The sequence below is a fragment of the Pseudomonas sp. 29 genome (assembly GCF_002754355.1).
Lineage (GTDB): Bacteria > Pseudomonadota > Gammaproteobacteria > Pseudomonadales > Pseudomonadaceae > Aquipseudomonas > Aquipseudomonas neuropathica.
This window is the reverse complement of record NZ_PEEY01000001.1, coordinates 3,020,001-3,250,686: the sequence shown is the minus strand read 5'-3', so window position 1 is coordinate 3,250,686 and position 230,686 is coordinate 3,020,001. Positions and strand designations below refer to the sequence as shown.

Below are 230,686 nucleotides of genomic sequence, written 5' to 3'. Positions count from 1 at the left end.
AGGACAAGGCCGGCGTGATCGAGGAAGCTACCACCAACATCGCAGCGATGAACTGCAATCCCCGAGAGTTCATCCGCGACCCCGTGATTCTCGAGTTTCTAGGCTTGCCGTCTCCGGGCAAGGTCAACGAAACCGGACTTGAACAAGCGCTCATCGATCACCTGCAGAGCTTTCTGCTTGAACTGGGCAAAGGGTTTTCCTTTGTCGCTCGACAACAACGCATCAGCGCCGGTGGCTCGGATCTGTACATCGATCTGGTGTTTTACAACTACTTGCTCAAATGCTTCGTGATCATCGATCTCAAACGCGGCCAGCTCAGTGCACGTGATGTCGGACAGATGGACATGTACGTGCGCATGTACGACGAACTCAAGCGCAGTGAAGGCGACAAACCCACTGTCGGGATCATTCTGTGCTCACAGGACAACGAGGCCGTCGCGCGCTACTCAATACTCAAAGGCAGTGAGCAACTGTTTGCCAGCAGCTATAAAACGGTGCTGCCAAGTGTGGAAGAACTGCGAGCGGAGCTGCAAAGAGAGCAAGCATTGATCGAGGAACGCTTGCTCACCGAGTCCACTGAATAAGCGCTGCGGATTGTCCGCTGGATGCACTGAGACTATTGTTGCCAGCTACCCGCGAAGGTCGAGCGCCATGAGTTTTCAGGACACGCCTCCATTGCCAGCTGTGCAGCGCAAGCCGCTATTGGCCGCCGAGCTGCAAAATGAAGCCTTCAAGGAAACAGCCGCCGACGGTTTTGTCCTTGGCGGTTTCACCTGGCGCCATGCCCTGCCCGACCTTCAGCGCCCGGTGGTGATCATCAACGCCGCCACGTCCGTGCGCTGTCGCCATTACTCGCGTTTCGCGGCCTATCTGTTCGCCAATGGTTTCGACGTGATCATCTTCGACTACCGTGGCATCGGCGAATCTCGACCCGACTCAATGAAAGGCCTTGAGGCCTCGTGGACAGACTGGGGCGCGCTGGATTTCGAGGCGATGCTCAAACGCGCACAACGGCAATTTCCCGGTCAGCCGATCGATGTGGTCGGCCACAGTTTTGGTGGCTGCGCCGCGGGCCTCGGTGAGTCGGGAAAGGTTATCCGACGGCTGGTCACCGTCGGTGCGCAGTTCGCCTACTGGCGCGATTACGCCCCCGAACAGCGCTGGCGCATGTTCGGCAAATGGCATGTGTTGATGCCACTGCTGACGCTGGTCTGCGGTTACTTCCCGGGCAAACGTCTTGGCTGGCTGGAAGATACGCCGGCCGGTGTAGTGCGCGACTGGAGCACGCCTGCAGCGCGTTACGAACAGCGCCCCAGTGGTCGCGCGTTGATGAAAAAGAGCGGCGCCCTGCCCTTCGCCAACGTCCGCGCACAGACACTGGCGATCAGCATCAGCGACGATCCCTACGGCACCCTTCCTGCCATCGAACGCCTGCTCGACTACCTCAGTAACGCTACGAAAACCCACTTGCGCATCGAACCGCAGGACATCAACGAACAACAAGTCGGACATTTCGCCTTTTTTCGCAGCGCATACCAAGCCACACTATGGCCCATCGCTCTGACCTGGCTGCAAACCGGAGAACTGGCCCCCGATACTCCCGGGCGGCAAGTGCCACGCAGCTGAGCCCCTCTCAACGCACGACGGAACACATCATGGCCTCCGCCAACAAGCAGCAAAAACGCGCCACCCGGGCCAAAGCCAAGGCCAAACAGAACCGTACCAAACGCGCCGAAGCGCCGGTCGAGCTGGACCCGAACGATGATCGCATCGACTTCGAATCGGTGGACCTGACCGAGCTGTTCAAGAAAATGATCGACGCCGAGAAGATCAGCCAGCAAGCGCTGTGCACCGCGTTCCTCGAAGACCCGCTGCTGGAATTGGTCTACGAGCAGGAAGGCGAAGAAGGCGCGATGGATTTCATCCTCGCCGCGCTGATCGAGTATCGCCAGTGGTCGCAGGAAACCGACGAGGCCGGCGCGCTGGCGTGGATCGAATCCCCGGCCTTCCAGGCCGACTATGTGGCGGCGTCCGACGCGATCGCCGCGCAAACCCAACAGAAGAACTGAGTTCCCATGGCATCCCTGAACAAGCAACAGAAACGCGCCAAACGCGCCAAGGCCAAAGCCAAGCAAATCCGTATGGTCGGCCGCAAGCCGCTGGAACAGGACGAAGACCTCGACCACCTCGCCGAGCCGATCCCGGAATACACCCTGGCGATGTTCAGCAAAATGCGCGACGCCGAAGCCGTCAGCCGCAATGAGATGCTGCTGACCCTGCTGCGCGAACTGGCGTTCATCATCGTTGACCATCCAGAACTGCTCGACATGGAAAACGCCGACAACGAAGGCATGGCCGCCACCCACCTGGCCGCCGACATGCTGATCGACTACCGCATGTGGGCTGAAGGCGTAACGATCGAAGAGGCCCAGGCCTGGCTGAACGAACCGCAGTTCATCACCGATTTCGGGATTGCGCTGGATGCTTATGGCAAGTCGGTTGAAGACACCGAACCCAAGTCCGAGTAATTTTTTCCGCTTCACGTCCACGCACGATCAGGAAAAGGAAGTCAGATGAAGACAGCAGACTCACGCGAGGACGGGCAAATCCCGAAAGCAGAAGACTCAGCAGCGAACCTCGAGAGCGACCCTGTTAAATCTCTCAAACAACCAACTTGGGATGAATGGTTCGACGGAGAGAAATGCAGCTCAGACTTCATGCTCTCGCGAGAACAAAGCTGATTCGGATCTGAAGCGCAGAATATTTCGAAACCGTTAGCAGAAACAAAAACGGCCGCTAGTCATCACTGACAGCGGCCGTTTTGCGTTACGCGTAACGGATCAGTTCAACACCACCGCGCCACGTTTTTCCAGCTTGCGACGGCGTGCCACCAACAGACCGGCAGCCACCACCATCAGACTCAGCAAGCCAGTCGCGAGGATCTCCACGCGATGCGCTTCCTGGAACAACATGATGGTCAGGGCCGCGACGATGAAGATGATCACCGCGTAGGTCAGGCCCGGGAACAGCCACATGCTGAAGACGATTTTCTCGCCGCGCGCCATACGCTGTTTACGCATACGCAGTTGCGAGAATGCGATCACCAGATACACCAACAGTGCAATCGCGCCAGAGCTGGCCAACAGGAATTCGAACACTGCAGCCGGGGCTACGTAGTTGGCGAAGGTGCAGAGGAATGCCGCGCCGGTGGACAGCATCACCGCCCAGTAAGGCGTGCCGCTTTTGTTCACCCGTGTCGCCATGGCCGGTGCATCGCCACGCTTGCCGAGGGAGAAGAGCATGCGCGACGAGGTGTACAGCGCCGAGTTCAGGCAACTGGTCACGGCGACCAGAACCACGATGTCGACGATCATTTTCGCGTTCGGGATGCCCATGCGCTCAAGCACGGTCTGGTAGGAACCGAGGTTGGCCAGCGTAGGATCGTTCCATGGCACCAGAGCCACAACGATGAAGATCGACACGAGGTAGAACAGGCCGATCCGCCAGATCACCGAGTTGGTGGCCTTGGAGATTTGCTTGCCCGGGTTCTTCGATTCCGCGGCCGCGATGGTCACGATCTCGGTACCCATGAAGGAGAACATGGTGGTCAGGATCGCACCCAGTACCGCGCCCATGCCGTTGGGCAGGAAGCCGCCGCTGTCGAACAGGTGCGAAACGCCGCTGACCTGGCTGTTCGGCAGAAAGCCGAAGATCGCCGCAAGGCCGAGGATGATGAAGCCGATGATTGCCAGCACTTTGATCAGCGCGAACCAGAATTCGAACTCGCCGTAATTCTTTACGCTGAACAGGTTGGTGACGGTCAACAACAGGGTGATGACCAGCGCGAATGCCCAGATGCCGACATCAGGGAACCACGCATGGAGAATGGTTGCGGCGGCGTTGGCTTCCAGTGGAATCACCAAGACCCAGAACCACCAGTACAGCCAGCCGATGGTGAAACCGGCCCAGTGCCCGATGGCACGGTCGGCGTACGTCGAGAAGGAGCCCGTGTCCGGCGAGGCAACGGCCATTTCGCCGAGCATGCGCATCACTAAAACCACCAGGGTACCGGCGGCGGCGTAGGCCAGCAGCACGGCAGGGCCGGCGGCTGCGATGGCGTGGCCGGAGCCAACGAACAGACCGGCGCCGATTACACCGGCGATCGACAACATGGTCACATGACGCGGTTTGAGCCCCTGTTCGAGGCCATTGGAGCTTGGGGTACTGCTCATCGAAACTACCTTTGCGAGGAAAGCGATTGCGTCCGGCCCGTCTGGCATTTTCTTTCTCGTAAAAAGAAACCAACGGGGCGTTCCGTATTCTGCACGCAATAAATGCGCCAAAATGTTTCAAACTCTTCAGGGCTGCGGTTTTGCGCGAGACCGGACAGTAATCGCAAGTCCTTGGATTTAATGGCAATCCGCCAGAGCGTTACCCTGCGACTCACTTTTCAAACGAAACAGCGCACCAGAAACACACCGAAAAAGTGTGGGATGCACAATAAAAGGGCGATTCAGGAACGTTCGGCCGGATAGCGCTTCCAACACCCCGCCAAAGCTGGCAACATCGCGCCTTTTTTTACGCGACACCCACGGGTTTGCACGATCAAACACCCGTTCGGTTGTTGATGGGGCGACAGTCTGCTGTGCCGATGCGACAACCTGCCACATGCCACCCGTTAACCGCTCGTAGCGCTGTTGGCTGCCATTGAAACGCTATGCTAGCTTGGCCGCCTCGCCAGGAAGGCCATCCAACAGCTGGAGCGCAACATATATGAGGAACGCACATGGCTGAGGCCACGCCCGCGCTTGAAATCCGCAACTTGCACAAACGCTACGGACAGCTTGAGGTACTCAAAGGTATCTCGCTGACCGCCCGCGACGGCGATGTGATCTCGATCCTCGGTTCCTCAGGTTCCGGCAAGTCCACGTTCCTCCGTTGCATCAACCTGCTGGAAAATCCACATCAGGGCCAGATTCTGGTGGCCGGCGAAGAACTCAAGCTCAAATCCGCCAAAAATGGCGAACTGATTGCCGCCGACGGCAAACAGATCAACCGCCTGCGTTCCGAGATTGGTTTTGTGTTTCAAAACTTTAATCTGTGGCCGCACATGAGCATCCTCGACAACATCATCGAGGCACCGCGTCGCGTGCTCGGCCAGAGCAAGGCCGAAGCCATCGAAGTCGCCGAAGCGCTGCTGGCCAAGGTCGGCATCGCCGACAAGCGCCATGCCTACCCGGCGCAACTGTCCGGTGGCCAGCAACAACGCGCGGCGATTGCCCGCACGCTGGCGATGCAACCGAAGGTGATCCTGTTCGATGAACCCACCTCGGCGCTTGACCCGGAAATGGTTCAGGAAGTACTTAGTGTCATCCGCGCATTGGCCGAAGAAGGCCGTACCATGCTGCTCGTGACCCACGAAATGGGTTTCGCCCGTCAGGTCTCCAGCGAAGTGGTGTTCCTTCATCAGGGCCTTATAGAAGAGCAAGGATCGCCTCAGCAGGTGTTCGAAAACCCGCTTTCGGCGCGCTGCAAACAATTCATGTCCAGCAACCGCTAACGGAGCAACATGCATGCAGAATTTTAAAAAGGTCTTCCTGGCCGCCGCCGTCACCCTGGCGTTCAGCGCCGGTGCCATGGCCGAAACACTGAAGATGGGCATCGAAGCGGCTTACCCGCCGTTCAACAACAAAGACGCCAGCGGCAACGTGGTCGGCTTCGACAAAGACATCGGCGACGCCCTCTGCGCGAAGATGAAAGTCGAGTGCACCGTGGTCACTTCCGACTGGGACGGCATCATCCCGGCCCTGAACGCGAAGAAGTTCGACTTCCTGATCTCGTCGCTGTCGATCACCGACGAGCGCAAGGGCGCGGTCGACTTCACCGACCCGTACTACTCGAACAAACTGCAGTTCATTGCACCGAAAAACGTCGACTTCAAAACCGACAAGGACTCGCTGAAGGGCAAGTCCATCGGTACCCAGCGTGCCACGCTGGCCGGCACCTGGCTGGAAGACAACTACGGCAGCGATCTCAACGTCAAACTCTATGACACCCAGGAAAACGCCTACCTCGACCTGACGTCCGGTCGTGTCGACGCGATCCTCGCCGACAAGTACGCCAACTACGACTGGCTGAAAAGCGACGCGGGCAAGAACTACGAGTTCAAGGGCGACCCGGTTGTAGAAAGCGACAAGATCGGCATCGCCGTGCGCAAGGGTGACAACGAACTGCGCAACAAGCTGAACGCTGCCCTGAAGGAAATCGTCGCCGACGGTACCTACAAGAAGATCAACGACAAGTACTTCCCGTTCAGCATCTATTGATCCTGACCTGTGGGACTGGCGCCGTGATTGAACGGCGCCGGCTCCCGACTTTGCCTGCCGCAATTTGAACAGAAACCCATGATTATCGACCTCTACGGATTCGGCCCGGCCCTCGCTGCCGGCGCGCTGATGACCGTCCAACTGGCTCTCACCGCCCTGTGCCTGGGGCTGGTGCTCGGTCTGCTCGGCGCCTTGGCCAAGACTTCCCCGTACAAGCCGCTGCAATGGCTTGGCGAAACCTACTCGACCATCGTACGTGGTGTGCCGGAGCTGCTTTGGGTTCTGCTGATCTACCTCGGCACCGTCAAGACGATGAATGCCATTGGCGAATACTTTGGCAATCCAGACCTGGCACTAAGCCCCTTTGTGGCGGGCGTAACCGCACTTGGACTTTGCTTCGGCGCCTATGCCACGGAGGTATTTCGTGGCGCCATCCTGGCCATTCCGAAAGGACACCGTGAGGCCGGTCAGGCCCTGGGCCTGTCGAAATGGCGGATCTTCACCCGGTTGATCATGCCGCAGATGTGGCGCATCGCCCTGCCCGGCCTGGGCAATCTGTTCATGATCCTGATGAAAGATACCGCTCTGGTGTCGGTCATCGGCCTGGAAGAAATCATGCGCAATGCGCAGAACGCCGTGACCTTCGCCAAGCATCCATTCACCTTCTATCTGGTCGCAGCCGTCATGTATCTGGGCCTGACCATATTGGCGATGTCCACCATGCACTTCATGGAAAAACGCGCCGCCCGTGGCTTCGTGAGGACGACGTAATGGAATGGGAAGTCATCTATAAGTGGCTGCCGAAGTTCTTTCAGGGCGCCGTCCTGACACTCGAACTGGTGGGCATCGCCGTTATTCTCGGGTTGTTGCTGGCGATTCCTCTGGGCATCGCGCGCTCCTCCAAGCTCTGGTTTGTTCGCGCATTTCCTTACGCTTACATCTTTTTCTTTCGTGGCACTCCGTTGCTCGTACAACTGTTTCTGGTCTACTACGGCCTGGCTCAGTTCGACGCCGTACGCGACAGTTTCATGTGGCCGTATTTGCGAGAACCCTTCTGGTGCGCTGTCGCCACGATGACCCTGCATACTGCCGCCTATATCGCCGAAATCCTGCGTGGCGCCATTCAAGCGATCCCGCCGGGCGAGATCGAAGCCGCGCGTGCACTGGGCATGTCAAAGGCCAAGGCATTGTTCTATATCGTCCTGCCGCGCGCCGCTCGCATCGGCCTGCCGGCCTACAGCAACGAAGTCATCCTGATGTTGAAGGCCAGTTCTCTGGCGAGCACGGTGACCTTGCTCGAACTCACCGGCATTACCCGCACGATCATTGCCCGCAACTACCTCACCGTGGATATGTTCTTCACCGCAGGCGTCATCTACCTGCTGATGTCGTTTGTTCTCGTTCAGGCATTCAAACAGCTGGAGCGATGGTTGCGCGTCGATGCCTGCCAAGGGCGTTGACTCCTCCTGCGTGCTGACGGGCGAGGAGTTACTCGCCCGCTTCACCGCGCTGGATGCTTTTTTGATTGAGCATCAGGCGCTGTGGAAACCTCGTCCGTTCACTCATCTGCAGCTTCCCTGGGAAGCGTCCTACCCGAAGTTGGCCTTGTGGCTACGAGGACGGTCGCTGGACGATGCAGAAAACGCACACAACCAACCTGCTGATCTTGCCGAAGCGCCGGAGCCATTTGCTTCATTGGCAGCGATATCGGCTGAGCTGAGCGCTGTCGGTCAGTTGCCTGGGCATGCGCTGGAAGCTGCGGCGCATCGCTTGAATGTCGATGTACCGGGGCGCAAGTGGCAGCAGATTGAAGCGTTTGCCAGTCGTTTGTCTTTTTCCTCGCAACCGACGCACTGGCTCGATTGGTGTTCCGGCAAGGGGCATTTGGGCCGGCGGTTGTTGAGTGATGGCCAACAGTTGACCTGCGTTGAATACGATCCAGCATTGGTCGCCAGTGGTCAGGCGTTGAGTCAGCGCCATCATTTACACGCGCTGCATGTCGAGCAGGATGTGTTGGCAGCGAATGCTTCAAGTGTATTGAGCGCAGCCCACACACCCGTCGCCCTCCACGCCTGCGGCGATCTGCATGTGCGTTTGATGCAACTGGCCAGCGCTGCCGACTGCCAGCAAATGGCGATCGCGCCCTGCTGTTACAACCGCATCAGTCGCAACGAGTACCAGGCGTTGTCCTCTGTCGGTTTGCGATCCGTCCTACAGCTCTCGCTCGAAGATCTGGCTCTACCCATGAGCGAAACTGTCACCGCCGGTGCACGGGTCCGACGTCAGCGTGACACCTCCATGGCCCGGCGCTTGGCTTTCGATTTGCTGCAACGGCAAGTACGTGGAATAGACGAATACCTGCCCACCCCGTCCCTGCCCAGCGCCTGGTTGGACAAAACCTTCGCCGATTACTGCCGCGATCTGGCAGCGCTGAAAGAGTTATCCACAATCGGCTCGCCAGATTGGTCGACACTCGAAGCCGCCGGTTGGCAGCGGTTGGCCGAAGTTCGTAACCTCGAATTGCTTCGCGGATTGTTCCGACGACCACTGGAGCTTTGGCTGAATCTGGATCGGGCACTTTTCCTCGTCGAACAGGGATACGTCGTACGCCTCGGCACTTTTTGCGACACCTCGCTCACACCGCGTAATTTACTGCTGCTCGCCGAACGCGCTTAAAACCTTACAGCCTGTGGATAACTCTGTTGATGGATTTGCCGTGGATCCAATATCTGCGCCTGTTTCGTCGTCTTAACAACACTGGTCATTTTTTGTTCACATAAATAAAAAACCTGTAAAACAGGGATTTGCGAACAAAATGAGAATGGGTTCACAAAACCTCGCCTGAGTATGACTTCGTGCCTCTCAGTTGTGCATAAGCTGCCAATCAAAACGACATAACCGCCGAATAATGGGTCCGCCGAGCGAATAATTTCGCCCTCGCGAAAGCCGAAACTCCACTGCCTGTACTGCAAAACAGCCCTATCGTGCGTAAGGCACAAATGCTGCGTTACGCATTGCGCGGTGCTTAATTTGCCGCGATGCAAAAATAGTCTGAATTCAGGGGTTTACAGGATCTTCCCAATCGCTATAATCGTCGCCCACAACGCCGGTATAGCTCAGTTGGTAGAGCAACTGACTTGTAATCAGTAGGTCCCGGGTTCGACTCCTGGTGCCGGCACCATACAAAACGAAGCCCCTGCAGAAATGCAGGGGCTTTGTTGTTTCTGGCGTTTGGAACTCCAAGGAGCTTCAGCATCGCTGAGATGCGATCAGCGACGCCACTCAATCAACAGACCAACTCAGCCCGCGCGCCTCGACCCGTTACAATTTCACATCAGCCCAACATTGACGGGCTCTTACACCTACCTATAATGCACCCCAACACACCCGCCAAGCCTAGGTTGACCCTGTCAGCAAGCTCAAATCGTGCGGGTTTTTTTTGCCTGGAGAAAGCTACATGAGGCCCTTCGACAAGCCGGCCCTCAGCGTAGAACAGCAATTGGAACTGCTAAAGCAACGAGGCCTGCAAGTCGCAAACGACGAGCGCGCCATGCGTTTCCTAGAAGTGGTCACGCTGTTTCGCTTGAGCCCCTATATGCGCCCTTTTCAGGAAACAAACCCTGAACACACCTTCAAACCTGGTAGCAGTCTGAAAGCAGTCGTCGACATCTACCGTTTCGATGGTTCGTTGCGACGCATTACCATGGATGCTATCGAACGTGTCGAAGTCGCCATACGAGCGACTATCAGCAATCACATGTGCCCGAAGTACGGGCCTGACTGGATAGCTGATGCGTCAATCTTCTCCTCGTCATACTCTCATTCGGATTTATTGCGGCCCCTGCGAGATCAACTGAGCAAGGAACGCAACAAACTTGGACGTGAGATTGATCGTATAAAAAAGAGCAGCCGAGCAGATCAGATCCAGCAGCAGCAGCGAATTGAGAATCGCACGCGCGATAACTATTTTCGATTCTACGGATCAACATATTCCAATCCCGAGTTGCCGCCGGCTTGGGCTGTTCTGGAAGAGCTTAGCCTTGGGACGGTATCCACCCTGTTCAATGCCATAGGCAAAAGCGTCGACAAGAAAGCGATCGCGAGCAGATTCAATCTCCCCTTCGAAGTACTGGCCTCCTGGCTCCACACTTTGACCTTCATTCGAAACTGCTGCGCCCACCACTCACGACTATGGAACAGAGAGCTCTCGATTCGACCATCCTTACCTAAAGAATGGGTCATCCAAAATGCACCTGGCGATCGGCCTCAGCCCAAGCAGCGGCTATTCATAGTACTAACGATGCTAGCGTATCTAACCGATTTGATCAGTCCAGACAGCCATTGGAAATTTCACTTGGCCGAAATGATGGACGAAAGAGAGCCGGGTTATTTGAGACTTATGGGATTTCCAGATGACTGGAAACGGCAACCGCAATGGTGTTTGGGGTAGGGAAAACATACGTCTTGTTTTTTTGCCATTGCGTCTGGAGAAATGTCAGGAGCGAACGCAGGCCTAAAGCAAAATGTGGTGCCTAAACCACAGATTGCCAACCGTGGATCCGTTCGTCCGGTACCGCACCATACAAAACAAAGCCCCTGCAGAAATGCAGGGGCTTTGTTGTTTCTGGGCGTCTATATCTTTAACCGCGTTTCACCTTCAGTAGAAATAGAGTCTCTCCTCCGCACACGTCGATCTAATTGCCAGACGCCCTTCTCCCAAAAAGCACAGCTTCTGACCAAAACGCTCAAATTTCCGCTTTTATGCCAAATTATGAACTGGCAATAATTATGGCGTGCCCATAAAAAGTGTAATTGCATGAGCAGCGCTTCTCAGCTCACTGAACCGGCGGGGTGAATGGCAACCCGGTTTCCCAGTCCAAGAGTGCTTGATGCCTCGACGCTTTGTTCCTCCGCCGCAGAGAGCAGCATCTGCGTTACGCGCGCGGCCTCACCGGCCTTCATCTGACGTACAGACTCCAGTAAATCCTGCTGGAATGCTCCAGTTCATCGACCATCGCTGATCTCCTCGTTTTGTTGCTTAGAAAAGGCGAAGGACAAGTCGTGACCGACAAAACGCATTGCGCGACATCCTGCGAAATTTGTTGTAACGAGAAGCCAAGCAAAGCCACTACGGGCCACGATTGTGCATCGGCTCTTCCTCAAGCTAACGTTCAGTTCGTCGCTGCCAATTCAGCGACCGGGCCTGATAACCCGGGTAAGATACAGGCGCACCAGCGCCCCAACTCACGTTTGCCGGCGCATTTTTTGTGTCTGCATTACTGTGCAATGGCGGCTGTGCGTGGGAGACCTTCGGGTCTGCCGGGTTCCTGTATCTCCGGTTTATCAGCCCGCGCATAGCTGCCACCCATTCGTCTGATAACGAATTGGCAGCTCTCATTTGATACAGGGAGTTAACAAATGAAAGGCATTGATCCGTCAGCACACCGGTCACTTCAAGTCCGTCCATCTCGAACGGCAGGTGAACCGAAATGACCCACTCTCAAGATCTGAAAACCCTCGGCCTCACCCACTTTTCCTTCCACTCCAATCAAGCGATGTTCCGCACCAACCGTGGTGTACCGGTAATCGCCGCCCTTTCCCACGCCTCGCACTTGCTTCACATTTCACGACTGCTCACTGCGGACACCTCAGTCTCTCGCGACCCTGACCTTCACGCTTATGCCTCGCAGTATTTGCAGGAATTGAGCAAGGCGCTGATCGATGATGTGGTGAAAGTGATGGATGCGCCGCCGGACAAGCCGTTGATGTAAACGCCGGTGTCAGGCCCTCGCCGATGCGAGGGCTTGGCGTTTCAGACCTGACTGATCTCAAGCACAAACGAAATCTTCTGCTGACTCGCACTCCACACATAGCGCAAATGCTTGCCCTGCTTCGGAATCGATACCGCTGGAGGTCGAAACGCGGCGACGCATTCATGCTCAGGTAAACGAACACTGTTGTAAAGCAGCCCCCACGACTCGGTTTCGCGCAGTTGCCGGGCGAATAGCTGAGACGGCCCGTAAGCCTCCGGATCCGGATTGTGCAGTTCGGGGTGATCGTGGCGGATATCGTGCAGCGGTTTAACCACCCGATTGACGTAAGTCCGCATGGTCAACTCAAGATCCGCTTCCTGAGTCGCCGCAAGAAATCGTTCCTGGTGATAACAGGTTTCGGCGATGGCTGCGGCTTGGCTGCTCGCAGCGTAGTAAACGCCGAAGGTGCCGTCACAGAAACGACTGCGTTTGCCAATATGAGTAAACGCAGCCATCACCGGAGTCGAGCCGGGGCCGGAGAGTCGATCTTCGGGACGCACTCGGGCGAGAACCCCGGCCTGTTCGATCAGGCGATCGTTGGTCAGCGCTTCCAGCGCGTAGGCAACTTCCAGGTCTTCGGGATCGAGCACGTCTTCGAACAGCGCAATCGGCGGAAAGCTGCTGTTGACGATCCGGTAGGCTCGCGGCCATTGCACATCAACCAAATCGGGCACTTTCAACCGCGCACCCCGTCGAGGTAGCGACGCACATCGGCGATATCGACCACTCGACCCGCCAGCATGTAATCCAGCGCCGTTTGGCCATTGAATGGCGCTGCCGTGTTCGGACTACTGACCCACGTGTAGGCACGCTCACGGCTGTTGCTGAAGATGATGCTCAACGCCTTGTGAATGCCCATCAGGTAGGAGATGCGCTCAAGGGTGTCGTTAGGCAGACGTATGTTCGGCAGGTGTTTGTATTTATAGAACGTGGTGTTGCCAACGCCGCCGAGTAGTGTGCGTTGCTGCTCGGCGCTGCAGCCCCAGCGCTCCATGAGGTTGAAGAAGAACTTCAGCGCGACGCGGCCGGCTTCGGGGGCGTCTAGTTGTTCGCGTGGGGTGAGGGCTGGGGATGAGGTAGTCATTGAGCCTCTCCAGATTTGTCTTGCTTTGATACTAGTACATATACGAATAAATCGATAAAAAAACTCCGTAAGCGTATTACTGGTTACCACATTCCCCATTGATTGGGATTCGGATATGACCGGATTTGAGCATTTCGTCGACCGAATCGAACCGCTGCCGAATAGTTCGTGCTTCCAACATGGCTTGGGCAGTCTTGTCCGTAGGAATTCGTGCAATGGACGGCTGCTCTTGGATTTCAATAACGTCGTGAAGCCTGTTGCCAACTTGGCACTCCATATCGGCCGCTTCTTGTGATGCAATCACTTCGCTTACCTCACTCAGAACTGTAGCCACAGAGACTCGATGTCTCGACGCTGCCACTTCATCTGCTTTAACAAGTCGCCGCTATCAGCTCGGTCGCAAGTTCGCCTAGGATGCATCCACGTATTTCGCAGGCCAAAACCACTAACGTTGTCAGCCATTTCCCCGTGAAAAATCACCCCCACGCACCAAAACCACGCACTTTTTTTGACCCCCATCACCCGCACGTCACCAAAAACCCCGATCCTGTGTCAGCCTCCAGCCATCGGCGAGGACATCAATTCGCTACTAAACCCGCGACAACTATGCTCAGGTACAGGAATATAGCCAGCATATGGCGCCTGACCGGCAGTCTCGTAAACAACAATACCCAGCCCACTTTAGAGGGCATTACCCATGGATAGCAGAACCTTACGCAACCTCATGCGCATCGTGCAGACCGGCTCGTTGTCGGCCGCAGCCGAGCATTCGTGCCTGACTGTGCAGGCCTTGGCCGCGCAGTTGAACAAGGTCGAAGAGCAGTTCGGTTTCCGCTTGTTTCGACGTTCCAACAAAGGCCTGACGCTGACGCCGCAAGGCACTGAGCTGACGCCTTATATGGACAAAGTGCTGATTGCCACGCGACAGATGGAAGAGAAGGTCGAGGCGCTGAAGGTGCCCGGCCAGCGCACGTTGAAGGTGGCGTTGAACAACACTTTGGCGGCTGACTTCAACCGCCGAATGATCGGACGCCTGATCGAGGTGTTTCCCGATTATCAGATGGAATTCAGCTACGCCGAGTCGATGGAAAATCTCAGCAAGCTGAAGAACGAAGACTTCGACCTTGCGGTACTGATCGGCCCGCAGCGGCCGGGCTTGCCGAGTATCGTCCTGCCGGATGTACAGGTGCAGGTCGTTGGCGCCCATTGTGGTCAGGAGAATGATCCCCTGACCTTGCTGGGCAACAAGTTTCAGGTACGTCCTGCGGAAGATTGTCCGTATTCCCACAGCTTTTTGCGTTTTCTCGACGCGGGGCTGGGCAATCACGAGAACGGCCAGCGCATGGTCTATTCATGCAGTGAAACGTTAACGCTGTCGTTGATCACGCAGATGGACGCGGTGGGCATGGTCTCGCGTGAAGCTGCGCAGAAGAACGGCCTGACGATTTTCCCCGGGTTCGAGGATTTTCTCGAAGTGCGTCTGGCGGTGAACAATCCGGAGTTGTCGAACCAGGCACTCAACGATGTCGTCGACTTGCCGCTACATGAACGAGCCGAGCGCAATGTACGCAGCCGTCCCAACCGCCACACTGAGAAAGAGGTTTTTGCTGAAATACGCACATAACAACGTCGGAATTGCGGCATAGAATTCCGGGCGATCGAGCTGTATGTGCTGATCCTTGATCAACAAGGGTGTCAGGCTGATCGCAGCGACGATCGCCACCGGCAAGTATTCCAGCGCCCGCGCAATAAACGGCGGCCAGTGCTCGGTGTTGACTTGCAGTGGCAGCGCGCGTGGCAGGAAAGTCACGGCCATCATCAGCGCGACCACCAGAATCAGGAACGTTTGGTCAGGCATACACCCACTCCGCAGCCCACAAACGTGGCGATAAACACATTGAACGGCGAACTGCCGACCAGGCTCAGCGCGCCCATGCAGGCCACGGCAGCCGCAGCAGCGATGAGTTTGTTGCGCGTGTTGCACAGCGACACCAGCACGTAGAGCATCATCGCGGTCAAGGCGTAGTCGAGCTGATATTTGATCAGGTGCGCCGCGTACTGCGCACAAACGGCGCCAAGCAAACCGCCGAGCACCCACGAGGTGTGGCAGAACAGGTTGAAGCCAATCAGATAACGCACATTGACCGGCGCACCGGTGCCGAGTTTAACGCTGTGGAAAGCGAAGGATTCGTCCGTCAGGCCACCGGCATAAGCCCAGCGCTCCATGCGGCTCAAGCCGAGTGCGCGCAGAGCCTTGGCCATGTAAACCGACATCAACATGTGCCGCGCGTTGATCAGGAAAGTGGTCAGTACGATAGTCGTCAGCGAGGCGCCGCTGGAGATCAGCGCCAGTGCGGCGAATTGCGAAGCGCCGGCATATACGAACAAACACATCGCCACTGGCAGCCACATCGGCAACCCGGCGTTGACGGCCATCAACCCGAACACGAATGACACCGTGAAGTAGCCAGCGACTACCGGGCTGGCTTCGGCAAACGTGCGCGACGGCTGATGGGTAGCCATCAGCGGCGCACTGCCGGACGTTTCATTCATAGATCCCTCTCAAATGTCCGCTCGCCGTGGGGTTCGCAAAAACCCTGGGCAGTCCAGAATCGCTTGCCCGCGAGGTTAGCATCGTCGACGAACAGAAACATCCGTAACACGCCGACCCGTTTCATATCGGACGACGCCGCTTCAACCAGTCGTTGACCGACGCCCTGGCTGCGATAGCGCGGGCTGACCGCCAGATGATTAATCGTGCCGCGACTGCCGAGCATGCCACCGAGTACCGCGCCGACGATCTCGCCCGCCACGTCAAAGGCGAGATAGGCCGTGGTGGTTTTCTGGATCAGCACGCCACGCAGGCACTTGGCGTCCTGCCACTCGCAGAAGGACACTTCGTCGAACTGGCGGAAGAAGCGCTCCATGCGCTGCGCATCCTTGGCCGTGGCGCGTCGCAGCACCACCGGCGTCGAGCACTCGACGCCGTCGATTGGGGTGATCTGATTAGCGAACAATGTCGAAAGCGGTCCCGGGCCGCGAGAAGGAGATCGCCAGAATCTGCCGGTACGCCATCGCATGGGTGTGCGTGTTGCGGGCCGGGGTCACGTAGTGGCGCATGTCACGATCGAGGAAGTAGGTGGTATCGAGAATTTCCTGGTAGGTGGTCGACGCCAGTTGATGCTCGTGGATGTCGTACAAACGACTCTCCGCGCCCTCGACATTATTGCGACCCCAGAAGTGCACACCGCTGAACGGATAGCCGTCGCAGTGAATGCCTTCGGGGGTGATTTCCAGTTGCTTGCCGGGTTTGATTTCGATGCGGATCTGATGGATCTGGCACTGCCAGATTTCATCGTGCAGCTCTTCCGGCAGTACGCTTTTGTACACTTCGAAATCGGTGTCGATAAGGCTGCGCATCACCGGTGAAGTAATTACTTCATCGGAGAAGTCCTGAAAGTGTCGTACCAGGCCGCCAACATAGGCGTTGTTCTCTTTCGACTGCACGTAGGCGCGATGCTCGAGTTGCTTGAGCTCGCGGGTTTTCGGGTTGTACTCAAAGTCGCTGTAACGACGGTAACGCATGCCGGCTTCGGCCTGACCGTAGTAGCTGTCAGGCTCCATGTTTTCCCAACTTTTGGTCAGTCTGACGAAGTCGGCAAAATGACCGTAGAGATTGAAGTCACCACCCTGGACGTTGACATATTTGTCGCGCCGTAGCGATTCGCCCACTTCTCTGTTCAAAACGATCATTACCAAATTCTCCGCTGCGTTGAGCGGCCTAATCTATTAGGTGGAGAATTTGCGTCCATGAGAAAGAATTTCAGGCATTTAAAGCACTGTTTGAAACGGCGTTTGCAGGCGCTTAAAAACAACTTTTACATGACAAAAACACGGGTTTTTTCCGGTTTTCATCGAATAACCGTCGAAAAAAAACCCCGAACCAGTCGGGGTTTTTCTCATGTTTCTTACACTGGATCAGGCATCAGAAGATGTTGATCGGGTAATCCACGAAAACGCGCAGTTCGTTACCGCTGACGTTGTACTCGCTGGATTTCTGCGAAACACGCAGGATCGAGCTGCGCAGTTTCACGCTCAGGTCTTTGGCCGGGCCAGACTGCACGACGTATTTGAACTGGTTGAAGATCTCACGCTCGGTACCGCCTTCGCTGGTGGACGTGGTGATGTTGTCGCCACGCACATAAGCGAAGTTGTAGCTCAGGCCCGGTACGCCGAATGCGCCGAAGTCGAGGCCGTAGCCCAACTGCCAGCTGCGCTCGTCTTCAGCGTTGAAGTCGGACCAGTAGGAGTTGGCCAGGTAGATGGAGTTACCACCGTCACCGACGCGGTGTTGATCTTTCTGGTAACCGCCATAGGCGTAGCCCAGGTTGCTGTCGCCGGTGGAGCGCTGGTGCGCCACGGTGAACGAGTGCGGGCCAGTGGCGAATGTCGCGGCCAGGCTCCAGATCTTGTTGTCGCGACCGGTCACGATGCTTTCGCCCGGAACGGTGTTTTCGCGAACGTACGAGCTGTCGAGCTTGGTGCGATAGCCGTTGAAGTCCAGGGTCAGCGACTGATCCTTGTTGAACGGCAACACGTAGTTGGCGTTCACGTATTGTTTCTTCAATACGTCTTCGACGTCGGAAGCGTACAACGCACCTTTGAAGTTCTCAGTGAACTGGTAGCTACCGCCCAATACGTTGATCGACTTCAGTCCACCGCTGTCACGGCCTTCATCGCTCTTGCGCGATTCGGCGGTGAAACGACCGGCGTTCAGTTCCAGGCCTTTGATCTCTTTGGAAGTGATCAGGGTACCGGTGTAGCTTTCCGGCAGCAGACGCACATTGTCGTAGCTCAGCACCGGCAGGGCCGGCATCTGGTCGCCGTAGGTCAACACGGTGTTGGAGAAGCGGAACTTCACCGCTGCACCGCCCTTCGCTATGTCATGGTTCGCGCGACCGTCATTTTCCTGCTTGAAGAAATCGATACCACCGGCGCCGCTACGGCCCTTGCCGCCGTCCAGACGCAGTGCGTACAGACCGAAAGCGTCGACGCCGACACCCACGGTGCCTTGGGTGAAACCGGACGAGAACGTACCGATGGCCGCTTGGCCCCACTCGGCTTTGTCTTTGTTGCCGTCTTTGTAATCACGATTGATGTAGGCATTGCGCAGCAGCACTTTGAGGCTACTGTCTTCAACAAAACCCTTGGACTCGGCCTGGTCGTTAGCCATGGCCTGAGTGGCGCTCAACATCCCCAGTGCGATCAGACTGATTCGCTTGTTCAACATTTTGTTTTCCTTATTACGGGTTGAAACGCGCTGTGTCGAACGGCGGAAACGGCGCTTTTGCACTCTTTTATTCACCCCGAAACAAAAAGACCCGCCCACGACGATGTCATGGCGGGCCTGCTCCTTATTTTGAGTCATGGCGGTTGGCCACAGGCGTTGGGCCGAATCGTAGCCGCGCCCTCAACAATGTGTCAATTTCAAGAATCGTCTTTAAATAGGTAAAAATCGTCTAAGAAACGTAAATTTTGCGCTGACTCCTTGCTGGGAAATGCAAACAGCCAGTGAATCCAGCGCGTATCAGGCGCAACCATCGATAGAACAAAATGCAGAAGTTTTACCGGTTTCATCGACGACGATTGCCTGTTGCAACCAATCGGCAAATGCCTGCGGCTTGCCCAGCCAGGGGCTGATGTCGATCAACTGGAACGTGCCGTTCTGCTCCAGAGCAATCGTTGGAAAACCCTGACCCCCCAATTGAGCCAAAAACTGGCGACTGGCTTTTATATGCCCCTCGCTATCAACGGACTCAAACGCAAGGTGGAAATCTTCCTGCGCATAGCCCATCTGCATCGCCAATTCCAACAGCACGGCTGAATCGGCAATGCGTCGCCCTTCCACATAGTGCGCCGTCTGCAACCGCCCCAGCAGGCGCAAACCGCCGCCGTCGATGGCTTCAGCCGCCATGACCGCAGCAATCGCTGGCGTCGAATCGAACACCGCTGAGTGATCACGCAGCAAACCTTCGAAATAGGCCTCGCCAAACGGCTGGCCGGTGTACTCGGCAATGCGTCGGTCGTGGGGTATGACGTAATTGCGCAGTTGCGGGGAAACACGCTGGCGATTGGCGCCACTCATCATTCCGCCGGCATGGGCATTCACCGGCAACACTGACTGTGCCGCTTCCACCAGCGGCTTGGCGCCGTAACACCAGCCACACAGCGGATCGTAGATGTAGTGAAGAATCATGGGAAAAACTCCGGCAGAAAGTCAGGAAAATCGATGGCGGCAGATTAGTCCTCGCACTCTTGCGGAAAAACGCCGGAATGGCTTTCAGTCTGTTTCATGAATCGGTCGAATGATTCGTCCAGTCAGATTGTGTCGGTTAGGACACAAATTGAAACAATCAGCCAAGGGAACTTATAAGGAATAATTAACGGAAGTAAATGCAAAGCATTACCATTCGCGCAATCGAATTCTTCCACCCTTTCGGATGCGCTGTTCAATGCCTGCCCCGTTCCGTCTTACGCCCGTCACCCTTGGGCTTTCTGCTTTTCTGTCCAGCGGTTTTGCCTGTTCCGCGACCGAGTTACCCGCCACCGCAATCAGCGCCGAAGCGCAAGCCGATGACCCACGCGTGAAGCTCAGCAGCACCGCGACTCGGACCTCGACGCCCGTACGTTATGTGCCGCAGGCGATCGATTCGATCAAGACCTCGAACGTCGCCAGCTACGGCACCAATGACATCGGCGACGCGTTGAGCGGTATGCCTAACGTCAGCAGCAGCGCCGACACCCGTTTCGACAGCCTGCGCATCCGCGGCTTCGACGCGAGCAACGATTTCTATCTGGATGGCATCCGCGACGACAGCCAATACAAACGCGACTTGCACAATATTGAACGCGTCGAAGTGCTCAAAGGCCCGGCCGCCGTACTGTATGGCCGTGGCAGTCAGGGCGGGATCGTCAACCGCGTGAGCAAAATACCCGAGTTCGGCCGGCGCTCGACTATCGAAGCCCAGGCTGGCAGCGAAGATTTGCGCAGTCTTTACGCCGACCTCAGCAGCGACCCGAGCGAAAACATCAGCCTGCGCCTGAACATGGGCAACATGGATGAAAACAGCTTCCGCGACGGTGTCAGTGGCAATCGCCAATTGTTCGCGCCGTCGATGAGCTGGCAACTGACGCCGGACCTGAACTGGCTGGTGCAGTACGAATACAGCCGCTACAACCGCACCCCGGATCGCGGCATCCCCGGCATCAACGGGCGCCCGGCCGATGTCGGGCGCGATACGACCTACGGCAACGATCACGATTTCATCGACGACAAGTCGCAATCGCTGCGCTCGAAACTCACTTATGAAATCAATGACAACTGGCAACTGCGCCAGACCCTCGGCGTGTTCAAGCTCGACAGTGATTTCGACAACACCTACCTCACCGGTTACACGCCGGCGACCAACAAGGTCACGCGCCAGCATTGGCAGCAGGATCTGACCACTCGCAACGTCTATAACAACGTTGAACTTGAGGGCGGATTCGATACCTTGGGCCTTGAGCATCGCCTGCTCACTGGCATCGAGATCGGCAGCCAGCGCCGCGACCCGACGCTGTACAACGCGGCCACTGGTAGAACCCCGGGCGCGCGCCCCGTACCGTCGCTCGACCTGTACAACCCGAACCGTGATCTGCGCCACACCGGCAGCATGCAGGTCTCCAGCAGCAGCCACACCGAAGTCAAAAGCCGTGCGGTATATGTGCAAGATCAACTGCGCCTGAACGACCAATGGCAAGTGCTCGCCGGTCTGCGTTACGACACTTTCGATATCGAGTCGACCAACAAGCTGCGCAACATCTCCGAAGATCGCGACAGCCATAGCACCAGCCCGCGCGTCGGCCTGGTCTGGACGCCGCTACAAAATCATTCGTTCTACGCCTCGTGGTCGAAGACGTTTTCGCCGGTGGGCGGTGGCTTGATCGGCATCACTCCGGGTGCGGCCGGCAACACCAACGACCTCAGTCCCGAGCTGACCAAGCAGAAAGAAATCGGCGTGAAAAGCGACTGGCTCGATGACCGCTTGAGCACCACGCTGGCGATCTACGATCTGGAACTCTACAACCGCCGCACCACTGATCCAAACGATCCGACCCTGACGGTGATGTCAGGTTTGCAACGCTCGCGCGGGATCGAATTGACGGCCACCGGCAATCTCGTCGGCAACTGGTACATGCGCGGTGGCGTCGGTATGCAAGACGCGAAGATCGAGAAGGACAACAACGGCCTGGAAGGCAAACGCATCAACAACGTTGCCAAGCATAACGGCAGCCTGTTCCTGACCTGGAAACCGGAGATGGGCTGGTACGGCGAAACCGGCCTGACCCTGGTTGGCCAACGCTATGCCGATAACGCCAACACCACCGTGTTGCCGGGTTACGGCCGCTGGGATGCCCTGGTCGGTTACCGCTTCAAGGATTGGGATTTACGCGCGGCGCTGAACAACATCACCGATCGTGAGTACTACGCGTCCGCGACCAGCCAGTATCAAATCCAACCGGGTGCACCACGTAGCGTTGTGATGACCGGCACTTATTCCTTCTGATTCAACGCAAAACCTGTAGGAGTGAGCCTGCTCGCGATAGCGGTGTGTCAGTCAACATCGATATCAACTGACACACCGCTATCGCGAGCAGGCTCACTCCTACAATGATTTTGTGTCGTGCATAAAAAAAGCGCCGCCATCCCGGCAGCGCTTTCACCAATCCCTGTTGTGCTTCTTATCCTTCCATCACAGCCCACAATGCTTCCAGTTCGGCCTCGCTGAACAGGCCAGCGGGGTAACGCTCGATCATCATCCGGCGCGGATCAGGTTCCCTGATCTGACGCGTTCCATTGGACTTTAACCAGTGCGCGACAATCTGGAGCGATTCGCCGTTTACGGCCATGGGATGCAACGTCCGCTCGCTGACTACGTTCACTTCGGCGTTCATTTCAGCGCTCTCTCCCCGTTCGTGAGCGGCTACGTTATCCAAGGTTTATGACAGAACTGTTGAAGTTCTCCCCCTCCCTAGTGCACGGGTGATGAATACAAGAGCTATGCCAATGTTTCTTAGTTGTCGACAAGCGGATACAAAGAAGCCCGCGGTCCTGTCGGGCTGCGGGCCTCAGTTGATGCATAGCGAGCTAATCATTACCCGGCTGATTTGTTAATCAACTCAAGGTGTTACGACTCAACTCACTCTTTGTGCGGCGCGGGTTGCTGTTGGGTAAGGCAATGGATATTGCCGCCACCCAGTAACAGTTCGCGACCCGGCACCATCACCACTTCGTGCTGCGGGAACAGCTTCTGCAGGATTTCCTTGGCCGGCGCGTCCATTGGATCGTCGAAGCTCGGCGCGATGATGCCGCCGTTGACGATCAGGAAGTTCACGTAGGAACCCGCCAAGCGCACAGACGGATTGCGTTCCTGCGTGCCGTCCACCGGATCGACACCGGCGCACTCTTCTTCTGTCGCGTAAAGCGGTCCCGGAATCGGCATTTTGTGCACCGTGAACGGGCGACCCTTGGCGTCAGTGCTGCTTTGCAGGACTTTCATCGCAGCCTGGCAGCGCGGGTAGTTCGGATCCTGCGGATCGTCGGTCCACGCCAGCAACACTTCGCCCGGACGCACGTAGCAGCAGAAGTTATCCACATGGCCGTCGGTTTCGTCGTTGAACAGACCGTCCGGCAGCCAGATGATTTTATCCACAGACAGATTGGCGCTGAGTACCGCTTCAATCTCTTCGCGGCTCAGGTGCGGGTTGCGATTGCGGTTGAGCAGGCATTCTTCGGTGGTGATCAGCGTGCCTTCGCCGTCGACATGAATCGAACCGCCTTCAAGCACGAAACCTTCAGTGCGGTAACGCGGGCTGCGCTCGATCTCGAGGATCTTGCCGCCGACCTGCGAATCGCGATTCCACGGCGAATACAAACCGCCGTCGAAACCTCCCCAGGCGTTGAAGTCCCAGTTCACACCGCGCACTTCGCCGCTGTTGTTGATGACGAAAGTCGGGCCGCTGTCGCGTACCCAAGCGTCATCGCTGGACATCTCGACCACGCGGATATTCGGCACGTCGAGGCGCGCGCGGGCGTTTTCATACTGGCCGGCGGACACGGCCACGGTGACCGGTTCAAAACGCGCAATAGCCTTGGCCACCGCAGCATGTGCGGCTTGCGCCGGTTTGCCGCCCAGACGCCAGTTGTCCGGGCGCTCGGGCCAGATCATCCAGGTCTGCGTTTGCGGCGCCCACTCGGCCGGCATGTGAAAGCCGTCGGCGCGCGGGGTACTTTTCAAAGTTGTCATCGGGATCAGGACTCCAGGGAACCGTCGAGGGTTTTCAACGCGCCGTACAGGTTCGGACGGCGGTCACGGAATGAACCCCACGCGCTGCGAATGTGTTCGAGCTCGTCGAGGTTGAAAGTGTGCACAAGAATACCTTCTTCGGTTTTATTCAGCTCCTGCACTTTTTCGCCGAACTGGTTGGCGATGAACGAAGAGCCGTAGAACGTGATGTCGTAGCCGTCCTGTTCTTCGTTGCCGATGCGGTTGCTGGCGATCAGCGGCATCAGGTTGGCGCCGGCATGACCCTGTTGCACGCGCTGCCAGTGATCGCGCGACGAAATGGTCTTGTCGTGCGGCTCACTGCCGATCGCGGTTGGGTAAAACAGAATTTCCGCGCCTTGCAGGGCCATGCTGCGCGCAGCTTCCGGGAACCACTGGTCCCAGCAAATGCCCACGCCGATTTTCGCGTAACGGGTGTTCCACACCTTGAAACCGGTGTCGCCCGGGTTGAAGTAATACTTCTCGTGGTAGCCCGGGCCATCCGGGATGTGGCTTTTACGATAAATCCCGAGGTTGCTGCCGTCGGCATCGATGATCGCGATGCTGTTGAAGCGCGCACGGCCGGCCAGCTCATAGAAGCTGATCGGCAGCACCACTTGCAGCTCTTTGGCGATTTTCTGGAAATGTTTGATCGCGACGTTTTCTTCCACCGTCGTCGCCAGTTGCAGATAGTCCGGGTTCGGCTTCTGGCAGAAGTACGGCGCCTCGAACAGCTCCTGAATCAGGATGATCTGCGCGCCTTTGGCGGCGGCTTCGCGCACCAGCCTTTCAGCGATTTCGAGGTTGGCTTCCAGATCCCAGGAACAGGCCATCTGAGTGGCGGCAACGGTAACGATACGGCTCATGAATCATCTCCGGGCAGTTGCTTTGACGGCCGGAAATTCGGCCGAAAAGAAAACGCGCGCACCGGACATGAGATCGCCATGCCGGAGCAATGGCGACTTTATAGCCGATAAATATCGGCTTTAGAAGCTAGTAAATTACCTTTCGTCTAAATAAACCGAGAAAAAGCCGATACAAATCGAGTTAACAATCGAGAACAAATGTGGGAGCGAGCCTGCTCGCGAAGGCGATTGATCAATCAACACCGATGTTGAATGAGAAACCGCTTTCGCGAGCAGGCTCGCTCCCACAGGGGATTTGCAGCGCTTACAGGCCCTCGGTAAGGACTTGATCAAGCATATCGACAAAGAAATCCACACTCTGACGCGACGTCACCATCGGCGGTTTGATCTTGAGAATGTTCAGATCATCCCCGGTCGGCTGCATGAAAATCCCCAACTCACGCAAGCGATCACACAGCAACACCGTCTCCTCGGTCGCCGGCTCCAGCGTCTCGCGATTGCGAATCAGCTCAAGTCCCAGATAGAACCCGGAACCGTGCACCGCGCCCACCAACGGATGTTTATCGATCAACGCTTCGAGACGCGCCTTGAAGTGGCCACCGACCACCTGCGCGTTCTCCCAGAGTTTTTCTTCTGCCATGACATCGAGCACCGCCATGCCGATCTGGCAACTGACCGGACTGCCGCCCGCCGACGAGAAGAAATAGCCCTCGGCCTCCAGCGCCTCGGCAATTTCCCGTCGCGTGAGCACCGCGCCCAGCGGTTGACCGTTGCCCATACCCTTGGCCATGCAGATGATGTCCGGCACCACACCCTGCTCTTCAAAGCCCCAGAAGAAGTGGCCCATGCGCCCGTAACCGACCTGCACTTCGTCGGCGATGCACACGCCGCCCTGCGCGCGCACCAGCGCGTATACCTGCTGGAGATATCCCGGCGGCAGCGAGATACCGCCGGCATTGCCATACACCGGCTCGCAGATAAACCCGGCCAGTTGGCGCTTCTGTTCGGCAAGTTTCGCCAGGTGATGCTCAACACTGCGCACGTAATCCGGCGCCGAATCGAGACCACGGAATTCACCGCGATAAGTGTTTGGCGCAGGCACCGGATGCACCCAGTCCGGTCGGCTTTCCAGGGCTTTCGGGTTGTCGGCGATTGACGTTGATACCGCATCGGCGCCGACCGTCCAGCCGTGATAGGCCTCAAGCACGCTGATCATGTCGCGCCCGCCGCTGTAGGCCCAGGCCAGACGAATCGCCAGGTCATTGGCCTCGCTGCCGCTGTTGACCAGAAACACCCGGTCCATGCCTTCCGGCGCCAATTTCAGCAAGCGCTCGGAAAACTCCGCCACCGCCGCATAGTTGAATCGCGAGTTGGTGTTGAGCAGCGACCACTGCCGCGCCGCCACTGCCGCCATGCGCGGGTGGCCGTGACCGAGCACGGCAACGTTGTTGAGCATGTCGAGGTAGGAGCGGCCCTGCATGTCGATCAGGTGATTACGCCAGCCGCGTTCAATGCGCGGCGGATCAACGTAGTAGTGTTTCTGCGTGCGGGCGAAACTGGCATCGCGGCGTTCGAGCAGGGTTTTTGCGTCCAGTTCCGGCTCGGCATCGCAGGCCAGACCCAATAATGCGGCCGGCGAAGGACACAGCGCCTGCCACGCCGCTGCATGCGCCGGGGTGCAAAACAACGGCGCATCGATCTGCGCGCCCCGGCACAACTGCACCCGTAATGGGCCGCTGACTGCGCCCAGCACCTGGCCTTTGACCAGCGCCGCGCCGCTGTGCAGCGAAGGTGTCACGCCCCACAGGCGCACGCTGAGTTGCGGGCCATCCAGTTGCAGCACACCGCTTGCTGCCTGATGCACGACGCCAGCGAACGGCGCTTCTACGGCGGTACCATCGGGCACGCGCAATTCCACGTGCAGCGGGAAGGTGTCCGGTTCAACGGCGCTGTCGGGACGGGTGCGCGACAAACGGTACTGACCATAACGGCTTGCCGCCAAACCATGGGCCGCCGCCGCTTCGTTCAACAGGTGCTGATCGATGCCGGCCTGCTCCCAGTTGCCGGCCTCGAAATGCGGGCTGAGGACACCGAGATCGATCAGGGCAAATTCACGTCCGACCAGACCGGGCAGCAAGGGCGCAAAACCTTCGCTATCGATCACCGGCAATGCGTGACCGACGGCAGTGAGGATCGCCGCTTCCATGAGTGCCTGTGGCACCGATGTCGCTACGCGGAAGATTTCCCACTCATGGCTTAGGTTGTCACGGCTGTAGGTATTCGCGGGGTCGATGCTGACCTGTTGCTCGCCACTGAGCACCAGCACCGCCGCGCGCGCGACAATCAATGGCCACAGCGCTTGCAGCTCTTCATGTTGCAACGGGTTGACCGCGTGGTAGGCCTGCACCGCCGGCAGGATGACAAACGGATCGCCACCAGCGTGATGCAGCAACGCCGCACAGGTCACCGACAGATCGGTGATGCGCCAGGTGCGCACCAGATCGCCAAAGTCGATCACGCCCTGTAACTGCCAGTGACGCAGGGCATCGCGCGCCCAGACGGCGTTGTCGTCGGTGATGTCCATGTGGATCGCCTGCACCGGCAGCTTGCCCTGCAACGGCTGCAAGCGGCGCTCGGCTTGTTCGGCCGCATCGGCAATCAATATGCGTTGCTGCTCATCCTTGATCACCGGCAGCAGATGGCTGATCAGGGCACTGGCGTGACGGGCATCCCACTGCAACGTGCGCTCAAGGCCCGGGTGATCGAACCCGGCCAGCGCCAGATCCATCTCACCGCAGAGCCGGCCAAACCCCGCCACCACGTCGCGCCCCAAGTATTCGAGATGCGTGAGCGGCTGGCCCTCGATGTAATCCAGCAGCCGCACATGGACGGCTTCGCCGCCGACCTCGAGTGACAGCAGATCCTCGCCATTATTGGCCGCGATCACCCGTGGCACCGTCACCGCCGAGTGCTCGGCCAGGTACTTGAGGCCGGCATGCTGGGCTTGCAGCTCCACCAGAGCGTAATCGCCACGGCAGATTTTCAGCACGAACCGACCGCGCGGACTGTCGACGCGAAAATTCAGATCCTGCTGGCTGCCGAGCGCCTGCAGCCTGCCGCTGAGCCCGTAATGCTCCGCCAGCCATTGCTGGGCCTGCTCTGCAGAAACCTGCGGGCTGGGCAAACTGGCGCGATGAATCAACGTGGCGAGCGGCATGAAACGACCCCTGTAATTTTATTAGGCGCCTATATCGCCATTGCTTTTGGCGAGACGCAACCCCTTATACCAACTCCCGACCGGATCAAGGGCACATCACTGTGACGGCCCCCCACCAATAACTTTTCCTACAGCAATTTCAGATTGCGTTTGAACACTTCATTGTTCAACCTGCCCCCTCGAACGTTATCCGCACGGAAGCAATCCGCAAAATGTCCCAGCGCCGCCTCGCCCTCTCCAACAAAAAAGTCCGCAATATCCCTCGCCGTCTACGCGCGTTAGCCGCTTGGGCTGCTGACTTCGAAGGTTACTTTCCGGCCGACCTCACCGAAGAGGAAAAATACAGCAACTGGAAAATCCCGATTCACATGTCGATGGTCCAAGGAAAACAAGCAACCGCGGATCTGCGTCGGCAGTGCGCGCAGCACTTGATCAACGCGGCGCAGCACCTGCGTATGTCCCGACCGGAAAATGCTATCGATTGCAGAGTGGTCGCCGCCATCTTATTGCCAGGAATGTTTTCCAGCGAGATATGTATCTATACCGACATGGAATATCACCGAGGTCATATCCCGCCTGCTGATAGTGAATACGTCGAAACCGGTAAGAGCCTGGCCCAGGAATGGGGACTCGTTTTACCGCCGGGCATTGGAGAGAGAGGCCTGAGCTATACCGTTGAAGATGGCGATGGCCAGACCTATGAGGAACAACGCTGGTATTTTGGCGAGGTCGACTGAATCGCCCCTTACGGTCCGCACTCGCGTTAAATGGCACTTTGCGCAAGAATGTCGGCCATTCACACCTGCCTATGGAACTCCCCATGAATGTAATCACCACCGACCTGCCCGGTGTCCTGATCATCGAACCGAAGGTGTTCGGTGACGAGCGCGGCTTTTTCTACGAGAGTTTCAATGCCAAGGCGTTCCAGGACGCTACCGGTCTGGACACGCAATTCGTTCAGGACAACCACTCGCGCTCGCAAAAAGGCGTGTTGCGTGGCCTGCATTACCAGTTGCAAAACACCCAGGGCAAACTGGTCCGTGTGACCGTCGGTGAAGTGCTGGATGTGGCCGTGGATATTCGGCGCAGCTCGCCGCATTTCGGCAAATCGGTGGCGGTGCGCTTGTCGGCCGAAAACCATCGTCAACTGTGGGTGCCGGAAGGTTTCGCCCATGGTTTCGTGGTACTGAGCGAGTTCGCTGAATTCCTTTACAAGACCACCAACTACTACGACCCGTCGTCCGAGCGCAGCATTCGCTGGGATGATCCCGCGCTGGGCATCGACTGGCAGCTGGACGAAGCGCCGAAGCTGTCCGCCAAGGATCAGGCTGCAGCCCTGCTCAAGGACGCTGACGTCTTCGCCTGAGCCTAGGCATAATGCGCCTGACATCTCAGGCGCATCCGGCTCATGAAACCAACCCTCCCCCGCAGACCTCGCTGGCGCAGCCTCGCCCTGCTGGCCCTGTGTCTGGCGCCGCTGCTGTGGCCGCTGGAACATCTCGCCGAGCGCTATTACCGCAGTGAACTGGCCGGGCAGAACCGGCAGACCCTCGACCTGTACGTCGCCAACCTGCTGGGTACCCTGCACCGCTATGAAGTGTTGCCGCAAATTCTCGGCGACCTGCCGGCCTTGCGCGCGGTCCTCGGCGCACCGGACGACGGCGTCACCCAAGGCAATGCCAATCGCCTGCTGAAGAACATCGCCGCGCAGACCGGCGCCGAAGTCATGTACCTGATGGACACCAGCGGGCAGACGCTGGCTGCGTCGAATTGGGACAAGCACGACAGTTTCGTCGGCCGCAATTTTTCGTTCCGTCCGTACTTCAGTGAAGCCATGGCCGGACGCCTCGGACGCTTTTTCGGCCTCGGCACGACCTCGGCCAAACGCGGCTACTTCTTCGCTGCCGCCGTGCGCAACGGCGAAAAAATCATCGGCGTGCTGGTGATCAAGGTTGACCTCGACCACACCGAAAGCCTCTGGGGCAAAACCCCGGAACAACTGCTGGTGACCGACCACAACGGCGTGGTCATCCTCACCTCGCGCCCGGAATGGCGCTTCCGTTCGACCCGTAACTTGAGCGACAGCGAACGCTCGGCGATCACCGCTATCCAGCCTTACCCGACCCGCGAGCCGCGCCCCCTGAACCTCAGCCCGACTGCGTGGCTGATCCAGACTCACGACATCGCCGAAACCGGCTGGAGCGTCAGCATCCTTGCCCCACGCACGCTGATCGACCGTCCGGTGCGCACCGTGGTCGCCATCGGCGGCGCCACGCTGCTGGTGCTGATGTTGTTGCTCGGTCTGATGATGCAGCGCCGCCGCCATTATCTGGAACGCATCGCGTTCGAGGCCAAGGCACGCCGTGAACTGGAAGGCCGCGTGGCGGAACGTACCAGCGACCTCGAAGGCCTCAACCGGCGCTTGAAGGAGGAAGTGCTGGAGCGTGAACAAGCCCAACAGGAACTGGTGCGTGCCCAGGACGATCTGGTCCAGGCCGGCAAGCTGTCGGCGCTGGGGACGATGTCCGCGAGCATCAGCCACGAACTCAATCAGCCGTTGGCAGCGATCCGCAGCTACGCGGAAAACGCCGAAGTGCTGCTCGATCATCAGCGCACCGACGATGCGCGCGGCAACCTCAAACTGATCAGCGAACTGACCGGGCGCATGGCCTCGATCATCGCCCACCTGCGCGCCTTTGCCCGCCGCGATCGCCACGCGCCGGAAAGCGTTGCCCTGCAACCGGCGCTCGACGATGCCTTGGCGCTGCTGGCCAAACGGCGTCGCAGCATGGAAGTCGAACTGATCCGCGATCTGCCAGCCGCGACTCTGTGGGTCGAGGCCGGGGAAACCCGATTGCGCCAAGTGCTCGGCAATCTGCTGGCCAACGCCCTCGACGCCCTCACCGAGAAAGGCCCGCCGCGCAAACTCTGGCTGAGTGCCGAATCCACCGCCGAAGGCGTCAATCTGTACATTCGCGACAACGGCCCGGGTTTTTGCATGGAAGCCCTCGGCCGCGCCAGCGAGCCCTTTTACACCACCAAGACCCGCACTCAAGGCCTTGGCCTGGGGCTGGCCATTTGTGAAACGCTGATGCGCGCCTTCGGCGGTGAACTGTCGTTCGCCAACCACAAGCAAGGTGGCGCCTTGATTACCCTGCGGCTGCGCGCCGGTGCGCCCGGGGTCAGCCTGCAACCGTCCGAGGATCGAAGTGCATGACCATCGACAATCGCATTCAGGTGGTGTTGATCGACGACGATCCGCACCTGCGTCAGGCCCTCGGCCAGACCCTGGACCTGGCCGGCCTGAAAATTCTGCCGCTGTCCGAAGCCAAAGGCCTGGCCGCACAGCTTGAGCGTGACTGGCCGGGTGTGGTGGTCAGCGATATCCGCATGCCGGGCATGGACGGTCTCGAATTGCTCAGCGAACTGCACGCGCAGGATCCCGAACTACCGGTATTGCTGATCACCGGCCACGGCGATGTGCCGCTGGCGGTGCAAGCCATGCGTGCCGGCGCTTATGACTTTCTCGAAAAACCTTTCGCCAGCGATGCGCTGCTCGACAGCGTGCGCCGCGCCCTGGCCTTGCGCCGCCTGGTGCTGGACAACCGTAGCCTGCGCCTGGCCCTCAGCGATCGCAATGAGCTGAGCGCGCGGCTGGTCGGCCATTCGCCCCCAATGCTGCGCCTGCGCGAGCAGATCGGCGCGCTGGCCGCGACCAAGGCTGACGTGCTGATCCTCGGCGAAACCGGCGCCGGTAAAGAAGTGGTTGCCCGCGCCTTGCACGATTTATCCAGCCGCCGAAACGGCCCGTTCGTGGCGATCAACGCTGGCGCACTGGCCGAGTCGGTAGTGGAAAGCGAACTGTTCGGCCACGAACCCGGCGCGTTCACCGGCGCGCAAAAACGGCGGATCGGCAAATTCGAATTCGCCAATGGCGGCACATTGTTTCTCGATGAAATCGAGAGCATGAGCATGGATGTGCAGGTGAAGTTGCTGCGCATGCTGCAAGAGCGCGTGGTCGAGCGTCTGGGTGGCAATCAACTGATCCCGCTGGACATCCGCGTCATCGCCGCGACCAAGGAAGACTTGCGTCAGGCCGCTGACCAGGGCCGCTTCCGCGCCGACTTGTATTACCGCCTCAACGTCGCGCCACTGCGCATTCCGCCACTGCGTGAGCGCGGTGAAGATGCGCTGGTGCTGTTCCAGCATTACGCCGATGAAGCCAGCGCCCGCCACGGTTTGCCGCCCCATGAACTGCAACCGGCGCAACGCGCCTTGCTGCTGCGCCACACCTGGCCGGGCAACGTACGCGAACTGCAGAATGCCGCCGAACGTTTCGCCCTCGGCCTGGAATTGGCGCTGGATAACGCTGACGCCGAGGGCGGTGGCAGTACCACGGTCGAAGTCATCAATGGGGGCCTCAGCGAGCAGGTGGAAAATTTCGAGAAATCGCTGATCGCTGCTGAACTGGCGCGCTCCCACAGTTCGGTGCGCAGCCTCGCCGAAGCCTTGGGCATTCCGCGCAAGACCCTGCATGACAAGTTGCGCAAGCATGGCCTCAACTTTGGCGACAGCAGCCATGGGGACGAGAACGAATGATCAGCCACAGCGCCTATCTTCAGTCGGTTTTGCATCACGACATCCCGCTGACCCGAGACATGGGCCTTAAGGTGCTCGACTGGCATGAACAGCAACTGAGCCTGCATCTGCCACTCGAGCCGAACGTCAACCACAAGAGCACGATGTTCGGTGGCAGCCTCTACTGCGGCGCGGTGCTGGCCGGGTGGGGCTGGTTGCATTTGCGCCTGAAAGAGGAAGGAATCACCGACGGGCACATTGTTATTCAGGAAGGGCAGATCAGTTATCCGCTTCCGGTGACCGGGGACGCTACGGCGATTTGCCCGGCGCCTGATGCGAAGGAGTGGAAGAGGTTTCTGGCGATGTATCGGCGTTATGGGCGGGCGCGGTTGACGTTGAATACGCGGATCGTCAATCAGGGTAGCGAAGAAGACGCCGTGACATTTACCGGGCAGTACGTTTTGCATCGCTGACAATCAAAAGCCCCTCACCCTAACCCTCTCCCAAAGGGACAGGGTTAGGGTGAGGCGTCTTGCGATATAGATCGACCTGAAAGATCGAAGCGATTATGGATTCAGCAAAACTCGACCAGGTCGGCGCTACTCTCAAATATCCCGCGGTCGGCTCCCTCTCCTGGGGGAGAGGGCTGGGGTGAGGGGGATTTCGGATCAGCTCACTTAACCGCGAGCCAACTCCAACAATCTGGAGCGCCAGGCCGCCTTGGCCGGCAATGCCAAAAAGAACTCATTGAGTAGCGATTCCCGCGCCGGATAACAGAACGCCTCCCCGCGCAGATCCAGCACCTCACCGCCCGCACCTTCCAGCACACCTTGAGCCGCCGCCGTGTCCCACTGCGAAGTCGGCGCCAGTCGCGGATAGCAATCCGCCACGCCTTCGGCCAGCAGGCAGAATTTCAGCGAGCTGCCAATATTGGCCAATTGCAACTCGCCCAGACTCGCACTCAACCCGGCGAGCAAACGTTCCTGCTCGGGACTCGAATGGCGACGGCTGGCGACCACGGTGAACGCCTCGCCCGGCCCTGGCACATCGCGCACCTGAATCGCAACCGGCGTGCCGCCCTTGTCGCAACGCCAGGCACCGAGGCCTGCGCCGCCAACGTAGAAACGACCATTGGTCGGCATCGACACCACGCCGAACACCACGCGGCCGTTTTCGATCAGCGCAATGTTGACGGTGAACTCTTCGCTGCCGCTGATAAATTCCTTGGTGCCGTCCAACGGGTCGACCAACCACCAGCGCTGCCAGCCGGCGCGCACGCTCTGAGGGATGTTGGCGTCTTCTTCCGACAACACTGGAATGCTCGGGTCCAGCGCCGTCAGCCCGGCGAGGATCAGGTGATGCGCGGCCAGATCGGCCGCCGTCACGGGCGAGTCATCGGACTTGGCCGTGACCTCAACGCCGGCGCGCCAGAACGGCAAAATCGCCTCGCCGGCCTGCAAGGCCAGCTCTACGACCGGCGCCATCAACGGGTGGGGGAAATTCATCGATATCTCACTCATGCTGGAAAGAACCCGCGCTCGGTCAGCAGATCGCGGGTCAGATACAGTGCAGCCAATGCACGGCCTTCGGAAAACTGAGGATTGAGCGCCAGCGACGACAGTTCGCGCAGGTTCACTTTGTCGACACGCATCGGCTCAGGCTCGTCGCCTTCGAGACGCTCCTCGTACAAATCAGTCGCCAGAACCACCTGAATCTTCTGGCTCATGTAACCGGGCGACAGCGACAGCTCGGTCAGATGCTCCAGTTGCCGCGCACCAAAACCAGCCTCTTCCTTGAGCTCACGTTCGGCTGCCGCCAACACATCCTCGCCCGGTTCGATCAGACCTTTGGGCAAGGACAATTCATATTCGTCGGTGCCGCCGCAATACTCCTCGACCAATACCGCGTGCTCGGCATCCAGCATCGCCACGATCATCACCGCGCCGTAGCCCGCACCTTTACCAACCAGACGTTCGTAAGTGCGTTCCACGCCGTTGGAAAAGCGCAGCTTGAGTTCTTCGACGCAAAACAGGCGACTGGTGGCGACGATCTCGCGGGCAAGTACGGTGGGTTTCTGGCGCATGCAAAGCTCCTTGGCGTGAACGCGCTACTATAACGCGGCTTTCCCGATTGTTTATGTCGGATATCTTTCTACCGTTCGAGACGTTGCCATGCCTTCATTACCGTGGTCCGACATCGATACCGTTCTGCTCGACATGGACGGCACGCTGCTGGATCTGCACTTCGACAATCACTTCTGGCTGGAACACCTGCCCCAGCGTTACGCCGAACTGCACGGGGTCAGCCGGGCCATGGCCGAAATGGAATTGCAGCCGTTGTTCGAACGCCATGCCGGCCAGTTGCAGTGGTACTGCCTGGATTTCTGGAGTGCCGAACTGAAGTTATCGGTGCGTGAACTGAAGCTGGAAACTGCGCACCTGATTGCCTTGCGCCCGGATGCCGATACCTTTCTGGAAGCGATCAAACGCGCGGGCAAACGGGTGATCATGATCACCAATGCACACCGCGACTCACTGTCGCTGAAGCTTGAGCGAATCGAACTGGCGCCGTATTTTGAGCGGCTGATCAGCTCCCACGATTACGGTTTTCCCAAGGAGAACCCGCAGTTCTGGGATGCCTTGCAGGCGGACATCGGCTTTGATCCGGCGCGCAGTCTGTTTATCGACGACACCTTGCCGATTCTGCGCAGTGCGCGGGATTTTGGTGTGGCGCATTTGTTGGCGGTGAAAGAGCCGGACAGTCGCAAGGGGCCGAAGGACACGGCTGAGTTTGCGGCGGTTGAGGATTACCGCAGTTTGATTGCAGGGCTTTGATACCGAGTTGCCCCGTTCGCGAGCAGGCTCGCTCCCACATTTGGAATGCGATCCCATGTGGGGGCGAGCCTGCTTCGAGCGGAGTTCCGACGTGTTACTCAGGAATACGCAGTGTCTGCCCTGGATAGATCTTGTCTGGATGAGACAGCAGCGGTTTGTTGGCCTCGAAGATCTTGTTGTATTTGTTCGCATCGCCGTAAACGCGCTTGGAAATCGCGCTGAGGGTATCGCCCTTCTCGACCGTGACAAATTTCGCCGCCGTGGCCGCAGCACCGGTCACGGTGATCTGATCATCTACACCGCTGACGCCTGCAACGTTGCCCAGCGCCAAGAGAATCTTTTCTTTCTCTTCCTGACTGGCGGCTTCACCGGTGGCGATAACTTTTTCGCCTTCGACTTTCACCTGAATTTTCGAGGTATCAATCCCCGACAGCGCGTCCTGCACGTGCTTGGTCAGCGCCTCACCGTTTGCTTCGGCCTTGTCAGGCGTCAGTGCATCGAGGATTTTCTCACCGGCTTCTTTGATAAAGCTGAATAGGCTCATCGTGTTCTCTCCATGGAATAAAGGTTCAGTCGTCCAAGCCTAGACCACGACAGACAAACCCGGTTCCAAGCCGACCAATGACCCTGCCACCGCGCAAGCGGTAGAATCGCCCAACCCTGCCAGCGCCCGGAGCGAAGATGGACATCAAGCAGCTGAAATTCCTCATCGCCCTCGACGAAACCCGCCACTTCGGCCAGGCCGCAGCGCGTTGCCACATCACCCAGCCAACCCTGTCGATGCGCCTGCGCAGTCTTGAAGAAGAACTCGACTTGCCGCTGGTCAACCGTGGCCAGCGTTTCGAAGGTTTCACCGCGCCGGGCGAGCGCGTGCTGGCGTGGGCACGTTCGGTGATGGCGGCGTATGACGGTTTGCACGCGGAAGCGGCGGCGTGTCGCGGCAATCTGATCGGCACGCTGAGGCTGGGCGTGGTGCCGCTGTCGAGTTTCGATCCACTGCCGTTGATGCAACGCCTGCACAGCGCCCACCCGAATCTGCGCTTTGAAATGTCGGCACTGAGCTCCGAGCAGATCCTCGAGCATCTGGCGAATAACCGAATCGACATCGGTGTTTCTTATCTCGACCGCCTGGATCACGAACGTTTCGAATCACTGGCATTCGACGAAACCCGCATGGGCCTGCTGTACGACCAGCGCACTTTTACCTTCGGTGAAGCTCCGCTGAGCTGGGAATCGCTGATCGAACTGCCGCTGGGCATGCTCACCAGCGGCATGCATTTCCGTCAGTCCATCGACCACAACTTCCACAGCCGTGGCCTGACTCCGCAACCGTTGCTGCAAACCGACGCCGTGCATCAATTGTTACAAGCCGTACACGGCGGTTTCTGCTGCGCGATCATGCCGTTGGACGGCGGGCTGGAAAAACTCACCGACCATCTGCGTCTGCAGCCCATCGAAAACGCCCAGACCCTAGCGCCACTGGGCTTGATCATGCGTCGCGGGGCGCCACGCTCGGCGCTCGCCGAGGCCTGTTTCGCGCTCTATCAGAAATCGCCAACGGCGCCTTGATCGACGGCCTCTATCGATAGATCGACACTAGCGATTAGACGCGACAACTTGCCGCGCCTAGTCTTAACGTTGATCAAACCGTCGGTGATGCCATGAACGCCAAGCGCCCTGCCTGCGCGGCGCCTGCACTTGAAACGCCCGCGCCTGCCGCCAGCCAGACCTACAGTTACAGCGATTTACCCCGTGAGGAATCGGCCAGCACTGCGCTCGCCGAGGAAGTCGCGTTGGCAATTGCCTACAACGGTATCAGCCAGGCCGTCATGCTGGTGACGCCGACCGACCTGGAAGACTTCATCGTCGGCTTCAGCCTCGGCAGCGGCATCATCATCGATGCCACCGACATCTATGACCTGCAACTGACCGGCGCAGGCTCAGCGCAGTATGCGCAAGTGACCATCGCCAACCGTGCGTTCTGGAATCTCAAGCAACAGCGCCGGCAAATGGCAGGCACCAGCGGTTGCGGATTGTGCGGGGTTGAAGCGGTGGAGCAGGCACTGCCTGATCTCAAGGTCTTGCCCGGCGCGCCGCTGCCACCGAGCGAATGGCTCGACGGTCTGCGCCAGCGCATCGGTGCGTTCCAACCGCTCGGTCAGCATTGCGGCGCGGTGCATGCGGCGGTGTTCATGAACGCCAGCGGCGAATTGTTGCTCGGGCGCGAAGACATCGGTCGGCACAACGCCCTCGACAAGCTGATCGGCGGACTGATCCGCCAGAAGATATCCACAGATGGCGGACTGGCGATTGTCACCAGCCGTTGCAGTCTCGAATTGATCCAGAAAGTTTTGCGCGCCGGCATCCAGACACTGGTCAGCCTTTCCGCACCCACCGGTCTTGCCGTGCAATGGGCGCGTCGACATAACCTCAATCTCATCCACCTGCCGCAGAAAAGTGCGCCGCGGGTGTATAGCCCCGCGATGGAGAATCAAGCGTGAGCCAACATCATCAAGCCGACCAGAAACCTGTCCCGCGCTACAAGCCTTACAAAGGTGCCGCCGGCGGCTGGGGTGCCCTGATCAGTGTGGCTCAGGCCTGGTTGACCAGCGACAACGCCCTGAAAAACCTGCGCATGATGCTCAAGACCAACCAGAACGGCGGTTTCGACTGCCCGGGTTGCGCGTGGGGCGATTCGCCGGAAAGCGGCATGGTCAAGTTCTGCGAAAACGGCGCGAAAGCGGTGAACTGGGAAGCGACCAAGCGTCGTGTAGACGCCAAGTTCTTCGCCAAGCACAGCGTGACTTCCCTGCTGGAGCAGAGCGACTACTGGCTGGAATATCAGGGTCGTCTCACCGAACCGATGGTTTACGACGCCGAAACCGATCGCTACAAGCCGATCAGTTGGGACGACGCCTACACGCTGATCGCCAAGCACCTGCAAAGTCTGCCGAGCCCCGATCTGGCCGAGTTCTACACCTCGGGTCGCGCCAGCAACGAAGCGGCGTACCTGTATCAACTGTTTGTGCGCGCCTACGGTACCAACAACTTCCCGGACTGCTCGAACATGTGCCACGAGGCCAGCGGTGTTGCCCTGGCGCAGAGCGTCGGCGTCGGCAAAGGCACCGTGACCTTCGATGACTTCGAACACGCCGATGCGATTTTCGTCTGGGGCCAGAACCCGGGCACCAACCACCCGCGCATGCTCGAACCCTTGCGTGAGGCAGTGAAACGCGGCGCGCAGGTGGTGTGCATCAACCCATTGAAAGAGCGTGGTCTGGAACGCTTCCAGCATCCGCAACACCCGATCGAAATGCTCACCAACGGCGACAAGCCAACCAACACCGCTTATTTCCGCCCGGCACTCGGTGGCGACATGGCGCTGCTGCGCGGCATGGCCAAGTTCCTCCTGCAGTGGGAGCGCGATGCGCAGAAGGCTGGCGAACCTGCCGTGTTCGATCATGACTTCCTCAATGCCCACAGCGCCAACGTGCTCGAGTACCTGGGCGTAGTCGATGACACGCCGTGGGAACAGATCGTCGAGCAATCCGGCCTGACCCTCGTAGAAATCGAGCAAGCCGCGCGTATGTACGCCAAGGGCAAGAACGTAATCATGTGCTGGGCGATGGGCATCACTCAGCATCGCCACTCGGTGCCGACGATTCAGGAAATCGCCAACCTGATGCTACTGCGCGGCAACATCGGCAAACCGGGCGCCGGCCTGTGCCCGGTGCGCGGCCACAGTAACGTGCAAGGCGACCGCACAATGGGCATCAACGAGCGTCCGCCGGTGGCGTTCCTCGATTCGCTGGAGCGACGCTTCCAGTTCAAGGTGCCGCGCCACAACGGCCACAACGTGGTTGAAGCGATCCACGCAATGGCTGAGGGTCGCGCCAAGGTCTTCATCGGTCTGGGCGGTAACTTCGCCCAAGCCACGCCGGATAGCCCGCGTACCTTCGCCGCACTGAGCAATTGCGACCTGACCGTGCAGATCAGCACCAAGCTCAACCGCAGCCACCTGGCTCACGGTAAAGACGCGCTGATCCTGCCGTGCCTCGGTCGTACCGACATCGATATCCAGACCGAAGGCCCGCAAGCGGTCACCGTGGAAGACTCGTTCAGCATGGTTCACGCTTCCAACGGTCAGTTGCAGCCGCTGTCGAACCAGATGCGTTCAGAGCCGTCGATCATTGCCGGTATCGCTGCCGCCACATTGGGCAGTAAACCGGTGGACTGGAACTGGCTGGTGGCTGATTACGGGCGCATCCGCGAACTGATCGCCGACACCATTCCCAACTTCAAAGCGTTCAACGAGAAGATCAAGAACCCGGGCGGTTTCTACCTCGGTAACAGCGCTGGCGCACGCAAGTGGAACACGCCGTCGGGCCGGGCCAATTTCCGCGCCAACATGTTGCCGAAAGATCTGGTGCACGAACGCACTCGCGCCACCGGGCAAATACCGGACCTGATCCTGCAATCGATGCGCTCCCACGATCAGTACAACACGACGATTTATGGCCTCGACGACCGCTATCGCGGGGTGAAAGGCCAGCGTGATGTGCTGTTCGCCAATGAGGCGGACATCATTCGCCTCGGCTTCCGTCCGGGGCAGAAGGCTGACATTGTTTCGATATGGGACGATGGTCGCGAGCGTCGGGTAAAGGGCTTCACACTGCTGGCATTTGATATTCCGGCGGGACAAGCCGCAGCTTATTACCCGGAAGTGAATCCGCTGGTGCCGCTGGAAAGCACCGGGGATGGCAGCCATACACCGACGTCGAAGTTCATTGCGATTCGACTGGAAGCGGCGAGTGAGACTGGGTTGATCATGGCCAAGTCCGCGTAACGCGATGTCAGAACCGGCCTCTTCGCGAGCAAGCTCGCTCCCACATTGGAATGCATTTCAAATGTGGGAGCGAGCTTGCTCGCGAAGGCGTAGGTTCAAGCAATACGCTTCCAAGCCCTAGCACTTTTCCAACGCCCACAAAAAAGGCCGCTTTTTCACAAAAGCGGCCTGTCCGAAGTAGCTAAAGACCGGCGAAAATCGGTTAAGTTCCGCTGATAAAACAGCAACTTGCAAAATTGTATACAAGTCGTGTTATTCGTCGGATTTCGATTGTCACGCTCGTTACACAGCCTCAGGATCGGCGCCGTCATCCCTTTGAGGCTCATCTATGAAGTTCTCCTCGATTCTCTTGTTGTCCCTTGGCCTGGTCAGTGGTTTTGCTTCCGCAGGCGGCACCACCGAAGCAGGTGTGGGCGGCGCATTGGGCGGGGTTCTTGGCTCGGTCGTCGGTCAGTCCTTAGGCGGCAATACAGGTTCCACCATCGGCGCAGCCTTGGGCGGCGCGGGTGGTAGCGCGGTTGGCGCCGACAAACGCAGCCGTGGCGAAGCCGCCATCGGTGGTGCGCTGGGCGCAGCCGGCGGTAACGTGGTCGGCCGCAGCATGGGCGGCACCACCGGCAGCCTGATCGGCTCCGCAGCAGGTGGCGGCGCCGGTGGCGCGCTGGGCAACTACATGGGCAACAAGAGCGATGACGACGATCGTCGTTACGATCGCCGCCATGATGATCGTCGCTACTATCGTGACGACCACCGTGGTCGCGGCCATGCCTACGGCCACCGCAAGCATCACAAGTACTATCGCGACTGAGGCCTCAAACACCTCGCTGGCCGGTAAAGCAAAATCGCAGCCTAAGGGCTGCGATTTTTTTTTGCCGTTTACACCACCAGGTATTCCAGTGCCTGCCGCAGTTCAGCAGGGATCGGCACCGGCTGATTACTCGCCCGATCGACGAATACGTGAACGAAGCGCCCGGCCGCACACGCTTCGCTTTCACCCACCTTGAACACCGCCAGCTCGTATTGCACTGAACTGTTGCCCAACTTGCCGACCCGCAGACCGATCTCGATCAGGTCCGGGAAGGCGATCGAGGCGAAGTAATCGCACGCCGAACTGACTACAAATCCCACCACCTCACCGCCATGAATATCCAGACCACCGACCTGTATCAGGTAGGTGTTCACCGCCGTGTCGAAGAAGCTGTAGTAGGTGACGTTGTTGACGTGACCGTAGGCGTCGTTGTCGTGCCAGCGTGTGGTGATGGGCTGGAAGTGGGGGTAGTCGGTGCGCTGAGGGGTGGACATGTTTGTGCTGGTTCTCTTGTTTTTTCAGTGAGGCTGCTTGCCCTCACCCTAGCCCTCTCCCAGAGGTAGAGGGGACTGACCGAGGTGTTCTCTCGAAATACACCGACCTGATCCTTCGAGTCGAACTCAGATGCTGAAACCCACGCAGATCGGCTCCCTTCCCCCTCTCCCCCCTGGGGGAGAGGGCTGGGGTGAGGGGGAACGATTTTGGCCGCGACATTACACTTGAGCAAACCCCTTATCCTGCGCCACCAACTCACCAATCAACCGCGCCGGTTTCCACTGATCGCCCTGCCGCGTCTCCAGCGCCAACAGCCGCGAATGAATATTCGCCAGCCCTTGCTGATCCGCCCAGGCCATCGGCCCGCCCTTGTCCGCCGGGAAGCCGTAGCCGTTCAGGTACACCAGATCGATGTCGTGTGCAGACTCGGCAATGCCCTCCTGCAAAATCTTCGCACCCTCGTTGACCAATGCCAGAAGACTGCGCTCCAGGATCTCCTCAGGACCGATCTCGCGGCGCTGGAAGCCCAACTCTTCGCTGACCTGCAATACCAGCGCATCGACCTCAGGATCGTGCTCAGCCTGACGACGGCCCGGTTCGTAATGGTAATAACCGTTGCCAGACTTCTGCCCGAACCGGCCCATCTCGCACAAACGGTTATCCACCTGCACCTCTGGCGCATCCTGGCCCTTGCCGGCCAACTCGCGTGCACGCCATTCCAGATCGATGCCGACCACGTCGTACATGCGGAACGGCCCCATGGCAAAACCGAAACCTTGCAAGGCTGCGTCGACCTGCTGTGGATAAGCGCCCTCAAGCAACATCTTGCGCGCCTCGAGGACATACGGATGCAGCATGCGATTGCCGATAAAACCATGGCAGTTACCCGACACCACACTGACCTTGCCCATGCGTTTACCCAGTGCCAGTGCCGCCTCCAGCACCGTCGCAGAGGTCTGTGCGCCGCGAACGATTTCCAGCAGTTTCATGATGTGCGCCGGGCTGAAGAAATGCAGGCCCAGCACCTGATTCGGACGCTTTGTCGCTGCGGCTATCGCATCGATGTCCAGCGCCGACGTATTGCTTGCCAACAGTGCCTCAGGCTTGAGCAAACCATCCAGCTCACGAAAGATCTTCTGCTTCAGCTCAAGATTTTCGTACACCGCCTCGATCACCAGATCGACATTGCGAATCGCCGCATAATCCGCTGCCGTACTGACCCGCGCCAAACGCGCATCCGCTTCGGCCTGATCAACCCGTCCCTGGCGCACGTTGTGTGCATAAGTCTCGGCCACAGTGGCGAGTGCCTGTTCAAGCATCTGTGGATTGTTATCCACCCATTGCACCGTCACGCCGGCATTGGCCAGACACATGACAATGCCCCGGCCCATGGTGCCCGCGCCGATCACCGCGGCTTGCTGAATATCGAAGGTTGTCTGGCTCATGTTGTTCTCTTGTTGGCGATCCAAAGACTGGTCTCACCTTAGTCAGCCATCGACGTTTTTTGAAGTTTATTACCGTGATGATCGACATTCAGCGGATGGATACAGCCCTGCTTTTGTGGGAGCGAGCCTGCTCGCGAAAGGGTCATCACATTCAAAATAGTGTTGCCTGATGTACCGCTTTCGCGAGCAGGCTCGCTCCCACAAGGGCTCTTGCTCAACCGAGCAAATGATCATCAGCCCAGCTGCGGACTTCGGCGTAGGGATATTCCTCCAACGCAGCAAACCCGGGAATAGCGCGCGCCTTGAGCTTGGTGAACAACGGCACGCTGATCCCACACAAAAATCGCGTCAACCGCTCAGCCGTTGGAATCACCCCGGTGTACTGCTCATGCCTGTGGATAAAATCACCACACAGCGCCGCAAAGTTTTTATCCACAAGTGCTGGCAACTCCGGTGGTGCCGGCAACCGCGCCACTTGACCATGACACACCGAACAATGCCCACACTGCTCGGGCGCATTGTGATCACCGAAATACTCCGCCAGGCGATAACCCAGGCAGCGTTCGGTGGCGAATACCTCAAGCATGGCGTGGATGCGCGCCACTTCGGCCTGCTCATGTCGGGTGAAATATTCATGCAGCTCGGCACTCAGGGCATCGCTGTCGAAGTCGCTGTGCAGCAGGCTGTAGACCTCGGTCATCTGCTTGCTTTCAAGCTCGACCCAACCCTTCTCCTGGAAGTAATCCAGCGCCTTCACCACCCGATTGCGCTCGGCGGAATATTGCGAATACATCGCCTCGAAATTCACCGTGGCCCAAGTGCGCGCGCGAGCCGAGGTCTGAATAATTGCAGCGACGAAATCCCTGCGCTCACCGTCGAAGCGCTCAAGCAGCACTTCGGGTTCCAGCAGGTATTTGAAACGGTATTCGGCGTAATAGGCGTAGCGCGGCGCGATCAAACCGCGCAGTTCCAGTTGCACCAGCAAGGTCTTCAGCGGCAGTGCACGAATGTTGCTTTGATCAGCCAATGGCCCGAGCAGAAACTCCCACTGCCCTTCCGGCACCGAGGCCTTCAGTTCGTCGAGCACATAGCGGATGCCGTCACGCTCCGGCGTATCACCGTAGACGAAGTTCTCCAGCACGTTGAGGCTGTCGCGATTGGCTAAAACCAGACAGTCCGATGGCTGCCCGTCGCGCCCGGCGCGGCCAATTTCCTGACTGTAGTTTTCGATGGATTTGGGCAGGTCGAAGTGCACGACATTGCGGATGTCACTCTTGTCGATGCCCATGCCGAATGCGATGGTCGCGACGATGCAATTGGACTGCCCAGCCATAAAGCGCTTCTGGATCGCCTCGCGTTTGTCGTGGGCTAAACCGGCGTGATACGCCTCGGCCTGAATGCCGTTGCGCTCAAGGTGTTCAGCGATGTGCTCAGCAGTTTTCTGCAAGGTCACGTAGACGATGCTCGGCTGCCCCGCACGCTCGGTCATCCACTCGACCAGCCGCCGGCGCTTGTCCTGGCCACGTACCGGTTCGACCAGCAGATTGAGGTTGGGCCGGTAGAAGCCGGTGGTCACCACATCGTCAGCGGCAATAGCGAATTTGGCCTGCATGTCGGCGATGACTTTCGGTGTTGCGGTGGCCGTCAGTAGCAAAGTTTGCGGGATGTTGAACTGCCGCTGATAGTCCGGCAGCTTGAGATAATCGGGGCGGAAGTTATGGCCCCACTCCGAGATGCAATGCGCCTCGTCCACCACCAGCAGCGAGATGGGTACCTGCTGCAAAAAGTTGCGAAAGCGCTCGTTTTTCAAGCGCTCCACCGAGATCATCAAAATCTTCAATTCACCCGAGCGGGCGCGGGCCATCACGTCATTGGCATCATCGCGACTCTGCGCCGAATCGATGCTGCCAGCGGAAATACCGTGTCGCTGCAAAAAGGCCAGTTGATCCTGCATCAACGCCAGCAACGGCGAGACTACCAACGTCAGGTGCGGCAGCATCAGCGCCGGCAATTGGTAGCAAATCGACTTGCCGGAACCGGTGGGAAAAATCGCCGCTGCCGAGCGCCCGGCCAGCACCGCGCTGATCGCCGCCTCTTGCCCGGGTCGAAACTGTGGGAAACCAAAAACCTGTTCCAGGGTGTTGTGCATTCGCTGTCACTCCATTGACTGCTGCCATGCCAACAGCCTAGCGGGCGATCGCAGCGAGTCGAGAAAAGGTCGGGGCCAAATCGATTCGGAATGATACAGCGATTACTTGATTGCCACGGTCCCTGTGGGAGCGAGCCTGCTCGCGAAGAGGCCAGTCAGAACAACACCACACCGAAGGTTCAGGGGCGCAACACCGCCACCCGCAACTGCTCATTCAGCATCTGCTCATGCACACCTTGGCTCTTGCTCGCCCACAGCGCATGAGCCGGGCTGATGTCCCCCGTGAACGCTGCCGCCAACTGCCGCAGGTCAGCGACGCTGCGCACACGCGGGCAGAACAGTTGTTCATCACAGCTCTGACTGGCGTTGCGATAGGTGCTCAACAACCCCTCCCAGAGGCCATCACGCACGTGGCGAATCGACTTCAATTGCACGTGGGGCACACCGAGTCGCTGCTCAAGCCCTTCCTCATCCAGTGCTTCGCTGGCCAACAGAGCTTTGGCGAACATCAACACTTCACCGCGCGCCGCCGTGTCCATGCTCGCCTGGCTGATGATAGCCTCCGGCCAATCGGTGCGATCGAGGCGATCCAGCACCCACGCATTGCCAATGTCAGAGGCCATCGCCAAACGGCAAGTGCTCAGCCCGAGCAATAAAATCGCGGCCATTCGTAGCCAGTGCATACCTAATTCCCTTTAAGCGCGTGTCAGACGTTTGGAAACGCCCTACAGATTCTGGCGCGCACGATACAGCGGTTTACCGCGAATCGCCTGACAATCACGTAGGAATTATTACGCCTAAGGGTTTTGGCCTGAAAAAGCTGCGAAAACACGTAAGGTATTTCCTCAAAACACGGAAAAACCCCTACGAATACTGTCCATTGCGGCTGTCTTGTCCCACAGAGAAACGCCCTTCTATAGTGGCCGGCGCGGCTGCAAATCCGCTGCCGGCCCGCCCCAGCGCTTCAGAACAGGACACGCCTCACCATGATCAACCGCTATCGCCCACTCAAGACCTGCTACAGCGAAAACCCGGTACTGCTTATCGACAGCAACTCCAGCCAGACTGACCTGATTAATGCCGCCGATCAACGCCTGCGCGCGGCCGGTGATTTGCTGGAAACGCTCTACTGCTTATGTTTCAAACAGGCTGATGTGAAAGATATCCCCAACATCGTTAATGCGCTTTATTTGCTGATACAGGATGGCTGCGACTTGCTTGAAGTGGCCAAACAGAGGCCAGCGCAGTCGGTGTACAACTAGATCACTCCAGGTCAGCGCTATATCTCCTTGGGCAGGAATCCAACAATGAATGTTACGAACGATGAGTTCGATCCACCGAGTGACGAGGATGCCTACACGGCTTGGTTAATCCGACAGGTTCAAGCCAGCCTTGATGATCCTCGCCCCAGCATTCCCGATGAGGTATCCAGAGCATTGATGGCTGATAAACGCGCGCGTTTAAAACAGAAGGTCGATCAGCGGCGATGACCTATCAAATCTACGTCCCGTTCCTACAAAGACAGACTCCTTGTCTTCTATCGGCTTCGTGTAGCTGATCTCTATAGTCGTGGCTGTCGCTGCTAATCAGCGGCTCAGGTTTGGTCACCTGAAACAGAGATAACTGATGCATGCCCTTGTATGCTGCCAGCACATTCTGTCGGCACGCTTTATGGCGGCTGTGTTTGGGACGCTTCGGCGTACCGGGTTATCTCTGCCGGTTTGACCAACTTGAACACAGCCCGCCTCCACCGCTTGGTCACGGTAGCAGCGGTTTTTCGATACCTTCAGAGATATCTAAAAATGAAAACATGGAATCAGTTTCTTACCGAACGCTACCGCCCACTCGAATCCAATCTCACCGACACCAAGCCTCTGCTCATCGATACAGCCGCCAACCCGAAAGACATCCTCGAATGCGCCGTCCAGCGCCTGCGCGCTTCAAGCGACCTGCTACGCACCCTCTACTGCCTCAACTTCAAACAAGCCGACGTCGAAGACATCCCCCACATCACCCACGCCCTCTATCTGCTGACGCAGGATGGCTGTGACCTGCTGCAAGTCGCACAGCAGCAGATGCTCAACTGGAAGGCTCCAGCCTGAATCGAGTGATCGTATCGCTCTTATGCACTCTGTGAGAGCGATCAAAAAAACGGTAATCAAACATGGGAGCAACCATGAGCAAATTCTTTGATGAGCTGATGGAAAGCGTTATCGAGATGGACGAGATCTTACGCAAAAAGCATCGCGATTCAGACTCGAATGCTGATACGAGCGTTTTGACGTTTCAGCAAAAGCAGGCCCATTACGACAAGGTTCGCCGATCAAACTATTTGGCCAGCCTACGCATTGAAGGTTTTGAAACCACCCCTGCCGATGCTGAAAAGCCACTTTCCTCACGTATGCAGGTTCTCGAAAAGTACCGGCAAAAACCGGGCTGACTAGAGGAAGCGCTAACGTTCAAGTGGCAGTATTCTAGCTATATGAACCGAAAACAGATGGAATAATGCCACTTAACTTCGTTTTTCACGGGTCTTACGGCAAACAGCATCCTTCATCTTAAGTGCTATTATTCTGGCAGTTAAGGTTAAAAAATGAAGGAATACTGCCACATGGCCAAGAAAACAGCGCCGCTCTTGCCCTCTACTGCTCGACTTTTGGTCGACCTTGGTGAACGACTGAAGCTGGCTCGCCTACGCCGCAAATTGACGGCCAAGCAGGTCGCCGAAAGATCAGGCATGTCGCTGACAACCTTGCGCCATCTGGAGTCCGGAGGCTCAGGCGTAACCATCGGGGCCTACTTGTCGGTCATGCAAGTGCTGGGGCTGGAAAAGGATCTGAACAAACTCGCTGCAGCCGATGAAACGGGTCGCCAATTGCAGGATGCGCAGTTAATGCCTGCAACACGATCCGCAGCGAAAAAGCCCCAGCGAGTACGAGCAGCCAGTGCGGTAAAAAAGGGCACATCCGAACACGTCGGGGCTTCAAACGTAATCGATGCCGCCACTACCACGAAAATTCCGGCTGACTTCCCATTCAACACACACTCACTCTCCAGCCTTTTGAACAAGAAGAAAAAGGCTGGCCCCCCGACAGGTGAAGAATGACGCTGATTGCTGTTTATGCAGACTGGGAATCTTTGAAAGGCGCCAGACGCCTCGGGTTTCTACACGCAAGGAAAACACGCAACACCAACGTGTTCGAATTTGAGTACGACCCGAAAGCGCTGGCCGATCCCGAGTTGAGTTCCATAACTCTAGACCCGCGCATCGGCCCCTTCGAAGGTCGCCAATTCCCCGGCGAACATCAGAGCCGCTTTGGCGTCTTCGCAGACTCAAGCCCCGATCGTTGGGGCCAACTGCTGATGAAACGCCGATTGGAAAGGGACATTCGCGACGGCTTGCTCCCCAGCAACAGCAAGTTGTTCGAATCCGATTACCTGCTTGGCGTGCACGACCTGTTCCGTGTCGGCGCCCTTCGCTACAAACTCAATGACGAAGGCAACTTCCTCGACGACCGCGACGGCGTTGCAGCTCCACCCTTTGTCGAGCTACGCGCGTTAGAACAGGCAAGTCTCGCCTTGGAAAACGATAGGGACAACACAGCCACCGAGGGCCGCGAATGGCTAAGAATGCTCATCGCACCCGGCGGCTCACTGGGCGGCGCAAGACCGAAAGCCAGCGTCGTCGACGAGTTCGGTCAACTGTGGATCGCCAAATTCCCAAGTACGAGAGATGACTACGATGTTGGTGGTTGGGAATTTGTAGTAAACGCTTTGGCGGTCAACTGTGGTCTGCGTGTTGCGACCGGTATGGCCCGACGCTACGCAAGCGATCACCATTGCTTCCTGGTGAAGCGTTTCGACCGAACCGCGCGCGGCGGCCGACATCACTTCGCATCAGCCATGACCATGACCAACCGCGTCGACGGCGACGACGCCTCAACCGGCGCCAGCTATCTAGAGTTGGCGGAAGTGATCATGGAACACGGCTCGGAACCCAACACCGACCTCCGTGAACTCTGGTCACGAATCGTCTTCAACATCCTGGTCTCCAACACCGATGACCACCTGCGAAACCATGGTTTTATTCTGGATCCTGGTCGGGGATGGCGGTTGTCCGCAGCGTATGACATGAATCCGGTGGCACATGCGGATGGGTTGAAGCTGAACATCACTGATTCTGACAATGCGCTGGACTTGGAGCTGGCGAGGGAAGTCGCTGGTTATTTTCGGGTTAGCCGTGAGGATTCAGCAGGCATCATTGAGCGCATTCAAGACGTGATCCGTCTTTGGCCGGAGATCGCTAATGCGCTTGGGATGTCCAGAAGTGAGCAGGAAAGGATGGCGCTTGCTTTTCGTACCTTCTAATCACCCACAAAAAAGCCGCCCCAAGGGGCGGCTTCTTCATTGACGACAGATCTTACAACTTCGGCCCAGCAGCCTTGATCGCGTCGCTCACTTCGAACTTCTTGAAGTTCTCGATGAACAGACCGGCCAATGCCTTGGCAGCCTCGTCGTACGCAGCCTTGTCAGCCCAGGTGTTGCGTGGGTTGAGCAGGTTGGTTTCAACGCCCGGTACGGCCAGTGGCACGTCGAGGTTGATGGTGTCGAGGTGCTCGGTGGCTGCACCGATCAGCGCGCCGCTCTGGATCGCTGCGATCACCGCGCGGGTGGTCGGGATGTTGAAGCGTTTGCCGACGCCGTAGCCGCCGCCGGTCCAGCCGGTGTTGACCAGGTAAACCTTGGAGCCGAAGCCGCGGATGCGCTTGATCAGCAGCTCAGCGTATTCGCCAGCCGGGCGCGGGAAGAACGGTGCGCCGAAGCAGGTGGAGAAGGTCGACTTGATGCCGCTGCCCGAACCCATTTCAGTCGAGCCCACCAGTGCGGTGTAGCCGGACAGAAAGTGGTAGGCCGCTTGTTCTTCGTTGAGGATCGACACTGGCGGCAGCACGCCGGTCAGGTCGCAGGTCAGGAAGATCACCGCGTTTGGCTCGCCGCCCAGGTTCTTCTCGGAACGCTTGGCAACGTGCTCCAGCGGGTACGCGGCGCGGCTGTTCTGGGTCAGGCTGACATCGGCGTAGTCGGCGTGCTTGGCGTCGTCGATGACAACGTTTTCCAGCACTGCGCCGTGCTTGATGGCTTTCCAGATCACCGGCTCGTTCTTCTCGGAGAGGTCGATGCACTTGGCATAGCAACCGCCTTCGATGTTGAACACCACGCCTTCGCCCCAGCCGTGTTCGTCGTCACCGATCAGGTAACGGCTTTCGTCGGCCGACAGGGTGGTTTTACCGGTGCCCGACAGACCGAAGAACAGGGTCACGTCGCCTTCTTCGCCGATGTTGGCAGCGCAGTGCATTGGCAGCACGTCAGCGGCCGGCAGCAGGAAGTTCTGCACGGAGAACATGGCTTTCTTCATTTCACCGGCGTAACGCATGCCAGCGATCAGCACTTTCTTCTGTGCGAAGTTGAGGATCACGCAACCGTCGGAGTTGGTGCCGTCACGCTCAGGCACGCACTCGAAGTTGGCCACGTTGAGCACTTGCCACTCTTCACGACCGGCCGGGTTGTACTGGGCCGGGTTGATGAACAGGCAACGACCGAACAGATTCTGCCAGGCAGTCTGGGTGGTCATTTTCACGGCCAGGTAGTGATCTTCCGCCGCGCCTACATGCACGTGGGACACAAAGTGCTCTTGCGCGTTGTTGAAGGCTTCTACGCGAGCCCACAGCGCGTCGAACTTGTCGGCCGGGAACTTGCGGTTGATCGGGCCCCAGGCGATAGCGGCCTGGGTGGAAGGCTCTTCAACGATGAAACGGTCAACAGGCGAACGACCGGTGCGGTGACCAGTGCGAACAACCAGAGCGCCGGTATCGGCAAGCTCGCCCTCACCGCGGTTCAGGGCTTCTTTAACCAGATCATCAACACTCAGATCGGTGTACACGGCGTTATTGGCTTGCGTCATGAGGTTCCCCGTCGGCCAGTGGCCGAGTGTGCTCCAAACGTTTTGTAGTAGAAAGTCGTGCACTACTACCGCGAAAAAAGTGGGCCGGATTATGCCAGAAAAGCCCAAAAAGAGTAGGGTCCTCCCGTCGTAACGGCGAAATTCCGTCGTTACGCAGTGAATTTACCTGCGCTGAACCGTTTTAGTGCCGGGTATCTGACGGCGTGTCGACGCCTGCGCCAGCGAACAATTGAGCAATATCGGCTGCGTCGAACAGGTACTGCTGGTTGCAGAACTGGCAATCGATCTCGACAGTGCCGCCGTTCTCTTGAACCAATTGCTGTGCATCCTCAAGACCCAGACTGACCAGCGCGTTGCCCGAACGCTCGCGTGAGCAGGTGCAACGGAAGCGCAGATTCTGCACATCGAACAGGCGCACCTGCTCTTCATGGTAGAGGCGATGCAGGACGGTTTCGTTGTCCAGGCTCAACAACTCATCGGCGGTCAGCGTGCTCGCCAGTGCCGTGAGGTGCTGCCAGCTGGCGGCGCGCTCTTCTTCGTCTTTCAGGCGATCGGCCGGCAGTTGTTGCAGCAGCATCCCGCGGGCGCGGCGGCCGTCAGCGAACAACTTGAAGCGCGTGCCGACTTGTTGCGACATGACGAAATAGTTGGTGAAGCACTCAGACAGGGTTTCGCCATCAAGATCGACGATGCCCTGGTAACGCTGGCCAATCGTCGGGTCGACGGTCAGGGTCAGGTCACCGCCCGGCATCAGGTCGGCAAGGCTCGCGTCCGGCTTGATCCGCTCAGCGTCATAACGCGCCAGACCACGAATTTCGCGCTCGCTGGAGCATTCGATCATCAGCAGCGGGATCGGCCCTTCGGAACGCGCCTGCAGAATCAGCAAGCCATCGAACTTCAGCGTGCCCACCAGCAACGAGGCGGCCGCCATCAATTCGCCCAGCAATTGCGCCACCGGCTCCGGGTACGGGTGCTTGGCGAGGACTTCGGCGTAGCTGCGTTCAAGCGCAACCAGTTCGCCGCGCGTGTCGCTGTCATCGAAGATGAAACGTTGGGTGAAATCGGTATCCGCTAGCTCGGTCATAATTTTGGGTATCTGAATGTGGTGACAAAATGGTTACAAGGCGTGAAAATTTGCGCTTCTTGGCACTCTTTTTGGTGCCGACTGCTCTGCCATGGGAGGCATTTTATGAACAATCCGGGTTTGTTCCAATCTAGGTGGAACCTCGGCCGGCTGGTTCTGTGCAACGTAGTGCCACTGGCGCTACTGGCTTTCTGGTTATGGCCTACGGGCAACTCGCTGTGTGTGATTTTCGACGAGTGGCTGTTCCGCTTGCTCAATGCACCGCTGGCCAGCAACCCGATATGGCTCCACATCTGGGCAATTGCAAGTCTGCGTCCGTTCGACATCGTTGTCGGTCTGATCTTGCTGACGCTGCTGATCAAGGGCGACTGGGTCTTCAAGGCAATTGATGTGCGTCGTGCGTTCTTCGGTTTTTTCTCGATCCTGCTATTGATGGTGGTGATTCGCGCACTGTTTTCCAAATTCGCCGACCACATGGACTGGCAGCACAGCAGCCCGTCGATGGTGCTGGAAGGCGCGGTGCATATCAGCGATTACTTCCCGCACATGGAGAAGACCTGGGAGCTGAAGGATCGCTCGAGCCAGAGCTTTCCCGGTGACCATGCTTCGGTGCTGCTGATCTGGGCGCTGTTCATGGGCGTGTTCAGCCGCACGGTCGGGCAGTTTGTGGCGATCTGGGGTCTGGCACTGTTGTTCATGCTGCCGCGTCTGGTGGCCGGTGCGCATTGGGGTCAGGACGATTACATCGGCGGTATGCTGCTGGCGGTGTGGGCGTTGGGCTGGGGTTACTACACACCGTTTGCTTATCACGCCTCGAATTTCTGGCTGAAGGTGACTTCGCCGATTTTCAATCTGCTGAGCAAGTTGCCGCTGGTTTCGCGAATGAGTGTGGTGCGTAGCGCCTGATACCGAGCTGGCTTCGGCGAGGGCTGCGCCCTCGATTCGCGAGCAGGCTCGCTCCCACAATTGATCAAGTATCCACTGGAGGAACCGGATCTACTGTGGGAGCAACCTTGCTCGCGAAGAGGCCAGCACAAGCAGCCCGGAAACGTCGCGCTTACTCGTCGTTGCTGCTACCCCGAAACTTGAACAAATCCCGCCGCTGCTTCTTGCTCGGCTTGCCGTCGGTACTCACACCCAACGCCCCCGCCTTGCGCATTGCCGCGGCCGCTTCACGTTTGGCAATACTCGCCTCGGTCTCCGCGTACAACGTCTGCGCCTCCGGTGCGCCGCGCCGCAAAATCGACAACGCCTCGACCTTCACCGTACGCACCTCGAACCCGGTACGAATCTCGAACTCATCGCCAATGCGCGGCTCTTTGCCAGGCTTGCAGCGCTCACCTCGACAATGCACCTTGCCGCTTTCGATCGCCGCTTTGGCCAAGGCACGGGTTTTGTAAAAACGCGCGGCCCACAGCCACTTGTCGAGACGAACCTTGTCGTCCTCTTCGCTTTTTTGCGCCATTTGAATTCCTCGTTCAGCCAGTAGTCGGAACTGTACTACCGTTTCTGTCGGGCGCAACAACTCGGCCCTCCAGATAGACTGTGATCTTGGCCGGTGCACCGGCATGGGGGTGCTCGAATGACTAAATTTCCCTCTTCATTGACTTCGACTCACACCGGTTGCCAGGGCTGCCAGCACAGTGAACCGTTAGGCTTCGATTTTGACTTTGCCTATCAACCCATCGTGGATCTGCGCGATCAGTCGGTTTTCGCCCATGAAGCGTTGGTCCGTGGGGTGAGCGGTGAAGGCGCATTCACTGTGTTGAATCAGGTTACAGAAGAAAACCGCTACCGCTTCGACCAGCTCTGCCGGACCCGTGCCATCAAAGGTGCGGCTGATCTTAATATGCAGACACACTTGTCGATCAACTTCATGCCCAACGCCGTCTATCGTCCAGAGCTGTGCATTCGCAGTACGCTCGAAGCGGCAAAAAAGCACTGTTTCCCGCTCGACCGACTGATTTTTGAAACCCTGGAAAGCGAGCACGTAGATAACTATCGCCATTTGACCAATATTCTGCGTGAATACCGCGAATTCGGCTTCAAGACCGCTATCGACGATTTCGGTGCCGGTCATTCGGGGCTCAATCTGCTGGCTGATTTTCAACCGGACCTGATCAAACTCGACATGGCGCTGATCCGCGATGTCGATCAAGACCGTGTTCGTCAGGTGATCGTTCGGGGGATTGTCACAATCTGTGCGGAGTTGGACGTTACAGTCATTGCCGAAGGCATTGAGAGCGCCGGTGAACGGGATTTCCTGGCGGACTGTGGAATATTTCTGATGCAGGGCTACTGGTTCGCCAAACCTGCATTCAAAGCGTTGGCCCGGGTTTCGCCTGAGGCCTGGACGCGTTAATCGTTGGTTTTTTCTATTGAAGACATTTGACCATTTGACCGTTGTCGGTCTGCGCGAGTGGGTGGCGCTCCCGGATTTGGGAGTCGCAGGCCTGCGAGCGAAAATCGACACCGGCGCCAGCACCTCCAGCCTGCATGCCACCGACATCGAGCCGTTCGAACGCGACGGCCAGAAGTGGGTACGTTTCACCGCGCACCTGGGCACGGTGGTGCAATTGCGTCACCGCCGCTGCGAGGCACCACTGGTGACGCGCAAAACCATCAAAAGCTCCAACGGCCATGCCCAGGAGCGCTACGTGATTAGCACCACTCTGGCCCTGGGGGATCGGGTCTGGCCGATCGAGTTCACCCTCGCCTGCCGCAAGTCCATGCGCTATCGCCTGTTGCTCGGTTCCAAAGCCCTGATCGATGGCCATCTGGTCGTCAATCCGGGCATCAAGTATGTACAAGACAAGCCGGTGTTCCCGGTATCTACCTCTTCCACAGGTGTTGCATGAAGATCGCTGTGCTGTCGCGGAACCCGCGTCTGTATTCCACCCGCCGTCTGGTCGAAGCCGGAACCGAGCGCGGGCATGAAATGGTAGTGATCGACACCTTGCGCGCCTACATGAACATCGCCAGCCACAAGCCGCAGATCCACTATCGCGGCAAACCGCTGGAGGGTTTCGACGCGGTGATTCCGCGGATCGGTGCGTCGGTGACGTTTTATGGCTGCGCGGTGTTGCGTCAGTTCGAAATGATGGGGGTGTTCCCGCTCAACGAATCGGTGGCCATCGCCCGTTCACGGGACAAGTTGCGTTCGCTGCAACTGCTGTCGCGGCGCGGCATCGGTCTGCCGGTGACCGGTTTTGCTCACTCGCCGGATGACATTCCCGACCTGATCGACATGGTCAACGGCGCGCCACTGGTGATCAAGGTGCTGGAAGGCACGCAGGGCATCGGTGTGGTGTTGTGCGAAACCGCGACCGCCGCCGAATCGGTGATCGAGGCGTTCATGGGCCTGAAGCAGAACATCATGGTTCAGGAATACATCAAGGAAGCGGGCGGTGCGGATATTCGCTGCTTCGTGGTCGGTGACAAGGTCATCGCAGCGATGAAGCGTCAGGCCAAGCCGGGCGAGTTCCGCTCCAACCTGCATCGTGGCGGCAGCGCCAGCCTGATCAAGATCACCCCGGAAGAGCGCATGACCGCATTGCGCGCGGCCAAGGTCATGGGCCTGGCGGTGGCGGGTGTGGATATCCTGCGTTCCAATCACGGGCCGCTGGTGATGGAAGTGAACTCGTCGCCGGGGCTGGAAGGGATCGAGACCACTACCGGCAAGAATGTGGCGGGGATCATCATTGAGCATCTTGAGAAGAATGGCGGGCCGAATATGACCCGGACCAAAGGCAAGGGCTAGAGCGAAGAGCTAGAGCTAAGAGCAAGAGCCCCTCATCGGAACGCCGCCCGCCTAACCCTCTCCCGAAGGGAGAGGGGACTGATTGGGGGATATTGGAGAACTACGCCGACCTGATCCTGCTGTGCCGAATCCACAATCGCCCCAGTCTTTCAGGTCGATGTATAACGCCAGACACCTCGGTTGATCTGGTCAAACGATACTGGACACGGTTATAGGGTTTTACCCTTTTTCATGCCGCCAGGGCCTCCATGTCCACCGGAGTTCGGTAGCCATTGTGACTGTGCAGCCTGATCCGATTGTAATAATGGGTCAGGTAGCGCAATACATCGGTACTGGCCTCATCTTCGTTTCGGTAGCCAGCCTTGGGTATCCATTCAGATTTCAAACTGCCAAAGAAACGCTCCATCGGGGCGTTGTCCCAGCAGTTTCCTCGTCGACTCATGCTTTGTTTTATGCGCATGTCCGCCAGCGTTTCACGAAACACTTTACTGCTGTAATGACAGCCCTGATCCGAATGGAACATTAGGTTTTCAGGGCGTCCTCGCGACTCGAAAGCCATCTTTAACGCTCGACAGGTCAGAGCTGAATCCGGACTTCTGGACATCGCCCAGCCGACGATGCGGCGGGCATGCAGATCAAGTACAGCAGCCAGATAAACCCAGTAAGTACCGGCCCAAATGTAAGTTACGTCGCCACACCACACTCGATTGGGGGCCTCGACATTGAATTTACGCTCCAAATGATTGGGGGCGTATTGCGCCTCCGCACCGCTGGGTTTGTACCGATGCCTGCGCCGTTGCTGGCTCTTCAAACCGAGCTCGCGCATCAGGCTACGAGCCATGTAACGACCTACCGACTCTTTTTCGTTACACAGCGCTTTTGACAGGCTGCGCGCGCCCATTGAGCCGCGACTTTGCTCATGTAATTCGGCAGCCTTGATCTTTAGGCGATCGCGTCCGACATGCACTTTCGCCCGCTGTTTCAGACGCTCGTAATAACTGCTGCGGTTGATACCAAACACGCCACACAACTCGGATCTTGGATATTGCTCGCTTAACTCCTCGACCAGCCTTACCGATCGAGGGAATCCGACATCAAGAGAGCTGTAGCCTTTTTTAAAATTTCCTTCTCGCGCTCAATCCGTCGAATTGTTGCTTCCAGTTCCTGGATGCGTTGTTGGTCAACGGTCATGGCCTTGGACTTCTCAGGCGTCTTGCCGCTGCGCTCCGCACGCAGTTGCTCAACCCAGCGGCGCAGAGCTGTAGGGCCCACGCCCATTGCTTCGCAGGCTTCACTCACCGAATAGTCTTTATCCAAAACCAGGCAAGCCGCATCCCGTTTGAAATCTGTCGAAAAATATCTTCTGGTCAAATCACACCTCTTCGTTGGGCGTAGATTAACGCCCTTTAGGGGTGTCCAGAATCATTAAGCCAGATCAGGTCAGCTCCCTCTCCCTCGGGGAGAGGGCTGGGCGGGCGGCGTTCCGATGAGGGGCTTTTGATCTACACAGCATCCCGCGGCAGCATCAATCCCAACGGCAGCCGCACCCGCGCTTCCAGTCCACCCCCGGACCGATTGCGCAATTCAACATTGCCGCCATGCATCGAAGCAATCCGCTTCACAATCGCCAACCCCAAGCCGGTGCCCTTACCGCCCCGGGCACGATCGCCTCGGGTGAAAGGGTTGAAAATCGCTTCAAGTTCCGAAGGATCAATCCCCGCGCCGCGGTCCATCACGCTCAGCACCACATAAGGCGCACTGACGTCACCGGACACATAAGCGGCGACCTCAACGCTGCCACCGGCATGGTTCAAGGCGTTGCCGATCAGGTTATTGAGCAAGCGCTTCATCGAGACCCGACGCAGCGGGAACGGCTGAATCGGCTCCAGACGCAAACGCACTTTCTCTTCATTCTGGTTGTATGGCGCCGCCACCTCGCGCACCAGATCAGTCAGATCCACCTCTTCCACCGACTCGTCACGACCATCGCGAATAAACGCGAGAAACTGGTCGAGAATCGCATCCATGTCTTCGATGTCCCGGACCATGTCGTCCGTCAGGTCATTTCGGTCGCCCATCAATTCCAGCGACAGGCGCAAGCGGGTCAACGGTGTGCGCAAGTCGTGGGACACGCCGGCCAGCATCAATTCACGCTCGCGACCGGCCTGTTCGACGTCTTCCGCCATCTGGTTGAAAGCGCGATAGACCTCGGTCATCTCGCTCGGTGTATCGCTGATCGGCAGCCGCACGCTACGACCCTGACCAAGCTGCCGGGCGGCATACACCAGACGTTTCAACGGCTGGTTGAGCTGACTGACGAAAATCCATGCAGAGGCTGTCGAGAGCAAGCCGATGGCGAGGAACCAGCCGAGCACGTTCCAGATTTTCTGGCCACGCAACGGGTGCGGATACAACGGCACCTTCAACCAGCCATCACCGAGGCTCGGCGCGCGCACCCACAACGCTGGCGGCGAGTGCATGCGCAAACGCACTTCAGTGTCGGCGCCCAGCTCCGCCTGCATTTGTCGCTGATAGATTTCGCTGTACGGCCAGTGCTGTTCGCCTTCCGGCACACCGGCGCCGACCACCCGGATCAGGGTCGCCGCATCAGCAATCTTTGCGCGGTTCTCTTCATCCGCGGCCCAATAGGCACGCAGCGTCAGGGCGACGCCATGGCTGTATTGGCGATCCACCAGCACGTCCTCGTTCATCAATAGATAAACCAGGGTCAGCGCCTTGGAAAACAGCACGACGATGAGCACCAGCCAAAGGGTGCGGGAGAAAAAACTTTGGGGGAACCAGACAGGGGTTTTCATCTATAACCGCTACACACTTGCAGGAGCGAGCAATGCTCGCATATTGCGGATTGCGAGTCTGCGGGCATGGCCGTTCGACCAAAACCTGCAGACCCGCTCCTACAAATCGCCGATCACTTGGTGGCGGCGCCATCCGGTACGAACACGTAGCCCACACCCCAGACAGTCTGGATATAGCGCGGCTTCGATGCATCAGGCTCGATCATGCGGCGCAGACGGGAAATCTGCACGTCGATGGAACGCTCGAGGGCATCCCACTCGCGGCCACGGGCCAGGTTCATCAGTTTGTCGCGGGTCAGCGGCTGACGCGCGTTCATCACCAGGGCCTTGAGTACCGCAAACTCACCGGTGGTGAGCATGTGCACTTCGTCGCCGCGTTTTAGTTCGCGGGTGGCCAGCGACAACACGTAATCACCGAAGGTGACGTTTTCGTCTTCGCTGCCCGGCGCGCCCGGTACTGGTGCGGCCTGACGACGCAGAACAGCTTTGACCCGCGCCATCAGCTCGTCCGGGTTGAACGGCTTGGCCAGATAATCGTCGGCGCCCAGTTCCAGACCCTTGATACGGCTCATCTCATCGCCCTTGGCGGTGAGCATGATGATCGGGATCTGGTTGTTCGCGGCCCGCAGACGCCGGCACGCGGTCAGACCGTCTTCACCGGGCAGCATCAGGTCGAGGACGACCAGATTGAAAACTTCACGCGACAGCAGACGATCCATCTGCTCGGTGTTCGGTACGGTACGGGCGCGATAGCCCTTGCTGACGAAAAAACGTTCCAGCAGGCTGCTTAAGCCCGGATCGTCGTCAACGATGAGAATTTTTTCGCCTTCAGCAGTTTGTGCAGTGCTGCTCATTGGATGCTCCTTTTAGCTCGGCGCGCATTATGGCGTAGCTGCCGTTATACGCACCGTGTGCATTGTTAGCAGATTTTTCCTTCACTGCCAGAAAACCGGGGTTTATGCCTACAGACTGCGACGCCCCCGAATGACAGAACGCTGGTTATAATGCGCGGCGTTTTGTGCCAGGCAACGTCTGAATCGTTACCGCAGGTGGCAGGCTTTTTTTCCTGCCTAGCGCAGTAATTGTTCGATTTCACGGGTCAATGGGCTGCCTTTTGACCCAGGCAGCGGCAATTTTCTAGCCGCTCAACCAGACTCCGGGCCTTTATTTACGCGCCTGCGAGCCTGATTTCACAATATGTCAGGTGGTTTTATGGACAGCATCAACAGCCGCATTGCCGAGGAACTCGGCGTACGCCCACAACAGGTCGAAGCGGCCGTCGCGCTACTCGATGAAGGCTCTACCGTTCCCTTCATCGCCCGTTACCGGAAAGAAGTCACCGGCAGCCTCGATGACACCCAGTTGCGTCATCTGGAAGAGCGCCTGCGCTACCTGCGAGAACTCGACGAACGGCGCATCAGTATCCTCGCCAGCATCGAAGAGCAAGGCAAACTCACCCCTGCCCTCGAGCGCGACATCAAACTTGCCGACACCAAGACTCGCCTCGAAGACTTGTACCTGCCGTACAAGCAGAAGCGCCGTACCAAGGGCCAGATCGCCCTGGAAGCCGGCCTCGGCGACTTGGCCGATGGCCTGTTCAACGACCCCAACCTGACCCCGGAAACCGAAGCCGCACGCTTCGTCGATGCCGAAAAAGGCGTGGCCGACGTGAAGGCTGCGCTCGAAGGCGCCAAATACATCCTCATGGAACGCTTCGCAGAAGACGCCAGCCTGCTGGAGAAACTGCGTAACTACCTGAAACAGGAAGCGACCCTCAGTGCCCGCGTCATCGCTGGCAAGGAAGAGGAAGGCGCCAAATTCCGCGATTACTTCGAACACGACGAACCGCTGAAAAGCATGCCGTCGCACCGCGCGCTGGCGATTTTCCGTGGCCGCAACGAAGGCATCCTCAGCTCCGCGCTGAAAGTCGGCGACGAGCTGCCGGGCACCATGCACCCGTGCGAGGGCATGATCGGCCAGCAATTCAACATCCAGAATCAGAACCGCCCGGCCGACAAATGGCTCGGCGAAGTGGTGCGCTGGACCTGGAAGGTCAAGCTCTACACCCACCTGGAAACCGACCTGCTCGGCGAGCTGCGTGACGGCGCCGAAACCGAAGCGATCAACGTCTTCGCCCACAACCTGCACGACTTGCTGCTGGCTGCGCCGGCCGGCCCGCGCGCAACCCTGGGTCTCGACCCGGGCCTGCGTACCGGCTGCAAGGTCGCCGTGGTCGACTCGACCGGCAAACTGCTTGATCACGCCACGGTTTACCCGCACGTGCCGCACAACAAGTGGGATCAGACCATCGCCATTCTGGCTGCCCTGTGCGCCAAGCACTCGGTTGACCTGATCGCCATCGGCAACGGCACCGCCAGCCGCGAAACCGACAAACTGGCGATCGAGCTGATCAAAAAATACCCAGCGATGAAAATGACCAAGGTCATGGTTTCCGAGGCCGGTGCATCGGTGTACTCGGCGTCGGAACTGGCGGCCAAGGAATTCCCGGACCTCGACGTGTCGATCCGTGGCGCGGTATCGATTGCCCGTCGCTTGCAGGACCCGCTGGCCGAGCTGGTGAAAATCGATCCGAAATCCATTGGTGTCGGCCAGTACCAGCACGACGTTTCGCAGTTGAAACTGGCGCGTGGTCTGGACGCTGTGGTCGAGGACTGCGTGAACGCCGTTGGCGTTGATGTGAACACTGCTTCGGTGGCGCTGTTGGCGCGGATCTCCGGCCTCAACGCGACGCTGGCGCAAAACATCGTCACGCACCGCGACGAACACGGTGCGTTCAAAACCCGCGCAGCGCTGAAGAAAGTCGCGCGTCTGGGCGAAAAAACCTTCGAACAGGCGGCCGGTTTCTTGCGCGTGATGAACGGCGACAACCCGCTGGACTCGTCGGCGGTGCACCCGGAAGCCTATCCGCTGGTGCAACGCATTGCCGCTGAAACCGACCGCGACATTCGCTCGCTGATTGGCGATGCCGGGTTCCTCAAGCGTCTGGATCCGAAGAAATTCACCGACGAAACCTTCGGCCTGCCAACCGTCACCGACATCCTGCAAGAACTGGAAAAACCCGGCCGCGACCCGCGTCCGGAGTTCAAGACTGCCGAGTTCCAGGAAGGCGTTGAAGACCTCAAAGACCTGCAACCGGGGATGATCCTCGAAGGCGTTGTCACCAACGTGACCGCATTCGGTGCCTTCGTCGACATCGGCGTGCATCAGGACGGTCTGGTGCACATCTCGGCGCTGTCGGAGAAATTCATCAAGGATCCGCGTGAAGCGGTGAAGGCCGGTGATGTGGTGAAAGTGAAGGTCATGGAAGTCGACATTCCGCGCAAACGCGTTGGCCTGTCGATGCGCATGGGCGACACCCCGGGCGAGAAAATCGACGGCGCCCGTGGCTCGCGTCCGGGCTCGGCGCAACGCCCGCCTTCGAACAACGCACCACGCAAGGAAACCGCGACCGCAGCGCCAGTGAACAATGCGATGGCCTCGCTGTTCGCCAATGCCAAGCAGTTGAAGAAACGCTGATGGAGATTCCGGCCGGGCTCGTCGAGAGCGCGTTTTTCAAGCTGTTGGGCTGCCGCCTGCACAGCCTGGAAACCGGGGTGGCGCAAGTCGCCCTGGTGCTGGAACCGGAACTGCGCAATCGCGGCGGCAAATTGCACGGTGGCGCGCTGTTCAGTCTGGTCGATATCGCCATGGGGCTGGCCTGTTCCAGCACTCATGGCTTCGATCAGCAGAGCGCGACCATCGAGTGCAAGATCAACTATATCCGCGCCGTTTCCGACGGTGAGGTCATGTGCACGGCGCGGGTGATTCACCCGGGCCGACGTACTTTGGTGGTCGAAGCCGACGTGATGCAGGGCGACAAACTGGTCGCAAAAGCGCAAGGCACGTTCGCTGTCCTGTAGCTACCGGTCATCATTTTGAGTTAATTTCGGCGCAACGAACCTTGTGGGAGCGAGCTTGCTCGCGAAGGCGGTGTGTCAGGCAACCGAAATGTTGGCTGATAAACCCTCTTCGCGAGCAAGCTCGCTCCCACAGGGATTGTGCAGTTCTTGACTGACCGGCAAATGGCCTGCCGCTATAAAACCAGGCGATAACGCCAGTTTCAACTTCACCCTTGTAGACCGTCTTGCCCACCCCCATATTGGGGCGACTGACGCGTGAAGGAATCCAAATTGAGCGAACTTCTCAACCGCCGCCTGGCTCTGCTCGGCGAGCGCGCTAACCTCTCTCTGCTCGAGCAGTGCCTGCACGGTATCGAACGTGAATGCCTGCGCGTGACCAGCGAAGGTCGCCTGGCGCAAACGCCGCACCCCGAAGCCTTGGGTTCCGCGCTGACCAACGAACAAATCACCACCGACTACTCCGAGTCGCTGCTGGAATTCATCACGCCCGCCCTGCCCGACCCGGCTGATACCTTGGCGAGCCTGGACAAGATTCACCGTTTTGCCTACAGCAAACTCGGCAACGAGTACCTGTGGAGTCCATCGATGCCGTGCCCGTTGCCGGCCGAGGAAGACATCCCGATCGCCTACTACGGCACCTCCAACATCGGTCAGCTCAAGTACGTCTACCGCAAGGGCCTGGCCCTGCGGTACGGCAAGACCATGCAGTGCATCGCCGGGATTCACTACAATTTCTCCCTGCCGGAAAAGCTCTGGCCACTGCTGCGCGAAACCGAAGGTTTTGTCGGCACGGATCGCGATTTCCAGTCGACGTCCTATATCGCGCTGATCCGTAATTTCCGCCGCTATAGCTGGTTGCTGATGTACCTGTTCGGTGCCTCGCCGGCGCTGGATGCAGGCTTCCTGCGCGGTCGGTCGCATCAGTTGGAACAACTTGATCCGGACACGCTGTATCTGCCCTACGCGACCAGCCTGCGCATGAGCGACCTTGGTTACCAGAGCAACGCCCAGGCCGGTCTGACGCCGTGCTACAACGATCTGGCAAGCTACACCGACAGTCTGCGCAAAGCCGTGGCCACGCCATACGCACCGTACGTTGAAGTAGGCACGCACCAGGATGGCGAGTGGGTTCAGCTCAACACCAACATCCTGCAGATCGAAAACGAGTACTACTCCAACATCCGCCCGAAACGCGTGACCTACACCGGCGAGCGGCCGATTCAGGCGCTGGTGGCCCGTGGCATTCAGTACGTTGAAGTGCGTTGCCTGGACATCAACCCGTTCCTGCCGATGGGCATCGACCTGACCGAGTCGCGCTTCCTCGATGCGTTCCTGCTGTTCTGCGCGCTGAACGACAGTCCGTTGTTGACCAACACCTCGTGCGGCAATGCGACGTCGAACTTCCTCAGCGTGGTCAAGGAAGGTCGGCGGCCAGGCCTGCAATTGCAGCGTGACGGTGAACCGGTGGAGATGAAGACCTGGGCGGCCGAACTGCTGGAGCAGATCGCTCCACTGGCGGCGTTGCTGGATCAGAGCCATGGCGGCGATGCCCATAGCAAGGCGCTGGACGCGCAACTGGCCAAGGTCAGCGATCCGTCCCTGACGCCATCCGCGCAAGTGCTGGCGGCGATGGCTGAGCACAAGGAAAGCTTTGCGCAGTTCTCGTTGCGTCAGAGTCAGGCACATGCCGAGTTTTTCCGCAGCGAACCACTGGCGGCGGATGAGCAGGCGAAGTTTGAGGAGTTGGCGCGTACTTCTCTGGCAGCGCAGGCTGAGCTCGAGCAGAACGAAGTCGGTGATTTCGACGTATTCGTCGGGTCGTATCAGGCAAGCATTCTCGCAATCAGCAACTAAAAGCCCCTCACCCTAGCCCTCTCCCAGAGGGAGAGGGGACTGATTTAGGTGCTCATGAAAGTTACGCCGACCTGAAATACCGAGCCGAACTCAGGCCTTGAAAGCAAGAGATCGGCTCCCTTTCCCCCTCGCCCCCTTGGGGGCGGTCCGACGTTTCGGGAGGGCTGGGGTGAGGGGGCAAAGATCTAACGTCGAACGCAAGATCCGAAATATTCACAATCCCCCCGCGCCTTAGATTTTTCCGCTCATAAGCTCATTCTAAAAAGTTATTTATTTACCGATTCTTAGATCATTTAGTCTCCTTTCACGCCGACGCTCGGTCGCCTGATATGGAGCTGTTCAATGAAACTGAATTTCCCGCTTCGCCTGCTCGCCGTAGCCTCCCTGGCTGCCGCGAGTTTTCTGGCCCAGGCCGCCGACCTTACCGTCGCCTACCAAACCACCGTTGACCCGGCGAAAGTCGCCCAGGCCGACGGCGCCTACGAAAAAGCCACCAAAGCCGACATCGCCTGGCGCAAGTTCGACAACGGCGCCGACATCATCGCCGCCATCGCCTCCGGTGACGTGCAGATCGGCTATCTCGGTTCGAGCCCGCTGACCGCCGCGATCACCCGCAAAGTCCCGGTCGAAACCTTCCTAATCGCCACCCAGATCGGCGCCGCCGAAGCACTGGTCGCTCGCGACGCTTCCGGGATCAAGACCCCGCAAGATCTGATCGGCAAGAAAATCGCCGTGCCCTTCGTGTCCACCGGTCACTACAGCCTGCTCGCCGCGCTGAAGCACTGGAACATCGACCCGTCGAAGGTCACCGTGCTCAACCTCGCCCCGCCAGCGATCATTGCCGCGTGGAAACGCGGTGACATCGATGCCACCTACGTGTGGGATCCGGCACTCGGCGTGGCCAAGGAAAACGGCAAAGTGCTGATCACCTCCGGCGAACTGGCCAAGTTTGGCGCGCCGACCTTCGATGCGTGGATCGTGCGCAAAGACTTCGCCGAGAAGCACCCGGAAATCGTCACCGCGTTCGCCAAGGTCACCCTCGACGCCTACGCCGACTACCGCAAAGACCCGAAAGCCTGGCTCGCCGATCAGTCCAACGTCGACAAACTGGTGAAACTCTCCGGTGCCAAGGCCAGCGACATTCCGCTGTTGCTGCAAGGCAACGTCTACCCGCTGGCGGCGGACCAGGTCATCAGCCTCGGCGCGCCGACCACCAAAGCCATCACTGACACCGCCGCGTTCCTCAAGGAGCAAGGCAAGGTCGAAGCGGTTCTGCCGGACTACGCGCCATACGTCAGCGCCAAATACATCACCAACTGATCGGGAGTTAACCGCGATGGCCTTGCTACAGCTGGAGCGCATCAGCGCACAGTACCCGGGCAGCCCGACACCGGTGCTGGCGGATATTTCTCTGACCCTGGGGCCTCAGCAATTGCTGGTGGCTCTCGGCCCGTCCGGCAGTGGCAAGACTTCGCTGTTGAACCTGATTGCCGGTTTCGTCGAGCCGAGCGCCGGGCGCATCACCCTCGACGGTGTGCCGGTCAAAGGCCCGAGCGCCGAACGGGGCGTGGTGTTCCAGGACGACGCTTTGCTGCCATGGCAGGACGTGCTGGCGAACGTCGCGTTCGGTCTGGAGCTGGCCGGTATCGCCAAGGACAAGCGCGAAAAAATCGCCCGTGAAATGCTCGCGCTGGTTGATCTTTCAGGGTTCGAAAGTCGCCGCATCTGGCAACTCTCCGGCGGCCAGAAACAACGTGTTGGCCTCGCCCGCGCCCTCGCCGCTGATCCGCGCGTGTTGCTGATGGACGAGCCTTTCGGTGCCCTCGACGCGTTCACTCGCGAACAGATGCAAGAGCTGTTGCTGCAAGTCTGGCAGCGCACGGCCAAACCGGTTTTCCTGATTACCCACGATATTGAAGAAGCGGTTTTCCTCGCCACTGACCTGATTCTGCTCGCACCGAATCCGGGGCAGATCGTTGAGCGCCTGCATCTGGATTTCGGTCAGCGTTATGCCGCCGGTGAATCCGCCCGGGCGATCAAATCCGATCCGAGTTTTATCGAAACCCGCGAACACGTGCTGAGCAAAGTGTTCTCGCAACGCAGCGCCGGGCAACGGCAGGAGCGCGCATGAGCAGTTACGACGTTTCCTCGGCTGCGGTAAAACCGGTCAGCGCTTCGGCGGTCATTCCTGTACGTCGCAGCCTCAGCACCCGCTGGATCAGCCTGCTGACGCTGTTCGCGTTGTTGGCCATCTGGTGGGCGGTGACTGCCACCGGGTTGATCGAACCACTGTTCCTGCCGCCACCGTCCGCCGTGCTGCAAAAGGGCTGGTTGCTGGCGACTACCGGTTACATGGATTCAACGTTGTGGCAGCACCTCGGCGCAAGCCTGAGCCGCATCGGTCTGGGCCTCGGTTTTGCGATTCTGACCGCCGTGCCGGTAGGCATTGCCATTGGCGCCAACCGCATCGCCCGTGGCGTGCTCGATCCGCTGATCGAGTTCTACCGCCCTATCCCGCCGTTGGCTTATCTGCCGCTGATCGTGATCTGGTGCGGCATCGGTGAGTTGTCGAAAGTGCTGCTGATTTATCTGGCGATTTTCGCGCCGATCGCCATTGCCACGGCGACCGGTGTGCGCACGGTTGATCCGGCGAAATTGCGTGCCGCGCAGTCGTTGGGCGCGACTCGCGTGCAACTGATTCGTCATGTGATTTTGCCGAGCGCGCTGCCGGACATTCTCACCGGCGTACGCATTGGCCTGGGCGTCGGTTGGTCGACCTTGGTCGCGGCGGAACTGATCGCGGCCACCAGCGGCTTGGGCTTTATGGTGCAGTCGGCTGCGCAGTTTCTGGTCACCGACGTGGTGGTGCTGGGGATTCTGGTCATCGCCCTGATCGCCTTCGCCATGGAAATGGGCCTGCGCGCCCTGCAGCGCAAACTGGTGCCGTGGCACGGCCAGGCCCACTAAATCGCCTTGTGAAAATTCCCCTGTGGGAGCGAGCCTGCTCGCGATTGCGGTGTGTCATTCACCACAGCATTGACTGCCAGTCTGCAATCGCGAGCAGGCTCGCTCCTACAAAAGCTTGAACCCCGAATTCGAAGAGAAAGACCATGAGCAGCCTGAACATCACCCCATTAAGCTCAGCCCTCGGCGCACAGATCAGCGGCGTCGACATCAGCCAGCCGTTGACCCTGGAACACCGCGACGCCATTGAACAGGCGCTGCTCAAATATCAAGTGTTGTTCTTCCGCAACCAGCCAATCGAACCGCCGCAACAGGCGCGTTTCGCTGCGTACTTTGGTGACCTGCACATTCACCCGATCTACCCGAACGTACCGGAACAACCGGAAGTGTTGATCCTCGACACCGCCGTCACCGACGTGCGCGACAACGCGATCTGGCACACCGACGTGACCTTCCTGCCGACGCCGGCGATGGGCGCGGTGCTCAGCGCCAAGTTGCTGCCGGAGTTCGGTGGCGACACGCTGTGGGCCAGCGGGATTGCTGCGTACGAAGCGCTGTCGGCGCCAATGAAAGCCTTGCTCGAAGGGCTGACCGCGACTCACGATTTCACTCGCTCGTTTCCGCTGGAGCGCTACGGCAATACGCCGGAAGCGTTGGCGCAGTGGGAAGAGGCCCGACGCAAGAATCCACCGCTGTCGCACCCGGTGATTCGTACGCATCCGGTCAGCGGGCGGCGTTCGTTGTTCGTCAATGAAGGCTTCACGTCGAAGATCAATGAGCTGTCGGAAACCGAGAGCGAGGCGATTCTGAAGTTTCTGTTCGCCCATGCAACGCGACCGGAATTCACCATTCGCTGGCGTTGGCAGCAGGACGACATTGCGTTCTGGGATAACCGCGTGACGCAGCATTACGCGGTGGATGATTACCGGCCGGCGCGGCGGGTGATGCAGCGGGCGACGGTGTTGGGGGATGTGCCGTTTTTTCGCTGAGTCCTTTTAAAGGCAAAAGCCCCTCACCCTAACCCTCTCCCGGAGGGAGAGGGGACTGACCGAGGTGTTTGTACTAGCTACATCGACCTGAAATTTCGGGTTGAATTCAAGTTTTGAAAAGCATGAAGATCGGCTCCCTTTCCCCCTCGCCCCCTGGGGGAGAGGGCTGGGGTGAGGGGGATGGATCTTGCTGACCAAATCCAATCTTCATCACTCCGCCGTCGAAGGCTTCTCCCAAAGATTGATCCCACCCTCTTGGGCAAACCGGTCAATCTCCGCCAATTCCTCAGTACTGAAGCTCAAATTCTTCAACGCCCCGACGTTCTCGATAATCTGCTCCGGCCGGCTCGCACCAATCAGTGCCGAGGTCACCCGAGGATCCCGCAACGTCCACGCCAGCGCCAGTTGCGCCAGGCTCTGGCCGCGACGCTTGGCGATCTCGTTCAATGCGCGCACATGAGCGATGTTGGCATCAGACAGGTGCGAAGCCTGCAACGAACCGCCGCCCGGACGATTGACCCGCGCATCCGCCGGCACGCCGTTGAGGTATTTGTCGGTGAGCAGACCTTGCGCCAACGGAGTGAAAGCAATCACGCCCGTGCCGAGTTCATCGGTGGTATCCAGCAGATCTTTTTCCACCCAGCGATTGAGCAGGTTGTACGCCGGTTGGTGAATCAACAGCGGCACTTTCCACTCTTTCAGCAGCGCCGCGATCTCGCGGGTTTTTACCCCGGAATACGACGAGATACCGATGTACAACGCCTTGCCCTGTTGCACCGCGGTGGCGAGGGCGCTGGCGGTTTCTTCCAGCGGGGTGTCCGGGTCGAAGCGGTGCGAATAGAAGATATCCACATAGTCCAGACCGAGCCGTTGCAGGCTCTGGTCGAGGCTGGCCAGCACGTATTTGCGCGAACCGCCGCCCTGGCCGTAAGGGCCGGGCCACATGTCCCAACCGGCCTTGCTGGAGATGATCAGCTCGTCGCGGTACTGCTTGAAGTCTTCGCGCAGCAGGCGACCGAAATTGATCTCGGCACTGCCGTAGGGCGGGCCGTAGTTGTTGGCCAGGTCGAAGTGGTTGATGCCCAGGTCGAACGCGGTGCGTAACAAGGCGCGCTGGGTGTCGATCGGCGTGCTGTCACCGAAGTTGTGCCACAGACCCAGCGACAACGCCGGCAGCACCAGACCGCTGCGGCCGACGCGGCGGTAAGGGATGGAGTCGTAGCGGTTTTCGGCAGCGGTGTAAGTCATCGAATCCTCTCTTGTCTGTCTTGAATAGGGTGTCGACTGCTTCGCGAGCAAGCTCGCGAAGGGTGTTACACAAATCGATTGCCGGGTCGGGCCAGACCCAGGTTCTCGCGCAAGGTCCGGCCTTCATACTCGGTTCTGAACAGCCCGCGCCGTTGCAGTTCCGGGACCACGCCATTGGCGAAGTCTTCGAGCCCGCCGGGCAAGTGCGGCACCAGCACGTTGAAACCGTCCGCTGCGCCTTGTTCGAACCATTCCTGCAAACGATCGGCAATCTGCTCCGGCGTACCGACCAGGCTGTAATGCCCGCGTCCGCCAGCAATCTTGCGCCCCAGTTCGGCAAGGCTCAGGTTCTCCCGGCCCGCCAGTTCAGTGAGCAATTTCTGCCGGCTCTGCTGACCGCTTTCGGTCAGCGGCAACTCCGGCAACGGCCCGTCCAGCGGGTACTTCGACAAATCGAAGTTGCCCAGCATACGCCCAAGCAAGGCGACGCCAACCTCGGGTTCGACTAATTGCTGAAACGTTTCACATTTTTCCCGCGCTTCGGCTTCGGTGCGGCCGACCACAACGAAAACCCCGGGCATGATTTTCAGCGAATCCGCGCTGCGCCCGTACTTGGGCAAACGTGCTTTGAGGTCAGCGTAAAACGCTTGGGCACTGGCCAGCGAAGTCCGTGCGGTGAACACCACTTCAGCGGTTTGCGCCGCCAATTCGCGCCCGGTTTCCGAAGATCCAGCCTGAACAATCACCGGTTGCCCCTGCGGCGAACGCGCAACGTTCAGCGGACCTTTGACCCTGAAGTGTTCACCAACGTGATCCAGCACATGCAATTTCGAAGGGTCGTAATACGCTCCGCTGGCCTTGTCGCGAAAGAAGGCATCGTCCTCCCAACTGTCCCAAAGCCCGGTCACCACCTGATGAAACTCGCGGGCTCGGCTGTAGCGTTCGGCGTGGCCAATGTGTTGGTCACGCCCGAAATTCAGCGCTTCGGCAGCATTGTCCGACGTCACCAGATTCCACCCCGCGCGGCCACCCGACAGGTGATCGAGCGAAGCAAATTTGCGCGCCACGTGATACGGCTCGTTGTAACTGGTGGTCGCCGTGGCGATCAGGCCGATATGCGCGGTCACCGCACTCAGGGCCGAGAGCAAGGTCAGCGGTTCAAAGTGATCGGAACGCGCCATGCGGCTGGCGATGTCCTGAGTTGGCGCGGCGACGCTGTCAGCGACAAACAACGCATCGAACTTCGCCGCCTCGGCAATTTGCGCCAGCCGCTTGTAATGGGCGAAATCCAGACCCGCATTCGCCGGCACATCCGGATGACGCCACGCTGCCACGTGGTGCCCGGTGGCCATAAGGAATGCACCGAGTTTCAACTGTCTGCTCATCTCAGAAATCCTTGCGCAGTTGCACGCCAAAGTAGCGCTCGTCGTCCCGTGGCACGGCGCGATAGATGTAATTGCCGCCGCTGGCGAGCAATGGCGAGTACGACTTGTCGGTGAGGTTTTTGCCCAGCAGTGCCACGCGCCAGCCATTGCTGTAATCAGCCAGCGCGACACTGGCGTTCCAAAGACCGTAGGCGCCCTGCTTGGTGTCGACGTTCTGGCTGATGTCGTACTGCACTTCGCTCTGCCAGCTATAGTCGGTGCCGAGTTCGATATCCAGGCCGTTATCCAGCGGGATGCTGTAGTCAGCGCGCACGTAGCTTTTCCAGTCCGGACTGAACGGCAGCGGTTTGCCGTTGACGTTGCACGACGCCGCTGCGCCTGCCGGGCAGGCGAACTCGTCGATGCGCGCACGGGTGTAGGCGAGTGCGCCGGACAGTTTCAATTGCTGGGTCGCCTGCAAGGCGTAATCGAGTTCGACGCCTTCGCTGCTGACGCTGCCGGCATTGATCAAACGCGTCACAACCTGGCCGGCGACGGTGTCGAAGAAGTTCGCCTGATAGTTGTCGTAGTCGCTGTGGAACACCGCGAGATTGGTGGTCAGGCGATTGTTCCAGGACGTGGCTTTGATGCCCGCTTCCCAGGTGTTGGAGGTCTCCGGTTTCAGCGCTTCGGTATCGCGCGGCTGCATGTTGAAGAAGACGTTGTAGGCCGGGCCTTTGTAGCCGCGCGAGTAGGTCAGATAGGTAGTGACGGCATCGCTCAAGTCGTACTGCACACCGAGGCGACCGGACCAGCCATCTTCGTCGACAGAACCTGAACTGCTGGTCGCCGGTTGGATACCGCTGACCGTGGTCGCCGAAGTCGAGACGCGGCGGTGATCGTATTCGAGATCATCGTGGGTGTAGCGCAGGCCGGCGATGCCACGAAATTCCGAGGTGAAGTTCAGCGTGCTCTCACCGAACACCGCATAGCTGTCGCTGGTGGTGCTGTAATCGGCGACGCCTCGGTCGGTGCGCGTGGTGGTGTTCAGCGTGCGCTGATAGGTCTCGTCATCCTTGCCGTGCATGTAGAACAGGCCGCCGACGTACTCAAGAAACTCGCCCTTCGGCGAGGCCAGGCGCAGCTCTTGCGAATATTGATCGAAGGCCAGATCACCTTTGTCCGCCGTGCCGGGGAACGCCGCCGTCACCGTACCGAGACGGTCACCGTCCTGATACTGGGTGTTGTCCCAACCGCGCCATGCGGTGATCGAGGTCAGAGTGTAATCGCCCAATTGCCAGTCGAGCTGGCCGGACAGGCCCTTGTTGGTGTCCTCGACATGGCTGCGGGTGTCGGTGTTGATATCGCGATTGTGGCTAGTCGCATTGACCGGGTTCAGCGCGTTGGCGAAGGCCGGCGTCAGCGACTTGCTGACCACGCCGTTGGGGCCGTCGTCATGGGACTGCATGTAGTCGGCGATCAGGGTGAAGGTGACGTCGTCATTCGGGGTGAATTCGAGTTTGCCGCGCACGCCGCGATGGTTGTAGCCGTTGACCTCCTGGCCATTGTGCTGGTTGTCGACGTTGCCATCGTAGGTCCCGAATAGCGTGCTGATCGAGCCTTTCAACGTGTCCGGAATCAGGCTGCCGCCGATGCCGAATCGTGTGCGACTTTCGTTGCCGCTGTAGTACGACTGATCGATGTAACCGTGGGTCTCGGCGGTTGGCGCCTTGCTGGTGATGTTGAGTACACCGGCCGAGGCGTTCTTGCCGAACAGCGTACCTTGCGGGCCGCGCAGCACTTCGACACGCTCCAGATCCAGCAAGTCGAGAGTGGATTGGCCGGGACGCGCGTAGACCACACCATCGATTACCGTCGCCACGGTCGGCTCGACGCCCGGCGAGGTGGAAATCGTACCGACGCCGCGCACGAACAACGAGGTGTCCTTGTTCGATGCGCCGGTGCGGAAATTCAGCGACGGCACTTGCTGCACGATACTCGCCACGCCGTTGCGGTTGTCGCGCTCAAGTTGTTCGCCGTCGATCACCGAGACCGCGACCGGCACCTTTTGCAGCGATTCTTCGCGGCGCGTGGCGGTGACGGTCACGGATTTGAGTGTCGGCTCCTGATCACTGCTCTCGGTAGCGAATGCGTTGGGCAACGGCAGCGCCGCCAACCCCGTAAATAACCAACCAGCGGCGCGGATCGATTGCGCCAGTTTGTTTGTCGCCCCAGGAATGTTGTGCATGTTTGCCCGCTCGAAATTGGCCCTTAACCGCTGCCGTTCTGCGACGACAGCGCCTGAATCGGTGTCTTGGGCATTCGCTCGAGCGAGTAGCAGACAGCGCGCTTTGTTAGCGCTACCATCGACAGTATTGGCAAGCCGCACATAGAGCGTCCAATACTGAAAAATTACTTTTATATGCGATTTGGTTTTTAAGAAGGATCAAACCTTGAGCGAAGAAAAACCCCGCAAACGCCGTGGCGCCGGACGTGTAACGCTGAATGCCGTGGCGCGTGAGGCCGGGGTTTCGGCGATCACCGTGTCACGCTATTTCAACCAGCCTGAGCAGGTTTCGCCCGAGCGTCGCGAGCGGATTGCGGCGGTGGTGGCCGAGTTGGGTTACGTGCCGAATCTGGTGGCCGGCGGGCTGGCCTCGGCGCGGGGGAAAATCGTCGGCATGGTGATCCCGAATATCTCCGGGCCGATCTTCGCCAATACCATTCAAGGCTTCAGCGATACGCTCAGTCGTTATGGCTATCAGCTGTTGCTGGCGTCGAGTTACTTCAGCACTGAACAAGAAGAAAACGCCGTGCGTGCGTTTCTCGGCTGGTCGCCGGCGGCGCTGGTGCTGACCAGTCACTTTCACAGTGCGGGCACGGAAAAGATGATCGCCGAGGCGGATGTTCCGGTGATCGAGACGTGGGATTACCAGCCGGCGCGTGAGCCGATGCAGATCGGTTTTTCGCATTTCGAGGTGGGCGTGACAGCCGCCAGATATCTGCTGGAAAAAGGCTACCAACGTATCGCCTTCGTGCAGAACAGTGCGCCGGGGGACTTCAGCGCCCTGGAACGCCGCGATGGTTACGCGGCGACCTTGCGTAAATCCGGCCTGGATCCTTGGGTCTACGCCCCTGACGCTGATCGTGCGCCATTCGAGGCCGGCAAACAGGCGATGGATGCGCTGATGAATGCCTCACCGCGCCCCGACGCAATCATTTTCGCCAACGACAACCTCGCCGCCGGCGGCCTGCTCGCCGGGCAACGCGCCGGTTTCAAAATCCCCGAAGACTGTGCCGTTCTTGGCTTCGGCGATTACCCGTTCGCCGAGATGCTTTTGCCGAGCCTGAGCACGATCAAACCACCGGCGCTGGAGATCGGCGTACTGGCCGCAACACGCGTATTGGAAAGTCTTGGCGTGTTGCCGAGCGACGAGGTGCAACGGCTGAACCTGCTGCAATGCCAGGTCATTGAGCGCGAAAGCACCTGATGAATATGGTAGGGGCTGGATTGGCTATGCTCTAAAGAACACCGAGGTGGCCCTATCGCGAGCAGGCTCGCTCCCACAGGGATTTCCTGTGTACGTAAAATTTATGTCCAGCCGAGATCCATTGTGGGAGCGAGCCTGCTCGCGAAAGCGATCCTTCAGGCAATGCACCTCCACCAGGCAGAACCCGCCATGCACACCGCCATCATCATTTTCTTCGGCCTGGTCCTGCTCGCTCTGATGCTCTACATCGGCGAGCGCATCGGCTTCAGCCGCCAGACCATGGCCTACGGCTTCGCCGCCCTGTGGCTGGCGTTGACGGTGATTAATGGAGCGGTGGGCGTGGTGCATGCCGGCCAGTCCGTGGGTTCGGAAATAGCGATTGGCAGTGCGGTATTCGGCGTGCCGATGGCGGCGATGGTGTTGTTCATGGTGCTGAGCGCCGAATCCTGAGCGGACCCGGCGCTCAGGCGCCGATCAACGTACCAAGTGCAGGAACTGCATATGGCGTTCGTACTGATCGAGGATGTCGTTGATGATCTGTTCTTTGGTGTAGCCGACCAGATCGTAGTCCTGACTGCCCTCGCTCAAGTGCACTTCGGCGCGGTAGTAACGACGATTGTTGAGCTGCTTCGAGCCCATCCCGCCACGCGCGAACGACGGCGTAAAGTAGCCGCGCATCTGCACCTGATAGATGAACGGATGCGCATCACCATGGCCGATTTCGAGGCTGACGCTGTCATTCGCCGGATCCGGCTGGGTGACCACGTTGAGGCCTTTCTCGACGAACACCGCCGTCACTTCTTCAATCGCCGGGCGCACCGTGGTGTCCATGAAACGGTACACCTCGTCACGCGACGGGAAGTGCACCGCCTGACTCAGCCGCTGACGCCAGCCGCCCGTACCGCGCCGTGAACCGGAGACCGGTGCCAGCGAGTGCAACTGCGCGATCTGCTTCTGCGACTCCAGATAGAACGCCTTGTGCAGACCCCACATCATCAACAGCAGGATCAACGAGAACGGCAACGAGGTCAGCACTACCGCTGATTTCAGCGCATCGATGCTGCCGGAGAACAGCAGCGCACTGGTAATCAGCGCGGTCATCGCGCCCCAGAACACCCGCAGCCATTTCGGCCCGTCTTCGTCCGGGTTGCCACCCTTGGCCGACAAGGTCGAGAGCACCACGGTGCCGGAGTCGGCAGACGTCACGAAGAACACGAAGCTGATAAACACCGTCACAGCGATGACGGTTTTGCTCCATGGGTAGGTTTCCAGCAGCAGGTAAATGCTCATCGACGGGTTGTCGATGGCCGACATGCCCAGCGCGCTCATGCCGTGGTTGAGCACTTGATCCAGCGCGCTGTTACCGAAAATCGACATCCACGCGAGGGTGAAACCGAGCGGAATCAGCAACACGCCGAAAACGAATTCACGGATGGTCCGGCCACGGGAAATCCGTGCGATGAACAGGCCCACGAACGGCGACCATGCAATCCACCAGGCCCAGTAAAACACTGTCCAACCGCCGAGCCAGTCGCTCGGTTTGTCGTAGGCGTAGAGGTCGAAACTCTTCATCGGCAAGGCGCCGAGGTAGTCGCCAAGATTCTGGATCAAGGTGTTGAGCAGGTGCTGGGTAGGCCCGGCGAACAACACGAACAGCAGCAGCGCACAGGCCAGCAGCATGTTGATGTCGGACATCACCCGCACGCCTTTATCGACGCCGGAGACGGCAACGATGATCGCCGCGCCCATCATCAGCGTGATCAGGCCGACTTGAATCCACTGGGTGTGAGCGATGCCGAACAGGTAGTCGAGACCGGAGTTGAGGTGCAGCACCCCAAAACCCATGTCGGCGCCCAGACCGAACACCGTAGCGATGATGCCGAAGCCGTCCACAGCATAACCTATGGGGCCGTTGATGCGCTTGCCGATCAGCGGATACAGCGCCGAACGCAAGGCCAGCGGCAGGTTGTGACGGTAAGCGAAATAGGCCAACGCCATGCCGACGAAGGCGAACACGCCCCAGCCATGCAGGCCCCAGTGCAAGAACAGAATCTGCATCGCCTGACGCGCCGCATCCGCCGTGCCCGCCTCGCCTTGCGGCGGCTGGAGCATGTGGGTCAGCGGTTCTGAGACGCAGAAAAAGAACAGCGTGATGCTGATCCCGGCGGCGAACAGCATGCCGGCCCAGGACAGGTAACTGAATTCGGGCTCGTCGTGGTCGGCACCGAGTTTTATCTTGCCGTAGCCGGATAAGGCGGTGACCACCACGAAGACCAGATACAGGGTCATCGCGAGCATGTAGTACCAGCCGACCGTATTGGCCGCCCAGTTTTGCGCTTCCAGCAGCCAGGCGCCTGCCTGCTCCGGCATGGCGATGACAACGAGACCAAACAGCAGAATGACCGTCGCGGCGAAGTAGAACACCGGCGGATTCATGCGTACCAGACCGCTGGCGGGGGTAGACGATGCACTCATGAAACGTGCACCTCGAAGGGTTGAAACGTGGCTGAAATGATCGGACTCAGCAAAGGCAAGCCTCCTGTTGTGAGCGGGCAGCGAACCACCGGTTTAACTTGAATGAACGTTCAAGTTAAACATGGATAGGGTGGCAAGGACTAATCGTACGGCTAGGCGGTAGTTTTCCTACGCTAGCTCAAGGATGGGTATGACGCGGGTTTGAGGGTATTCGTTCACTGGAGAATTGGCTGATTGCCATTATCTTGATTTGGTCTGAAAATCATTCGCGAGCAGGCTCGCTCCCACATTTGAAACGCATTCCAGTGTGGGAGCGAGCCTGCTCGCGAAGAGGCCAGATGCCGCAACGCAATTTCAGAGCCTACTTCTGCGTCCCGTCATCATGCTGCAAATTGGCCTGAGTCAAATTGCACCCCGCCGGCACACTCCGCGTCAGCCACACATTGCCGCCAATGGTCGAACCCTTGCCAATGGTGATCCGCCCGAGAATCGTCGCCCCGGCATAAATCACCACATCGTCTTCAACAATTGGATGACGCGGATGGCCCTTCTGCAACTGCCCGTCTTCATCTGCCGGGAAACGCTTGGCGCCCAACGTCACCGCCTGATAAATCCGCACCCGCTCACCAATGATCGCCGTCTCGCCGATCACCACGCCCGTGCCGTGATCGATAAAGAAGCTACGGCCGATCTGCGCGCCCGGATGGATATCGATACCGGTCGCCGAATGGGCGATTTCCGCACTGATCCGCGCCAGCAACGGCAAACCGGCGCGATACAAATGGTGCGCGAGACGATGGTGAATCACCGCGAGAATCCCCGGGTAGCACAGCAGCACTTCATCGACACTGCGTGCCGCCGGATCACCGTGATAAGCGGCCAGCACATCGGTGTCGAGCAGCGTGCGCAGGCCCGGCAGTGCGAGGGCGAAATCCTGCACGATCTGAATCGCGCGGGCTTCGACTTCGGTGTCGGCCTGGGCACTGTGACGGGCGACGTAACGCAACTCCAGGCGGGTCTGCGCCAGCAACGCATTCAGCGCGACATCGAGGGTGTGGCCGACGTAGAAATCTTCACTCTCTTCGCGCAGATCCACCGGGCCCAGGCGCATCGGGAACAACGCGCCACACAATGCTTCAAGAATCTCCGCCATCGCTGCGCGGGACGGCAACTCGCGACCGCCCTGCTCGCCGGACGCCCGGCCGTTCTGTGCCCGCCACTGATCCCGCGCGCTGCGCAGTTGACTGACGATGGTCTGCAATTGCCAATGGCTGGAACGCTCGCTCACGGTAAAGACTCCTCACGGGCGGCCGGACTGTCTGGCCGCGTCAACGGCGCCTACTTTACGGCATGCTCGCGAAGGCGAATTAAGAACCGATAGTGCTGGGCTCAGTTCATTTGGCTATAAGCGATTCACGGTTGCCCCTGCAAAAGCGCGTGCCTATAGTCCTTTCATCTTCCTCCGCCAGTACGGACCCATGATCAAACAACAGCTGGACCGCTTTGACCGTCTCGACCTGCTCGGCCACCCGACGCCCCTGGAAAAACTCGAACGCTTGTCCACCTGGCTCGGCCGCGAGGTGTACATCAAGCGCGATGACCTGACGCCGCTGGCCATGGGCGGCAACAAATTGCGCAAACTCGAATACCTCGCTGCCGATGCCTTGGCGCAAGGTGCCGATACGCTAATTACCGCCGGTGCGCTGCAATCGAACCACGTTCGTCAAACCGCCGCACTCGCCGCCAAACTCGGTCTTGGCTGTGTGGCGCTGCTGGAAAATCCGCTGGGCACTGACGACAGCAATTACACCGGCAACGGCAACCGCCTGCTGCTGGATCTGTTCGATACCAAGGTCGAACTGGTCGACAACCTCGACAACGCCGACGAACAACTGACCGCCCTCGCCGCCCGCCTGCGCAGCAACGGCAAGAAGCCGTATCTGGTGCCAATTGGTGGCTCCAATGCGCTCGGTGCGTTGGGCTATGTGCGCGCCGGTCTGGAACTGGCCGAGCAGATCAACGACACCGGCCTGAATTTCGCCGCCGTGGTGTTGGCCTCGGGCAGTGCCGGGACGCACAGCGGTCTGGCATTGGCGTTGAGCGAAGTGCTGCCGCAATTGCCGGTGATTGGCGTGACGGTTTCGCGCAGTGAAGAAGATCAGCGGCCGAAGGTTCAGGGACTTGCCGAACGCACGGCGGCGCTGCTCGGCGTCGAACTGCCGGCCAGCTTCAAGGTCGAGTTGTGGGACGAATATTTCGGCCCGCGTTATGGCGAGCCGAATGCCGGGACGCTGGCGGCGCTGAAGCTGCTGGCGAGTCAGGAAGCGGTGTTGCTTGATCCGGTTTACACCGGCAAGGCCATGGCAGGTTTACTCGACGGGATTGGTCGTCAGCGCTTTGATGAAGGCCCGATCATCTTCCTGCACACCGGTGGCGCGCCAGCGTTGTTTGCCTACAAGGATTTCCTGTAACAGAAGATCAAAACGGCAGCTCCTACAAGTGATCTCATGTAGGAGCTGCCGCGGGCTGCGATCTTTTTCCACAGACAATACATATTCCAATAAAGAATAACATTTCAAATATTAAGTATTTTCAAGTCTAACGCAGACATCTTATAGTCTCGCCGCAGGCGAATTTCGCGAGAGACGCATAAGCTGCTTTAAGGCAGGATAGCGCTGTCGTCCGAATCACCCATTCGCCAACTTTCCTTAAGCGTCTTCCATAAGAAAACACAGGGGCTTGTCATGAATTTTTCCGCACTACGTCGCAATCTGCTGGTGGGTTCGCTGGGCCTTGCGCTGAGCGCCGGCCTGATCGGCCAGGCAGTGGCCGGTGAACAGTTGCAACAGATCAAGGACAAAGGCGTTATCAACGTCGGCCTGGAAGGCACTTACCCACCGTTCAGCTTCGTTGATGCCGACGGCAAGCTGTCCGGTTTCGAAGTTGAATTCTCTGAGGCGCTGGCCAAAGAGCTGGGTGTGAAGGTCAAACTGCAGACCACCAAGTGGGACGGCATCCTCGCGGCGCTTGAGTCCAAGCGTCTGGATGCAGTGATCAACCAGGTGACCATTTCCGAAGAGCGCAAGAAGAAGTATGACTTCTCCGAGCCGTACACAGTTTCCGGGATTCAGGCGCTGGTGCTGACCAAGAAAGCCGCCGACCTGAACATCAAATCCGCTGCCGATCTGGGTGGCAAGAAAGTCGGCGTGGGCCTGGGCACCAACTACGAGCAGTGGGTCAAAGCCAACGTGCCGACCGCTGACGTGCGCACTTATGAAGATGATCCGACTAAATTCCAGGACCTGCGTGTCGGCCGTATCGACGCCATCCTGATCGACCGTCTGGCCGCACTGGAATACGCCCGCAAAGCCAAGGACACCACTGCCGCAGGCGAACCGTTCTCTCGTCAGGAAGCTGGCGTTACCTTGCGTAAAGGCGAGCCTGAACTGTTGGCTGCAGTGAACAAGGCTATCGAAAAGCTGCGCGCCGATGGCACGCTGGCCAAGCTTTCGGAAAAATACTTCAGCGCTGACGTCACTAAATAATGGAAGCAACTTTCCAAATCGTACGGGAGGCCATGCCCTTTTTGCTCAAGGGCATGTACTTCACGGTCATCCTCAGCCTCGGTGGCATGTTCTTCGGCTTCCTGCTCGGCTTCAGCCTGGCGTTGATGCGTCTGTCGCGCTTCAAAGTGGCGAACTGGATTGCCCGCATCTACGTGTCGTTTTTTCGCGGCACGCCGTTGCTGGTGCAACTGTTCGTGATCTATTTCGGCTTGCCACAGGTGGGGATCGAACTCGATCCGATCCCGGCTGCCCTGATCGGCCTTTCGCTGAACATGGCGGCCTACATTTGTGAAATCCTGCGATCTTCGATCAGCTCGATCGAACGCGGTCAGTGGGAAGCCGCCGCGAGCATTGGCATGACCCGCGCGCAAACCCTGCGGCGGGCCATCTTGCCGCAAGCGATGCGTACGGCATTACCGGCGCTCGGCAACAGCTTCATTTCACTGGTCAAGGACACTGCACAGGCCGCCACTATCCAGGTGCCGGAGTTGTTACGTCAGGCGCAGTTGATCAGCGCACGTAACTTCGAAATTTTCACCATGTACCTTAGTGCCGCACTGCTCTACTGGATTCTGGCCACGGTGCTTTCGCACTTCCAGAACAAGCTGGAAGAGCGGGTCAATCGGCACGACCAGGAGTCCTGACCCCATGATTGTCGTGGAAAAACTGACCAAGCAATTCAAGGGTCAGGTCGTGCTCAACGGCATCGACCTCGAGGTCAAGGAAGGCGAAGTCGTCGCGATCATCGGCCCCAGCGGGTCGGGGAAAACGACGTTCCTGCGCTGCCTGAACTTCCTTGAACAACCCACCAGTGGCCGGATCAAGGTCGGCGATATCGAAATCGATACCAGCCGCCCGCTGAACCAGCAGCAAAGTCTGGTGCGCAACCTGCGCCAGCATGTGGGCTTCGTGTTCCAGAACTTCAACCTGTTCCCCCATCGCACCGCACTGGAAAACGTCATCGAAGGCCCGATCGTGGTCAAGAAGATGCCACGCGACGAGGCAATTGCGTTGGGCAAAAAGCTGATGGCCAAGGTCGGACTCGCCGGTAAGGAAGACGCTTATCCGCGTCGTCTTTCGGGTGGTCAGCAACAGCGCGTAGCGATCGCCCGGGCGCTGGCGATGGAACCGGAAGTGATTCTGTTCGACGAGCCGACTTCGGCGCTTGACCCGGAACTGGTCGGCGAAGTGCTAGCGACGATTCGTGGACTGGCTGAAGAAAAACGCACCATGGTGATCGTCACCCACGAGATGGGTTTTGCTCGTGACGTGGCCAACCGTGTGGTGTTTTTCGATAAAGGCGTGATCGTCGAACAAGGTGAAGCGAAGGCATTGTTTGCCAACCCGAAAGAAGAACGTACTAAACAGTTTCTCAGCAAGTTTCTGAATCACGCCTGATAACTTTTATTGCATCACCGATAACTTCCACGGATGGAAGTCCCCTTTATAAAACATCTACCTGCTTCAGCCCCCTCTCAAACAAAACATATCCCTAACAGTACATATATATGTTCTGCAACAGATAACACCCGCCTCCTTCCATGCCACATCAAATGATAGCGCTCAAATAAATCCGCGCATAAAACGCCGAGAAAGCCCTGTGCCTCGTGGTTAATTTCGCCTGACCACCTAGGCATATGGCCGCAATGGCGTAGGAAACTTCTGATTAATTCGTAATTCACGGATTAACTAATATCGTCTATTGACACCCCATCCCGCAGACTCTTATCTAGTCGGCAACCGGCATCAACTAGTTCAACCACCCCGTCTTCAACTTGAATAAAAGCCCAAAGCTTTATTGCCAGTTTATTCACGCTTTTTGTTCTTTCAGAAACGGACTTCGCTGCAAGGCTTCAAGGAGAGAAATCGATGACCCGCACTTCGCACACCCCCGAACTGGCAGCGCCGACCCTCGCGCCAGCGCAAAAAACCGGCATCAATCTGGCTGCCGCCGCACACCTCTTGATCGAGGTGTCGCCCTACCCTGATATGGACAGCGGCGATCTCATCGAGCTGTTCTGGAACAAATGCTATGTCGCTTCCAAAGTGCTGACGGCGGATGACGTCGGCATAGCCGTCAGCCTAAGGGTGCCGGAAAGCTTCATCACCAACGGCACCGCGCGCATCCACTACCGGGTGATGCAGGTCGGTCAGGGGCCGGCGTTTTCGGCGGCGACGCGCGTACAGGTCAAACTGGACTGCCCCGGCGGGCAACCCACGGCGCTGAGCGCAGACGAAAATCAGCAACTGGCCCCGGTGGCCATCCCCGACGCCATACGCCGTCAGGGCGTCAATCCGAACCAGATTAAACGCGGTGTGCCGCTGACCATCGAGCCGTATCTGAATATGGCCGAGGATGACGCCATCACCTTGCGCTGGGGTGACGTGCGCATGGATCTGGCACCGGTCACCGCCGCAGATATCGGCTTGCCGATTCAGGTCTGGGTACCGCCGTCGGTGATCGTCGAAGCAGGCGAGGATCTGCGCCTGGACGTGACGTATTGCATTCTCGATCGGGTCGGCAACAACTCCCGCTGGGCACCGCCCCGCACATTGAAAATCGGCTGCGCAAATCCTTATCTGAAAGTCCCGCTCAGGCCCGAACTCAAAGCCGCCGAATCCCGCAAGCCCTGAACACAATGCCCCTGTGGCGAGAGAGCAAGCGCCCTCGCCACCGGATCATTCCAGCCGCAAAAAAATTCTTAACCAACCCGACCATCACCTCTTCTATGCATATTCCTAAAAGTTAGTTTATTTAATATTTATACACGTTTAGGGTATATAAACCGGACCACCGGACATTCATTCGTTCGCCGCACTTTTGCGGCGTTTTTCATGAGATGTGAGGTAGGTAGCATGGTCCGGAACACAATCACCCCAGTGCAGATCGCCAGGGCATTGCGTGCAGCCAAGGAGCGGCACTGATGTCCAGTCTGGCAGATGCAAACGTCCAGTCTGATCTGGACATCGCCCCGTTGTTGTTGCCTGCGCAGGTCTTGCGCAACGACGCCCAAGCCATCAACGCCGCCCAAGAGCTGGCACAAGTCGCCCGCGTGCAGGCCGCGAAACGCGACCGTCAGCGCAAGCTGCCGTGGTCGGAAATCGAACAGTTCACCCGCAGCGGATTAGGCAGCATCGCCATCCCGCGCGAATACGGTGGCCCGCAGGTTTCATTCGTCACTCTGGCCGAAGTGTTCGCGATCATCTCCGCCGCCGACCCGGCGTTGGGGCAGATCCCGCAGAACCAGTTCGGCATCATCAATCTGGTACTCGGCAGCGCCACCGAAGCGCAGAAACAACAGCTATTCCAGAGCGTTCTGGAAGGCTGGCGCATCGGCAACGCCGGTCCTGAGCGCGGCACCAAAAACACCCTGGAACTGAAAGCGCGGATCACCGCCGATGGCGATGATTACGTGATCAACGGCCAGAAGTTCTACTCCACTGGCGCACTGTTTGCGCATTGGGTTGCGGTGAAAGCGCTCAACGATGACGGCAAGCAAGTACTGGCCTTCGTCCGTCGCGGCACGCCGGGGCTGCGCATCGTTGATGACTGGTCGGGCTTCGGTCAACGCACCACCGCCAGCGGTACGATTCTGCTGAACAACGTGCGTGTCGAATCGAGCCTGGTGGTCGACAACTGGAAGATCAACGAAACCCCGAACACCCAAGGCGCGGTGTCGCAGCTGATTCAAGCCGCGATCGACGCCGGCATCGCCCGTGGCGCCATTGATGACGCCATTGAGTTCATCAAAACCCGCGCACGGCCGTGGATCGACGCCAAGGTTGATCGCGCCAGCGATGATCTTTATGTCATCGCCGATATCGGCAAACTGAAAATCGAACTGCACGCCGCCGAAGCGCTGCTGCGCAAGGCCGGCAAAGTGCTCGATCAAGTGCACGCCGCGCCGATCACCGCCGAGTCCGCCGCACGCGCTTCTATCGCCGTGGCGGAGGCGAAAGTGCTGACTACCGAGATCTCGCTGTTGGCCAGTGAAAAGCTTTTCGAACTGGCCGGCAGCCGCGCCACCCTCGCCGAATTCAACCTCGACCGTCACTGGCGCAACGCCCGCGTGCACACGTTGCACGACCCGGTGCGCTGGAAATATCACGCGGTCGGCGCCTACCGCCTCAACGGCACTTTGCCGGCTCGCCATTCCTGGATCTGACGACCAGACATCTGGAGAAAAACATGACGCTTTCCCATCACGTCGCGGTCATCACCAGCGATGAGCAAGCCCTGATCGTCGCCAGCGACCTGGCCGAAGATTTCAAACGCGACAGCGCCCTGCGCGACCGTGAACGCCGCCTGCCTCTGCCGGAACTCGACGTGTTTTCCCGCTCGGGTCTGTGGGGCATCAGCGTACCGAAGGAATACGGCGGCGCTGGCGTGTCCAACGTGACTTTGGCCAAAGTCATCGCGCTGATCGCTCAAGCCGACGGCTCGCTCGGGCAGATTCCGCAAAATCATTTTTACGCGCTGGAAGTGCTGCGGGTTAACGGCAGTCACCAGCAGAAACAACGGCTTTATGCCGAAGTGCTGGCCGGGCAACGCTTCGGCAACGCCTTGGCGGAACTAGGTACGAAAACCGCTCACGACCGCGTCACCAGCCTCAAGCGTGATGGTGACGGCTATCGCATCAACGGCCGCAAGTTCTATGCGACCGGCGCGATTTATGCTCAGCGCATTCCAACTTCCGTTGTCGATGAAAACGGTGTGCAGCAACTGGCCTTCGTTCCGCGTGACAGCAAAGGCCTGACCGTGATCGACGACTGGAGCGGCTTCGGCCAGCGCACCACCGGCAGCGGTTCGGTGGTGTTCGAAGATGTGTACGTCGCGGCTGAAGACGTGCTGCCATTTCAAAGCGCCTTTGAACGTCCAACCACCGTCGGCCCGCTGGCGCAGATCCTTCACGCCGCCATCGACACCGGTATTGCCCGCGCCGCTTACGAAGACACCCTGCACTTTGTGCGCAGCAAGACGCGGCCGTGGATCGATTCCGGCAACGACAAAGCCACCGAAGACCCGCTGACGTTGAAGAGCTTCGGCCACTTGAGCATTCGCCTGCACGCCACGGAGGCGTTGCTTGAACGCGCCGGCGAATTCCTCGACGCTGCGCAAGCCGAGACCCGTGCAGAAACCGTCGCTGCCGCTTCGATTGCCGTCGCCGAAGCACGGGCGATCAGCACTGAAATCTCTTTGGCCGCCGGCAGCACGCTGTTCGAACTGGCCGGCAGCCAGGCGACCCTGATCGAACACGGCCTCGACCGTCACTGGCGCAACGCCCGCGTGCACACCTTGCACGACCCGGTGCGCTGGAAATACCACGCGGTGGGCAACTACTACCTCAACGATGAAAACCCTCCATTGCGAGGGACGATCTGATGAGCGCCGTGAAAAAGAAGATCCTGCTCAATGCGTTCAACATGAACTGCATCGGCCACATCAACCATGGCCTGTGGACGCATCCGCGCGACACCTCGACGCGCTACAACACCATCGAATACTGGACCGAACTGGCGCAACTGCTGGAGCGTGGACTGTTCGACGGGTTATTTATCGCTGACATCGTCGGCGTGTATGACGTCTATCAGAACTCGGTGGACGTGACGTTGAAAGAGTCGATCCAGTTACCGGTCAACGATCCGTTATTGCTGGTTTCAGCGATGGCTGCCGTGACCAAAAACCTCGGTTTCGGCCTGACCGCCAACCTCACTTACGAAGCGCCGTATCTGTTCGCCCGACGCATGTCGACGCTCGATCATTTGAGCCGTGGTCGGGTGGGCTGGAACATCGTTACCGGTTACCTCGACAGCGCTGCGAAAGCCATGGGCCTCAGCGAACAGGTCGAACATGACCGTCGTTATGACCAGGCCGACGAGTACCTGGAAGTGCTCTACAAACTCTGGGAAGGCAGTTGGGAAAACGGCGCGGTACTGAATAACCGTGAGCAGCGGATCTACGCCAACCCGGAAAAAGTGCACAAGGTCGAGCACAAGGGCGAGTTCTATCAGGTCGAGGGCTATCACCTCTGTGAGCCGTCGCCACAGCGCACACCGGTGCTGTTTCAGGCCGGCAGTTCTGAGCGCGGTTTGCTGTTCGCCGGGCGTCACGCCGAGTGCGTGTTCATCAGCGGCCAGAACAAACCGTCGACCAAGGTTCAGGTCGACAAGGTGCGCGCCAGCGCCGTCGAGGCCGGGCGCAATCCTGAGGACATCAAGGTGTTCATGGGCCTCAACGTGATCGTCGGCGCGACCGAAGAAGCCGCGTGGGCCAAGCACGCCGAGTATCTGAGCTACGCCAGCGCCGAAGCCGGCGTGGCGCATTTTTCCGCCTCCACCGGCATCGACTTTTCCCAATACGAGATCGACGAACCGATCCAATACGTGAAGAGCAACGCCATTCAGTCGGCGACCAAAAACCTGCAGAACAACGACTGGACCCGGCGCAAATTGCTCGACCAGCATGCCCTCGGTGGCCGCTACATCACCGTGGTCGGTTCGGTTGATCAAGTGGCAGATGAGCTGGAATCGTGGATCGCCGAGACCGGCCTGGATGGGTTCAACCTGACCCGCATTGTTACGCCGGAGAGCTATGTGGATTTCATTGAGCTGGTGATCCCCGAACTGCAACGACGTGGGTCGTACAAGACCGCGTACGACAACGGCAGCTTGCGCGAAAAGCTGTTTCACGGTGCAGCGCAGCTACCGGAGCAACACACCGGCTCTTCGTACCGGCATTAAAAGCTTCGCGAGCAAGCTCGCTCCCACATTTGGAATGCATTTCCCTGTGGGAGCGAGCTTGCTCGCGAAGAGGCCCGACCAGACACCACAAATCTTATGCACTGACTGGAAAACTCATCATGACCAAAAAACGCCTGTCCCACCCAGTCAAAGCACTGGCCCTGGCCCTCGGCCTGTTCAGCTCAGCCATCTTCGCCGCCGACGCCCCGTTGAAAATCGGCACCACCGCCGCCTTCGCCATCCCGCTGGAAGCCGCTGTCGAAGAAGCCTCCAAGCAAGGTCTGAAAGTCGAGCTGGTGGAGTTCACCGACTGGATCGCACCCAACGTCAGCCTCGCCGCCGGCGACATCGACGTGAACTACTTCCAGCACATCCCGTTCCTCGAAAACGCCAAAGCCGCCGCGGGTTTTGATCTGGTGCCATTCGCCCCGGGGATCATTAACAACGTCGGTCTCTATTCGAAAAAATACAAAAGCTTTGATGAGTTGCCCGAAGGCGCCAGCGTCGCCATCGCCAACGACCCGATCAACAGCGGGCGTGGTTTGCAATTGCTGGCCAAGGCCGGTTTGATCACGCTGAAGCCGGGCGTCGGCTACAAGGCTACTGAAGACGATATCGTCGCCAACCCGAAGAAAATCAAAATCCTCCAAGTCGAAGCCGTGCAATTGGTACGCGCCTATGACGACGCCGATCTGGTCCAGGGCTACCCGGCCTACATTCGTCTGGCGAAGACTTTCGATGCCGGTTCGGCGCTGCTGTTCGACGGTCTCGACCACAAGGAATACGTGATCCAGTTCGTCATCCAGCCGAAAAGCAAAACCGACCCGCGCCTGATCAAATTCGTCGACATTTACCAGCATTCGCCGGTTGTTCGCGCGGCGCTGGATAAGGCCCACGGCAAGCTGTATCAAGCCGGTTGGGAAAGCTGAGCATGACGGCCGCGATCCAACGGCGACTGGAGATTCCAGAGCCACACCATGCTGAAAAAACCGAGCTGCACCCCGAGCTGAATCGCGCCCACGTACGCTTCATCGGCCTGGGCAAAACCTACAACGGTCGACAAGGCCCGGTCGCGGCTTTGCAGGGCATCGATCTGGCAATTCAGCGCGGGGAAGTGTTCGGCATCATCGGCCGTAGCGGCGCTGGTAAGTCGTCGCTGATTCGTACGATCAACCGTCTGGAACAGCCGACGTCCGGGCGCGTTCTGATCGATCAGGTCGACATCGGCGAGTTCGATGAGGACCGTCTCGTCGCTTTGCGCCGACGCATCGGCATGATCTTCCAGCACTTCAATCTGATGTCAGCCAAGACCGTTTGGCAGAACGTCGAACTGCCACTGAAAGTCGCGGGTGTGCCGAAAGAACAACGCGAGAAAAAGGTTCGCGAACTGCTCGAACTGGTTGGCCTGCAAGAAAAGCACAAGGCTTATCCGGCGCAGCTTTCCGGCGGGCAGAAACAGCGTGTCGGCATCGCCCGCGCGTTGGTGCATGACCCGGATATTTTGCTCTGCGACGAAGCCACTTCGGCGCTCGATCCAGAGACCACCCAGTCGATCCTCGGCCTGCTGCGCGAGATCAACCAACGCCTGGGCCTGACCATCGTATTGATTACCCATGAGATGGCAGTGATCCGCGAAATCTGCGCCCGCGTTGTCGTGCTTGAACACGGGCGAGTTGTCGAGCAAGGCCCGGTCTGGGAAGTGTTCGGCAATCCACAGCATGAGGTCAGCCAGACCTTGCTCGCGCCGCTGCAACACGCGTTGCCGGAGGAGTTGCAGAGCCGCTTGCAAGCTCAAGCACCCTCCTCCGACACCGCTGTGGTGCTGCGTTTGCAGTTCACCGGCAGCGCCAGTGACGAGCCGGATCTGGCGGCACTGTTCGCTGCATTGGGTGGCCGGGTGAAGCTGCTTCAGGGCGGCGTCGAACGGATTCAGGGGCATGCGCTGGGGCAACTATTGCTGGCGGTGAGCGGCTCTTCGTTCAGCGCCGAGCAACTGCGCGAGCGCGCCATGCCTTGGGCGCAACGGGTGGAGGTACTGGGTTATGTGGTTTGATCGCTTGTTGCAGGGTTTTATCGACACGTTTCTGATGGTCGGCGTGTCGTCGCTGATCGCCTTGCTGGTGGGGATTCCCATGGCGGTGATCCTGGTCACCAGCGACAAGGGCGGCATCTATGAAGCGCCGGTGTTGAACCGTGCCTTGGGTGCGTTCGTGAACCTGTTCCGCTCGATCCCGTTTCTGATTCTGATGGTCGCGCTGATTCCGTTTACCCGGTTGATTGTCGGCACCACCTACGGTGTCTGGGCGGCCGTGGTGCCGCTGACGATTGCGGCGACGCCGTTCTTTGCGCGGATTGCCGAAGTGAGCCTGCGTGAGGTCGATCATGGTTTGATCGAAGCCGCGCAGGCGATGGGTTGCCGACGTTGGCACATTGTCTGGCATGTGCTGTTGCCCGAGGCGCTGCCGGGGATTGTCGGCGGTTTCACGATTACGCTAGTGACGATGATCAACTCCTCGGCCATGGCCGGGGCGATTGGTGCCGGTGGCTTGGGGGATATCGCTTATCGCTACGGCTATCAGCGCTTTGACAGCCAGATCATGTTGACGGTGATTGTGTTGCTGGTGGCGTTGGTCGCGGTGATTCAGTTGGGTGGGGATCGCTTGGCGCGGGGGTTGAACAAGCGCTGAATCTGGCCGGGCTCATGCGGCGCCTCTGAACCCGCTTTCGCGAGCAGGCTCGCTCCCACATTTGGAATGCGTTCCCCTGTGGGAGCGAGCCTGCTCGCGAATGGCTACGCAGCAGCCCCGAACCCGATGGCGTATATTCGGCAAATCTCCTTTGCCCGTGCAGCCCTCGACCATGAAGCAGACCCCCACCGATCTCGAACAGATCACCGCGACCACCCTCGGCCATTACAACTCAGTGGCCGAAGACTTCCGCGAAGGCACCCGCGATCACGATGTCAGCCAGAACATCGATGCGTTGCTACGGCATATTCAGGGCACGGCGCCATTCACGATTCTGGATTTTGGCTGCGGCCCAGGGCGGGATCTGCAAACGTTTACGCGCATGGGGCATGTCGCTGTGGGGCTCGACGGCTCTCAAGAGTTTGCGCGAATGGCCCGTGAGGACAGTGGCTGCGAGGTGCTGCAACAGGACTTTCTGAAACTTGATCTGCCGGCCGAACGCTTCGACGGCATCTTCGCCAACGCAGTGTTGTTTCATGTGCCGTTGCAGGAGTTGCCGCGGGTGCTCAAGCAATTGCATGGTGCCCTGAAGCCCGGTGGTGTGCTGTTCAGCTCGAATCCACGCGGGGATAACCGTGAGGGCTGGAACGGGCCGCGCTATGGCTCGTATCACGATCTTGAGGCGTGGCAGGAGTTGCTGACGGCGGCAGGGTTTGTCGAGCTTGAGCATTACTATCGGCCGGCCGGGCTGCCGCGTGAGCAGCAGCCTTGGTTGGCCAGCGTTTGGCGTAAGGCTTGAGTCGAGTCAGAGACAAGTCCCTCACCCCCAGCCCTCTCCCGGAGGGAGAGGGCGCCGATTGGGGGATATTTAAGCAGTACGCCGACCGGATCTAACTTAGGTGAACCCTTAATCGACTCGATTTTTCAGGTCGATGGATAGCGTCAGACACCTCGGTCAGTCCCCTCTCCCCCCGGGAGAGGGTTAGGGTGAGGGTCGTTGTTGACTCAATCCTTCTTCGGTTCGCGAATCTTGTACCAGGCCACATACAGCGCCGGCAGGAACAGCAACGTCAGCAACGTCGCCACCACGATCCCGCCAATCATTGCGTAAGCCATCGGTCCCCAGAACACTTCCCGGGCAATCGGGATCATGCCCATGCTCGCCGCTGCCGCGGTCAACAGGATCGGCCGGCGCCGGTGCTCGGTCGCTTCCACCACCGCATCCCACGGCGCATAGCCTTTCTGCTCGAACTCATCGATCTGCGTCACGAGGATCACCGAGTTACGGATGATGATGCCGATCAGCGCGAGAATCCCCAGGATCGCCACGAAGCCCATCGGCGTGCCGGTCGGCACCAGCGCCAGCACTACGCCGATCAGCCCCAGCGGCGCGACACTGGCGACGAGGAACATCTTCTGCACGCTGTGCAACTGGATCATCAGGAAGGTCGCCATCAAAAACAGCATCAACGGCAAAACCTTGGCAATCGGCCCTTGGGCCTTGCCGCTTTCCTCGACCGTACCGCCGGTGGCGACCTTGTAGCCCACTGGCAGTTTGTCAGCGAAGGCATCAATCGACGGCTTGAGCAGTTTCACCAGATCGGTCGGCTGGATCTCGTCGCGCACCGAGGCCTTGATGGTGATGGTCGGCAAGCGGTCACGACGCCACACCAGCGGCTGCTCCAGTTCATAACGCACGGTGGCGAACGCCAGCAGCGGGATCGACGTGCCGTTGGGCGTAACGATCTGCAGATTCTGCAGGGTTTCCGGCGTACCGCGCTCCGAATTCACCGCCCGGCCGACCACATTGATCAGGTAGATGTCGTCGTTGACCTGGGTCAGCGGCGCGCCGCTGACGATGCTGTTCATCAGGTTCGCGACGTCTTCGGACGACAGCCCGAGTTGGCGCGCCTTGTCCTGAGCGATGTCGATGCGCAGGACTTTGCCCGGCTCGTTCCAGTCGTAAATGATCTCGCCGATGTGCGGGTTCTTGTCCAGTTCGGTGGCCAGGTCGATGGCGTGCTTGCGCACCTGATCGATGTCCTTGCCACTGACTCGGTACTGGATCGGACGCCCCACCGGCGGGCCCATTTCCAGCGCCTGGACGTAACTGCCGATGCCGACGAAGTCTTTGTGCAAGCGCTCACGCAGGCGTTGGCTCAGGGCCTCGCGGGCTTCGAAGTCTTTGCTGACAATCACCAGTTGTGCGTAGTACGGGTTTTGCAATTGCTGGTCGAGCGGCAGGTAGAAACGGATCGCGCCCTGACCGATGTAGGTGCTCCAACGCACAATGTCCGCGTCGCCTTTGAGGGTTTCTTCCAGCTTGTCGACGGCTTTGCGGGTTTCGTCGATCGAGGCGTTTTGCGGCAGGTTCAGGTCGACGAGAATTTCCGGCCGGTCCGAGGAAGGGAAGAACTGGTTCTGCACAAAGCGCATGCAAAACACTGCCAGTACGAACAGCAGCACGGTAATGCCGATGGCCCACCAGCGATTGCGCATCGCCCACAGCAGACCGCCATTGAACGCACGCCCGACGCGGCCCGGCTCGGCTTCATGGGGTTTCACGTTGGCGCTGAGAATGTGCACGCCGATCACCGGAGCGAAGAACACCGCCACCACCCATGACACCAGCATCGCCACGGCGATCACCGCGAACAGGGTGAAGGTGTACTCACCGGCGGAGCTGGCATTGAGGCCGATGGGCACGAAACCCGCGACGGTCACCAGCGTGCCGGTGAGCATCGGGAACGCCGTCGAGGTGTAGGCGAACGTCGCGGCCTGCTCGCGGGTCTCGCCCATTTCCAGGCGCGTGACCATCATCTCCACGGTAATCATCGCATCGTCGACCAACAGACCGAGGGCGATGATCAAGGCACCGAGCGAAATCCGCTGCATGGTGATGCCACTGTATTCCATGAATACGAACACCATCGCCAGCACCAGCGGAATCGAGCACGCCACCACCAGGCCGGCGCGTACGCCGAGGCTGATGAAGCTGACCACCAGCACGATGATCACCGCCTCGAACAGGGCACTGGTAAAGCCACCGACCGCTTCTTCTACCACCACCGCCTGATCGGACACGGTGTGCACACCCACGCCAACCGGCAAGTCTGCGGTCAGTTCATCGATGCGTTGGTGCAACGCCTTGCCGAACTCCTGAACGTTGCCGCCCTTCTGCATGGCAATCGCCAGACCGATGGCCGGTTTGCCGTCGAAGCGGAATTCCGGGGTAGCCGGATCGGTGTAACCGCGAGTGATGTCGGCGATGTCAGCCAAGCGATAGAAACGGTCGTTGAGCTTGAGATTGACCTCGGCCAGATCTTTCTCCGAGGCGAACTGCCCCGAAGTGCGCACGGAAATCCGCTCAGGGCCGGCCTCGATCACACCGGCCGGGGTCACGGCGTTCTGCGATTGCAGGCTCTGCACAACCTGACGCTGATCGATACCCAACGCCGCCAGTTTGCGGGTGGAGAAGTTCAGATAAATCACTTCGTCCTGCTGGCCGATCATTTCGATCTTGCCCAGCCCCGGTACATTGCGGATCTCGGCCCGCGCCTGTTCTACGTAATCGCGCAACTGGCGCATGGTCAGGCCGTCGGCGGTGAAGGCGTAGACCGAGCCGAACACATCACCGAACTCGTCGTTGAACCCGGGCCCTTGAATACCTTTGGGGAACTGCCCGCGAATATCGTCGATCTTCTTGCGCACCTGGTACCAGATTTCCGGGATGTCCTTGGCGCTGGTGGTGTCGCGCAGGTACACGTACACCGTCGATTCGCCGGGGCGCGTGTAACTTTTCACGTAGTCGAGGGAGTCGAGTTCCTCGAGTTTTTTCTCGATGCGGTCGGTGACCTGTGCGAGGGTTTCTTCCTGGGTCGCGCCCGGCCATTTGGTCTGGATCACCATGGTCTTGATGGTGAACGACGGATCTTCTTCGCGGCCCAGATTGAAGTACGAGAACACGCCCATCAGCAACGCGACGAACATCAGGTACCAGACGAATGACTGATGCTTGAGGGCCCATTCGGAGAGGTTGAAAGAGCCTTTCATTGACTGTCCTCGTCAAGTTTTACCGATTGTCCGGGTTTGAGGCTGTTGACGCCGGCGCTGACCACGCGCTCGCCATTCTTCACGCCGCCCGCGAGCACTACGCTGCTGTCGGTGCGGCTGATCACGCTGACGTCGCGGGGGCTGACGGTTTTGCTCTGGGTGTCGATGACCCAGATCCGTGGTTTGCCGTCGACTTCCTGCAAAGCGGTAGCCGGCAATTCGATGCGCGGTTTGATCGCCGAACTGAGGGTCACGCTGATCGCCGTGCCGAGGCGGAAACCGTCCGGTGTCTCGGCCAGAGTCAGGCGTGCCCGACGAGTACGCGTGGCGCTTTGCGCCTGCGGTTCGATCTCGCGAAGGGTTGCCGTGGTGTTGATGCTCGGGTCGAGTTGCCCGGCCACCAGAAACACCACGTCGGAAGGAATCTGATCGACCAGGGTGTCGGGCAGATCGATCACCGCTTCCTTGATGTCCGGTTGCGCCAGAGTCACGACCTGCTGGCCCGCCGTCACCACTTGCCCGGCTTCGGCGTTCCACGCGGTGACCACGGCTTTATGGTCGGAACGCAGTTCGGTATAGCCGAGCTGGTCCTTGCTTTGATTGACCGCCGCCCGTGCCTGGTCCAGCGAGGCCTGGGTGGTTTTCAAGTCCGTGGTGGCGATGTCCAGTTGTGCCTGCGCCCCTACGCCACGATCGAACAGCGCCTGCTGACGGCGGGCATTGGCCTGGGCATTGATCAGTTGCGCCTGAACCCTGGCCAGGTCGCCCTGGGCCGAACGCAATTGGTTCTGCTGATCAGACGGATCGAGGGTGGCGAGCAGCGTGCCCTTTTGCACTTCGGTTCCGACATCGACGTTGCGGCTGGCGATGCGGCCACCGACGCGGAAACCGGTGTTGCTTTCATAACGCGCCTGGATGCTGCCGGCGAAACGCCCGAGGCTTTCCTCGCTCAACGCTTGAACTTTGACCGATAGCACCGGACGTACCGGCTCCGGAGGTGGCTCGCTTTTCGAGCAGGCCGCCAGCAACACACCCACGGATAACAGCCCCAGACGCTTCATGGCTGTGCTCCCGGTTGCAGATCCTTGTAGGTGTTTTCAGCGATTTCGACTTTCATGCCGGGATGCAATAACTGTCCTCCGGCGACAATGACTTTCTCCCCGCCCTTGAGGCCTTCGCTGATGATGACCTTGCCGATCAGGTAGCGGCCGACGGTCACGTTGTGCAACTGCGCTTCACCTTTATCGTCGACCATCCACACCGCCGGATCACTGATGTTTTTGGTCAGCGCCGACCATGGCAATTCGACTGCCGACTTGCCGCTGCCCTTGGCGGTGGCGCTGACCACCGAGCCCAGCTGCATCCCTTGTGGCAGGCTGTCGAGGCTGACTTTGACTTGCACCGTGCCGGACTGCGCCGACACCGCCGGGGTGATTTCACGCACCGTGCCGGTGGTTTTGATGGCAGGGTTATCGAGCAGGCTGACGACGATCGAGGGATCCGCAGGACGCTCGGCCAGCAGCGATTCGTAGACATTGAACACCGCGTCACGGTCGCCATCGCGGGCCAACGAAAAAATCGGTGCCGTGGCCTGTACCACCTGGCCGACTTCGGCCTGACGCTCAGTGATCACGCCCGGGGCGTCGGCGATCAGTGCGGTGTAGCTGAGCTGATCTTTAGCGTTGGCCAATTGCGCCTGCGCCGCGCTCAAGGCGCTCTGGCTGCTGCGCAACGCGGCTTGGGCGGAATCGTATTCGCTCTGGCTGGTGTAACCCTTGGGCAGGAGTTTTTGCTGGCGCACGAAAGCGGCCGCGCTCTGTTTCACCCGGGCTTGTTCAGCGACGACTTGGGCCTGGGCCGAATCGACGTTGGTCTGCAAATCCTTGGGGTCGAGTTTGGCCAGCACTTGCTTGGCCGTGACCCGGTCACCGACGTCAACCATACGCTGGATGATCTTGCCGCCGACGCGGAACGACAATTCGGTCTGCACGCGCGCCTGCACGTCACCGGTCAACGTCACCGAAGCGGCGTAATCCGTGGGTTTCACTTCCTGTACAAAGACCCTGGGAAGGTATTCCTCAGGGGCTTTTTTCTCGCCGCAGGCGGTCACCAACGTGAGCAGACTCAGCATGACCGCTGTTTTCAAACCGGGACTCGCCATGCAGACTCCTTCCTGTGTACGAACGTGCAAGTGACGATACGACTGTGAGCTTAGAACAGGGTTCAACGTTCGCCCGTTCGTCCTACATATTTCCTGAAGGAGCTGCCGTAGGCTGCGATCTTTTGATCTTTTAAAAACAACATCAAAAGATCGCAACCTTCGGCAGCTCCTGCAATGGGCGCCTCAAGAGAAGGAATTCCATGCTCAATACTCTCGCGGTGGCCAATTACCGCTCGATCAACAAACTGGTGATCCCGCTCGGCCGGCTGAACCTGATCACCGGTCCCAACGGCAGCGGCAAGTCCAATCTCTACCGGGCCTTGCGCCTGCTAGCGGAAACCGCTCAGGGCGGGGTGGTCAATGCGCTGGCCCGTGAGGGTGGGCTAGAGTCGACCTTCTGGGCCGGGCCGCAAACCATCAGCCGACGCATGCGCAATGGTGAGGTGCCGATCCAGTCGACGGTACGCCAAGGCGTGAAGCGACTGCGCCTGGGGTTCGCCGGGGAAGATTTCAGCTACTCGATCAGCCTCGGCCTGCCCGACTCCAACGGGCACTTCATGCTGCCCGAGCATTCGCACCCGATTCCCTCGCGCTTCAGCCTCGACCCGCAGATCAAGCGCGAGTGCATCTGGGCCGGCCCGCTCTACCGCCCCGCCAGCCTGCTGGTGGATCGTGACGGCCCGATGATCCGCACACGCAACGAGCGCCAATGGGATGTGCTGGCGCAACACACGCCGAACTTCGACAGCCTGTTCGATCAGGTCGGCAGCCTGCGCAGCTCGCCGGAAGTGTTCCAGATGCGCGAGTTCATTCGCCGCTGGCGCTTTTATGATCACTTTCGCAGCGATGCCGATGCACCGGTGCGCCAGCCGCAATTGGGCACACGCACGCCGGTGCTGCATCACGACGGCCGTGATCTGGCGGCGGCGTTGCAGACCATCATCGAGATTGGTGATGGCGATGCGATGCGTGCGGCGATTACCGATGCGTTTCCTGGCGCGCGGGTGCATATCGAAGCGCAGGCCGGTGGACGTTTTGCCATCGAGTTTTATCAGGAAGGCTTGTTGCGGCCGTTATCGGCGGCGGAGCTGTCGGACGGCACGTTGCGTTATTTGCTGTTGGTTGCGGCGCTACTGACGCCGAGGCCGCCGTCGCTGATGGTGCTGAACGAACCGGAGACCAGCCTGCACCCGGATCTGCTGCCAGCGTTGGCGCGGTTGATTATCCGTGCCTCGGAGCAGTGTCAGGTGTGGGTGGTGTCGCATGCGCGGCGGTTGATTTCGGCGTTGCAGGAAGACCCGGAATGCAATTGCATCGTGCTGGAGAAAACCCTGGGCCAGACCGGGATTGTCGGCCAGCGAGTGCTGGATGAGCCGGCGTGGAACTGGCCGGATTGAGCGTTCCAGCCAAAAGCCCCTCACCCTAACCCTCTCCCAGAGGGAGAGGGGACTGACCGAGGGATGCTCAAGAGTGGCGCCGACGTGAAAATGCATCTGTGAATCCAAAATCGAAGTGACGCCGACGTGAAAATGCATCTGTGAATCCATAATCAACTCGGTTTGTCAGGTCGATGTCTGATGCAAGACACCTCGGTCGGCTCCCTCTCCCACCGGGAGAGGGCTGGGGTGAGGGATTGCCCTTGAGCCTCACCACCGACTCAACAGGCAATCACCCCTGCCACTTGCCACCCTCGACAATCACGCTCTCAGGCTTGGTGTCATCACTCAGCTCTTTACGCACATACTGGTCGTACAGCTTGAGCAGATACTTCTCTTCACCCAGCTTGGTCAGCTCAGTATTCACCCAGTCACGCAACTCGAGATTGCCCTTCTTCACCGCTGGCGCGATCGGCGCTTCAGCCCCCAGTTTTTCATCCAGCACGCGATAGCCCGGGTTCTGCTTGGCCCAGCTGAACAACACCAGATTGTCCTGTGCGTACGCATCGCCACGACCATTGGCCAGAGCTTGCAGCGATTCGGAGTTTTTCTCGAACTTGAGCAATTTCCAGTCCGGATGATTCTTGGTCAGCCAGATATCGGCGGTCGTGCCCGTAGTGACGATGGTGGTGCGGGTTGCCAGATCATCGAGGTTTTTCACCGAGCTGCTTTGCGGCACCAACGCCTGCACCGCAACCTTGAGGTTCGGGTTAGTGAACTCCACCGCTTCCTTGCGCTCAGGCGTGACGGTCATGTTGGCGAGGATCAGGTCGACCTTGTCGCTTTGCAGGAATGGAATACGGCTCGCCGGCTCGACGGCAACGAACTCGACCTTGTTTTCATCGCCGAGCAAATCCTTGGCGAAACGCCGGCCGATATCAGTATCGAAGCCGACGTAGCGCCCGGCCTCATCGACAAAACCGAACGGTGGCTTGTCGGTGAAGACGCCGATGATCAATTTGTCGCGAGCCTTGATCTTGTCCAGATAACCGGCCGGCGCGGTGCTTTCGCTGGCGACTTTCGGCTTCGGCGGTTCTTCGGTTTTGCTGCAACCGGCAAGCAAGGCGAGGGTCAGTAGGGGCAGTAAAAAAGCGGCAGTTTTCATAACAGTTCCAGTTCCTTTGTCGGATTCGTTTTTGGCAGTGTTGCCACGAAGGAGAACTTCTCCAGAAACTGCTGCGCGCGTGCGGTTTGCGGGTTCGTAAAGAAAATCTCGGGCGGGTTCTGTTCAAGGATGCGCCCGGCATCCATGAACACGATGCGATCGGCCACCGCGCGAGCGAAGGCCATTTCATGGGTGACGATCAACAGGGTCATGCCTTCGCGGGCCAGGCCCTGAATGACCTGCAAAACTTCCTTGACCATTTCCGGGTCGAGGGCGGCGGTGACTTCGTCGAAGAGCATCACCCGTGGGTTCATGCACAGCGAGCGGACGATGGCGATGCGTTGCTGCTGGCCGCCGGAGAGCTGACGCGGGAAGGCATCGCGCTTGTCCGCCAGGCCAACGCGTTCGAGCAGCGCTTCGGCTTGCTGTTGCGCTTCGCGGCGCTGACGCTTCTGTACCTTGAGCGGGCCAAGTAGCAAATTGTCGAGCACGCTCATGTGCGGGAACAGGTGATAACTCTGGAACACCATGCCGATCTGCTGGCGGATCTCGCGCCAGTCGGTGGACTTGTCCAGCAGTTCGCGGCCGACAAATTTCAAGCTGCCGCTGTGGGCTTCTTCCAGACCATTGAGGCAACGCAGCAACGTGCTTTTGCCGCAACCGCTGGGGCCGAGGACGACGATCACTTCGCCACTCTGCACTTGCAGGTCGATGCCGTTGAGCACCTGCTGCTCACCGTAGAATTTATTGAAACCGTGAAACTCGATCAATGCGCTCATGCTTGCGTCCAGCGCCGCTCCAGCACGCGCGAAGCGGCCGAAAGCGGGTAGCAGATAAAAAAGAAAAACAGGAACAGCGCGCCGTAGATCAGCACCGACTCGTAGGTGCGCTCGATGATCTGCTGGCCGACCTTGATCACATCGACCACACCGATCAGCACCGCCAATGAGCTGGTCTTGATGATCCGCGTGTAGACGTTGATGGTCGGCGGCGTCATGCGCTTCAACGCTTGCGGCAGCAGTACGTAGCCATAAAGTTGTGCGGCGTTTAGGCCGATCGACAGCCCCGCTTCACGCTGCCCGCGCGGCAACGAATGCAGCGCACCACGCGCCACTTCGCCCACCTCGCTGGCGCCCCACAGCGACAGCACCAGCACCGCGCACCAGAAACTTGGCAGGCTCAGGCCTAAAAAGATCGGTAAGCCGAAGAACAGCAGGTACAACCAGACCAGCACCGGAATCGCCCGGAACAACTCCAGATAGACCCGCAGGATCGCGTTCAGCCACCTCACGTTGAGCGTTCGCAGCACACCGTAGAGCACGCCGCCGACAGTGCTGATGGCGATGCTCAGGAACGAGATCGACAAGGTTTGCCCGGCGCCTTTGGCCAGTTGCGGCAACGACACCCAGAGCAGTTCAAGACCCGAACTGGCCATGCTGGAGCCTCCTTTCCAGACGGCTGAGCAGCAGCGACAGCGGCAAGAACAGCAGCACGCAGATCAGCGTCAACACGGCGAGCATTTCGTAGGTTTTGTAGTAGAGCGCGATGTAGCTCTTGGTGGTGTAGAGGATTTCCGGCACGGCCACCGCCGAGACCACGGTGGTTTCCTTGAGCAGGAAAATGAAATTGGCGAACAACGACGGCAGGCTGAGAATCCCCGCTTGCGGCAGGATCACGTAGCGCAACAACTGGCCATGGGACAGGCCAATCGAGCGCCCTGATTCCAGTTGCGCCTGCGGCACCGCATCGACGCCGGCGCGCAGCACTTCGGTGAGGTAAGCGCCGCCGAGAAAGGTCATGGTGATGATCGCGGCAGTGAAACCAGAGACTTTGATCCCCAACGCCGGCAAGGCGAAGTAGACGAAGAACAACTGAATCAGCAACGGCGTGTTGCGTGCCAGTTCCACATACAGGCCCACCAGTCTTTGCAGGTACGGCGTGCGGAACACCAGAATCGTCGCGTTGAGCAGCGCCACCAGCAGCGAGGTGCCAATGGCGATAAAACCGACCTGCAGCGTTACGCCCACGGCTTTGAGAAACGCCGGCAGGGTGCTGAGGATAAATGCGTAATCGAAGGTCATGAAACGTCCTGAACGCCGCTCGGTAAGCGACGGTGGTGCAGTCCATGGGCAGCGGATGGCTGTCCGGCAGACACCGACTTTATAGGTATAAAAACAAGAATTTAAATACCGTTAAAGCATATTGATATCACCCAAAAAACTATCTTGTGGGTTTGCCGGGAAGGAATAAGAAGGCTATTTTTCTTTGCGCTGTAGGAAGGATCTTTTTTTCATGAAAGCCCTCCAAGGACGAACAGCTTTTGGCCAGACTCCCTCGGCCAACCTCATAACAAGGAAGAGAACATGGACGTAAAAGTGCCGCAGCGACTGGATCCGCAGGAGATTGTGAAATTGTTGGTGGCGTTGAGACGGGCATTGAAGGCCCAAGTGGCCTGAGCTCAAGATCAAAAGCACCCTCACCCCAGCCCTCTCCCAGGGGGAGAGGGAGCCGACCGAGGTGTCTGGCGAATTACGTCGACCTGAATCATCGAGTCGATTATGGATTCAGCAGAGATCTTTCACGTCGGCGTACCTCTACAGCATCCCCCAATCAGTCCCCTCTCCCTCTGGGCGGTCCGACGTTTCGGGAGGGCTAGGGTGAGGGGCTTTTCAACGCACACACAAAAACGCCGATGCCCATCACTGGCCATCGGCGTTTTCACACCTTGAAGGGGGTGGTTCAAGCGTCAGATCAGAACGCCGGCAGTACCGCGCCGTTGTACTTCTTCTCGATGAACGCTTTGACTTCCGGGCTGGTCAGGGCTTTGGCCAGTTTCTGGATCGCGTCGCTGTTCTTGTTGTCCTCACGGGCCACCAGGAAGTTCACGTACGGCGAATCAGCACCTTCAATCACCAGCGCATCTTTTTGCGGGTTCAACTTGGCTTCCAGTGCGTAGTTGGTGTTGATCATGTCCAGATCAACTTCTTTCAGAACGCGTGGCAGCAGGGCCGATTCCAGTTCCTTGAACTTGAAGTTGTGCGGGTTCTTGGCGATGTCTTTTGGCGTTGCCAGCGCGTTTTTCGGGTCTTTCAGCTCGATCAGGCCAGCCTTCTGCAGCAGGATCAGTGCGCGGCCACTGTTGCTGCCTTCGTTCGGGATGGCGATGGTGGCGCCGTCCGGCAGTTCAGCCAGGGTCTTGTACTTGCTCGAGTAACCACCGAACGGTTCAACGTGCACGCCTTGCACGGTCACCAGGTACTTGGACTTGTCGTCCTTGTATTTGCCCTGGTTAAAGCTGTTCAGGTACGGCAGGGTCTGGAAGTAGTTGGCGTCCAGACGCTTCTCGCCAACCTGTACGTTCGGCTGAACGTAGTCGGTGAACACTTTGATTTCCAGATCCACGCCTTCTTTGGCCAGGGTCGGTTTGATCAGCTCAAGGATTTCAGCGTGCGGCACCGGGGTCGCAGCGACCACCAGTTTCTCGCCGGCATTGGCCAGGGAAGCAGTCAGAGCAGCCGCCAATGCGGTAAACAACAGAACCTTTTTCATGCAGTGTCCTTATCGAAAATCACGGTCGTCATCGACGACGGCATTAATACGTGTGCCAGTGAAGTGATATCGCTGGCGTGGGTCGGACAATACCGGGATTTTTTATTCCCGGACAATAACGTTTATTCAGCTTCATATTCCATTTTGTTCATGTTGAACGAAACGGTTACAACGTCTCACTCAAACGAATCAGCAAATCTTTCAATGCCTTACGCTCGGCGACGCTGCCGCCGATGTTGATTTGTGTCACTAGCCGTTCGATCTGAAGCTGCGGGCCAGACGCCTCGGGCAGGTTCAGGTGCTCCGGCAGAATCTCGTCACCGGTACTCACCAGCAAGGCAAAGTGAATGACATTTTCCAGCTCGCGGGTGTTGCCCGGCCAACTGTGTTGTTCGAGCACGTGCTGCGCCGCTTCGCTGATCAGCGGCACAGGAAGGTCGAGACGCTGACTGTAGATGCCGAGGAAATACTCGGCCAGCGACAGGATATCGCCGGTACGCGCACGTAACGCCGGCAATTCGAGGTGGCCCTCGCTGAGGTAGTGATAAAGGCGCTCGTGGAATTTCCCGGCGTCCACCGCTTGCGCCAGATCGATGCTGGTGGCCGCGACCAGGCGCACATCCACGGGACTTGGCTGATGCGCACCGACACGAGTGACTTCGTGGTTCTCCAACGCGGCAAGCAATTTGATCTGGATCGGCAGCGGCAAGTCGCCGATTTCATCCAGATACAAGGTGCCGCCGTTGGCCGAACCGAACCAGCCTGCACGGCTGCTGGCCGAGCCGCTGTAACTGCCGGCAGCGTAGCCGAACAGCTCGGCATCAGCGTAGGTCGGGCTGATCGCCCCGCAATTGACCGAAACGAACAGACCGCTGCGGTCACTGGCGCGATGGATGTGCCGGGCGAGCAATTCTTTACCCGTACCGGTCTCGCCACGGATCAATACCGAAGTCGAGCGCGGCGCCAGTTGCTCGAGCTCCTCACGCAGTTGACGCGAGCGCGGATCGACGAACACCAGCGCCTTGGCGCGAATGCTCAGGGGGCTTTTTTCCGCATCGGGAAAGGTCAGCAACGGCTGACCGAAGGTTTCGAAACTCATGGCAGGCTCCCGCCCAAAACCGCCGGCAGACGGGGGCGTTGAAAGAAAAAAGATCAGGCGCGGCGGCGGGCGTGGTGTTCCATACGGTTTTGCAGGCGATAGAGATAAGCAAAACCCTGCTCCCAACGCTGATGCCCGGACTTGACGTTGATGTGTCCGGCACCGGCGAGAATTCCCGCCTCGGCGCCCCAGTTGCGCGCCAGCTCCAGTGCGCGCGGCGCACTCACGGCGGCGTCGTTGTCGGAGCTGACGACCTGGCTCGGAAACGGCAGCAGATCAGTCGGAATCGGCGCGAAATTGCGCAGCGCCGGTGCACACGCCGGACGCTCGACATCTGCCGGCGCGACCAACAAGGCACCACGCACCTGACGCAGGTATTGCAGCGGCGCAGTGGCTGCCCAATGGGCAACGGTGATGCAGCCGAGGCTGTGGGCGATAAGGATGACAGGCGTGCTATCGGCGGCAATCGCCTCGGCCAGTGCCGCCACCCAGTCTTCACGACGCGGCGTCAGCCAATCGGCCTGCTCGACCCGCGCACTGTTTGGCAGGCTGTTCTGCCAGTGGCTTTGCCAATGATCATCTGGCGATCCTTGCCAGCCCGGCACAATCAGGTAGCGGATTGATTCGTTGCGCATGGGGAGCTCTCCTGCGTCGTGTCTGTTCCTGGACGAGTATAGGGAGGGGATTTATATTCGTTAAGGAATAAGAAGCTATTTATTAAGACCTGAATTGAATATGAGATGTGTGCCTGGCTTGAAATCTTTCCCCCTCACCCCAGCCCTCTCCCCCATGGGGGCGAGGGGGAAAGGGAGCCAATCTTCATGCCGTTCAAATCCTGAGTTCGACTGGGATTTCAGGTCGGCGTAACTCGTGAGAACAACCGAGATCAGTTCCCTCTCCCTATGGGCGGTCCGACGTTTCGGGAGGGCTAGGGTGAGGGTCTTGCGTCTAATGCCAGAAACAAAAAAAGGGCCGCACCCTGCCAAGGAGACGGCCCCGGAAAAACGTAAATCCTGTTACCGCGCAGTAATCACCGATAACTTGGTAATCCCCGCCCGCTCAATCGAAGCCATCGCCCGCGCCACTTCGCCGTAGTTCACTCCGTCATCGGCCTGCAATTGCACGCGCACTTCCGGGTCCTTAGCCTTGGCCGACTTGAGGTTGAATTCCAGCAAGTCCGGCTGAATCTCGTCCTTGTTGATAAACAGCTTGCCGGCACCATCGATGCTCACCACCAGCGGGTCCTTCTGCTCGACCGGCGCCACGGCTTCGGTCTTCGGCAGGTTGATCGGGATCGCGTTGGTCAGCAGCGGCGCGGTGACGATAAACACCACCAGCAGCACCAGCATCACGTCCACCAGCGGGGTCACGTTGATCTCGCTGAGTACCTCATCACTGTCCTGCGTGGAGAAGGCCATATCAGGACGCCTCCTTCACTTTTGCCGCATTGCCCGGCGTTGCGACCTTGTGCGCCGTCGGGTGGATCAACACGCGGAATGCACTCTTCTGCGCCAGGCTGTAGAAGTCGTGGGCGAAGTCATCCAGATCCGCCGCCGTCAGTTTCAACCGACGCAAAAAGTAGTTGTAAACCAGCACTGCCGGCACCGCGACGGCGATCCCCACACCTGTGGCGACCAGTGCCGCCCCGATTGGCCCGGCGACCGTTTCCAGGCTCGCCGAACCTGCGGCGCTGATGCCTTTCAACGCCTCCATGATTCCCCACACCGTGCCGAACAATCCAATGAACGGCGAGGTGCTACCAATACTTGCGACCACTGCAAGGCCCGTTTCCAGCGAACGCCGTTCGCGAACGATCTGCTGACGCAATGCGCGCTCGAGGCGATCCTGATGGTTGATCGCCTGGCTCAAATCATTCGCCTGTGGCGTCTCGCCCACCTGAATCGCCGCATAACCGGCCTGTGCCACCCGCGCTGCGGCGCCGGGTTGGGTCTCGCTCAATTCAGCGGCTGAATCCAGACTCGACGCCGCCCAGAAACGTTTATGAAAGCGCCGATCCTGCGCCTTCAGCCGCCCGAACTGCACAGCCTTGAGCAGTGCCAGGCCCCAGGTGGCGACGGAAAAAACCACCAGCAGCCAGATCACCGCGCTTTCGATGGATTCCAGTGGAGATGCCAGTAACGTCATGATGATTCCCTCGTGTAAACGTTTCGCGCGAATTTGGTTTCGGTTTAATGAATCTTGAAATCGATGGGCACGCTGACCCAGCCGTCCTGGGCGACATCACCCTGCTTGGCCGGGACGAAACTCCAACGTTTGACGGCGTTCAGCGCCGCGTCGTCGAGCTGTTGCCGGCCACTGCTTTTGGCTATCTGGATCTCACCCGGTTTGCCGCTGGCCAACACATGCACGCGCAGCAACACCGTGCCTTCCCAACCGCGACGCTGAGCCAGCGACGGGTATTCCGGTGCCGGGTTTTTCAGGTACGCGGCGTTCGCTGAGGCCGGGGTTACCGGTGCCGGCGCGGGGGGAGCAGGTGGCGCTGGCGCTGCAACCGGAGCTGCCGGTTGTGGCGGCGCGGGTGGTTGCTCGACGGCTTTCGGCGCTGGTTTGGGGGCCTGTTTAACCACCGGTTTGGGTTTCGGAACGGGTTTTGGCGGCGGTGGTTTTACTGCCAGTTCGTCTTCTACCGGCGGCGGTGGCTCAACCACAGGCGCAGGTGGTGGCGGCTCGACAACCGGTGGTGCTGGTGGTGCCGGGCGCGAGAATTCGATAGTCATCGGCGGAATTTCCGGCGGCACGATCGGCAGCACCGGCGTCGGCTTCTGGCTGATCCAGTAGATCACCGCGCCATGCACCACCAATGCGAGCACGCCGAGCAGAAGGGTTTCGCGCCGACTCAAAATTCCTTTGGGCGCACGCTGCAAACGCAGCTGTCCCAACGGCACACGATGCGGCCGGCCGAGATCGACCAACTCGCCACCCGGCGTCTGACGCCACAGCAATTCCTCTGCGCTGGCGGCGGTCTGGACATTGCCCATTGATTCACTCCCTGCGGTCTTTTTGCGTTCTCTACAAAAACTGCCGATCAACCGTTTGTTGAATCCCCCACGGCGAATCGATGGATGAATCATTGGGCTTGGTGCTTATCTCCGAAAGTAATCTTTAACGTTATGCATAGGTCTTTATGGAATATATGAAATGATCAATTCCGTCAAAGCCACGTGCCACGTGGGCTGTAGCGATGCGGGAAAATTCGCATGCTTTTCAGGCATTGAAAGTATTCACGCAACGCATCAAATTCGCCTGACCCGGTTTTGCGGGACAACTAATACCAAGTAGATAGTTGATTATTATTTTTCTGGAACAATAAAAAAGGCCGACGCACTTTCGTGCGTCGGCCTTTATCAATTGCGCGCGGATTATTGTTTGACGAATTCCCCTGCCAGGGTCACTACTTCACCGTCAAAATTAGTACGGGAACCGGCCGCACGAACTTTTGCGTAATTGTGATCAGGAGAAAACAATGACCACGCTTGAAATCCGCTATTACCATTCAGACCGACAAATGTGATGGTGGTAGGTTGTCCGGTGCTGTTCTGGAAATGGTAATGCCCGTAGCTGACGTCATAGTTAACGCCGCCCTGGCTGAACGTGCCACTGAATGTACCGTTGGAATCGTTGCCATCGGTAATCGTCAGTTTGGCGCCAGCGTTAGCGTTCACATAAGTGCCATTAATGCTCGACATGATTCGATTTCCTTTATCGTTGGGATAAGTATCTTCCGATGAGAGCAAGTTTCCTCCTGGAAACTCACGACAGTCAGGATGGTTGCACATTCAATTATTGTCCACGCGACTTACTAACGAATTTGCAATAAGCACCCTTCAACCCGCTCATAACTTATCGCCGTTCGTTCGAGCAATAATTCCAATTCAACTAACGACTGGCATTGGTTTGTTGCGCGCCGACAACCGGGGCATTAACCGCCGTCTCGGAGCGTGGCGTACCCGTTGGCACCCAGTCATAACTCACAGGCAACGCCCGATAGACCCAATTGCTGATCGCGTCGCTGCCCGGCGCCTTGCCGAGATACGGGCTGACGTATTCCCAGACATTTTCACCACTGGCCGTCACCTGGAAAAACCGTCCATTCATGCCTTCGTCGATCAGCGTGTTGCCGTTGGGCAAGCGCCGCGCGCTGCTGATGAACGAGCTGTAGAACGCCCACCCCGGTTGCTTCGAATTGGCCGCGCTGTACTGCCAGACGATCTCACTTTTCACCGGATCGATTTCCAGTACCCGCGAGCCGGAAATCAGCCCGAGGGTAACGTTCGGATAACCCGCCGATCCCTGGTTATCGAACACCAGCAAATTGCCGGCACCTGGCAATCCGGCCGGAATGATGTGTGCATCATGCTGACCGACGAACTGATCCACCGGGCGCGGCAATGTACGGGGCGCTTTCGGATTGATCAGTGGCAGATTCGGCCCGAGACGCCAGACCACTTTGCCGCTGCTTTTGTCGATGATCGCGATGAAATTGGCGTTGCGTGAATCAAACAGCAGGTTGTCCGGATTGAAGCGTTTATCACCAGCATCGAACCATTTGTTCGGCCCGACCACACTGAGGTTGTTGATGTGCAGGTAATCCGCGTCATCACTCGCCCGTACCAGCTTCAATTGCTCTGGCGTGAAGCCGAACTCATTCAAATGTTCCGAGGCCAGCCACTGCCATTTCAGCGCGCCGTCGGGGCTGACTTCATAGATCGCATCGTCAATCACCTCGGGCACTTTAAAGCCTTTGACCTTGTGCACCTTGTTCGCCAGCACCACGGTGTTGCCGTTGCTCAAACGGCGCTGATCATGGTGTTGTTGCGCTGCGCCATCGGGCGCCTTGTCGCCCCACTGCCAGACGACTTTGCCATTCCAGTCCAGCTCGCCGACGCTCTGATTGCCCAACCCGTTGCCGGCCGAACCGAGTTTACCGGGATCCTTTTCACTCAGTTGCAACAGCACATGGCCGCGCTCGCCGCCGACCAGTTTCGGGTCGATGAGCGCTGACGGGAAACCTGCCTGTGGCCAGGTTTTCACCTCGTTGCCGTTCATGTCGATCAGGTGCGTCTGCTTGTCGGCGCCGCTGAAAATCACGTACTGATTGAAAGCCTTGTTCGGGTCATAACGGGTCACGCCGGTCGGGTAAACACTCGGTGCGGCGAATGCGCCGGCACTGAGCACTGCGCCGGACAGCAACACCGGCAAAGCGGTTTTGATACGCAACATGATGCAGTTCCTTGAGTGACGAATCAGAAGTCGTAGCGACCGGTGACGCCGAGGGTGCGAGGTGTGCCGAGCAAGCCTTCATAGCCGCCGTTACCGCCCGTCCAAAGGGTCGTGTAGTAGGTTTTGTCGAAAGCGTTTTTCAGCCACAGGGATACGTCCCACTGGCCCTGATTGAAATCGCCGCGCAGGCCGGTGGAGAAGTTGACCACGGCGTAACTCGGGATCTGTCCGAAGTCGGAATCCTCGACGGTACCGACGGCTTTCGAGCGAAACGCATAGCTCGCGGTGACGTAAGGTTCGAAACCGTTATCCAGATTCCATTTGTATTCACCGTTGGCGTTGCCGATCCATTTCGAGGCGCCGACCACTTGATGGCCGCTGAGGTCGCAGGACGCTGGAGCACCTGGCGCCTGACTGACTTCCGGCGGGCACGGGGCATCTTTGTACGAGAGATAGCTGACGTCGTTGTAGGAGCCGTTGATGTTCAGGGTCAGGCCGCGCAGCGGGATCACCGTGCTTTCGAACTCGACCCCGCGTGAACGTACGGAACCGGCGTTGGTCAGGTACTGCACACGGTTTTCCGCGTCGTAGGCGTTGGTCTGGTAAGCGTTGACCTGAGTCCAGAAGACGTTGGCGTTGAGTTGCAGACGGTGATCCCACAGCGTGCTCTTGAAGCCGAGTTCGGCGTTGTTCGCGCGCTCGGTGCCGATCAGCAGCGAATCGGCACCCGCTACCGGAGCGGAACCGACGGCGAGGTTGACCCCGCCGGACTTCTCGCCGTGGGATAACGTGGCGTAACCGAGCACATCATCAGTGATGCGATAGCTGAGGTTGAGCAGCCCGGAAGGACTCGAGCTGTACTGATTCAGATCGCCGGAATCGTAAGCGCCGGCACGACCGCGCCGCGCCGTGGCCGCAGCGCCCGTAACGGCGGCGCCACCGAGCGGCGCATCGCGAGTGACCCAGGCTGATTTCTCTTCATACGTGCCACGCACCCCGGCGGTGAAGTCCAGTCGCTCGGTGAGGTGCCAGGTGCCTTGGGCGAACAATGCAAAACTGTCGGTCTTGATATGACCGTTGCCGACACTGGTGACGTTGGCCAGCGCACCGGGCGCCGTACCATTCCAGATATCCGCTTGCGGGCCGTAATAAGCGAAGGATTTATTGTCCAGATCCGAGCCGAAGTAGTACGCGCCTACGACGTAATCGAAGAACTCACCCTTGGGCGAGGCCAGGCGAAATTCCTGCGAGTACTGTTTGTCTTCCACCGACACCCCGGCGTTGTAACTCGCCGGCACGTTGAGGCCATCGTCGTTGCGCGGGGTGAAATTCCAGAAGCGATAGGAGCTGATCGAGGTCAGCGTGAAGTCGCTTGGCAGCGTCCAGTTGGCCTCCACCGAGGTGCCGCCCTGATGCACGGTGACATGCTGATCGTTGTCCAGATTGACCTTGCGGTGCGAGCCGTTGACCAGCGTTGCGCCGGCGGCATTGGCGCGCGACTGGTAAAGATTGACGCCATTGATGGTCGGCCCGGTGTTGTACAACACGCGGGTGCCGGCGCTGGAATCTTCTTCGTTGTAGTCGCCGATCCAGCGCAGGTTGAAATCTTCGTTGGGCTTGAACAGCAGCTGCGCGCGGAAGCCCTCGCGCGAGCCGCCGTTGAGATCATGGCCGTCGTATTCGTTTTTGATGTCACCGTCGCTACGGGTTCGATAAGCCGAAAAGCGTCCGGCCAGTTGATCGTTGAGCGGGCCGGAAATGGTGCCCTTGGTCTGGAAGTAACCGTCCTCACCCACCGAGGTTTCGATGCTGCGCTCAGGGGTGAAGGTTGGCGCGCGGGTGCTGATGTTGATCACCCCGGCAGTGGTGTTTTTGCCGAACAACGTCCCCTGCGGCCCACGCAAGACTTCGAGCTGTTCGATATCCATCAGGTCAAATACCGCCATCCCCGGGCGGCCCAGATAGACGTTATCGATGTACAGGCCAACGCTGCCTTCCAGACCATCGCTGGCCGGGTTATTACCGAGGCCGCGGATCGATACGCTGGACTGCCGCGCGTGCATGTAGGCGACGTTGACGCTGGGCACCAGCTGTTGCAAATCCTGAATCCGGTAAACCCGTTGCGTCTCCAGATTCTGCCCGCTGACCACGCTCATTGGCGTCGGTACGTCCTGCGAACTTTCTTCGCGGCGGCGGGTGGTGACGGTCACGGTTTCCAGCTGTGAACTGTTAGCGGCAGGCTTGCCGGCCGGCACCGGCGCCGGGGTTTCGGAGTCGGCGGCGTAACCGTGAGTCCAGCTCGCGCTCCCTGCCAGCAACAGGGCCAGAGGCAGGCGTTTGAGCCGTCGTGGCGTTAGGGGTGACGCAAGGTTCAACGGACTCATGGCGCGGCTCCTGGTCAAAAAATACACAGACATCATCAGCGCTGTATATTCTTTTAAGTTATTTATTTATGGATTTACAAATATTTACTGCATAAGAGATTGCCTTTATAAGGAGTCGACCTAATGCATATCCAATGCATTTCCCGGATATTTTTTATGTGAAAAATGCATATCGACTTGCGCCAACTTCGTCACTTCATCGCCCTGGCTGAACAACGCAGCTTCGTCGCCGGCGCGCAGGCGGTGAACCTGTCGCAGTCGGCGTTCAGCCGCAGCATTCAGGCGCTCGAGCACAGCGTCGGCTGCCAGTTGGTCGATCGCGGGCGCAAGGAATTACCGCCGACCAAACAGGGCCAGGTCCTGCTTGAGCACGCGCGGCGACTGGTCAGTGGCGCGCAGCAGATGGCCAACGAGATCAGTCAGTTCAATGGGCTGGAAGCGGGGGAATTACGCTTCGGTTGTGGGCCGGCGCCGGCGGCGGGTTTGATCCCTCGGGCGATTGGCAGCTTCATCGGCCGCTATCCGAAAGCGCGGGTGCAGTTTCAGGTCGATGACTGGCAGAGTCTGAGCAAGCGGTTACTCAGCGAAGAGTTTGAATTTTTCGTCGCGGACACTCGGCACTTCGAGGCAGATCCGGATTACCTGACCTACCGGTTGCGACCGCGCAAATGGCATTTCTGCTGCCGTGCCGGCCACCCTTTGGCCGGGTTTGAGCGGGTCACCGCCGAGCAATTGATGAGCTATCCCTTGGCGGTAAGTATTCGTCCGCCGAACCTGCGCAAAGTCATAGTCGACCTCAGTGGGCGGCCGGATTTCACACCCAATGTGGAGTGTGAAAACAGCTCGAGCCTGCTCAGCGTGGTGCTGCGTTCGGATGCGATCGGGATTGTCGGGGCGTATTCCGACGCGCTGCATCAGGCCAAAGGTGAGTTGGTGTGCTTGCGCATCGAAGGACTGGCGGATGATCTTGAGGAACTGTACACCCGCTACGGGATTGTCAGCCGCGCAGGGTATCGGTTGTCGCCGTTGGCGGAGGCGATGATTGAGCAGATCAAGGCGATTGATCAGCAGGATGAAGAGGTTTGTTCGCTGCAGAATCTCGCCGTTTGACATGACGCTTTCGCGAGCAGGCTCGCTCCCACAATGGATTGTGGTGAATACAGAATGTGTGATCGCCACTAACCCTGTGGGAGCGAGCCTGCTCGCGAAGAGGCCGGCACAGGCACCGATGCATTTCCTGCATAAAACCCATTCCCCAAATGCACTTGCCGAACACCCCCACTGAAAGCGAAAAACCCCACCTGTCTCTCTGACCGGTGAAACCATGTCCAACTCGCCAAACCCCGTGCGCAACGTGCTGTACATCATGTGCGATCAACTGCGCCGCGATTACCTGTCCTGCTACAGCCATCCGCATCTGCACACGCCGAATATCGATCGCCTGGCTGCAGCCGGCGTGCGTTTCAGCCGCGCCTACACCCAAGGCACGATTTGTGGCCCGTCGCGGATGTCGGCCTACACCGGACGCTATGTCAGCAGCCATCAAGTGGCGTGGAACGCCGTGCCGTTGCCGCTGGAAGAACTGACCATCGGCGATTACCTGCGCCCGCACGGCATTCGTACTGCGCTGGTCGGCAAGACCCACGCCACGGCGAATGTCGATGCCTTGCAACGCCTGGCAATCAATCCCGAAAGCGAACAGGCCGAAATCCTCAACGAAGTCGGTTTCGAACCTTACATGCGCCACGACGGCATCTACCCCGACGACCCGCTGTTCGACGACAAACGCGAATCCGCGCCCTACACCCATTACCTGCGCGAGCAGGGTTTCGACGGCAAAAACCCCTGGCACGACTGGGCCAACGCCGCCGAAGGCGAGCACGGTGAAATCCTCAGCGGCTGGCAAATGCGTCATGCGAATTTGCCAGCACGAATTCCCGAGCAACACTCAGAGACTGTCTACACTACAAATCGAGCCATGGACTTCATCACCGAGCAAGGCGAGAAATCGTGGTGTTTACACCTTTCCTATATCAAACCGCACTGGCCCTACATCGTACCGGCGCCGTACCACGCCTTGTACAGTACGAAATCGATTCTCAAAGCGGTCCGCGCGACGCCCTCCGAAGCCAGCAAACACCCCGTATACACTGCCTTTCGCCAGCATGAAGAAAGCCTCAACTTTTCCCGCGATTCAGTACGATTGACTGTAATCCCTACGTACATGGGTCTGATCAAGCAGGTGGATGATCAACTCGGACGGTTGTTCGATTTTCTGCAGAGTAATGGCCGCTGGGATGACACGCTGATCGTGTTCACCAGCGATCACGGCGACTTTTTGGGCGATCACTGGCTCGGTGAGAAGGAGTTTTTGCTGGAGCAGGCGGTGGGCGTGCCGTTGATCGTGCGTGACCCTCGAGCGGCGGCGGATGTCACGCGCGGAACGGTGGATGATCGACTCGCGGAGACCATCGATGCGTTGCCGACCTTTCTTGAAGCACTGGGATTGCCGGGGGCAGAGCATCGGCTTGAAGGGCGTTCGTTGATCCCGCTTCTGCACGGCGAAAATCCGCACTGGCGCCACTATGCAATCAGCGAATACGACTACGCCTTCCAGGCGCCGGCGCGTGAGCGTCTGGGCCAGCCGATCGATCGCTGCCGGATGACCATGGTGCGTAGCGAGCGCTGGAAGTACCTGGCTTACGACGGCTTTCGACCGCAGTTGTTTGATCTGCTGAATGATCCGCAGGAGTTGCGCGATTTGGGTGATGACCCTGAATTTGCGGCGGTGCGCGAGGAGCATGCGGGGTATTTGTTTGAGTGGGTGCGGGGGTTGAAGCGGCGTACGACGATCAGTCATCAGGAGATTGATTTGCGGGGGCAGCGGTTTCGCTACGGAGAGCCGGAGATCGAGAAGGTTGTGCAGATTGGGGTTTGGTAGCTTGAAGAGCCCCTCACCCTAACCCTCTCCCGGAGGGAGAGGGGACTGAATGGGGGATATTGCAGAGATACACCGACCTGATCCAGCTTCACCGAATCCATAATCAATAAGGTGGTTCAGGTCGATGCATCCCGAAAGACAACTCGGTCAGCTCCCTCTCCCTCGGGGAGAGGGCTGGGGGTGAGGGGCTTTTGATCTTCAATCACGCCCCTTAATTGTCTGACTGCGCTGCCCTGAAGCCCCAACCGGCACTTCCCCCTTGAGCGTCACCCGACGCACCACCCGATCCTGAGTACCGTAATCATCAATCGCATAATGCTGCGTCGAGCGGTTATCCCAGATCGCCACATCACCGGCCTTCCAGCGCCAGCGCACGGTGTTTTCCTGACGGATCACATGACTCTGCAACAGCCCGAACAGATGCGCTGAATCCGCTTGCGAGTAACCCTTGATGCGTTTGACGAAATGCCCCAGCAGCAAGCTCTTCTCGCCGCTGATCGGGTGCACGCGCACCACCGGATGCTCAGTCTCGTAAACGGTCGACGTGAAGACCTTGCGATAACGCTCAAGCTTCTCCGCCGAGACGTCCGGCTTGGCGCTGGCGTAGTCGTATTCGTTGCTGTGCACGGCGACCAGTTTGTCGGCCAGTTCACGCAGCTCGGTCGGCAAGCCGTTGTACGCCGTCGCGGTGTTGGCCCACAGGGTGTCGCCGCCGAATGCCGGCGCGACGACCGAGCGCAGGATCGAGGCTTTCGGGTAGGCGTCGACGAAAGTCACGTCGGTGTGCCAGGAGTTGGCGCGCTGACCTTCAGCACCGTCCAGCTCCAGCAGATAACGCGTGCCTTCACGCGACGGCACGGTCGGGTGCGCCACCGGCTCGCCGAGCAAATGGGCGAAGGCTTCCTGACGCTGATCGTCGAGTTGGGTCTGCTCACGGAAGAACACGACTTTGTATTGAACCAGAGCCTGTTGAATGGCTTCGACGGTGGCGGCGTCCAGCTCACCGGACAGGTGCACGCCACGGATCTCGGCGCCGATACGACCGGCCACCGGATGAATCTCCAGCGCGTGGACAGCGGGTTTTACTGCGAGTGCGGCATTGCTCATGGGTAGACCCTCATCGACTGCTTACGGTTTTGGACGGCAGCGAAACAACGCTCTATCTATATTCCATTTACATCTAATAGATATTCACATGCTTCGTTGACGGAATAAGAGCTTGCATTTAAAACCTCTAGCAACCCTCGTCGCAAATGCCTTCGAGCTATTTTTAGGATGCCGGAAAAGCATATGGATCTTCGCCAGTTGCGTTACTTCATCGCCCTCAACGAACACCGCAGTTTTGTCCGCGCGGCCGACGCGATGGGCATCACTCAACCGGCGTTCAGCCGCAGTATTCAAGGGCTCGAGCAGGAGTTCGGCTGCGTGCTGGTGGATCGCGGCAACAAGGATCTGCGCCCCACGCCCGAAGGCCAAGTGGTACTGCAACACGCCCTGAGCCTGGTGCAGGGTGCCGCGCTGCTCAGTGCCGAAGTGACGCAGATGACCAAGCTCGATGCCGGCGAAGTGCACTTCGGTTGCGGCCCGGCGCCAGCAGTGAAACTGGTGCCGGACGCCGTGGCGCAATTCATCAACGCGCACCCGAAAGTGCGCACCTGTTTTCAGGTGGATAACTGGGAAAAACTCAGCCGCGCGTTGAGCCGTGAAGAGATCGAATTCTTTATCGCCGACATTCGCCATTTCGAGTCCGATCCGAACTTCCAGACCCAGGCACTGACACCCAAACGCGGGGTATTTTTCTGCCGCCCGGGACACCCGTTGCTGGCAAAGGAAAGTCTGTCGACCAACGACATGTTCGACTATCCGCTGGCGACGACGCTGATCCCCCCGGGGATTCGCAAATTATTGGCGAACCTCAGCGGCCGCATCGATTTTTCCCCGACCATCGAGACCGAGCATTTTCCGGCGCTGGTGAAGGTGGTGCTGCAATCGAATGCGATTGGCGTCGGTACGGAAGAGGCGTTTGTCGAGGACATTGCCAAGGGTTCGCTGGTGTTGCTGCACTGGCGCAATCTGCCGCAGAACCTGGAGAGCATGAATGCGCGTTGCGGGATTGTCAGTCGTACCGGGTTTCGCCTGTCGCCGGCGGCACGGGCGATGATCGAGACGTTGGTGGCGGTGGATCGGCAGGAGATCAGCGTCGCTGTTTAGGGCCCTTTCGCGAGCAGGCTCGCTCCCACAGTGGTTCGGTGGTGAATGCAGAATCTGTGTTCACCGAAGAACCCTTTGGGAGCGAGCCTGCTCGCGAAGAGGCCAGAGCAGGCGCTAAAGATTCAGAGCTTGGCCGCTGCCAGCTCAGGCGCCACCCAATCATTCACCTTGAACGGCTTGCGAATCAGCTTCTGCTGCGCCGCCAGATCAACTTTGTCCTGCAAGCTGCCAAGGAACACCGGATCCAGCGTCGACGGGAACACTTCGCTCAACTTCTGATCCTGCAGATCCTGGGTCAGGATCACCGGCGGATAGCTGGCCAAACCCGAGACCAGTTGCACGTATGCGGCCTTGTTGCCGTCCTGCGTCAACCACTCCACGGCCTGTTGTTGCGCCTTGAGCAACTTGGCCACCGCCTCCGGGTGCGCGTCGACAAACTTGCCCGTGCCGACCAATACCGACTGCACGCTGCCTGCGCCACCGAGATCTTTGGTGTTCAGCGGCAACTCGGCCAGCCCCTTGGCCTGCAATGCGCTCAACCCGGAGCTGCCCCATGACGCATCAATCTGCTTGGCTGCCAACGCCGCGACCGCTGCATTGAAATCCAGATTGATCACTTTCAGATCCTTCTCGCTCAGGCCCTGACTTGCCAGCGCCGCATCAAACGACAACTGCGTCGCGGTGCCACGGAAGATCGCCACGCGCTTGCCCTTGAGATCCTGCAACGTCTTGATCCCCGAACCCGGTACCACCCCCAGATACTGCTTCACCCCACGCGCACTGGCGCTGAGCAAGCGAGTATCCAGGCCATTGGACTTGCCGATGATTGCCGCCAGATCGCCGAGATACGCCAGATCAACCTGACCGTTGGCAAACGCTTCATTGATCACCGGTCCCGCACCCTTGAAGAAACTCCACTGAATCTTGATGCCCTGATCGGCAAAGGCCTTTTCGAAGATCTGCTGATCGCGCAGCACGTCGACCACACCGCCGCCGCTGTGTTGAGTCCCCGCGCTCAGGTCGGGCACGGCGATTCTGATTTCCTTGAGTTCGTCGGCATGCGCGGTAAACGCCAGCAAGCCCACCAGAGCAGGAACGGCAAACAGGCTGAAAACACGTTTGAAGGGGAGGTTCATGGGTGCTGCTCCTTGATCACGACGGGCGTTGAGGAGCCGAAAGTAGGCCGAATGACTACCTACGCTTAAATACTATAAATGCACATTTTTATAGCTTTTAACGCTAAGCGAGCAGCGCCGGGGCTCGTAGCGGCGTATGCATTAACAGCATCGAAAATATTCTTCGAATGCATTGGATGCGTTTGGGTTGGAAGCCTTAAATGGCCTCGCTTATCCCTTAAAAGAATCTATATCGATGTTTTTATAACTTTTTGTTTTTAGCTAATACCGCTAAAGATCTTGAGCCAACCCGACAACGGAGGTCACCCATGGCCCGCCAATCCTTGCTCAGTCTTCCACTCTCCGCGCCGCCGCTGAAAAGCCGCCGTACCTGGCCCAGCCTGAACCAGCGCCTGTTGTCGTGGCTGCTGCCCCTCAGCCTGTTCGCCCTATGGTGGCTGGCCGCACGCAATGAATGGATGAGCGAGCAGATCTTGCCGGCGCCGTCGCTGGTGTGGAACAGCGCTGTCGAGCTGTCTCAAGGCGAGTTATGGAGCCATTTGTGGATCAGCCTGCAGCGTTTGTTCTGGGGCCTGCTTGCCGGGGTTTCGGCCGGTGCATTGCTCGGCGCAGCACTGGGCTTCAGCCGGCGTCTTGAACGTTTGATCTTCCCGACCTTCGCCGGCCTGTCGCAAATACCGACGCTGGCGTGGATTCCATTGTTCATGGTGTTTTTCGGCATCGGCGAAGTGCTGAAACTGGTGGTGCTGATCAAGGCCATCGTCGTGCCGGTGACCCTGCACACCTTGGTCGGCGTAAGAGATGCCCAGCCGAAGTTGCGTGAAGCCGCCGCTGCTCTGCGCCTGCCGCCACGCCTGCTGATTCGGCGCCTGGTGCTGCCCGCCGCCCTCCCCGCGTTCATGGCTGGCGTACGTCTGGCGCTGGCCGCTGGATGGACGTCGTTGCTGGCCGTCGAACTACTCGCCTCGAGCGAAGGCATCGGTTACCTGATGGTCTGGGCGCGACAACTGTTCATGCTCGACATCGTTTTCGTCTGCATCGTCGTCATCGGTTTGATCGGCGTGGCGATGGATCGCGGCATCGGTCTGCTGGACAAAAAACTGGTGCACTGGCCGCACCCCGCCACCGCCGAAATTCGTCGCGGCCCGCGTTATGACGGCTGGCAGCGGCTGCAACCGTGGCTGCTACCGCTGGGCTTGTTGGCATTGTGGCAATTGGCGAGTGACCAGGAGTGGGTCGACGCCAATATTCTGGTCAGCCCATTGGCCGTTTTGAGCACGGCATGGGCTGGCGTGCTCGACGGCACGTTGATCAGCGGCATGGCCCTCAGTCTTGGTCGCACACTCGGTGGCCTGTTGCTCGGCGGCGGACTCGGATTTGCCTTGGGCCTGCTGCTGGGCCTGTCGAACATCAGCGAACGCCTGCTCGGCCCGACCCTCGCGGCCATCCGCCAGATCGCCATTTTCGCCTGGGTGCCGCTGCTCACCGCATGGTTCGGTCTCGGCGAATTGGCCAAGTGGGTGTTCGTCGCCCTTGCAGCTTTCTTCCCGCTGTTTATCGCCACGCAACGCAGCGTCGCCAATCTCTCACCGCAACTCAACGAAGCCGCACAAGTGCTGCGCCTGAGCCTCGGCCAGCGTCTGCGTCGACTGGTACTGCCGGGCGCCGCGCCGGGGATTTTCGCCGGGCTCAGACTGAGCCTGATCTACGCCTGGCTCGGCACCATCGGCGCCGAATACTTCATGCCGTCGAACGGCGGCATCGGCAGCCAGATGATCGGCGCGCAACAACTGCTGCGCATGGACCTGATCATGGCCGGCATGCTTTTCGTCGGTCTCACCGGCGCCCTGCTCAACCTCATTGGCCAACGCCTGGAAATTCGCGCGACCCGCTGGAGACACGCATGAACGCACCGATTGTCAGCTTCAATCACGTAGGCAAATCCTTCGACGTCGACGGTTTCGAACTGGAGGCGATTCGCGAATTCAACCTGGACATCGCCGAGGGCGAGTTCGTCGCCATTGTCGGCTCTAGCGGCTGCGGCAAATCGACATTGCTGCGGTTATTGGTGGGCCTGGATACGCAGTTTCGCGGGCAGATTACCGTGGATGGCAAAGCCGTCAGCGGCATCGGTGGCGAGCGTGGCATTGTCTTTCAGGAACACCGTTTGTTCCCGTGGCTGACCGTTGCCGACAACATCGGTCTGGGCTTGGTCAACGAACCGCTGACTGCTGCGCAGAAACAAAAGCGAATCAACGATTTCATTGACCTGGTCGGCCTGCGCGATTTCACCCGTGCCTACCCGCATCAGCTGTCCGGCGGCATGGCCCAGCGTGTGGCGATCGCTCGCGGTCTGGTCGCCAGCCCACGCATTCTGCTGCTTGATGAACCCTTCGGTGCCCTTGATGCACTCACCCGCCAGCAGATGCAGGACGAGCTGCTGGCGATCCGCGAGCGCGCAAAAATCACCACCATCCTCGTCACCCATGACGTCGAAGAAGCGATCTTCCTCGCCGACCGCGTGGTGGTGATGGAGCCGCGCCCGGGCCGCATCAAGCAGGTGGTCGACATCGCCCTGCCCCATCCGCGCCAGCGCAGCAGTTTCGACTTCCATCAGTTGCGTGAAGAGCTGCTGCACGAGCTGACCAGTGACGACCATTACCAACCGAGCGTGCCGGTGCAGATCCGCAATCTGCCGCTGACGTTCATTGCCTGCTGAACAGGAGTTTTGCGATGCCGCAACGTCCCAATTTTCTGGTGATTCTGGCCGACGATCTCGGCTTTTCCGACATCGGCGCGTTCGGCGGCGAAATCGCCACGCCGCACCTTGATGCCCTGGCCAACAATGGCCTGCGCCTGACCGATTTTCATACCGCACCGACCTGCTCGCCGACCCGCTCGATGCTGCTGACAGGCACCGACCACCACATCGCCGGGATCGGCACCATGGCCGAAACGCTGACGCCGGAACTGATCGGTAAACCGGGTTACGAGGGTTATCTCAATGACCGCGTCGTCGCACTGCCCGAGCTGTTACGCGAGGCCGGTTATCAAACCTTGATGAGTGGCAAATGGCACCTGGGTTTGAAGGCTGAACTGGCGCCCCATGCACGAGGTTTCGAGCGCTCGTTTTCGCTGCTGCCCGGCGCGGCGAACCATTACGGTTTCGAACCGACCTACGATGAGCAAACGCCAGGCCTGCTGAAATCCACGCCGGCGCTGTACATTGAAGACGATACGTTTCTCGATGACTTACCGAAGGATTTCTATTCCTCCGATGCCTTCGGCGACAAGTTGCTGCAGTACCTCAAGGAACGTGACCAGACCCGGCCGTTCTTCGCTTACCTGCCATTCTCCGCACCGCACTGGCCGTTGCAGGCGCCGGCCGAGATCGTCGAGAAATACCGTGGCCGCTATGACGCTGGCCCCGAAGTGCTGCGTCTGGAACGCCTGGAAAAACTCAAAGCCCTCGGCCTGATCGAACCAGACGTCGAGCCGCATCCACTGATTCAGTTGACCCAGCAGTGGGACGCGTTGAGCGAGGAGCAAAAGCAGATTTCCGCGCGGGCCATGGAGGTTTACGCGGCGATGGTCGAGCGCATGGACTGGAACATCGGTCGGGTTGTCGATTATCTGCGCCAGCAGGGGCAGCTCGACAACACGTTCATCCTGTTCATGTCCGACAACGGTGCCGAAGGCGCGCTGCTTGAAGCATTTCCGAAATTCGGCCCGGAACTGGTGACGTACCTCAGCCAGCATTACGACAACAGCCTCGACAACATTGGCCGGGCCAACTCCTACGTCTGGTACGGGCCGAACTGGGCGCAGGTGGCGACCGCACCATCACGGTTGTTCAAGGCGTTTACCACTGAAGGCGGGATCCGGGTGCCGGCGCTGTTGCACTATCCGCAATTGGCGATCAAAGGGCAGATCAGCCATGGTTTCGGCACGGTGATGGACATCACGCCGACCATTCTCGATCTGGCCGGCGTGCGCCATCCGGGCAAGCTCTGGCACGGCAAACCGGTCGCACCGTTACGTGGCAAATCGTGGCTGGGGTTCTTGTCGGGTGAGACTGCGCAGGTGCATGACGAGCACACGGTGACGGGGTGGGAATTGTTCGGGCGTCGGGCGATTCGCCAGGGGTCGTGGAAAGCGGTGTGGATCCCCGGGCCGGTCGGGCCGGCGACCTGGCAGCTGTATGATTTGAGCAGTGATCCGGGGGAGATTCATGATCTGGCGGTGAGCCGGCCGGAGAAGCTCAGCGCGTTGATCGGGCATTGGCAGCAGTATGTCGAGGAGACTGGGGTGATTCTCAGTGAGTCGCCGTTTCAGCCGGACTGAGGGCAAGATCAAAAACACCCTCACCCCAGCCCTCTCCCGGAGGGAGAGGGGGCCGACCGAGGTGTCTTTCGTCAAACATCGACCTGAAAAATCGGGTCGATTATGGATTCGACAAAGCTCTTTCACTTCGGTGTAACTCCTCAATATCCCCGGGTCGGTCCCCTCTCCCTCCGGGAGAGGGCTAGGGTGAGGGCAACTCGTCAGGCCTCCACCGCCTCCCCAGACACCGCGACTTCATCCCGACGAACAAACCGGTTCGCCCGCCCAAACGTGCCGAAATCATTGAACCGCACACCCATCTCACGCATCACCTTATGCGCCACCGGCACCGTCATTTGGCGAATATAAAACGGCTCCTTCACCACAAAATGATGAATCCCGTGGCTGCTGCCAAAGTTGAAGCAAAACGCCTGCAACGGCCACAACCACCAAGGGTTCAGCACCTGGCATTGCTGCAGCACATTGCCCAGCTCGACATCGCCGTAGTAATGCATGTTCGAACTGATGAAGTGCAGGCAAAAGGTGCGCAACACGTTCGGGCCGATGATCACCACGGCGGCGATATCGATCACCTGCATCACCGACAACGTGGTTGCTGACCAGTCGATCGGCGCGCCCAGCAGGTAAGCAATGCCATTGGCCGCATGAAAGCCGAGAAACACATACCACGCCCCCCAATGCACCAGCGCCAGCGGCGCGTAGACCTTCAGCGTGCGCTTGATGATGCTGAACTTGTGCGCCCAGGTCTTGGCTCGCAGCATGCGGATGAACGCCGACATGACGTTGTCGCCAACCATCAGCAAACGTGCAAAACCCCACGGCTCGCCGTTGGTGATCGCGCGCTCTTCCATATCGGTTTCAGTGCCGGAGACCTTGTGGTGATTGAGGTGCAGGTGCCGACGGATCCACGGGTTGATCGTGCTCGGCCGCGCCAGCCACACCAGGCCCATCATCAGGTTGTGCGGCACGCGCTGCTTGCGGAAATACATGCTGTGGATCAGGTCGTGCTCAAGCTCATGGGTCAACGAAGCAAAAAACGCGTTGAGCAACAGACAAACCCACCACGCCATATGGCCGGTGATGTACAGCGTCGCCGAGCCGATCATCCCGATCAGGGCAAAGGCCAGAATCCCCGCGCCCAGCGCATCCTGATGCTGGAGAATCGGGTAGCGCTCGCGCAATTCGACGCCTTTGGCCAGCACCACTTCACGAATATGCGCTGATCGCTGGGCCGCATTGTGTCGCTGGGGACTTGCAGAAGTACCGTCCATGCTTCCATCCTCGGGTTTATGATGTTCGCATCGTGCCTCGCCAACGCTTCAATTGCGGTAGCCGAGAACGCCAACCTGTTGACCGGAAGCGCCAATCAGCATGAAGGAACCGACCTCCCTCGCCAGCTGGACCCGTGCCTTGCGCAAGCAACTCGATGCGCTGGGACTGGACAGCATTGCCCTGTGTCAACAGGCCGGGCTCGATCCGAGCTTGATGGATGATCCCAACGCGCGCTATCCACTGTCCGGCACCACGCGTCTGTGGGAAATTGCCGTGCAGGTCAGTGGCGACCCGGCGATTGGTCTGCGCGTGTCGCGCTTCGTCAGCCCGACCACGTTCCATGCCCTCGGTTATGCGCTGGTCGCCAGCGGCAGTTTGCGCGAGGTGTTCGAGCGCATCGTGCGCTATCACCCGGTGGTCAGCGATGCGCTGGAACTGGAGCTGAGTCGTGGCGACGACCGCTATCAATTTCGTCTGAAAATTCCGTCAGGCAATCCCGCACCAGCCTTCGAAGCCATCGACGCGTTCACCGCGATCTACGTGCGCACCTGCCGCAATCGTCTCGGCCGTGATTACGCACCGCTGGCGGTTTATCTGCGCCGCCCGGAGCCGAGCGATGCGCACCAGTGGCACAAAGTCTTCCGCGCTCCGGTGCATTTCGGTTGTGTCGAGGATCGTCTGGAATTCGCCCTCGCCGACTTCGACAGCCACCTCGACGACGCCAATCCGGAACTCGCTGAACACAATGAAGCGGTGCTCAAACGCACGATGGCCCAGCTTCAACCGCTGACTTGGGAGCGCAAGGTGCGCGATGCGATTGAAGAACAATTGCCGGAAGGTGAGCCGAGTGCAGAACGCATTGCTCAGGCGTTGCACCTGAGTTTGCGCAGTTTGCAAAGGCATCTGGCGGATGAAGGTTGTCGCTTTGATACGTTGCTCAACGAGAGCCGCGAGAATCTGGCGCTGCTGCACCTGCGCGATCCGCAGTGCTCGTTGAGTGAGGTGAGTTATTTGCTGGGCTTTGCCGACACCAGCAGCTTCAGCCGCGCGTTCAAGCGCTGGACGGGGATGACGCCGGGGCAGTTTCGGGATGGGTTGCGCTGATCCAGAATCAGTTTGTCTGATCTGGCGCCATCGCGAGCAGGCTCACTCCTACAGGGGGAACGCATTCCAATTGTAGGAGTGAGCCTGCTCGCGATAGCGCCCTTTAATTCAACGCAAAGCCCAGCTCAAAAATGGTGCCGCCAACATCACTGTTCACCCGCACCTGCCCACCATGCAACTGCATGATCGACTGCACGATCGCCAACCCCAGCCCACCCGAATCCCCCGGCTCTGCCCGTGCAGGATCGACGCGGTAGAAACGGTCGAACAGTTTGCCCAGATGCTCCGCCGCAATGGCCGGGCCATGGTTGTGCACTTGTAACCAGCACCAGCCCGACTCGTCACGGCGGCGCAGGCTGATCACGGTTCCGGAGTCAGCGTGGCGCACGGCATTCGCCAGCAAGTTGCCCAGCGCCCGTTGCAGCAACTGCTGATCGGCGAGCAATTCGCCATGCAGTTGATTGGCCAGCCGCAGGTCGCGGTCATCGGCCAAGGCTTCAAAGTAATCACACAGTTCACTGCCAACGCTGTGCAAATCCAGGGTTTGCAGATTGAGCGCGCGCTCGGCCTGCTCGGCGCGGGCAAGGAACATCAGGTTTTCCGCCATGCGCTTGAGCCGTTCGAACTCTTCCATGTTCGAGGCGAGAACTTCCTGATACTCCTCGGTGCTGCGCGGATGATTCAGCGCCTGCCCGTTGCTCGCCAACAAGGTGTGCAGCGGCGTACGTATCTCGTGGGCGAGATCGGCGGAAAACTGCGAGAGACGCTGCACGCTGTCGTCCAGCCGCGCCAGCATGCCGTTGAGCGCCTGCACCGGCTCAAGCAGTTCTGCGGGCGTGCCGGTGGCGGGCAAGCGTTGGTCGAGGCTACGCAGATCGATACCGCGTACCGCTTCGCTCAACAGCCGCAACGGTTGCAGACCCCGGCGCAGCAACAGCAAGCCCAAGGCAAAGGCCAGCAAAGCACCCAGTCCAACCGATAAGTACAGGCGCAAGCGATAGCTGCCGAGCATCTGTTCGCGCTCGCTAAGCACTTTGCCGGCGATCACGGTCAGCGGTTCGCCGTTCGGCCCCTGCGCTTCGCCGGACAACAGCGCGAGTTCGGCACCGTCCGGCGCTTGCCACGTCAACACATCACGGCGCTGCGGCGTTTGCTCGCGGGGGATCGCGTTCAGCGCGGGCAACTCGCGTTGCCGTGGGTTGATAGCGATCACACTGGAGCCATCGGCGCGGCGCACCAGCAACAGGCTGTCGAGGTTACCGAGCATGTTCTGATACAGCCGTGGCCGCGCCTGCAAGGCATCGAGGCTGTCGCTGTCAGCGAGCAACGCGCGCACTTGCTCCAGTCGACCGAGCAACGCGAGGTCGTCGCGGTAGGCGATTTCCGAGGCCAGCGAACGGTAGAGAAACACACCGATAGCACTCAACACCAAGGCGCAAACCAATGCGAACGCCAGCGCCAGGCGCCAGGCGATCGACCTAGAGCGCATCGTCCGGAGCTTCCAGTTGATAGCCGACGCCGCGCACGGTGTGGATCAGTTTCGGCATGTACGGGTCATCGACTTTCGCGCGCAAACGACGCACCGCCACTTCGACCATGTTGGTGTCGCTATCAAAATTCAGGTTCCACACCTGCGAGGCAATCAGCGTGCGCGACAGCACTTCGCCCTGGCGACTGGCGAGCAATTGCAGCAGGGCGAATTCCTTGTTGGTCAGGGCAATGCGCTGGCCACCACGGCTGACGCGGCGGCGCAGGACGTCGATTTCCAGATCGGCGATGGTGTACGACTCGGCTTCGCGCATCGGCCCGCGCCGCAACAACGTGCGCACCCGCGCGAGCAGTTCGGCGAAGGCGAAGGGCTTGAGCAGGTAATCATCGGCGCCCAGCTCGAGGCCGCGCACGCGATCTTCAATGGCGTCCTTGGCGGTCAGGAACAGCACCGGCGTGGCGCCGCGCTGGCGGATCAGTTGCAACAATTGCCAACCGTTGAGGCCCGGCAGCATCACGTCGAGGATGATCAGGTCGTACTCCTGCTGCTCGATAAAATAGCGCCCATCGAGGCCATTGAGCGCCACGTCTACGGCAAAACCCGACTCGCCCAGGCCTTTGGCGAGGAAATTCGCGGTTTTGGCTTCATCTTCTACGACCAGCAAACGCATGGCACACCTCGATTGATCAGGCACACAGGCTAGGCGCCTTCGAAGGCGTTGCCCATTACAAACTTGTAATCAGACTGACGAGGTTCTGACGAAGACCGGCGATTAAGGTGACCACCTTCGCTTTTGGAGCCTGTTCATGACTTTCAAATACTTCGTTGCAAGCCTGATGATCGGCCTCAGTTGTGCCGCTGTCGCCAGTCCTGAGCTGCCGCGTCACGCTGATCTCGACCTGAAAACTGCACGGCTGCTCGCCGACACGGCAATGGCCAACTGCACCGGCACGGTGTCGGTGCTCGATCGGGGCGGCAATCTTCTAGTGACCCTGCGCGGCGATGGCGTAGGCACGCACAACACTGTTGCCAGCCAGCGCAAGGCTTACACCGCGCTGTCGACCAAGACCGCGACCCGGTTGTTCGCCGAACGCGCTCGCAGCAACCCGGAAACCGCCAACCTCAACACCCTAGACGAGTTGCTGTTGCTCGGCGGCGGCATCCCTTTGTTCGCTGCTGATGAGTTGGTCGGCGCGATGGGTGTAGCCGGTTCCGGCGGCGGCGAGCAAGACGAAAACTGTGCGATCAAGGCTGCCGGGAAAACCGGTCTGGCCACTACCCGTTCCCAATAAGGAGATGCATCCATGAGCACTTTGCGCATGACCTTCGCCGCGCTCGGCCTGAGCGCTTTTTCCAGTCTGGCTCTGGCTGCCGGCAATCCCCTGAGCGTGCACGTGCTCAATCTGGAAAACGGCCTGCCTTCGCCAGGTATCAACGTGACGCTGGAGAAACACGTCGGCCAGAACTGGCAGCCACTGGCTCAAGGCACGACCAATGAACAGGGGCGAATTGCCGAATTGTTCCCGGCCAAACAGCCTTTTGAAGCGGGTGAATACCGCGTGGTGTTCAAGACCGGCGAGTACTTCAAGAAGGTCAAGCACGACACGTTCTTCCCGGAGATTCCGGTGATCTTCGAAGTGAAGCAGACCGATCAGCATTACCACATCCCGCTGCTGCTCAGCCCGTACGGTTTCTCGACCTATCGCGGTTCCTGAATCAATACTGCCCCATGTGGGAGCGAGCTTGCTCGCGAAGGCGGTGTGTCAGTCAGCAATCATGTTGAATGTTAAATCGCATTCGCGAGCAAGCTCGCTCCCACAGGGGCTTGGGCGAATTGTCAGATCGTGGCGAGAGCGCGCAATCGCATGGCATCAAGGATTTCGATCTCTCCATACCCAAGTCCGATAATCCCCTGCCCCTGCAAATCCTTGAGGATCTGGTTGGTGGTCTGCCGCGACAGCGACAGCATCGATGCCAACTGCTCCTGCGGCAGTTGCAGAACGCGGCGTGGCGCATCGAGCTCGCCGTAGCCTTCGGCGATCATCAGCAAGCGATGAGCCAGACGCGCCGGCGCTGGCAGCAGGCTCAGTTGTTCGAGGTTGATAAAGGTCAGGCGCAGTTTATGGCTCATCAGCAGCGCCAGGTGCCGCCAGTACACCGGGTGTTCGTCGAGCAGTTTGAGCAACGTCGCCTGAGGGATATTGAGCAAGGTGCACGGCCCGACTGCATAGGCGTCATGAGTGCGCGGCTGGCCATCGAACAGGCAGATTTCGCCGAACCAGTGCGGCGCCTCGACCAGACTCAACAACGCCTCTTTGCCCTGCTCGCTCACCGCGCCTATACGCACGGCGCCATCGAGCACCGCGTATAAACCGCAAGGTGGATCACCGCGCTGGAACAGCCGCTGCCCTGCCGTCAACCGCCGCTCCCGGGCCGTAGCCAACAGACTATCCTGAAAGGACGCCGGCAGATGACTGAACCACTGGCCGCTCATCAACCGTGAACGTATTTGCATAAACACTCCTGGACTGTCGCCTGCCTGACAGAGCGAACCCTGATCCCGAGGGATGATGCGATCAACCCTACCGGAGGAACAACAATGAAAAGCCTCGTCGACCATCTCAGTCAATACGCCGCCTACCACCGTGACCCGCGCAACATCGCCAGCCACTTTATCGGCATTCCGCTGATCGTGGTGGCGGTGGCGGTTTTGTTGTCGCGGCCAGAATGGTCGCTGGGCGGCTTGTGGATATCTCCAGCCGTTGTCGTGGCGCTGGCCTCGGCGTGGTTTTATCTGCGTCTGGAGGTGAAGTTCGGGGTGCTGATGACGCTGCTGATGGGGCTGTCAGTCTGGGCCGGGCATGTGCTGGCGCAGCAGAGCACCCTGGTGTGGCTGAGCAGTGGTCTGGCGATGTTTGTGGTCGGCTGGGTGATCCAGTTTGTCGGGCATCACTATGAAGGGCGCAAACCGGCGTTTGTCGATGATGTCTCGGGGCTGATTGTCGGGCCGTTGTTTGTCGTGGCCGAGGTGGCGTTCATGCTCGGGATGCGGCATGAATTGAAAGAGCAGATCGAGGCGCGGGCGGGGATGGTACGAGTTAATCCGAATCGTGCGGCTGTTTAGACCGCTTTCGCGAGCAGGCTCGCTCCCACAGTGGATGGGTGTTGAACACAAAATTTGTGAACAACCAAAATCCCTGTGGGAGCGAGCCTGCTCGCGAAGCTTTTGACCTTAGAGGCTGGCGACTTTCTGCCAGACCTTGGGCTTGAAGAACAGGGTTTCACCCTTGGCCAGGCCCGTCAGGCTGTCGTGGTCTTTCACCACTTCGGCCTCGATCAGATCCGTCTGCCCTTCCACCTTCAACGTCACCCGCGTGGTCGCGCCCAACGGCCGAATGTCACGCACCTCAGCAGCGTGGTGATCTTCCAGCTCATGTTTGGACAGCGACACCTCATGCGGGCGGAACAGCACGTGGTTGTCGTCGCTCAACAGCAAGCGGTTCGAGTCGCCGAGGAAGTGATAAACGAAATCGCTGGCCGGGTTTTCGTAGACGTCGCCCGGTGAGCCGATCTGCTCGATCACGCCTTTGTTCATCACCACGATACGGTCGGCCACTTCCATCGCTTCTTCCTGATCGTGGGTCACGAACACCGACGTCAGGTTGATATCTTCGTGCAGACGCGCCAGCCAGCGGCGCAGTTCTTTACGCACCTTGGCATCCAGGGCCCCAAACGGTTCGTCGAGCAGCAGTACTTTCGGCTCGACCGCCAAGGCGCGTGCCAGAGCGATACGCTGGCGCTGACCACCGGACAACTGCTCCGGATAACGATCCGACAGCCAGTCCAGCTGCACCATGTTCAGCAACTCATGCACCTTGACCGCGATCTGGCTTTCGTTCGGACGCTGGTTTTTCGGTTTCATGCGCAAACCGAACGCGACGTTGTCGAACACGGTCATGTGGCGGAACAAAGCGTAGTGCTGGAACACGAAGCCGACGTTGCGATCACGCACGTCGTGGCCGGAGACGTCTTCACCGTGGAAAACGATATTGCCGTTATCCGGGGTTTCCAGGCCGGCGATAATCCGCAGCAGGGTGGTCTTGCCGCAGCCCGAGGGGCCGAGCAGCGCGACCAGTTCGCCGCTGTGGATATCCAGGCTGATGTTGTCCAGCGCCTTGAACGCATTGAAATTCTTGCTGACGTTACGCACTTCGATCGACATGAATTATTCCTCCGCGGCGCTGGCGCGCAGGCGGTTGATACGGTTTTCGCTCCACTGCTTGGCCAGCAGGATGAAGAGCGCCAGGATCAGCAACAGGCTCGCCACGGCGAACGCGGCCACGTGGTTGTATTCGTTGTAGAGGATCTCGACGTGCAGCGGCAAGGTGTTGGTCACCCCGCGAATGTGCCCGGAGACCACCGACACCGCACCGAATTCACCCATGGCCCGCGCGGTACACAGCACCACGCCATAGATCAGGCCCCACTTGATGTTCGGCACGGTGACATGCCAGAACATCTGCCAGCCGTTGGCGCCGAGCAGGCGCGCGGCCTCCTCTTCCTGCGTGCCTTGTTCCTGCATCAACGGAATCAGCTCGCGGGCCACGAAGGGCACGGTGACGAAGATCGTCGCCAGCACGATGCCCGGCAGGGCGAAGACGATCTGGATGTCGTGATCCTGCAGCCACGGCCCGAACAAGCCTTGTGCGCCGAACATCAGCACGTAGACCAGACCGGCGATCACCGGCGACACCGAGAACGGCAAATCAATCAGGGTCACCAGCATGCTCTTGCCGCGGAACGAGTATTTACTCACGCACCACGCGGCGCTGACGCCGAACACCAGGTTCAACGGCACCGAAATCAGCACGGCGAACACGGTGAGTTTCAATGCCGACAGAGCATCCGGTTCAAAGATCGCGGTGAAGAATGCACCGAGGCCATTCTTCAAACCCTGCGATACCACGATGAACAATGGCAGCAGTAGAAACAGGAAAAAGACCAGCCAGCCAAGGCCGATCAGGACCCTGCGCGAAGTGGCGCTGCCACGGCGTGCCGCATTGGCCGAAGAGGCGGCCGCAATAGACGATTGGGACATGGTTCGCGCCTCCTTATGGGGTTTCGATGCGCCGCTGCAGCAAGTTGATCAGCAGCAACAGGACGAAGGAAACCACCAGCATCAAAACGCCGATGGCGGTAGCGCCGGTGTAATCGTATTGGTCGAGTTTGACCATGATCAGCAGCGGCAGGATCTCCGTTTTCATCGGCATGTTGCCGGCGATGAAAATCACCGAACCGTACTCGCCGACACCACGGGCGAAGGCCAGGGCAAAACCGGTCAGCCAGGCGGGCAACAATGCGGGAACGAGGATGTGGCGGAACACCTGCAAGGGTTTAGCACCTAGGCACGCGGCGGCTTCCTCGACTTCACGGGGAATGTCGGCCAGCACCGGCTGCACGGTACGCACCACAAACGGCAGAGTGACGAAGGTCAGCGCCAACGTGATACCCAGCGGGGTATAGGCAATCTTGAAACCGAGGTCAGCGGCGAATTGCCCGACCAGACCGGCCGGCGCATACAGCGCGGTCAGCGCGATACCGGCCACCGCTGTCGGCAGGGCGAACGGCAGATCGATCATCGCGTCGATCACCTTGCGCCCCGGGAAGTTGTAGCGCACCAGCACCCAAGCGAGCAGCGTGCCAATGATGCCGTTGATGATCGCGGCACACAGCGCGGTGCCGAAGCTCAGCTTCAGGGCGGCCAGCACGCGCGGTGCGGAGATGATCGTCCAGAACTGATCCCAGGTGAGTTGCGCGGCGTGGACGAACATCGCCGCCAGCGGGATAAGCACAATCAGACTGAGGTACACCAAGGTGTAGCCCAGCGTCAGCCCGAAGCCGGGTATGACGGGGGAGATACGACGCGACATAAAAGTCCTTGGTTAAAAAGCGATCCGCTGAACGCACCCATTTGGGAACGAGCTTGCTCGCGAAGAAGGAGTATCAGCCAACTCCACGTCGTCTGACACTGCGCTTTCGCGAGCAAGCTCGCTCCCACATTTTCTGCGCCTGGCTTCAGGCTTGATGTGTGGCTGAAGTCAGATTACTGCGCCTGATAAATCTGGTCGAACACGCCACCGTCGTTGAAGAACTTCGGCTGTGCGGTTTTCCAGCCGCCGAAGTCTTTGTCGATGGTCACCAGTTCCAGTTTCGGGAACTGCTGAGCGTACTTGGCAGCCACGTCCTTATCACGCGGACGGTAGAAGTTCTTCGCGGCAATTTCCTGACCGGCCGGGCTGTACAGGTGCTTCAGGTAGGCTTCGGCGATCTGCTCGTTGCCTTTTTTCTCGGCGTTCTTGTCGACCACGGCAACCGGCGGCTCGGCGAGGATCGACAGCGAAGGCACGACGATGTCGAACTTGTCGGCGCCGCCATCTTCTTTCAGTGCCAGGAACGCTTCGTTTTCCCAGGCCAGCAACACGTCACCCTGACCGTTGTTGACGAAGGTAATGGTCGAACCGCGTGCACCGGTGTCGAGAATCGGCACGTGCTTGAACAGGGTCTGCACATATTCTTTGGCTTTGGCTTCGTCACCGCCGTTGGCTTTCAGGCCGTAGGCCCATGCGGCGAGGAAGTTCCAGCGCGCACCGCCGGAGGTTTTCGGGTTCGGGGTGATCACCGAGACGTCGTTCTTGACCAGATCGCCCCAGTCCTTGATGCCTTTCGGGTTGCCCTTGCGCACCAGGAAGACGATGGTCGAGGTGTACGGCGTGCTCGCTTCCGGCAGACGCTTCTGCCAGTCGGCGGGCAGGGTCTTGCCGAGTTTGGCGATTTCGTCGATGTCGCCGGCCAGCGCCAGGGTCACTACGTCGGCACGCAGACCGTCGATCACCGCACGGCCCTGCTTGCCCGAACCGCCATGGGATTGCTGGATTTTCACGGTGTCGCCGGCGTGATCTTTCTGCCAGAACTTGATGAATTCAGCGTTGTAGTCCTGATACAGCTCGCGCGTCGGGTCATACGACACGTTGAGCAGTTCGTAATCCTTGGCAACCGCGGAACCGGCAAACACAGCACTGGCCAGGGCGGCCAAAGCGTAACGGCGAATCGACGACATGGTGAAAGCTCCTGGAATTCTGGGTGGTGGCTTTTTCTTATGTATTTCGGGAATCGTGTTGTCGGTTCAAAGATTGCAGCCTTCGACAGCTCCTACGCACAGCCCCCTGTAGGAGCTGCCGCAGGCTGCGATCTTTTAGCCCGGTTGTTTGCCCGGTTGCTGCAAACGGAATTTCTCTTTGCGTTCGATCTGCACGACCTGGGCGTTGTGCACAGTGATCTCCACCGCGCCGAAACGCAGATCGCGCAGAGCGCTCTGGATTTCACGCAAGATGGTGGTTTCGTCCTGACCGTCAACGCTGCGAAGGGATGCGCTCATGGTGCTGCTCCTTTGAATGGGATTTGCCTGGCAGTGGGCGGCACTGCGTTCGGCGTGGGAGCAATATAAGAGAGGCGCAGATATTCTTAAAAAGACTATTTAAGAATGTTTATATAACTGAAAAACTGATCGTTCCCACGCTCCGCGTGGGAATGCAGCCGGCGGCGCTCTGCGCTGCGATTTTGGGCCGACGCAGAGCGCCCCTTTGCTGAGCGCAGGAACAAGTTTGCCCCTGTCTTAGCTAACCACCGGAGTTCTCGCCCAATCAATCTCCTGCGCCGGAGCCGGTCGCCCAAACCAGTAGCCCTGCCCCAGATCACATTCCTGCTCAAGCAGAAACGCCGCCTGCTCAACCTGCTCGATGCCCTCGGCATGCACCTGCATGCCCATGCTTCGGGCCAGCGCGATGATCACCCGGACAATCGCCACGTCATCCTCATCCCACGGCAACCCGGCAACGAAACCCTGATCGATCTTCAGCTTCTGCACTGGCAAGCGCTTGAGTCGCAGCAGTGACGAGTAACCCGTGCCGAAATCATCGATGGCCAGGCGAATACCCAATTCGCGCAAACGGTGCATCTGCTCCAGCGCGACTTCCGGATCATCCATCACTGCACTTTCAGTGACTTCCAGCTCCAGATATGCCGGATCCAGTCCGGTGTCGTGCAGCACCTGCGCCACCTGCTGGTACAACTCGCGCCGGGCAAACAGCCGCGACGAGACATTCACTGCGACAAACGACAACACCACTCCGGCCTGCCGCCATTGGCACATTTGCCGACACGCCTGCTGCATGACCCAGGCGTCGATTTCAGCGATCAAACCGGTGCGTTCGGCAATCGGGATGAACTCCGCAGGCGAGACCAGACCGCGTTGCGGATGCTGCCAGCGCACCAACGCTTCAACGCCAATCAAGCGACTGGTTTTCAAGTCATGCACCGGTTGGTAATAAACCCGCAGTTCCTGCTGCTCCAGCGCCCGGCGCAACTCGAATGCGATCTCCACACGTTGCTGGGCGTGGGCGGTGAGTTCTTCGGTATACAAGGCATAACCGTTGCGGCCGCTGCTCTTGGCCTTGAACAGCGCCGCATCGGCATTGCGCAACAGTTGCTCGGCGCTTAGCGCGTCGCTGGGGAACAGGCTGATGCCGAGGCTGGCGTTGATGAACAACTGATTGCCATCAATGCTGAACGGCTCCTTCAGCGCATCGAGAATCCGTTGTGCCAGCGCCGCTGCCTGCACCGGCTGTGGACAACTCTCTGCCAACACCGCGAACTCGTCGCCGCCCAGGCGCGCCAGGGTGATACCGGGGCCAAACAGTTCTTGCAGGCGCGCCGCGACTGCCTTGAGCAAGCGATCGCCGACGTTATGGCCAAGGCTGTCGTTGATCATTTTGAAATGATCGAGATCGAGCATCAGTAACGCGCAGCCGCGCTTGTGGATCTGCGCCGAAGCCAGCGCCTGCTCGGCGCGGTCGCTGAACAGCAGGCGATTGGGCAGATCGGTCAGCGGATCGTGGTGCGCCAGGTGTTTGAGTTCATGCTCGGAATCCTTGATGGCGCTGATATCGGAAAACACCGCAACGTAATGGCTGAGCCGGCCCTGATCATCGTGAATGACCCGGATGGTTTGCCACTGTGGATAAATCTCGCCGCTCTTACGCCGATTCCAGATCTCGCCACTCCACTCGCCCTGCGACTCCAGGGTGGCGAACATCGCTTGGTAGAACCCCGGCGGATGGTGACCGGACTTGAACAAGCTCGGCTGCTGCCCGAGGACTTCTTCACGCTGATAACCGGTGATCTCGATAAACGCCCGATTGACGTGCACGATCAGCCCTTGGTGGTTGGTGACCAACACCCCTTCGCGGGTGCAATCGAAAACGGCCGCCGCTTGACGCAGGCGTTCGCGATCAGCGTGGCGCTCGCGCAACCGCGCACCGATTCCGAGAAACTCGCACAAGCGCGCCCGCGCCAGAAAGATCAGCCCGGCGCTGAGCGCCGCAAACACGTAACCGTTGATCAGTTGCCATCGGGCAAGATCGACGGAGTTATCGAAGAAATTGTTTAATAAATGATCAGTTCCCTGCAGCCAGACAACCGCAAGTACGAGATAGAGCAGCGCTGCACGCAAAGCATCGCGGTAAGTGGCACGCATTCGGCTGTCCATGTCCCTACAAAAAGGTTGGAATTATAGGTCAAGAAACATCCAGCGACTCTTATCTGAAAGGGCGACTGGTTTTATCTGTGTGCTTGGTGATAATGCAACGGCTGTTTTTATCTTTATCGAGGGCCCTATAGCCTATGTGGTACGAAGGTTTTCTTGGCTTGTCGGCCTGGTCTCTGGTCGCAGTCACCCTGCTGATGACCCACGTGACGATTGTCGCCGTCACGGTCTATCTGCACCGCTACTCGGCCCATCGCTCGCTGGAGCTGAATGCCGGCCTGAAGCACTTTTTCCGTTTCTGGCTGTGGCTGACCACGGCGCAGAACACCCGCGAGTGGACCGCCATCCACCGTAAGCATCACGCCAAGTGCGAAACCGAAGATGACCCGCACAGTCCGGTCATCAAAGGCCTTTCCATCGTGCTGCGCACCGGCGCCGAGCTGTATCGTGCCGAAGCGCAGAACCCGGAAACCCTGCGCATCTACGGCAAGAACTGCCCCGAAGACTGGATCGAACGCAACGTCTACAGCCGCTACCCGCTGTTGGGCGTGGCGATCATGGGCGTTATCGACCTGCTACTGTTCGGCACCATCGGCATCACCATCTGGGCGATCCAGATGATGTGGATCCCGGTGTGGGCCGCTGGCGTGATCAATGGCCTGGGCCATGCCGTCGGCTATCGCAACTTCGAATGCCGCGACGCGGCGACCAATCTGGTGCCTTGGGGCATCCTGATCGGCGGTGAAGAACTGCACAACAACCACCACACCTACCCTAACTCGGCCAAGCTCTCGGTGAAAAAGTGGGAGTTCGACCTCGGTTGGGCGTGGATCAAAGTCTTCTGTTTCCTGCGTCTGGCCAAGGTTCAGCGTGTCGCGCCGATCGCCCACCGTGTCGAAGGCAAGGGCAATCTGGACATGGACACCGCCATGGCCATCCTCAACAACCGCTTCCAGATCATGGCCCAGTACCGCAAGCTGGTAATCGGCCCGCTGGTCAAGCAAGAGCTGGCCAAGGTCGATCATTCGGTGCGTCACCAGTTCCACCGTGCCAAACGCCTGCTGTCGCGGGAAACCAGCCTGCTGGAAGATCGTCATCACTTGCGCATCCAGACCATGCTCGAGCACAGCCAGGCACTGAAGGTAATTTACGAAAAACGCCTGGCCCTGCAGCAGATCTGGGTCAAGACCAGTGCAAATGGCCACGACATGCTCGCGGCCATCAAAGAGTGGATTCACGAGGCAGAAGCCAGCGGCATCCAGTCCCTGCGCGAATTTGCTGATCAGTTGAAAACCTACTCGTTGCGTCCTGCCGCGGTCTGAGACCGTTGATCGGTGCACCCGGCTCCCGGGTGCACCCTTCGGAACTTCGCCAAAAATCGCCTATCTCAAAGACACTTCGCCATCCCGGCGGGCTGTATTGTGGCCGTTGTCGAATTGCGGCACGTCCTTTGAGATCTGTGCCGATGGTCAACAACAATCAAAAAGACTCATCCTTCCCGCAGTGGCCCGAAGCCGCGCAAACCCTTATGGCGTTGATGCACGCCCAAGGTGAAGTCGCTCGTCTGAGCGAACGCGAGCAGCTGTTCAGCTCCTTGCTGGTCAGCGTCAACGCCGTGCTCTGGGCCTTCAACTGGGAAACCCGGCAGGTGCTGTACGTCAGCCCCGCCTATGAACGGATTTTCGGCCGTTCTGCTGGCCTGCTGCTCGCCGACTACAACCAGTGGCGCGACAGCATCTACCCCGACGATCTCGACTACGCCGAACGCAGCCTCGCCGAAGTGCTGCATAAAGGCGCGGTGGAAGATCGCGAATACCGGATCATCGCCGCCGACGGCCAGGTGCGCTGGCTCAGCGACAAATGCTTCATCAACCGTCAGGACGAACCCGGTCAGCCGGTGATCATCGTCGGCATCGCCGAAGACATTACTGACAAGAAGCAGATGGAAACCGAGCTGCACCGTTTGGCGACTACCGACGTGCTGACACAAAGCAGCAATCGCCGGCACTTCTTCGAGTGCGCCAATCGCGAGTTCGAAGTAGCGCGGGTGCAGGGCGCGCAAATGGCCTTTCTGCTGCTGGATATCGATGACTTCAAAATGATCAACGACACCTACGGTCATCCCGAAGGCGACAACGTGTTGCAGCGGATTGCCGAGTGCGGGCGCGGGTCATTACGTCGAGGAGATCTGTTCGGGCGGATTGGCGGCGAAGAGTTTGCAGCGGTATTTCCCGGTTGTGCGCCGGACATGGCCATGCAAGTGGCGGAACGGCTGCAGCAGGAGATTCAACGGTTGAGTTTCAGCCATGATGGCCAGACGTTCGGTATCACCGTCAGCCAGGGGTTGACCAGTCTGACCGAGACCGACGACAGCCTCGACAGCCTGTTCGCCCGCGCGGATGCGGCGATGTATGAGGCCAAGCGACAGGGCAAGAACCGCATCATTTCTGCCTGACCCGTATCTCAGCTACACAGAGATCCATTGTAGGAGTGAGCCTGCTCGCGATGCTGAGTGTCAAACGAACCGTTGGTGTCTGACACTCAGCATCGCGAGCAGGCTCACTCCTACAGGGGTTTGCGTAAGTCAGGTTATTTGCGCATCCGCATCAATTCCGGCAAGCCAATCTTCAGCAACCGCGCCGTGCGACTCTTCGCCAGTTCCTCAACGCCTTCATGCTCGGTCAGATGCGCCATCTGCGCTGCCATGTTCATCACCAACGCCTCACGGGAATACACCCCGCCGCCGAGTTGGTAGACCGACGCAATCAGCTCCCGCAATTCCAGCGGCAGGCGCCATCGGGTACGCAACGCCGAACCATAAGCCGCGCCAAACTCGGCCAGCGCGTCGCCCACCTCCTCCCACTCATCCAGCTCTCCGCCGGCCTGCTTCCACTCCTGCAGACAACGCAGCAACGCCAGATCACCCAGGCGATGCAGCATGCCCGCGCAGTAACAGCGTTCCTGATCGAGATCGAGCAGCCGCGCGAGGGTGCGCGCATATTCAGCGGTGTGCAGCGACAACCCCCAGTAACGTTCGGCATAGTCCGCCAAACATGGATCGCTGAGCCTGGCGCTACGCTTGAGTGCCAGCCCCAGAATCAGGTTCATGCTCTGCCCGGTGCCCAGCCGATGCAGGGCCTGCGCCAGTGTCTGCACCGGCGCGCCATGGTGCTGCGCCGCGCTGTTGGCCGCAGCGATCAGCACCGCCGTGATTTGTGGGTCGGTCTTGATCTCATCTTCCAACAGCTTCAGATCGAGGCCATTGGGATTGAGGCTGCGCTTCACCGCCACCTGCACATCGGTCATCAACGGCGCACCGTCAGCCTGCTCACGACGTCGCTCGAGAAACACCGACAAGGTCATGCCCGGCGCCAATGCCGGTACTTCACAGAAAACCTCTTCACCGGCATTCAGCAGCAAGCCCTGCAAACGCTCGGTCAGGCTTTCCATGTTCAGTGGTTTGGTCAGATAGGCCGTTGGTGCCAACGGAAGCGCTTCGCGCACGCTGGCGCTGTCGTTGCGGCTGCTCATCAGGATGAACGGCAACGGCGGATTGCGTTTGCGCTGGCGCACGCTGCGCAGCACGCTCAAACCATCGATGCCGGGCAACTCCCAATCAACGATCGCCAGGTCATACGGCACTTCACTGAGCAATGACAGGGCTTGCTGCCCGTCGGCGCACAAGTCTATCCGCGCATCGCAACGCACGTTCAGGAGCACTTGTTTGAGCAGGTCCCGGGACCACGGATCGGCCTCGGCAATCAGCACTCGGGGTACGGCGGGTAAATCAACGGCAGTCATGCGCGCTCTCCCTTGCAATGCCTGAACCTTAGCCAATGCTGGCCATTCGATACAGCGCTAAAGCAATTGATAGGTTCACGGGGCGAAAAAAACCCGCCGAAGCGGGTTTTTTTGTCTATCCGATCACACAGTGCGCGGCTTACAGCTCCGAGAAGCACTCTTCGATGATCGCCAGACCTTTGTCCAGTTGCTCGTCCGGCGAGGTCAGCGGTACGAGGACGCGCAGAACGTTGCCGTAGGTGCCGCAGGACAGCAGGATCAGGCCCTTGTCGCGCGCCTTGGCCACAACGGACGCTACAGCGGCGGCGTTCGGCTTGTGGCTGTCGCCGTTTTCGAACAGCTCGACCGCGATCATCGCGCCCAGGGCACGGACTTCGCCGATCACCGGATAATTGGCCTGGATAGCTTTCAGGCCAGTAACCAGACGCTCGCCGACAGCCTTGCAGCGGTCCAGCAGTTGCTCTTCTTCGAACACTTCCATCACCGCCAGCGCAGCGGCGCAAGCGATCGGGCTACCGGCGTAAGTGCCGCCCAGGCCACCCGGGGCGATGGCGTCCATGTATTCGGCCTTGCCGCACACACCGGCCAGCGGGAAGCCGCCTGCGATGGATTTGGCGAAGGTGGTCAGGTCGGCAGCAACGCCCATCTGCTCCATGGCGAAGAAGGTGCCGGTACGGCCAGCGCCAGTCTGTACTTCGTCAGCGATCAGCAGGATGCCGTGCTGGTCGCACAGGGCACGCAGACGCTTCATGAACTCTTTCGGCGCAACGTAGAAACCACCTTCACCCTGCACAGGTTCGATGATGATCGCGGCGATGTCTTTCGGCTCAGCGTCGTTCTTGAAGATGCGTTCGATGGAAGCGATCGAATCATCGATGCTCACGCCGTGCAGTTCGTTCGGGTACAGCGCGCGGAAGATGCCGCCTGGCATCAGGCCCATGCCGGCCGAGTACGGCACGACTTTACCGGTCAGGCCCAAGGTCATCATGGTGCGACCGTGGTAAGCGCCGGTGAAGGCGATCACGCCAGCGCGGCCAGTGGCGGCACGGGCGATTTTCACGGCGTTTTCAACGGCTTCGGAACCGGTGGTGACCAGCAGGGTTTTCTTGGCGAAATCACCTGGCACCTTGGCGTTGATTTTCTCGCAAAGCTCAACGTACGGCTCGTAAGCCAGTACCTGGAAGCAGGTGTGAGTCAGCTTGTTCAGCTGTTCGGTCACGGCGGCGATGATTTTCGGGTGCACGTGGCCGGTGTTCAGTACCGCGATACCGCCGGCGAAGTCGATGAATTCACGACCTTCAACATCAGTCACGGTGGCGTTCTTCGCCGATTCAGCGAAGATCGGGTGAATCTGGCCGACACCACGTGGAACAGCTGCGGTACGACGGGCCATCAGTTCAGCGTTAGTCTTGCTCATTACAGTCCTCATTCGCCGCTCATCGGGCGGCGTGGTTCAAGGATTAGCGGGAGAAATCGACGGTGGCAGCATGCGATGATCGACTGCCACGGCGTTCCTGGCCGCAGAGAAAATTCCGGTTTGAAACGACGCAAAGGGACAGCGCTCTCGTGCCCTTTGCGTTTGCAGCGGTCTCTTACAGGGCTTAGATGCCCAGGCAGAGGTATTTGATTTCCAGGTAATCTTCGATGCCGTACTTGGAGCCTTCACGGCCCAGGCCCGAGGCCTTGATGCCGCCGAACGGCGCGACTTCGTTGGAGATCAGCCCGGTGTTGACGCCGACCATGCCGTATTCCAGCGCTTCCGCGACGCGGAACACACGACCGAGATCACGAGCGTAGAAGTAAGAGGCCAGACCGAACTCGGTGTCGTTGGACATCGCGATCACTTCGGCTTCATCTTTGAAGCGGAACAGCGGCGCCAGCGGACCGAAGGTTTCTTCCTTGGCCACAGCGGCGTTTTTCGGCACGTTGGTGAGGATGGTCGGCTCGAAGAAGTTACCTTCCATTGGCTTGCCGCCAGCCAGCACGGTGGCGCCTTTGGCTACGGCGTCAGCAATGTGCTCTTGCACCTTGGCCACGGCTTTTTCGTCGATCAGTGGGCCAGTGGTGGTGCCGTCTTCCAGACCGTTGCCGATCTTCAGTTTCGCCACCGCCACTTTCAGCTTCTCGGCGAACGCGTCGTAGACCGAATCCTGAATGTACAGACGGTTGGCGCAGACGCAGGTCTGGCCGTTGTTGCGGTACTTGGAAATGATCGCGCCTTCGACGGCCTTATCCAGGTCCGCGTCGTCGAACACGATGAACGGCGCGTTGCCGCCCAGTTCCAGCGAGACTTTCTTGATGTCCTTGGCGCATTCCGACATCAGTTGACGACCGATTTCGGTCGAACCGGTGAAGGACAGTTTGCGCACAATCGGGTTGCTGGTCAGCTCGCTGCCGATGTCGCCAGCGCTGCCGGAGACCACGCTGAACACGCCCGCAGGAATACCCGCGCGCTGGGCCAGTTCGGCCAACGCGAAAGCGGAAAACGGAGTTTGCGAAGCAGGCTTGAGCACCATGGTGCAACCGGCAGCCAGTGCTGGACCGGCCTTACGGGTGATCATCGCCGCCGGGAAGTTCCACGGGGTGATCGCGGCGGTCACGCCGATTGGCTGCTTGATCACGATCAGGCGTTTGTCTGGCTGGTGGCCCGGAATCACGTCACCGTAGATGCGCTTGGCTTCTTCGGCGAACCACTCGATGAACGAAGCGGCGTAAACGATTTCGCCCTTGGCTTCGGCCAGCGGCTTGCCCTGTTCGAGGGTCATCAGGCGTGCGAGGTCGTCCTGGTTCTCGATCATCAGTTCGAACCAGCGACGCAGCTTGCCGGCACGCTCTTTGGCGGTCAGGGCACGCCAGGCCGGCAGCGCCTTGTCAGCAGCTTCGATGGCACGGCGGGTTTCGGCAGCGCCCATTTTTGGCACGGTACCGAGGATTTCGCCGGTGGCCGGGTTGTTGACCTTGATCGTCTGACCGTTGTCCGCATCGACCCAAGCGCCATCAATGAAGGCTTGCTGGCGGAACAACAGGGTGTCTTTAAGCTGCATGTCGGCTTTCCTTAACAGCACCGCGGCCTGCGCGGAGCAAATTATGATTGTAGAAAGGCGCCTCGCAAGGCTGCCGTCAGGGAAATCAGTGACCGGGCGTGGCGCATCAACCGTGCACGATTCGAAACACCGGCGCTTCAACGCCCGGTCAACGAGCGTTTGAAATCTCAAACGGATCGTAGGATCAAAGGGGTTAAAGGACAATAGGTCGTTCGAAAAAAAGAACAAAAACGGCGTATTTGTGGAATTTTTCAGATCAACGAGCCAAAAGCCTCAGCCGCAGCAAAACCATAGAACAGTCCCACGAAAGCGCCAAGCGAGGGTTTTGCAGGACGTTACCGCTTTATGGAATACCGCGATTTGCGCGGACACGCGCACTGACAATACCCGCCAAAACCCGGCATGGACGCCCCGAGTCGACCTAGGTATGATGTCGCCCGCTGCACCAGTAGCTCAGCTGGATAGAGTACTGCCCTCCGAAGGCAGGGGTCGTGGGTTCGAATCCCGCCTGGTGCACCATTGATTTAAACGAGAAAGCCCCGGACTGTGATGGTCCGGGGCTTTTTTGTGGGTGAAGTAAATGGACCGGAACGACGTTACTCCGTCGTCCAGTCGAACTCGTCGTAATCATCGTCATCGTCATCCTCTTCCTCCTCAACCTCTTCAAAAGCGTCGTCTTCATCAACGACATCCTCTTCCGGCTGATTCAGCAGAAATTCCTTACGCGTCTCGGTAATCGCTCGCCGCATCTCTTCGCCCTTCTCCGGGCAGTTGAGCAGTTGGGCGATGCGGTCAATTTTTGCTGCCACGTTGTCCTCCAGCGCATCGGCAATGCCCCGATAGTGCGCGTTTTTGCGGGGCAATGCCAAATGGCTGAGGGGTCAGGCGGTCATTTTTTCTGCAGCTGTTGGAGTCGGGCGTCGAGATCGGCGTTCGGGTAGCGTTTGTGCAGGTTGTTGAACAGCCTGTCGGCGGCTTGCGATTGGCCGGATTCGCGTAGGCGCAGGACTTCGCGCAGTTGTGCGTCGAGGCCGTTGGCCGGGGCGGTGGCGCGTTTGCTGAATTTGGCTTCATCGGCGCTGATGGCTTGATCTTGCATCGGCGCGGCCATTTCCATCATCGGCGCAGGTGCCGGCATGGCGCCGGCCGGAGCGGACAATCGGTGCAGTTGCGCTGAATCCGTGTCGGTCATCGGTACGGCAAGTTTGGGGGCTGGGGCGTAGTCGTAATGACGCAGCGGCTCAGGAGCGCGCTGTACCAGTGACAACATCAATGCCACGCCGACGAGGCTGGCGAATGCAACCTGCCAGCGTGGTTTGCGACATAAATCCGCCCAGCGTTGCCACAGGCTTGGTTTCGGCGCAGGGGTTTGACGCTGCGCAGCGTTGAGGATGAACGCATCCAGATGCGCTGGCGGTTCAGCGTTGTGCTGTTCGCGAACATGTTTAATCACCGAATCTTCCGGTGTCTGGCGGGCGTCAGTCATGTCAGTACCTCCTCGGCCAGCAGCCGACGCAGTTTTTGCTGGGCGTAGCGCAAGCGGCTTTTGACGGTTTCCAGCGGTGTTTCGGTGAGGCTGGCGATTTGTGCCAGGTCGAGGTCGCCGTGGGCGCGCAGCAAAAACACCTCGCGCTGGTCGGCAGGCAGGGTTTGCAGGGCGCTTTCCAGGCGCTGGCTGTCTCGACTGAGGCTGAGCAGCTGTTCGGGATCATTTGCCTCATCGCTGACCGCGTGATTTTGCTCGTCGTAGCTGTCGTGCAACGGTTGCCGGGCGCCGTGTTTGCGCCAGTGGTCGATCAGGCGATTACGGGCAATCTGGAACAACCACGTACGAAATGTCGCCCGCCCTTGTGGCTGACTGCTGCTGCGGATCAGGCTCAGCCAGGTTTCCTGAAACACCTCGTCGGCCAGTTCCGGTTTGCCGCTCAATCCGAGCAGAAACCGATACAGGCCTTGGCGATGACGCGCGTACAAGGTCTCGAACGCCGCGCTGTCGCCCTCGCGATAACGCGCCAGCAGCGATTCATCGCTGCTGGCGGTTGAGCTGTCTGCCGAGGCAAACAGCTGACTGATGAAGCCTTTCAGACGACTCACTTATTCGATCCGTTGTTCAGTGGCCAACGCGTTCGATGCGGTTGAACTGCGCAAGCTCTGCGCCAATTCGACCAGTTGCACAAACTCATTGCGCAGACCAAAGCGATCATCGCCACGAGCGCCGCGAGCCAGTGCTTCGGTGTCTTTCAGGCTGAAGTCGCCGGTATAGCGAGCGTCCTTGAGTTGTTGGGAAAACGCGGCGACGGCAGCGGCAAAGCGCAGGTCTTCGCTGGCAGTTACAACCTGATTGGCGATGGGCCGTTCGATCAGCAGACTTTTCCCACCTTCGGCACGCTGATAACGCACACGCAGCATTGCTAATTCTCCGCTCTTTGCCGAAACAACAGCGTCGGATTTGCCGTAACGCAGCGGCTCCAGCCAGCCCTGCTCGCCCGCCGGAACAATTTCGTACAGCGCGGTCACCGTGTGTCCTGCGCCGATTTCGCCGGCATCGACTTTGTCATTACTGAAGTCCTCACGCTTCAACGCACGGTTCTCGTAGCCGAGCAGGCGATATTCGCTGACCTGCGCCGGGTTGAATTCCACCTGCAGTTTGACGTTTTGCGCCACCACGGCGAGGGTCGAACTCAACTGATCCACCAATACTTTGCGTGCCTCGCGCAGGTTGTCGATATAGGCGTAGTTACCATCGCCAGCGTCGGCCAGTTGTTCCATCAAGTGTTCATTGTAGTTATCCACACCGAAACCCAGGGTCGTCAGCGAAATCCCGCTTTTGCGTTTATCCACAGCCATTTGCTTGAGGCTGTCGAAGTCGCTGACGCCGACATTGAAGTCACCATCAGTGGCCAGGAGGATGCGGTTGATGCCTTTGGGGATGAAGGCCTGCTGCGCCATTTGGTAGGCCAGTTCGATACCCGAGGCGCCAGCGGTCGAGCCACCGGCGGTCAATTGCTCGATGGCTGTACGAATTTTCGCTTTCTCGCGTCCGGAGGTCGGCTCCAGTACCACTCTCGATTCGCCGGCATACACCACCAACGAAACGCGATCCTGATCACGCAACTGATCGACCAGTAATTTCAGCGTGCTTTTGACCATCGGCAGGCCTTCGCGGCGATCCATCGAGCCGGACACGTCGACCAGAAATACCAGATTGGCCGGGGCCAGTTCCGCCACGGCTCGGTCGGAGGCCTTGATGCCGATGCGCAGCAAGCGCGTGTGCGGGTTCCACGGTGAAGCGGCCAGTTCGGTGGTCACGCCGAAGGGCGAGCCATCACTGGGCAGCGCGTAGTCGTAGGGGAAGTAATTGACCATTTCCTCCAGCCTCACCGCGCCTTCCGGCGGCAGTCGGCCCTGATTGAGCAAGCGCCGGACGTTGGCATAAGCGCCCGTATCGACGTCGGCGCTGAAAGTCGAAACCGGTGCCTCGGCGACGCTGTGGATCGGGTTATCGGCCAACGTCTGATACTGCTCGCGCTGCTCGTCGCGATAGCTCTGTGGATAACTTTCACTCAACGGCATCGGCGCGCTGCCCGCATTGGGCATCCTGTACAGCGCGCGTTTGGCCATTGAGCTGTCAGCCATCACGGCTTCCTGTTGAACCAGCACCTCAGGCTGCGCCGGCGCTGGCACAGCAGCGGAATCGGGTGTGGACGAAGCACCGCAACCGGCGAGCGCCAGCAGCACACCAACCGCAACAGGACGCAAAAGAGAATGAGACATGGGGGCTGACCTCGGGATGAAATTGATCATTCATCCACTGAGACGGGCAGCCCTTTCAGTTCGGGTTAAACGCCGCTAAAAATATTTTCAGCGGTGATAACGCCGCACCGCACTGCTGTTGCGCAGCACATGGCCTTTGATTTTTTCCATCAGCTCGGCGCGGGTCAGACCGGCGGGCAAGGCGTCCGGGGCCAGATCCAGCGCGTAGATCTGGATGATGTAGTGGTGCGCACTGTCGCCCACTGGCGGGCACGGCCCCATGTAATGGGTGTTGCCCTTGCTGTTGGTGCCGCCGAGACCTTCGAGCGCGGATTTGGCACCGACGCCCGCTGCAATCTGGTGCGTGGTGGCTTTGATGCCGTAATGAATCCAGTGATCGACGCCCAGGCCTTTCTGGCCATCCGGGTCGTGCATGACGATCGCGTAGCTCTGGGTGCCGACAGGTCCAGCGTTCCAGCTCAGCGCTGGCGACTGGTTCTTGCCGCCGCAGCCGGGTGCATCGCTGGCCGCTGCCGAGGTGAACAGGCGGTTATCGGAAACACCCGGGATGTTCAGGGTGAAACGCTCCTGGGCCTGCGCCGGAAACTGCACGCAAAGGGTGACGGCGAGAGCCGCCAGCCATGGGTTGAGAGAGGTCAATCGGGTCATTCCGGGAGCACCTTGTGCAGTTGGGCCGTCGTCGGCTTGCAAACTATAGCTGTACCGTTCGCGCCGTGGCAGTAGCAAATGGCTGAACCTCGCACTACCGCGCAAACTCACAAGAGAAATGCCCGTGAGGAAGCCGATCATGCCAGTGCACCGTGTCGCCCGTATCGCCGATGTCCCAGAAGACCGTGGCCTGCAAGTTGAAATCGGCGCGTGCAAGATCGTGCTGCTGCGCGCCGGTGGGCAATTACGTGCCTATCAGGGCGAATGCCCACATGCCGGCGCACCGCTGGCTGACGGTGCGTTGTGTCACGGACGGCTGATTTGCCCTTGGCACAAGGCTGCGTTTCGCGCCGAGGATGGTGCGTTGTGCGAGCCCCCGGCGCTCGACAGCCTCAAGCGCTATCCGCTGGAGCTGCGTGGCGACGAGGTTTGGGTCGATGATCAGCCGTTGCCCGACCCGCATACGCCGCCGGCGGACGATTCGCGCACTTTCGTGATTGTCGGTGCCGGCGCGGCAGGTACAGCGTGCGCGGCGGCGTTGCGGGAAAAGGGTTTCGGTGGCCGGATCGTGATGATCGATCACGAGCCGGGGGCGGGTTACGACCGTACGGTGCTGAGCAAATTTGTCCTTGCCGGGGAGATGCCCCCGCAAGAAATACCGCCGCTGCGTGAGGATGATTTCTATAAAGACCAGCGCATTGAACGCCAACAAGGCGAAATCAGCGCAATCGACGCTCCGAACAAAACCCTGCACCTTATCGACGGCCAGACGCTGAGTTATGACGCGGCGGTGCTCGCCACTGGCGGCGAGCCCAATCCGCTGGATTTACCCGGCGCAGATCTTCCGCAGGTATTCGTGCTGCGCTCAAAAGCTCAGGCAGAACGGATCATGCACGCTGCCAGAGAGGAGCAACGTGCGGTGATCATCGGCGACAGCTTCATCGCCCTCGAATGTGCGTCGGCCCTGCGCCAGTATGGTCTCGATGTCACGGTGCTGGCTCGCCACGCGATTCCCTTCGCTGCGCAATTCGGTGAAGCCGTGGGCAAAGCGATTCGCGCGCTGCACGAACAGAACGGGGTGAAGTTCATCACCGAACACGCAGCCACCGAGATCATCGGCGAAGGCAAAGTCGAGGCCGTATTGCTGGACAATGGCCTGCGTCTTTCGGCGGATCTGGTGCTGGCCGGGGTCGGCGTGCACCCGGCCACCGAGGCCTTCGCGTCACTGCCGAGGGAAAAAGATCAGTCACTGCGCGTCGATGACGGCATGCGCGTTACGGACGGCCTGTGGGCGATCGGCGACATCGCCACCTTCCCGCTGAACGGCCAGTTGCAGCGTATCGAACACTGGCGCCTGGCCCAGCAACACGCACGCATCGCCGCGGCCAATATGCTCGGTGGCGAAGAACATTACCTCGACGTGCCGTTTTTCTGGACCTGGCACTTCGGCAAGAATTACGACTACCTCGGCCACGCCGAACACTGGGATGAGGTGGAGTTTCTCGGCGAACCCGAAAATCCGCCCTTTATCGGTCTGTTCGGCAGAAACGGTGTGCTGGTCGCTGCAGTCGCCTGCGAAAAGGAACGTGCAATGGCGCTGTTGGCCGAACGGATGAAGCAACCGCTGGCAATGGAAGAGGCCTGGACATTGATCCGCGATTACGCTTGATCGTTCCCACGCTCTGCGTGGGAATGCAGCCCGTGACGCTCCGCGTCACTGGACGCAGAGCGTCCCTAGAGGCATTTCCACGCGGAGCGTGGGAACGATTAGTTAACGGGGAAGGGGTTCGCGATTATCGTCATCTTCAGCATGCAGAAAGATCACCCGCGGATGCTCCAGTGGTGCCAGCGGCGGTGGCAATTCCTGCGGATGAACCGGCCAGAAATGTGTCACCACATGGCTGATGTCACCCTCCTGATCGTTATGAATGGTCATCACCCCAGGCGTGCGCAGTTTCTGAAAGCGGTCATCGCAGAGTTTGAAACTCTTGCTCAGCCCTTCATCGTCAATCACCGGCGATGGCAAGCGGCGCTGGGCGAAGCTGCGGCTTTTGCGCTGCTGATAGCGCGCCCAGGAAATCAGAATCACCGCGTTGACCAAGGCAATCCACAGATAAATCTGCAAGGTGCCCAGCGCGTCGAACGCCGATTTATCAAGCAGCGGCCCGCCCGCGTGAGTTTCAATAAGCGGCCACAAGCCACGGATCAGCAGAAACAGCAGGCCAACCCAGGCAATGACCGTAAGGATCACGTCGATCACGACCAGAAAGGGCCGCTGGCGGGTCCGGATGATTTTCATTTGATTACCTCCTCTTCGTCGTCGCCGATCGGTTTGATGCCCCGATCAGGACTGACCCAACGCGCACGTTTCTGATGTTGACCGAACAGCACTTTGGGGAAGCTGACCAACGTGGTCAGCAGGCTGATAAGCCAGAACACCAACGGATACCAGACCACCCAGAACATCGTGCGGCCCAATCCCGGCTCATAGCGCCGATCGATGACGATGCTTACCGCGAACTGCACCAGACAGACGAACGCCAGCAACAAACCGGTAAATGCCGGTGGCATCAGGTGATCCACTGCGATCGCCTCGGGCATGACCACAAACTTGCCGACGCCCCAGAAGATTACCGACAACAAGAAGGTGAACGCCCAACCGGTCGACAGGCAGTATTCGAACAGCAGCGGCCACAGGTAACGGTGACGGTACTGCCAGATGCCACGGATGTTCTTGAACAGCACTTCGGCGCCGCCCTGTGCCCAGCGCAGTCGTTGCTTCCACAGACCGCCGAGGGTTTCCGGCATGAGGATCCAGCACAGCGCGCGCGGCTCGTAGAAGATGCTCCAGTGGTCGAGTTGCAGCTTCCAGCTGATATCGATGTCTTCGGTGATCATGTCCGGGCTCCAGTAACCGACGCGGTTCAACGCGGTACGGCGGAACGCGACGATCACCCCGGAGACGGTAAAAATCCGCCCGAATACCCGTTGCGTGCGCTTGATCAAGCCGATGATGGATGAGAACTCACCGACCTGCACCCGCCCGACCAGCGTCGAGCGCGTTCGGATCCGCGGGTTACCGGTCACCGCGCCAAGGCGTGCGTTATCCAGCATCGGTGCGACCAGATAGGCTGCGGTGTTCGGCGCCAGCAGCGCATCACCGTCGATGCATACCAGATACTCACTGCGCGCTGCGATAGCGCCCATGCGCAAGGCGACGGCTTTGCCCTGGTTTTCCGCCAGGTGCAGCACGCGCAGGCGCGGATCTTCCTTGGCCAGCGCATCCAGCACTTGCGCGGTGTTGTCCTTCGAGCCGTCGTTGATCGCGATAACTTCGATGTTCGGATAATGCTGGGCCAGCGCCGCGTGGATCGTATCGGCGGCATTGTCGCCTTCGTTGTAGCAAGGGATCAGGATCGAGATCAGCGGCTCGCCTTCCAGTGGCGGTGGCAGGGTGTCGTCCTGCCACGGCCAGTGGCGTTCCCAGTGCAGCCAGAAGTACAGGCCGCCGGCAATCCACAACCCGGACATGAACAGCGGGTAGAAGAACACGAAGTCCATCAGGAACTGCCCGGTGACCAGGAAGATCAGCCCCAGCGGCACGCCGAGGACGAGCGCCAGAACAAGCAGGGCTAACAGTCTATCCAGCATGTTATGGATTCCATTTGTTGGAGAGTGCAGGCCTTACGGTTTTCAGGTCCGGCAGGTTGTCGAGGAAGTTGTCCGGGTAGTAACCGAAACTGGTCGCGCCCTGACGCTTGAGACGGCCCATCCAGTCCGCCAGATGTGCACCGTCGATGTCGGCCTGATCCTTTTTCGTCCAGTCGCGGGCCTGCAATTCGAACACCGTGCGGTTCAGGGCTCCGGGGCGCTTGCTGACGGTTTTCACCAGGGTTTCCAGCCACGGGCCGGACTCGGCCTGGGTCTGTTTTTCCATGAGCGGCATGGCCATCGGCGCGGTCCAGTCATAGGTCTGCAGGAAATCGTCGAGGTTCTGTGCGTACCAGGCTTCGCTGCCGGGATTGAGCATCGGCTCGGCGAAAATATTGCGTGCGGTCAGCACCTGCGGGCCCCGAATGGCGCGGACTTTAGCGGTCAGCTCGTTGGTGAAGTCGATCAGGTAGCGGCTCTTGAACCGCGTCCATCGCTGCAGGGCCGCCGGATCATCGCGCAGGGCGGCAATTGAACCTGGCAAACCGTGGGCGACGTAGGCTTTCAACGCTTCGGGGCCGGCGTCCTCGAAGTCCGACAGAATCGCATCGTCGTGATAGAGGATGCCGTCGACCGAGGTCAGCCGCGCCACGTCCTCGTAGATTTCGCCGATGATCCGCCGCACCTCCGGATCGAACGGTGACAGGCGTTGGTACTGATCCGGATCGATTGCGGTGGTGCCGGTTTTCGGATCCCAGCGCGTGACACGCGGCAGCTTCGCATCAAGGCCGAAACTCAGCACCGGCATCCACGCAAACACCTTCACATTGGCGCGAGTACGCAGTTGCCAGGCCACGCGGTCGAAAATATCCGCACGTACCGGCAAGTGACGGTTGGGAAAGTACAGCGAGTGCACCAGACCATCGCCCTGCGGATCGGCAAAGGCTTGCAGGAACACCGTGTTGGCGCCCATGTCGGCCATGCGCTGCACCAGTTTTCCGAGGTTGATGTCCTGTTGTGCCGGATCCGGGTCGTAGACGTTGTCCAGATCAACGTGCACCACACGCATGACGAAATCCGACTGCACGTCGACGATGCTATTGGAGAAAACCTCGCCGTCGGGATCGGAGGAAACCAGGAAGCGCGGGCTGCTCATCAGGTTGTCGAGGGCGTCGAGACCGTCGTCCAGCGTCAGGGCCATTTCGTAGCCCTCCTCACCGACCACGGTCAGCGATGTGCCATCCGCCGCACCATACGGCCAGACCCAGACGCGTGGTTTCTTGCCGGTGACCTTGCGGATTTTTTCCGAGATGTTGTTCACGTCGGTGCGAATCCGTGCCTGGAAATCGGCCTCGGACTCATAACGTTTGGTCACCGGGTCATAGCGCCGGGTCGCAGCAGCAGGCTGCAGGTTGCCCTGCGGGTTGGCCAGGATCCCTTTGTGGTTGGCGTCGGTGTGCGCGGCAATTTCCACCAGGCCGGATTGCGAGATTTCGCGCACCTGATCCCAGGTCAGGAAGTCGGAACGCGCACGCGGCGCACCGGCAAAATCCACCGGTTGATTGAGCGGCGTGTCGATCCAGACGCCGACCGGGGCCAGCAAGGCGTGCCAGTTGTAGGCACGCAGCACCGGCAGCACGCGGGTGTAGAAACTCGCATAACCGTCGTCGAAACTGAGCAGGATCGCTTTCGCCGGCAGCTCCGGGCCGCCCTTGCGCGCGGCCATGATCTGGTCGACCGTCACCGGTTTGTAGCCGTTCTCGCGCAGCCACGCGAGCTGCTCGATCATGCGCTCGGTGCGCACCGCCACCACGGCCTGATCGGGATCGCGGTCTTCAACATCGTGATAGGCGATGCCGAGCACGTGATTTTTCGGCCACGGTTTTTCGCTGGCCGCCAGCGGACGCTCGGACGGCGGCGCAAAGGCCGGAGCTTGCTGGGCGCAGGCGCTGACCAGCAGCGCTCCCAGCAGAAGGATGAAACGCGAAATCAAAGGCATCTTCAAACTCTTCTAGAAGCGGAAAGTGAGGTCGACGAGCAGACGCAGATCGGTCTCCCGATCACCGTCGTAAGGCCGGTTGATCACACTGAACAAACCGCCCACCTCGAACACGTCGTTCCAGGCATAACGCTGGCCGTAACCGAGCAGGGCCATGCCGCCGGTGCCGTGCTCACGCTGGCTGTACGTGCCGGCACCGGCCTGGAATTGTTGGCTCCAGGAGGTTTCGTAGCGGTGGTAGAGCACGTGATTGACGTTGACCAGCGGCATCACGCTGAAGTCGGATTTGGGGTTGAAGTACGGCACGTCATCGGACTTGGAGTTGTGGCTGGTACCGACTTCCAGACCGGCGTCGACCTGCACGTTCGGCGCGCTGTAGACGCCCTCGCGGCCGGTGAGCAAGGCTTCAACGCGGTTGTTGCCGTCGCTGAAGTGCGACGGGCTTACCGACAGGCGCCACTCGCGGCTTTCGTTGGCACGCCAGCGAATGAAACCGCTGCCGCCATTGGCCTTGATGTCACTGTTGAGCGCGCGCAATGGCGTCTCGGCCGACAGGTATTCGAGGCTGCCGCCGTACTGCCAGTGGTCATTGATGTCGCGGGCAATCGCCAGCCGTGCGCCCTGTTTGTCGCCGAAACCGTAATCGTGATTGGACACCTCGGCTTCAAGGGTCATGTCACGAGTGCGGCGCTCCAGGCCGACACGCTGAAAGCGGTGGTGCCCGGTGCCTTCGGCGAAGTCGCCGGTGGCATACCCGGCCCCGGCGAACACGCGCCAGTCTTCATCGATCGGCGGGCTGTACAGGGTGGTCTGGATGCCGAAATCGCGGCTGCCACTGACGGCTCCGGCATCGCCACTACCGCCGCCATTGGCCTTGCCGCCGTAGGCTTCAACGCGCAGTTCGGACATGTCATGCACTTCGCGCTCGCGCGCTGCACGCTGGACCTGACGGTTATCAGGGAAACGCGCGACCACGTCATCGGTCAGCGCATCCATCTGCCGCCATTCCTGCAGCGTCATCGCCGTGCGCGCCTGCGCGACTTCCAGGCCCATGCCGCGCGGCACCATGCTCTCGGTTTCCTTGAGCTGGATTTCCGCACGGCGCGGCCATTGCCGCGCCAGATACAGGTCAGCCTGGGCCAGACGCAGGCCGACATTGCCGGGGGCCTGATCGACCAGCGTCTGCAAGCGTTCTTCGCTGTGGGGCAAGTCGGAACCATAGGTCCCGGCCTGCGCGGCCAACTGCTGGGCGTCCATCCATTCATGGTTGGGATTGCCGATGGGCAAACCTTTGAGTTCGACACGCGGACGCTGGGACTTGGCAGCGTCCTCGGCGACTTTGCGCGCTTCATCGGCACGGTCGCTTTCCAGCAATGCGTAATACAGCGCGGTGGTGTCTTCGAGGCGATCACCGACATCAGCGTCCGGCGCCGACAGCACCTGGCGATACAAGTCCGCGGCGATTTCCGGTTCACGTTGATCCAGATACGACGCCGCTACCCAGCGCAAGGCGTAAGTCGGAATCTTCACACCTTCGGCTTGCAGCTTCTGGTACTCAGTGATGACGTCGGCCGTGCGTACCCTGGCCTTGAGTGCGCCCATGCGGTCGATGCGCCAGCGAATGACGTCGTCGTGAGCTGTGGCGTCAGGTGTCCAGGTGGCGAGCAGTTTGTCGTAATCGACCAGCGCACGGTCGGCGATGACGTAGCGTTCTTTTTCGCTGCGGGTGGCGAGTTCGGCGAGACGCACGCGCTCGGCGGCCAGATCACCTTCGAGGCGACGCAACGTGACCGGATCGATCAACCCCGGACGCTGATTGGCCAGACGCAGCGCCGGTTCCGGCAAACGCGCCTTTTGCAGAGCAACCACGTATTCGCGAGCGACTTCCGGCTTGCTGCCGGCGCGCTTGAAGGCCTGATCGTATTCGAACAGGGCATCGTAAGGTTTGTTGTCACGGGTCAGGGCATAGCCCAAGGCGAGACGGCGCGACGGATCATCGGGCTTGGCCGCCACCAGCGCTTTGGCGCGGGTCACCGCTTCGTCGGGTTTACCGGCGTCAGCCTGGGTCAGGGCCAGGCCCAGTTGCAGATCGGCGTTATCCGGCTCCAGCGCCAGGGCCTTGTTGTAGACCTGAGTCGCCTGGTCCCAGCGCTTGAGGTTGCGATAGGCACGGGCGGTGGCGGTCAGCGCCTGAACCGGCAGGACGCGGTCGCGGCCCTGGGTTTCATAAACCTGCACCACTTCGGCATCGAGGCCGGCCCAACTGGCGATTTGCAGGTGATCGCTGATCTGCCCGGTCGTCGACTGACCGGGTGGCACCTGACGCAAAACCGTCAGCGCCGGCGTGTACTGCCCGGCGCGCGCGTCGCGCACCATCTGATCGTAGGGTGTGTCGGCAAACGCCAGCGCCGGCCAGAGCAACTGGCTGCACAGCGCGACTCGGAACAAAGGGCGTAAACCACGATGTAATACAGGAACATCAATACGCGGCATTCGTCAGCATCCTTACATGGCCAGCCGGGTCGCAATGCCCTCCTTGCCCATTCGTAACGGTGGCCGCCAATGCACATGCAACGGCCAAGCTTAGTCAGGCAGTTTTGCACGCAAGCGTAGAGCAACATCCAGAACACAATAATTGTTCAGAATCGTGCTGGCGGTTCAGCCGAAAACCCGAACGCCAGACAGCAAAACGCCCGGCGTCTGTGCGATACAGAGGCCGGGCGCTGCTATTAAGAACGCAGAATTACTGCACTTGCGTGACGCCTGCGAACTTGCTCATCAGGAAGCCGACGAACTGCTCAACGGTCATCTTCTGGCCGTTGAATTCGACCTGATTGGCGGCGTAGTGCAGCTTGGTCACGACGTTGGTGCCGTCGACGACGGCCAACTGCGAACCGACCGCCATGCCGGCGAACATGTCAGCCGCTTCCTTGGACTGATCGACGATGGCTTTGGCATCGGTCTGACCATCCAGTTGCGCCTGTACGCTAAGCAGATCGACCAGCATCGGCTTGGACACCTGGATATTCAGATCAAGCAACGCAATCAGTTGTTTGCCCAGTTGATCCGGCGGCAAATCCATCGATTGCGGCTTGGTCAGGTCGATCACCAGATTGGCCTTGCTCTCGCCGTTGGCGGTGTTGAACGAGAGGTTTTCCAGCGCAATCTGTGGGCCGGCGGCCAGCAATTTCTGCAGGTCGGCTTTGACCTGGGCGTTTTCAGCTTCGGTGAGGTTCAGCTCCGGCGCTGGCAAGCCTTGGGCTGCAGCCTCAGCCGCGGCTTTTTCATACGGCTGCAATTTGGTCTGGTAGATCTGCATCAGCGACAGGGTCGACGGGATGTCGAGGTTTTTCAGGCTCATGGCCATGTTCGCCGAACCGACTTTCTTGTCGTTGATGCTGACTTCGCCAATCTTGTAATCAGCACGACCCGAGGCATTGCTGCCGTTTTCTTCGGTGAGGTTCTTCATTTCGAAGTTCTTCACACCGAGCACCGATTGCTTGGTGCCGAAGGTGGTTTTGCTGTTGGTCAGCTCCAGGGTGTTCTCGCCGGTGTAGTAGCCGTAGCTGCTTTTGGCGAGGTTGCTGGCCAGGGTCAGACCGTTGAGTTCGACCTGCACCGGCGCCTGATCTTCAGCCACGGTGACCAGCTTCAGGTTGTCCATGTAACCGTCTGCCTTGACCTTCTGCGCTTTGGCGTTAGCGGAGATGTTCATGGTCAGGCCGGAAAATTTCAGACTCGATTGCTCATCCAGCGCAGTTTCGAACGGCAGCAGGTCGAGAGTGCTGGTGGTGGACTCGTCGTAGCCGATGCTGGTTACGCCTTTGAGCGGCGCGGCGCCCTTGGTGGCGGCGAACCATTTCTCGGTGGCCGGATTCTTTTCCAGTTCGTAGTTGCTGGTGGCCATGACCGGCAGCCATTTCAGCGAAACCAGACGCGAGAACGGCAGCGGACCGTGTTCGATGTGGTCGACAAACAACAGTTCGACCGGCTTGTCGCCAAACATCTCGCCTTCACCCTTGAGGCGATAGTGCGCGGTACTGGTGAAAGTGTGGCGTTCCAGCGACACCAGCTCCAGCGATGCGGTGCCGTTGGAGCCGGCCATGGCGGTTTGCAGCTCTTGGTTGGCATTGCTGACGGCGTTGTTCAACACGCCTTCGATCTTGGTCCCGGTGTACCAGGCCCCGCCCGCGCTGATCGCGCCGATGGCAACAACAATTCCGAGAAGCACGCCTGCTGATTTATTCATGAATGACCTGATCGATTTCCGTGGCTGTGAGTGTGGTCGTCTTCCCTGAACCCGTGACCGGGTCGCGGCTCGACTGCGCTGAATTCAGCGGTGGAGATTAGCACCGGGCGCGCAAGACGGCCCAATGTTTAAAGGTTAAAGAGTGTCTTTGGGGAGAGTGGACAGTGGGCGGGCAGTGAGAGTTTCGCTGTTTTTCAGTCCGCCTTCGCGAGCAAGCTCGCTCCCACAATGGATCTGTGCTCAACGCAAATCCACTGTGGGAGCGAGCTTGCTCGCGAAGGGGCCAGATGATTCAGCAGAGAATCAGGAATACTGAACCTCAATCTCATCCAGTTGATGATCAAAGCTTTTCAGCCGCGCGGTCCAGGTGTACACCAGCACTTCAAAGTCCCGATCGATCACCGCCCCGCCCGGCCCCTCGCCGCGCGGGTCGCAGAAATCCAACTGATAGCGCTCGCGGGCCATGGCCGTGGCGACATCGGACAATTCGCGGGCGTTGTTCAACCAATGCCAGCCCTCATCATCGATCTGCTTGTCGAGTTCCAGGCACTGCTTTTTCAGCGCTTCGAGACTTTTTTCCAGCGGCGTGCCGGTGAGTTCGCCCATGACTTCGGCGAAGGTGCGCCCCGGCTGCCAGTAACTGCCCCAGAAATACCGGTCGAACACGGTTTCGACCCGGCGCAGGGCGACTTTGGTGTCCCAGATCAGCACCAGGGTCTTGCCCTGTTCAAGCTGCCGCTTCTTCACGCGCTGCACCTGAACCGACGCCCAGGCGACCACGACGATGGCCATGACCGCAATCAGCGCGACGGCGCTGTCGAGGAAAACCATGGCCTTGTCGATCTGATGGGCCAGCATGATGCCGTAGAAATAGGTGGCCGAGAGCAGCACCAGCGCTGCGAGGGCGCACCAGAAGCCGAGAGCGTAAGGGTTTTTCATTATTGGTTTCCCCTAGACCAGCGCTAGCAATGTGCGCTGAAAAGGCGCCTTGCTCGGGGCGCCCTTCCAACACTTCAAAGCATAGCAACGGCCTCAGGGTTTGCTGGGGCTTGCAGCGTGCGTTCGTCCGCTTTCCCAACCGCCGCCCAAGGCGAGGAACAAATCGATCTGACTCATGGCGACCTGGGTGTTGGCGGCGGCCAGTTGCGCGGTGACATCGGTGTAGGTGCGCGTTGCTTGCAGGTCGGCGAGGAACGACTCGCGGCCGGCCTGGAAGAAGCGGTGGGTCTGGTCGGCGGCCAGTTTCGCTGACTGCTCGGCATCGGCCAGCGCATCGCGGCGTTGCAGCAAGGCGCTGTACTGAGCCAGACCGGTCTGGGTTTCGCGAATGGCGTTGAGCACCACGCCGTCAAAGTGCGCCAGTGCGCCTTGGGTCGCCGCTTCTGCCTCGCGGATTCGCGCACGAGCGCCGTTGGTCGGCACTTTCCAGCTCAGCGATGGGCCGAAACCCCAGCGGTTGGTCGACGGATCACCCAAGTCATCGATGAGACCAACAGTGCCGATGGTCGCGCCGATACTGATGTCCGGATACAACTCGCCAGTGGCGACGCCGATGCCGGCGGTCGAAGCGGCCAGACGACGTTCGGCCTGACGAATGTCCGGGCGACGTTTGAGCAGCGCAGCTCCATCGCCGACCGGCACCAGTTGGGCGATTTTCGGCAGTTCGGCGCAGGTGGCGGTGCCGGCCGGCAATTGATCGACCGGTTTGGCCAGCAGCATCGACAGACGGTACAACCCAGCTTGACGGGCCGCTTCATAGCGCGGCAGTTCGGCGCGCAGGGATTTGAATTGGGTTTGCGAGCGAGTCACCTGAGTTTCATCACCACGGCCGGCATCGCGCAGACGTTGAATCAGCGTGGTGCCTTGCGATTGCAGGTCGAGGGAGTGCTGGGCGATCTCCCGTTCTTCGTTGGCCGCGCAGACTTGGGTGTAAGCACGCACGACGTCTGCCACCAAGGTGATCCGCGCCGTGTCTGCCGCTGCCTGGGTCGCGTCGGCATTGGCCTTTGCGCCTTCGATGCCGCGTTGCAAAGTGCCCCACAGATCGAACTGATAAGAAGCGCTGATGCCGATGTCGCCGACGTTATCGACCGGGACTTTTTCCGGCAGCAAGAATGCCTGACCAGACTCTTGCAAACGCTGCGCACCCATCTTCACACCTGCGCTCCAGCCGCCCGCTGCTTCGGCCTCATCGACCTGAGCGCGAGCCCGCTGCAGGTTCGCCGCCGCTACGCGCAGATCGGTATTGGAAGCCATGGCCTGCTGCACCAGTTGATCCAGCCGCGCATCCTTATAAAGACGCCACCAATCCGCCGGCACCGGCGCCGAAACTACCGGTTTGCCGGCCACCGCCAGTTCGCCCTGAAAATCCTTGCGCTGCACCGCTGCATCCTCAGGCACCTGATAGTCCGGCCCGACCATCTGACAGGCCGAGAGCATCACGCCCAACCCGGCGATCATCAGCGCCCTGCTCATTGCGCAGGCTCCTGTTTCCGCTCGTCGCGTGGCTGATCATCGATGATCGAAACGGTGGCAGTGCGCCCGGCGATCATGCGGAAATCTGCCGGCACGTCATCAAAGGCAATCCGCACCGGAATCCGCTGCGCCAGCCGCACCCAGCTGAACGCCGGGTTGACGTTCGGCAACAGATTGCTGCCGCTGGTACGGTCGCGGTCTTCGATACCGGCGACGATGCTTTCAACATGCCCGCGCAGTTTGGCGCGGTCGCCGATCACACGAATATCCACCGACTGGCCAACATGAATGCCGTCGAGTTTGGTCTCTTCGAAATAGCCGTCGATGTGAAACGAATTGCTGTCGACCACCGACAACACCGGACGCCCGGCGGTAACGAATTCCTGCGGACGCGGCGCACGGTCGTTGACGTAGCCGTCCACCGGGCTGCGGATCACTGAGCGGTCGAGGTTGAGCTGAGCGCTGTCCACGGTGACCATGGCTTCGGCCAGTGCCGATTGCGCGCGGGCGACCTTCGACTGGCTTTCTTCCAGTTGCTCGGCCGGCACCAGGTTACCGAGGCCACGGTTACGCTTGGCCTCGCGCTGGGCTTGAGCGAGGGTTTCTTCGCGATCAGCGACGGCCGCCTTGGCCTGACGCAGGGCCAGTTTGAAGCGATCCTGGTCGATGCTGAACAGCACCTGGCCACGCTTGATCAACTGGTTGTCTTTCACTTCAACCTGCTGGATCAACCCGGAAACGTCCGGGGCGATCTGGATGATGTCGGCGCGAATGTGGCCGTCACGGGTCCACGGCGCGAACATGTAATACATCACCATGCGCCAGACGAGGACAACGGCAAAAGTCACGATCAGCAGGGTCAGTACCACGCGACCGATGGTCAAAAACGGTTTTTTCATGTCATCAGGTATCGACTGAGTGAGTCCACGCCGTACAGCAGTACCGCGTAGAGAGCCACGTTGAACAATGCCCGGTGCCAGACCAGACGGTAAAAGTGCACGCGCTGAAGTACGCCATGCACCAACAAAAACAGCACATAAGTAATGCCCATCAACACCAGCAGGGTCGGCAGGAAAATGCCGCTGATGTCCAGATCACCGATCATAGGGGCGCTCCATCGGGCAGCGGTTCTTCGGAGTCGGCACTGGCGACGAATTCGACGCCGGGCAACAGCGCCAGACGCAAACCGCTCAAGGCGTGCAACAGGTTTAGCCGGGTTTCATCGTCGCCCTGGCCATTGAGTGCGCGACGAGTGCGATCGAGGGTCATCAACAACGGCGCTGGCGCCGGCAAGCGTTCGCCAGCCTTGAGACAAGCGCGGAAATACTCACCGACTTCACTGACCACTTGCTGCAACAGCGCGTTCGGCGCGCCCGTCACCCGTGGGGTATAGGCGAGTAAATCGAGCAGGTTCAGGCCGACGCGGACTTCGCGCATGGCGATGCCGGTGTCTTGGCCGGTGAGGGCCAGACGCGGCAGGTGCTGCATCAGTCGATCGAGCAACTGCACGCCCAATTTGCGGTGTTCGGCAAGGTTGGCCGGCTCGGTCATGTGGACGATGTCTTTCCAGCTGAAACGGGTCAGGCGTTTGGCTGCCAGTTCGGCGCCGAACGGGCGTGCGACCAGCGTCCAGATGAAAGCGAAAAGCAGGCCGATCGGTCCAGCGAGGTTGGAGTTCACGAAGGCGAAAAAATCCGCATCGTAAGCGCCCTGAATGCTGATGAACGACGAGGTGTTAACCAGCGTCAGCAGCATGCCGAGGAAGAACCGCGGCTGTACCGTCAACGTGCCGACGCAGATGAACGGGATGGAAAACGCCAGCACCAGCATCGGGAAGTCATGCAGGTTGGGCAGAATCAGAAACAGATAAAGGCTGGCGAACAGCACCGACATGCCGGTCCAGAAAAAGAACCGGTAAATCTGCGGTGCCGGGTCGTCCATCGAGGCGAAAAAGCTACAGGCCACCGCGGCGAGAATCACCGCGCTGCCGCCGTCCGGCCAGCCGAGCAGAATCCACAGCACCGAGGCGGTGATGATCGCCAGAACGGTCGAGGCCACCGAGTAGAGCATCAGTCCACGATCAATAAACGGTGTCAGTCGACCCAGTCGCCAGTGGCGATACACCGCGCGCCAGCTGTCCTGGCGTTCGCAAAGAATCGCGTCCTGCAGACTGCGGCAGTCTTGCCACAGATCGATGAATTCGCCGAGACGATAAATCGAATTTGAGAACAGCAATTGCCTACGATCCTCAAGCGCCTCGACGCTCGGCTGCAGGGCTTCGAGCTGATCTTTCAGCGTTTGCCAACGGTCGAGATCGGCGTCCGGGTGACCAAGCCATTCACGGGTCGCGGTAAGCAGCGGTGCGAATTTTTCCACCAGTTCCGGCGTGCGCCGTTCAAGGGCGTAGAGCGAATCTTCCAGCGCATCAATCACCGGTAATAGATGAATCATCCGCCCGCGCAATTCTTTGGTGTTGCGCACGGTTTGCGGTCGCGCACCTTCGTGAGGCAACTGGCCAATCATTAATTCGAGGCTGTTGAAGTTGGCAACCATGGCCATGCGCAGCGCAGTGACTTCTTCGGGCTGCACGTCGCGGCTGAGGAATTTCAGGCTGTAGGTCGTTGCGTCGGCGAACCACTTGCTCACGGCATCGTTGAACACCGGCGCCAGACGACGCGGCCAGAACATCGCGCCGACCACGGCGGCAACGGCGATGCCGAGGAAAATCTCTTCGGTGCGCGCCTCTGCTACGTCCCACACCGCCAGCGGGTTATCCACCACCGGCAAGGCAATCAGCGGCAGGGTGTAACCGGCGAGCATCAATGCATAGTTGTTGGCCGTGCGCAGTTGCAGGGACAGGAACAGCAAAATACCCGTCCACAGCGCGATGACCACCACCAGCACAAACGGACTCTGCACGAACATCGGCACGAAAAAAACCGCCGCCGCGGCACCGAGAAAAGTCCCGATGGCACGGTACAAGGCCTTGGAACTGGTCGGCCCGAGAAACGGGCTGGAGACGATATACACCGTGGCCATCGCCCAATACGGACGCGGCATTTGCATGAGCAAGGCGATGTACAGCGCGATCATCGACGCTGCAAACGTACGGACCCCGTAGAACCAGTCACGGGCCGGCGGAATGCCGGAGAAAAAACCGTTCAAGAATTGACCACCAAAGGCGGGCTGGCCGCCTCAAAAGCTCTGAGTACCCGAAGCGTAGCTTCCAGATCGCTTTGCTCGATGCCTTCGAGCACCTCGTGACGCAAGCGCACCAGTTCGATCTCCACCGCTTGCACCAGTTCACGACCGGTGTCGGTCAGGCTCAGGCATTTGGCCCGGCGATCCTGGGCATCTTCGGTGCGGCAGACGTAGCCGGAATGGCACAACTGATCGAGCAGACGCACCAGCGACGGACTCTCCATCCCGGCGGCCTGCGCCACCCGCACCTGGCGCACGCCCTCGCCCAAGCGGCCGATCATCAACAGCGGCACGGCGCAGGCTTCGGAGATTCCGTAGTTGACCAGCGTGGTCTGGCAGATCTTCCGCCAATGCCTGGCGGCCACCACCATGGCACTGCTGATGTTCATCTGGAGAGCGTCGAGTTCGTTCGGCACGAGGAAATGCACACTGTTAGTTTGCTAACTATCAATATCGCATTGGAGGGGAATTTCAGTCAAGTTTTGAAACAAATTGCTCCACTGGTCGCTCGCAACAAACTGAAGCTTTCTAAATCATGTGATGACGATGTATATACCTCGTTAGTACCCAGAACCTTGAAGGAATCTGCAGATGTCAAAACAAGCCGTTTTTACAATGAAGCTTGAACCAGAGCTGCGTGAGCAGTTCATGGCGGAGGCAGAGGCCTCCCATCGTCCTGCTTCGCAGATCATGCGAGAAATGATGCGTCAGTTTGTTCGCACACAACAGGAAGCCCGAGAGTACGAAGCCTTCCTGCAACGAAAAGTAGACTTTGCAAGAGAATCGATGGCAGCCGGTGAAGGCGTGTCCAACGAGGAAGTTGAAGCACAATTCGCCGCCAGGCGCAGGCAGGTAGAAAATCAAGGATGAAGATTATCTGGAGTAAAAATGCCGTACAGGATCGCGAAAAAATCTGGGACTACCTTCACGCAAAAAATCCAGGCGCAGCGCTCGACATGGATCTCCGCTTCACCGAAGCGGCTTCGCGCCTATCCCAAAACCCCAAAATCGGCCCGGTCGGCATCATTGCTGGCACTCGCGAATTGATTCCCCACCCCAGCTACCGTCTTGTCTACCAGTCAGATCAGGATGTGATCTGGATTATGGCGCTGGTTCATACATCACGGGCCTGGCCTTTTCCAAAGTAGCGATTACCCCGCTCTCCCCTTTCTCAACAACACATCCAACTGATCCACCACCTCCGCCCAGTCGGCGTCATCCAGAATCTCGTCCCGTAAAAACTCCGCTTGGCTCTTCGTCCAGAAAAACGCATCAGCCAAATGCAGCTCAGGTTCGAGCGGGGAATGGGTGGCGATGAATTTGTCGATGTTGATCGGATCGTCGGGAAGGCCGAGTTGTTTGAACAGGGATGGCAAGCTGTGCGTTGGGCTTTCCATTGAGCAATTCCTTGATGAATGGGGTGTTTGGAAGATTATTCGCGAGCAGGCTCGCTCCCACAGGGGAATGCGATCAACCTGTGGGAGCGAGCCTGCTCGCGAAGGCGTAAGTGCCGGCGACACAAATCCTAATCACTCAACTCCCGCACCTCGGCATGCGGCACCATTTTCAGAAATTCGGGCATGCTCATGTGCAGCAGGTAGTTGTGGTTGCCCGCCTCCAGATAAATATCCTTCTGCCGCGTCAGCAACGGGTCGATAACCATGTCCAGCCCGTAGGAATCACCCAGCGGCGGCACCGCGCCGCGTTCACAGTCGTCAAAGATGTGCGCCAGATTGCTTTCGCGAGTCAGTTGCCATTCGCCGCTGGTGCGTACCTTGCTCAGGTCCAGGTGACGACTGGCCGGCAATACGGCCATCAGGTAATGCCCGTGGTGGTCGTCAAGGATGATCGATTTGGCCACGCGCTCGGCGGGTACCCCGGCGACCCGTGCGGTTTCCAGGCTGCTGGACGAGTGTCGATGGGCGACGATGTCGTATTCGCAGTGCGCCCGGTTCAGGCTGCTCTGCACCTTTCTTGCCATACGCATGATGCACCTCGGTGTTGCGCTGAACGTTGATTGCCGTGTCTTTGAGTCTAGTTCGGCGGGTGTCTGGCGCAGGGAAATCCGCTCACCGGACATGTCTGCACATTGATCAAAATTCATACAGGACAACCCTCAACTAGACTGTAAGAACCAGACATGACGCTCGCGGAGGGTCACGTGAACAGCCGATGTTGTGCGTTTGCCTTGCTCCTGCTGATCAGCGGCTCAGCCCTGGCTGCCGACAGCCCGTTACCGGCCATGAGTCCGGCCGGTTTGTGGCTGATTACCTTGGGCATCGTCTTTCTGATCGCCGAAGCGGCGCTGCCCAATTACGGAGTGATCGGGCTGGGCGGGATCATCATGTTCGTCATCGGCGCGCTGATTCTGAGCAACGCCGAATTGCCGGCGCCGATGATGATCGGCCTCGGTCTGATCAGCGCGCTGCTGTTGCTCGCGCTGCTGATTCGCGCCCTGAAAACCCGCCCGCGCCATGCCGTCAGTGGCGACGCCGGCCTGCTTGGCAGTGTGACCGCGATCACCACGGTGCAACCGGGCGATGCCCGTAACGGCTGGGTGCAACTGCAAGGTGAACGCTGGCAAGTGCTCAGTGCCACACCGCTGCACACCGGGCAACCGGTGCGCGTGGTGGCGCGCAAGGGATTGTTGCTGCAAGTGGCCGCGACTGACGCGGCACCGCTCGGAGAGTGATCATGGGTCTGCAAATCGGTTTTGTTGCGCTGCTGTTACTGGTCATTGCCCTGGCCGGCTCGACGTTTCGCATCCTGCGCGAATACGAACGCGGCGTGGTGTTTCAGCTCGGCCGTTTTTGGCAGGTCAAAGGCCCCGGTTTGATCCTGCTGATCCCGGTGGTCCAGCAAATGGTCAGGGTCGACCTGCGCACGGTCGTCCTCGACGTGCCGCCGCAGGACGTGATCACCCGCGACAACGTCTCGGTCAAGGTCAACGCCGTGCTGTATTTCCGCGTGCTCGATCCGCAGAAGGCGATTATTCAGGTTGAGGATTATCTTTCTGCCACCAGCCAACTGGCGCAAACCACCCTGCGCGCGGTGCTTGGCAAGCATGAACTGGATGAGCTGCTGGCCGAGCGCGAGCAGTTGAACATCGACATTCAGCAGGTGCTCGATGCGCAGACCGATGCCTGGGGGATCAAGGTCGCCAACGTCGAGATCAAGCATGTCGATCTCAACGAATCGATGGTCCGCGCCATCGCCAAACAGGCAGAAGCCGAACGCGAGCGGCGCGCGAAAGTGATTCACGCCGAAGGCGAATTGCAGGCCTCGGAAAAACTCATGCAAGCGGCGGAAATGCTCGGACGCCAGCCCGGGGCGATGCAGTTGCGCTATATGCAGACCTTGAGTTCGATTGCCGGGGACAAGAGTTCGACGATTGTCTTTCCGTTGCCGATCGAATTGCTCAAGGGCATGGCGGACTTGTCCGGCAAGTCCTGAAGAGCAAAAGATCGCAGCCTGCGGCAGCTCCTACAGGGGATCACATTTCAATGCAGGAGCTGCCGAAGGCTGCGATCTTTTGAATGCCGCGCAATTCTTCCAGGGCTTCAAATGGTGCTAGCGCAAAAGTGCGCACACGTTCCTGCAACAGCGCCGAAGCCTCGCGGCGCTTGTCTTCACCATCGGCAACAAACACTTGCGAAGGCTGTTTCGCATGCTGCGCGGCAGCGGCAAACACCTGCTGACGCTGCACATCATTCAATCGAAAGAACCGCGCCAAACGCCCTGCCATCGCATCAGGCAACTCACTGTAATTCACCGCCAAACCGCCGGAATCACGGCAATGCAGCCACCCCGCCTCAAGCAAGCGTCCCAAACGCCGCGCGATAAAATCTTCACGTCCTTCAAACGGCAAACCATCCTCCAATACGCAATCACCGAGCATCCCCGGCACCATGTGCATCCCCGGCCGGCGCAGATGAGAAACGGCAATTTCCAAAGGATCGCGATAGAGAAACAGCCACGGCGTATCTGCGAAACAGTCCTGCAGCAGCGGCCATTCACCGATGTTCCAAGCGTCGAGTTTGATCACTAAACGCTGTTCAATACCGCGCCGGCGCTGACCATAAGCCGAGAGCAATCCAGTGATCACCGCCCGGCGTTCGATGGCAGGCAATTCGTTGCGCAACAGTGCGTCCAGCGGTGGCGGTTCGGACACAACGATGTGATCGTCGAGTTGCGCGAGCATCTGACTGATCAACGTCGAGCCACAGCGCGAGGCGTGCAGAATAAAAGCGCTTGGTGCGAGGCCGGGGCTTTGCGCTTGCCATTCGGTCAGCGCCGACAGCGGCGTCTGCCGTCGAAACGCCTGATTGAAGGGCAGCCGCAGTGCATCGTCCACCGCCTCACGGAAAAACGGCTGATGCAGCGGTGTCTCACCGAACCAGCACCAATCGACCCGCCACTGCCCGTCGACCGGCCAGACACGAATGGGCAGCCAACCGTCGAAACTCAACAGCTCCATTGTTCGTTCCATTGCCGCCGACCATTGCGCATCGCGGTACGCAGTTCTTCGCGAGAAAATACCAAGCCGCGTTCCGTCGCGAGTTCCAGCGTTCGGGCGATAAACACCTCAGGGTCATGCAGCGTACGCAAGGCCAGAGACAGCGAAACATCTTCAGCCACCAGCCGCTGAAAGCGCTGCAAGTCGGTATCGGCCAAACCCGGCGCTGGTGTGTCGGGCAATCCTTCGACGATCATCTGTTCAAGCCAGGCATCGGGTTTGCAATCGATGACCAGATGAATACGCGCAGAGGTATCGCGGTTATCCACTCGGTGCGGACGGGCGAGATCGAGAAACCAGCATTCCCCAGCAGCCATCGGCACGCGTTGGCCGTCGAGCCAGAAGTCGACATTGGGCGGACTGAGCAACGGAATGTGCAAACGGCGATCGGCGTCCGGGCCATTCAGATCGTAATCGCGATGTTCGTGAATCCGCGCGCCAGGGCCCAGGCGCAGCAGTCGAGCGCTGACGATATCCAGCGACAGATTGCGCAAGCCGTGGCGCCAGCGCTCATCACGCAACCACGGTTCGCGTAGCAACGGCTCACCGCGACCGGGCGACAGTTCGGTCAACGCATCGGCTGCCGAAATCAGCGCAACGCCACTCCAGTCACCCGAGAAATACTCGGTGTTGAAGTGACTGCGCCAGGCGTCGTCGGCAATCGCCGCCAGCGCTTGCAGCAACAGCGGCAAATCCACCGTCACCGGCAAACGCGAGAACGCCGGCCGGCTCATGTCCTGGGCAACACCGCGCACTCGCCGAGCCAGGTCAGCAATCGATCAAGGCAGGCTTCGACCGTTTGCGCACCGGTGTCGAGCACCAGCGACGCCTGCGTTGGCGGCTCATACGGTGCCGACACTCCGGTAAATCCAGCGAGGTCACCGCGTCGCGCACGGGCGTAATGCCCTTTCGGATCACGCTGCTCGCACACCGCCAGCGAAGCGCTGCACCAGACTTCGCGATAGTCGTCCCCCAAGCGTTGCGCAAACACCTCACGCAGTTCGGCCAGTGGCGCAATCATCGCCAAAATCACGATTTGCCCGTTTTCCACCAGCAACGCGGCGAGCTCGCTGGCGCGACGAATATTTTCCTGGCGATCAGCGTCGGTGAATCGCAGATCCCGATTGAGCCCGATGCGCAAACCGTCGCCATCCAGTACCACGCTTTGCAAACCTCGCCCGAACAACTCGGCGTGCAGCGCCTGGGCAAGTGTCGACTTGCCCGCCGCCGGCAAACCGGTCAACAGAATCGCTGCACCGCGATGCCCATTACGAACCTCGCGTTGCGTGCGGCTGACGCTGGCAACGGGCGCCAGCACATCACTGCGCTGGGGCATGCGCCACCACCGGCACCGAGATATCCCCCGACGCCCACGCCGACTCGCGGTTGGCCAGCGCGGTAGCGATCGACTGCACTTCGGTCGACTGCACCTGATCCGGCAGCGGATCGAGGCCGGCACTGGCGAAGATCTGGCCGTAGGCATTGCGCAAATCGGCGTACGACAAATCACGGCGCAAGTCGGCTTGCAGGTTGTTCAACTCGCCCTGAATCAACTCCAGCTCACCAATCCCGGCAGCCTGATGACGGTTGCGTAACTGGCCAACGATTTGCCCGTCGATGTCCGACAACTGTTGGTTGGTCTTGAACTGGCGCATGGCTTCTTGATAGTTGGCATTCGCCACATACAGTTGCGCGAGCACCGCTATCGACATTGCTTGTCGCCGCGCAGTGGCCACTTCTTCGCCGGCCTTGGCGACGTTGATCGCCGCCGGAGCGGAGATCACGTTGAACAGGTTCCAGGTGACTTTCACGCCATAGTCGGCCCAGCCCTGCTCGACAAGGAAGGAGTTGCTGTCGTAATGCCCGCCAGCAGAAAACTCCAGGCCCGGCAGCAAGCGCAGCATGGCCTTGCGGGTTTCTGCGGCGCTGATGCGCGTCTGGTAATCCTGCTCGCGCAGTTCCGGGCGGCTGGTCAGGGCTTCCTGTTCGAGTTTGGCCAGATCGACCTTGAGTTCGGGAATCTGATAACCGTCATCGGTGGCCAAAGTTAAAGGGGTGCCCAGCGGCAAGTTGATCAGCGTCGCCAGTTCGGTTTTCGCCAGCGACAAGGCGCGGCGTTGTTCTTCCAGTTGCCGGGTCGCTTCGATCAGCGAGCGCTGGTAACCGAGCGACTGCACCGGATCACCAATGCGTTGATCGCTCAGGGTCTGACTGTTGTCGCGGGCGGTCTGCACTCGTGCCATCAGGCTGTCGATCTGCTTGAGCAGACGTTCAGCGGCCATCGCCCGCCAATAGGCCGAGCGCACGTCCTGAACGATGGTGTTGATCACCTTGCGGCGCCGTTCCTGGACGATCAGGCGCTGATCGCCCTGCTGCTTGGCGCTGATGTAGCTGACGCCGAAGTCGAGGACGTTCCAGACCATGGTCAGGTCGGCGACTTCGCGGTCACGATCCTGCGAGGTCGACGGTTCCAGAGACTGGGTGCCGGTGCGTACGCTCTGGCTGCTGGAGGCGTTGACGTTGTTGCGCCCGACGTAGCCGGCATCCAGCGCCATGCGCGGCAGCATGTCGAAACTGGCGAGGTCGAGCTGCCGCTTGGCCAGCGCTTCCTCCATGATCTTCAAGCGGCCTTCGAGGTTGTACTTCACGGCGCGGGCCATGGCCTGGTGCAGGGTCAACGGACCGCGCAGCGGTTCCTGATCCTTGTACATGCCTTGCAGATCGCTTTTGGCACGCTGTTCACTGACGCTGCGCTCAATCGGTTCACTGGTCACTGCACATCCGCTGATCGTCAGCGCCAGCAGGCTGGCGCCGAACAACTTCTGACTTCTCTTCATCCCTGGATCGCCCCTAGGTCCCGCACAGTGTTGAGTAATGGTTGGTTCAGGCCGATATTTCGCTGATACCGACCTGTTGCAGTGCTGCCGCCAGGTTGTCGACCCGGTGCTGCTCGCTGTCTTTTATTTCCTGCAATTGCTGGCCCAGCGTCGGTGCGCCAAACACGCCGCGCAGGCCTTGAGAAACGTCGCCAGCCTTGAGTGAGTGACTGCCAAACGCGTTCAGCGAATCGCGCTCGGCGCCGCTGTTCTGGTTGAACAGGCTCGCCAGTGTGCTGCTGCCGAACACGCCGCCGTCACCCCCGCCAAAACCGAGGAAGCCGTGACCGGATCCATCAGCGCCGCTGTCGCTGCTGCTGAACACTTGCGCGATGAAGCTCGGGCTGAGGGCTCCGTGATTCATGAAAATATCGCCCAAAGGACGGATGCCATTGCCGATCACCCGTTGCTCGAACAGCGGCGCGAAGGTCAGCGGGGAGCCGAGGTCGCCGGTCGGCGCGGTGAAAATGATCGGTTGCAACGGCACGTTTGGCGGCGGTGGCGGCGCCACCGGATCGCTGCTGCGAATCAGTGGATCGGGAATCACCACACTGGTTGGCGTAGTGGGAGGAACGACCGCCGGCACGGTGTTGATCGCGTAATTGTTCGAGCTGCTGACACCGCTGCCGCTGTTGCCGGACAGATCACTGACCCCGGCGCTGTTGACGCTGATGGCATTGCTGGCGCTGTTGACGTTGGCATTCGGCGTCAGGGTCGCGGTCCAGGTTTTGCCGCCGTCGCTGCTGCTCAGGTTGGACAAGGTGCCATTGCCAACATTGATGTCCGCCAGATCAAAACCACTGACCGCCTCATTGAAGGTGATGGTTACCTGGGAGGTCTGGCCGAGACCGAGATTCGGATTGGCAATCACCACCGTCGCCGTGGGCCGTTCGCTGTCGAGTGCGTAGTTGTTCGACACCGCCACCGTGCTGCCGACGTTACCGGCCAGATCCGTGACGTTGCTGGTGTCCAGCGCGATGAAGTTGCTCGGATCGCTGACGTTGGCGGTCGGCGTGAAGGTCGCGGTCCAGGTCTTGCCGCCATCACTGCTGCTGAGGTTGCTCAGATCACCGTTGGTCACGCTCAGGTCGGACAAGTCGAAATTGCTCACCGCCTCGCTGAAAGTGAAGGTCACCGTGGTGGTCTGGCCGATGCCCAAGTGCGAATTGGCGACCACGATGTCCACCGTTGGCCGGGTCGCATCCAGCGCGTAATTGTTGGAAATGGCGATGCTGGCGCCAAGGTTGCCGGCCAGATCCTGCACGCCGGCGGTGTCGACGATGATCAGGTTGGTCGCATCGTTGACGTTGGCGGTTGGCGTCAGCGTGGCGGTCCAGGTGACGCCGCCATCGCTGCTGGTCAGGTTCGCCAATGTGCCGTTGGCGACACTGATGTCCGACAGGTCAAAACCGCTGACTGCTTCACTGAACGTGATGGTCACTGTGGTGGTTTCACCGATGCCCAGGCGATTGTCGGCGACCACGATGGTTGCAGTCGGCAACGCCGTGTCGATGGCGAAATTGTTCGAATCGGTGGTGCCGACGCCACTGTTGCCAGAAGCGTTGGTCACCCCACTGTTGTCGAGGGTGATCAGGTTGCTGGTGTCGGTGATGTTGGCGGTCGGCGTCAGCGTAGCGGTCCAGGTAATGCCACCGTCACTGGATGCGACGTTGCTCAAGGTGCCGTTGGCGATGGTCAGGTCAGCGTTGCTGAAACCGCTGACCGCTTCACTGAAGGTGATGGTCACCGTCGAGGTTTCACCGGCCTTGAGCGCAGTATCCGCGACGACAATGGTCGCCGTCGGCACTTCGGTCTGCACCGCGTAGTTGGCCGAGTTGGTAATGCCGATACCGGCATTGCCCGCCAGATCGCTGATGCCTGCGTTGTTCAGCACGATCAGGTTGGTGGCATCGCTGAGGCCAATGGTCGGGGTAAACGTGGCGGTCCAGGTGATGCCGCCGTCGCTCGATGAGACGTTGCTCAGCGTGCCGTTGGCAACGCTCAGGTCGGAATTGTCGAAGCCGGTGACCGCCTCGCTGAAGGTGATTGTGACGAGTGCGGTTTCGCCGGGACGCAGATCGGTGTCACTGATGACAATCGTGGCGGTCGGGCGCTGGCTATCGATCACGTAGTTGCCCGAGTCGGTGGTGCCGCTGCCGGAGTTGCCCGCCACGTCAGTGATGCCGGTGTTGTCCAGGGTGATGATGTTGCTGGTGTCGGTGATGCCCGCCGACGGCGTAAACGTCGCCGTGTAGGTGATGTTGTCCGACGTGCTCAATCCGGAGAGCGTGCCATTGGCCACGGTCAGATCGGCCAGAGTCAAACCGCTCACCGCCTCGCTGAAGGTGATGGTCACGGTGGTGGTCTGGCCGACGCCCAGTGCCGAGTCGGCAAGGGCAATGGTTGCCGTTGGGCGTTGGGTGTCGATGGCGTAGTTGTTGGAGTTGGTGGTGCCATTGCCCGCGTTGCCGGAGGCGTTTTGCACGCCGCTGTTGTCGAGGGTGATCAGGTTGGAGGCGTCGGTGATGTTGCTGGTTGGCGTGAACGTCGCCGTCCAGGTGATGCCGCCATCGCTGCTGCTCACCGCCGTCAGCGTACCGTTGGCAATCGTCAGGTCGGCATTGTTGAAACCGCTGACGGCTTCGCTGAAGGTGATGGTCACCGTCGTCGTCTCACCAATCGTCAGGCTGTTGTCAGCGACGACGATGGTCGCGGTCGGTGCCACGGTGTTGATGGTGAAGTTGCCCGAGTTGGTCGTGCCCGTGCCGGCGTTCCCGGCCAGGTCAGCGATCCCGGTGTTGGCCAGGGTGATGATATTGCTGGTGTCGTTGACCCCCACGGTCGGCGTGAACGTCGCTGTCCAGGTGATGCCGCCATCCGCGCTACTGACCGCCGTGAGCGTGCCGTTGGGCACGGCGAGGTCGGCGTTGCTGAAACCGCTGATCGCTTCGCTGAAGGTGATGGTCACCAGTGAGGTTTCGCCGGCGCTCAGGGCAGGATCGGCGATCACGATGGTCGCCGTCGGACGCTGGGTGTCGATGCTGTAATTGTTCGAATCGGTGGTGCCGCTGCCAGCGTTGCCGGCGAGGTCGGCGACACCGGTGTTGTCCAGCGTCACCAGGTTGGTGGCATCGGTGATGTTCGCACTCGGCGTAAACGTCGCCGTCCAGGTAATCCCGCCGTCCGCACTGCTGACCGCCGTCAGAGTGCCGTTGGCGATGGTCAGGTCGGCGTTGGTGAAACCGCTCACCGCTTCACTGAAGGTGATGGTCACCAGCGAGGTATCGCCGATTTTCAAAGTGTTTTGCGCGAACACCACGGTGGCGGTCGGCCGCACGGTGTCGATCGCGTAATTGTTGGAATCGGTGGTGCCGACGCCGGTATTGCCCGCCAGATCGGTGACCCCGCTGTTATTCAGCGTGATGAGGTTGGTGGCGTCAGTGATGCTGCTGGTCGGCGTGAAAGTGGCCGTCCAGGTGATGCCGCCATCCGCGCTGCTGACTGCGCTCAACGTACCGTTGGCAATGCTCAGATCGGCGTTGGTGAAACCGCTGACGGCCTCGCTGAAAGTGATGGTGACCAGCGAGGTTTCGCCGATTTTAAGCGCGGTATCGGCGACCACGATGGTTGCCGTCGGTCGTGCGGTGTCGATCGCGTAGTTGTTGGAGTTGGTGCTGCCAGTGCCGGCGTTGCCGGACAGGTCATTGACCCCGGTATTGTCCAGAGTGATCAGGTTGGTGGTGTCGGTGACGCTCGTGGTTGGCGTCAGCGTGGCGGTCCAGGTGATGCCGCCGTCGCTGCTGCTCAGTCCGCTCAAGGTGCCGTTGGCCACCGTCAGGTCGGCGGCGGTGAAGCCGCTCACCGCTTCGCTGAAGGTGATGGTCACCACAGAGGTTTCGCCTGCCGCGAGATTGGTGTCGGCAACGACAATGGTCGCTGTCGGTCGCACGGTGTCGATGGCGTAATTGGCTGAATCGGTGGTGCCGCTGCCGGCGTTGCCGGCCAGATCGGCGATCCCGGTGTTGTCCAGGGTAATCAGGTTGGTCGCATCGTTGATGCTGCTGCTCGGAGTAAAGGTCGCCGTCCAGGTGATGCCGCCGTCAGCACTGGACACGTTGGTCAGCGTGCCATTGGCAATGGTCAGGTCGGCGTTGGTGAAACCGGATACCGCTTCGCTGAAGGTAATGGTCACCAGAGATGTATCGCCAATTTTCAGCGCGGTGTCGGCCATGACGATGGTCGCGGTCGGGCGCTGAGTATCGATCGCGTAATTGTTCGAGTTGGTGGTGCCAACACCGGCCACGCTGTCGGACACTGCCGCCACCCCGGTGTTATCGAGGGTGATGAGGTTGGTGGTGTCGGTAATGTTGTTGGTCGGCGTGAAGGTCGCCGTCCAGGTAATTCCGCCGTCGGCGCTGGAAACACTGGTCAGCGTACCGTTGGCAATGGTCAGGTCGGCGTTGGTGAAACCGCTGACCGCACGACTGAAGGTGATGGTCACCAGCGAGGTTTCGCCGATTCTCAGCGCGGTATCGGCGACCACGACGGTGGCGGTGGGTGGTTCCACGTAAGCGGTGTTGAGCGTACCGCCGTTGTTGTAGATTCCCACCAGTGCGCTCGGCGTCGTGCCGGTCGAACCCCCGTTGGAAAGACCCCCGCCACCGCTGGCGGCGCCGTTGCCGCTGATCGCCGCGAAGTTACTCGCGGTGATCAGCACCACACCGCCGTTGTTCCAGATCGCCCCGACGCCGCGACCGCCGGCACCGCCATCGGCACCGTTGCTGCCGACCCCACCGCCACCACCACCGCCGCCGCCGGCAGCAATGTTGTTGCTGATGACCGAGGTGCCGATGACTTTCAGGGTGCCGCTCGAAGCGTTGTAGATACCGCCCGCCGCATTGCCGCCGACGCCGCCGACTTTGTCCCAGCCGGAACCACCGCCGCCGCCGCCAATCGACAGGCTGCCGTTGCTCGCCGAACCGCCATTGCCGCCATGACTGTAACCGGCACCGGCGTTGCCGCCATTGCCGCCCACGCCACCGGTGCTGGTGCCGCCTCGGCCGCCCATGTCGGTCGGGCTGTAACCACCGCCATAACCGCCGGCATTGGCACTGCCTGCGCCGCCGGCATAAGTGCCGGTGGCTGGGCCGGACGAACCACCATGGCCACCGGTCTGGCCACCGATACCCGCGCCACCGCCACCGCCACCGCCGACATAACCGCCGGTCACCCCCCCGCCGCCACCACCGCCGGAAGCGGCGTTCGCAGTCACGGTGACGTTGTTCAGGGTAAGAGTGCCGGCGTTGAAAATGCCGCCGCCCATGGCGCCCGCCGCCGCCGAGCCGCCATTACCGCCGTTGCCCGCCACCAGACCTTTGGTGATCACCAGGCCGTCGAGAGTCACGGTGCTGCCGGAGGTGACTTCCACCACGCGGGTTTTGTACTGACCATCGAGGGTCACGTCGGCGACGCCGTCGTTGTTCAGGTCGCCATCGACGGTGATGTTCTTGTTGATCAGCAATTCCGACGTGAGCTGAACGGTCATGCCGGAACTGAACGTGACAATGTCGCCGTTCTGCGCCGAAGCCAGCGCCGCGCGCAGGGAGCCGACACCCGAGTTGAGGTTGTTGGTCGCCGTCCAGGTGGCCAGGCCCCACTGGTACTCGCTCATGGCTTTGCTCGACAGCACGTTGGCGCTTTCGATGGTGCCGGTGGCGATCTCCAGATCCCAGTCGCCGCCGACACCGGTGCGATTGTTCGAAGCGGCCACATCACGTCCGGTCAACTGCGCCAGCGAATCGACGAAACTCAAGCCACGATCACCTTCGGCGGTGTAGCAGCCGTAAATCAGGATGTCGCCGCCAGCATTCATGTCCTTGCCGATTTCCGCGAGAACCGCGCTGCGCTGGGCGACGTTGTCTGCCGAGAGATAACTGTTGCCCAGCCACAAGTCACCGGCGTTGCCGTGGGCAATGATCTGCACCGAGCTGACGCCGTGATGCTGATCAAGGAAGTCGGCGATCTGTTGCAAACCATCCTTGCTGGCGTCGAGTTTCACCACTTGCGTGCCGGGAGCAATGCCTTGCAGCAGGCTGTCGGCATCCTTCACCCGCGAATCGACGAACACCACACTCTGACCGGGCACCGCGACCGGGCTGGCCGCCGGTGTGGCATCAGCCTGGCCGTGGGTGTCTTTACTCGCTACGGGATGATCGGCTGCCGGCGCCTTGGCCGCATCGGCAGCGGTGGGTGCATGGTTGTCGGCTTGCGCAGCGGTATCGGCCACGGTGGCGGCCACCGCGCCGTCGAACAGCATGCGCGGCTCCAGCGACATGATCATCGGCGAGGCCAGCGAACGCTGACCTGCGGTTGCCCGAGACCTGACTTTTGCACCGCCAAAAATGCTCCACCACATGTTGCTCACCCGAACTCGAACGAAGGTACGTAAGGCATCAATGAAAAACGCCGCGATCAACTGATCGCGGCGTCGGATTTCATACGAATGACATTGGCGGCGCTGGCTGAGCCATCGAGCCAAAAGGACAAATCAGCGTATTGCTTGAACAGGTCGGGCGGCAGAATGGTGCGCCGTGACTGCAAGGCCACCTTGGGTTTGACCTTGTGCAGGCCAGCCAGGCCAAGGCCTTGGTCGAACGCCGGCGCGTCATAGGCCAGATGTTCGAAATCGTGCTCGAACCAGGGCTCACCGATAAATTCATAGACCAGCCGCAGCACGCGCTCCGGTGCCTGGGTCAACAAGTCGTAATCGATGATCAGCAGTGAGTCAGCGTGTTCGCCGTAATAGGCTTCCTTGAGCGCAGCCCAGGCAAAACCTACCAGGCGATTGCGCTGAGCCAGGGTTTCGCAACGGCTGTACACCGTGTTGCGCTCGACGGCATCGCCAAACAGCTTGGTGTTTTCAAAGGGATTGGCGCGGTATAAGCGTTCAAGACTGTCCATGACCCAAGCGACGTTGCGTACGCAGGCGATGACTTTGGCTTGCGGAAACAGATCGTTGAGTGCCGGCAGACGCGAGCTCCACTGCCGATTGGTGTCGAACACCACCGGTTTGTCGGCCTTGTCGGCATAGTAGGAGTCGAACAGACCACGCAACAGACGACGGCGCATGTCGGTGTCAATTACCGCGCCGTATTCACTGCCGGCGCTGCATTGCTCGAGGACACTGGCGAACAGCGATCCGACCGGGCTGGTCATGCCGGCGTGAAAGCGCGGGTTCTGCAAAAGAATCGCAGAAAGCAGGGTGGAGCCTGAGCGCGGCAAGCCGGAGATAAAGTGGAACTGCTGCAATCCCTTCACCCTGATCAAAAGTCCCTTTGTCCGACAAAGCGTAGTCCAACAACCCCCCTGCGACTAGTAGTGTTTTGATATCAATTCAGAGCAAAAAGAACTAACCAGTTAATTTTTTATCGCGGATTTAAAGGTGAAACGTTTTAGTCTGAACAGTCGCTATTCGGCTGCGGATTTCGGCGTGATCAAGCGCACTTGTGCCCCGCCCGCATGGACTTGCGCGCTGATCTGCCAAGTGGCGGGCAGCGCTGCAAACTCTGTCGGGTCATCCTGGGTGCCGACCAGCCATATCCGCGCGTTGCCAGAAACCTCGGCAAGGCTGTCGAGGTAGACATCGTCGCTGACCAGCGTACCGAAACCATATTGATTCGGCCGCGTCGAGCGGCCGTCTGCAGCCGGCGGCGTGTACAGCCGCACCTGTGCGCCGGTGCGATCGTAGTAGACGTAACTCAAGTACCAGAGCATGTCGCTGGTGATGATGCGATCACCGGGCTGGAAATGCTGATTGACGTAGTTCACCACGCGATCGAACTGATCATTGCTGTCGACCGCCGCGTTGTTGTTCAGACCAACCATTTCCACCCCGAGCAATACCACCAGCACCGCCAACGCGAGGACCCGCACGCGGCTGTACAAACGGTCGATGGCCAGCGCCGCCAGCAGCGGCAAACCCAGGGCGTAGGCGGTCAGGTAGCGCTCGATGAATACCGGCGTGATGAACGACACCGCAAACACCAGCAACAGCGGTAAGCCGGTGTACAACGCCAGCAGGACACTGCCGCGCGACACGCTGCGATCACGAATGACCGCCACCGCCGTCAGCAGCAGCAATGCCAGCGGCAACGCGCCGAACACCAGCAACGGCAGATGTTCGCCGTCATCCTGGATCAGCCATGTCCAGATCATCGACGGCAACGACGCCAGCGTCACCGGGTCTTCCCAGCCGACATCGCCACCGACCTTGAGTTGTTCCATGTGCTGCGTCAGATCGAGCAGGTTGGGCAGCCACGGCAGGTACAACGCCGCGATGGTCAGATTCGCCAGCCACCAGCCCGGGCGCTGGATATGCCGCAAGCGATAGCCGCGCTGGAACCGGATTACTCCCAGATAAACCCAGTGACACAGCGCCGCCAGCACCGCGAAGTAATGGGTATAGAACGCCGCCGTCATCAACAGCGCATAAACCACCAGATAGCGATGACGCTGCGGCCGGCGGATCCAGTAGACCAACGCCAGCGTCGCGGCGATCAACAACAGGCCGAGCAGCGAATACATGCGCACTTCCTGGCTGTAGCGCACCGCAGTCGGCAACAGCGCCAGCAGCAGGCCGGCGAGGATCGCAGCGCGGCGCGTGGCCAAGCGATCCACCAGCCAGATACCCATTCCGACTGCGGCGAGGCCGGCCAGAGCGCTAAGACAGCGAATGGCAAAAATCCCGTCGCCGAACAGTTCGATCCAGCCATGCAGCAGCATGAAGTACAGCGGCGGATGCACATCGAACGCCGCGTGGCGCCAGATATCGCCCAGCGAGTAGCGCGCCAGTAGCAGGCTGGAACCTTCGTCGCCCCAGATCGCCGCCGCAGTCAGGTCGTAAAAACGCACAGCGGCGGCCAAGAGCAGGATCGGCAGCAGCCAGTGCTCCCTCGCCCAACGGATCAAGGGCAAGCGGACAAACCACGAACCCGGCGTCGCATGCGGATCCTGTGTGTCGCCCACCGGTGTCACTCTGTTGACCGCCATTACTTCCTCTTGCCGTGCCACGACACCACGCCTGTATGAGCCCGAACCTGCCAGTCACTCTAGGTCAGGCGCAGGAGAACCGTCGATGCCGATTTGCGACTTCACGACACCCGGCAACCTTGCCAATCCGCGTCTACGCTCTGGCGTGGCGTGACCTGGCCACGGAGTGCCAAGGCAATAGCACCAGCCTGATCCCACTAGCGGCCCGCCGACAACCAATCAGAAGGATAAGGACTTTATGGACGTTTACATGGGCACTGTTCTGACGTTTGCCTTCAACTACGCGCCCAGCGGCTGGGCCTTGTGCAACGGTCAGATCATCGGCATCAACCAGAACCAGGCGTTGTTTGCATTGCTCGGCACCACCTACGGCGGCAACGGTACCGTCAACTTCGGCCTGCCCAACCTGCAGAGCCGCATGCCGATCTGCCAAGGCAATGGCGGGGGCCTGACGCCGAGAGTCATGGGCGAAATCTCCGGCGCCGAACAAGTCACCGCCACCCTCAACAACCTGCCGAACCACACTCACACCCTCGCCGGCCTCACCGCCACCACCACCGTGCAACTGGCCAACCCGGCCAGCAATCCGGCGGGCGCGCCGACCGCGACCAACGCCTACATTGGTGCTTCGGGGACCGGACCAGGTCTGGCGAATATCTTTTCCGATGCTCAGGGCGCATCACCCGTTCCGCTCAAAGGCGCGGCCACCACTATCAGCGGCACGATCTCGCCAACTGGCAACGGCTTGCCGCTGCCCATCATGAACCCGTATCTGGTGATGAACTTCAGCATCGCGCTGAACGGCATTTTCCCTTCGCGTAACTGATCGACCACCGGGGGATCACCCTCCCCCGGCTCCCCTCTTTGCCGGAGCGAGACCATGCTGCAATCGGTTAAAAGCCAACATTTCCAGGCCCTTCTCGGGCGGATCGGCACCCTGTATCTGCCCGATGGCAGCGCATTGCAAATCCATATCGGCGAACTCGCAGAGAAACCGCTGGCGCAAATGCGTTACAGCGAGCGCATGCCATTCAGCGTCGAACTGAGCAGCCTGGAAGCGACTGAATTCGTCGATGGTTTATGTACACTGGAGTTGCCTGAACTGGGGCGAGTGGACGGCATCTTCGTGTCGCGCGTACCACCGATGGGGCGGCCGCCAGAGCTGGCTTACTTCCACATCACCTTCAACTGACCCGAACCCAAGGAGCAGCCTTCGGCGGCTCCTGCACGGAGATTACTGGGGATACCAGACCAGTCGCTCCGCCGCCGGGTTGCTTTCTTCAACCGCAAACCCGAGCGCGAGGTAATGCCGTCGCGCATGGGGATTGCTGGTCCAGACCACCGTCGCCACCGGGCAGCGAATCTGCTGCGCGGCTTTCTGCACGCCTTGCAGCACCGCCCGCCCAAAACCCTGGCCACGCGCCTGCGGAATGAACGCCAGGTACAACACGCGAATCTCGTTGGCGCCGAAATCAGTACTCAACGCGCCAATCGCCGTGCCGAGTTTTTCTACCACGTAGTGCATGGCGTTGGGGTAGTTGTCGCCCATGCCCTGCTCCTGCACCTGAAACTGCTGCGCGACCAGTTGCTGCACCTGTTCCTGCTCGCCGTCGACCCATTGCAGGTCCGGCCGCGCCGTCTGATACAGGCCCTGCAAAAACGGCGCGTCGGTTGCCCGCGAAGGTCGCACCACCAATCCGTCTGCCGCCACTGCTGCGTTGTCCGCCATCGTGCTCTCCGTTAGAAACCGCTTTCCCTGACCCCCAGCGCCGCCATTCGGCGCCATGCCACACCGAGCAACGATTCGCCGCTACCCTGCAAAATCACGACACCGCGCAACGGTTGCGGCGGTGTCGGCGCGGTATCGAGCACGCTGAGCCGCGCGCCGTATTGCGCCTGCACCGGTTCGGCCCGCTGCTGTTGATCGCGGCGCACGGCAATCGGCCCGTGGTGATCGGAGGTCAGCGCCTCCTGATCGACGTAGGCCACGCCATTGGTGTCGATTTCATTCAATTGCACGGCGAGCGCCGGGTGCATCGGGTCATCGGCGATGAAGCGGCCACTGGCACCGGGCTTGACTCGCCACAATTCGGCTTCGGCGAGATAACCGCGCAGGCGCGCGCCGTCTTCGACGACCCGTGCCAGTGCATCCTTGCTCGACAGCCAGCGCCCGACCGTCATGTTCGGCAGCAGATCACGCACGTTGCCGGCCTGCGGTGCGCGCAGCAGCAAGCGTTCGCGTTGCGCCGTCAGCCCGCGGTATTCGGCGACCGCTTCGGCCAATCGCTGCTCGACAATGCCAGCGTCGGCGGCGGTTTCGCTGCGACTGGCCTGACGACGCATCAACAGCTGCTGGATCTGGATTTCCCGGCGCACGATCGCCAGCCGCGATTCTAGATCCGGTGACTCCAGTTCGATCAGCACATCGCCCTGCGCGACTTTCTGCCCGTCCGTCACCTTCACCGCTTTGACCCGCGCCGCCGTCGGCGCGTGCAGGGCACTGGCGCGCCCGGCCTCGAGCATGGTCGGCAACTCCACCGAACTGCGCCACGGCACGATCAGCACCAGCAACAATCCGAGCAGCGCCAACCCACTGAGCAGCACGCGCGGGCCGTGCGCTTGTTCACGGCGGCTCCACCACTGGCGCCACTCACGCATGATCGGCAGAAAAATGAACCACACCAGTTCCACCAGCATCAGGAAGATCCCCAACACCTTGAAAAACAGGTGATAGACCGCCAGTGCGATCCCGAAAAACAACGCCGCACGCCACAACCATGAGCCATACCCCCAGATCAGCAAACGCCGTTGCATCTTCGGCGACCACGGCTCCGGCGCCGGGGCGCCATAACCGAACAAAAACTCGCGCAGGCGCCAACGGCACAGGGCAAATGCGCGCCCCTGCAAGTTGTCGACTTCCCAGAAATCACTGATCAGAAAATAACCATCAAAACGCATGAACGGATTGAGGTTGACCACCAGCGTGGTGATCCACGTGGCGCTGGCGAGCATGAACGCCGCTGTGCGCCCCGGTCCATCCGGCAGCAACGACCATGCGAGGAGCGCAATACACGCCAACAGCAATTCCGCGAGCACACCGCCGGCACCGATCAGCAATCGCGCACGGCGATCATTGACCCGCCAGGCGTCGCTGACATCGGTGTAGAACATCGGCAGCAAGACCATGAACGCCACGCCCATGCTCTGCACTCGACACCCGGCGCGCTTGGCCATGAACGCATGGCCGAATTCGTGACAGAGCTTGGCAAAGAACAACGCCACGCCAAACGCCAATGCGCCGCCGAGGCTGAACAGGTGTGGAAACGTGCCGATAAAACGCTGCCAGTCGCGCGCCACCAGAAACACACCCAACGCCAGCGTCGCCGGGAAACCGTAACGCAGCAGGCGCGGGCCGAAGCGCGCAAGCCACGGCCACGCGCGATTGAGAAACGCGTCCGGGCGCCACAGCGGAATACGGAAAAACAGATATTGATGCAGGAGGATTTGCCACAGGCTTTGCTTCTGTGCCAAGGCCTTGAGGCGGTAGCTGGCGCGCTGTTGATCGTCGAGCGCACTGATCAAATCGTGTCCGCGCAAGAACTCCAGCAACTGCTCAAGCTCGGTGCCGGCCAACGGTAAACCCGGCTCGCGATTGGCCGCGCGCAAGACTTGCTCGGCGTCGCCCAACGACCAATGGCGCAACAAGCGCATCGCCGCCGTGCCCAGTTTGAAATAACGCCCGCGCACCGGATCGGCGAGGGTCCAGCGCGGCGAACCGTCCAAGGCCGGCGCCGCGGGCGACAGTTGCAGGTCGGCACGCAGGCTCGGCAGATTCATCTACAGACCCACACTCTGGCGCAAACCGGCCAGTGGCCGGCGCAGCAAGTACAGCGCCAGCGGCGCGCGGTCGCCGAAGATTTTCGCCGTGCCGCGCAGGCCGATGCGCGGCGGTGCCTCGGTAAAATTGGCGTCGAGCCGATAGGCCAGTTGCCCGCCCGCCGTCGGCTGCGCCTCGTACGCCGAGCGTTCCAGTGTGGCGAGATGGCGCTTCAGCGGATCGCTGTCGAGAAACAACGCCACTTCGGCACCAGGCTCCAACGAGATCGCGTCGCCCACCGCCAGTTCGATACGTAGTTCAGCCTGATTGGGGTCGGCAATTTCCATCAGGCGTTCGCCGGTCTGCACCGGTTTGCCGGTCAAGCGCTCGGCGTCGGCGAACACCGCGATGCCATCACGTTCGGCACGCACTTCGCTGCGCTTGAGCAGCTCACGGGCGTAGTCACGTTCGGCGCGCTTCTGCTCAACCCGAGCGGCGAGCAAGTCGACTTTTGCGCTCGACTCGGCATCGGCAAACGAGCGCTGGGAATTGGATTTCAGTTCAGCTTCGGCCACACCCAGCGCACGCTCAGCGACGTCGGCCTGCGCCTTGAGCGTGGTGCTTTCGAAACGCACCAGCACATCGCCGTTTTTTACCGTTTGATTGGGTTTGACCAGAAACCCGGCGATTACTCCGTCCAGCGGCGCCGCCACCACGCGGCCACCCAGCGGTACCACTTCGGCCGGGGCCAGCACCGATTGACGCACCGGAAGCAACAGCCCGAGCAACAGCACCGCGAGCAACGCCACCTGACGCTTGCGGGTCCAGCGCAGCCGCCACGGTTTGCGCGGTTGCAGCGCCAGCCAGGCGTGGCTGTAGGTGTCACCGAGTTGCGACAGCAAGACTTGTTCGGAAGGATTCCACGGCACATCGCGCGCCAGCCACAAGCCGCCGAACACCTGCGCGTCGCGATCCACCAGCGGTAACCAGAACACCTGCGCAGCGGACAGACTGCGCCAGTCGGCCTGGATCGATTCGCTGAGCAGTTCCGGCGCGATCACCCGCGCTTGCTTCAGCACATCCTGCTTGAACAACTGCGCCACGGCCTGCTCGACGAACGCCACGAACGGCGCATTCGGCTCGACCGCACTGACGCCCGTCACGGCTTGTACCTTGCCGGCGATCAATAACGCGGCATGGCGAAAGCCAAACAACGACTGGCCGTCATTGACCAGGCTGTAGGCCAGTTGCGCGGCATCGCGGGCAGCGCGAGTCTGCCGTTCAAGGTCGAGAAACCGCGCGAACACCTGTTCAGCGCCGCCGCTCACCGGCGCGTTCACTTCAGCTCCGGGAAACGCGCGGTGCCGCTCATGCCGGCGAGCAAACCTTTGGCTTCGGGAAGTGTTGCGACCAGCAACAGGGTCTGACTGCCCTCATCGATTCGCGCGCCGAGGCGTTTGACCGTGGCGTCGATGGCCTGGCCGGTTTCATCGGGAACGAAGCTGAAGGTCTGGCCGGGCTTGAGTCTGGCCATCCAGCGCGACGGCACCAGCAAATGAATCTCGAGGGTACGGTTATCGACGACATCGAGCAGCGGTGCACCGGCCGGCACGCTTTCATAGCGCTGCACCTTGCGCTCGACCACTTGCCCGTCGAACGGCGCGACGACGCTGCAGCGCTTGACCTGCACTTGATACACCTGGGATTGCGCCTGGGTTTCGCTGACCTTGGCCTCGGCCCGCGCCACTTCGAAACGCCCGACAGAGTTGAGTGCAGCCAACTGTTTGTTGTGCGCCAGCTCTTCACCGGCACCCCGGCTGGCCGCTTGTGCGGCATTCAGCTGTGCTTGATAAGCAGAGCAATCGAACTTCGCCAGCGTATCGCCCTTCTTGAACGACTCGCCCTCGCTGAACGGCAGTTCGACAATCCGCCCGGAAAGCTCACTGGCCAGCGTCGCCTGATCGCGCGCCCGCAACACCCCCCGCGCCTCACTGCTCGCGGTGGCCGCCGCCGTCCCCGGATTATCCAGCAGCGGATCGTCTGGCCCGGGCGTTTGCGCCTGAACTGCACACGTAACTAAGGTCAATCCGATAACCCAACCGCGAAAACGCTGCATAACCGCTACTCCCTGACGGATGTGCGGAGTCTACGACAGCGGGGGTTAGCGTCAAGCGAAAGGCCATCACTCTTCGGAAATGTAATGTTTCAAAAGAGAAAGCCGCTCAATGACCGTTTAAGAGATGTAGGCAAATTCCGGCGTCCTACACGAGTTGGGGATACTGCTGATTGCTCACTGCGAAAATGGCGATAGACAGGCTACCTATGCAAATAGGCGCGGAGCGAATTTACCTCTCTCTGCAACAACCTCTAATACACAAGCCCTTAAATGGCTTGACCATGGCGGATACCAGCAACCAAAACTGACAAGCCGGTGCTGGAGCTAAACCAGCGAAGTGAGCGTGCAATTATTTGGTGGTTGACCTGCATGACGCGCTCAATCTAGGATTGCCTTACTCAACCCCGTACGTAGCGATTCAGTTCGCTGGCAGTTGGGGTGAAGAAACCGGCCTAGGCCGGTTTTTTCGTTTCTGAGGAATAATTTGTGCGTACTGCTTTCTTTGTTGATGGCTACAACTTGTTCTATGGGCTGCTCGCGGGCACCCCCTATAAATGGCTCAATCTCGAAGGTTTGCTGATTCATGTCGCACACATCGAAAACCCGCAGAACGCCGTTGTCTCGATTGACTATTTCACCTCATCAATAAAACCAGAACTCGCGACGCTGGGCCGAATTTCAAAAGAGGCCCAAGACACTTACATAAGGGCACTGCGCACGACCAATGTCAGAGTGCATTTTGGTCGGCATCATCTTGAGCAGGCTAAAGCGCCTCGATTCATCGACAAAAACACCAAGGCCTCACGTCAGGACAAGGTCGACATCTGGAAGCTTGAAGAAAAGGAAACCGACGTTCATATCGCGATCAGCATGTATCGCACTGCCTGCCAGCAGGCAATGTTCGCAACGCAAGATCGCGTCGAACAACTCGTACTGGTTTCGAGTGACACTGATATCACCCCCGCATTGAGAGCAATACGTGCGGACTTTCCTCACCTAACCATCGGCGTCATTCTTCCTCACAGGGCAGGTTTGAATCGGCCCACCCCGGGCTCTCTGAAAGATCACTCTCACTGGCTGCGCCGCGTGATCACAGAGGAAGAATTGCTCATTAATCAGTTTCCAGGCCGAGTAGCCACGCACAAAAAACCAGCGTTCAAACCGGATTATTGGTAGGTACTTCTGCCGGATACACCGACTCCCATCCCCCACCCAACGCCTTGTACAAACCCACCATCGCCAACGAAACACCGGTCGAACTCTCAACCCACTGCTCCTGCGTCGCCAGCAGCGCGCTTTGCACGGTGAGGACGTTGACGAAATCGACCACGCCTTCGACGTATTGCTGTTGCGCGGTGCGCAGGGCGATCTGGTTCTGGCGGACGGCTTCGGCGAGGCTGTCGCGGCGGCGCTGGCTGGCGTTGTAGGCGGTCAGTTGATCGTCGATTTCGTGCCATGCGCGCAGTACGGTTTGCTGGTAGGCGACGGCCGCTTCCTGCTGCTGGGCTTCGCGCAGTTGCAGCATGCCGCGCAGGCGTCCGCCGTCGAACAGCGGCAGGCTGAATTGCGGGCCGATGCCGAACGCGCGTGAGCCCCACGAGCCAAAGTCGCTGAGTTGCATGGCTTGCGAGCCGAGGTTGCCGGACAAGGTGATACGCGGATAGAAATCACCCTTGGCCACGCCGATATTGGCGGTGGCCGCATGCAGACGCGCTTCGGCCTGGCGGATATCCGGTCGGCGTTCGGCCAGTTGCGACGGCAGACCGATGGCGACTTGCAGCGGCGACTGCGGCACGGCTGCGTCTGTGGATAACTCCTTGGCCAATGCCTGTGGCGGTTCGCCCATCAACAGGCTGATCGCATTGATCAGTTGCGATTGGCGCTGTTCCAGCGCGGGCAGGCGCGACTCGATCGCGGCGACTTGCGCGGCGGCTTCGGCGACGTCGAGATCAGTCGCCACGCCGTCGGCCAGGCGCAGTTGCGAAAGTTTCAGGCTATGCCGGGCGACGTCGAGGTTCTGCTCGGTGACGGCACGGGTGTTCTGCACACCGCGTAGCTGGATGTAGTTTTGCGCCGTATCGGCGAGCACGGCGAGCAGCACACCGCGACGGTCGTTTTCGGCGACTTCGAGGTTGGCGTCGGCGGCTTCGGTTTCGCGGCGCACGCGACCCCAGAAATCCAGTTCCCACGAGGCGGAAAAACCGGCGTCCCACAGGTTGAAGGCAGAATCACCGTTGTGCCCGGACGGATCGTTCAGGCCCTCGCCGCTGTTGCGTTTGCGCGCATAACTGCCCGTGGCGGCGGTGTTCGGATAACGATCAGCGGTGATCACCTGGCGAGCGGCGCGGCTTTGTTGCAGACGGCTGCTGGCCAGTTGCAGGTCGAGGTTGCTCTGCACCGCACGTTGAGTGAGCGCGGAGAGTTGCGGGTCGTGGAAGACTTCCCACCAGCGTTCGTTCAGGGGTTCGCTGATGGCTTGGCTGGGGGCGGATTTGGCAGGTTTGGCCCAGTCGGCGATTTGTGTGGCTTCGGGTTTCTGGAAATCAGGGCCTACGGTGCAGGCGCTGAGGCTTACTGCAAGCAAGATACTTAAAGTGAGTGGCTGCCACTGGCCTCTTCGCGAGCAAGCTCGCTCCCACAGGGGGGCTGCGGTGTTGCCGAGGTCCAATGTGGGAGCGAGCCTGCTCGCGAAGGCGTCTGTTCGATCAACACGGCTCATCGCTGAGTCACCTCACGCACCGACGTCGCCGAGCTTCTGGTATCAATGCTCGCCTCCACCGACATGCCCACCCGCAACCGTTCGGCCAACGGCTGCCCCGGTTCCAGCATGATCTTCACCGGAATCCGCTGCACCACCTTGGTGAAGTTACCGGTGGCGTTGTCCGGTTTCACCGCCGCAAAGGTCACGCCCGTCGCCGGGGCGATACTCTCGACACGACCGGTCAGCGCTTCACCACCCAGGCTGTCGACGCGTACTTGCACCTCTTGCCCTGGCTGCACGTCAGTCAGTTGCGTCTCCTGAAAGTTCGCCACGACATATGCCTGCTTCAAAGGAACCACCGCCAGCAGCTTGCTGCCCGGCGTCACATAGGCACCAACACGCACCGCACGCTCGCCGATCATGCCGTCCTGCGGTGCAGTGATACGCGTGTAAGAGAGTTCAAAACTGGCGATTTCCAGCGCCGCTTGTGCGTGCTTCAAACTGCCTTCGGCGGCATCCCGCTGAGCCGTGAGAATGTCGACCTGCTTGCGCTCTGCCGCCAGTTTCGCCGTGGCGGTGTCGAGATGCGCCGTGGCTTGATCGATGCGAGTACGCGCCTGTTGCGCGTTCTGCACCGTACCGGCACCAACGCCGGCCAAATGGTTGTAGCGATTCAACTCCTGCTGGGCGAAAGCCATTTCAGCTTTGGCCGACACCACCGAGGCCTGCGCCTGGGCGATCACCGAAGTCTGGCGTTCCAGCGTCGCTTTGGCGTTCTGCAATTGCGCCCGCGCGACCAGGGTCTGCGCGTCCGCCGCTTCGGCCGACGCGCGCAAATCGCGATCATCGATCAGCGCCAGCAATTGCCCGGCCTTCACTTGCTGGTTGTCTTCCACCAGCACTTCTTTGATGAAGCCGGCCACACGCGGCACCACCAGGGTGTAGTCGGCAGAGACAAAGGCGTCGTTGGTGTTTTGCTGGGTGCGTTTGCCAAACACGCCGGGCAGCGCCAGATACACCAGCACGCCGACGGCCAGCGCGGCGGCTATGGCCACCGCGAGTTTTTGCTTTGCTTGAGTCGTCATAAAAACCTTCATTGTTCAGTGCAGCAATCAGGTCGACGCGCGGGGCGGAAAGATCCGCGTCGGCAGCCAGAAAATCAGCAGGATCAACGCCACCGCGACGCCGGCCATGCACACATAGAGATCGGAAGAAGTCAGCACCACGGCTTGTTCGTGCAGGCGATGGGCAAGGCCCGGATCGCTGCGATCGGCAAGCGGCGAATTGCCGAGGCTGTCGACCAACATGGTCGAGTGGAAATGCAGACGCGCCGTAGTCAGCGCCTCAAGCACCCCGGTGGCGACCACCGCCGCCAGACCTTTCACGGTGTTGAACCACGCCGAGGCAAACGGACCGTCCGTTGGCTGGATGCTGCCGGTCGAGAGCATCAACAGCGGCAGCACCGACATCGGCTGGCCGAAGATCTGCAGCCATTGCAGAACGTAGAAGTTGTCGCGAATCCATTCTGAAGTCAGCAGCGATCCGCCCAGGCAGGACAGCGTCAACATGCTCAAACCCATGCCAAGCACCCAGCGGCAATCGACCCAGCGCAGGTTGCACAACGCTGCCACCAACGGCAGCGCAATCAGTTGCGGCAATGCGGCGATCAGCATGATCGGTGCGGTCTGCGCCGGGCGATAACCCTGCACCTGCGCCAGATAACTCGACGGAATCAACACCACCGCCTGCAGAACTATCAGCACACCGGCCAAGGTCATCAAGGCGAACGACAGGTTACGAATACCGAGCATCTGCAATTTGAAAAACGGGATCGGCTGCGACCACTCGTTGATCAGGAACGCCACCAGCAGCAGCGAACCGGCGCCGAGCAATCCACAGATCAGGCTCGACTCGAACCAGTCCAGCCGATTGCCCTGCAGCAAACCGATCACCAACATGCAGATCGCCGGAAAGCCCAGCAGCAGGCCTTTCCAGTTGAACGATTTGAGGCGCTCCAGGCGCAGCGGGTCCTGCGGAATACCCCACGCGACCATCGCCATGGCGATCAGGCACGGCACGATGATTTGCCAGAACGTCCACTGCCAGCCGACGTATTCGGTCCACAAACCGGCCAGCGGCGTGCCGAGACCCGGGCCGAATGTCGCCGTCAGTGCGTAGCCGGCCAGACCGTAAAGCTTGATGTTCGCCGGCAAAAAGCGCAGGGCGACGGTCATCAGCATCGGCGGTAACGCACCGCCGGCCAGACCTTGCAGGATGCGCATCAGCAGCAGACTTTCGTAATTCGGCGCGAACGGGCACAGCACACCCAGCAAGGTGAACAGGCCAATGGCGCAGAGAGTGAAGCGGCGCAACGAGAAGGTCACCGAACACCACGGCGCGAAGGCCATGGCCGCGACCGAGGTGGCGGTGTAGCTGGCGACCAGCCAGGTGCCTTCGTCGTAACCGATGTGCAACCCGCCACGGATGTCGGCCAGGGCTACCTTGGTGACCATCTCGTTGAGACCCGACACCAGCACCGCCAGCAGCACGCCGACCAGGCCAATGATGATCCGCGCCCCGAACACCGGTGGCGTCGCCGCCTTCGCCGGGCTGGCCGCAGCGATGGGCATCGCGGCCGTCAGGGATGTCATGAGTACACACTCCGGAGGGAAAAATACCGGAGCATCTTAGTCGGGCTTGGCAATGACGAAAATTGACTTATTGGCAGGTTATAAGTGCGCCAGACGCAACAATTAACCCCTGTAGGAGTGAGCCTGCTCGCGATAGCGTTGGGTCAGCCAATGTATGTGTTGACTGACACACCGCTATCGCGAGCAGGCTCACTCCTACAAGGGTTTTGTGTGGGTTCGCAGGTTAAGGCTGGGCAGCCAGCCACGTTTCGTCGCAGCAAGCCTTGAGCGTTTCCCGCAGCCAGCGATGCGCCGGATCCTTGTCGAAACGCGGGTGCCAGGCCTGGGTCAGCATCAGCGTCGGCAACGGGATAGGCAGGTCGAATGAGCGCAGTTTCAAACCCAGCCGGCGCACGCTGAGCAGCGCTTCTTTGGGCACCGGCAAGATCAGATCGGAATCCGGCAAGGCAAACATCGCCGCATGGAAACTCGGCGCGATCACCGCCACGCGCCGCTCCAGGCCTAGCGCATTCAGCGCCGTATCGATCGGGCCGCGCGCGATACCACGGCGCGACATGCTGATATGGGAAAACCCGGCGTAGCGCTCGGCGGTGATTTCACCGTCGAGCAGTGGATGATCTTCACGCACCAAGCCGACAAAATGCGTCGAGAACAGGTTCTGCACTTTGACTTCCGGGGTCACCGGCCGGGTGTTGCTGACGCTCAGATCAATACGTCCCTCGCGCAGTGCCTCATCGTCGCCATCGCCTTCCGGGACGAAACGCAATTCGCAGTGCGGCGCCAATTGATCGAGGGTGTCGAACAGCTTGCCGCCGTAAACACCGATGAAAAAGTCATTGGCGCGGATGTTGAAACGACGGCGTAACGTGCCCAGTTCCACGGTGTCGGCGGAACGGAACAACAGCGCGGCCTGCTCGACCACATCGCGCACCTGTTCGCGCAACTCCAGCGCCTTGGGGGTTGGCACTAGGCCACGACCGGCGCGCACAAGGATCGGGTCACCGATGGCTTCGCGGATCCGCGTCAGGGTACGGCTCATGGCGGCCGGGCTGAGATTCATCCGCCGCGCCGCGCCGACCACACTGCCCTCGTCGAGCAAGGCGTCGAGGGCGACCAGAAGGTTCATGTCCGGAAGTTGCATGCTGAGCACTCTTGGCCGATCAGGATTGATCTGGGCGCAATGCTAGCAAACATCTTTCAGAGTAGGCGTTGATCTTACTGACGCCTTCGCGAGCAAGCTCGCTCCCACATTTGGAATGCATTCTCCTGTGGGAGCGAGCTTGCTCGCGAAGGGGGCAGACGCAACGCCACAGAGTTACCGCTGCATCCCCCACCGCTTAACGGTCACCCGCTCCAGCGTATCGAACACCAGGTTCTCCACTAGCAACCCGATCAGGATCACCACCGCCAACCCGGCAAACACCTTGTCGGTGTACAGCTCATTACGATTCTGAAAAATGTACCAACCCAGACCGCCCTTGCCACTGGTCGCGCCAAACACCAATTCCGCCGCGATCAACGTGCGCCAGGCAAACGCCCAGCCAATCTTCAACCCGGCCAGAATCGACGGCAGCGCTGCCGGAATCAGGATGAACAGCACCAGTCGCAAGCCCTTCAAACCATAATTGCGCCCGGCCATGCGCAAGGTTTCCGAGACACCGAGAAACCCGGCATAGGTATTCAGCGCCAGCGCCCACAACACCGAATGCACCAGGACGAAAATCAGGCTGTTCTGCCCCAGACCAAACCACAGCAGCGCCAGTGGCAACAGGGCAATCGCCGGTAGCGGGTTGAACATCGAGGTCATCGTGCTCAGCAGATCACGGCCCAACTGCGTCGACACCGCCAGCGTGGTCAGGGCAAAAGCGAGGACGATACCGATCAGATAACCCTTGATCAGCACCACCAGCGATATCCACACTTTGGCCAATAACTCACCACTGAGCAGCCCGTCGAACAACGCATGGCTGGTCTGCAGGAAACTCGGCAGCATCAGGTCGTTGTTCTGAATCCGCGCGACCACTTCCCACAGCACCGCCAGCACAATCAGGATCAGGCTTTTACGCAGCCAGCCCTGTTGCCACAGTCGCGTGCCGAGCGACAGCTCTCGCTCAACCGGCACCTGCGTCAACGGTTCCAGCACAATTTCGAACTCTTCACGCACAGATGATGAATGGCTCATCGGGTAGTCCTCCTGGCCGCTCAATAAGCGATGCGAATGTCGTTGAAGTCGTGGTCACGCTCGGTTTCCGGCGGCTGACCTTCGTCGAACAGCAGCCGATGAATGCGCCGCGCCGACTCCTGAAACGCCACGCCACCCGAGCTGTGCAAGTCATATTGATGGCTGTGCACTTCGGCGCGCACTCGCCCAGGATGCGGTGACAGCAACAGAATGCGATTGCCCACCACCAACGCCTCTTCAATCGAATGGGTGACGAACAACAGGGTGAAACGCACCTCTTCCCAGAGCAGCAGCAATTCTTCCTGCATCTTGCGGCGGGTTAGTGCATCGAGCGCGGCAAACGGTTCGTCCATCAAGAGGATCTTCGGCTGCATCGCCAACGCCCGGGCAATTGCCACCCGTGCTTTCATGCCGCCGGACAAGGTGTGTGGATAAGCATCGGCAAACGCCGCCAGACCGACCTTTTCCAGATAGTGCAGCGCACGTTCTTCGGCTTCTTTTTTCTTCAGCGTGCGCGATGCGAGCAGCGGAAACATCACGTTCTGTTTGACAGTTTTCCACGGTGGCAGTTGGTCGAACTCCTGAAACACCACGATCCGGTCCGGCCCCGGCGCGTCGATGCGCTGGCCTTGCAGACGGATCTCGCCTTCGCACGGTTGAATAAACCCGGCGACCGCTTTGAGCAACGTCGATTTGCCGCAACCGGACGGGCCGAGCAGCACGTAACGATCGGCCGGGTCGATTTCAAAACTGACCTGATGGGTGGCGCGCACTACGCGTTGCGGCGTGCGGTATTCGAGACTGACGTGATCGACCGCCAGCAACGCGTCGCTGCGGGCGATCAGGTTGCTGGCCGCGTGGCCTGGCAAGGGAGCGTTCATGGTTTGATCAATCTCCGGCGAATCAGAAAGGCGCGTCGCCCTGAATGGTCGTGCGATACAGCTTGCGGCGCAGGTGCGCGGGGCAGCCGGCGGCGAGATGGATCAGCGAACGGTTGTCCCAGAACACCAGATCGTGGGGCTGCCACTGATGGCGGTAGATGTTTTGCGGCAGCACGCTGTGGGCGTAGAGCTCGGTCAGCAGCTGCTGGCTCTCGTCTTCGGGCAGGCCGACGATGCGCGTGGTGAACCCTTCGCTGACGAACAGCGCCTTGCGACCGTTCTCCGGATGCGTGCGCACCACCGGGTGCACCACTTCCGCGACCTGAGCCAGTTGCTCCGGGGTCAGGGTCGGGCGCCAGTTGCCTTCGAATTTGGTTTCGCTATAGCGGGCGGTGTAGGAATGCGCGGCCGAACGACCTTCAACAGCTTTGCGCAAGGCCTCGGGCAAGCTGTCCCAGGCTTTGTGCATGTCGGCGAACAACGTATCGCCGCCCTCGGAAGGCAGCTCTTGCGCATGCAGCATCGAGCCGAGACTTGGCAGCTCTTTATAGGAAAGGTCGGAGTGCCAGAACTTGCCAGCATCACCGAGGCCGATGTTCTGGCCGTTTTCGATGATGTTGGAAACGATGAGGATTTCCGGGTGGTTGGCCAGCAGGAACTGCTTGAGCACGTGGATCTGCAACACGCCGAAGCGGCGGCTGAAGTCGATCTGTTGCTGTGGGGTGATTTGCTGGTCGCGAAATACCACGACGTGGTGATCCAGGTGCGCGCGATGAATGCGCGCAAAGTCCTGATCATTGATCGGCCGGGTGAGGTCGAGGCCAATGATCTCTGCGCCGACGGCACCGCTGAAAGGGCGGATTTCGAAGGCTTGCGGCGCGGCGGTCGCGGCGCTTGGGGAAGCAGTAGCTGCGGACATCTTTCCATCTCCCACGCACGGCACGCTCACGGGCGCGCTCGTCGATCAGACACTCACGCTGGATTGCGTGTTGGTTCAGGTCGTGCGGCGCGCCGATTGGTCGGCAGGTACGCAGGGGGATGACTTTATAGCTATAAGAATTGGAAATTAAATACCGTTATTGAATAACGATATGGCGGAATGGACTGGATGGTGAGTGACGGTTTTTGTCACTTCCTGACAGATGCAGCGATCCGACTGACGCCTTCGCGAGCAAGCTCGCTCCCACAGTTGATCTTCAGTGGACACAAATTCTGTGTTCAAAAGAAATCCAAATGTGGGAGCGAGCCTGCTCCGGGCGGCGAACCGACGAAGAGGCCGGTGGCAGCGCTGAAGATCTAACGCTCGTGCAACGCCTCTGCCCGCGCACGAATGATCGGCTTGAGCAGATAACTCAACACCGACTTCTTGCCGGTAATGATGTCCACCGACGCCACCATCCCCGGAATGATCAGCAACGGCTTTTCATCGGTACCCAAGTGGCTGCGCTCGGTGCGCACCTTGATGATGTAGTAAGTGGTTTTCTTGTCTTCGTCGGTGATGGTGTCAGCGCCGATCTGCTCAAGCTTGGCTTTCAGCCCGCCGTAAATGGTGTAGTCGTACGCGGTGAATTTCACGATCGCTTCCTGCCCCGGGTGCAAGAACGCGATGTCTTGCGGACGAATCTTGGCTTCGACCAGCAAGGTATCGTCCAGCGGGACGATTTCGACCATGTCGCTGCCCGGTTGGATCACGCCGCCGATGGTGTTGACCAGCAATTTGTTGACGATGCCGCGCACTGGCGATGTCACCAGCGTACGGCTGACGCGGTCTTCCAGGGCCTTGCCGGTCGCGCTGGCCTTGTTCAGGTCGGTGCGCGCCTCATTGAGTTGGGTCAGCGCTTCGCTGCGGAATTTGCCGCGCGTCTCGTCGATCTTGCGCTGCACTTCCTTGATCGCCGATTCGGCACGCGGGATGGCCAGCGTCGTTGCATCCAGCTGACCACGGGTTTCCACCTCGGCACGCTTCAGACGTAGCACTTCCACCGGGGACACCGCGCCCTGCGCCACCAGCGGCTCGGACATGTTGATTTCCTGACGCTGCAAGCCGAGTTGCTGACGATACTGCGCTTGCTTGGAGGCGAATTCGCGCAGCTCTTGCTGACGCTGAATCAACTGCTCCTGCAAACCGCCAATCTCGTCGTGCAGTTGCTGACGACGGCTGATGTACAGCGACTCTTCGCTTTTCGCCTGACCCGGCACGGCTTTGAGCACGTCATCGGGGAAATTCAGCGGACGGTCATCCACTTCGGCGCTGAGGCGTTCTACGCGCAGCAGCATCGACAGGCGATCGGCTTCGGTTTCGCCGACGTTGGAAGCAAATCGTGTGTCGTCGAGGCGAATCAGTGGTGCACCGGCTTCGACGATCTGGCCTTCCTTGACGAACAGCTCGGAGATGATCCCGCCTTCGAGGTTCTGGATTTTCTGGATCTTCGACGACGGAATCGCCTTGCCGTCGCCCTTGGTCACTTCGTCGATCACGGCGAAGTTGGCCCACAGCAGCAGGAAGATAAAGAAGCCGATGATCGCCCAGATGGTCAGACGCACGACGCGCGGGGCGTCTTCGATCAGCGCTTTGTTGACCTCTGGGAGGGGCTGGCCCTGCAGTGATGCCGAGCCTTTGAAGTAGCGACGGATCGAATCCTTGAAACCCGACTTAAGCAACACTGATCTGCCCCTTCTTCAACGCTTCCATCACGGCGGCTTTCGGGCCATCGGCGAGAATCTGTCCACGGTCAACCACCAGCAGGCGATCGACCAGCGACAGCAGCGACGCCCGGTGCGTCACCAGCACCACGGTCTTGTTTTCTATGACTGCCGCGAGGCGTTGCTTGAGTCGTTCTTCACCAGTGTTGTCCATGGCGCTGGTCGGCTCGTCCATTAACAGGATCGGTGGATTGAGCAACAGCGCCCGGGCCAGTGCAACGTTCTGCCGTTGACCGCCGGAGAGGTTCTGCCCGCGCTCGCCGACTTGCAGCTCGTAACCTTGCGGATGCAGACGGGCGAATTCGTGTACGCCAGCCAGTTCGGCAGCTTGCAGGACAAGCTCGTCTTCGACATAACGCGCGCCGGAGACGAGGTTGTCACGCAGAGTGCCGGCCAACAGTTGGATGTCTTGCGGCACGTAACCGATGTTGTAGCGCAGTTCGCTGACATCGATCTGGCGAATATCCACACCGTCGACCAACAAGGCGCCGTCATCCGGTTGATAGAGGCCGACCAGCAGTTTTGCCAGGGAGCTTTTGCCCGAGCCGCTGCGGCCGATGATGCCAATTTTCTCGCCGGGACGAATCACCAGATTGATGTTTTTCAGCGCCGGGTTCTGTTGTTCCGGGTAGGTGAAGCTGAGCTGGCGGCACTCGATCGCGCCTTGCAGCACCTTGCGGCTCAGCGGGCGCTCTTCGAAATTGCGCTCTTGCGGCAGCTCCATCATCTGGTCGACCGAGGTCATGGTCACTCGCGCCTGCTGGTAACGCGTCAATAGACCCGACAGCGAGGCCAACGGGCTGAGGGCGCGGCCGCTAAGCATGTAGCAGGCAATCAGACCGCCCATGCTCAAGTTGCCGGCGATGATCTGGTAGACGCCGAAAACGATCATGATCACCCCGGCCAGTTGCTGGATCAGCAGGGTGATGTTCATCGCCAGACCGGAGAGCATTTTCACTCGCAACTCGAGGCGGCTGAGGGTGCCGATGGTCTGTTCCCACTGGTACTGGCGCTCGCTCTCGGCGTTGTTGACCTTCACCGCGTCGAGGCCGGCGAGGGTTTCGATCAGGCTAGACTGGCGCTCGGCACCGAGGGCCATGGTGCGCTCCATGGTCGCCACCAGCGGTTTCTGCAACGCGTAGCCGATCAGCAAGGCAATCGGGAAGGCCAACACCGGAATCCACACCAGGTGCCCGCCGAGAATGGCGATGACAATAAAGATGAGGATGGTGAACGGCAGGTCGATCAGGCTGGTCAGGGTCAGCGAGGCGAGGAAGTCGCGCAGGCTCTGAAACTCATGGATGTTCTGCGCAAAACTGCCGACCCGCGCCGGGCGGTATTTCATCGCCATGCCAACAATGCGCTCGAACAGCGTCGCGGAGATGATCAGGTCGGTTTTCTTCCCGGCCAGGTCCAGGCACAGGCTGCGCAGGCTTTTGAGGACCAGGTCGAAGATATAGGCGCCGGTGATACCCAGCGCCAGCACCCACAGGGTCGCTTCGGCCTGGTTCGGCACCACGCGGTCGTAGACGTTCATCACGAACAGCGGCGCGGCCATGGCGATGATGTTGATCAGGAAGCTCGCGGCGATGGCATCGGCGTACAGCCAGCGCGAGCGCTTGAGGGTGTCGCGGAACCACGAGCGGGCACGTGGAATCAGCGTGCCGTGGTTGACGTCGAATTTGTGTTGCGGCTGAGCGAAGAAGACTTTACCGGTGTAATCGTCGGCGAGCAGTTCGCGGCTGACGATGGACTCGCCGCCGTCGGTTTCGCTGAGCAGGACTCGTGCTTCATTGTCACCTTGCCAACCGAGCAGGACGGCGCTGCGGCCATCCTTGAGCAGCAGCAAGGCCGGCATGGCGATCGCCGGAATTTCTTCCAGTTTGCGCTGCAACACCCGCCCTTGCAGGCCGGCGCGAGCCGCCGCGCGGGGCAGCAACTCGACACTCAGGCGTTGTTTGGGCAGCGGCAGGCCGGTGGTCAGCATCGCCGCGCTGGCGGGTTTCTGATGGAGCATGCAAAGGGCGAGCAGGCCATCCAGTAACGGATCGTCGTGCAACGCGCGTGGATCATGACTGAGTTGAACTCGACTGACTTCTGATTCCACGCTCGACACTCTTTGACAGTTGAAAAGGGATAACTCAATTCATCCCAGGCAGCTGGACCTTGGGCTTCACGTCGTTCTGCACAACGGATGCCAACGGTGCGACCACTCCCTGGCTTCTGAGCAACTCGCCCATGGTCGCCTTGATTCGGTACTGAGTAAATAACTGAATGTTTTTGATTTCCGCCAGACGCCGCGAAGCGGTGAACAACTCGTTTTCGCTGTCGAGCAAATCGAGCAGGGTCCGTTCGCCGAGGCTGAACTGACGCTGGTAGGCGGTGCGCACCGAGGTGCTGTGATCGACGTATTGCTGCGCGATCGGCACCTGCGCGTTGGCGTTGTTCAGGGCGTTCCAGGCCAGACCGAGTTCTTCGTTCAACTGGCGCAAAGCGTTGTTGCGGATGTCCAGCGCCTGGTTCGACAGGTACGACTTGGACTCCAGATCGGCCTTGTTGCTGCCACCGGAATACAGGTTGAAGCGCATGCGCAGCATGGCTTGCCACTCGTTGTTGTGACCGTTCTGGCCGTCGAGATCGTTGTCGGCGGTGCGGCCCAGTTCGGCGTCGAAACGCGGGTAGAAGGTCGATTTGGCGGTTTCGTACTGCTTCTCGGCAGCGGCGATGTCTGATTCGGCCGAACGCAGGATCGGGCTGTTTTCCAGCATCTGCTGGCGCGCTTCGTTGAGGTTGGCCGGCATCATTGCCATGAACGGCGCCGGCCGCTCGAGTTGATCGGGCATCTGGCCGACGGCGCTGAGGAAGTTGGTTTCCGAGTCGGCCAGATTGGTCTGCTCGGTGATCAGGTTGTTGCGGGCCTGGGCCATCCGCGCTTCGGCCTGATCGAGGTCGGCACCGCTGCCGACGCCGCGCTGGGTGCGCAGCTGGATCTGGTCGTAGATGCGCTGGTGGCTCTTGAGGTTGTCCTCGGCCAAACGCACGAACTCACGACGGGTCAACACGTCCAGGTAAACCTGGGCGACGGTCAGCGCGGTACGCTCGGAAGTACCGAGCAGCGAGTAAGCGCGGGAGTTGACGGTGGCTTGTTGACGGCCGACTTCGCTGGACGTCGCAAACCCGTCAAAGACCATTTGCGAGAGACGTAAACTTGACTCGCTACGGTTCAGGGTTTCGTAGTGGTTACCGGAATTGGCGCGGGTGGTGACGCTGTCGGTACCCTCACGGCCATAACCGCCGAGCAGATCGACCTTCGGCAGGTATCCACCTTTTGCCGCTCTTAATTGATAATCCGCCGCCAAACGACTGTTGACCCCTGCCTGGATTTCCGGATGGACATCCAGTGCCTGCTGCATGGCTTCTGGTAAGGATTGTGCTTGTACAAAAGAGGCGGCGAGGGCGAAGGGTACGGCGAAAAGCAGGGGCGAACGCATGATAGGAATTTCCCAGAACTTCTTGTCTTGAATCACAGCAAAACGTGGCGCTGCGTCGGATGATGGCAACCAGATTGACCGTATGTCGGAAAGTTCAAAACAGGAACTGGATCACACGCTGAAGGACAGGTCGCCGCGGAAATATCAATGTGACATTAGTGGGGCGATTGTTTAGGATGGCACCCAGAAGGTCAATAGTTTGGCATAAAGTTAATAGCGAAAGAATATAGCCAAATTATTGACGAACATGTGCGTCAAACTTGTTTCGCAAATTTTTAAAGTACGTCCAGACTGAATCGGCGCCCATGCCATCAGGTCCATGGAAGTCAACTGAACGTGACACCCCGGAGAGTCTTCAATGAGCAGTGTTGTTGCCATCGTCAAAAGCATTGTCGGTCAGGTATTCGTGGTGTCCCCAGAGGGCGTGCGTCGCGTACTCGTTGAAGGCGATCGCCTGTTCGTTGGCGACCAGATCGACACCGGCCTCTCCGGCGCCGTGTCACTTGAATTGGCTGATGGCCGCACCCTCGATCTGGGTCGCGAAACCCAGTGGAGCGCCACCGCGCCCGACTCCAGCACGGACCTGGCTGAGGCCACCGCGCAGGCAGCGCCGTCGGTAGCAGAACTGCAGCAAGCCATCGCCGCCGGTGTCGACCCGACCACCGCCCTCGATGCTACCGCTGCCGGCCCGAGTGCTGCAGGCACGGGCGGTGCCGCCGGTGGTGGTCACAGCTTCGTCATGCTCGACGCCACCGCTGGCCGCGTTGACCCGACCATTGGTTTCCCGACTGCAGGCATCAACGCTGGCGGACAAGCCGCGCAAAACATCACCGGCGGCCAGACCACCGACACCACCACCAACGCCTTGCGTGATTCGACCCTGAGCCTCAGCGCCACGCCATCCATCACCGAAGCCGGCGGCGTGCTGGTGTACACCGCGACCCTGACCCAGGCGCCGCTGACCGACCTGACCATCACCCTGTCCAACGGCGCGGTGATTGTGATTCCGGCAGGCGCAACCACTGGCACCGTCAATGTGCCGCTGGCGCCGAACGACACCGTTTACAACGACCCGACCCAGATCGACGTGACCGTCACCGGCACCACCGGCGGCAATGGCATCACCGTGACCGCGCCGACCACTCCGGCCACAACCCAGGTCACTGACACCATCGACACCACCACCGTCACCCTGACGGCTGGGCCGAGTGTCACCGAAGGCGGGCAGATCACTTACACCGCGACCCTGACCAACCCGGCGCAAACCCCGGTGACCGTCACCCTGTCGAACGGCTCGACCATCACCATCGGCGCCGGCCAGACCAGCGGCACCGTCAACGTGCCGACCCCGGCCAACGACGTCTATAACAACGGCAGCACTGTCACCACGACGATTACCGGTGCGACTGGCGGCAACTTCGAAAACCTGGTGCCGAACCCGACGCCAGCGGTGACCACCATCACCGATTCGATCGACACCACTAATCTGACCCTGACCGCCACCGGCACAGTGGTCGAAGGCGGCCAGATCACCTACACCGCGACTCTGACCAACCCGGCGCAAACCCCGGTAACGGTCACCCTGTCGAACGGTTCGACCATCACCATTGAGGCTGGGCAGACCACCGGCACCGTCAACGTGCCGACGGCGGCCAATGACGTCTACAACAATGGCGGCACTGTCAGCACCACCATTACCGGCGCTACTGGCGGCAATTTTGAAAGCTTGGTGCCGAACACTACGCCTGCGACCACCACCGTTACCGATTCGATCGACACCACCAGCGTGAGCCTTACCGCCACCGGTACGGTCGTCGAAGGCGGCCAGATCACCTACACCGCGACGCTGACCAATGCTGCGCAGACTCCGGTAACGATCACCCTGTCGAACGGCTCGACCATCACCATTGACGCCGGCCAGACCACCGGCACCGTCAACGTGCCGACTGCGGCCAACGACGTTTACAACAATGGCAGCACCGTCAGCACCACCATCACCGGTACTACCGGCGGCAACTTCGAAAATCTGGTGCCGAACACGACGCCAGCGACCACCACCATTACCGACTCGATCGACGACACCAACCTGTCGCTGACGGCAACCGGGACCGTGGCCGAAGGTGGTTCGATTGTTTACACCGCGACCCTGACCAATCCTGCCGGCACCCCAGTCACCGTGACCCTGAGCAATGGCTCGGTGATCACCATCGAGGCAGGCAAAACCACTGGCACCGTGACCGTTCCGGCGCCAGCCGATGACGTCTATAAAGACGCCGGCAAAGTTGAAGTGACCATCAAGGACGCTTCCGGCGGCAACTTCGAGAATCTGGTGCCAAGCACCGTTCCAGCCGTGACCGAAGTGACCGACACCATCGACACGTCGACCGTGAAACTGACGGCTGACACCTCGGTGCCTGAAGGCGGCACCGTCACTTACACCGCCACCGTCGGTGCGCCGGTGACTGGCTCGCCAGTGATCGTGACCCTGGCCAACGGTCAGAACATCACCATCGAAGTCGGTAAAACCAGCGGCACCGTGACCACCACCGCTCCTAACGATGCGTTGACCGGCAATGCGCCGCTGACCAACTCGATCACCGGTGTTTCCGGTGGTAATTACGAAGATCTGGTTGCCGACAAGACCCCGGTATCGACCACTGTTACCGATGTCGCCGACACCACCGACCTGTCGCTGAGCGCCACCGGTTCCGTGGCCGAGGGTGGTTCGATCGTTTACACCGCGACGCTGACCAATCCGGCTGGCACGCCCGTTACCGTGACCCTGAGCAACGGCTCGGTGATCACCATCGACGCGGGTAAAACCACTGGCACTGTGACTGTTCCGGCGCCAGCTGATGACGTTTACAAAGACGCCGGCAAAGTCGAAGTCACCATCAAGGGTGTGTCTGGCGGTAATTTCGAGAACCTGGTCCCGAGCACCACGCCAGCCGTTACCGAAGTGACTGATACCATCGACACGTCGACCGTAAAGCTGACGGCTGACACCTCGGTGGCTGAAGGCGGCACCGTCACTTATACCGCCACTGTCGGCGCACCGGTGACCGGCTCGCCTGTGGTCGTGACTCTGGCGAATGGTCAGAACATCACCATTGAAGTCGGCAAAACAACCGGCACCGTGACGACCATTGCACCGAACGATGCGTTGACCGGCCACGCGCCGATTACCAATGCGATCACGGGCGTGAGCGGCGGCAATTACGAAGACCTCGTTGCCGACAAAACCCCCGTCAGCACCACCGTCACCGACACCACTGACACCACCGACCTGACTCTGAGTGCGACGGGAACCGTGGCTGAAGGCGGCCAGATCACTTACACCGCGACCCTGAGCAATGCCGCAGGTTCGCCTGTTACCGTAACCCTGTCGAACGGCTCGGTGATCACCATCGAAGCGGGGAAAACCACCGGCACCGTGACCGTTCCTGCGCCAGCCGATGATGTCTATAAAGACGCCGGCAAAGTCGAAGTCACCATCAAGGACGCCACTGGCGGCAACTTCGAAAACCTGGTGCCGAGCACCGTTCCTGCCGTCACCGACGTGATCGATACCGTTGATACCTCGACGGTGAAACTGACCGCCACCGAGACGGCCGCTGAAGGTGGCACCGTCACCTACACCGCCACTATCGGCGCGCCAGTCACCGGCTCGCCCGTGGTCGTGACCCTGGCCAACGGCCAGAACATCATCATTGAAGTCGGCAAAACCACCGGCACCGTGACCACCACTGCACCAAACGATGCGCTGACCGGCCACGCGCCGATCACCAACGCGATCACAGGCGTGAGCGGCGGCAACTACGAAGATCTGGTGGCTGACAAAACCCCGGTCAGCACCACGGTCACCGACACCACTGACACCACCAACCTGACCCTGAGCGCGACGGGCACCGTGGCTGAAGGCGGCCAGATCACTTACACCGCGACCCTGACCAATGCCGCAGGTTCGCCTGTCACCGTAACCCTGTCGAACGGTTCGGTGATCACCATCGAGGCGGGGAAAACCACTGGCACAGTGACCGTTCCGGCGCCCGCCGATGACGTCTATAAAGACGCCGGCAAAGTCGAAGTCACGATCAAGGACGCGACTGGCGGCAACTTCGAGAACCTGGTGCCAAGCACCGTTCCGGCTGTCACTGACGTAACCGATACCATCGACACCTCGACGGTCAAACTGACGGCCACCGAGACTGCCGCTGAAGGTGGCACCGTCACTTACACCGCCACTGTTGGCGCACCGGTGACCGGTTCGCCGGTGGTCGTGACTCTGGCCAATGGTCAGAACATCACTATTGAAGTCGGCAAAACCACCGGCACCGTGACTACCACTGCACCAAACGATGCGCTGACTGGCCACACGCCGCTGACCAACGCGATTACTGATGTGAGCGGTGGTAACTACGAGAACCTCGTTGCCGACAAGACCCCAGTTTCGACCACTGTTACTGACACTGTCGACACCACCAACCTGTCGCTCACTGCGACTGGCACCGTGGCTGAAGGCGGTTCGATTGTTTACACCGCGACCCTGACCAATCCGGCCGGCACGCCAGTGACCGTGACCCTGAGCAACGGCTCGGTGATCACCATCGAAGCGGGTAAAACCACTGGCACCGTGACCGTTCCAGCGCCAGCTGATGACGTCTACAAAGACGCCGGCAAGGTCGAAGTCACTATCAAGGATGCTACCGGCGGCAACTTCGAGAACCTGGTGCCAAGCACCGTTCCTGCCGTCACCGACGTGACCGATACCGTTGATACCTCTACGGTCAAACTGACCGCCACCGAGACTGCCGCTGAAGGTGGCACCGTCACCTACACCGCCACTGTCGGTGCTCCAGTGACGGGTTCTCCGGTTGTAGTGACTCTGGCCAACGGCCAGAACATCACCATCGAGGTCGGCAAAACCAGCGGCACCGTGACCACCACCGCGCCAAACGATGCGCTGACGGGCCAAGCTCCGCTGACCAACTCGATCACCAACGTTTCCGGCGGCAATTACGAAAACCTCGTGGCCGACAAAACCCCGGTCAGCACCACCGTCACCGACACCACTGACACCACCGACCTGACGCTGAGCGCGACGGGCACCGTGGCTGAAGGCGGTTCAATTGTTTACACCGCGACCCTGACAAATCCGGCCGGCACGCCAGTCACTGTGACCCTGAGCAACGGCTCGGTGATCACCATCGAAGCGGGCAAAACTACCGGCACCGTGACCGTTGCGGCGCCAGCTGATGACGTCTACAAAGACGCCGGCAAGGTCGAAGTCACCATCAAGGACGCCACCGGTGGCAACTTCGAGAACCTGGTGCCAAGCACCACGCCAGCCGTGACCGAAGTCACTGACACCATCGACACCTCGACCGTGAAGCTGACGGCCGACACCACGGTCGCTGAAGGCGGCACCGTCACCTACACCGCCACTGTTGGCGCTCCGGTGACCGGTTCGCCTGTGGTCGTGACCCTGGCCAATGGTCAGAGCATTACCATCGAAGTCGGCAAGACCACCGGCACTGTGACCTTCACCGCGCCGAACGATGCGTTGACCGGTCAAGCGTCGCTGGGTAATTCGATTACGGGTGTAAGCGGCGGTAACTACGAAAACCTGGTGGCCGACAAGACCCCGGTTTCGACTTCGGTCACTGACACCGTCGACACCACTGACCTGTCGCTCAGCGCCACCAACTCGGTCGCCGAGGGCGGTTCGATCATCTACACCGCGACGCTGACCAACCCGGCTGGCTCGCCAGTGACTGTGAACCTGTCGAACGGCTCGGTCATTACCATCGAGGCCGGTAAAACCACCGGCACCGTGACTGTCGCTGCGCCAGCCGATGACGTCTACAAAGACGCCGGCAAAGTCGAAGTCACCATCAAGGACGCCACCGGCGGCGACTTCGAGAATCTGGTACCAAGCACTGTCCCGGCCGTGACCGAAGTCACTGATACCGTCGACACTACCACCGTCAAACTGACCGCCACCGAGTCAGCGGCTGAAGGTGGCACCGTTACTTACACCGCCACCGTAGGCGCTCCAGTCACCGGTTCGCCGGTCGTCGTGACCTTGGCCAACGGCCAGAACATCACCATCGAAATCGGCAAAACCACCGGCACCGTGACCACCACTGCGCCGAACGATGCGTTGAACGGCCACACCCCGCTGACCAATGCGATCACTGACGTAAGCGGCGGTAACTACGAGAATCTGGTTGCCGACAAGACTCCGGTTTCGACCACTGTTACTGACACTGTCGACACCACCAACCTGTCGCTGACTGCGACCGACACCGTGGCTGAAGGCGGTTCGATCGTTTACACCGCAACACTGACCAATCCGGCCGGCACGCCAGTCACCGTTACCCTGTCCAACGGCGCCGTGATCACCATTGAGGCGGGTAAAACCACTGGCACCGTCACCGTCGCTGCGCCCGCCGATGACGTCTATAAAGACGCCGGCAAAGTTGAAGTCACGATCAAGGACGCCACTGGCGGCAACTTCGAGAACCTCGTTCCGAGCACCAACCCAGCCGTTACCGACGTCTCTGACACCATCGACACTTCGACGGTCAAACTGACCGCTACCGAGTCCGCGGCTGAAGGTGGCACTGTCACCTACACCGCCACGGTCGGTGCGCCAGTCACTGGCTCGCCAGTTGTGGTGACCCTGGCCAACGGCCAGAACATCACCATCGAAGTGGGTAAAACCAGCGGCACCGTGACCACCACCGCGCCAAACGATGCGTTGACTGGCCACGCTCCACTGACCAACGCGATCACCGACGTTTCCGGCGGCAATTACGAAAACCTCGTGGCTGACAAAACCCCGGTCAGCACCACCGTCACCGACACCGTCGACACCACCAACCTATCGCTGACCGCGACCGGTTCGGTGAACGAAGGCGGCCAGATCACCTACACCGCGACCCTGACCAACGCCGCTGGTTCGCCGGTCACCGTGACTCTGTCGAACGGTGCTGTGATCACCATCGAAGCCGGCAAAACCACCGGCACCGTAACCGTTCCAGCGCCTGCCGATGACGTCTACAAAGACGCCGGCAAGGTCGAAGTGACGATCAAGGATGCAACGGGCGGTAACTTCGAAAATCTGGTGCCGAGCACTGTGCCGGCCGTGACCAACGTCACCGATACCATCGACACCACCACCGTCAAGCTCACCGCGACCGAGTCGGCGGCTGAGGGTGGCAGCGTGACTTACACCGCAACCGTCGGCGCGCCAGTGACCGGTTCCCCTGTGGTCGTGACCCTGGCTAACGGTCAGACCATCACCATTGGTGTTGGCCAGACCACCGGCACCGCGACCACCACCGCACCGAACGATGCATTGACCGGCCACACGCCGCTGACCAATGCGATCACTGAGGTGAGCGGTGGTAACTTCGAAAATCTGGTTGCCGACAAGACACCGGTTTCGACCAATGTCACCGACACTGTCGACACCACTAACCTGTCGCTCAGCGCCACGGGTTCTGTGGCCGAGGGTGGTTCGATTGTTTACACCGCAACCCTGACCAACGCTGCAGGCTCGCCAGTCACGGTGACCCTGTCGAACGGCGCGGTAATCACCATCGAAGCCGGCAAAACCACTGGCACCGTGACCGTTCCAGCTCCGGCCGATGACGTCTACAAAGACGCCGGCAAAGTCGAAGCGACGATTTCGACCGCTACCGGTGGCAACTTCGAAAACCTGGTGCCGAGCACTGTTCCAGCCGTCACCGAAGTGACTGATACCATCGACACCTCGACCGTGAAACTGACGGCGACCGAGACCGCCGCTGAAGGGGGCACCGTCACTTACACCGCGACAGTCGGGGCGCCTGTGACAGGCTCGCCGGTTGTTGTGACCCTGGCCAACGGTCAGAACATCACTATCGAAGTCGGCAGAACCACCGGCACCGTAACCTTCACCGCACCGAACGATGCCCTGACCGGCCACGCGCCGATCACCAACGCGATCACGGGTGTCACTGGCGGCAACTACGAAAATCTGGTTGCCGACAAGACCCCGGTTTCGACCACGGTCACCGACACCGTCGACACCACCAACCTGTCGCTCAGTGCGACCGGTTCTGTGGCCGAAGGCGGTTCGATCATCTATACCGCGACATTGACCAACGCTGCTGGCTCGCCAGTGACCGTGACCCTGTCGAACGGCGCGGTGATTACCATCGACGCCGGCAAAACCACTGGCACCGTGACCGTTCCAGCTCCGGCCGATGACGTCTACAAAGACGCCGGCAAAGTCGAAGCGACGATTTCGACCGCTACCGGTGGCAACTTCGAAAACCTGGTGCCGAGCACTGTTCCAGCCGTCACCGAAGTGACTGATACCATCGACACCTCGACCGTGAAACTGACGGCGACCGAGACCGCCGCTGAAGGGGGCACCGTCACTTACACCGCGACAGTCGGGGCGCCTGTGACAGGCTCGCCGGTTGTTGTGACCCTGGCCAACGGTCAGAACATCACTATCGAAGTCGGCAGAACCACCGGCACCGTAACCTTCACCGCACCGAACGATGCCCTGACCGGCCACGCGCCGATCACCAACGCGATCACGGGTGTCACTGGCGGCAACTACGAAAATCTGGTTGCCGACAAGACCCCGGTTTCGACCACGGTCACCGACACCGTCGACACCACCAACCTGTCGCTCAGTGCGACCGGTTCTGTGGCCGAAGGCGGTTCGATCATCTATACCGCGACATTGACCAACGCTGCTGGCTCGCCAGTGACCGTGACCCTGTCGAACGGCGCGGTGATTACCATCGACGCCGGCAAAACCAGCGGCACCGTGTCCGTTCCAGCGCCAGCCGACGACGTCTACAAAGACGCAGGCAAGGTTGAAGCGACGATCTCCACCGCTACCGGTGGCAACTTCGAAAACCTGGTGCCGAGCACGACGCCGGCCGTGACCGAAGTCACCGACACCATCGACACCTCGACCGTCAAACTGACCGCCGATACGTCCGTGGCTGAAGGCGGCACCGTCACTTACACCGCCACTGTGGGCGCTCCAGTAACCGGTTCGCCGGTCACCGTGACCCTGGCTAACGGCCAGAACATCACCATCGAAGTCGGCAAAACCACCGGCACCGTAACCTTCACCGCACCGAACGATGCCCTGACCGGCCACGCGCCGATCACCAACGCGATCACGGGTGTCACTGGCGGCAACTACGAAAATCTGGTTGCCGACAAGACCCCGGTTTCGACCACGGTCACCGACACCGTCGACACCACCAACCTGTCGCTCAGTGCGACCGGTTCTGTGGCCGAAGGCGGTTCGATCATCTATACCGCGACATTGACCAACGCTGCTGGCTCGCCAGTGACCGTGACCCTGTCGAACGGCGCGGTGATTACCATCGACGCCGGCAAAACCAGCGGCACCGTGTCCGTTCCAGCGCCAGCCGACGACGTCTACAAAGACGCAGGCAAGGTTGAAGCGACGATCTCCACCGCTACCGGTGGCAACTTCGAAAACCTGGTGCCGAGCACGACGCCGGCCGTGACCGAAGTCACCGACACCATCGACACCTCGACCGTCAAACTGACCGCCGATACGTCCGTGGCTGAAGGCGGCACCGTCACTTACACCGCCACTGTGGGCGCTCCAGTAACCGGTTCGCCGGTCACCGTGACCCTGGCCAACGGCCAGAACATCACCATCGAAGTTGGCAAAACCACCGGCACCGTGACCTTCACCGCACCAAATGATGCGTTGACCGGCCATGCGCCACTGACCAACTCGATCACCAACGTGACCGGCGGCAACTACGAAAACCTTGTTGCCGACAAAACTCCGGTCAGCACCACCGTGACCGATACCGTCGACACCACCAATCTGTCGCTGAGCGCGACCGGTAGCGTGGCCGAGGGTGGCTCGATTGTTTACACCGCAACGCTGACCAACGCCGCTGGCTCGCCAGTCACCGTGACGCTGAGCAACGGCGCCGTGATCACCATCGACGCCGGTAAAACCACCGGTACCGTGACCGTTCCAGCCCCGGCTGACGACGTCTACAAAGATGCCGGCACCGTGCAGGCGACCATCAGCACCGCCACCGGTGGCAACTTCGAAAATCTCGTGGCCGACAAGACGCCAGTCAGCACCAACGTGACCGACACCGTCGACACCACCAATCTGTCGCTCAGCGCGACCAATTCGGTCGCTGAAGGCGGTTCGATTGTTTACACCGCGACCTTGACCAATGCGGCTGGTTCGCCAGTCACCGTGACACTGAGCAACGGCGCCGTGATCACCATCGACGCCGGTAAAACCACTGGCACCGTGACCGTTCCAGCCCCGGCCGACGACGTCTACAAAGATGCCGGCACCGTGCAGGCGACCATCAGCACCGCCACCGGTGGCAACTTCGAAAATCTGGTGCCTAGCACTACGCCGGCCGTGACCAGCGTTACCGACACGATCGACACCACCACCGTCAAACTCACGGCCACCGAGTCGGCGGCTGAAGGCGGCAACGTCACGTACACCGCCACTGTTGGTGCTCCGGTCACTGGTTCGCCAGTTGTGGTGACCCTGGCCAACGGTCAGACCATTACCATCGGCGTGGGACAGACCACCGGCACCGCGACCACCGCAGCGCCAAACGATGCATTGACCGGTCATGCGCCACTGACCAACTCGATCACCAACGTGACCGGCGGAAACTACGAAAATCTCGTGGCCGACAAGACGCCCGTCAGCACCAACGTGACCGACACCGTCGACACCACCAATCTGTCGCTCAGCGCGACCAATTCGGTCGCTGAAGGCGGTTCGATTGTTTACACCGCGACCTTGACCAATGCGGCTGGTTCGCCAGTCACCGTGACACTGAGCAACGGCGCCGTGATCACCATCGACGCCGGTAAAACCACTGGCACCGTGACCGTTCCAGCCCCGGCCGACGACGTCTACAAAGATGCGGGCACCGTGCAGGCGACCATCAGCACCGCCACCGGTGGCAACTTCGAAAATCTGGTGCCTAGCACTACGCCGGCCGTGACCAGCGTTACCGACACGATCGACACCACCACTGTCAAACTGACAGCAACAGAGTCGACAGCTGAGGGTGGCAACGTCACGTACACCGCCACTGTTGGTGCTCCGGTCACTGGTTCGCCAGTTGTGGTGACCCTGGCCAACGGTCAGACCATTACCATCGGCGTGGGACAGACCACCGGCACCGCGACCACTACCGCGCCAAACGACGCACTGACTGGTCACGCACCGCTGACCAACTCGATCACCAACGTCACGGGCGGCAACTACGAGAACCTCGTCGCCGACAAGACTCCGGTTTCGACTACCGTCACTGACACCGTCGACACCACCAACCTGTCGCTGTCCGCGACCGGCACCGTGGCCGAAGGTGGCCAGATCACTTACACCGCGACCCTGACCAATGCTGCCGGTTCGCCGGTCACCGTGACCCTGAGCAACGGTTCGGTGATCACCATCGACGCTGGCAAAACCACTGGCACTGTGACCGTTCCAGCGCCAGCCGATGACGTCTACAAAGACGCCGGCAACGTCCAGGCCACGATCAAAACCGCCACCGGTGGCAGCTTCGAAAACCTCGTCACCAGCACGGCTCCGGCCGTGACCAGCGTCACCGACACCATCGACACGACTACCGTGAAGCTGACTGCGACCGGCTCTGCGGCGGAAGGCGGCAACGTCGTCTACACCGCCACTGTCGGTGCAGCCGTGACCGGTTCGCCGGTCGTGGTGACCTTGGCCAACGGTCAGACCATCACCATCGACATCGGCAAAACCACCGGCACCGTGACCACCACCGCACCGAACGATGCGCTGACCGGCCACGCCCCGCTGACCAACTCGATCAGCAACGTCACGGGCGGCAACTACGAAAATCTGGTCGCCGACAAAACCCCGGTCAGCACTACCGTCACCGACACCGTCGACACCACCAACCTGACGCTGTCCGCGACCGGCACCGTGGCCGAAGGTGGCCAGATCACCTACACCGCGACCCTGACCAATGCTGCCGGTTCGCCGGTCACCGTGACCCTGAGCAACGGTTCGGTGATCACCATCGACGCTGGCAAAACCACTGGCACTGTGACCGTTCCAGCGCCAGCCGATGACGTCTACAAAGACGCCGGCAACGTCCAGGCCACGATCAAAACCGCCACCGGTGGCAGCTTCGAAAATCTCGTCACCAGCACGGCCCCGGCCGTGACCAGCGTCACCGACACCATCGACACGACTACCGTGAAGCTGACTGCGACCGGCTCTGCGGCGGAAGGTGGCAACGTCGTCTACACCGCCACTGTCGGTGCAGCCGTGACCGGTTCGCCGGTCGTGGTGACCCTGGCCAACGGTCAGACCATCACCATCGACATCGGCAAAACCACCGGCACCGTGACCACCACCGCACCGAACGATGCGCTGACCGGCCACGCCCCGCTGACCAACTCGATCAGCAACGTCACGGGCGGCAACTACGAAAATCTGGTCGCCGACAAAACCCCGGTCAGCACTACCGTCACCGACACCGTCGATACCACCAACCTGACGCTGTCCGCGACCGGCACCGTGGCCGAAGGTGGCCAGATCACCTACACCGCGACCCTGACCAACGCCGCTGGCTCGCCAGTCACCGTGACCCTGAGCAACGGTTCGGTGATCACCATCGACGCCGGCAAAACCACTGGCACCGTGACCGTTCCGGCTCCGGCCGATGACGTCTACAAAGACGCCGGCACCGTGCAGGCGACCATCACCGGCACCAGCGGCGGCAGCTTCGAAAATCTGGTGACCAGCAACACGCCAGCCGTGACCAACGTCACCGACACGGTCGATACCACCACGGTCAGCATCACTGGCAGCAGCTCGGTGACTGAAGGCCAGACCGCCAGCTACACGGTCAACCTGAACCACCCGGCGCAAACCGAAGTAACTCTGAAAATCGTCTACAGCGGCACCGCCGCCGACGGTTCGGACTTCACCGGCGTGTACACCGTGAAGATCCCGGCCGGTGCGAGCAGCGCGCAGTTCAATGTCGCGACCATCGATGACAAGATCACCGAAGGCACCGAAAACTTCGTGGTTAAGATCGATTCCGCCACCGGCGGCAACTTCGAAAACCTCGCGGTCAGCAGCACCAACGGCAGCGTCAGTACCTCGATCATCGACAACGATGCGCCGCCGGTGCTCGACCTGGATGCCAACAACTCCAGCGGCGCCACCGGTGCCGACTACAAGGTGACCTTCACCGAAAACACCCCGGGCGCGGGCGTGTCGATTGCCGACACCGACATCAGCATCACTGACCCGGACAGCACCATGCTCACCGGCGCCACCGTGGTCCTGACCAACCGTCAGGACGGCGATGCGCTGAACCTGGGCAACAGCGTCAACGGCATCACCATCAATGCCAACAGCACCAACGGCACCGTCACGCTGACGCTGTCCGGTAACGCGACGCTGGCCGACTACATGCAGGCCATCAAGAACATCAGCTTCACCAACGGCAGCGAAAACCCGAGCACCGTGCCGCGCATCATCACGGTGACCGTGACCGACGGCGGCAATTACTCCAACACCGCGACCACCACGGTCAACGTGGTGGCGGTCAACGACGCTCCGGTGGCAGCGCCAAGCAACGTCACTGGCACCGAAGACACTCCGCTGGTGCTCGGCTGGTCGACCTTCGGCGTGACCGACGTCGACAGCCCGGCCAGCAGCCTCGGCATCAAAATCACTCAGCTGCCGGGCGAAGGCAAACTGCAGTATCTGGACGGTTCGACCTGGAAAGACGTCGCCAACAACCAGACCTTCAGCAAGGCTGACATCGACGCGGGCAAGCTGCGCTTCCTGCCGGATGCCAACGAGTCGGGGGTCAACGGTTACGGCGGCAGCGGTCTGGGCAACAACCAGGCGGACTACGCACAGATCAAATTCCAGCCAACCGACGGCCAACTGCTGGGCAACACCGGCACCGTGAAGATCGACATCACGCCAGTGGCGGACGCGCCGACCGTGAGCGTGGCCGACAACAGCGTGAAGTCCACCGGGCTGATCAAGGAAGTCTGGACCGGCTTGGCGGGTCTGGGCACCAACGGCAATGGCGCGGATTCGACCACGTTGAAAAACGTCATCGACGGCGCCGGCAAACCGAACTCCAGCGGCTCGGTGACCAATGTGCAGTCCGACGGTAGCGTTGCGGCGGGCACGGCATCGAAGACGTCAGGCCTGATTTATCTGGAAGCCGGCAAAACCTACACGTTCAGCGGTATTGCCGATGACAGTTTGTTGATCACGATCGGCGGCAAGAGTGTGGCTTCGGGTACCTGGGGCGCGGGCGGCGCCATCAATGGCTCGTTCACCCCGACCACCAGCGGCTACTACACCCTGGACATCTACCACCACAACCAGAGCGGCCCGGGCAGCTACGACGTCAACCTGTCGGTCAATGGCAGCACGCCGATCGACCTGAGCAGCGCCGGCGTGCCGATCTACACCGGCGTGCAGGATCTGATCAATTCGGGCGTGACCGTCTCCGATCTGCACGGCAGCAACGGCGAAGGCTATTACGACGGCTACAAACTCAATACCGGCGCCGAAGGCACCACGGTGAAACTGTCGGCAATCACCACCGCACTGACTGACACCGACGGCTCGGAAACCCTGAGCGTGAAGATCAGCGGCGCACCGGTCGGCTCGGTGCTCAGCGATGGCGCGGGTCACACCTTCACCGTCACTGCCAGCAGCGGCGACGCCAACGTCACTGGCTGGAACCTCGGCAGCCTGACCGTAACGCCACCGCCGTACTACAACGGCCAATTCAACCTGACCGTGACCTCGACCTCCACCGAGATGGTCGGCGGTTCTGCCAGCAGCACCGCGACCATTCCGGTCAGCGTGGTGCCGGCGGTCTACAACGCCGTGGTTGCGACGTCGGGCGACGACACCGTCACCGGCACCGATGGCAACGACATAATCGTCGCCGACATCGGCGGCCTGACCGTGGTCCCGGGCACCAACTACAACATCGCGTTCATGGTCGACAGCTCCGGCAGCATGAGCAGTTCGTCGCTCAACGCCGCCAAAGACTCGCTGACGTCGGTGTTCAACAGTCTCAAGCAGAGCCTGGGCGGCAGCAATTCGGGCACGGTGAACATTTTCCTCGTCGACTTCGATACCCAGGTCAACAAGTCGGTGTCGGTGAACCTCAACGACCCGAACGCGCTGACGCAACTCAAAGCGGTACTGGACTCGATGGCCTCCGGCGGCGGCACCAACTACGAGGACGTGTTCAAGACCACGGCCAACTGGTTCCAGAGCGCTGACGCTGTGGCCAACACCGGCGCGAAGAACCTTACGTACTTCATCACCGACGGCCAGCCGACCTATTACCAGAGCGGCGAGCAGACCAACCCGACGCTGTACGGCAACGTGAAGCTCGACGATGTGGTGAAAACCAGCAACTACAAGCCGGGCGACACTTTCAGCACTTACATCGACAATACCCACGCGTTGACGATCAACAGCGCCGGCACCGTGACCCTGCAAACCTACACTTCGTGGTGGGGCTGGAGCAGCTCTAATCTGGGCACCATCCACGCGCAGGGCGACGGCACTTATGAGTTGTCGAGTCTGGCGGGTACCGGTAACAGCACCAACTCGTCAACGACCAGCAACTCGACCAGTGGTTTTGCCTTGCTCAACGGTCTGTCGAACGTCGAGGCTATCGGACTGAACAACGATGTCAGCCTCAACGATCTGAAGCCGTACGATACGGATAAAACGCCGCAGACCAACATTGATCCGAAGGATCTGGCCAACTCGATCATCGGCCACACCGAAGCGACGCTGCCGGGCAACGACACCGTCAGCGGTGGCGACGGCAATGACATCCTGTTCGGCGATCTGGTCAGCTTCAACGGCATTGCCGGCGAGGGTTATCAGGCGATGCAGGCGTTCGTTGCCAAAGAAACCGGGGTCGATGTCAGCAAAGTCACCACCAGCAACGTGCACCAGTACATCACCGAGCACTATCAGGCGTTCGATGTCTCCGGCGCGCACGATGGTAACGACACCCTGCTGGGCGGCGCGGGCAATGACATCCTGTTCGGCTCGGGCGGCAACGATTTGCTCGATGGCGGCAAAGGTAATGACATCCTGCTCGGCGGCACCGGCAACGACACGCTGATCGGCGGTCAGGGTAATGACATCCTCATCGGTGGTTCGGGTGCCGACACCTTCGTCTGGAAGGCGGGCGACACCGGCAACGACGTGATCAAGGATTTCAACGCCAGCGAAGGTGACCGCATCGACTTGCGTGATCTGTTGCAGGGCGAGACCGGCAGCACCATCGACAACTTCCTGAAGATCACTACGGTCGACGGCACGTCGTCGCTGCAAGTCAGCTCGGCGGGCAAGTTCAACTCCGGCGACGCTGCGGCGGCAACCCCGGACGTGACGATCAAACTGGAAGGCAACAACTGGTCGAGCGCCAACATTCACAACCTGATTGCCGGCAGCGACCCGACCATCAAGGTCGACCACAACAACAGCTGATCGTGAACAAAACGGCCGCCCCGATGGGGCGGCCGTCACGTTTGTGCTGACCGGACCGGTGACGATCGCGTCGCCGCACCGCATACTCGCGCACAGTTGGCTATGCTGCTGACAGCATGACGCTGGTTCATTTCTGAGGGATGCTCAATGTTTTACGTGCAACGCGATGCGCAAGGTCTGTTGATTCGCGTGGAAGCCGCGGCCTACGCCGAGGCCACGGAAACGCTGCCGGCCGACAGCCATGAAATCCAGGCCTGGTTCGCCAATGAAGTGGTGGAAACCAGCCTGAAGCAGCTCAAGCAGAGCGACTTCGAAATGATTCGGGTACTCGACGACCTGATTCAGGTGCTGACCCAGAAGGGCGTGATCCGCGTCACCGACCTGCCGCCGGCGGCCCAGGCCAAACTGATGGACCGGACCCAGGCGCGTGAGGCGTTGGGCGGGTTGAGCCAGTTGATCGATGAGGATGAGGGCGGGTTGATCTGATCCACCCAGTATCAAAAGCCTACCCTCACCCCAGCCCTCTCCCGGTGGGAGAGGGAGCTGACCGAGGTGTCTGGCGCCATACATCGACCTGAGAAATCGAGTCGATTATGGATTCAGCGCAAAACGTTCACGTCGGCGTACTTCCCGAATATCCCCCAATCAGTCCCCGTGAGGGAGAGGGGCTGACCGAGGTGTCTGGCGCCATACATCGACCTGAGAAATCGAGTCGATTATGGATTCAGCGGACATCTTTCACGTCGGCGTACTTCCCGAATATCCCCCAATCAGTCCCCGTGAGGGAGAGGGGCCGACCGAGGTGTCTGGCGCTATACATCGACCTGAGAATTCGAGTCGATTATGGATTCAGCGGACATCTTTCACGTCGGCGTATTTCCCGAATATCCCCCAATCAGTCCCCGTGAGGGAGAGGGGCTGACCGAGGTGTCTGGCGCCATACATCGACCTGAGAAATCGAGTCGTTTATGGATTCAGCGGAGCTCTTTCACGTCGGCGTATTACATCAATATCCCACGATCAGTCCCCTCTCCCTCTGGGAGAGGGCTAGGGTGAGGGTGGCTTTTGCAATCTCACCGCCAAGGCCGAGGCTCACCAAACAACCGCCCCTGAACCCCATACAAGCCCATCTCGCGAATCACCGACAACTCCCCTTCCGTCTCGACCCGCTCGGCAATCAGCGGCAGATCAATGCTGTGCGCCGCACGCTGAATCGCCTCGATAAACAGACGCTTGTCACTCTCCTGATCAATCGCACGAATGTAACTGCCATCGATCTTCAAGTACGCCAGCCCCAGCCGCGCCAGGTTGCCGATCATGCTGAAGCGCCCACCAAAGCGTTGCAGGCTCAGAGAGAAACCGAGTTCGCGCAGGCGCCGGGTCAACTGCTCCAGCACCGCTTGTTCGGGCAATTGCTCCTCGCCGATTTCCAGGGTCAAACGCTCGCCCAAGTTGGAATGCGCACGCAGAATCTCGAAGACTTTGCTCAACGCCTGCGGGTCAGCCAGAGTCGCCGAGGACAAATTCAGCGCCAGCGAATCTTCGTGCTCTTTCATTTGCTCCAGCACGCGTTCGAGCATCAGGCGGTCAAGCCGTGCAGTCCAGCCGAAGCGTTCCAGCCACGGCAGGAAGCGCCCGGCCGGGATGGTCTGGCCCTGATCATCGAGCAGGCGCGAGAGCACTTTGTAATGCAGCACCAGCTGCGTGTCTGCGGCGGCGACCACCGGCTGGAAATACAGCTCGAAACGCTGCTGACTCAAGGCCTGATCGAGCAAGCGATGCCAGGCATGGTGATCGTCGCCGACATCCGCCGTCAGGCTCTGATCGATGCACGCCCAATTCTGCTCGCCCTGACCTTCAGCTTGCGCCAGCGCCTGATCGCCGAGCGTCAGTACTTGTTGCGGTGAATCACCGTGGGTGAACGGCGCCAGGCCGATCGACGCCACGGCAGCCACATCGGTCGCCCCGGTGGCGTGCAGACTGCTCAAAGCGCTGTCGAGGTTCTGCGCCAGTTGCAGCGCTTCCTCACGAACCAGCCCCGGCGCCAGCACGGCAAACTCTCCGCCACGAATACGGGTGACGAGGTTTTGGGTTTCCGGGTATTTGGCGCATTCGCGGGACAGTTGCTCGCCAACTGCTTTCAGCAGTTCATCGGTGCGCTGGCCACCGAGACGCTGATTGAGCCCCGCCAGATCCTTGACCCGCAACAGCAGCAGATAACCGGAACTGGCCTGCTCCGGGTTGCTCACCCGGTTGTGCAACTGCATTTCGAAATAGCGCCGGTTGGCAAGCCCCGTGAGATTGTCCTGATAGGACTCGGCGCGCAGCTTTTCACTGCGTTCGGCCTGCTCTTGGAACAGCGCCTTGAGTTTCTCGACCATCTGGTTCATCGCCTGCACCACACGGCGCAACTCAGGTGTGCGCGGCAATTCCGGCAGGCTGAGGAATTCGCGACGGGCGATGGCGTGGGACTGCTTGACCATGTAATCCAGCGGCTTCAACTGCCGGCGCAGCAGCAGCGCGCCGAGCACGGCACTGATCGCCCCGCAGATCAGCAGCCAGCCAAGGCTGCCCAACGCGCTCTGCCACAATTTGGCCACAGCAAACATCGGATGGCTGACCACCTCGACTCGCGCCGCCTGCTCCCAGCCACGGCTGACCAGCGCGTCGCCACCGGCCGGCTCCAGGCCGATCAGCTTGACGAACCAGTCCGGCACATTGGTGACGGCCGGAATGCCGTTGCGCTCAACAATCGTCTGGTCAGTCTTCAGATCGACCACGCGGATGCTCGCGTAATAACCGCTGTCGAAAATCGAGCTGACCAGCAACTCGACCATGGCCGGATCGTCGATATTCGGCGTCAGCGACAACGCCAGCGCCGTCGCGGCGTCCTGGGCGTGGGAACGCAACTGGTTGACGTACTGGGTGCGCGAGCTCTCCAGACTGACCATGAAGCTGCCGGTGAAGGCGACCACCAGGAACAGACAGATAGCGATCAACAGCTGTTTGAACAAAGACATCTGAGCGCATGCTCCTAGTTAGTCGTTTCGACCGGGAAACCTTCGGCCTGCATTTTCTTCAACACATCCTGCCAGCGTGACAGGCGTTTGGTGTCACCGACCTTCTTGTTGCCCTTGGCGCCCGGCAGGTACAACCCTTCAGCATTAAAAGAGTAGACCGGCAGCAAATCGGTTCGCTGCGACGCCGGCTGGATCGGATCGATCAGGCTGTCGAGCACCAGAGGCATGGCATCGGGGGTGGCATAGTAAGTCAGGACCATGTGCGCGCGGTTCTGACGCAACGCCTTGACGTAGGTGATACGCAGCTTGTCACTGGAAACCCCAAGATGACGCAAGCTGAAATACTTGGCGATCGCATAGTCTTCGCAGTCGCCGGCGCCCTTCCACAGCGCCTCGATCGGCGTTTCCCAGTAATCGACCTCGTGCCACAGATCGATGTCCTCGACGTAGCGCACCTGTTTGTTGAAGAACAGGTTCACCACTTTGAGCTTTTCCATCTCGCTGACTTGTTTCTGCGTGGCCAACAGATTCTGCCAGGCATCAATGCGCTGCTGCCCGGCACCCAGCGGCCCGTAGAGTGCCGTGGCTTTGCGGCTGATCGTGGAAAAATCCCAATCGGCATGCAGACCGCCCAGCATGACGCCGGCCAGCAGCAGTGCGCAGCCTAGCCAGCGCAGAGTCCGGGGGATCGCGAAACGTACCGCCACAGCAGGTTTCCAGGGGGCAGGAAGGAAAGCGTTTGATGGTGAAGCTTAGCCCGACAAAAAACAATGGCACCATGAGATCATACTCGGCACGCTAAACTTCAGTTGGCACAGCGATGTTTTACAAGGTTTGACAACCTGTAGAGCAATCACTAGTGTCATTTGGATCCAAACCAGGCCGACATACAGGGTGCGTAGTCGTGACACAGAAGCCCAAACCGTTGCACAGCATTAAAGTCGATGGACCGATTCCTGCTCATCTGGCCCGTTCGGTGATCGAAGAAACCCTGCGCTCGGCAATCCTCGACGGTCGTCTGCCCTGTGGCACGGCGCTGCGCCAGCAGGATCTGGCCGACCTTTTCGGTGTCAGCCGCATGCCGGTGCGCGAAGCGTTGCGCCAGCTCGAAGCCCAAGAACTGCTGAGCGTTACTACGCATAAAGGTGCAGTGGTTGCGCCATTGATTCAGGGTGACGCGACCGAAACCTACGAGTTGCGCATCCTGCTCGAATCCGAAGCCATGCGGCAATCGATTCCGCTGCTGACCGCTGCCGACCACGCACGCGCAGCCGGGTACATCGAAGAGCTTGAGGCGCAACACGACTACACGGAAATCGGCCGGCTCAACCGTTTGTTCCACATGGCCCTGTACAGCAAGGCGCCCAACCAACGCTTACTGCGACTGGTTGAAGACGGGCTCAACGAAGAAGAGCGTTTTCTGCGCTTCAACCTTGAGGCCATGGGCCTGGGCAAATTGTCCCAGGACGATCACCGGGCGATGTTGCAAGCCGTGCAGGATCGCGACACTGAGCTGTCGATCAAACTCCTCGAGCAGCACCTCAATCGCGGTGTCGAAGTGATTACCCGTTATCTCGCTACCCCTGCCGCGCAAAACCGCCAAGCTGCGCGCTGAGCGCGCACTGCCCCGCGAATCACCCGCTTACAAATCCCCAAGCGATCCGCCAGCCCTCTGCTGGGCGGATCCACATGTCCGCTCTAACCTCCTTGCGCCGTTCAGTCCGATATTTGCACGTTGCCGCAGATGAATCGGTCATAGCCGTGGCGCAAATTTACCCGCACTCTTGAGCCGCCACCCCATAAAGAACGGGCGACGCGCCGCCCTGCCGGCGCAGTCCCCGCACCAGGAACCTACGGAAGGAGCCTTGCCACGGGAAAAAGGAAGTCATGGCGCGGGGTCACGGCCAACTTCCGCCCCTTTTAAATCATTCAATTCTTATTACTGGAAAGTTGCTTCGAGTGAGGCATTCACTCTTCTTGAGCAATTTTGGCCGTTATTCGCCGAAAGGAGCAACTACGCCCAAATAAAATTTTACCTGAAAGTTTTATTGGAACAACTCAACTTCAAAAAACAGCAAACTTAAAATAATTAAAAATATACTTGTTAAACACTTTGTCGGTGTATTAGCTTTTCTTCGCCAAGTTTGAACTTCACCCTTCACTTCGGCAGCAGCCCAATGCCTGCGGTACAGCAGCAGCGCTTGATGGGCAGACATGAAGCCATGTCAAAGGTATATCGATCCGCACTTACCTATCAGGAAGGAAGGCTGTCGTCCGCCGACAGGAAACAAGTAAGTCGTAGTTTCATTGATTGCGCAGTTGCAGAGCAGTTCCATTTAATATCAACGATAAAGGACATCATGATGCCCACTAAGCACCAACTCGCCCTGAAGAAAGCCGAACTTAGCATTCACCCGATCTTTGCCGAGATCACGTCGTTATCGGTGTTGCGTCGCTTCATGGAAACCCATGTATTTGCCGTGTGGGACTTCATGTCGCTGACCAAACGCCTGCAGCAGGAGCTGACCTGCACCCGACTACCGTGGTTGCCGCCGCGCGATCCTCTCGCCGCCCGACTGATCAACGAGATCGTTCTCGGCGAAGAGTCGGATAATCGCCTGGCCGAAGGGCATTACAGCCATTTTGAGCTGTACCTGGACGCAATGCGCGAAATCGGCGCGAGTACCCAAGCCGTGGAGCGCTTTGTCGCCCTGCAACAGGAAGGCGTGAGCTATGACGTCGCGCTGCAAAGCGTCGAGGTTGATCCGGCCGCCGCGCAGTTTGTCCGCGACACCTTGCGCACCGCCCTGCATGCACCGGGACACAGCGTGGCGGCGGCGTTTCTGCATGGTCGCGAGAGCGTGATCCCGACCATGTTCCAGCGCATTCTTGACGACTGGGGCATCGGTATCGAACAGGCGCCGACCTTTCGCTATTACCTGGAACGGCACATCGAGGTCGACTCCGAAGACCACGGCCCGGCGGCCGAACACCTGCTCGAGCGCCTGGTCAACGGCGACCCGCAACGTGAAGCCGAGGTCTACGCCAGCGCCATTGCCGCCGTGGAAAGCCGTATCGCCTTGTGGGACGGCCTGCGCGTAAGCATGCGCGAGCCGTTGGCAGAGGTGACCCAATGAACGCTGCTGACTATCAATCCTTTGCCGACGCCTGGGAGAACCGCGCGACCATCCGCACCCGTCCGCGACGCGTACTCGAAGACGACGAACGGCTGATCTACCCGCTCAGCCGTCAACCGCTGGTGCTCAGCGAAACCTTCCTGCGCGAGTGCCCGCAACAGCGTGATTTCGCCTTGGTGCAGACGCTGTACAAATTCATCAACGACGTGGTGATTTTCGAGACCGAGATCGTCGACAAGACCGCGCGCAGCATCGCCAAGAATCGCTTCGCCGTGGCCTTCCCGTTTGCCTGTCGTTACGACGCGATGACCGTGGTGGTCGACGAGGATTACCACGCCCTCGTGGCGATGGATTTCATGCAGCAAACGGTGGCGATGACCGGCATCGAACCGATTCAGCTCCCCGATGAAATCGAACTGAGCCGGGCGATTCCTGCGGCAGTAGCGCTGGCGCCAGAGCACCTGCGCAGCGCGGTCGAATTGATCTGCGTGGCCATCGCCGAAAACACCGTGACCGGTGATGTCGCGGCGTTCGCACGCGACGACACGGTCAAGCCGTCGATCAAAGGCCTGATGGCCGATCACTTGCTCGATGAAGGTCGCCATTCGAGTTTCTGGGCGCGGATGGTGCGCATCTATTGGCACACCGCCAACGCGGCGGATCGCGAAACCATCGCGCAGATTCTGCCGGTGTTCATCGGCCATTACCTGACCAACGACATCCAGAAATCCTTCGACCTGCGCCTGATCGACGCACTGCCGGTCAGCGAGACTACGCGCCGTTCGCTCAGGGACGAGATGGCCGGGCTGGCATTCCCGATCAATCGCCATCACCCGCTGGTGGGCAACATCGTCAAGTTCTTCCACAACAGCTCGCTGCTCGATGCGCCCTGCGTGCAGCACGCGCTGCGCGACTATCTGGTTTGATGAGGAGGCCGATATGAAACGTCTCGACATTTTGCTGATTGGCACCAGCCAGGCGATGACCGACCTGGCGCAGGAACTGGAACAACACGGTCACTCCTTGCAGCGCAGCGCTGCCGGTGCATCGACGGTGGATCTGATCATCGACGATGGTTTTATCGGCGCCGGCGATTTCTGCTCGATCCCGCACCTGCATCTGCGTTTGGGTGTCGGCGTGCAGAGCCCTGCCGGTTTGCCGACACTCGATTTGCTGTGTTTCCTTGGCTCGTCACTGATCAGCCGCGTACCGATTGGCGATGAGCCGTCCGGCAATGGGCAGGCGCTGCGGCAACGGGTGCTGACGCAGGTGGTCGATGAAGTGGCGTTGCTGGTCAGCCGCTTCTCCCGTGATGCTGACTATCTGCAGCTGGCCGCGTCAGTGACTGCGCCGGATTTCGAGAGAATGGAAAACCTGCTGTTCCTCGACAGCCTGGCTTACGTCCATCGCCGTAACGACACGGCCAATCCCGCATTGCTGGAAGAGGCGCAGATCCCGGTGATCGAGCGCCTGCAACGAAGCTTGATCCATCACGCTGAACGCCCGGCGCTGCACATCGCCGAACAGTCGATCAGCTATCGCCAACTGCACGCTCACAGCCGTGCGATTCAACAGCGCTTGCTGCCGTTGCTCGAGCAACAGCCAAAACCGTGGGTGGTCGGCATCTGCCTGCCAAAAAGCCCGGCATTGTTTGCCTCGATTCTGGCGATCCTCGGCAGCGGCGCGGTGTATCTGCCGCTGGAACCGAGTCATCCGTTACAGCGTCAGCAATACATTCTGCAAAATGCAGGCGCGCTGCTGTTGCTGCATGATGGCGAGCATCCGCTCAGCGCATCCATGGCGGGGCTGGACGTCAGCCGCATCGACAACTCAGAGGCAGATCTCAGCCAACCGTTGATGCGCCGCCGCCCCGAACTTGATGCACCGTGCATGGCGCTCTACACCTCGGGCACCACCGGGCATCCGAAAGGCGTGTTGCTCAGTCAGGCCAACCTCGCGCACTTTACCGCGTGGTACGCCGATTACGTGCAATTGCAGGCCGAGAGTCGGGTCTTGCAGTTCTCGTCGCTGAGCTTCGATTCATCACTGATCGACATCTTCCCGACCCTGCTGGAAGGTGCCGAACTGGTGGTGCCGGACGACACGCAACGACGAGATCCATTGCAACTGGTCGCGTTGATCCGCCGCCGACACCTGACCCACGCATTCCTGCCACCGGCGCTGTTGAGCATCCTGCCGCTGGAGCAACTGGAAGGCGTGCAAGTGATGACCGGCGGCGATGTCTGCGAGCCGTTTGTCATTGAGCAACTCACCCGCCAAGGCACACTGCACAACCTTTACGGCCCGACCGAAGCCACCGTACTGATCACCGCGCGCCAGCTCAAACCGGGCGACAGTAACCGTACCCTCGGGGCACCAATCGCCAACAGCCAAGTGCTGATTCTCGATGACGATTTGCAACCGGTGGCGGAGCACACCGTCGGCGAATTGTTCATCGTCGGCCCCGGTGTTTGCCTCGGTTATCTGAACAATCCGCAGCAGACCGCCGAGCGTTATCTGACCCTGCAATTACCGGACGGCCAAACGCTGCGCGCCTACCGCAGCGGCGACATGGCCAGGTGGGGCGAGCACGGTATCGAACTGTGCGGGCGGCGCGACAATCAGGTAAAAATCCGTGGCTTCCGGGTCGAGCCGGAAGAGATCGAGCGCTGCCTGCGCGAGAGCCAGTTGTACCGGCAAATGGCGGTGGTGATCGACAGTCAGCGGCGCATTCTCGCGTTCCTCGCACAAGCGCAATCGGACACCGCACGCGACGCGCTGAAAGCCCACGCCAGACAGTTTTTGCCGGACTACATGCAACCGGTGGCGTGGACCGAGCTGGCGAGCATGCCGTTCGCCAGCAACGGCAAAGTCGATCGCAAAGCACTGCTGGAACTGCCAGTGAGCGTGCAGGGCAACGCGCCGAAATGCCTGCCGGTGAATGCCGATGAAGCGCTGTTGCTGGAGATCTGGGCGGAGTTGCTGGAGCTGCCGAGCAGCGACATTTCCACCGACGAAAGCTTCTTCAATCTCGGTGGCCACTCGATTCTGCTCTCGCGCATGTTGCTGCGTTTGCGTGAGGAGTTCGGGCGTAGCATTTCGATCAATCGCTTCATCGAACTGCCGACCATCATCAAACTGGCAACGCTGGTACGCGGCACCGATGACAGCGCCGTACTCAGCGCCCAGGCCATGGCCGACGCCGAGCGTGCACTGGAAATCGAGCCACTGCCGATCAGCCGCATGGGTGATGTGCATAAAGTCATCGTCACCGGCGCCAATAGCTTTGTCGGCGTGCACATCGTCGAGGCGCTGCTCGGTTGGGGTGCCACCGAAGTAGCGTGTCTGGTGCGCGACGGCGGCGGCAAAACGGCGGCGCAACGCTTTGCCGAGTCACTGCGTGAAAACCGCTTGGAGCATCTGGACCTGAGTCGCGTGCGGGTTTACGCGGCGGATATTACGCGTCCGCAGTTGGGCCTGAATGACGACGACTATCAGCGCCTGGATCGCGAGTTCGGCGCACTGGTGCACAACGCCGCTAACGTCAATCACGTACTCGATTACGAGTCGCTGGCGGCGGACAACGTCGAACCGATTTTCGCCCTGCTGCGCTTATGCGAAGGGCAGAGCAAAAAGGTTTTCAATTTCGTCTCGACACTGTCGGCCTCAAGCACGGTCGACGACGCGGGACGGGTGCTGGAACTGCCCGCCGCGCCGACGCCACCGATCTACATCCGCAACGGTTACAACCTGTCGAAATGGGTCGGCGAGCGCATCCTCGAACGAGCGCGGGAGCGCGGCGTCCGGGTCAATCTGTATCGCCCCGGCAATATCAGTTTCAACAGCTTGAGCGGCGTTTGTCAGCCGCACAAAAACCGTTTGATGCTGATGCTCAAAGGCTCGATTCAGCTCGGCCAGGTACCGGCCTTCGCGCTGAATTTTGACCTGATGCCGGTGGACTTTCTCGCCCGCTTCATCGCCTTCCACGCCAGCCGTTATTCGCCCGACCGCGCGGTGTTCAACCTGCATAACCCCGAGCCTTTGAGCTGGGACGCCTACGTCACTTCGTTCCGCGAAACCGGCAGCGAGTTCGCGCTGGTCAGCGTCGCCGACTGGCAGCAGCAACTAAACCGCGTCGATGCCGACAACGCGCTGTTCGGCGTGCTCGGTTTCTACCTCAACGGCTTCGAAGAAGACATCGGCGACATCTCCCTGATTGGTCATGCCAACGCTGAGGCCGGCGTGCATCTGATGGGCGCGCACTACCCGCAGAAATCCCCGGCGCTGCTGCGTCGTGGCTGCGATTACCTGAAAGAAATCAACTTCATCTGATCCAACAAAAGGAGCAACACCATGAGCACTTTGCAACCCGATACCCTGATCAAAAACCCGCATGGCTGCCACGTAGTGTCTTCGGTAGAAGTGCCGGCAGACGCGGCGCAGGTCTGGGCGGTGGTCGGCGATTTCGGCGGATTCGACCGTTTCATTCCGGCGCTGTCGCACATCGAAACAATCGGCGAGGGCGTGTCCTCGCTGCGCAAGAAATGCTTCAAGGATGGCAACGTGGTAGTCGAGCAACTCAACTCCCGCGATGAGCACGCGCGGAGCATGACCTGGACGACGATTTACAACACGTTGGGGGTGGCGAATCTGTGGGCGGCGATGAATGTCGAATCGCTGGGCGCGGGTAAGTCTCGGGCGACGTGGACGATCATTGCCGAGCCGGCTGCGGGCGGTGAAGAGGCACTGCCAGGGTTCAAGGATTTTGTGCAGGGGTTTGCGGATGATGCGATGGGGAATGTGCTGAAGCTGTTTGTTTAAGGCTTCGGCTTTGCGGTGAATGTCAGACCGCTTTCGCGAGCAGGCTCGCTCCCACATTTTGATTGCATTCCTTCTGTAGGAATGCGGTCAATCTGTGGGAGCGAGCTTGCTCGCGAAGAACGATAACGCGGTCTCCAATCTGAAAAATCAGATTTTGAAGCTGTCGACCAATTGCTTCAGGCGATTGGCCTGCTGCGACAACGCATCACAATCCTTCAACGTTTCATTGAGGTTGGCCACGCTCTGCTGATTCAGCAGGTTGATCTGGTTAACGTCGACGTTGAGGGTTTCCACAACCGCGGTCTGCTCTTCAGTGGCCGCGGCTACAGATTGGTTCATGCCGTCGATTTCACCGATGCGCTGAGTCACGCTGACCAGACGCAAACCGGCCTGATTGGCCACTTCCACGCTCTGCTCGCTGGACACCTGACTGGCGTTCATCGTGGTCACCGCTTCCCGCGAACCAATCTGCAACGACGTGATCATTTTGTGGATCTCTTCCGCCGACTCCTGGGTGCGATGGGCAAGGTTTCGCACCTCGTCCGCCACCACGGCAAAACCACGTCCGGCTTCACCGGCACGCGCCGCTTCGATCGCGGCGTTAAGTGCCAACAGGTTGGTCTGTTGCGAAATCCCTTTGATCACATCGAGGATGTGGCCGATGTTGTCGGTGCTGGCGTTCAGGGTTTCGATCTGCGTGCACGACAGGCTGATCTTCTGCGACAACTCGGTCATCGCTTGAATCGTCTGCTCGACCACCTGACGCCCGTCATCGGCCTGCTCGCTGGCGCCGCTGGCGTGCTGCGAAGCATCGGCGGCGTTGCGCGCAATTTCCTGTGTGGCGGCACCCAGTTCGTTGATCGCCGCAGCGACGCTGTTGGTGCGCGCGCTTTGCTCGTCAGAACCGACGATCGAGGCGTTGGACGATGCCATCACCCGTTGCGACAAGTCATGCACATGACGGGTGGCGGAAGACACTTCGGAAATCGACGCGTGAATACGCTCAACGAACTGGTTGAACGCGCTGCCCAATTCACCGAACTCGTCTTTGCTCTCGACCACCAGGCGGCGGGTCAGGTCGCCTTCGCCCTGAGCGATATCCTGCATCGCACGGCCCATGGTGGTCAGCGGACGCATCAACACATTGATCAACAGGCTCAGCAGCAAGGCAATGGCCGCCACGGCCACGAACATCGCAATCAGTGCCGAGGTGCGGAATTGGCTGAGTGCTGCGTAGGCCTTGTCGCGGTCGATCGACAGACCGATGTACCACTGCGCATTCGGCAGATCGCTGACCGGGGTAAACGACAGAATACGTTCCTGACCGTTGAGCACCACGTTCTGGTTGCCCTTCTCGATGCGTACGCTGGTGTTTGGGTAGATGTCTTTCAGGTTTTTCATGACCTGATCCTTGTCCGGGCTAACGATCACCTGACCGTCGGCGCTAACCAGGAATGCATGGCCGAGGCCACCGAAGTCCACCGAGTTGATGATCTTCACCAGGGTTTCCAGGCTCAGGTCACCCCCGACGACGCCGAGCAGTTCACCGTTCTTTTTCACCGGCATGGCGATGGTCACCACCAGCCCGCCGACAGCAGCCATGTACGGCGGCGTCAGCATGGTTTTGTCAGCTACCACGGCCTGCTTGTACCAAGGGCGCTGACGCGGGTCATAGCCGTCCGGCATCTTCGCGTCAGGACGCTGGGTGAACACACCGTTGGCCTGACCGACGTAGGTGAACTGGAAGTTCGAGGTGAAGGCCGGTTGATCGACCAGGCCTGGGAAGTCCGCGTCCTTACCCTGATGGGCAACGTTCTGCGCGAGGTTTTCCAGCACCAGGATCCGCCCGCTCATCCAGTTCTGCACGCTGCTGGCGGTCAGATCACCGGCCTGCTGCACGGAAGACTGGAGGTTCTGGCGAATGGTGTTTCGCTGCAGATAGTCGTTGTAGAGGGTGAACAGCGCGAACGCCAGGACCACGACGCCCGAGGCGGCCAACAGGATTTTATGGCTGAACTTGAGATTCATTTCATGGGACTTCTTATGCCAAAAGTGGGGATGCGTTCCGGATGCAACATTCCATGTACAGTGCAGGCAGCGTTCTACTAGCCGCTCTACTTTGGTGCACGCATGTCTCACCAGTCTGTCGGCACGTGTCGGAGAAATCTTAGGGCCATACAGGAAATGGATGGTATTTCTGCCAGATTCCCGCCCAACGGCGTGCCAGAGCGTTCGTCACGGTGTTTCCGGAGCAACGTTCCGGCGGCAGTTTCAAATCCTGCAACCCTTTTTCCTGTGCATAAAAAAGCCAGCCCCTGATGTCTCAGGGGCTGGCTTTGTCGTTTCTTTATCTGATCCTGAAATGACAAAACCCCCGTCCGCGTTAGCAGACAGGGGTTTCGGAATTCAATCTTGACGATGACCTACTCTCACATGGGGAAACCCCACACTACCATCGGCGATGCATCGTTTCACTTCTGAGTTCGGGATGGGATCAGGTGGTTCCAACGCTCTATGGTCGTCAAGAAATTCTGTATCTGGCCCGTCAACACGGTAACGAGCCAGCAAAAACAGTTACTTCTACTAAAACAAAACCCCAACTGCTTTCGCAATTGGGGTTTCGGAATTTAATCTTGACGATGACCTACTCTCACATGGGGAAACCCCACACTACCATCGGCGATGCATCGTTTCACTGCTGAGTTCGGGATGGGATCAGGTGGTTCCAACGCTCTATGGTCGTCAAGAAATTCGGGTACTGACTCGTGACCTTGTGGTCTCGCTTCAGCAAATTGGGTATGTGACAGCTTTCGGTGTTTTGTGAACATCGAACTTTCGGTTCGTTTCGTCTTCACACACCGCAATCTGGTCTCTTCGACGCAAATTGCTTGGGTGTTATATGGTCAAGCCTCACGGGCAATTAGTATTGGTTAGCTCAACGCCTCACAGCGCTTACACACCCAACCTATCAACGTCGTAGTCTTCGACGGCCCTTCAGGGAACTCAAGGTTCCAGTGAGATCTCATCTTGAGGCAAGTTTCCCGCTTAGATGCTTTCAGCGGTTATCTTTCCCGAACATAGCTACCCGGCAATGCCACTGGCGTGACAACCGGAACACCAGAGGTTCGTCCACTCCGGTCCTCTCGTACTAGGAGCAGCCCCTCTCAAATCTCAAACGTCCACGGCAGATAGGGACCGAACTGTCTCACGACGTTCTAAACCCAGCTCGCGTACCACTTTAAATGGCGAACAGCCATACCCTTGGGACCGGCTTCAGCCCCAGGATGTGATGAGCCGACATCGAGGTGCCAAACACCGCCGTCGATATGAACTCTTGGGCGGTATCAGCCTGTTATCCCCGGAGTACCTTTTATCCGTTGAGCGATGGCCCTTCCATACAGAACCACCGGATCACTAAGACCTACTTTCGTACCTGCTCGACGTGTCTGTCTCGCAGTCAAGCGCGCTTTTGCCTTTATACTCTACGACCGATTTCCGACCGGTCTGAGCGCACCTTCGTACTCCTCCGTTACTCTTTAGGAGGAGACCGCCCCAGTCAAACTACCCACCATACACTGTCCTCGATCCGGATAACGGACCTGAGTTAGAACCTCAAAGTTGCCAGGGTGGTATTTCAAGGATGGCTCCACGCGAACTGGCGTCCACGCTTCAAAGCCTCCCACCTATCCTACACAAGCAAATTCAAAGTCCAGTGCAAAGCTATAGTAAAGGTTCACGGGGTCTTTCCGTCTAGCCGCGGATACACTGCATCTTCACAGCGATTTCAATTTCACTGAGTCTCGGGTGGAGACAGCGCCGCCATCGTTACGCCATTCGTGCAGGTCGGAACTTACCCGACAAGGAATTTCGCTACCTTAGGACCGTTATAGTTACGGCCGCCGTTTACCGGGGCTTCGATCAAGAGCTTCGCGTTAGCTAACCCCATCAATTAACCTTCCGGCACCGGGCAGGCGTCACACCCTATACGTCCACTTTCGTGTTTGCAGAGTGCTGTGTTTTTAATAAACAGTCGCAGCGGCCTGGTATCTTCGACCGGCATGAGCTTACGGAGCAAGTCCTTCACCCTCACCGGCGCACCTTCTCCCGAAGTTACGGTGCCATTTTGCCTAGTTCCTTCACCCGAGTTCTCTCAAGCGCCTTGGTATTCTCTACCCAACCACCTGTGTCGGTTTGGGGTACGGTTCCTGGTTACCTGAAGCTTAGAAGCTTTTCTTGGAAGCATGGCATCAACCACTTCGTGTTCTAAAAGAACACTCGTCATCAGCTCTCGGCCTTAAGATCCCGGATTTACCTAAGATCTCAGCCTACCACCTTAAACTTGGACAACCAACGCCAAGCTGGCCTAGCCTTCTCCGTCCCTCCATCGCAATAACCAGAAGTACAGGAATATTAAC

General features: G+C 59.7%; 187 protein-coding genes, 2 tRNA genes, 3 rRNA genes and 1 pseudogene (2 of these 193 only partly in view). 84 read left to right on the top strand and 109 right to left on the bottom strand.

Features of this window, described 5'->3' with window-relative positions:
* From CLU80_RS15140 to CLU80_RS15125, 4 genes are all read left to right on the top strand, one after another.
* Positions 1-584, top strand: the 3' portion of a protein-coding gene (locus CLU80_RS15140; protein ID WP_099757740.1) for a PDDEXK nuclease domain-containing protein. It extends 475 nt beyond the left edge of the window; only the last 584 of its 1,059 coding nucleotides appear in the window; the start codon falls outside the window, past its left edge; its stop codon occupies positions 582-584.
* A 67-nt stretch (positions 585-651) separates the two neighbouring features.
* Positions 652-1,626, top strand: coding sequence for an alpha/beta hydrolase family protein (locus CLU80_RS15135; protein ID WP_099757739.1), 975 nt, complete (start codon positions 652-654; stop codon positions 1,624-1,626).
* A gap of 29 nt (positions 1,627-1,655) precedes the next feature.
* The gene (locus tag CLU80_RS15130; RefSeq protein ID WP_008080543.1) at positions 1,656-2,069 is read left to right on the top strand and encodes a hypothetical protein; all 414 of its coding nucleotides are present in this window, start codon (positions 1,656-1,658) and stop codon (positions 2,067-2,069) included.
* 6 nt (positions 2,070-2,075) lie between these two features.
* Positions 2,076-2,528: a hypothetical protein gene (locus CLU80_RS15125; protein ID WP_099757738.1), complete on the top strand. Its 453-nt coding sequence runs from the start codon at positions 2,076-2,078 to the stop codon at positions 2,526-2,528.
* Between the two features lie 312 nt (positions 2,529-2,840).
* On the opposite strand, the gene gabP is transcribed toward CLU80_RS15125, so the two are convergent.
* Positions 2,841-4,232: a GABA permease gene (gene gabP, locus CLU80_RS15120; protein WP_007909168.1), complete on the bottom strand. Its 1,392-nt coding sequence runs from the start codon at positions 4,230-4,232 to the stop codon at positions 2,841-2,843.
* Between the two features lie 554 nt (positions 4,233-4,786).
* Between gabP and CLU80_RS15115 the strand changes: the two genes are divergently transcribed.
* The 7 genes from CLU80_RS15115 (at position 4,787) to CLU80_RS15085 (ending at position 10,776) form a co-directional block, all read left to right on the top strand.
* Entirely contained in the window at positions 4,787-5,560 is a 774-nt protein-coding gene (locus tag CLU80_RS15115) for an ABC transporter ATP-binding protein (protein WP_093430016.1), read from the top strand.
* Positions 5,561-5,573: 13 nt separating this feature from the next.
* Positions 5,574-6,326, top strand: a complete 753-nt coding sequence (locus tag CLU80_RS15110; protein ID WP_099757737.1) for an ABC transporter substrate-binding protein — start codon at positions 5,574-5,576, stop codon at positions 6,324-6,326.
* Positions 6,327-6,404: 78 nt separating this feature from the next.
* Entirely contained in the window at positions 6,405-7,097 is a 693-nt protein-coding gene (locus CLU80_RS15105; RefSeq protein ID WP_099757736.1) for an ABC transporter permease, read from the top strand.
* Positions 7,097-7,786 carry an ABC transporter permease gene (locus tag CLU80_RS15100; protein ID WP_099757735.1) on the top strand — a complete coding sequence of 230 codons (690 nt, stop codon included), beginning with the start codon at positions 7,097-7,099 and terminating at the stop codon, positions 7,784-7,786. Before CLU80_RS15105 ends, CLU80_RS15100 begins: the two co-directional genes overlap by 1 nt.
* Positions 7,767-9,002, top strand: a complete 1,236-nt coding sequence (locus CLU80_RS15095) for a methyltransferase (protein ID WP_099757734.1) — start codon at positions 7,767-7,769, stop codon at positions 9,000-9,002. Before CLU80_RS15100 ends, CLU80_RS15095 begins: the two co-directional genes overlap by 20 nt.
* Positions 9,003-9,431: 429 nt before the next feature.
* A tRNA-Thr gene (locus CLU80_RS15090) sits at positions 9,432-9,507 on the top strand.
* Between the two features lie 276 nt (positions 9,508-9,783).
* A complete protein-coding gene (locus CLU80_RS15085) occupies positions 9,784-10,776 on the top strand; it encodes an Abi family protein (protein ID WP_099757733.1) in 993 nt (330 codons plus the stop codon).
* Positions 10,777-11,231: 455 nt separating this feature from the next.
* On the opposite strand, the pseudogene CLU80_RS15080 reads toward CLU80_RS15085, so the two are convergent.
* Positions 11,232-11,341 (bottom strand): annotated as a pseudogene (locus CLU80_RS15080) (helix-turn-helix domain-containing protein); the annotation flags it as partial.
* Positions 11,342-11,815: 474 nt separating this feature from the next.
* Between CLU80_RS15080 and CLU80_RS15075 the strand changes: the two are divergent.
* Positions 11,816-12,097 carry a DUF3077 domain-containing protein gene (locus tag CLU80_RS15075; RefSeq protein WP_064388945.1) on the top strand — a complete coding sequence of 94 codons (282 nt, stop codon included), beginning with the start codon at positions 11,816-11,818 and terminating at the stop codon, positions 12,095-12,097.
* Between the two features lie 41 nt (positions 12,098-12,138).
* On the opposite strand, the gene CLU80_RS15070 is transcribed toward CLU80_RS15075, so the two are convergent.
* Together CLU80_RS15070 and CLU80_RS15065 are read right to left on the bottom strand one after the other, a co-directional pair.
* The gene (locus CLU80_RS15070; protein WP_099759380.1) at positions 12,139-12,804 is read right to left on the bottom strand and encodes an RES family NAD+ phosphorylase; all 666 of its coding nucleotides are present in this window, start codon (positions 12,802-12,804) and stop codon (positions 12,139-12,141) included.
* Between the two features lie 11 nt (positions 12,805-12,815).
* The gene (locus CLU80_RS15065; RefSeq protein ID WP_016986313.1) at positions 12,816-13,223 is read right to left on the bottom strand and encodes an MbcA/ParS/Xre antitoxin family protein; all 408 of its coding nucleotides are present in this window, start codon (positions 13,221-13,223) and stop codon (positions 12,816-12,818) included.
* A gap of 697 nt (positions 13,224-13,920) precedes the next feature.
* Between CLU80_RS15065 and CLU80_RS15050 the strand changes: the two genes are divergently transcribed.
* Entirely contained in the window at positions 13,921-14,847 is a 927-nt protein-coding gene (locus CLU80_RS15050; protein WP_093430009.1) for a LysR family transcriptional regulator, read from the top strand.
* Here the strand turns inward: CLU80_RS15050 and CLU80_RS15045 are convergent.
* The 6 genes from CLU80_RS15045 to CLU80_RS15020 form a co-directional block, all read right to left on the bottom strand.
* On the bottom strand, positions 14,764-15,081 hold the full coding sequence (locus CLU80_RS15045; RefSeq protein WP_007909127.1) for an AzlD domain-containing protein: 318 nt from the start codon (positions 15,079-15,081) through the stop codon (positions 14,764-14,766). The two genes, CLU80_RS15050 and CLU80_RS15045, sit on opposite strands and share 84 nt — an antisense overlap.
* The gene (locus CLU80_RS15040) at positions 15,060-15,776 is read right to left on the bottom strand and encodes an AzlC family ABC transporter permease (protein WP_099757732.1); all 717 of its coding nucleotides are present in this window, start codon (positions 15,774-15,776) and stop codon (positions 15,060-15,062) included. The genes CLU80_RS15045 and CLU80_RS15040 overlap by 22 nt, the downstream gene beginning before the upstream one ends.
* Positions 15,773-16,150: a GNAT family N-acetyltransferase gene (locus CLU80_RS15035; RefSeq protein WP_008080517.1), complete on the bottom strand. Its 378-nt coding sequence runs from the start codon at positions 16,148-16,150 to the stop codon at positions 15,773-15,775. The genes CLU80_RS15040 and CLU80_RS15035 overlap by 4 nt, the downstream gene beginning before the upstream one ends.
* A 79-nt stretch (positions 16,151-16,229) precedes the next feature.
* On the bottom strand, positions 16,230-16,976 hold the full coding sequence (locus CLU80_RS15030) for a 2OG-Fe dioxygenase family protein (protein ID WP_034151909.1): 747 nt from the start codon (positions 16,974-16,976) through the stop codon (positions 16,230-16,232).
* A gap of 232 nt (positions 16,977-17,208) precedes the next feature.
* On the bottom strand, positions 17,209-18,513 hold the full coding sequence (locus CLU80_RS15025; RefSeq protein WP_093430007.1) for an OprD family porin: 1,305 nt from the start codon (positions 18,511-18,513) through the stop codon (positions 17,209-17,211).
* Between the two features lie 297 nt (positions 18,514-18,810).
* Positions 18,811-19,479 carry a DsbA family protein gene (locus tag CLU80_RS15020; protein WP_099757731.1) on the bottom strand — a complete coding sequence of 223 codons (669 nt, stop codon included), beginning with the start codon at positions 19,477-19,479 and terminating at the stop codon, positions 18,811-18,813.
* A 256-nt stretch (positions 19,480-19,735) separates the two neighbouring features.
* Here CLU80_RS15020 and CLU80_RS15015 point away from each other — a divergent pair, with 256 nt between their 5' ends.
* A complete protein-coding gene (locus CLU80_RS15015; RefSeq protein ID WP_099757730.1) occupies positions 19,736-21,829 on the top strand; it encodes a TonB-dependent receptor in 2,094 nt (697 codons plus the stop codon).
* Between the two features lie 175 nt (positions 21,830-22,004).
* On the opposite strand, the gene CLU80_RS15010 is transcribed toward CLU80_RS15015, so the two are convergent.
* The 4 genes from CLU80_RS15010 to CLU80_RS14995 all read right to left on the bottom strand — a co-directional run bounded on the left by CLU80_RS15010 (position 22,005) and on the right by CLU80_RS14995 (position 27,670).
* A complete protein-coding gene (locus tag CLU80_RS15010; protein WP_008080512.1) occupies positions 22,005-22,217 on the bottom strand; it encodes a hypothetical protein in 213 nt (70 codons plus the stop codon).
* A 245-nt stretch (positions 22,218-22,462) separates the two neighbouring features.
* Positions 22,463-23,569 carry an agmatine deiminase gene (gene aguA, locus CLU80_RS15005; protein ID WP_034151906.1) on the bottom strand — a complete coding sequence of 369 codons (1,107 nt, stop codon included), beginning with the start codon at positions 23,567-23,569 and terminating at the stop codon, positions 22,463-22,465.
* Positions 23,570-23,574: 5 nt separating this feature from the next.
* The gene (gene aguB, locus CLU80_RS15000) at positions 23,575-24,453 is read right to left on the bottom strand and encodes an N-carbamoylputrescine amidase (protein WP_034151905.1); all 879 of its coding nucleotides are present in this window, start codon (positions 24,451-24,453) and stop codon (positions 23,575-23,577) included.
* Positions 24,454-24,757: 304 nt separating this feature from the next.
* On the bottom strand, positions 24,758-27,670 hold the full coding sequence (locus CLU80_RS14995; RefSeq protein ID WP_099757729.1) for an aminotransferase: 2,913 nt from the start codon (positions 27,668-27,670) through the stop codon (positions 24,758-24,760).
* A 212-nt stretch (positions 27,671-27,882) separates the two neighbouring features.
* On the opposite strand from CLU80_RS14995, the gene CLU80_RS14990 reads away from it, so the two are divergent.
* The 5 genes from CLU80_RS14990 to CLU80_RS14970 all read left to right on the top strand — a co-directional run bounded on the left by CLU80_RS14990 (position 27,883) and on the right by CLU80_RS14970 (position 32,721).
* Entirely contained in the window at positions 27,883-28,407 is a 525-nt protein-coding gene (locus tag CLU80_RS14990) for a DUF3916 domain-containing protein (RefSeq protein WP_099757728.1), read from the top strand.
* Positions 28,408-28,490: 83 nt separating this feature from the next.
* Complete coding sequence (gene rfbC, locus CLU80_RS14985) at positions 28,491-29,036, top strand: dTDP-4-dehydrorhamnose 3,5-epimerase (protein WP_034151902.1); 546 nt, start codon at positions 28,491-28,493, stop codon at positions 29,034-29,036.
* 42 nt (positions 29,037-29,078) lie between these two features.
* The gene (locus CLU80_RS14980; RefSeq protein WP_007909099.1) at positions 29,079-30,887 is read left to right on the top strand and encodes a sensor histidine kinase; all 1,809 of its coding nucleotides are present in this window, start codon (positions 29,079-29,081) and stop codon (positions 30,885-30,887) included.
* Complete coding sequence (locus tag CLU80_RS14975; protein WP_093430001.1) at positions 30,884-32,269, top strand: sigma-54-dependent transcriptional regulator; 1,386 nt, start codon at positions 30,884-30,886, stop codon at positions 32,267-32,269. The genes CLU80_RS14980 and CLU80_RS14975 overlap by 4 nt, the downstream gene beginning before the upstream one ends.
* A complete protein-coding gene (locus tag CLU80_RS14970) occupies positions 32,266-32,721 on the top strand; it encodes a YiiD C-terminal domain-containing protein (RefSeq protein WP_093430000.1) in 456 nt (151 codons plus the stop codon). The genes CLU80_RS14975 and CLU80_RS14970 overlap by 4 nt, the downstream gene beginning before the upstream one ends.
* A 204-nt stretch (positions 32,722-32,925) precedes the next feature.
* Here the strand turns inward: CLU80_RS14970 and cysQ are convergent, their stop codons facing one another.
* Entirely contained in the window at positions 32,926-33,753 is an 828-nt protein-coding gene (gene cysQ, locus CLU80_RS14965) for a 3'(2'),5'-bisphosphate nucleotidase CysQ (protein ID WP_093429999.1), read from the bottom strand.
* 11 nt (positions 33,754-33,764) lie between these two features.
* Entirely contained in the window at positions 33,765-34,331 is a 567-nt protein-coding gene (gene nudE / locus CLU80_RS14960; RefSeq protein WP_034151897.1) for an ADP compounds hydrolase NudE, read from the bottom strand.
* A gap of 88 nt (positions 34,332-34,419) precedes the next feature.
* On the opposite strand from nudE, the gene yrfG reads away from it, so the two are divergent.
* Complete coding sequence (yrfG, locus tag CLU80_RS14955; RefSeq protein WP_099757727.1) at positions 34,420-35,082, top strand: GMP/IMP nucleotidase; 663 nt, start codon at positions 34,420-34,422, stop codon at positions 35,080-35,082.
* 94 nt (positions 35,083-35,176) lie between these two features.
* Here the strand turns inward: yrfG and lysM are convergent, their stop codons facing one another.
* Positions 35,177-35,626 carry a peptidoglycan-binding protein LysM gene (lysM, locus tag CLU80_RS14950; RefSeq protein WP_099757726.1) on the bottom strand — a complete coding sequence of 150 codons (450 nt, stop codon included), beginning with the start codon at positions 35,624-35,626 and terminating at the stop codon, positions 35,177-35,179.
* A 137-nt stretch (positions 35,627-35,763) separates the two neighbouring features.
* On the opposite strand from lysM, the gene CLU80_RS14945 reads away from it, so the two are divergent.
* The 4 genes from CLU80_RS14945 (at position 35,764) to CLU80_RS14930 (ending at position 40,736) form a co-directional block, all read left to right on the top strand.
* The gene (locus CLU80_RS14945) at positions 35,764-36,651 is read left to right on the top strand and encodes a LysR family transcriptional regulator (RefSeq protein ID WP_093429997.1); all 888 of its coding nucleotides are present in this window, start codon (positions 35,764-35,766) and stop codon (positions 36,649-36,651) included.
* A gap of 92 nt (positions 36,652-36,743) precedes the next feature.
* The gene (gene fdhD, locus CLU80_RS14940) at positions 36,744-37,583 is read left to right on the top strand and encodes a formate dehydrogenase accessory sulfurtransferase FdhD (protein WP_093429996.1); all 840 of its coding nucleotides are present in this window, start codon (positions 36,744-36,746) and stop codon (positions 37,581-37,583) included.
* Positions 37,580-39,928 (top strand): FdhF/YdeP family oxidoreductase, encoded by a 2,349-nt coding sequence (locus CLU80_RS14935; protein WP_099757725.1) that lies wholly within the window; start codon positions 37,580-37,582, stop codon positions 39,926-39,928. The genes fdhD and CLU80_RS14935 overlap by 4 nt, the downstream gene beginning before the upstream one ends.
* 328 nt (positions 39,929-40,256) lie before the next feature.
* The gene (locus tag CLU80_RS14930; RefSeq protein WP_093429994.1) at positions 40,257-40,736 is read left to right on the top strand and encodes a glycine zipper domain-containing protein; all 480 of its coding nucleotides are present in this window, start codon (positions 40,257-40,259) and stop codon (positions 40,734-40,736) included.
* A 68-nt stretch (positions 40,737-40,804) separates the two neighbouring features.
* On the opposite strand, the gene CLU80_RS14925 is transcribed toward CLU80_RS14930, so the two are convergent.
* The 4 genes from CLU80_RS14925 to CLU80_RS14910 all read right to left on the bottom strand — a co-directional run bounded on the left by CLU80_RS14925 (position 40,805) and on the right by CLU80_RS14910 (position 45,508).
* Entirely contained in the window at positions 40,805-41,230 is a 426-nt protein-coding gene (locus CLU80_RS14925; protein WP_099757724.1) for an acyl-CoA thioesterase, read from the bottom strand.
* A 219-nt stretch (positions 41,231-41,449) separates the two neighbouring features.
* The gene (locus CLU80_RS14920) at positions 41,450-42,676 is read right to left on the bottom strand and encodes a 3-hydroxyacyl-CoA dehydrogenase (RefSeq protein ID WP_099757723.1); all 1,227 of its coding nucleotides are present in this window, start codon (positions 42,674-42,676) and stop codon (positions 41,450-41,452) included.
* Positions 42,677-42,890: 214 nt separating this feature from the next.
* Positions 42,891-44,825, bottom strand: a complete 1,935-nt coding sequence (locus tag CLU80_RS14915) for a RecQ family ATP-dependent DNA helicase (protein ID WP_099757722.1) — start codon at positions 44,823-44,825, stop codon at positions 42,891-42,893.
* Positions 44,826-45,004: 179 nt separating this feature from the next.
* On the bottom strand, positions 45,005-45,508 hold the full coding sequence (locus CLU80_RS14910) for a polysaccharide deacetylase (RefSeq protein WP_099757721.1): 504 nt from the start codon (positions 45,506-45,508) through the stop codon (positions 45,005-45,007).
* Between the two features lie 303 nt (positions 45,509-45,811).
* On the opposite strand from CLU80_RS14910, the gene CLU80_RS14905 reads away from it, so the two are divergent.
* From CLU80_RS14905 to CLU80_RS14880, 6 genes are all read left to right on the top strand, one after another.
* Positions 45,812-46,087, top strand: a complete 276-nt coding sequence (locus tag CLU80_RS14905; protein ID WP_099757720.1) for a hypothetical protein — start codon at positions 45,812-45,814, stop codon at positions 46,085-46,087.
* A 45-nt stretch (positions 46,088-46,132) separates the two neighbouring features.
* Complete coding sequence (locus CLU80_RS14900; RefSeq protein WP_099757719.1) at positions 46,133-46,315, top strand: antitoxin PaaA2 family protein; 183 nt, start codon at positions 46,133-46,135, stop codon at positions 46,313-46,315.
* A gap of 312 nt (positions 46,316-46,627) precedes the next feature.
* Positions 46,628-46,927 carry a hypothetical protein gene (locus CLU80_RS14895; RefSeq protein WP_099757718.1) on the top strand — a complete coding sequence of 100 codons (300 nt, stop codon included), beginning with the start codon at positions 46,628-46,630 and terminating at the stop codon, positions 46,925-46,927.
* A 176-nt stretch (positions 46,928-47,103) separates the two neighbouring features.
* Positions 47,104-47,265, top strand: a complete 162-nt coding sequence (locus CLU80_RS14890; RefSeq protein WP_225919987.1) for a YhfG family protein — start codon at positions 47,104-47,106, stop codon at positions 47,263-47,265.
* 171 nt (positions 47,266-47,436) lie between these two features.
* Positions 47,437-47,931, top strand: coding sequence for a helix-turn-helix domain-containing protein (locus CLU80_RS14885; RefSeq protein ID WP_099757717.1), 495 nt, complete (start codon positions 47,437-47,439; stop codon positions 47,929-47,931).
* Positions 47,928-49,193 (top strand): type II toxin-antitoxin system HipA family toxin, encoded by a 1,266-nt coding sequence (locus CLU80_RS14880; RefSeq protein ID WP_099757716.1) that lies wholly within the window; start codon positions 47,928-47,930, stop codon positions 49,191-49,193. The genes CLU80_RS14885 and CLU80_RS14880 overlap by 4 nt, the downstream gene beginning before the upstream one ends.
* A gap of 52 nt (positions 49,194-49,245) precedes the next feature.
* On the opposite strand, the gene CLU80_RS14875 is transcribed toward CLU80_RS14880, so the two are convergent.
* Both CLU80_RS14875 and hslO read right to left on the bottom strand, forming a co-directional pair.
* Positions 49,246-50,787, bottom strand: a complete 1,542-nt coding sequence (locus CLU80_RS14875) for a phosphoenolpyruvate carboxykinase (RefSeq protein ID WP_025110978.1) — start codon at positions 50,785-50,787, stop codon at positions 49,246-49,248.
* A gap of 181 nt (positions 50,788-50,968) precedes the next feature.
* The gene (gene hslO, locus CLU80_RS14870) at positions 50,969-51,871 is read right to left on the bottom strand and encodes an Hsp33 family molecular chaperone HslO (protein WP_093429984.1); all 903 of its coding nucleotides are present in this window, start codon (positions 51,869-51,871) and stop codon (positions 50,969-50,971) included.
* A gap of 105 nt (positions 51,872-51,976) precedes the next feature.
* Between hslO and CLU80_RS14865 the strand changes: the two genes are divergently transcribed.
* On the top strand, positions 51,977-52,777 hold the full coding sequence (locus CLU80_RS14865; RefSeq protein ID WP_093429983.1) for a phosphatase PAP2 family protein: 801 nt from the start codon (positions 51,977-51,979) through the stop codon (positions 52,775-52,777).
* A 151-nt stretch (positions 52,778-52,928) separates the two neighbouring features.
* Here the strand turns inward: CLU80_RS14865 and CLU80_RS14860 are convergent, their stop codons facing one another.
* The gene (locus CLU80_RS14860; protein WP_099757715.1) at positions 52,929-53,336 is read right to left on the bottom strand and encodes an RNA-binding S4 domain-containing protein; all 408 of its coding nucleotides are present in this window, start codon (positions 53,334-53,336) and stop codon (positions 52,929-52,931) included.
* A gap of 117 nt (positions 53,337-53,453) precedes the next feature.
* Here CLU80_RS14860 and rimA point away from each other — a divergent pair, with 117 nt between their 5' ends.
* From rimA to rimK, 3 genes are read left to right on the top strand one after another with little or no spacing between them, the layout of a single operon-like run.
* Complete coding sequence (rimA, locus tag CLU80_RS14855; protein WP_093429982.1) at positions 53,454-54,233, top strand: S6 modification regulatory phosphodiesterase RimA; 780 nt, start codon at positions 53,454-53,456, stop codon at positions 54,231-54,233.
* Positions 54,234-54,249: 16 nt separating this feature from the next.
* On the top strand, positions 54,250-54,729 hold the full coding sequence (gene rimB / locus CLU80_RS14850; RefSeq protein WP_093429981.1) for a retropepsin-like aspartic endopeptidase RimB: 480 nt from the start codon (positions 54,250-54,252) through the stop codon (positions 54,727-54,729).
* Positions 54,726-55,631, top strand: coding sequence for a 30S ribosomal protein S6--L-glutamate ligase (gene rimK, locus CLU80_RS14845; RefSeq protein WP_007949201.1), 906 nt, complete (start codon positions 54,726-54,728; stop codon positions 55,629-55,631). Before rimB ends, rimK begins: the two co-directional genes overlap by 4 nt.
* A gap of 229 nt (positions 55,632-55,860) precedes the next feature.
* On the opposite strand, the gene CLU80_RS14840 is transcribed toward rimK, so the two are convergent.
* The 3 genes from CLU80_RS14840 to ompR form a co-directional block, all read right to left on the bottom strand.
* Positions 55,861-57,002 (bottom strand): IS3 family transposase gene (locus tag CLU80_RS14840; protein WP_286079704.1). Its coding sequence is split into 2 segments (ribosomal slippage): positions 55,861-56,741 and positions 56,741-57,002, totalling 1,143 coding nucleotides; the frame shifts between segments, so codons are not numbered across the junction.
* Positions 57,003-57,133: 131 nt separating this feature from the next.
* Positions 57,134-58,447 carry an ATP-binding protein gene (locus CLU80_RS14835; protein WP_016986270.1) on the bottom strand — a complete coding sequence of 438 codons (1,314 nt, stop codon included), beginning with the start codon at positions 58,445-58,447 and terminating at the stop codon, positions 57,134-57,136.
* Between the two features lie 113 nt (positions 58,448-58,560).
* Positions 58,561-59,301, bottom strand: a complete 741-nt coding sequence (ompR, locus tag CLU80_RS14830) for an osmolarity response regulator transcription factor OmpR (RefSeq protein WP_095123420.1) — start codon at positions 59,299-59,301, stop codon at positions 58,561-58,563.
* Positions 59,302-59,659: 358 nt separating this feature from the next.
* Between ompR and CLU80_RS14825 the strand changes: the two genes are divergently transcribed.
* The 7 genes from CLU80_RS14825 to tauD all read left to right on the top strand — a co-directional run bounded on the left by CLU80_RS14825 (position 59,660) and on the right by tauD (position 68,174).
* Positions 59,660-61,984, top strand: a complete 2,325-nt coding sequence (locus CLU80_RS14825) for a Tex family protein (RefSeq protein ID WP_099757714.1) — start codon at positions 59,660-59,662, stop codon at positions 61,982-61,984.
* Positions 61,984-62,367, top strand: a complete 384-nt coding sequence (locus tag CLU80_RS14820) for a PaaI family thioesterase (RefSeq protein WP_053116527.1) — start codon at positions 61,984-61,986, stop codon at positions 62,365-62,367. Before CLU80_RS14825 ends, CLU80_RS14820 begins: the two co-directional genes overlap by 1 nt.
* A 270-nt stretch (positions 62,368-62,637) precedes the next feature.
* Entirely contained in the window at positions 62,638-64,221 is a 1,584-nt protein-coding gene (gene gshA, locus CLU80_RS14815) for a glutamate--cysteine ligase (protein ID WP_093440632.1), read from the top strand.
* Between the two features lie 342 nt (positions 64,222-64,563).
* On the top strand, positions 64,564-65,541 hold the full coding sequence (gene tauA, locus CLU80_RS14810; protein ID WP_099757713.1) for a taurine ABC transporter substrate-binding protein: 978 nt from the start codon (positions 64,564-64,566) through the stop codon (positions 65,539-65,541).
* A 16-nt stretch (positions 65,542-65,557) separates the two neighbouring features.
* Entirely contained in the window at positions 65,558-66,352 is a 795-nt protein-coding gene (gene tauB, locus CLU80_RS14805; RefSeq protein WP_093440624.1) for a taurine ABC transporter ATP-binding subunit, read from the top strand.
* Complete coding sequence (tauC, locus tag CLU80_RS14800; RefSeq protein ID WP_038359810.1) at positions 66,349-67,188, top strand: taurine ABC transporter permease TauC; 840 nt, start codon at positions 66,349-66,351, stop codon at positions 67,186-67,188. Before tauB ends, tauC begins: the two co-directional genes overlap by 4 nt.
* A 143-nt stretch (positions 67,189-67,331) precedes the next feature.
* Positions 67,332-68,174: a taurine dioxygenase gene (gene tauD, locus CLU80_RS14795; protein WP_099757712.1), complete on the top strand. Its 843-nt coding sequence runs from the start codon at positions 67,332-67,334 to the stop codon at positions 68,172-68,174.
* A gap of 210 nt (positions 68,175-68,384) precedes the next feature.
* Here tauD and mgrA read toward each other — a convergent pair whose 3' ends face one another.
* From mgrA to CLU80_RS14780, 3 genes are all read right to left on the bottom strand, one after another.
* A complete protein-coding gene (gene mgrA / locus CLU80_RS14790; protein ID WP_099757711.1) occupies positions 68,385-69,422 on the bottom strand; it encodes an L-glyceraldehyde 3-phosphate reductase in 1,038 nt (345 codons plus the stop codon).
* A gap of 65 nt (positions 69,423-69,487) precedes the next feature.
* Positions 69,488-70,807, bottom strand: a complete 1,320-nt coding sequence (locus tag CLU80_RS14785) for an LLM class flavin-dependent oxidoreductase (protein ID WP_099757710.1) — start codon at positions 70,805-70,807, stop codon at positions 69,488-69,490.
* Position 70,808: 1 nt separating this feature from the next.
* Positions 70,809-73,034, bottom strand: a complete 2,226-nt coding sequence (locus tag CLU80_RS14780) for a TonB-dependent receptor (RefSeq protein ID WP_099757709.1) — start codon at positions 73,032-73,034, stop codon at positions 70,809-70,811.
* Positions 73,035-73,239: 205 nt separating this feature from the next.
* Between CLU80_RS14780 and CLU80_RS14775 the strand changes: the two genes are divergently transcribed.
* Together CLU80_RS14775 and CLU80_RS14770 are read left to right on the top strand one after the other, a co-directional pair.
* Positions 73,240-74,277: a LacI family DNA-binding transcriptional regulator gene (locus CLU80_RS14775; protein WP_095047092.1), complete on the top strand. Its 1,038-nt coding sequence runs from the start codon at positions 73,240-73,242 to the stop codon at positions 74,275-74,277.
* Positions 74,278-74,466: 189 nt separating this feature from the next.
* On the top strand, positions 74,467-74,727 hold the full coding sequence (locus tag CLU80_RS14770) for a hypothetical protein (protein WP_007949845.1): 261 nt from the start codon (positions 74,467-74,469) through the stop codon (positions 74,725-74,727).
* Positions 74,728-74,751: 24 nt separating this feature from the next.
* Here CLU80_RS14770 and betT read toward each other — a convergent pair whose 3' ends face one another.
* Both betT and epsC read right to left on the bottom strand, forming a co-directional pair.
* Entirely contained in the window at positions 74,752-76,713 is a 1,962-nt protein-coding gene (betT, locus tag CLU80_RS14765; RefSeq protein WP_163030199.1) for a choline transporter BetT, read from the bottom strand.
* A 400-nt stretch (positions 76,714-77,113) separates the two neighbouring features.
* Positions 77,114-78,040, bottom strand: a complete 927-nt coding sequence (epsC, locus tag CLU80_RS14760) for a serine O-acetyltransferase EpsC (protein WP_016983653.1) — start codon at positions 78,038-78,040, stop codon at positions 77,114-77,116.
* A gap of 190 nt (positions 78,041-78,230) precedes the next feature.
* Here epsC and CLU80_RS14755 point away from each other — a divergent pair, with 190 nt between their 5' ends.
* From CLU80_RS14755 to CLU80_RS14700, 12 genes are all read left to right on the top strand, one after another.
* Complete coding sequence (locus CLU80_RS14755; RefSeq protein ID WP_093440586.1) at positions 78,231-79,223, top strand: D-cysteine desulfhydrase; 993 nt, start codon at positions 78,231-78,233, stop codon at positions 79,221-79,223.
* Between the two features lie 273 nt (positions 79,224-79,496).
* Positions 79,497-80,297: a cystine ABC transporter substrate-binding protein gene (gene tcyJ, locus CLU80_RS14750; RefSeq protein WP_095047088.1), complete on the top strand. Its 801-nt coding sequence runs from the start codon at positions 79,497-79,499 to the stop codon at positions 80,295-80,297.
* Positions 80,297-80,962 carry a cystine ABC transporter permease gene (tcyL, locus tag CLU80_RS14745; protein WP_099757708.1) on the top strand — a complete coding sequence of 222 codons (666 nt, stop codon included), beginning with the start codon at positions 80,297-80,299 and terminating at the stop codon, positions 80,960-80,962. Before tcyJ ends, tcyL begins: the two co-directional genes overlap by 1 nt.
* Positions 80,963-80,966: 4 nt before the next feature.
* Positions 80,967-81,716: an L-cystine ABC transporter ATP-binding protein TcyN gene (gene tcyN, locus CLU80_RS14740; RefSeq protein WP_093440573.1), complete on the top strand. Its 750-nt coding sequence runs from the start codon at positions 80,967-80,969 to the stop codon at positions 81,714-81,716.
* Between the two features lie 471 nt (positions 81,717-82,187).
* Positions 82,188-82,952, top strand: coding sequence for a hypothetical protein (locus tag CLU80_RS14735; RefSeq protein ID WP_099757707.1), 765 nt, complete (start codon positions 82,188-82,190; stop codon positions 82,950-82,952).
* Positions 82,953-83,242: 290 nt separating this feature from the next.
* Positions 83,243-84,484, top strand: a complete 1,242-nt coding sequence (locus tag CLU80_RS14730; protein ID WP_095047084.1) for an SfnB family sulfur acquisition oxidoreductase — start codon at positions 83,243-83,245, stop codon at positions 84,482-84,484.
* Positions 84,485-84,507: 23 nt separating this feature from the next.
* Complete coding sequence (locus CLU80_RS14725; protein ID WP_099757706.1) at positions 84,508-85,701, top strand: SfnB family sulfur acquisition oxidoreductase; 1,194 nt, start codon at positions 84,508-84,510, stop codon at positions 85,699-85,701.
* Positions 85,701-87,059 (top strand): LLM class flavin-dependent oxidoreductase, encoded by a 1,359-nt coding sequence (locus tag CLU80_RS14720; RefSeq protein WP_099757705.1) that lies wholly within the window; start codon positions 85,701-85,703, stop codon positions 87,057-87,059. Before CLU80_RS14725 ends, CLU80_RS14720 begins: the two co-directional genes overlap by 1 nt.
* Before the next feature lie 119 nt (positions 87,060-87,178).
* Positions 87,179-87,988: a MetQ/NlpA family ABC transporter substrate-binding protein gene (locus tag CLU80_RS14715; RefSeq protein ID WP_099757704.1), complete on the top strand. Its 810-nt coding sequence runs from the start codon at positions 87,179-87,181 to the stop codon at positions 87,986-87,988.
* A 2-nt stretch (positions 87,989-87,990) separates the two neighbouring features.
* The gene (locus tag CLU80_RS14710) at positions 87,991-89,112 is read left to right on the top strand and encodes a methionine ABC transporter ATP-binding protein (RefSeq protein WP_099757703.1); all 1,122 of its coding nucleotides are present in this window, start codon (positions 87,991-87,993) and stop codon (positions 89,110-89,112) included.
* Positions 89,102-89,746 (top strand): methionine ABC transporter permease, encoded by a 645-nt coding sequence (locus CLU80_RS14705; RefSeq protein ID WP_034151854.1) that lies wholly within the window; start codon positions 89,102-89,104, stop codon positions 89,744-89,746. The genes CLU80_RS14710 and CLU80_RS14705 overlap by 11 nt, the downstream gene beginning before the upstream one ends.
* A gap of 172 nt (positions 89,747-89,918) precedes the next feature.
* Positions 89,919-90,545, top strand: a complete 627-nt coding sequence (locus CLU80_RS14700; protein ID WP_099757702.1) for a class I SAM-dependent methyltransferase — start codon at positions 89,919-89,921, stop codon at positions 90,543-90,545.
* Between the two features lie 206 nt (positions 90,546-90,751).
* Here the strand turns inward: CLU80_RS14700 and CLU80_RS14695 are convergent, their stop codons facing one another.
* Genes CLU80_RS14695 through CLU80_RS14685 form a run of 3 tightly spaced genes read right to left on the bottom strand, consistent with a single transcriptional unit; the run spans position 90,752 to position 95,960 of the window.
* Positions 90,752-93,799: an efflux RND transporter permease subunit gene (locus CLU80_RS14695; RefSeq protein ID WP_099757701.1), complete on the bottom strand. Its 3,048-nt coding sequence runs from the start codon at positions 93,797-93,799 to the stop codon at positions 90,752-90,754.
* Positions 93,796-94,860 (bottom strand): efflux RND transporter periplasmic adaptor subunit, encoded by a 1,065-nt coding sequence (locus tag CLU80_RS14690; RefSeq protein WP_093440529.1) that lies wholly within the window; start codon positions 94,858-94,860, stop codon positions 93,796-93,798. Before CLU80_RS14690 ends, CLU80_RS14695 begins: the two co-directional genes overlap by 4 nt.
* On the bottom strand, positions 94,857-95,960 hold the full coding sequence (locus tag CLU80_RS14685; protein ID WP_099757700.1) for an efflux RND transporter periplasmic adaptor subunit: 1,104 nt from the start codon (positions 95,958-95,960) through the stop codon (positions 94,857-94,859). Before CLU80_RS14685 ends, CLU80_RS14690 begins: the two co-directional genes overlap by 4 nt.
* Positions 95,961-96,160: 200 nt before the next feature.
* Between CLU80_RS14685 and CLU80_RS14680 the strand changes: the two genes are divergently transcribed.
* Entirely contained in the window at positions 96,161-97,357 is a 1,197-nt protein-coding gene (locus tag CLU80_RS14680; protein ID WP_093440520.1) for an AAA family ATPase, read from the top strand.
* 271 nt (positions 97,358-97,628) lie between these two features.
* Here the strand turns inward: CLU80_RS14680 and CLU80_RS14675 are convergent, their stop codons facing one another.
* From CLU80_RS14675 to CLU80_RS14615, 13 genes are all read right to left on the bottom strand, one after another.
* Positions 97,629-98,501: a transporter substrate-binding domain-containing protein gene (locus CLU80_RS14675; protein ID WP_099757699.1), complete on the bottom strand. Its 873-nt coding sequence runs from the start codon at positions 98,499-98,501 to the stop codon at positions 97,629-97,631.
* On the bottom strand, positions 98,498-99,280 hold the full coding sequence (locus CLU80_RS14670) for an amino acid ABC transporter ATP-binding protein (protein WP_099757698.1): 783 nt from the start codon (positions 99,278-99,280) through the stop codon (positions 98,498-98,500). Before CLU80_RS14670 ends, CLU80_RS14675 begins: the two co-directional genes overlap by 4 nt.
* Positions 99,277-99,936 (bottom strand): amino acid ABC transporter permease, encoded by a 660-nt coding sequence (locus CLU80_RS14665; RefSeq protein ID WP_099757697.1) that lies wholly within the window; start codon positions 99,934-99,936, stop codon positions 99,277-99,279. Before CLU80_RS14665 ends, CLU80_RS14670 begins: the two co-directional genes overlap by 4 nt.
* Positions 99,917-100,582, bottom strand: a complete 666-nt coding sequence (locus tag CLU80_RS14660) for an amino acid ABC transporter permease (RefSeq protein WP_038359751.1) — start codon at positions 100,580-100,582, stop codon at positions 99,917-99,919. Before CLU80_RS14660 ends, CLU80_RS14665 begins: the two co-directional genes overlap by 20 nt.
* Before the next feature lie 670 nt (positions 100,583-101,252).
* Positions 101,253-102,050 carry a MetQ/NlpA family ABC transporter substrate-binding protein gene (locus CLU80_RS14655; RefSeq protein WP_007918708.1) on the bottom strand — a complete coding sequence of 266 codons (798 nt, stop codon included), beginning with the start codon at positions 102,048-102,050 and terminating at the stop codon, positions 101,253-101,255.
* Between the two features lie 166 nt (positions 102,051-102,216).
* Entirely contained in the window at positions 102,217-103,149 is a 933-nt protein-coding gene (locus CLU80_RS14650; protein WP_093440496.1) for a sigma 54-interacting transcriptional regulator, read from the bottom strand.
* A gap of 53 nt (positions 103,150-103,202) precedes the next feature.
* The gene (locus CLU80_RS14645; RefSeq protein WP_093440491.1) at positions 103,203-103,784 is read right to left on the bottom strand and encodes an alpha/beta hydrolase; all 582 of its coding nucleotides are present in this window, start codon (positions 103,782-103,784) and stop codon (positions 103,203-103,205) included.
* 381 nt (positions 103,785-104,165) lie between these two features.
* Positions 104,166-104,567 carry an ExbD/TolR family protein gene (locus tag CLU80_RS14640; RefSeq protein ID WP_003220570.1) on the bottom strand — a complete coding sequence of 134 codons (402 nt, stop codon included), beginning with the start codon at positions 104,565-104,567 and terminating at the stop codon, positions 104,166-104,168.
* 1 nt (position 104,568) lies between these two features.
* Positions 104,569-105,294: a MotA/TolQ/ExbB proton channel family protein gene (locus CLU80_RS14635; RefSeq protein WP_093440486.1), complete on the bottom strand. Its 726-nt coding sequence runs from the start codon at positions 105,292-105,294 to the stop codon at positions 104,569-104,571.
* Between the two features lie 44 nt (positions 105,295-105,338).
* Positions 105,339-106,148 (bottom strand): energy transducer TonB, encoded by an 810-nt coding sequence (locus tag CLU80_RS14630; RefSeq protein ID WP_093440478.1) that lies wholly within the window; start codon positions 106,146-106,148, stop codon positions 105,339-105,341.
* A gap of 381 nt (positions 106,149-106,529) precedes the next feature.
* The gene (locus CLU80_RS14625; RefSeq protein WP_038359731.1) at positions 106,530-106,856 is read right to left on the bottom strand and encodes a hypothetical protein; all 327 of its coding nucleotides are present in this window, start codon (positions 106,854-106,856) and stop codon (positions 106,530-106,532) included.
* Between the two features lie 190 nt (positions 106,857-107,046).
* Complete coding sequence (locus CLU80_RS14620; RefSeq protein ID WP_099757696.1) at positions 107,047-108,390, bottom strand: aryl-sulfate sulfotransferase; 1,344 nt, start codon at positions 108,388-108,390, stop codon at positions 107,047-107,049.
* Positions 108,391-108,413: 23 nt separating this feature from the next.
* Complete coding sequence (locus CLU80_RS14615; protein WP_093440470.1) at positions 108,414-110,774, bottom strand: TonB-dependent receptor; 2,361 nt, start codon at positions 110,772-110,774, stop codon at positions 108,414-108,416.
* Positions 110,775-110,939: 165 nt separating this feature from the next.
* On the opposite strand from CLU80_RS14615, the gene CLU80_RS14610 reads away from it, so the two are divergent.
* Both CLU80_RS14610 and CLU80_RS14605 read left to right on the top strand, forming a co-directional pair.
* Positions 110,940-111,884 carry a LysR family transcriptional regulator gene (locus tag CLU80_RS14610; protein ID WP_093440466.1) on the top strand — a complete coding sequence of 315 codons (945 nt, stop codon included), beginning with the start codon at positions 110,940-110,942 and terminating at the stop codon, positions 111,882-111,884.
* Between the two features lie 214 nt (positions 111,885-112,098).
* Positions 112,099-113,715, top strand: a complete 1,617-nt coding sequence (locus CLU80_RS14605; RefSeq protein ID WP_099757695.1) for an alkaline phosphatase family protein — start codon at positions 112,099-112,101, stop codon at positions 113,713-113,715.
* A gap of 198 nt (positions 113,716-113,913) precedes the next feature.
* Here CLU80_RS14605 and CLU80_RS14600 read toward each other — a convergent pair whose 3' ends face one another.
* Positions 113,914-114,822 (bottom strand): TauD/TfdA dioxygenase family protein, encoded by a 909-nt coding sequence (locus CLU80_RS14600; RefSeq protein ID WP_099757694.1) that lies wholly within the window; start codon positions 114,820-114,822, stop codon positions 113,914-113,916.
* Positions 114,823-115,005: 183 nt separating this feature from the next.
* Between CLU80_RS14600 and CLU80_RS14595 the strand changes: the two genes are divergently transcribed.
* A complete protein-coding gene (locus CLU80_RS14595; protein ID WP_093440454.1) occupies positions 115,006-115,926 on the top strand; it encodes a LysR family transcriptional regulator in 921 nt (306 codons plus the stop codon).
* Between the two features lie 122 nt (positions 115,927-116,048).
* On the opposite strand, the gene CLU80_RS14590 is transcribed toward CLU80_RS14595, so the two are convergent.
* Positions 116,049-117,062, bottom strand: a complete 1,014-nt coding sequence (locus tag CLU80_RS14590; protein WP_093440450.1) for an ABC transporter substrate-binding protein — start codon at positions 117,060-117,062, stop codon at positions 116,049-116,051.
* Between the two features lie 308 nt (positions 117,063-117,370).
* Here CLU80_RS14590 and CLU80_RS14585 point away from each other — a divergent pair, with 308 nt between their 5' ends.
* Genes CLU80_RS14585 through CLU80_RS14575 form a run of 3 tightly spaced genes read left to right on the top strand, consistent with a single transcriptional unit; the run spans position 117,371 to position 121,406 of the window.
* Positions 117,371-118,969, top strand: coding sequence for an ABC transporter permease (locus CLU80_RS14585; protein ID WP_099757693.1), 1,599 nt, complete (start codon positions 117,371-117,373; stop codon positions 118,967-118,969).
* Entirely contained in the window at positions 118,966-119,781 is an 816-nt protein-coding gene (locus CLU80_RS14580) for an ABC transporter ATP-binding protein (RefSeq protein WP_099757692.1), read from the top strand. The genes CLU80_RS14585 and CLU80_RS14580 overlap by 4 nt, the downstream gene beginning before the upstream one ends.
* 14 nt (positions 119,782-119,795) lie before the next feature.
* Complete coding sequence (locus CLU80_RS14575) at positions 119,796-121,406, top strand: arylsulfatase (protein WP_099757691.1); 1,611 nt, start codon at positions 119,796-119,798, stop codon at positions 121,404-121,406.
* A 200-nt stretch (positions 121,407-121,606) separates the two neighbouring features.
* On the opposite strand, the gene CLU80_RS14570 is transcribed toward CLU80_RS14575, so the two are convergent.
* Positions 121,607-122,677, bottom strand: coding sequence for a fatty acid desaturase (locus tag CLU80_RS14570; protein WP_099757690.1), 1,071 nt, complete (start codon positions 122,675-122,677; stop codon positions 121,607-121,609).
* 100 nt (positions 122,678-122,777) lie between these two features.
* On the opposite strand from CLU80_RS14570, the gene CLU80_RS14565 reads away from it, so the two are divergent.
* On the top strand, positions 122,778-123,782 hold the full coding sequence (locus CLU80_RS14565; protein ID WP_099757689.1) for an AraC family transcriptional regulator: 1,005 nt from the start codon (positions 122,778-122,780) through the stop codon (positions 123,780-123,782).
* Positions 123,783-123,885: 103 nt separating this feature from the next.
* Here the strand turns inward: CLU80_RS14565 and CLU80_RS14560 are convergent, their stop codons facing one another.
* Together CLU80_RS14560 and CLU80_RS14555 are read right to left on the bottom strand one after the other, a co-directional pair.
* Positions 123,886-125,271: a heavy metal sensor histidine kinase gene (locus CLU80_RS14560; protein ID WP_099757688.1), complete on the bottom strand. Its 1,386-nt coding sequence runs from the start codon at positions 125,269-125,271 to the stop codon at positions 123,886-123,888.
* A complete protein-coding gene (locus CLU80_RS14555; protein WP_016987597.1) occupies positions 125,261-125,941 on the bottom strand; it encodes a heavy metal response regulator transcription factor in 681 nt (226 codons plus the stop codon). Before CLU80_RS14555 ends, CLU80_RS14560 begins: the two co-directional genes overlap by 11 nt.
* Before the next feature lie 136 nt (positions 125,942-126,077).
* Here CLU80_RS14555 and CLU80_RS14550 point away from each other — a divergent pair, with 136 nt between their 5' ends.
* Positions 126,078-126,563 carry a GlcG/HbpS family heme-binding protein gene (locus CLU80_RS14550; protein ID WP_099757687.1) on the top strand — a complete coding sequence of 162 codons (486 nt, stop codon included), beginning with the start codon at positions 126,078-126,080 and terminating at the stop codon, positions 126,561-126,563.
* 12 nt (positions 126,564-126,575) lie between these two features.
* Positions 126,576-126,986 (top strand): hydroxyisourate hydrolase, encoded by a 411-nt coding sequence (gene uraH / locus CLU80_RS14545; RefSeq protein ID WP_093440416.1) that lies wholly within the window; start codon positions 126,576-126,578, stop codon positions 126,984-126,986.
* A gap of 122 nt (positions 126,987-127,108) precedes the next feature.
* Here uraH and CLU80_RS14540 read toward each other — a convergent pair whose 3' ends face one another.
* Entirely contained in the window at positions 127,109-127,786 is a 678-nt protein-coding gene (locus tag CLU80_RS14540; RefSeq protein ID WP_093440412.1) for a Crp/Fnr family transcriptional regulator, read from the bottom strand.
* Between the two features lie 84 nt (positions 127,787-127,870).
* Here CLU80_RS14540 and CLU80_RS14535 point away from each other — a divergent pair, with 84 nt between their 5' ends.
* Positions 127,871-128,395 (top strand): Mpo1 family 2-hydroxy fatty acid dioxygenase, encoded by a 525-nt coding sequence (locus tag CLU80_RS14535; protein WP_099757686.1) that lies wholly within the window; start codon positions 127,871-127,873, stop codon positions 128,393-128,395.
* A 108-nt stretch (positions 128,396-128,503) separates the two neighbouring features.
* Here the strand turns inward: CLU80_RS14535 and CLU80_RS14530 are convergent, their stop codons facing one another.
* The 6 genes from CLU80_RS14530 to dibA form a co-directional block, all read right to left on the bottom strand.
* A complete protein-coding gene (locus tag CLU80_RS14530) occupies positions 128,504-129,493 on the bottom strand; it encodes a sulfate/molybdate ABC transporter ATP-binding protein (protein ID WP_099757685.1) in 990 nt (329 codons plus the stop codon).
* 3 nt (positions 129,494-129,496) lie between these two features.
* Positions 129,497-130,369: a sulfate ABC transporter permease subunit CysW gene (gene cysW / locus CLU80_RS14525; RefSeq protein WP_034151824.1), complete on the bottom strand. Its 873-nt coding sequence runs from the start codon at positions 130,367-130,369 to the stop codon at positions 129,497-129,499.
* A 13-nt stretch (positions 130,370-130,382) separates the two neighbouring features.
* Complete coding sequence (gene cysT / locus CLU80_RS14520; RefSeq protein WP_099757684.1) at positions 130,383-131,201, bottom strand: sulfate ABC transporter permease subunit CysT; 819 nt, start codon at positions 131,199-131,201, stop codon at positions 130,383-130,385.
* Positions 131,202-131,374: 173 nt separating this feature from the next.
* A complete protein-coding gene (locus CLU80_RS14515; RefSeq protein WP_034151823.1) occupies positions 131,375-132,388 on the bottom strand; it encodes a sulfate ABC transporter substrate-binding protein in 1,014 nt (337 codons plus the stop codon).
* Between the two features lie 135 nt (positions 132,389-132,523).
* The gene (gene oscA, locus CLU80_RS14510; protein WP_034151822.1) at positions 132,524-132,706 is read right to left on the bottom strand and encodes a sulfur starvation response protein OscA; all 183 of its coding nucleotides are present in this window, start codon (positions 132,704-132,706) and stop codon (positions 132,524-132,526) included.
* 237 nt (positions 132,707-132,943) lie between these two features.
* Positions 132,944-134,863 (bottom strand): phosphodiesterase DibA, encoded by a 1,920-nt coding sequence (gene dibA, locus CLU80_RS14505; RefSeq protein ID WP_093440397.1) that lies wholly within the window; start codon positions 134,861-134,863, stop codon positions 132,944-132,946.
* A 146-nt stretch (positions 134,864-135,009) separates the two neighbouring features.
* On the opposite strand from dibA, the gene desA reads away from it, so the two are divergent.
* Positions 135,010-136,194, top strand: coding sequence for a delta-9 fatty acid desaturase DesA (desA, locus tag CLU80_RS14500; protein ID WP_093440393.1), 1,185 nt, complete (start codon positions 135,010-135,012; stop codon positions 136,192-136,194).
* Positions 136,195-136,337: 143 nt separating this feature from the next.
* Complete coding sequence (locus CLU80_RS14495; protein WP_093440388.1) at positions 136,338-137,327, top strand: GGDEF domain-containing protein; 990 nt, start codon at positions 136,338-136,340, stop codon at positions 137,325-137,327.
* Between the two features lie 134 nt (positions 137,328-137,461).
* Here the strand turns inward: CLU80_RS14495 and CLU80_RS14490 are convergent, their stop codons facing one another.
* The 3 genes from CLU80_RS14490 to gabD all read right to left on the bottom strand — a co-directional run bounded on the left by CLU80_RS14490 (position 137,462) and on the right by gabD (position 141,717).
* Positions 137,462-138,673 carry a response regulator gene (locus tag CLU80_RS14490; protein WP_093440384.1) on the bottom strand — a complete coding sequence of 404 codons (1,212 nt, stop codon included), beginning with the start codon at positions 138,671-138,673 and terminating at the stop codon, positions 137,462-137,464.
* A 139-nt stretch (positions 138,674-138,812) separates the two neighbouring features.
* Positions 138,813-140,090 (bottom strand): 4-aminobutyrate--2-oxoglutarate transaminase, encoded by a 1,278-nt coding sequence (gabT, locus tag CLU80_RS14485; RefSeq protein ID WP_099757683.1) that lies wholly within the window; start codon positions 140,088-140,090, stop codon positions 138,813-138,815.
* Between the two features lie 184 nt (positions 140,091-140,274).
* Positions 140,275-141,717: an NADP-dependent succinate-semialdehyde dehydrogenase gene (gabD, locus tag CLU80_RS14480; protein WP_093440380.1), complete on the bottom strand. Its 1,443-nt coding sequence runs from the start codon at positions 141,715-141,717 to the stop codon at positions 140,275-140,277.
* A 442-nt stretch (positions 141,718-142,159) separates the two neighbouring features.
* Here gabD and CLU80_RS14475 point away from each other — a divergent pair.
* Positions 142,160-142,236 (top strand) — tRNA-Arg (locus tag CLU80_RS14475).
* 77 nt (positions 142,237-142,313) lie between these two features.
* Here the strand turns inward: CLU80_RS14475 and CLU80_RS14470 are convergent.
* The 5 genes from CLU80_RS14470 to CLU80_RS14450 form a co-directional block, all read right to left on the bottom strand.
* Entirely contained in the window at positions 142,314-142,586 is a 273-nt protein-coding gene (locus CLU80_RS14470; RefSeq protein WP_256573969.1) for a hypothetical protein, read from the bottom strand.
* 20 nt (positions 142,587-142,606) lie between these two features.
* Positions 142,607-143,203, bottom strand: coding sequence for a hypothetical protein (locus CLU80_RS14465; protein WP_099757682.1), 597 nt, complete (start codon positions 143,201-143,203; stop codon positions 142,607-142,609).
* The gene (locus tag CLU80_RS14460; protein WP_286079822.1) at positions 143,200-143,781 is read right to left on the bottom strand and encodes an RNA polymerase sigma factor; all 582 of its coding nucleotides are present in this window, start codon (positions 143,779-143,781) and stop codon (positions 143,200-143,202) included. Before CLU80_RS14460 ends, CLU80_RS14465 begins: the two co-directional genes overlap by 4 nt.
* Positions 143,782-143,811: 30 nt before the next feature.
* A complete protein-coding gene (locus CLU80_RS14455; protein WP_099757680.1) occupies positions 143,812-145,491 on the bottom strand; it encodes a vWA domain-containing protein in 1,680 nt (559 codons plus the stop codon).
* A gap of 87 nt (positions 145,492-145,578) precedes the next feature.
* On the bottom strand, positions 145,579-146,139 hold the full coding sequence (locus tag CLU80_RS14450; protein WP_093440364.1) for a YbhB/YbcL family Raf kinase inhibitor-like protein: 561 nt from the start codon (positions 146,137-146,139) through the stop codon (positions 145,579-145,581).
* 139 nt (positions 146,140-146,278) lie between these two features.
* Here CLU80_RS14450 and CLU80_RS14445 point away from each other — a divergent pair, with 139 nt between their 5' ends.
* Positions 146,279-147,808: an FAD-dependent oxidoreductase gene (locus tag CLU80_RS14445; protein WP_099757679.1), complete on the top strand. Its 1,530-nt coding sequence runs from the start codon at positions 146,279-146,281 to the stop codon at positions 147,806-147,808.
* Between the two features lie 102 nt (positions 147,809-147,910).
* Here the strand turns inward: CLU80_RS14445 and pgaD are convergent, their stop codons facing one another.
* The 11 genes from pgaD to CLU80_RS14390 form a co-directional block, all read right to left on the bottom strand.
* Positions 147,911-148,438 carry a poly-beta-1,6-N-acetyl-D-glucosamine biosynthesis protein PgaD gene (pgaD, locus tag CLU80_RS14440; protein WP_093440355.1) on the bottom strand — a complete coding sequence of 176 codons (528 nt, stop codon included), beginning with the start codon at positions 148,436-148,438 and terminating at the stop codon, positions 147,911-147,913.
* Positions 148,435-149,790 carry a poly-beta-1,6-N-acetyl-D-glucosamine synthase gene (gene pgaC, locus CLU80_RS14435; protein ID WP_093440350.1) on the bottom strand — a complete coding sequence of 452 codons (1,356 nt, stop codon included), beginning with the start codon at positions 149,788-149,790 and terminating at the stop codon, positions 148,435-148,437. Before pgaC ends, pgaD begins: the two co-directional genes overlap by 4 nt.
* Position 149,791: 1 nt before the next feature.
* A complete protein-coding gene (pgaB, locus tag CLU80_RS14430; RefSeq protein ID WP_099757678.1) occupies positions 149,792-151,789 on the bottom strand; it encodes a poly-beta-1,6-N-acetyl-D-glucosamine N-deacetylase PgaB in 1,998 nt (665 codons plus the stop codon).
* Positions 151,790-151,801: 12 nt separating this feature from the next.
* A complete protein-coding gene (gene pgaA, locus CLU80_RS14425; protein WP_099757677.1) occupies positions 151,802-154,282 on the bottom strand; it encodes a poly-beta-1,6 N-acetyl-D-glucosamine export porin PgaA in 2,481 nt (826 codons plus the stop codon).
* A 250-nt stretch (positions 154,283-154,532) separates the two neighbouring features.
* Positions 154,533-156,038 carry a YdgA family protein gene (locus CLU80_RS14420; RefSeq protein ID WP_093440331.1) on the bottom strand — a complete coding sequence of 502 codons (1,506 nt, stop codon included), beginning with the start codon at positions 156,036-156,038 and terminating at the stop codon, positions 154,533-154,535.
* A 303-nt stretch (positions 156,039-156,341) separates the two neighbouring features.
* Complete coding sequence (locus tag CLU80_RS14415; protein ID WP_099757676.1) at positions 156,342-156,977, bottom strand: NADH:ubiquinone oxidoreductase subunit N; 636 nt, start codon at positions 156,975-156,977, stop codon at positions 156,342-156,344.
* A 93-nt stretch (positions 156,978-157,070) separates the two neighbouring features.
* Positions 157,071-158,513: an efflux transporter outer membrane subunit gene (locus CLU80_RS14410; RefSeq protein WP_099757675.1), complete on the bottom strand. Its 1,443-nt coding sequence runs from the start codon at positions 158,511-158,513 to the stop codon at positions 157,071-157,073.
* Positions 158,510-159,412 carry an efflux RND transporter periplasmic adaptor subunit gene (locus CLU80_RS14405; protein WP_099757674.1) on the bottom strand — a complete coding sequence of 301 codons (903 nt, stop codon included), beginning with the start codon at positions 159,410-159,412 and terminating at the stop codon, positions 158,510-158,512. Before CLU80_RS14405 ends, CLU80_RS14410 begins: the two co-directional genes overlap by 4 nt.
* On the bottom strand, positions 159,409-159,618 hold the full coding sequence (locus tag CLU80_RS14400) for a DUF1656 domain-containing protein (RefSeq protein WP_034151805.1): 210 nt from the start codon (positions 159,616-159,618) through the stop codon (positions 159,409-159,411). Before CLU80_RS14400 ends, CLU80_RS14405 begins: the two co-directional genes overlap by 4 nt.
* A complete protein-coding gene (locus CLU80_RS14395; RefSeq protein WP_093440313.1) occupies positions 159,615-161,678 on the bottom strand; it encodes an FUSC family protein in 2,064 nt (687 codons plus the stop codon). Before CLU80_RS14395 ends, CLU80_RS14400 begins: the two co-directional genes overlap by 4 nt.
* Positions 161,675-162,103, bottom strand: a complete 429-nt coding sequence (locus CLU80_RS14390) for a MarR family winged helix-turn-helix transcriptional regulator (RefSeq protein ID WP_093440308.1) — start codon at positions 162,101-162,103, stop codon at positions 161,675-161,677. The genes CLU80_RS14395 and CLU80_RS14390 overlap by 4 nt, the downstream gene beginning before the upstream one ends.
* A 202-nt stretch (positions 162,104-162,305) precedes the next feature.
* On the opposite strand from CLU80_RS14390, the gene CLU80_RS14385 reads away from it, so the two are divergent.
* Positions 162,306-162,584, top strand: coding sequence for a CopG family ribbon-helix-helix protein (locus CLU80_RS14385; protein ID WP_099757673.1), 279 nt, complete (start codon positions 162,306-162,308; stop codon positions 162,582-162,584).
* The gene (locus tag CLU80_RS14380; RefSeq protein ID WP_099757672.1) at positions 162,581-162,862 is read left to right on the top strand and encodes a type II toxin-antitoxin system RelE/ParE family toxin; all 282 of its coding nucleotides are present in this window, start codon (positions 162,581-162,583) and stop codon (positions 162,860-162,862) included. The genes CLU80_RS14385 and CLU80_RS14380 overlap by 4 nt, the downstream gene beginning before the upstream one ends.
* Positions 162,863-162,865: 3 nt before the next feature.
* Here CLU80_RS14380 and CLU80_RS14375 read toward each other — a convergent pair whose 3' ends face one another.
* The gene (locus CLU80_RS14375; protein ID WP_099757671.1) at positions 162,866-163,111 is read right to left on the bottom strand and encodes a DUF2789 domain-containing protein; all 246 of its coding nucleotides are present in this window, start codon (positions 163,109-163,111) and stop codon (positions 162,866-162,868) included.
* A 128-nt stretch (positions 163,112-163,239) separates the two neighbouring features.
* On the bottom strand, positions 163,240-163,701 hold the full coding sequence (locus CLU80_RS14370; protein WP_093440296.1) for an aminoacyl-tRNA deacylase: 462 nt from the start codon (positions 163,699-163,701) through the stop codon (positions 163,240-163,242).
* Between the two features lie 153 nt (positions 163,702-163,854).
* Between CLU80_RS14370 and CLU80_RS14365 the strand changes: the two genes are divergently transcribed.
* Together CLU80_RS14365 and CLU80_RS14360 are read left to right on the top strand one after the other, a co-directional pair.
* Positions 163,855-164,406, top strand: a complete 552-nt coding sequence (locus CLU80_RS14365; RefSeq protein WP_099757670.1) for an NfeD family protein — start codon at positions 163,855-163,857, stop codon at positions 164,404-164,406.
* A 2-nt stretch (positions 164,407-164,408) separates the two neighbouring features.
* Complete coding sequence (locus tag CLU80_RS14360; RefSeq protein ID WP_007917711.1) at positions 164,409-165,167, top strand: slipin family protein; 759 nt, start codon at positions 164,409-164,411, stop codon at positions 165,165-165,167.
* A 40-nt stretch (positions 165,168-165,207) separates the two neighbouring features.
* On the opposite strand, the gene CLU80_RS14355 is transcribed toward CLU80_RS14360, so the two are convergent.
* From CLU80_RS14355 to CLU80_RS14325, 7 genes are all read right to left on the bottom strand, one after another.
* The gene (locus CLU80_RS14355; RefSeq protein ID WP_099757669.1) at positions 165,208-166,191 is read right to left on the bottom strand and encodes a sulfotransferase family protein; all 984 of its coding nucleotides are present in this window, start codon (positions 166,189-166,191) and stop codon (positions 165,208-165,210) included.
* Positions 166,179-166,964, bottom strand: a complete 786-nt coding sequence (locus CLU80_RS14350) for an aspartyl/asparaginyl beta-hydroxylase domain-containing protein (protein WP_099757668.1) — start codon at positions 166,962-166,964, stop codon at positions 166,179-166,181. Before CLU80_RS14350 ends, CLU80_RS14355 begins: the two co-directional genes overlap by 13 nt.
* Positions 166,961-167,566, bottom strand: coding sequence for an adenylyl-sulfate kinase (gene cysC, locus CLU80_RS14345; protein ID WP_093440273.1), 606 nt, complete (start codon positions 167,564-167,566; stop codon positions 166,961-166,963). Before cysC ends, CLU80_RS14350 begins: the two co-directional genes overlap by 4 nt.
* Positions 167,550-169,067: a TolC family protein gene (locus CLU80_RS14340; protein ID WP_099757667.1), complete on the bottom strand. Its 1,518-nt coding sequence runs from the start codon at positions 169,065-169,067 to the stop codon at positions 167,550-167,552. The genes cysC and CLU80_RS14340 overlap by 17 nt, the downstream gene beginning before the upstream one ends.
* Positions 169,068-169,113: 46 nt before the next feature.
* Positions 169,114-175,521, bottom strand: a complete 6,408-nt coding sequence (locus tag CLU80_RS14335) for an Ig-like domain-containing protein (RefSeq protein WP_099759379.1) — start codon at positions 175,519-175,521, stop codon at positions 169,114-169,116.
* Between the two features lie 56 nt (positions 175,522-175,577).
* Positions 175,578-176,423, bottom strand: coding sequence for a sulfotransferase family protein (locus CLU80_RS14330; protein WP_093440257.1), 846 nt, complete (start codon positions 176,421-176,423; stop codon positions 175,578-175,580).
* A 150-nt stretch (positions 176,424-176,573) separates the two neighbouring features.
* On the bottom strand, positions 176,574-178,154 hold the full coding sequence (locus CLU80_RS14325) for a glycosyltransferase family 39 protein (protein WP_099757666.1): 1,581 nt from the start codon (positions 178,152-178,154) through the stop codon (positions 176,574-176,576).
* Positions 178,155-178,392: 238 nt separating this feature from the next.
* Here CLU80_RS14325 and CLU80_RS14320 point away from each other — a divergent pair, with 238 nt between their 5' ends.
* A complete protein-coding gene (locus CLU80_RS14320) occupies positions 178,393-178,980 on the top strand; it encodes a phage tail protein (RefSeq protein ID WP_099757665.1) in 588 nt (195 codons plus the stop codon).
* A 54-nt stretch (positions 178,981-179,034) separates the two neighbouring features.
* Entirely contained in the window at positions 179,035-179,346 is a 312-nt protein-coding gene (locus tag CLU80_RS14315; protein WP_093440242.1) for a DUF6916 family protein, read from the top strand.
* Between the two features lie 42 nt (positions 179,347-179,388).
* Here CLU80_RS14315 and CLU80_RS14310 read toward each other — a convergent pair whose 3' ends face one another.
* The 4 genes from CLU80_RS14310 to CLU80_RS14295 are packed head-to-tail and all read right to left on the bottom strand — an operon-like array spanning position 179,389 to position 184,087.
* The gene (locus tag CLU80_RS14310) at positions 179,389-179,883 is read right to left on the bottom strand and encodes a GNAT family N-acetyltransferase (protein ID WP_099757664.1); all 495 of its coding nucleotides are present in this window, start codon (positions 179,881-179,883) and stop codon (positions 179,389-179,391) included.
* Between the two features lie 11 nt (positions 179,884-179,894).
* Positions 179,895-181,991, bottom strand: a complete 2,097-nt coding sequence (locus tag CLU80_RS14305; RefSeq protein ID WP_099757663.1) for a site-2 protease family protein — start codon at positions 181,989-181,991, stop codon at positions 179,895-179,897.
* On the bottom strand, positions 181,992-183,311 hold the full coding sequence (locus tag CLU80_RS14300) for an efflux RND transporter periplasmic adaptor subunit (protein ID WP_099757662.1): 1,320 nt from the start codon (positions 183,309-183,311) through the stop codon (positions 181,992-181,994).
* Entirely contained in the window at positions 183,308-184,087 is a 780-nt protein-coding gene (locus CLU80_RS14295) for an efflux RND transporter periplasmic adaptor subunit (RefSeq protein ID WP_099757661.1), read from the bottom strand. The genes CLU80_RS14300 and CLU80_RS14295 overlap by 4 nt, the downstream gene beginning before the upstream one ends.
* 486 nt (positions 184,088-184,573) lie before the next feature.
* Between CLU80_RS14295 and CLU80_RS14290 the strand changes: the two genes are divergently transcribed.
* The gene (locus CLU80_RS14290; RefSeq protein WP_016985563.1) at positions 184,574-185,263 is read left to right on the top strand and encodes an NYN domain-containing protein; all 690 of its coding nucleotides are present in this window, start codon (positions 184,574-184,576) and stop codon (positions 185,261-185,263) included.
* On the opposite strand, the gene CLU80_RS14285 is transcribed toward CLU80_RS14290, so the two are convergent.
* The 10 genes from CLU80_RS14285 to CLU80_RS14235 all read right to left on the bottom strand — a co-directional run bounded on the left by CLU80_RS14285 (position 185,244) and on the right by CLU80_RS14235 (position 198,696).
* A complete protein-coding gene (locus CLU80_RS14285; RefSeq protein WP_286079739.1) occupies positions 185,244-186,806 on the bottom strand; it encodes an efflux transporter outer membrane subunit in 1,563 nt (520 codons plus the stop codon). The genes CLU80_RS14290 and CLU80_RS14285 overlap by 20 nt on opposite strands.
* Positions 186,803-187,873, bottom strand: a complete 1,071-nt coding sequence (locus tag CLU80_RS14280) for an HlyD family secretion protein (protein ID WP_093440215.1) — start codon at positions 187,871-187,873, stop codon at positions 186,803-186,805. The genes CLU80_RS14285 and CLU80_RS14280 overlap by 4 nt, the downstream gene beginning before the upstream one ends.
* A gap of 27 nt (positions 187,874-187,900) precedes the next feature.
* Complete coding sequence (locus CLU80_RS14275; protein WP_093440212.1) at positions 187,901-189,439, bottom strand: MFS transporter; 1,539 nt, start codon at positions 189,437-189,439, stop codon at positions 187,901-187,903.
* Positions 189,440-189,662: 223 nt separating this feature from the next.
* Positions 189,663-190,580, bottom strand: coding sequence for a LysR family transcriptional regulator (locus CLU80_RS14265; protein WP_099757660.1), 918 nt, complete (start codon positions 190,578-190,580; stop codon positions 189,663-189,665).
* Between the two features lie 174 nt (positions 190,581-190,754).
* Entirely contained in the window at positions 190,755-191,621 is an 867-nt protein-coding gene (locus tag CLU80_RS14260; RefSeq protein WP_099757659.1) for an ABC transporter permease, read from the bottom strand.
* 20 nt (positions 191,622-191,641) lie between these two features.
* Complete coding sequence (locus CLU80_RS14255) at positions 191,642-192,502, bottom strand: ABC transporter ATP-binding protein (protein WP_099757658.1); 861 nt, start codon at positions 192,500-192,502, stop codon at positions 191,642-191,644.
* A gap of 22 nt (positions 192,503-192,524) precedes the next feature.
* Positions 192,525-193,421 (bottom strand): TauD/TfdA dioxygenase family protein, encoded by an 897-nt coding sequence (locus tag CLU80_RS14250; RefSeq protein ID WP_099757657.1) that lies wholly within the window; start codon positions 193,419-193,421, stop codon positions 192,525-192,527.
* A gap of 377 nt (positions 193,422-193,798) precedes the next feature.
* Positions 193,799-195,166, bottom strand: a complete 1,368-nt coding sequence (locus CLU80_RS14245) for an HlyD family type I secretion periplasmic adaptor subunit (protein WP_093440190.1) — start codon at positions 195,164-195,166, stop codon at positions 193,799-193,801.
* Positions 195,156-197,312: a type I secretion system permease/ATPase gene (locus CLU80_RS14240; RefSeq protein ID WP_099757656.1), complete on the bottom strand. Its 2,157-nt coding sequence runs from the start codon at positions 197,310-197,312 to the stop codon at positions 195,156-195,158. Before CLU80_RS14240 ends, CLU80_RS14245 begins: the two co-directional genes overlap by 11 nt.
* Positions 197,313-197,346: 34 nt before the next feature.
* Positions 197,347-198,696, bottom strand: a complete 1,350-nt coding sequence (locus tag CLU80_RS14235) for a TolC family outer membrane protein (protein WP_016985554.1) — start codon at positions 198,694-198,696, stop codon at positions 197,347-197,349.
* Between the two features lie 358 nt (positions 198,697-199,054).
* Between CLU80_RS14235 and CLU80_RS14230 the strand changes: the two genes are divergently transcribed.
* Positions 199,055-215,293 carry a LapA family giant adhesin gene (locus CLU80_RS14230; RefSeq protein ID WP_099757655.1) on the top strand — a complete coding sequence of 5,413 codons (16,239 nt, stop codon included), beginning with the start codon at positions 199,055-199,057 and terminating at the stop codon, positions 215,291-215,293.
* A gap of 147 nt (positions 215,294-215,440) precedes the next feature.
* A complete protein-coding gene (locus tag CLU80_RS14225) occupies positions 215,441-215,779 on the top strand; it encodes a hypothetical protein (RefSeq protein WP_007918987.1) in 339 nt (112 codons plus the stop codon).
* A 587-nt stretch (positions 215,780-216,366) separates the two neighbouring features.
* Here the strand turns inward: CLU80_RS14225 and lapD are convergent.
* Together lapD and lapG are read right to left on the bottom strand one after the other, a co-directional pair.
* Positions 216,367-218,313 (bottom strand): cyclic di-GMP receptor LapD, encoded by a 1,947-nt coding sequence (lapD, locus tag CLU80_RS14220; RefSeq protein ID WP_093442656.1) that lies wholly within the window; start codon positions 218,311-218,313, stop codon positions 216,367-216,369.
* Positions 218,314-218,327: 14 nt separating this feature from the next.
* Positions 218,328-219,020 (bottom strand): cysteine protease LapG, encoded by a 693-nt coding sequence (gene lapG / locus CLU80_RS14215; RefSeq protein WP_095113878.1) that lies wholly within the window; start codon positions 219,018-219,020, stop codon positions 218,328-218,330.
* A 197-nt stretch (positions 219,021-219,217) separates the two neighbouring features.
* Here lapG and CLU80_RS14210 point away from each other — a divergent pair, with 197 nt between their 5' ends.
* Complete coding sequence (locus CLU80_RS14210) at positions 219,218-219,928, top strand: GntR family transcriptional regulator (RefSeq protein ID WP_093442659.1); 711 nt, start codon at positions 219,218-219,220, stop codon at positions 219,926-219,928.
* A gap of 430 nt (positions 219,929-220,358) precedes the next feature.
* Here CLU80_RS14210 and CLU80_RS30255 read toward each other — a convergent pair whose 3' ends face one another.
* On the bottom strand, positions 220,359-220,529 hold the full coding sequence (locus CLU80_RS30255) for a hypothetical protein (RefSeq protein ID WP_158561687.1): 171 nt from the start codon (positions 220,527-220,529) through the stop codon (positions 220,359-220,361).
* A 144-nt stretch (positions 220,530-220,673) separates the two neighbouring features.
* Here CLU80_RS30255 and CLU80_RS14205 point away from each other — a divergent pair, with 144 nt between their 5' ends.
* From CLU80_RS14205 to CLU80_RS14190, 4 genes are read left to right on the top strand one after another with little or no spacing between them, the layout of a single operon-like run.
* Complete coding sequence (locus CLU80_RS14205) at positions 220,674-221,450, top strand: DUF3050 domain-containing protein (RefSeq protein ID WP_093442663.1); 777 nt, start codon at positions 220,674-220,676, stop codon at positions 221,448-221,450.
* Positions 221,447-222,376 carry a diiron oxygenase gene (locus tag CLU80_RS14200; protein ID WP_099757654.1) on the top strand — a complete coding sequence of 310 codons (930 nt, stop codon included), beginning with the start codon at positions 221,447-221,449 and terminating at the stop codon, positions 222,374-222,376. The genes CLU80_RS14205 and CLU80_RS14200 overlap by 4 nt, the downstream gene beginning before the upstream one ends.
* Positions 222,377-222,389: 13 nt before the next feature.
* Positions 222,390-225,782 carry an amino acid adenylation domain-containing protein gene (locus CLU80_RS14195; protein ID WP_099757653.1) on the top strand — a complete coding sequence of 1,131 codons (3,393 nt, stop codon included), beginning with the start codon at positions 222,390-222,392 and terminating at the stop codon, positions 225,780-225,782.
* Between the two features lie 21 nt (positions 225,783-225,803).
* Positions 225,804-226,271: an SRPBCC family protein gene (locus tag CLU80_RS14190; protein WP_099757652.1), complete on the top strand. Its 468-nt coding sequence runs from the start codon at positions 225,804-225,806 to the stop codon at positions 226,269-226,271.
* 147 nt (positions 226,272-226,418) lie between these two features.
* Here the strand turns inward: CLU80_RS14190 and CLU80_RS14185 are convergent, their stop codons facing one another.
* The 4 genes from CLU80_RS14185 to CLU80_RS14170 form a co-directional block, all read right to left on the bottom strand.
* Positions 226,419-228,299 carry a methyl-accepting chemotaxis protein gene (locus tag CLU80_RS14185; RefSeq protein ID WP_093442675.1) on the bottom strand — a complete coding sequence of 627 codons (1,881 nt, stop codon included), beginning with the start codon at positions 228,297-228,299 and terminating at the stop codon, positions 226,419-226,421.
* A 382-nt stretch (positions 228,300-228,681) separates the two neighbouring features.
* Positions 228,682-228,797: ribosomal RNA gene (gene rrf / locus CLU80_RS14180) — 5S ribosomal RNA — on the bottom strand.
* A 105-nt stretch (positions 228,798-228,902) separates the two neighbouring features.
* Positions 228,903-229,018: ribosomal RNA gene (gene rrf, locus CLU80_RS14175) — 5S ribosomal RNA — on the bottom strand.
* A gap of 152 nt (positions 229,019-229,170) precedes the next feature.
* Positions 229,171-230,686, bottom strand: a 23S ribosomal RNA gene (locus CLU80_RS14170) (it continues 1,378 nt past the right edge of the window).

What these genes read in the sequence shown, in the direction of transcription:
- CLU80_RS15135 (WP_099757739.1), top strand. Translation starts at nt 652, where the DNA reads ATGAGTTTTCAGGACACGCCTCCATTGCCAGCTGTGCAGCGCAAGCCG.
- CLU80_RS15130 (WP_008080543.1), top strand. Translation starts at nt 1,656, where the DNA reads ATGGCCTCCGCCAACAAGCAGCAAAAACGCGCCACCCGGGCCAAAGCC.
- CLU80_RS15125 (WP_099757738.1), top strand. Translation starts at nt 2,076, where the DNA reads ATGGCATCCCTGAACAAGCAACAGAAACGCGCCAAACGCGCCAAGGCC.
- gabP (WP_007909168.1), bottom strand. Translation starts at nt 4,232, where the DNA reads ATGAGCAGTACCCCAAGCTCCAATGGCCTCGAACAGGGGCTCAAACCG.
- CLU80_RS15115 (WP_093430016.1), top strand. Translation starts at nt 4,787, where the DNA reads ATGGCTGAGGCCACGCCCGCGCTTGAAATCCGCAACTTGCACAAACGC.
- CLU80_RS15110 (WP_099757737.1), top strand. Translation starts at nt 5,574, where the DNA reads ATGCAGAATTTTAAAAAGGTCTTCCTGGCCGCCGCCGTCACCCTGGCG.
- CLU80_RS15105 (WP_099757736.1), top strand. Translation starts at nt 6,405, where the DNA reads ATGATTATCGACCTCTACGGATTCGGCCCGGCCCTCGCTGCCGGCGCG.
- CLU80_RS15100 (WP_099757735.1), top strand. Translation starts at nt 7,097, where the DNA reads ATGGAATGGGAAGTCATCTATAAGTGGCTGCCGAAGTTCTTTCAGGGC.
- CLU80_RS15095 (WP_099757734.1), top strand. Translation starts at nt 7,767, where the DNA reads ATGCCTGCCAAGGGCGTTGACTCCTCCTGCGTGCTGACGGGCGAGGAG.
- CLU80_RS15085 (WP_099757733.1), top strand. Translation starts at nt 9,784, where the DNA reads ATGAGGCCCTTCGACAAGCCGGCCCTCAGCGTAGAACAGCAATTGGAA.
- CLU80_RS15075 (WP_064388945.1), top strand. Translation starts at nt 11,816, where the DNA reads ATGACCCACTCTCAAGATCTGAAAACCCTCGGCCTCACCCACTTTTCC.
- CLU80_RS15065 (WP_016986313.1), bottom strand. Translation starts at nt 13,223, where the DNA reads ATGACTACCTCATCCCCAGCCCTCACCCCACGCGAACAACTAGACGCC.
- CLU80_RS15050 (WP_093430009.1), top strand. Translation starts at nt 13,921, where the DNA reads ATGGATAGCAGAACCTTACGCAACCTCATGCGCATCGTGCAGACCGGC.
- CLU80_RS15045 (WP_007909127.1), bottom strand. Translation starts at nt 15,081, where the DNA reads ATGCCTGACCAAACGTTCCTGATTCTGGTGGTCGCGCTGATGATGGCC.
- CLU80_RS15040 (WP_099757732.1), bottom strand. Translation starts at nt 15,776, where the DNA reads ATGAATGAAACGTCCGGCAGTGCGCCGCTGATGGCTACCCATCAGCCG.
- CLU80_RS15035 (WP_008080517.1), bottom strand. Translation starts at nt 16,150, where the DNA reads ATGGAGCGCTTCTTCCGCCAGTTCGACGAAGTGTCCTTCTGCGAGTGG.
- CLU80_RS15030 (WP_034151909.1), bottom strand. Translation starts at nt 16,976, where the DNA reads ATGATCGTTTTGAACAGAGAAGTGGGCGAATCGCTACGGCGCGACAAA.
- CLU80_RS15025 (WP_093430007.1), bottom strand. Translation starts at nt 18,513, where the DNA reads ATGTTGAACAAGCGAATCAGTCTGATCGCACTGGGGATGTTGAGCGCC.
- CLU80_RS15020 (WP_099757731.1), bottom strand. Translation starts at nt 19,479, where the DNA reads ATGATTCTTCACTACATCTACGATCCGCTGTGTGGCTGGTGTTACGGC.
- CLU80_RS15015 (WP_099757730.1), top strand. Translation starts at nt 19,736, where the DNA reads ATGCCTGCCCCGTTCCGTCTTACGCCCGTCACCCTTGGGCTTTCTGCT.
- CLU80_RS15010 (WP_008080512.1), bottom strand. Translation starts at nt 22,217, where the DNA reads ATGAACGCCGAAGTGAACGTAGTCAGCGAGCGGACGTTGCATCCCATG.
- aguA (WP_034151906.1), bottom strand. Translation starts at nt 23,569, where the DNA reads ATGACAACTTTGAAAAGTACCCCGCGCGCCGACGGCTTTCACATGCCG.
- aguB (WP_034151905.1), bottom strand. Translation starts at nt 24,453, where the DNA reads ATGAGCCGTATCGTTACCGTTGCCGCCACTCAGATGGCCTGTTCCTGG.
- CLU80_RS14995 (WP_099757729.1), bottom strand. Translation starts at nt 27,670, where the DNA reads ATGCCGCTCGCCACGTTGATTCATCGCGCCAGTTTGCCCAGCCCGCAG.
- CLU80_RS14990 (WP_099757728.1), top strand. Translation starts at nt 27,883, where the DNA reads ATGTCCCAGCGCCGCCTCGCCCTCTCCAACAAAAAAGTCCGCAATATC.
- rfbC (WP_034151902.1), top strand. Translation starts at nt 28,491, where the DNA reads ATGAATGTAATCACCACCGACCTGCCCGGTGTCCTGATCATCGAACCG.
- CLU80_RS14980 (WP_007909099.1), top strand. Translation starts at nt 29,079, where the DNA reads ATGAAACCAACCCTCCCCCGCAGACCTCGCTGGCGCAGCCTCGCCCTG.
- CLU80_RS14975 (WP_093430001.1), top strand. Translation starts at nt 30,884, where the DNA reads ATGACCATCGACAATCGCATTCAGGTGGTGTTGATCGACGACGATCCG.
- CLU80_RS14970 (WP_093430000.1), top strand. Translation starts at nt 32,266, where the DNA reads ATGATCAGCCACAGCGCCTATCTTCAGTCGGTTTTGCATCACGACATC.
- cysQ (WP_093429999.1), bottom strand. Translation starts at nt 33,753, where the DNA reads ATGAATTTCCCCCACCCGTTGATGGCGCCGGTCGTAGAGCTGGCCTTG.
- nudE (WP_034151897.1), bottom strand. Translation starts at nt 34,331, where the DNA reads ATGCGCCAGAAACCCACCGTACTTGCCCGCGAGATCGTCGCCACCAGT.
- yrfG (WP_099757727.1), top strand. Translation starts at nt 34,420, where the DNA reads ATGCCTTCATTACCGTGGTCCGACATCGATACCGTTCTGCTCGACATG.
- lysM (WP_099757726.1), bottom strand. Translation starts at nt 35,626, where the DNA reads ATGAGCCTATTCAGCTTTATCAAAGAAGCCGGTGAGAAAATCCTCGAT.
- CLU80_RS14945 (WP_093429997.1), top strand. Translation starts at nt 35,764, where the DNA reads ATGGACATCAAGCAGCTGAAATTCCTCATCGCCCTCGACGAAACCCGC.
- fdhD (WP_093429996.1), top strand. Translation starts at nt 36,744, where the DNA reads ATGAACGCCAAGCGCCCTGCCTGCGCGGCGCCTGCACTTGAAACGCCC.
- CLU80_RS14930 (WP_093429994.1), top strand. Translation starts at nt 40,257, where the DNA reads ATGAAGTTCTCCTCGATTCTCTTGTTGTCCCTTGGCCTGGTCAGTGGT.
- CLU80_RS14925 (WP_099757724.1), bottom strand. Translation starts at nt 41,230, where the DNA reads ATGTCCACCCCTCAGCGCACCGACTACCCCCACTTCCAGCCCATCACC.
- CLU80_RS14920 (WP_099757723.1), bottom strand. Translation starts at nt 42,676, where the DNA reads ATGAGCCAGACAACCTTCGATATTCAGCAAGCCGCGGTGATCGGCGCG.
- CLU80_RS14915 (WP_099757722.1), bottom strand. Translation starts at nt 44,825, where the DNA reads ATGCACAACACCCTGGAACAGGTTTTTGGTTTCCCACAGTTTCGACCC.
- CLU80_RS14910 (WP_099757721.1), bottom strand. Translation starts at nt 45,508, where the DNA reads ATGCACTGGCTACGAATGGCCGCGATTTTATTGCTCGGGCTGAGCACT.
- CLU80_RS14905 (WP_099757720.1), top strand. Translation starts at nt 45,812, where the DNA reads ATGATCAACCGCTATCGCCCACTCAAGACCTGCTACAGCGAAAACCCG.
- CLU80_RS14900 (WP_099757719.1), top strand. Translation starts at nt 46,133, where the DNA reads ATGAATGTTACGAACGATGAGTTCGATCCACCGAGTGACGAGGATGCC.
- CLU80_RS14895 (WP_099757718.1), top strand. Translation starts at nt 46,628, where the DNA reads ATGAAAACATGGAATCAGTTTCTTACCGAACGCTACCGCCCACTCGAA.
- CLU80_RS14885 (WP_099757717.1), top strand. Translation starts at nt 47,437, where the DNA reads ATGGCCAAGAAAACAGCGCCGCTCTTGCCCTCTACTGCTCGACTTTTG.
- CLU80_RS14880 (WP_099757716.1), top strand. Translation starts at nt 47,928, where the DNA reads ATGACGCTGATTGCTGTTTATGCAGACTGGGAATCTTTGAAAGGCGCC.
- CLU80_RS14875 (WP_025110978.1), bottom strand. Translation starts at nt 50,787, where the DNA reads ATGACGCAAGCCAATAACGCCGTGTACACCGATCTGAGTGTTGATGAT.
- hslO (WP_093429984.1), bottom strand. Translation starts at nt 51,871, where the DNA reads ATGACCGAGCTAGCGGATACCGATTTCACCCAACGTTTCATCTTCGAT.
- CLU80_RS14865 (WP_093429983.1), top strand. Translation starts at nt 51,977, where the DNA reads ATGAACAATCCGGGTTTGTTCCAATCTAGGTGGAACCTCGGCCGGCTG.
- CLU80_RS14860 (WP_099757715.1), bottom strand. Translation starts at nt 53,336, where the DNA reads ATGGCGCAAAAAAGCGAAGAGGACGACAAGGTTCGTCTCGACAAGTGG.
- rimA (WP_093429982.1), top strand. Translation starts at nt 53,454, where the DNA reads ATGACTAAATTTCCCTCTTCATTGACTTCGACTCACACCGGTTGCCAG.
- rimK (WP_007949201.1), top strand. Translation starts at nt 54,726, where the DNA reads ATGAAGATCGCTGTGCTGTCGCGGAACCCGCGTCTGTATTCCACCCGC.
- CLU80_RS14835 (WP_016986270.1), bottom strand. Translation starts at nt 58,447, where the DNA reads ATGAAAACCCCTGTCTGGTTCCCCCAAAGTTTTTTCTCCCGCACCCTT.
- ompR (WP_095123420.1), bottom strand. Translation starts at nt 59,301, where the DNA reads ATGAGCAGCACTGCACAAACTGCTGAAGGCGAAAAAATTCTCATCGTT.
- CLU80_RS14825 (WP_099757714.1), top strand. Translation starts at nt 59,660, where the DNA reads ATGGACAGCATCAACAGCCGCATTGCCGAGGAACTCGGCGTACGCCCA.
- CLU80_RS14820 (WP_053116527.1), top strand. Translation starts at nt 61,984, where the DNA reads ATGGAGATTCCGGCCGGGCTCGTCGAGAGCGCGTTTTTCAAGCTGTTG.
- tauA (WP_099757713.1), top strand. Translation starts at nt 64,564, where the DNA reads ATGAAACTGAATTTCCCGCTTCGCCTGCTCGCCGTAGCCTCCCTGGCT.
- tauB (WP_093440624.1), top strand. Translation starts at nt 65,558, where the DNA reads ATGGCCTTGCTACAGCTGGAGCGCATCAGCGCACAGTACCCGGGCAGC.
- tauC (WP_038359810.1), top strand. Translation starts at nt 66,349, where the DNA reads ATGAGCAGTTACGACGTTTCCTCGGCTGCGGTAAAACCGGTCAGCGCT.
- tauD (WP_099757712.1), top strand. Translation starts at nt 67,332, where the DNA reads ATGAGCAGCCTGAACATCACCCCATTAAGCTCAGCCCTCGGCGCACAG.
- mgrA (WP_099757711.1), bottom strand. Translation starts at nt 69,422, where the DNA reads ATGACTTACACCGCTGCCGAAAACCGCTACGACTCCATCCCTTACCGC.
- CLU80_RS14785 (WP_099757710.1), bottom strand. Translation starts at nt 70,807, where the DNA reads ATGAGCAGACAGTTGAAACTCGGTGCATTCCTTATGGCCACCGGGCAC.
- CLU80_RS14780 (WP_099757709.1), bottom strand. Translation starts at nt 73,034, where the DNA reads ATGCACAACATTCCTGGGGCGACAAACAAACTGGCGCAATCGATCCGC.
- CLU80_RS14770 (WP_007949845.1), top strand. Translation starts at nt 74,467, where the DNA reads ATGCACACCGCCATCATCATTTTCTTCGGCCTGGTCCTGCTCGCTCTG.
- betT (WP_163030199.1), bottom strand. Translation starts at nt 76,713, where the DNA reads ATGAATCCGCCGGTGTTCTACTTCGCCGCGACGGTCATTCTGCTGTTT.
- CLU80_RS14755 (WP_093440586.1), top strand. Translation starts at nt 78,231, where the DNA reads ATGATCAAACAACAGCTGGACCGCTTTGACCGTCTCGACCTGCTCGGC.
- tcyJ (WP_095047088.1), top strand. Translation starts at nt 79,497, where the DNA reads ATGAATTTTTCCGCACTACGTCGCAATCTGCTGGTGGGTTCGCTGGGC.
- tcyL (WP_099757708.1), top strand. Translation starts at nt 80,297, where the DNA reads ATGGAAGCAACTTTCCAAATCGTACGGGAGGCCATGCCCTTTTTGCTC.
- tcyN (WP_093440573.1), top strand. Translation starts at nt 80,967, where the DNA reads ATGATTGTCGTGGAAAAACTGACCAAGCAATTCAAGGGTCAGGTCGTG.
- CLU80_RS14735 (WP_099757707.1), top strand. Translation starts at nt 82,188, where the DNA reads ATGACCCGCACTTCGCACACCCCCGAACTGGCAGCGCCGACCCTCGCG.
- CLU80_RS14730 (WP_095047084.1), top strand. Translation starts at nt 83,243, where the DNA reads ATGTCCAGTCTGGCAGATGCAAACGTCCAGTCTGATCTGGACATCGCC.
- CLU80_RS14725 (WP_099757706.1), top strand. Translation starts at nt 84,508, where the DNA reads ATGACGCTTTCCCATCACGTCGCGGTCATCACCAGCGATGAGCAAGCC.
- CLU80_RS14720 (WP_099757705.1), top strand. Translation starts at nt 85,701, where the DNA reads ATGAGCGCCGTGAAAAAGAAGATCCTGCTCAATGCGTTCAACATGAAC.
- CLU80_RS14715 (WP_099757704.1), top strand. Translation starts at nt 87,179, where the DNA reads ATGACCAAAAAACGCCTGTCCCACCCAGTCAAAGCACTGGCCCTGGCC.
- CLU80_RS14710 (WP_099757703.1), top strand. Translation starts at nt 87,991, where the DNA reads ATGACGGCCGCGATCCAACGGCGACTGGAGATTCCAGAGCCACACCAT.
- CLU80_RS14705 (WP_034151854.1), top strand. Translation starts at nt 89,102, where the DNA reads ATGTGGTTTGATCGCTTGTTGCAGGGTTTTATCGACACGTTTCTGATG.
- CLU80_RS14700 (WP_099757702.1), top strand. Translation starts at nt 89,919, where the DNA reads ATGAAGCAGACCCCCACCGATCTCGAACAGATCACCGCGACCACCCTC.
- CLU80_RS14695 (WP_099757701.1), bottom strand. Translation starts at nt 93,799, where the DNA reads ATGAAAGGCTCTTTCAACCTCTCCGAATGGGCCCTCAAGCATCAGTCA.
- CLU80_RS14690 (WP_093440529.1), bottom strand. Translation starts at nt 94,860, where the DNA reads ATGAAGCGTCTGGGGCTGTTATCCGTGGGTGTGTTGCTGGCGGCCTGC.
- CLU80_RS14685 (WP_099757700.1), bottom strand. Translation starts at nt 95,960, where the DNA reads ATGGCGAGTCCCGGTTTGAAAACAGCGGTCATGCTGAGTCTGCTCACG.
- CLU80_RS14680 (WP_093440520.1), top strand. Translation starts at nt 96,161, where the DNA reads ATGCTCAATACTCTCGCGGTGGCCAATTACCGCTCGATCAACAAACTG.
- CLU80_RS14675 (WP_099757699.1), bottom strand. Translation starts at nt 98,501, where the DNA reads ATGAAAACTGCCGCTTTTTTACTGCCCCTACTGACCCTCGCCTTGCTT.
- CLU80_RS14670 (WP_099757698.1), bottom strand. Translation starts at nt 99,280, where the DNA reads ATGAGCGCATTGATCGAGTTTCACGGTTTCAATAAATTCTACGGTGAG.
- CLU80_RS14665 (WP_099757697.1), bottom strand. Translation starts at nt 99,936, where the DNA reads ATGGCCAGTTCGGGTCTTGAACTGCTCTGGGTGTCGTTGCCGCAACTG.
- CLU80_RS14660 (WP_038359751.1), bottom strand. Translation starts at nt 100,582, where the DNA reads ATGACCTTCGATTACGCATTTATCCTCAGCACCCTGCCGGCGTTTCTC.
- CLU80_RS14655 (WP_007918708.1), bottom strand. Translation starts at nt 102,050, where the DNA reads ATGAAAAAGGTTCTGTTGTTTACCGCATTGGCGGCTGCTCTGACTGCT.
- CLU80_RS14650 (WP_093440496.1), bottom strand. Translation starts at nt 103,149, where the DNA reads ATGAGTTTCGAAACCTTCGGTCAGCCGTTGCTGACCTTTCCCGATGCG.
- CLU80_RS14645 (WP_093440491.1), bottom strand. Translation starts at nt 103,784, where the DNA reads ATGCGCAACGAATCAATCCGCTACCTGATTGTGCCGGGCTGGCAAGGA.
- CLU80_RS14640 (WP_003220570.1), bottom strand. Translation starts at nt 104,567, where the DNA reads ATGGCCTTCTCCACGCAGGACAGTGATGAGGTACTCAGCGAGATCAAC.
- CLU80_RS14635 (WP_093440486.1), bottom strand. Translation starts at nt 105,294, where the DNA reads ATGACGTTACTGGCATCTCCACTGGAATCCATCGAAAGCGCGGTGATC.
- CLU80_RS14630 (WP_093440478.1), bottom strand. Translation starts at nt 106,148, where the DNA reads ATGGGCAATGTCCAGACCGCCGCCAGCGCAGAGGAATTGCTGTGGCGT.
- CLU80_RS14625 (WP_038359731.1), bottom strand. Translation starts at nt 106,856, where the DNA reads ATGTCGAGCATTAATGGCACTTATGTGAACGCTAACGCTGGCGCCAAA.
- CLU80_RS14620 (WP_099757696.1), bottom strand. Translation starts at nt 108,390, where the DNA reads ATGTTGCGTATCAAAACCGCTTTGCCGGTGTTGCTGTCCGGCGCAGTG.
- CLU80_RS14615 (WP_093440470.1), bottom strand. Translation starts at nt 110,774, where the DNA reads ATGAGTCCGTTGAACCTTGCGTCACCCCTAACGCCACGACGGCTCAAA.
- CLU80_RS14610 (WP_093440466.1), top strand. Translation starts at nt 110,940, where the DNA reads ATGCATATCGACTTGCGCCAACTTCGTCACTTCATCGCCCTGGCTGAA.
- CLU80_RS14605 (WP_099757695.1), top strand. Translation starts at nt 112,099, where the DNA reads ATGTCCAACTCGCCAAACCCCGTGCGCAACGTGCTGTACATCATGTGC.
- CLU80_RS14600 (WP_099757694.1), bottom strand. Translation starts at nt 114,822, where the DNA reads ATGAGCAATGCCGCACTCGCAGTAAAACCCGCTGTCCACGCGCTGGAG.
- CLU80_RS14595 (WP_093440454.1), top strand. Translation starts at nt 115,006, where the DNA reads ATGGATCTTCGCCAGTTGCGTTACTTCATCGCCCTCAACGAACACCGC.
- CLU80_RS14590 (WP_093440450.1), bottom strand. Translation starts at nt 117,062, where the DNA reads ATGAACCTCCCCTTCAAACGTGTTTTCAGCCTGTTTGCCGTTCCTGCT.
- CLU80_RS14585 (WP_099757693.1), top strand. Translation starts at nt 117,371, where the DNA reads ATGGCCCGCCAATCCTTGCTCAGTCTTCCACTCTCCGCGCCGCCGCTG.
- CLU80_RS14580 (WP_099757692.1), top strand. Translation starts at nt 118,966, where the DNA reads ATGAACGCACCGATTGTCAGCTTCAATCACGTAGGCAAATCCTTCGAC.
- CLU80_RS14575 (WP_099757691.1), top strand. Translation starts at nt 119,796, where the DNA reads ATGCCGCAACGTCCCAATTTTCTGGTGATTCTGGCCGACGATCTCGGC.
- CLU80_RS14570 (WP_099757690.1), bottom strand. Translation starts at nt 122,677, where the DNA reads ATGGACGGTACTTCTGCAAGTCCCCAGCGACACAATGCGGCCCAGCGA.
- CLU80_RS14565 (WP_099757689.1), top strand. Translation starts at nt 122,778, where the DNA reads ATGAAGGAACCGACCTCCCTCGCCAGCTGGACCCGTGCCTTGCGCAAG.
- CLU80_RS14560 (WP_099757688.1), bottom strand. Translation starts at nt 125,271, where the DNA reads ATGCGCTCTAGGTCGATCGCCTGGCGCCTGGCGCTGGCGTTCGCATTG.
- CLU80_RS14555 (WP_016987597.1), bottom strand. Translation starts at nt 125,941, where the DNA reads ATGCGTTTGCTGGTCGTAGAAGATGAAGCCAAAACCGCGAATTTCCTC.
- CLU80_RS14550 (WP_099757687.1), top strand. Translation starts at nt 126,078, where the DNA reads ATGACTTTCAAATACTTCGTTGCAAGCCTGATGATCGGCCTCAGTTGT.
- uraH (WP_093440416.1), top strand. Translation starts at nt 126,576, where the DNA reads ATGAGCACTTTGCGCATGACCTTCGCCGCGCTCGGCCTGAGCGCTTTT.
- CLU80_RS14540 (WP_093440412.1), bottom strand. Translation starts at nt 127,786, where the DNA reads ATGCAAATACGTTCACGGTTGATGAGCGGCCAGTGGTTCAGTCATCTG.
- CLU80_RS14535 (WP_099757686.1), top strand. Translation starts at nt 127,871, where the DNA reads ATGAAAAGCCTCGTCGACCATCTCAGTCAATACGCCGCCTACCACCGT.
- CLU80_RS14530 (WP_099757685.1), bottom strand. Translation starts at nt 129,493, where the DNA reads ATGTCGATCGAAGTGCGTAACGTCAGCAAGAATTTCAATGCGTTCAAG.
- cysW (WP_034151824.1), bottom strand. Translation starts at nt 130,369, where the DNA reads ATGTCCCAATCGTCTATTGCGGCCGCCTCTTCGGCCAATGCGGCACGC.
- cysT (WP_099757684.1), bottom strand. Translation starts at nt 131,201, where the DNA reads ATGTCGCGTCGTATCTCCCCCGTCATACCCGGCTTCGGGCTGACGCTG.
- CLU80_RS14515 (WP_034151823.1), bottom strand. Translation starts at nt 132,388, where the DNA reads ATGTCGTCGATTCGCCGTTACGCTTTGGCCGCCCTGGCCAGTGCTGTG.
- oscA (WP_034151822.1), bottom strand. Translation starts at nt 132,706, where the DNA reads ATGAGCGCATCCCTTCGCAGCGTTGACGGTCAGGACGAAACCACCATC.
- dibA (WP_093440397.1), bottom strand. Translation starts at nt 134,863, where the DNA reads ATGCGTGCCACTTACCGCGATGCTTTGCGTGCAGCGCTGCTCTATCTC.
- desA (WP_093440393.1), top strand. Translation starts at nt 135,010, where the DNA reads ATGTGGTACGAAGGTTTTCTTGGCTTGTCGGCCTGGTCTCTGGTCGCA.
- CLU80_RS14495 (WP_093440388.1), top strand. Translation starts at nt 136,338, where the DNA reads ATGGTCAACAACAATCAAAAAGACTCATCCTTCCCGCAGTGGCCCGAA.
- CLU80_RS14490 (WP_093440384.1), bottom strand. Translation starts at nt 138,673, where the DNA reads ATGACTGCCGTTGATTTACCCGCCGTACCCCGAGTGCTGATTGCCGAG.
- gabT (WP_099757683.1), bottom strand. Translation starts at nt 140,090, where the DNA reads ATGAGCAAGACTAACGCTGAACTGATGGCCCGTCGTACCGCAGCTGTT.
- gabD (WP_093440380.1), bottom strand. Translation starts at nt 141,717, where the DNA reads ATGCAGCTTAAAGACACCCTGTTGTTCCGCCAGCAAGCCTTCATTGAT.
- CLU80_RS14465 (WP_099757682.1), bottom strand. Translation starts at nt 143,203, where the DNA reads ATGACTGACGCCCGCCAGACACCGGAAGATTCGGTGATTAAACATGTT.
- CLU80_RS14455 (WP_099757680.1), bottom strand. Translation starts at nt 145,491, where the DNA reads ATGTCTCATTCTCTTTTGCGTCCTGTTGCGGTTGGTGTGCTGCTGGCG.
- CLU80_RS14450 (WP_093440364.1), bottom strand. Translation starts at nt 146,139, where the DNA reads ATGACCCGATTGACCTCTCTCAACCCATGGCTGGCGGCTCTCGCCGTC.
- CLU80_RS14445 (WP_099757679.1), top strand. Translation starts at nt 146,279, where the DNA reads ATGCCAGTGCACCGTGTCGCCCGTATCGCCGATGTCCCAGAAGACCGT.
- pgaD (WP_093440355.1), bottom strand. Translation starts at nt 148,438, where the DNA reads ATGAAAATCATCCGGACCCGCCAGCGGCCCTTTCTGGTCGTGATCGAC.
- pgaC (WP_093440350.1), bottom strand. Translation starts at nt 149,790, where the DNA reads ATGCTGGATAGACTGTTAGCCCTGCTTGTTCTGGCGCTCGTCCTCGGC.
- pgaB (WP_099757678.1), bottom strand. Translation starts at nt 151,789, where the DNA reads ATGCCTTTGATTTCGCGTTTCATCCTTCTGCTGGGAGCGCTGCTGGTC.
- pgaA (WP_099757677.1), bottom strand. Translation starts at nt 154,282, where the DNA reads ATGCCGCGTATTGATGTTCCTGTATTACATCGTGGTTTACGCCCTTTG.
- CLU80_RS14420 (WP_093440331.1), bottom strand. Translation starts at nt 156,038, where the DNA reads ATGAATAAATCAGCAGGCGTGCTTCTCGGAATTGTTGTTGCCATCGGC.
- CLU80_RS14415 (WP_099757676.1), bottom strand. Translation starts at nt 156,977, where the DNA reads ATGAAAAACCCTTACGCTCTCGGCTTCTGGTGCGCCCTCGCAGCGCTG.
- CLU80_RS14410 (WP_099757675.1), bottom strand. Translation starts at nt 158,513, where the DNA reads ATGAGCAGGGCGCTGATGATCGCCGGGTTGGGCGTGATGCTCTCGGCC.
- CLU80_RS14405 (WP_099757674.1), bottom strand. Translation starts at nt 159,412, where the DNA reads ATGAAAAAACCGTTTTTGACCATCGGTCGCGTGGTACTGACCCTGCTG.
- CLU80_RS14400 (WP_034151805.1), bottom strand. Translation starts at nt 159,618, where the DNA reads ATGATCGGTGATCTGGACATCAGCGGCATTTTCCTGCCGACCCTGCTG.
- CLU80_RS14390 (WP_093440308.1), bottom strand. Translation starts at nt 162,103, where the DNA reads ATGAACATCAGCAGTGCCATGGTGGTGGCCGCCAGGCATTGGCGGAAG.
- CLU80_RS14385 (WP_099757673.1), top strand. Translation starts at nt 162,306, where the DNA reads ATGTCAAAACAAGCCGTTTTTACAATGAAGCTTGAACCAGAGCTGCGT.
- CLU80_RS14380 (WP_099757672.1), top strand. Translation starts at nt 162,581, where the DNA reads ATGAAGATTATCTGGAGTAAAAATGCCGTACAGGATCGCGAAAAAATC.
- CLU80_RS14375 (WP_099757671.1), bottom strand. Translation starts at nt 163,111, where the DNA reads ATGGAAAGCCCAACGCACAGCTTGCCATCCCTGTTCAAACAACTCGGC.
- CLU80_RS14370 (WP_093440296.1), bottom strand. Translation starts at nt 163,701, where the DNA reads ATGCGTATGGCAAGAAAGGTGCAGAGCAGCCTGAACCGGGCGCACTGC.
- CLU80_RS14365 (WP_099757670.1), top strand. Translation starts at nt 163,855, where the DNA reads ATGACGCTCGCGGAGGGTCACGTGAACAGCCGATGTTGTGCGTTTGCC.
- CLU80_RS14360 (WP_007917711.1), top strand. Translation starts at nt 164,409, where the DNA reads ATGGGTCTGCAAATCGGTTTTGTTGCGCTGCTGTTACTGGTCATTGCC.
- CLU80_RS14355 (WP_099757669.1), bottom strand. Translation starts at nt 166,191, where the DNA reads ATGGAGCTGTTGAGTTTCGACGGTTGGCTGCCCATTCGTGTCTGGCCG.
- CLU80_RS14350 (WP_099757668.1), bottom strand. Translation starts at nt 166,964, where the DNA reads ATGAGCCGGCCGGCGTTCTCGCGTTTGCCGGTGACGGTGGATTTGCCG.
- cysC (WP_093440273.1), bottom strand. Translation starts at nt 167,566, where the DNA reads ATGCCCCAGCGCAGTGATGTGCTGGCGCCCGTTGCCAGCGTCAGCCGC.
- CLU80_RS14340 (WP_099757667.1), bottom strand. Translation starts at nt 169,067, where the DNA reads ATGAAGAGAAGTCAGAAGTTGTTCGGCGCCAGCCTGCTGGCGCTGACG.
- CLU80_RS14335 (WP_099759379.1), bottom strand. Translation starts at nt 175,521, where the DNA reads ATGTGGTGGAGCATTTTTGGCGGTGCAAAAGTCAGGTCTCGGGCAACC.
- CLU80_RS14325 (WP_099757666.1), bottom strand. Translation starts at nt 178,154, where the DNA reads ATGGCGGTCAACAGAGTGACACCGGTGGGCGACACACAGGATCCGCAT.
- CLU80_RS14320 (WP_099757665.1), top strand. Translation starts at nt 178,393, where the DNA reads ATGGACGTTTACATGGGCACTGTTCTGACGTTTGCCTTCAACTACGCG.
- CLU80_RS14315 (WP_093440242.1), top strand. Translation starts at nt 179,035, where the DNA reads ATGCTGCAATCGGTTAAAAGCCAACATTTCCAGGCCCTTCTCGGGCGG.
- CLU80_RS14310 (WP_099757664.1), bottom strand. Translation starts at nt 179,883, where the DNA reads ATGGCGGACAACGCAGCAGTGGCGGCAGACGGATTGGTGGTGCGACCT.
- CLU80_RS14305 (WP_099757663.1), bottom strand. Translation starts at nt 181,991, where the DNA reads ATGAATCTGCCGAGCCTGCGTGCCGACCTGCAACTGTCGCCCGCGGCG.
- CLU80_RS14295 (WP_099757661.1), bottom strand. Translation starts at nt 184,087, where the DNA reads ATGCAGCGTTTTCGCGGTTGGGTTATCGGATTGACCTTAGTTACGTGT.
- CLU80_RS14285 (WP_286079739.1), bottom strand. Translation starts at nt 186,806, where the DNA reads ATGAGCCGTGTTGATCGAACAGACGCCTTCGCGAGCAGGCTCGCTCCC.
- CLU80_RS14280 (WP_093440215.1), bottom strand. Translation starts at nt 187,873, where the DNA reads ATGACGACTCAAGCAAAGCAAAAACTCGCGGTGGCCATAGCCGCCGCG.
- CLU80_RS14275 (WP_093440212.1), bottom strand. Translation starts at nt 189,439, where the DNA reads ATGACATCCCTGACGGCCGCGATGCCCATCGCTGCGGCCAGCCCGGCG.
- CLU80_RS14265 (WP_099757660.1), bottom strand. Translation starts at nt 190,580, where the DNA reads ATGCAACTTCCGGACATGAACCTTCTGGTCGCCCTCGACGCCTTGCTC.
- CLU80_RS14260 (WP_099757659.1), bottom strand. Translation starts at nt 191,621, where the DNA reads ATGAGCCATTCATCATCTGTGCGTGAAGAGTTCGAAATTGTGCTGGAA.
- CLU80_RS14255 (WP_099757658.1), bottom strand. Translation starts at nt 192,502, where the DNA reads ATGAACGCTCCCTTGCCAGGCCACGCGGCCAGCAACCTGATCGCCCGC.
- CLU80_RS14250 (WP_099757657.1), bottom strand. Translation starts at nt 193,421, where the DNA reads ATGTCCGCAGCTACTGCTTCCCCAAGCGCCGCGACCGCCGCGCCGCAA.
- CLU80_RS14235 (WP_016985554.1), bottom strand. Translation starts at nt 198,696, where the DNA reads ATGCGTTCGCCCCTGCTTTTCGCCGTACCCTTCGCCCTCGCCGCCTCT.
- CLU80_RS14230 (WP_099757655.1), top strand. Translation starts at nt 199,055, where the DNA reads ATGAGCAGTGTTGTTGCCATCGTCAAAAGCATTGTCGGTCAGGTATTC.
- CLU80_RS14225 (WP_007918987.1), top strand. Translation starts at nt 215,441, where the DNA reads ATGTTTTACGTGCAACGCGATGCGCAAGGTCTGTTGATTCGCGTGGAA.
- lapD (WP_093442656.1), bottom strand. Translation starts at nt 218,313, where the DNA reads ATGTCTTTGTTCAAACAGCTGTTGATCGCTATCTGTCTGTTCCTGGTG.
- CLU80_RS30255 (WP_158561687.1), bottom strand. Translation starts at nt 220,529, where the DNA reads ATGTCTGCCCATCAAGCGCTGCTGCTGTACCGCAGGCATTGGGCTGCT.
- CLU80_RS14205 (WP_093442663.1), top strand. Translation starts at nt 220,674, where the DNA reads ATGATGCCCACTAAGCACCAACTCGCCCTGAAGAAAGCCGAACTTAGC.
- CLU80_RS14200 (WP_099757654.1), top strand. Translation starts at nt 221,447, where the DNA reads ATGAACGCTGCTGACTATCAATCCTTTGCCGACGCCTGGGAGAACCGC.
- CLU80_RS14195 (WP_099757653.1), top strand. Translation starts at nt 222,390, where the DNA reads ATGAAACGTCTCGACATTTTGCTGATTGGCACCAGCCAGGCGATGACC.
- CLU80_RS14190 (WP_099757652.1), top strand. Translation starts at nt 225,804, where the DNA reads ATGAGCACTTTGCAACCCGATACCCTGATCAAAAACCCGCATGGCTGC.
- CLU80_RS14185 (WP_093442675.1), bottom strand. Translation starts at nt 228,299, where the DNA reads ATGAATCTCAAGTTCAGCCATAAAATCCTGTTGGCCGCCTCGGGCGTC.